This is a genomic window from Actinomadura sp. WMMA1423, from assembly GCF_006547145.1.
Classification (GTDB): domain Bacteria; phylum Actinomycetota; class Actinomycetes; order Streptosporangiales; family Streptosporangiaceae; genus Spirillospora.
This window is the reverse complement of record NZ_CP041244.1, coordinates 444603-663112: the sequence shown is the minus strand read 5'-3', so window position 1 is coordinate 663112 and position 218510 is coordinate 444603. Positions and strand designations below refer to the sequence as shown.

Sequence of the window (218510 nt, the reverse complement as noted above, 5' to 3'; positions counted from 1 at the left end):
TGTAGGCGGCGCGGCGGGCACGGACGTCGGCGCGGGCCTTGGCGATCTCCCAGTCCCGGACCCAGTCGGGCAGCAGCGCCGGCAGGTTCGGGCGGACGATGACTCCCTCGAGGACCTCGCCGTCGTCGTGGCTGCCGTCGCCGTCCGGTAGGGGAGCGGTAGGCGGGTCGGTAGAGGGGGCCTGGGCTGCGGGCTGCGAGTCCTTGTCCAGGTCGACGGTCACTGTGGTCTCCATGGTGTGCGGGGTACGGGCTCGTACGGACGGGGCCGTATGGCCGTGCTGGGCGGTACGGGTCAGGTGCCGATGGCCGTACGGGCGCGCGGGTCGGCGGCCGTACGGGGCTGGGCAGCGAGGGCCTTGGCTTCCCGTACGCGCTTCTCGCACCAGCTCTTGCCGTAGCGCGTACGGGCCATGAGGGCGGGATAGTCGGGCTCCCACGTACGGCTCTGCTCGGTGGCCGTACGGATCTCCTCCGCGAGGGCCCGGGCCCAGTGCTCTTTGCTCTTGCGCCGGTTGTCGCGGGGCGGCTCAGGTGCGTCGTCCGTACGGTCGGGCTTCCTGCCGTCCTGCTCGTCGGCCTGGTCGGCGGTGGGTTCGGGCCGCGGGGGAGACGGGGCCTGCGCCGGCGTCCGGGCGGTTCCGTTCGTACGGTCCGGGTCCGTACGTCCCGGCACCGTACGGCCCGTACGGGTGGAGGGCTGGGGCAGGGCGAGCCCGGACGGTGTGGTCCGTACGGGCATCACCAGGACGGTGCCGTACGGGTTGAGCCGGGGCGCCGTACGCGGTCCCGTATGGATGGCCGTACCGGTGGGTGCCGTGGCCCGTACGGTGCGGTCCGTACGGTGCTGGGGGGCATTGTCGGTACGGGGAACCGTACGGGTCTCGTCCGTACGGGCGTGCGGGGTGGAGTCGGACCCGGGCCGTATGCCGAGGCGCCGGTCGGTGCGGCGCTGCTGGATCCGGGCGAGCAGACTCGTCGTGGTCGCGGAGGGCCGCTCGGCCGGCTCCGGGTGCAGGATGCGGCGCTTGCCGCGCTCCAGCACGCGGAGCGCGATCAGGCCTGGCCCGGCGTGGGCGCCGAGGCAGATCTGGGGGCGGGCGGCGGGGGCGGGCATCCAGGACGGCCGGTGCGGCAGGTCGGCGTAGGCGGTCGCGTGGACGAGCAGCGCGGTCTCGGCTTCGACCCGGGCCAGGAGTTCGGGGTCGTGCGCGAGCGGGGTGTGCTTGACCGCGGCGAGCCACGCTCTCTGGGCTCGTGCGTTGGCGCGCCTCAGGGTCCCTGGGAGTTTGCGGCCGGGGCGGCGCGCGAGGGTGAGCCGGGCGTTGGCGACTGCGAGGCGGGTGATGTGCCGGTCGACGTCGACCTCGGCGGCGGTGCGGTCCTGCGGCTCGGCCGCGCCGAGCGCGACGAGGATCCGCTCCGGGGTGATCCGCCAGTGGATCGAGGAGAACCAGCGGCGGCGCCGGGACCAGACGTTCTGGGTCCGCTGGACGTGCAGCCCTCGTTCCCACAGCCACGCGGCGGCCAGGGGAGCGGCGAGGCGGATGAGGGCCTCGTGCCAGCTCCCGGAGTCGGTGGCCGCGACGAACCCTGAGAACCCGGCGAGCGCCCAGACCGCTGCGCCCTCGGGCCCGGCTTTGCCGATCTCGGGGTCGGCGATGTTCGAGCGGGCGCGGATCCCGCAGGTGAGCATCGCGATCTCGAGGAACGCGAACGTCACGACGCGTAGTTCGAGGGGCATGTGGAGGCGGTGCTCGAAGACGCGCCACATGCCTTGGCTGGTGACGGCGGTGGCGAGGGCCGCGGCGACGAAGGTGAGCGCGTCCTCGGCGCGGCGGCGGCGCCCGGTGCGGTGTGCGCGGTGCCGGCGGCCGCCGATCCACATGCCGATGGCGAGGGTGGCGGTGAGGCCGACTCCGGCCGTCGCGTAGGGCGCCCAGGCGGGCAGGTCGCTCGTAGGGTCGTACATTGCGGCCCTTCGGGGTCGTCTCGTCTGCTGGTGTGGACGGGGCCCGGCCCCGGGCGCGCTGTGGAAGGTGGAGCCCGGGGCCGGGCGGTCTATTCGGTGGTCTCGCGGACGTTCACCTTCACGCCCGCCTTCTTCGCGGCGGCGAGACGCTTGTTGAGGTCGGCTTTGCTGTAGACGGTCGCGGAGTCGCCTTTGCCGTCCTTGCCCTTGAGGGGGTTGGGGACGTCGGGAGCGGAGATGATCCACTTCTTCTTAGCCATGGCGGGTTGCCCTTCTTCGCGCTGTTGCTTCGGTGGGCGGTTAGGAGCGTTCGCGCCGGTCGTCGTTGTCTGCGCGGCGGTCGCGGTCCTGGTCGGTCTGCTGGTTCTTGGTGTGCTGCCGGTCCGATTCGCGCTGCTCGTCGGTGTCGCGGTCATCGCGGGCCATGCCGGTCACCGGCCGTTCCGGTCGGCGCGGAGCGCGAGCCAGGTGGTGAGGGCCGCGGCGGCGATGCCGATGGCGCGGTGGCTGGCCTGGTCCATCTCGTAGAGGGCGGTGCCGGGGCCGGTGGTGTCGACGGTGCCGGGGCGGCGCTGCGCGGTGGCGTGGTCGAGGTAGTCGCCCTTGCAGATCCACGGGGACCGCAGCAGGCGCATGAACCCGGCGCGGCGGTCGATCGCGTAGTGCGTCGCGGCGTTGATGGCGGTGCCGGCGAGCCAGGCGCGGACCGGGAGCCGGTATCCGAGCGCCGTGGTGACGGCGGCGGCCGCGATCGTCTGCCCGGCGGTGTAGGTGGCGACGTGGTGGGCGCAGGCGAGGCGGCCGCGGGTCCCGGGGCCGGTCTTGTTCTGCGCGGCGGTGTTGTCCTGGAGGATGTGGTCGCACAGGGGGTGGGCCTCGCTGAACGTGGCGAGGAGGGCGGCGTAGAGCGCGAGGCCGCGGAGGCTGGTGTCGTTCACGTGGTTCCTTCCGGGAGTTCGGTGGGGTGGGCGGTTTAGAAGGGCGGTGCGCCGCGCCCGGCCCGGCCGAACGTGACGGCGAGCAGGAGGCGCCGCCCGGCCCCCATGCGGGAGTGGGACCGGTTGCGGCGGTGCGCGCGCCGGACGAGGCGGCGGCTGGTTCGGCCCTGGTGTTCGGCGGCGCCGCAACCGCACACGGCGACACCGGAGCAGCCGTCGGGCGGCGGGAACTTCTCGGCGGTGCCGACGGTGTAGAACCAGCCGCGGTCGGCGCAGGCCCCGCAGGGTTCGGCGCGGCGGAGCCGGATGGGTGCAGCGATCTTGCTGAGGAGTCGGGGGAGGGCGCGGCACCCGCGGCGGAGGCGGCGGGGCTCGTCCAGGTCGTAGGTGAGGCGCGCGTAGCAGCCGAACCCGTCCCGCGCTGTGATCGTCACGACGGCGGGGTGGTCGGCCAGGACGTCGGCGTCGGTGATCTCGTCGCGGTAGGCGAGGGACTCGGCGAGGACGTCTGCGATCTTGCCGAGCTGCTCACGCCAGTGGGCGGCGCGGCAGGCAGGGCAGAGGTGACCGACGTCCAGGGATGCGCTGAACAGGTGCCGGTCGCAGAAGTAGCCGCCGCAGCCGTGTTCATCGCCACCGGGGGTGCGTCCGCAGAGGTGGTCGAGGCCGCGATCGATGCGAGCCCAGCACCAGCGGCGGTTACAGCGGTCGGGGACGTCGTACCCGGCTTCGATCTCGCGGCCGGCTCTCCGGAGGGTGTAGCGGGCGTAGCCCATGGTGTCCTTTCAGGGGAGGTCGCGCAGGGTGTGCGCGAGGTCGGCGCGGGTGCGGGCGTGGGTTGCTTCGGTGGTGCGCTGCTCGTGCTCGTGGGGGGTGAGGTAGCCCTCGGCGTACCGCTCGCCGAGCCGCTCGATGACCTGTTCGCGGTCGTGGTGGCCGACGAGCTGGTCGCGGGAGCCGGTGTAGAGCAGCTCGGTGAGGGAGAGGCGGGGGCCGGTGAGGACGTCGGCGCGGCGCTGCTGGATGCCCGCGTCGCGTTCGGCGTCGACGCGTGCGAGGTGCGCGCGGCAGATCACCCACCCGGCGATCAGGAGGACGGCGTACAGGACGCCGAGGGGGACGGTGAGGTCGCGGGTGATGTAGAGGAACGCGGCGGAGAGCAGGACGCTCCCGAGGATGCTGCGCGCGGAGCCGGCCGCAGGGACGCGGTCACGCATCGCGCCCTCCGATGTGCGCGAGCGCCCTGCTCAGCAGCGGGCGGTGCGCGTCGTAGAGCCGGGCGCCGAACCCGTCCAGGGCGCGGGTCAGGGCGGTGAGGCTGGTGAAGGGCAGCCACGCGGCGTCGTCGGCGTCGTCACCCGCGGTCGCCGTGACCGGCTCGGTGAGCTGGTAGAGCGCGGCGGTGGTGGCGACCCACGCGTGGTCGGACTCGCGGGGGTCGGCGACGAGCATGCGGGCCAGGACGACGGGGGCGAGGCCGGCCAGATCGACGCCGGTCTCCTCGCGCAGCTCCCGCACCAGCGCGGCCGGGGCGGTCTCGCCGGGTTCGACCATCCCGCCGGGGATGGCCCAGTGGCCGCAGTCGCCGCGGCGGATCAGCAGCACGCGGCGCTCGAGGCCGGTGCCGGCGGTCACGATGGGGTCGGCGGCGGTGTTCTCGCCCCAGCGGCCGAGGTTGCGGCCGGTCTTGCCGGTGCGTCCGGCCGGGTTGAGGGGCCACCCGTCGACGTCGATGGCGTAGGGGATGAGCGCGGCGGCCTGGCGGTCGGCGAGGTCGGGCAGTCCGGCCGGGTCGGTGCAGGGCTCGGCCCACCCCTCGGCGACGGACACCGCCAGCCCGGGGCCGGCGTGGAGTTCGGGCGGGGTGATGTCGACGGGGGAGTAGGCGGGCCAGGGGACGGCCCAGGGGCGCAGGTGCGCGGGTACGACGATCATCAGTGGGCTCCCTTGGGGGCGCAGGTGGGGTGGTAGACGGCGGCGGAGACGGTGGCGCGGACCTTGATGAACCCGAGGCGGCCGACCCGTTCGATCTGGCGGACGTCGGTGAGGTAGTCGGCGCCGCGCCTGATCGGGTCGCTGCACCGGGTGCAGGTGGTCGGCCGGTTACGCATCGGCGGTCTCCCGCGCGTTGGTGAGCGCTCGGGCGAGCTGGGCGCCGGCGATGGGCGCGACGACGATCGCGGTGAGGATGAGCGCGCTGGCGGGGCAGGTGAGCGTGCTCGCGGCGATGAACAGGGCGACCAGCGGGGATCTTCGGAGCATTTGCGATCTCCTGACCTTCGGGCTTGCGTCAAAGGTACCCATGTACCTATCGTGTGTCACGATAGCGAAAGGTACCCCTGTACCTCAAGGCGCTTCGGCGAGAGGAGTCCAATGTTGAAAGGTGCCCATGTACCTGGAAGACTTCCGCGCGTGGCCCGTCAGCTTCGCTCAGGGCGCAGGTACCGCTCCGTGGCCATTGAGGACCTGGCCTGGGACGTGGCCGAGCAGCCCACCAGCCAGATGCAGACGAGCCGCAACGGCGTGATCGAACAGCTGTTCGCGTGGTGGCTGAGGCTGCCCGGAGCCAAGCTCCCCGAGCGTCCCGACCCCGAGCTGATGAAGCAGGTCATCGACGCCTGGTACAGGCGACAGGAAACGATCCGCGCCACCGCCTACGCGATCCCGTGTGACGAGTGCGGCGTCAAGCAAGGCCCCTGCATCACCGCTGAGCGGAAGCTGGTCACCGAGACCATCCACAAGCCGCGCCTCGACGCAGCGACCAAGCGCGTCGATCAGATGCTCGCTGAGGGCGAGCGCGCGGCCGGAGACACGCAGGCCGACTAGCCGCCCGCCGCTGCCCCCCAGCGGCTCCACATTCACCGTTGAACGACGCCTCCCCCAGGGCGGTCGTGTGATCACCCATGCCTGGATCTGGGGAGTTCCCGCATGCCCGAGAGGCCGCGCACCTGATGGGAGCGCAGAACGTGAAAGCTGTCTACGACCAGTGGTCGACGCTGCCGAACACCGCGTTCCGGCTGCTCGTGTACATGGCGCTGGTCTCGCTGGACGCCGATGACCCCCCGATGTTCTGGGGCGGGCGAGCGGACCTGGTCGCCGCGCTGGGCCGCGAGTTGCCCGACGAGGATGACGAGAGCCCCGAGGCTGCCCTAGCGCGGCAGGCCGCTTTCAAGGCCGTCCGGGATGCGACGAATCAGCTCGCCAAGCGGGGCGCGATCTGTCTGGTGCGGGCAGCTCGCGGGGGTCGTCGCCAGAAGTGGGCGCTCAACCTCCGGCGGTCCCAGGTGCACGAAAACCGTGCAGATAGCGGTTCGGGCGAGGAGGCCGCCGACGAAAACCGTGCACCTGAGGGTGACGAAAATCGTGCACAGAGGCGCACGAAAAACGTGCAGGAGGTGCACGAAGATCGTGCACCTATAGAGAAGGAGCCACGAGGAGACAGAAGGATCAGTCAGTCGGCGCGGGTGCGCGAGGCCGTACGGTGGCTGCGGGCCGAGTACGGACTGACTGACACCGAGGCCGTCACCGTGTGGGAGATCGCGGAGTCCCGCGCACCCGAACCGGTCCGCTACCCCGTCCGGTACCTGCAGAGCATGCAGCGGGATCCCGTCTCGGGCGAGATCAAGAGCGACCTCGCGGACATCGTCGCCGCCGTCCAGGAGGCTTCCGCGCCGCCGCTCGCCGCCGTCCCGGGGCCGGCCGCGGAGCCTGAGCCGGAGCGTCCGGCGCCGCCGGTGCAGCCGCCGATCCTCGCCGCCGTCCAGGACGACACCGACCCGGCCGACACCGCCGCTGAGGATGGCGCCGATACCGCCGAGGCGCTCCTCGCGCTGCGCGAGCAGCTCGCCGCGATCAACCAGAGCCGGAAGCGCGAGGCTCGCGCTCACATCCCCTGACCTGGCCGAACTCGGCTGACCTGAACCAGTTATCCCGAATGCCATCACAGGCAGCGACACATGTGGCACCCTCCGTTACGGACAGAGGAGAACCCGAAATGAGCCCGACCGAAACCCCCACCCCCTCGACCGTCCCCGCGATCCTCACCAGGGCCGCCGAGACCCTCACCACCCAGGGCTGGACCCAGCAGGGCGGCTACAAGCACACCCCCGGCATGGAGCCCGCCGACTGCCCGCTGGACCTGCCCGCCGCGATCGCCAAGGCCGCCGGGATCGACATCCACTCCCACGCCGCGGAGGACCCCACCGGGATCCACGCGCGGGCGGTGATGACCCTGCACCGCCACGTGTTCGGCACCGATGAGAGCGCGTGGTGGTCGCTGACTGCCCTGGCCTGCTGGCAGGACCAGGAGGGCCGCACCGCCGAACAGGTGATCGCCGCGCTCCGCGCCGCCGCCGAACCCACCGAAGACGCGCAGCCCGCGCTGCCCGGCGCGCTCCGGCCCGGTCAGCTCTACTCCGGCCGCGACGACGACCTGCTGTTCTGCGTCGCTGGCAAGGACGGCACCGGGTTCGTCACCAACCGCGGCACGTGGGTGCCCATGTCGGAGGCGCGGCAGGTGTACGCGCCGCTGACCCTCGTCCGCGACGTCGGCGCCGCCACGGCACCGCCCGCGCGGGAGCTGGCCGCCGTGGCGGGCGACGAGACGAATGGAGACCAGCAGTGAAGTACACCGACGAGCAGCTCAAAGACTGGGCCCGCAAGTACGTCGTCGAGGCCGCCTCCGAACTCGACTTCGTGGGCGTCGGCGAGATGTTCGAGGAGGACTGGGAGCCGTTCGACCTCGACTTCGACGCCACGCAGGACCTGATGCGCAAAGTCCACGACCTAGCGTGCGCGGCGACCGTCACCGTCACCTGGCCCGACAGCATCACCGAGGAAGAGCGGCTCGCCGAGATCCTCTGGGACGCCCGTAAGGCCACCCTCGGCTACGACGCGGCCACGTTCCCGTTGGGTGAGATGCCCGCGAACCAGCGCGAGCAGTACCGCCGGTTCGCCACCGAGGTAGCCAAGCGCCTCGACCCGGACCGTGACGCCGCGACGCTGTTGCGCGAGACCGCGGGCGGTGCCCAGTGAGCACGCCCACGGCCATCGCCGACATTCACGAGGGCGTCCGCGTCCTGGTCGGCGCCGAGTCCCCGATCCCGCCGGGCGACATCCGCGACCACCTCGCCGCGCTGCTGGACGGGATCACCGCAGGGCACCGGCTCATCCCCGAGACCGACGAGACCGTGGCGCTCTGCACGTGCGGCGACGAGTGGGAGTGCGGGGACGTCGAGCACGCCTCCAAGCTCGCCCGCGCGCTCATCAGCGCCCGCGACAACGAGCGGACCCGCGTCGGCAAGAACTGGAGGGTCTGATGAGTGAGATGTCTCCGGTCGAGGAGTTGCGCGCCGCCGCGAAGGTGCTGCTGTGTGCCCACCGCTACCCCGTCCAGGTGCTCACTGACGCCGAGGTGGAGCAGCTCAACGCCACTGGTCGGCCCCTCGCCGATTGCCTGGAGTGCGGGTCTCGCGAGGACGGTCAGGACGTGGCCGCACCGCTGCGAGGGCCCCTCGCCGCGTGGCTGGAGGAGGCGGCGGAGGATCTGGCCCCGGCGACGCGTGCCGCATCCGATCTTGCTCGTTTCGGTGAGGAGTTCGCCCCCGTCGATCTCTGCAACGAGCCCGGATCGGTCCGCTGCGCCCTGACCTTCGCCCGCTTGATCCTTGGGGGTCGGTCGTGAGCGAGTCGAAGACCCCCGCCCCCAAGCCGGCGCCCCCGCAACAGTGGACCGAACGCATCGCCGCCGGGCTCCGCGACATCACGCTCGACTCTGGCCACGACGACATCATCAGCGTCCACGCCAGCGAGGTCGCCACTATGACGGCCCGGTTCATGGCCGAGTTCCGCGACGCCGAGATGGTGCGGCTCCGCGCCGAACTCGCCGAGTACCGCGACGCGAACAACCGCATGCAGGAGTTGATCGTCCGCCGCGCCAACGAGCGGGACCGGGCGCTGTCCAGGCAGCGCAACGCCGAGGCCGAGCGGGACGCCGCGTGCCAGCAGGTGGAGCGGGCCGCGCAGGTCCGGGTCTGGCGCAACGAGGACGGCAAGGGCTTCGTGTTCGCCTACGACCTCTACGCCGCCCTCAACGGGACGGAGGCGGACCGTGGCTGACTCCATGACACCCGGGGACGAGCAGCGCATCCGTGAACTGCTCGACATGCACCCGGCGCTGCTTCAGCCCAAGGCGATCGAGATGCGCCGCCACCTGCTGGACGCCCGCGCCGAGGTCGAGCAGCTCCGCGCCAGGCTGAACGAGGCGTGGGCTGCGATGCGGGAGGGCACCGCCAACATGCGCGCGCAACTGGCCACGGTCCGCGCCGAGCGGGACGAGGCCCGGACGCAGGCCGGCGTGCGCCGCGACCTCCTCGACGAGACACGCACGAAGCTGGAGCGCGCGCAGCAAGCCGGAAGAGACGCCGAGACCGAGCTGGACGAGGCGCGGCAGATGATCGGCGATGCGCTGTACGCCACGCCCGGCGCCCGCTCATGGGAGCAGCTCCGCGACAGCATCGAGGCGGTCAAGCGGTCCCGCAAGGAAGCTCAGGACCTCGTCGTGCAGGGTGCCCGGGAGCGGGCCGCGGCCGATGACCGGGCGAACCGTGCCCTTCAGGCGATCGAGCAGGCCGAGGCCGAGCGGGACCAGGCGCGCGAGCAGGTCGAGATAGTCACAGCCGAACGGAAGGCCGCACGCGAGCAGGTGAAGCGGGCGCGAGCGCTGGCTGCTGACCTTCGGGCCCGCGAAAAGGATCTGAAGCGCCGGCACGACGAGGCCACCAACGACGCCCAGGCGACCGCTCTGCTGTCCTCCGCCGCGCTCATCGGCGACGTCGCGCACCGCCTGAAGGCGGCCCTCGACGGGACGTCGACGACCACGGCCGCCGAACACCAGGAAGAGGAGACCGACCATGGCTGAGATCCTCACCCCGCTCCAGCGGTTCGTCCTGCACGACGACGGCGCGTGGATGTACTACCTCGGCGACGACTTCCGCCCCACCTACGGGCACGAGACGATCGTCCCGGACGCCGATGGCCAGCCGATGACCGCGCTCCAGCAGCCCGGATGGTGGGCCACCGACCACGAAGCCACCCGGATCACCGCCCGCCGGCCCGTCCCGGCGAAGACGATCGGGTACCGGCTCCGGGACCTCTCGGCCGCGTCCGAGAAGTTCCCCGCCGCGCTCACCCCCGCCGAGTGGGAGAACCGCCGCACCGACGACTTCCTGTGGGAGCTGTACACGACGGTGACCGAGCCGCAGCCCGACGAGGTCATCACGATCGAAGGGCCGTGGGTCCGCCTGGACGGCACCCCGCCGCCCGACGACGGCCGCACCTGGGTGCCGCGGCTCCCGGACGCACTCCGGAACCGGCCCGAGTACCACCACCTGTTCCCCGGCTACCTGCCCGGGTTCCGCGACCACATCAAGCGCGTCGCGGAGAAGCACCGGTTCCGGGAGTTCGTGTTCCTCGACTACCAGAGCCGGGCCGGGGTGACCGTCATCCTCCGGGTGCCGTTCGACCAGCCCGTCACCGAGTACCGGCCAGCACGGAACCGCGACGGGTCGGTGTCCCGCTCGAAGAAGGGCCGCACCGTCACCGTCACCGCGCGACGGGAACTGCTCCTGGACGTCCCCGACCGCATCGCCGGCGGCAACCGGGCCGAGGCCGCCGCCCATTGGGACGAACTCACCGCGCACTACCAGGCGCTCCTGGACGAGGCGAGCGTCGCGGCGTGCTCGCACTGCCAGGGCCACGGCTACATCCCGAGCGGCGCTGAGGAGGTGTCCCGTGGCTGACGGCTTCAAGCGCGGCGAGTTCGTCGACATCGCCATCAAGGGCGTCCGCGTCGCGGCCGAGCACAAGGGCCTCGTCTCGATCGTCGCGGACCACCCGGACGGTGAGCCCGCGCACTACGCGATGCCCCCGCAGGCCAAGGTGACGCGCGTCGCCCCCGCCGAGTGGCCGCCCCGTGCGGGGGACCTCTGGCGCGACTGCGAGAACGACGTCTGGTTCGCGGTCGAGGACAGCGACGGCGAGATCACCATGGTCTGCCAGGTCGACGCCTGCCCGTCGCGCTCGCCAAGCGAGCTCATACGCACCCTCTCCCCGCTGGCTTTCGTGTACCGCGAGGACGAGCAGGACGGAGAGAACCGTGGCTGAGCACCGCAAGCTGACCCAGGCCGAGCTCGTGGCCGAGGCCCGTGACCGGTTCGGCGACGACCCCCTCGACTGGGCCTTCCAATGCCCGAGGTGCGGTGACGTCGCGACCGGCCGCGACTTCCGCGACGCGCTCGCCGAGCACCCCCGCAAGAACCGTGACGGCAGCGACACGATCGCCTCCGACGTGCTCGGTCAGGAGTGCATCGGCCGGACCCTCGGCGCCCTCAAGGGCCCGAACACCGGCGACGGCAAGGGGCAGGCGAAACGCGGCTGTGACTGGTGCGCCTACGGGTTCATCCCCGGCCCGTGGGAGATCGTCCTGCCGGACGGCCGGACCATGAACGGGTTCCCCCTGGCGGACGCGGCCCCGGCCGAGGCGAAGCCGCTGCGCCCGGCCGTCCGCGCCCTCGTGAAGGCCCTCAAGCTCCGCTCCACCTACGGCCGCCCCTGCTGGGTGAAGTGCACCCAGGCGTGGGCCGCGCTGATCGTCCCGTCCCTCCGCAACGGCGCCGACGGCCCCTACGAGCTGCTGCGCACCTTCCGGCGCTCCACCCTCGACGAGGCGATCGTCGCTGGGCTGGTCGTCGAGTGCGGCGACCTTGTCCCGGCGCCGCCGATCGGCGGCCGTCACTGGGCCGCGCAACCCGAGGTGCGAGGCCGCATCATCGCCCTCGCCCAAAAGAACGGAGACAGCAAGTGATCACCATCTACGGCGCCAGCGACGACCTGATCGAGGTCGCGGGCTGTGAGGGCGCCGACGAGTTCAACGTCTACGGCTCCGACGCCATGGGGCCCGTGATGTGGCACGGCGACTTGATCGCGCCCAGCGGCGCCGCCATGCGCGTCCACGTCCTCTACGACGGCTGCTGGCACGTGGCCATCGGGCAGGTCGACGAGTCGATCCCGCTGCCCGACTGGCCCACCCAGATCCGGCAGCACACCGGCGGCATGTTCCCCGGTGACCGCCCCATCTCCTACTCGGTCGTGTTGACGGTCGAGGCCCCGGAGGGCACGCGCCTGGAGAACATCTGGCCCGCCGACGAGCAGGACGGGGAGACCGATGCCTGAGCAGCCGGCCCTCGACCGGTGGTTCCTGTCGGACGTCGACGGGCGGCTGGAGATCTGGCGGGAGTCCGCTCTCCTCGATGTCACTCGCGACCGAGACGGCGAGATCGACAGCTATCGGACGCCCGTCTCGTGGAAAGCCGGCGACCTGATCATGGGGCGCGACCTGGAGACCTGGGAGCCGGGCGAGGACGAGGCCGACGACATGCGCCGGGAGATCGCGGCCCGGATGGTCGCCGACCACAACGAGGTCGAACGGCTCCGCGCCGAACTGGCCGAGGTCCGCAAGGGCAAGGTCGAGCAGATGCTCGGCCGCATCGACGACTGGAGCGGAGACCTCGCCCGCGTTGTGGCCGACCGGGACCGCCTCACCGCCCAGCGCAACGCCGTCATCGACCTAGTCGCCCAGGAACACACCGATGCCGCCGCCGACGTCCAGGCCGGCGGGCCACGCGACCAGCTCGACGATCTGTCCGTGCCGGTGCATGACGTGCTCGTCGCGCTCGGCGTGCTGGACCAGGACGGGATGGAGACCGGTCGTGGCTGATGTCCTGTCCCGCGCCCTGGACGTTCGGGCGCTGACGATTTGGCAGCCCTGGGCCCACGCGATCGCCCATCTGGGGAAGTCGATCGAGAACCGGCAGTGGATGACCCATCACCGCGGCCCCATCGCGATCCACGCCGCGGCCTCCGCAGGGACCCGCGAGCAGCAGAAGCGCGCCGTGGGCTTCGTGGCCCGGCTCGGGAACACCTGGACCCGCGCTGTGCAGGAGGAGATGGAGATCCGGGGCGCTGTGGTCGCGGTCGCGCGCCTCACCGGTGTCTGCTCGAAGTCCCTGCGCTACCCGTCCGGCAGGCCCCTGGCGTGTGACTGCGGCCTGTGGGCCTTCAGCGGGGAGCGGCACTTCCGCCTCGCCGACGTCCGGGCCCTGCCCGAGCCGGTGCCGTGCCGAGGCGCGCAGAAGCTGTGGCAGCTCCCCGACGACGTGTACGAGGCGATCCTCCCGACCGCGAAGGCCGTGCTCCATGGGTGACCTGACAGCCCTGGCCCTCGCCCGCTTGATCAACGGAGAACACCATGCTGAATGAGCTGGTCGAACTGTGGCGCGACGCGCCCTGGTACGCCCGCGTCGTCTTCTTCGGGGTAGTCCCGGTCAGCGTCCTGGCCATCATCTGGGTCATCGCGTGGGCGGTGGCCGGTGGCTGAGATCCGTCTGCCCTGCCTCACCGACGCCGCGGCGGCCGCCGTCGTGGCCGAGCACGCTGAGTACTTCGGCGCCGGGCCGAGCAACACCGTCCGCCAGGACGGCGCCAGCGTCGTCATCGGCTACCACGACCCGCGGTGGCCGCTCGACATCGCCGACTGGGCGTTCGAGAACGGCCACGCCACCGACAGCGCGGCTGCCCGCGTGATCGGAGCGCTCTGATGGCCGACTACACGCGCCGTGAGCGCCACTTCATCCGCACCGAGTACGTGCTGGAGTCCGGGACGGTCTGGGGTGAGGTCCGCAAGGTCTTCGCTGCGATCGGTACCGAACTCGGCGAGGAGGGCGCGGCCTGGGACGACGCAGCCCGCATCGAGGCCCGCGACGACGAGATCGTCATCTGGCACGAACGCGAGGTGCCGGCACCCAAGCCGAGAGCCGCCGAGGCTGAAGCGAGGCCCTCATGACAGCGGCCGAGGTGATCGCGACCCTCATCCAGGCGCGGAAGAACCGCCGCCTCGGGCAGGACCGCGTCGCCGTCCGGCTCGGGAAATGCGGTAGGAGCGTCCTGCGGTGGGAACGCGGCCACTGCTCACCGTCGCTCGAGGCCACCGCGGCATGGGCGGAAGCCCTCGGCTACCGCCTCGCGCTCGTCCCCGCCGGGCCGGAACCCGACGGTCAGGAACCAGCGCCATGAACGACGCCCTCTTCAACCTCCCCGCCGTTGTGGCGCCTCCAGCAGCGGTCAGCCGGCCGCGGCCGTCCACCCGACGGCGGCGCCCCGCACCCGCACCGGTCGGCTTGTTCGACCCCGGACCGGACGTCCGCCGCCAGGTCGACGCGCTGACGTGCCTGCGCGACTCCGTGCCCGAGGCGATGAACGTCGTCGTGCACCTGGACGACTGGCGTGACCGCGAGGACCGCGGGATCGGCGCGTCGGGCGACTGGGCGTACTCGCTCCGCCGCGACGGGTTCCACTACGAGCACACCGACGAGTGGTGGAAGGGCGCGCGGAGCCGCGGCGAGCGGTACGGCTGGGACCGTACCCCGGCCCATCTCGTCACCTGGGACGAGCTGCGCGCCCACCTCGGCGACCACCCCGCCCGCGCCAGCGTCCTCGCATGGGTGGCCGCGCTGCCCACACCGTCCTGGAACGAGATGACGCGACCGTACGAACTGTGGCCGAACCCTGGCGAGTGGCACCCCGGCTACATCACCCGCGACCGCGAGCGGCCCACCTGGCCCGAGCGGAGCGCCGCCTGGACGGCGCTGCAGACGATGTGCACCGAAGCGATCGTCGCCCTGGAGTCGGCATGATCCCGCCGACCATGCCGCCTGAGGCGGCCGAGTGGATCCGCGCGAACGTATGGACGCCAAGCATGCGGGAGATCGACGGCTCCTACCCGAACGGCCGCGGCTGCTTCCTCTACCGGATCAGCCCGTGCGAGATGGAGCGGTGCGGCGCCTGCGACTCCGGCCGCTGCGACCGGTGCATCACCCGGGAGGAGAACCAGGACGCGCAGTGGCCGGCCCGATGGGACACCGGCGTGACCCTGGAGGGCCGCATCGTCGCCCACCTCTTTCCGGTCGAGGGCCAGCGGTGCGCCGGATGGGTCTGCAGTTGCGACTGCCGACATGTCGAGCTGGCCGACACCAGCGAGGCCGAGGCGGCGGGCCCGCATGCGGTGCCCCTCCCAGCCCGTCGGCGCCGAGATGAGCACCGTGCACGACCGGGCACTGAGCCTGTCCAGGACGCCCTCTTCCCTGCGCTCTTCCCTGTCGGAGACCCGAGGTGACCGCTGCCAACCGCCCGCCGATCCCAGCGTCGTGCGCGCACCGCCCCACCGTCGGCGGTCTCGTTGTGCCGGTCATCAACCTGCGGCTCGCCGATGGGGGAGTGGACTTCCGATCCCCGCACCAGACCACCTACGCGCGGTGCTGGACGGAGCGCCTGTGCCAGACGTGCGGGAACCCGCTCGGCCACCCGGCCGTGCTGTTCGGCGGCCCCAACCAGCTCGCATCCGGCCACTTCGATGAGCCGCCGCTGTGCCCGCCGTGCGCGCTGTACGCGTCCCGCGCGTGCCCGATGGTTGCCGGACGGCAACCGTTCTACGCCGTTCGTGCCCGCGTCTCCGAAGGGCACCGCGGCAAGGCCTGCACCGACCCGGCCTGCGACTGCGGAGGCTACGTCCCCACCGACATCAACGCCGGTGATGCCGGCGGAGACCCTGCGCACCCCTGGTACGCCCTGTACGTGGAGCCGCGCGGCTACACCGTCACCGTCCAGGACGTCGAGTCGCCCTGCCCGGACGCGCGCTGCCGGCACACCTCCCACCGGCGCCGGATCGTGAACGGCGGGCTCCTGAACCGGCCGCCGCTGAAGGTCGTGCTGGTCTCCGCGCCAGGGGAGGGCAGGACCTGGCGCCGCCTGACCACCGCCGAGGCTGCCGAGCTGCTGCCCGCGGACTACCGACTCTCGGAAGCAGCTTCGCTTGCCTGAACCCCCTGCCGCCGCAAGCCCAGCATCCGCCCTGCCGAGGCGCCCCCCGAAACGACAACACCCTGAAGGACACGCCATGTTCACCCTGACCGAACAGCACCTGGAGATACTCCGCCGAGCGGACATCACACCGACCCGCAGCGGCAGCCAGGTCGAACACGCCACCGAGGAACTCCTGATCCCCGGGTGGGAGGACCTGAGCGAGAGCGAGCGATTTCGCCTGACCCTCACCAAAGCGGGCGCCCGAGACCTGAACGGTCTCAAGGCCGACACCCGCACCGCGCTGGAGATCGTGCTGACCACCGGCCAGGCCAAGCCCGGCCGGTACAGGCTGAACGACCCCTACGGCGCGCGGACCTGGACCCGGATCGACAACGACGAAGACGCCGCGGCCGCCGCTGCGCAGACCGTCCACGACCGCCAGGACGAACTCCGCGACAACCAGCTCGCCACTGCGGCCGGGCAGGTCACCGCGGTCCGCGAGGTCATCGCCTACGCCCGTACCCGCGAGGGGGAACTGCTCGCTACCCGAGACGCCGAGCCCTCCCACCGGCGGGAGGCGCGCGACCGGTGGGAAGACCGCGCACACGAGATCCGATGCTTCGCCGACCGGCTCCAGGCCGCGCTCGACAATGCGCAGCTCGTCGAGCCCGCGGACCTCCCGCACGCGCCGATGGTCGCGCCGCTGCGGTCGGGGGAGTGGGGCGTCCACTGCCTCGCCTGCTCCGACAGGGCCCGCGACTACGTCCCCCGCTGCCTGGTGAAGCCGGACGGGTGGCCGCCCCTTGTCCTGCGCGATGCCCCGCCGAGCACTCTCCTGGAAGCCCGCGCCCGCGCCGCCACCGACACCTACGGAGCCGTCGGTGAACTCTCCGCCTGAACTCGTCGACCAGGTCGCCGCCCGCATCCGCGACCTGGTCCGCATCCACCCCGGCCACAACGCCACCGCCGCCCTCACCGAAGGCCAGCCCATCATCCTGTCCGGCCGCGAAGCCGAGACCGCAGCGATCGCAGCGCTCGAAGCCGTCGAGGAGGCCCGCGCCGCCGGTCCCGCGCCGGGTACGGCCGCTATCCGCGCCACCCGCTACACGGTGTGTGCCCTGCCCGAGGACAACGTCAACGCCCGCCACTTCTCCCTCTACGTCGAGTACCGGGGCCGTGACAGGTGGGCGGTCAGCGACGGGTTCTTGTGCCTCGGCAACGATGGCGAATGGGAGTACGAATCCATTCCATCTGAGCGCGCCGACGAGTGGCTCGCCACGCACCGGTTCGACCTCGACACGGCGCTCAACCTTGCCCGGGCGGCAGCGCCGAAGGTGACCGTGAATGGCTACACCGTGGCCGACGTTCTCGCGAGGGCTGACCGATGATGCGGACGTGGAGGATGCACGCCCACGATGACGAGGGTGTCTTCACCAATCTCGGTGCCCGACCCTGGGTTAAGCTGCACGGCCTGCGCCTGCCAATCGTCCCGGTCGACGTTCGCCAGGTCGCCGCCGATGACCCGGCCGCCACGCACTGGGGGTGGCTGAAGACCGGCGCGGACGAGCCGTCGATGATCTGGCCGTCCCACGCCCAGTTCTCCGTCTGCTTCCCCTACGGCTACCGGGCCGAGGAGGAGGCAGGGAAGGGCCGCGCCGTCCGCCTCGCGGTCACGCGGGTCCCGCAGTAGGAGAAAGGCCGAGGCCCCGCACCCATCACGGGTGCGGGGCCTTTGCGCGGCAGCAGACGGGGGGCGACGTTACAGCCGGTCGAGGAGATCCTTCTTCTTCGCCTCGAACTCCTCCGGAGTGACCACGCCCGCGTCGCGGAGCTCCCCGAGTTGCTTGAGCAGCGCCATGACCTGCTCGGACGAGGTGGCCTGCACCGCGGGCGCGCTCTGCAGCGGGGTGGGCTGGACCGGCGGTATGGCCTGCTGCCCGCCGATGCTGAAGCCGCCCGGGTGCGGAGGAACGGGGCCGGTCTGTTCGAACCGGTGCGTTCCCAGGTCCCGCGCCTCGTCGACCTGCCGCTGATGCACGACGCCGCGGACCTGGTGCACGGTGTGGTTGATCAGGTCCCGCACCTGCACCGGCTCCACGATCGAGTCGAGCACCGCGGTTTCGTGCTGCCCGCTCGGCCGGATGATGTGGACGAGGACGTTCCCGACCTTCTGGGTCTTCTGGAGGAGGGTCTGGGAGAGGTCCACGTCCTGGATGTTGATCAGCGGGATCTGCTCCTGTTTGGTGCCCGCGATCCCACCGGTCTCGAAGTACAGGTAGTGGGTGGTGAGGCGGTAGCGGAGGGTGAAGCGTCCGCCGGTGGCGCGTGCGGTGACGTTGCGGGACTGGCCTTCCCAGATCGTCTGTTCGTGGCCGGAGTGGACAGTCATGGGCCTCGGTTCCTCGTGTCTGCCTGGCGGGGGAGGCGGTGGGTTAAAGCCTGATTACCGTAAGAGAGCTCGGGTGCGGGGGAGGGAGCCTTGCCGGATGCGGCCAGCTTGCCTGAGGGATGTCGGCTGGGGCGCTCCGCCAAGGGGCAGCGGAGCGCCCCAACCCGCGGGATGGGTCAGGTGCGGGCGGGCTCGGCGAGGCCGACGCCCTCGACGACGGACTCCTCCTCCACCTGGAACCGGTAGGTCCCGAACCGCTCCTCGACGTTCGCCGACTGCTCGACAATCTCCAGGCGGTAGGTGCGGTGCCATGTGCGGACCTCGATCGGCGCGATCGCCGTCCCGGCGACGTGGGTGTCGTGCCAGTGCACGGCCCAGGCGCGGGCGAAGTCGTACAGCGTGCCGGCTTCCAGGCAGGCGGGCATGTCGAAGCGCTGCCAGACGTACCAGCGGGGGCCCTCCTTGTTGCCGTTGGGGCAGGGGAACTGGTGGCCGGTGATGGTGACCTCGTCGAGGAGGTCGGTCGCGTCGGGCGGGCAGACGCACGACTTGCCGGTGATGTCCATGCTCGTCTCCTTGTCTGGCAGCTCGTTGCTGCCTCGGGGGTCTGGCGTCACGCGGGGTGCTCCGCCACGGGGGCTGCGGAGCACCCCGCGCAACGTCAGAGCCACCGCCAGTACTTCTTGTGCTCGCGGTCCCTGCGCAGCAGCCACACCTCAGCCGACAGACCAACCCGCTCAGCGGCGTCCGCCGCGACCCGCACCGCCGCCGTCTCCCACCGGGCAGCCTCCTCCTCCGCCGCATCCACCTCGTCGGGGTCCCAGGCCGGCGCCGTCAGGACCCGCGCGTACGCCGCCCGGAACTCGTTCACCGCCGTCCACTTCGAGGCGACCTGCACGTCGTCAGGGTGCGGGAGCCGCACGTCGACCATCTCGGTCTCACTGAGCATCGCCTCGCCCCGCTCATTCGCGCGGGCCATCACCGCGAGCGCCTCCGACGTGGTGAACCCCCGGCCGACGAGCAGCCCGGCGACCTCGGCCGGGCCGGCGTCCACCGCCAGCTCCCCATCGACCTCGGTGGGCGCGGTCACCGTGAACCGCGCCGACTCCGTGCGGGTCCTGTCAACCGTCCGCATGATCCTCAACATCGCGTGCTCCTCCTCGTGGCCAGTTCGGGTGGCGCGTCCCACGCCGGTCAGTCCTCGCCGATCTGGCTGACCGTGATGCAGGGCCGTCCCTCGTCGTCGGTCTCGACCGTGACCGCGAGGTACACGGCCGGGACGCCGTCCTCGGAGTCCTCGTCGAACCGCTCGCCCCGGGGGATGCGGTGAACCGTCGCGACGGCCTCCCCACCCCGCACCCCGATGAGCGCGACCCGCGTCATGGTGAGAACGTCGAACAGGCGCCCGTCCTCGTCCTGGATCGCGCCGGTCTCCTCGGTGTCGGCGTCCGTCCAGGCCACGCAGTCGAGCCACGCCGCGCGGGTCAGCGCGACCGGGTGGTGCAGCCGGGCGTCACGGACCAGCTCGGCCTTCGCCTCGACCAGATCGCCGGCTTCGATGGCGTCGGCGCGGGTGTGCGCATGGATGACCGGGCCGAAGATCGCTTCCATCTCGTTCATGTGGTTCCTCTCGGGTGGCAGGGCGGCTAGTTGAGGAGCTGGTCGCGGGTGACGATCCCGCGGGCGACGGCGCGGCGGCCGATCGCGGCCCCAACCTTCACCGCGTATATGTGGATCGCGCGGACCAGGTGCGGCTCCCAGCCCTTCGCGCGAGCCTCGGCCTGGAGGTCCAGCGCGACCTTGCACGTCGCGGCAAACAGCGTCATGCCGACGCGGGTGACCGGGTCGGGCTCCATCGCGGCGAAGATCCGCCGCTCGATCCGGACCGCGAGGTCGTCGCGCTGTTCGGCGTTGCTCGTCATCGGGTCCTCCTGCTCGTCAGCGTGCTGGTGGTGGTCAGGCGGCCAGCAGGGTGGCGGCCGCGCGGTGGTAGCACCCGTGCTTGCCGCGAAGGCCGGCGGGGCAGTTGCAGGCCTCGGGGGCGGTGAGGTAGCGGTCGATGCCGTTGGAGGCGACGACCTGGAAGACCCGGCCGCGGAGGGGAAGGATCGCCCCGTCGGCGATCAGGTCCTTGGCCTTGGTGATGGCGGCGGGCTTGAACCCGGCGGCGCGGGCGGCGTCCTCGCGGCGCTTCTTGGCCCAGCAGCGGTCGCCGTAACCGCGGAGCACGGAGCGGCGGGCGGTGAGCAGGCCGCGGCAGCCGAGGCAGTTCGCCGTCTTGGTGGTGGTCGCCTTCGCCATGTCCCCGTCTCCCCGCTCTCAGTGTCGACTCTTTATGTCGACACTGAGAATCGTAACTCACGGGACAGGGTGATCGCAACACTGAGTGCCGATACTCTGAGGCGCATGAAGCCAGAAGATGCCGACGCCGCCGTGACAGCGGCCGAGACCCGACTCCGCAACCTCAGAGCCGAGACCACCAGCGCACAAGAGGCCCTCTTCGACGCCTATGCCGACGCGGTCCGCTACGCCGGCCGCACGCCGGACGAACTCGCCCGCAGCGGCACGTTCGGCGCCACCTACATCCGCAAGCAGGTCAGAGCCCGGGGCGTCGAACCGCGTAAGGGCGGGCCCAAGCCGCAAAGGAAGGACGGTGCCTAGAGAGTCACGGACGATCCCCGCCAGCCGCCGACGGTCGAGTTCAGCGGTCCGGCCGGTACGCGGTGTGAAGGGTGACGTGGACGCCGTCGGCCAGGCCCTGCGCGCGCAGACGCGTGACACCGCCGCAGTGCCGGCGCGGGGCGGGCTCGAGGCGCAGGTGCCGCACCCACGCTTCGAACGCTCGGCGTGCTTCTGCGGGGGACAGGTCGGCGGGGGAGCCGACGAGGCCGCCGGTCTCGTCGGTGAACCAGACCAGGACGGGGAGGCGGTCGAGGGGTTGCCGGGTGAGCCACTCGAAGGCGTGGAGCTGGGCGACGGTGGTCTCGATCTCGCTGACGGTCATGGTGGTTCCGGGGGGTGTCGGCTGGGAGCCGCGTGGGAGTGGATCAAGCGGGAAAGGGCGTATCGGGGACGGGATTAAGCGTGCCTTGGGCGGGGCCGGATTGGGAGTGACCAGCGGAAACGCAGGTCACGGGTCCACCACCGAAGATCTTCACGATCTTCGAGGGCACCTCGGAGATCCAGCGCCTGGTGATCGGCCGCACCGTCACGGGCCTGCCCGTCAGGTAGCCGGCCCGCGCGGACGGGCACGCTGGTCAGGGCGTGCCCGTCGGCGGTGCTCCGGCCTCCCGGTCCGGACGGCCCGGAGGGGGCGCGGCGCTCAGGCCGCGGCGCCCACCGTCCCGTGCGGGTCGAGGATGTACTTGCGCGCCGCGCCCCGGTCGAACTCGGCGTAGCCCTGCGGCGCCTCGTCGAGCGGGATGACCGCCGCGTTGACGTTCCGGGCGATGTTCACCCGGTCGTACAGGATCGCCATCATCAGCTGCCGGTTGTACCTCATCACCGGGCACTGGCCCGTGACGAGGTACTGCGACTTGGCCCAGCCGAGGCCGATCCGCAGCCCGAGCCGCCCCTCCTGCGCGTTCTCGTCCGACGCGCCCGGGTCGCCGGTGACGTACAGGCCGGGGATGCCGAGCCCCGCGGCGGTGCGGGTGACGTCCATGAGCGTGTTGAGGACGGTCGCGGGCTGCTCCGTCGCCGCTCCCGCGTGCCCCTGGCCGCGCGCCTCGAACCCGACGCAGTCGACGGAGGCGTCCACCTCGGGGACGCCGAGGATCTGCTCGATCTGGGCGCCCACGTCGGCGTGCTCCGACAGGTCGATCGTCTCGCAGCCGAAACCGCGGGCCTGCTCCAGCCGCCGCGCGTTCATGTCGCCGACGATCACGACGGCGGCGCCGAGCAGCAGGCAGGCGGTCGCGCACGCGAGCCCGACCGGCCCCGCGCCCGCCACGTACACGGTCGAACCGGTCGTGACGCCGGCGGTGTAGGCGCCGTGGTAGCCGGTCGGGAAGATGTCCGACAACATCGCCAGATCGGGCAGCTTCTCCATCACGGTGTCGCGGTCGGCCGGGAACCTGAGCAGGTTGAAGTCGGCGTACGGGACGACCGCGTACTCGGCCTGGCCGCCGTGCCAGCCGCCCATGTCGACGTACCCGTAGGCCGCGCCCGGCCGCTCCCGGTTGACGTTCTCGCACACGCCGGTATGGCGCTCCTTGCAGTTGCGGCAGCGGCCGCAGGCGATGTTGAACGGGACGCTGACGAGGTCGCCCTCCTTGATGAACTCGACGTCCCGCCCCGTCTCGATCACCTCGCCGGTGATCTCGTGGCCGAGCGTGAGCCCGGCGGGCGCGGTCGTCCGGCCGCGCACCATGTGCTGGTCGGAGCCGCAGATGTTGGTGGCCAGTACCTTCAGGATGGCGCCGTGCTGCAGCTTGCGCCCGCCCTGTTCGGCCAGTTCGAGCTTGGGGAAGTCCAGGTCCTCGACCGTGACCTCGCCCGGCCCCTGGTACACGACGCCTCGGTTGGTGTCCGCCACGTCGTCTCCTTCCGGGTTGAGTCGGTTCCCAGGCGCCCGGAACGGCGGCCCGTGCTCGTCGCCCCCGTCCTCGGACGTCACGGGTTGTCCACGATGACTACATCCGGGACGTACCCGATTTCTTCCTGTTAGTCCGATTTTGGCCGGAAGGCGTTCGCTCTCCCCGCGCCCCCGGCGTTCGGTGATCGTCGCGATCGCCGGCGCGCGTCCCTTCGTGGCCGGAACCTGCCCCGGCGGAACCGGCCGCCCCAAGGTCTTGACGGCAGAATTGTTCACGCTCACAATCGACCTACGCATCGCCCGCCCGGGGCGCCGCCGCGATCGCAGAGGAGGAGACGTTGCCGCAGCAAGGCCCGTCGAATCCGCCGATCATGGCCGATGTCGCACAGTTGGCGGGGGTGTCGCACCAGACGGTCTCGCGGGTGGTCAACAACCACCCGAACGTCTCGGCGCGCACCCGCGCCCGCGTGCAGGCGGCGATCGCCGAGCTGGGCTACCGGCCGAACTCGGCGGCCCGGACGCTGGTGACCCGGCGCTCCAGGACGCTCGGCGTGATCAGCTTCGAGTCCACGCTCTACGGTCCGGCGTCGATGCTGCACGGCATCGAGCAGGCGGCCCGCAACGCCGACTTCTTCGTCAGCATCGTCAGCCTTCGGGCGATCACGCGCCGGGCCCTGCTGGACGCGGTCGGAAGGCTGGCCGAGCAGGGCGTCGAAGGCGTCGTGGTGATCGCCCCGCACACCTCCACGAACGACGTGCTGGCCCAGGCCGGCCGGCTCGTTCCGCTGGTGGGGGCCGGATGCGGGCTGACCGCGGGGGTTCCGATGGCGGCCATCGACCAGCGCGCCGGGGCGGTGGCGGCCACCCGCCACCTCCTCGACCTCGGGCACCGCACGGTCCACCATGTCGCGGGCCCCGGATCCTGGCTCGACGCGGTCGGCCGGGCCGAGGGGTGGCGCGCGACGCTGACCGAGGCGGGAGCGCCGGTGCGGGAGATGCTGACCGGCGACTGGAGCGCCCGGTCGGGCTACGAGGCCGGCCGGCGGCTCGCGGACGACCCCGCGGTCACGGCCGTGTTCTGCGCCAACGACCACATGGCCCTCGGCGTGCTCCGCGCGCTGCACGAGGCCGGCCGGCGGGTCCCCGAGGACGTCAGCCTGGTCGGCTTCGACGACATCCCGGAGGCCGCCTACTTCATCCCTCCGCTGTCCACGGTCCGGCAGGACTTCGGCGAGCTGGGCCGGCGTTCGCTGGAACTGCTGGTGCAGCGCCTGGGCGAACCCTCGGGGCCGCCGGGAAATGTGCTGATCCCGCCGGAGCTGGTGGTCAGGTCCAGCGCCCGGCCCGCCGCGCGGACCTGACCGATGGACACCGCCCCCGACCCGACCGATGAGGAAATTGTGAGCGCTAACATCCCGCCGGACGCGTGCGTCGTCGGCGTCGACTTCGGCACGCTGTCCGGCCGGGCCGTCGTCGTCCGGGTCGCCGACGGCGCCGAGCTGGGCGGCGCCGTCCACGACTACGCGGACGCGGTGATCGAGCGGGAGCTGCCCGCCACGGGGGAGCCGCTCCCGCCCGACTGGGCCCTGCAGAACCCCGGGGACTGGCGGGCGGTGCTGGGCACCGCCGTCCCCGCCGCCGTCGCGGAGGCCGGGGTGGATCCGGCGCAGGTCATCGGCATCGCCACGGGCTTCACGGCCTGCACGGTGCTCCCCGTCCGGTCGGACGGCACCCCGCTGTGCGAGCTCCCCGAGCTGGCCGGCCGCCCGCACGCCTGGCCCAAGCTCTGGAAGCACCACGCGGCGCAGCCGCAGGCCGACCGCGTCACCGCGCTGGCGCACGAGCGCGGGGAGAAATGGATCAAGCGGTACGGCGGCCGGATCTCCTCGGAGTGGCAGTTCGCCAAGGCGCTGCAGCTCCTGGAGGAGGACCCGGACACCTACCGCCGCACGGAGCGCTGGATCGAGGCCGCGGACTGGATCGTCTGGCAGCTGTGCGGCCGCGAGACGCGCAACGCCTGCACGGCCGGCTACAAGGGCATCTACCAGGACGGCGCCTACCCCTCCGCGGACTACCTGGCCGCGCTGAACCCCGGCTTCGCCGACTTCGCCGCGACCCGGCTGGAGCACCCGCTGTCCCCGCTGGGCGCGCGGGTGGGGACGCTGACCGCCGAGGCGGCCCGCCGGACCGGCCTGCCGGAGGGCATCGCGGTCGCCGCCGGCAACGTCGACGCCCATGTCACCGCCCCGGCCGCCCGCGCGGTCGAGAACGGGAGACTCCTGGCGATCATGGGGACGTCGACCTGCCACGTCGTCAACAGCGCGCTCCTCGCCGAGGTGCCGGGCATCTGCGGCGTCGTGGACGGGGGCATCACCGCCGGGGCCTACGGCTACGAGGCCGGGCAGAGCGCGGTGGGCGACGTCTTCGCCTGGTGGACCCGCCTGACCGGACGCGGCCACGACGAGCTGGCGGCCGGCTCCGCGGACGCGCCCGTCGGCTCCCACGGGCTGGTGGCGCTCGACTGGATGGGCGGCAACCGGTCGGTCCTGGTCGACCACCACCTGTCCGGCGTGGTCGTGGGCATGACCCTGGCCACCCGGCCGGAGGAGGTCTACCGCGCGCTCATGGAGGCGACGGCCTTCGGGACCCGCGTCATCGTCGAGGCCTTCGAGACGGCCGGGATCCCGATCGGGGAGTTCGTGGTCGCCGGCGGGCTGAAACGCAACGCGGCCCTGATGCAGATCTATGCCGACGTCCTGCGCCGCCCGGTGTCGATCGCCGCCTCCGACCAGGCCCCGGCGCTCGGCGCCGCCATCCACGCCGCCGTCGCGGCGGGCGCCTACCCGGACGTGCCGGAGGCCGCGGCGGCGATGGGCCGGGTGGTCACCGCGGCCTACGCGCCCGATACCACCAGGGCCGGGGTCTACGACCTGCTCTACGCGGAGTACCGCGAACTCCACGACCACTTCGCGGCGCGCGGCGAGGCGAGCAGCGCGGTCCTGCACCGGCTGCGCCGGCTGCGCGACGACGCGCTCGGCCCGAAGGGAGACCTCTGATGGCCGGTACACCCCCCGAGCAGGTCCGCGAGCTGCGGCGGACCGTCAGCGACCTGCACGCCGAGCTCGTCAGGTACGGGCTGGTCGTGTGGACGGCCGGCAACGTCTCCGCCCGGGTGCCCGGCCACGACCTCATGGTCATCAAACCCAGCGGGGTCTCCTACGACGACCTGTCGCCGGAGTCGATGGTGGTCTGCGACCTCGAGGGCGCGGTCGTCGAGGGCGACCTGAAGCCCTCGAGCGACACCGCCGCGCACGCCTACGTCTACCGGCACATGCCCGAGGTCGGCGGGGTGGTCCACACCCACTCCGCGTACGCCTGCGCCTGGGCCGCCCGAGGCGAACCGGTGCCCTGCGTCCTGACGGCCATGGCCGACGAGTTCGGGGCCGAGATCCCGCTCGGCCCGTTCGCGCCCATCGGCGACGACTCGATCGGGCGCGGCATCGTCGGCACGCTGCGCGGCCACCGGTCCCCAGCGGTGATCATGCGCAACCACGGCGTGTTCACCATCGGCCCGGACGCGCGGGCCGCGGTCAAGGCCGCGGTGATGTGCGAGGACGCGGCGCGGGCGGTGCACCTCGCCCGCCAGCTCGGCGATCCCGTCCCGCTGCGGCCCGAGGACATCGACCGCCTCCACGACCGCTACCGGAACGCCTACGGGCAGCGGCCATGACAACCGAAGGGAGCAGCCCAGCGATGGCACCGACCGTCTGGTTCCTCACCGGGAGCCAGTCCTTGTACGGCGAGGAGACGCTCCGCCAGGTCGCCGAGCAGTCACAGCGGATCGCCCAGGCACTGGACGAGGACCCGGGCATCCCGGCGGCCGTGCGGTGGTGCCCGGTCCTCACCGGCGCGGACGCCATCCGGCGGGCGATGCTCGAGGCGAGCGCGGACGACGACTGCGTCGGCGTCATCACCTGGATGCACACGTTCTCGCCCGCCAAGATGTGGATCGCCGGGCTGAACTCCCTGCTCCGGCCGCTGCTGCACCTGCACACCCAGTCGAACGACGCGCTTCCGTGGTCGACCATCGACATGGACTTCATGAACCTCAACCAGGCCGCGCACGGCGACCGGGAGCACGCCCACGTCCAGACCCGGCTCGGCATGGCGCGCACCACGGTGGCAGGGCACACCGCCGATCCCGCGGTGCGCGCGCGGATCGGCTCCTGGGTGAGGGCCGCCCGCGCCTTCGCCGACCTGCGGACGCTGCGGCTCGCCCGCTTCGGCGACAACATGCGGGACGTCGCCGTCACCGAGGGCGACAAGGTCGAGGCGCAGATCCGGTTCGGCGCCTCGGTCAACTCCTTCGGCGTCAACGACCTCGTCGCCGCGGTCGAGGCGGTCGCGGACCACCGCGTCGGCGAGCTCGCGGGCGAGTACGAGGACGCTTACGCCGTCGCGCCGGAGCTGCGCTCCGGCGGGGACCGCCATCCGGCGCTGCGCGACGCCGCGCGGATCGAGCTCGGGCTGCGCGACTTCCTCGACGCCGGGTCCTACCAGGCGTTCACCACCAACTTCGAGGACCTCGGCGGGCTCAGGCAGCTGCCGGGCATCGCCGTGCAGCGCCTGATGGCCGGCGGCCTCGGCTTCGGCGCGGAGGGCGACTGGAAGACGGCCCTGCTGCTGCGGGCCCTCAAGAGCGCCGCCGCGGGACTGCCCGGCGGCACCTCCTTCATGGAGGACTACACCTACCACCTCGTGCCGGGCCGGGAGCTGATCCTGGGCGCCCACATGCTGGAGGTCTGCCCCTCCATCGCCGCCGGCGTGCCGAGCTGCGAGGTGCACCCGCTGGCCATCGGGGGCCGGCAGGACCCGGTCCGGCTCGTGTTCGACGCGGCGCCCGGACCGGGTCTCGTCGTCGGGCTGACCGACCTCGGCGACCGGTTCCGGCTGGTCGCCAACGAGATCGACCTGGTGGGGCCCCCGGAACCGCTGCCCCGGCTGCCGGTGGCGCGGGCCGTGTGGGCGCCCCGCCCGAACTTCCGTACCTCTACCGAGGCATGGCTGTCGGCCGGAGGACCGCACCACACGGTGCTATCCCAGGCGATCACCACCGAGATCCTGGCCGACCTCGCCGAGATGACGGGCGTGGAACTGCTCGTCATCGACGGCGACACCGATGTCGCCCGGTTCCGCCGCGAGATGCGGTGGAACCAGGCGTACCACCGCCTGGCGCAGGGCTTCTAGCCGCCAGGACATCCCCCCACCCCCGAGATCTGTGAGGAAACCCGTCCCATGACCAGATCACGCTTCGCAGTTCGGCTGGCCGCGCTGGCAGCGCTCGCCGGCGCCGCCATCGGCGGATTCGCCCCCTCCTCCACGGCGTCCGACCGGCACCTGAAGGCCGGGATCGCCAAGGACCTGTTCGGCACGATGCCCGACGGCACGAAGGTCTGGCGCTACACGATGACCAACGGGTCGACGCGCATCCGGGTGATCACCTACGGCGGGATCATCCAGACCATCGAGACGCCCGACCGGCGCGGCAGGCTCGCCAACATCACGCTGGGCTTCCCGACCCTGTCGGACTACGTCACCAAGAACAGCACGTACTTCGGCGCGCTCATCGGCCGGTACGGCAACCGCATCGCCAAGGGCCGGTTCACCCTCGACGGGCAGGCCTACCAGCTGACGACCAACAACAACGGGAACACGCTGCACGGCGGCACGACCGGCTTCGACCAGCGCGTCTGGTCCGCGACGCCGGACACGGCCGGCGGCAACGTCGCGCTCCGGCTGTCGCACACCAGCCCGGACGGCGACCAGGGCTTCCCCGGCACCCTCAAGACCGACGTGACCATCTCGGTCACGCGGGGCAACGCCATCCGGTTCGACTACCGCGCCACGACCGACAAGGCGACCGTCGTCAACCTCACCAACCACTCCTACTTCAACCTCGCGGGCGAGGGCAGCGGCTCGATCTACGACCACCGGCTCCAGATCAACGGCTCGCGGTACACCCCCGTCGGCTCGTCGGAGCTCATCCCGACCGGAAAGATCGCCTCGGTGCGCGGCACCCCGCTGGACTTCACCAGGTCCACCGCGATCGGCGCCCGCATCCGCACCAACTTCGACCAGCTGCTCTACGGCCAGGGCTACGACCACAACTTCGTCCTCGACGGCTCCGGCTGGAAGACCGCCGCGCGCGTCAAGGACCCCGCGAGCGGCCGGACCCTGGCGATCTCCACCGACCAGCCCGGGCTCCAGTTCTACTCGGGCAACTTCCTCGACGGCACGCTGGTCGGCACCGGCGGCCGCGTCTACCGGCAGGGCGACGGGTTCGCGCTGGAGACCCAGCACTTCCCCGACTCGCCGAACCAGCCGGGCTTCCCCTCGACGGAGCTGAAGCCCGGACAGGTCTACCGATCCTCGACCGTCTACCAGTTCGGAGCCTGACATGACGCGCATCGATCCGGCGGTCGAAGAGGCCGTCGACACCCTCGGCCTGCCCGAGCCCACCCGGCGCCGGCTGCTGAGCGGCGCCGGCCTGGTCAGCGCGACGGCGGCGGCGTCGGCGCTGCTGGCCGCCTGCTCCTCGGACAACAAGAGCTCGGGCTCGGGCAGCGGCGGGCCGGGGCATTTCCCGAAGACGCCGAGCTGGAAGTTCGTGTTCATCAACCACGTCACGACGAACCCGTTCTTCACGCCGACGCAGTACGGGGCGCAGGACGCCTGCGCCCTGCTGGGCGCCTCGTTCCAGTGGACGGGCTCGCAGAACTCGGCGGTCCCCGAGATGGTCAGCGCCACCAACGCCGCCATCTCCGGCAAGGCCGACGGGATCGCGGTCGCCGTGGTGGACAAGACCGCGTTCCGGCAGCCGGTGGACAACGCGCTCAAGGCCGGGATCCCGGTGGTCTCCTACAACGCCGACGGCGCCAAGGACGATCCCGGCACCAGCCGGCTCTCCTACATCGGCCAGGACCTCTACACCTCCGGCTACCAGCTCGGCTCCAAGATCGCGGGGCTGATGACCGGGGGAGACGCGGTCGGCTTCATCGCCACCCCGGGCTCGCTCAACATCCAGCCGCGCATCGACGGCGCGCAGGACGCCATCAAGGCCTCCGGCAAACCGATCAAGTTCACCTCGGTGGCCACCGGCGCCGAAGTGCCGAAGGAGCTCTCGACGGTCGACGCCTACGCCCAGGGCCACAAGGACATCAAGGGCATGTTCGCGGTGGACGCCGGCTCCACCGAGGCCATCGGCAAGGTCATGCAGAAGTACGGCCTGAAGGGCAAGGGCGTCGTCTCGGGCGGGTTCGACCTCACCCCGGGCACGCTGAGCGCCGTCAAGTCCGGGGACCTGGACTTCACCATCGACCAGCAGCCCTACCTGCAGGGGTTCCTGCCCGTGATGGCCCTGTGGTTCTACAAGCTGTCCGGCGGCCTGGTCTTCCCCCCGATGACCAACACCGGACTGACCTTCGTCAACAAGGAGACGGTCGGCCCGTACCTCACCACCAAGACCCGGTACGAGGGCTCCAGCACGGCCCAGCAGCTGGTGTCGCGGTCGGGTCCCATCGCTCACGTCTGACGAGAAGGAGTACGGAGTGAGCGAAAGCACCGTACGGGACAAGGCGGCAACCCCCGGCACGCCACCGCGGCGTGCCCGGGGGCTGCCCGCCCTCGCCACCGACGCGTTCCTCCGCCGCCGGGAGGCGACCATCCTCCTGGTGGCGCTCGGACTGCTGATCTACTTCCAGACCGCCAAGTCGGTCTTCCTCACCCACGACAACCTGGTCAACGTGTCCCAGGGCACCGCGCCGTACGCCATCATCGCGGTGGGCGAGGTGTTCCTGCTCGTCAGCGGGGAGATCGACCTGTCGGTCGGGATGGTCTTCGCGCTGGCGCCCTTCCTCATGCACTACATGGTCGACTTCTCCGGCGTCTACCCGATCATCGCGATCGTGCTGGCGATCCTGGCCGGCGCGCTCATCGGACTGGGCAACGGGCTGGTGACCGTCGTCTTGAGGGTCCCATCGTTCGTCGCCACGCTGGGCTCGATGTTCCTGGTCCAGGGCATCATGCTCACCACCTCGCACGCCTACCCGGCGCAGATCCCCGAGGCCGCGGAGGGCCTGGCGGGGTGGTTCGGGCGCGCCCCCTGGGCCGAGCTGACCTGGTGCCTGCTGATCGTGGTCTTCTTCCACCTGGTGCTCACCCGCACCCGGTGGGGCCTGCACACGGTCGCGACCGGCGGCAACCCGCTCGGCGCCGCCGAGGCGGGCATCCGCACCGGCCGGGTCAAGATCGGCAACTTCATGCTCACCGGCGCGCTCGGCGCCTTCGCCGGCATCCTGGAGGCCTTCCGGGTCGGGTCGATCGACCCGAGCTCGGGCGGGGCCAACGCGATGTTCATCGCGGTGTCGGCCGCGGTCATCGGCGGCACCGCCCTGGCCGGGGGCTCGGGCACCGTCATCGGCGCGCTGCTCGGCGCGCTGGTGCTGGCGGAGATGCAGAACGGCTTCAACCTCATCGGGATCAGCGCGAACCCGTTCAACATCATCCTCGGCTCGGCGATCATCATCTCGATGGTGCTGAACGTCCATCTGGCCCGGCTGCGAAGGGCGGGTCGCTCATGACCGACGCGCTGCGGGTGGAGAACATCGGCAAAAGGTTCGGCGGCGTGGAGGCCCTCGCCGACGTGACGCTGCGCCTGGGCAAGGGCGAGGTGCTCGGCCTCATCGGCGACAACGGCGCCGGCAAGTCCACCCTGATCAAGATCATCAGCGGTTTCCAGCGCCCGGACACCGGCCGCATCCTGATCGACGGGACCGAGGTGAGCCTGCGCTCGGTGGACCACGCCCGCTCGCTGGGCGTCGACACCGTCTACCAGGACCTCGCCCTGGTCAACGAGCTCAGCGTCTACCACAACATGTTCCTCAACCGGGAGCTGGTGCGCTGGCCGCTGCTCAGCAACCGCGCGATGCGACGGCGCGCCGCCGAGCACCTCGCGGACATGGGAGTGCGGATCCCGTCGGTGGACGTCGAGGTCGCCAAGCTGTCCGGCGGCCAGCGGCAGGCCATCGCGGTGGCCCGCTCGGTCTACTCCGACGCGCGCATCCTGCTGCTCGACGAGCCGCTGGCCGCGATGGGCGCCAAGGAGGGCACGATGATCCTCGACCTGGTCCGGGACCTCAAGGAGCGCGGCGAGGTCTCGATCATCATCATCGCGCACAACTACGCCCAGGTCCTGGACGTCTGCGACCGGGTCAACCTCCTGCAGCACGGCCGGATCGCCTTCGACAAGCCCACGGCGGAGACGTCCCTACAGGAGCTGACCGACCTGGTCGTGGCCGACTACCGCCGCAGCCGCGGCCTGTAGGCGCCTTCGGGCCGGGCCGCCGCGCCTGGCCCGAAGGCGTCGCCCCGCCGTCCGCCCACCCTGCCGTCACCCGGGCGGCGGGCACCGGCGGGGCAGCGCGACCCTTCCGGGGGCGTGCTCGAACGTCCTCATCACGAGCCACTCGTCCAGTTCGGGGTCGTAGAGGTTCTGGAGGCCGAACTGCAGCACCTGCCAGAAGGTGGTCGGGTCCTTCTGGTCGACGTAGACGTCGCCGAGCGCGAGCGGGAACCTCGGATACTTCCCCGGGGGGAACTGCGGGGCGACGAGGCCGACGCGCCAGTGGTCCACGTAGCGCCAGGGCCGGCGTTGCAGGATCTCCCGGCCGACGTACCGCGCCGTGCCGAGCGTCCGGTTCAGGTCGTCGAGACCGAACCCCGGGATCCGCGAGCACCGGTGATCGGTGAGACCGGGCCACTTGTAGGTCAGCGTGTAGAGGGAGCCCTTGTAGATCAGGTTCGTGAACCAGATCGGGTACCGCGGACCGCCCGCCACCATCTGGCTGTCCCCGTTCCGCCCCGCCCAGGTGAACGGGACGGTGATGCCCAGATCCCGGACGATCCACTTGCCCGTCCCGTGGAAGTCCCGGGGGAGCCGGGGCGGCGGCGGGGCCGGCGGACCGCCCCCCTTCGCGGCGGCCGCGGCGTCCCCGGGCGGCGCGGGCGCGGGCCGAGCCGCGGCGAGGACCGGTCCCTGGCAGACGGGGACCGCGACCAGTGCTCCGGCGAGCGCCCCCGACGCGGCCAGCCTGCGCGAACATGTCCAGTCCATGACCCTCCCCGCCGCCGCGTCGCGCGCGGTTCCGGCGCGGCCTCCCGACACGACGATCATCTTGCACCTCCCCGGCGCCGGCGGGGCGAAGACCACGGGCGGGTCACGGTCTGCTCTCGTCCCGGTCGGACGCGCGAGGCCCGTGGCCAGGCGTGGTCATCCGGTCGGCGGTCTCGGGGCCGGCCTCCCGGAGGGCCGCGGGCCGTTCCACGTGGGGCTCATGGGGAACCGGCGGTGTCAAGGGCGAAGACCGCCGCGCGATGGCGGTTCGTAAATGTCGTGATTCGCCATAGTTGTGTCATGTAGGCGCTGCTTGTCTCTAGATCGGCCGGGTGACCCCACCGGCCGATCCCCCCGAGACCGGGCTCTCCGGCCCGCCTCCAGGAGGCAATGGTGCCCAGGACACGCTGGACCGCCGTGACCGCGCTCGCGGCCACCGGAACACTCCTCACAGTCGGCCTCGCGGTCCCCGGACGAGCGGAACCGCCGCCGCCCCGCCCGCAGGCGCCGGGGGAGCACGCCGAACTCCCCGACAAGGACGCGCGGCCCGGGCGGCTCGCCCCGACCGCCCGGCAGGTGGACGCCGCCCGCGGCGCGACCGTGCGGTGGAACCGGCTCGGCACCCCCGCCTCGGTGACCGCCGCCGGACCGCTGGCGGGCGGCCTGCCCGGCGATCCGGAGAAGGCCGCCCGCGCGTACCTGGCCGGCCACCGTGACCTGTTCGGCCTCGACGCAGCCGCCGTCGGCGCCCTGGAGAAGGTCGCCGTCAACCCGATCGGCGACGGTGCCGCGGTCCTGCTGCGCCAGCGGTTCGGCACCCTGCCCGCGGGCTACGACGGGCTGGTCGCGGTCGGCGTGAGCGGCGGCAAGGTCGTCTCGGCCACCTCGACCCTCTCCCGCGACGGCGCCGCCCCCGCTCCCGCCACCCTTTCCCCGAAGGACGCGGTGGCCGCGGCCGGGCGGGACGCGGGGATCAGGGCGTCGGCCGGCGACCCCGGCAAGGCGCGGCTCGTCGCGGTGCCCACCGCCGAGGGCGTCCGCAGCGCCTACCAGGTCACGCTCATGGACGCCTCCGGCGCGGAGCCGAAGGCGGTCACCTCCTACGTCGACGCCAGGACCGGCTCGGTGCTCGTGCGGGAGAACCTCGTCGACCACGACAGCGACAACCCGCGCTGGGCGGTGTTCCCGGCGACCCCGTCCGGCGACTACTCGTCGCGCGACACCAGGCAGACCTGGTGCTTCACCCCCGCCCCGGGGTGCCGCGCCGTCGGCGGCGACCCCTCCAGCGGACGGCCCTGGGACGTCGACCCGGCGACCGGCGCGTCGACCACGACCAGCGTGGGCAACGCGGCGCGGACGTACGAGAACCGCGCGAGCAGCGACCCCTTCTCGGTCGGCACCCGCACCAGCGCGCCGAGGGCCGACCGCAACTACACCTATCCGTGGACCAACCAGTGGTACACGAGCAAGTGCGACCCCGCGACGATGGACAGCCCGCAGGAAGCGGACCTGGAACCGGCGATCTCCAACCTGTTCGTCCAGCACAACCGGATGCACGACTGGTCCTACCGGCTCGGCTTCACCGAGTCGGCCTGGAACATGCAGGCCGACAACGGCGGCCGCGGCGGGCTGGGCGGCGACCCCGAGCAGGGCAACGCGCAGGCCGGGGCGCGGTTCCCGAGCGTCCGCGACAACGCCAACCAGATCACGCCCCCGGACGGCACCCCCGCGATCAGCAACATGTACCTGTGGCAGCCGGTCGCGGGCTCGTTCTACCCGCCGTGCGTCGACGGCGACTTCGACATGAGCGTCATCGGGCACGAGTACACCCACGCCATCTCCGGCCGCATGATCGCCGGGCCGGACGCCGGGTGGAGCGGACCGCAGGCGGGCGCGATGAACGAGAGCACGTCCGACCTGTTCGCCATGGAGTACCTCAACGAGTACGGGCTGCGCCAGCCCGGCGAGACTCCGTACGTGGTCGGCGGGTACGTCACCGGCGACCGGCGCGCCGGCATCCGCAACTACGACATGAGCCGGAGCCCGCTGAACTATTCCGACCTCGGCTACGACCTGGTCGGCACGCAGGTCCACGCCGACGGCGAGATCTGGACCGCCACCCAGTTCGACATGCGGCAGGCGTTCGTCCGGCGCTACGGCGGCGGGAGCGCCGAGCTCCAGCGCAGGTGCGCCGACGGGGCCGTGCCGGTGGCGAAGTGCCCCGGCAACCGGCGCTGGGCGCAGGTCTCCTTCGACGCGCTGCTGCTCATGGCCAGCGGCGCCGTCAGCTACGTCGACCACCGCAACGCCCTGCTGGCCGCCGACACCCTCCGCTTCGGCGGCAGGGACCACGAGATGATGTGGAAGGTCTTCGCCGAGCACGGCCTCGGGAAGGACGCCGCCAGCAACGGCCCCGCCGACGCCGACGCCAAGCCCAGCTTCGCCTCGCCCCTGTCGCGCAACGCCGAGGTGCGCCTCACGCCCCTCGGGGACGCCAAGGGAGGCAACGTCCGCCTGTACGTGGGCGACTACGAGGCCCGCGCGGTCCCCGTCGCCGACACCGACCCGGCGACCCCGCTCGGCGACACCGTCGCGCTCACTCCGGGCCGGTACTCCTTCGTCGCGGTGGGCGCGGGCTTCGGGCACCGGAGGTTCACCGCCTCGATCGGCGCGTCCCGGCGCACCCTGCCGGTCGTGATGTCCCGCAACGTGGCGGCGGGCGCCAACGGCGCGGCGGCGACCGGCGACGGCGCTTCCCAGGGCGCGCTGCTCGACGAGACGGAGGCGACCAACTGGCAGTCGGTGACGGCCCCCGTCGCCGGGCGCCAGGTGACCGTCGACCTGGCCGGCGACCGCCCGGTCAGGGTCGGCCGGGTGCAGGTCAGCGCGATGCTGCGGCCGTCGGCGGCGGGCGACCCGGAGGGCGCGGGAGGCACGCAGAACCGGTTCACGGCGCTGCGCGCCTTCCGGCTGCTGGCCTGCGACGCCACCAAGGCCGACTGCGCGCAGGCGGCCTCGTACCGCACCGCCTACACCAGCCCGTCCGACGCCTTCCCGGCCGACCGGCCGCGGCCCACGGCACCCGACCTGATCATGCGCTCGTTCGACCTGCGGGACGTCACCGCGACGCACCTGCGGCTCGAGGTCGTCTCCAGCCAGTGCACCGGGGCGCCGACCTACGCGGGTGAGCAGGACAACGACCCGCGTTCCGGCACCGACTGCGCGACCGCCAGCCCGAGCGCCGGCATCGTCCGGACCGCCGAGCTCCAGGCGTTCGCCCGGTAGGCGGACGCAGGCCGGGCGGGGGGCGAGGGACGTCCGCCCCCCGCCCCGTCCTGCCCCGCGGGCCCCGCCGTCCCAGGCCAGCCGGTGTTGTCACCGGGTAACACCCCCGGATACCGTGCTGTCCATGACGAGTACGGCGGGCCGGCCGGGGCCCGGATCACGGCGTGATCCCGGCCGCCGCCGCGCCCTGCTGGAGGCCGCCGACCGGGTCATCCAGCGGGAGGGGCCCGAGGCGTCCATGGCCGCGATCGCCGCGGAGGCCGGGATCAGCAAGCCGATCCTGTACCGCCACTTCGGCGACAAGAGCGGCCTCTACCAGGCCCTGGCCGAGCGGCACACGCGCAAGCTGATCGAGGGGATCCGGGACGAGTTCTCCCGCGGCGACCCGATCCGCGACCGCACCCGCTCCACCATCGACACCTACCTGGCGACGATCTCCAAGAACCTCAACCTCTACCGCTTCCTGATGCACCGGGCGAGCGCCGAGGACACCGCCACCCACAGCGCGATGAGCACCATGATCCGGGACGTGAGCCGGGAGCTCGCCGAGGTGATGATCGCCGAGGGCGAGATGGCGGACCGGACCCGCGCCTACGTGTGGGGCCACGCGATCGTCGGCATGGTGCAGACGGCCGGCGACTGGTGGCTCGACCACGCCGACGACGTGCCGCGCGAGTCCGTCGTGGACGGCCTCGTCGACCTCGTCCTCGGCGGGCTGCCCGCCGTCGCGTCCGAGGCCCGAGCCCCGCAGTTGTCCGACGACCCACGATTCCCGAGGTGACCGTGCAGACCGACGTGCAGACGCAGGCGCAGAGCGAGGCGCGGCCCGAGCCCGACGTGGCGACCGAGCGGCGCCCCTGGGGGCGCTTCGAGCGCTTCACGCTCAACGAGCCGTCCACCGTGAAGATCATTCACGTGGAGCCGGGGCAGCGGCTCAGCCTGCAGCGGCACCGCGACCGCGACGAGCTGTGGGTCGCGCTCGACCCCGGCGCGGTGTTCGAGGTGGCCGGGCGCCGCGTCCTGCCGGAGGTGGGGGAGCGGGTCCTGATCCGCGCCGGGGACTTCCACCGGCTCGGCTCGGCAGGCCCGGCCGTGCGCGTCATGGAGATCGCGTTCGGCCGCTTCGACGAGGACGACATCGAGCGCCTCGAGGACGCCTACGGCCGCGCCTGATCGCGTTCGGCAGGTACCCGAGGTACTCGGCTTCGGCCAGCACCCGCTCGCGGGTCTCAGGGCTGGCCGCGTCCTTGTCGGCCAGGGCGCGGGGCACGGAGTTGATCGACAGGTCGAGGGCGCTGGCGATGGCCCGCAGGATAGCCCTGCGGCCGGGTCTCATCCGCCCCGCCGACGCGCAGGCGGATTGACTCGGTCATTGAGATTCCTCCGCGGATACCCCGCTCAGACCGTGGAGGAAACGGGCTCTTGTGGAGCAGGTCGGGGAAGCCGGAGCGTTTCGGCGTCCGCTGGGTTGCCCCGCATCGAAGCTCGCCTTCCTGGGCGATGTATCCTGCGTCCCGCTCCAGCAGGCGCTGCGCCATCTCCAGACCGCGTTCACCAACTTCTTCACCAAGCGCGCCGCCTACAAGCCGAAGGGTCGGCGAACCGGGACAAGGCCTGCCGGAAGGTGGCCCGGGTGCATGCGCGGATCGCCGACCGGCGCCGCGATCTGCTGCACAAGCTGTCGTCCCGTCTCGTCCGTGAGAACCGAACGGTCGTGATCGAGGATCTCACCGTCAGCAACCTGTTGAAGAACCGCGGGCTCGCGCGCGCCATCTCGGATGCGGCGTGGCGGGAGCTGCGCTCCATGCTGGAGTACAGGTGCGCCTGGTACGGGCGCGACCTGGTCGTGGTCGACCGCTGGTTCCCCTCCACCAAGCTGTGCGGGGCCTGCGGAACCGTCGGCGCCAAGTTGCCGCTGGACGTCCGGGCATGGACGTGCGAGTGCGGCGCGGTGCATGACCGCGACGTGAACGCGGCGCGCAACATCCTGGCCGCCGGGCTGGCGGTGACCGCCTGTGGAGACGGTGTAAGACCTCAACGGGACACCTCCCGGACGGGGCCGTCGTCGGCGAAGCAGGAAGCCCAGCGGGCGACCGCTGGAATCCCCCGCCTTCAGGCGGGAGAAGAAGTCAACGTCTTGCCGTAGATCTCGGTTCTCGGTTCGGGGAGTCCGGCAGCCACAGCAGGTCGTGGGGAGCGGCTGCCCGTGCTCCTTCAGGTGGGAGAACCTGCGGACGTCGTGGAAATTGAACCGTCGGCCGCTTAGCGGGTGGCGCTCTTGCGGGTGCCTGGCGCCCGCGTGGCCGCGGGAGGCGACCCGGCCGTCCGCGGGAGCGGACGACCGGGCCGTCGTCGTGCCTGGCCGGTGAGGCGAGCCGGGTCAGGTGCTGGAGCTGAGCTCCATGTCCTTGACCCTCGGATCGCCCTCGTCCGCGAGGTAGTCGGCCGCGCGCGTCGCGTCCTCGCCGTCCGCGAGCTTGGCGGCCCTGCAGACCAGGGTGCCGGCGACCGCGACCACCACGTTGACGGCGAGCGCCAGCATGCCGACGTACACCGTCGTCTTGGTGTCCAGGCCGAGGTCGCTGAGCGGGTAGGCCGAGCCGCCGAAGTGCTCCTTGCCCTTCACCGGGTTCGGGATCTGGTACAGCATCCACAGGCCGGCGGCCATGCCCGCGGCCCAGCCGCCGATGAGGGCGCCGCGGTGGAACCAGCGGGTGAGCAGGCCGAGCCCGACCGCCGGCAGCGTCTGCAGGATGATGACGCCGCCGATGAGCTGAAGGTCGATGGAGAACTCGGGGTCGAGCGCGAGGATGCACACGACCGCGCCCGCCTTGACGATCAGCGAGACCAGCTTGCTGACGGTCGCCTCCTCCTTGGCGTCGGCGTCGCGGCGGATGTACTCCTTGTAGATGTTGCGGGTGAACAGGTTCGCCGCCGCGATCGACATGATCGCCGCCGGGACGAGCGCGCCGATGCCGACGGCGGCGAAGGCCACCCCGGCGAACCAGTCCGGGAACATGTGGTCGAACAGCAGCGGGACCACGGTGTTGGTGTCGGGCTTCCCGTCGGTGGTGACCGGCTTCACGCCCGCCGCGATGGCCATGTAGCCGAGCAGCGCGATCAGGCCGAGCACGAAGCTGTAGGCGGGCAGCGCCGCCATGTTGCGCTTGATCACGTTGCGGTTCCTGCTGGCCAGCACGCCGGTGATGCTGTGCGGGTAGAGGAACAGCGCCATCGCCGAGCCGAGCGCCAGCATCGCGTAGTTCAGCTGGCCGCTGCCCGCGATCGTGACGCCGTCGCCGGGCGCGGGCGTCTTGTCGAACTTGGCCTTGGCCGCGTCGAAGATGTCGCCCCAGCCGCCGAGCTTCGCCGGGATGTACAGCACCGCGACGATGATGACCAGGTAGATCAGCACGTCCTTGACGAAGGCGATCAGCGCGGGGGCGCGCAGGCCGGACTGGTAGGTGTAGGCCGCGAGGATCACGAACGCGATGATGATCGGCCAGTGCCCGTGCACGCCCATCGCCTTCAGCACCGCCTCGATGCCGACCAGCTGCAGCGCGATGTAGGGCATCGTGGCGACGATGCCGGTGACCGCGATGACGAGCGCCAGCGTCGGGGAGCCGAACCGGGCCCGCACGAAGTCGGCCGGCGTCACGAAGCCGTGCACGTGCGAGACCGACCAGAGCTTGATCAGTACCAGGAATACCAGGGGGTACACGATGATCGTGTACGGGACGGCGAAGAAGCCCGCCGCGCCCGCGCCGAACACCAGCGCCGGGACGGCCACGAACGTGTAGGCGGTGTAGAGGTCGCCGCCGATCAGGAACCAGGTGATCCAGCTGCCGAAGCTGCGGCCGCCGAGGCCCCACTCGTCCAGGCTGTGCATGGAGTCGGGCCGCCGCCACCGGGCGGCGACGAAGCCCATCCCGCTGACCAGCAGGAACAGGGCGGCGAAGATGATGATCTCGGTGAGGTGGTCGCGTGCCATCGGATCAGCCCCGCTTCTTCGTCATCTGGTACACGACGACCGTGCAGGCGACGCCCAGCGGGATGAAGGCCAGCTGGACCCAGTAGAAGGCGGGAAAGCCCGCGAGGCGGGGCTTGTCGCTGTTGTAGAGGAAGGTGAGCAGGGGGAGCACGACCGGGACGATCAGCAGCCAGTTCCACGGGCTGCGGTCGGTGCGGTCGGCGTCCGGTGGCGGGGGCTGGGTCGGAGTCGGTTCCCGGGAGTCTTCGGGAGTCATGGGGGTCCTCCTCGTCTCGCCCGCGCACGGCCCGCCCGGATCGCGTGGCGGGACCGTGCCGGGGGTGCGGCCGGGCGAGCCTACACACCCGCTGGTCACAGCCGGATATCGGCGGCGGCACGACTTCGGTGGATCGTTCCAGGGGAGCGAGGGGACAGGTGCGAAACCGTCCGTGGTAACCTCGCCGCATGCGAACCGCAGCCTCCCGGTGGTGGTGGCGCCGCTGAGGCGGTGCCGGTTCGCGCATGTTCCAGACCAGGCGACCGCCCTCACCCGGCGGTCGTTTCGCGTTGTCGCCGCCCGGTGGGGGCCCGAAATGAGGGGCCACCGCGGTGGAGATCGTCTCACGACAGCCGCTGACCAGCGAGTTCGTCACGGCCGGGGGCGTACGGGTGAGCCGTATTGCGACCCCGGTCGACTCCGAGCGCAAGTCCGACGCGCTGAACGCCCTCGTCGCCGCCGTGGGGGAGCGGCGCGGCGGCGTGCTCAGCTCCGGCATGGAGTACCCGGGCCGCTACAGCCGCTGGCACATGGCCTACGCCGATCCCTGCCTGGAGATCGTCGCGCGCGGCCGCACGGTCGCCGTCCGGCCGCTGAACGGGCGGGGCCGGGTCGTCCTGCCGGCCCTGGCCGGGGCGCTGCGCGCCACCGGTGAGGTGCGGGCCGACGAGCCCGGCCTGTTCGAGATCTTCGTCCCGCCCGCGGAGGGCTTCTTCGCCGAGGAGGAGCGCAGCCGCCAGCCCACCGTCTTCACCGCCCTGCGCGCCGTCGTCGACCTGTTCCGCTGCGACGACCCCCACCTCGGCCTGTACGGAGCCTTCGGGTACGACCTGTCGCTGCAGTTCGAGCCGCTGCGGACCCGGCTCGAGCGGCCGGACGACCAGCGCGACCTCGTCCTGCACCTGCCCGACGAGATGGTGGTCGTCGACCGCAAGCGCGAGACCTCGCACCGGATCTCCTACGAGTTCGAGGTGGACGGGGCCGGCACGGCGGGGCTGCCGCGCGGCACCGGGGCGACGCCGGCCCGGCGGCGCGCCGGCCTTCCGCCGCAGCCCGTCCCCGGCGTGTACGCGCAGATGGTGCGCGACGCCAAGGAGAAGTTCGTCCGGGGCGACCTCTTCGAGGTCACGCCGGGGCACGCGATGTACGGGCGCTGCGACGACCCCGCCGCGTTCTTCGAGCGGTTGCGGGAGTCCAATCCGGCGCCGTACGAGTTCCTGTTCAACCTCGGCGACGGCGAGTTCCTGGTCGGCGCGTCGCCCGAGATGTTCGTGCGGGTCTCCGGCGACCGCGTCGAGACGTGCCCGATCGCCGGGACCATCAGGCGCGGCGCCGACCCCCTGGAGGACGCCGAGCAGATCCGCACGATCCTGTCCTCGGCCAAGGACGAGTCCGAGCTGACCATGTGCACCGACGTGGACCGCAACGACAAGTCGCGGATCTGCGTGCCCGGCAGCGTGCGCGTCCTCGGCCGCCGGCAGATCGAGATCTACTCGCGGCTGATCCACACCGTCGACCACATCGAGGGGCGGCTGCGGCCGGGCTTCGACGCGCTGGACGCCTTCCTCACCCACATGTGGGCGGTGACCGTCACGGGGGCGCCCAAGGCGTGGGCGATGCAGTTCATCGAGGACCACGAGGACTCGCCCCGCCGCTGGTACGGCGGCGCGGTCGGCTTCGTCGGCTTCGACGGGTCGATGAACACCGGCCTCACGCTGCGGACCGCGCAGATCCGCGACGGCGTCGCGACCGTCCGGGCCGGGGCCACGCTGCTCTACGACTCCGACCCGGACGAGGAGGAGCGCGAGACGCACCTCAAGGCCAGCGCGCTGCTGAGCGCGCTCGCCGCCGCGCGCAAGGGGCCCGGGACCGCCGTGCCGCAGGAGGCCCCGCTGCCCGCGCAGCCGGGCGAGGGCCTCACGGTCCTGCTCGTCGACCACGAGGACTCCTTCGTCAACACCCTCGCCGACTACTTCCGGCAGCACGGCGCCTCCGTGGTGACCCTCCGGCACGGCTTCCCGGTGCGGCTGCTGGACGAGCACGCTCCGGACCTGGTGGTGCTGTCGCCCGGCCCCGGGCGCCCGCGGGACTTCGGCACCCGCGCGCTCCTGGACGAGCTGGACGCCCGGGGCCTGCCGGTCTTGGGCGTCTGCCTCGGGCTCCAGGCCATGGTCGAGCACGCGGGCGGCGAGCTGGCGCTGCTGCCCGAGCCGTCCCACGGCAAGCCCGGCCAGGTGAAGGTCACGGGCGGCGAGCTGTTCGAGGGGCTGCCGGACGACTTCACCGCCGCGCGCTACCACTCGCTGCACGCCACGCCCGGCGGGGTGAAGGGGTTCCAGGTCACGGCGCTGACCGGGGACGTCGTCATGGCGATCGAGGACCCCGAGCGGCGGCGCTGGGCCGTCCAGTTCCATCCGGAGTCGATCCTCACCGCGGCCGGGGGCTCCGGGCACCGGATCGTCGCCAACGTCCTGCGCCTTTGCCGTCCCCGAGGCTGAGGGGCCGTGGGGACCGGCGACCCCTGGGGCGAGGGGGTCCTAGTTCCGAAGCACTAGAGACCGCGGCCGGGAAATGGTCCTGAGGTTCCTGTCGCGGCTCCCGTCCCGGCGGAAGACTTGTTCCCGGCCACACCGCGCCGCCTCCCGCGCCGCGGGTGATCGCCGTTATCCCGCGCCGGGGGGAGGCCCGTCCTCCCCCCGGCGTATGAAACGGGTATTTCGGTTATCCATAACAAGATGGTGGTTTCTTGGCGTTCTGTGGGGGGACGCCGGGGTCCATGATGACAATCCTGTGGCTCATCGCGGTCATCCTGGTGATCGCCGGCATCTACGTGATCCTCGCGCGGCGCGACCTGCTCTGGGGCATCGTGCTCATCGTCGTCGGACTCCTCGTCGGGCCCGGCGGGGTGAGCATCTTCACCTGACCGAAAACACGGCCGACCGGGGCGTAACCCTGACGCGACCTGTCAGGTTTCGATGCCAGCATCGTCCCCATGAGCCGTGCACTGGAAGGAAAGACCGCACTGGTCGCGGGCGCCACGCGCGGGGCGGGACGGGGCATCGCCGTCCAGCTCGGCGCCGCGGGCGCGACCGTGTACGTGACGGGACGGTCCACCCGGACCCACCGGTCGGAGATGGACCGTCCCGAGACGATCGAGGAGACCGCCGAGCTGGTCACGGCCGCGGGCGGCGAGGGCGTCGCCGTCCAGGTCGACCACCTCGACCCGGAGCGGGTCGCGGCCCTCGTGCGCCGCGTCGATGACGAGCGCGGCCGGCTGGACGTCCTCGTCAACGACGTCTGGGGCGGCGACCGCCTCTTCGAGTTCGGCAAGCGGCTGTGGGAGCAGTCCCTCGACGACGGCCTGCACATGCTCAGGCTGGCCGTCGACACCCACGCCATCACCAGCCACCACGCCCTGCCGCTGCTCATCCGCGAGCCCGGCGGCCTGGTCGTGGAGATCACTGACGGGACCGCCGAGTACAACGCGGCCTACCGCGAGGAATGCGGCCTCTTCTACGACCTGGCCAAGAGCGCCGTCATCCGGATGGCGCTCGCCCAGTCGGTGGAGATCGAGCCCTACGGCGCGACGGCCGTCTCGCTGACGCCGGGATGGCTCCGCTCCGAGGCGATGCTCGACAACTACGGCGTCACCGAGGAGACCTGGCTCGACGCCGCGAAGGTGAACCCGCACTTCGCGATCTCCGAGTCGCCGGCGTTCGTGGGACGCGCCGTCGCGGCCCTCGCCGCGGACCCGGACCGGGCCCGCTGGAACGGGGCGTCGCTGTCCAGCGGCGGCCTCGCCCAGGTCTACGGGTTCACCGACGTGGACGGAAGCCGCCCCGACGCCTGGCGCTACATCGTCGAGGTGCAGGCGGCGGGCCGCCCCGCCGACGTCACCGGATACCGGTAGCCGCCGGCGAACCCGCGGGCAGGACCGACCGCCGTGGCCGGGGCCGCGTCCGCGGCGGTCAGTCCGTCCGGTACAGCTCCGCGAGCCGGGCGGCGCTGTCGGCCATCCGCTCCCGCAGCTCCGGCGGCGCGAGGACCTCGACCTCGGGCCCGAGCCGCATCAGCTCCGACATCGCGACGGCCGCCGACTCCACGGGCAGCGTCGTCACCACCCAGCCCCGCTCGTCGGGGTCGCCCGCGGCCGCGGCGGCCTCCCGGGCCGCGTGCGGCTGGACGGCGTACCGCAGGATCCGCATCCCGGTGGGGGACAGGCGCACCGTGGCCTCCTCCCGCAGCATCGACCGCACGAAGGCGGCGGCCTGCCCGCGCCAATGGCCGGCGAGGTCGAAGTCCTCGTCGCGGTGGAAGAACTCCCCGGTGGGGCGGACCGCGGCGACGCGTTCCACCCGGTACGTGCGGTGCCCGCCGCCCGTCCGCGCGACCAGGTACCAGGTGCCGTTCTTGAGGACGAGCCCGTACGGCTCGGCTGTCCGGACCACCTCGGAGTCCTTGCGGCGGTAGCGCAGCTCCACGGTCTCGTCGTCCCACACGGCGCGGGCGAGGTCGCGCAGCAGCGGCGGCGGCCCGCTCTCGCCGAACCAGCCGGGCGCGTCGAGGTGGAACCGCTGGCTCGCCCGGGCGGGCGCGTCCCGCAGCGCCCTCGGCAGCGCGGCGAGGACCTTCAGCTCGGCCGCCGCGAGCGCGTCGGCCCGCCCCATCTCCCCGGCCGGGCCGGGCAGCCCGGACAGGAACAGCGCCTCGGCCTCCTCGCGGGTGAGGCCGGTGAGCCGCGTCCGGTAGCCGCTGAGCAGCCGGTACCCGCCGCCGCGGCCCTGGTCGGCGTAGACCGGCACCCCGGCCGACGACAGCGCCTCCATGTCCCGGTACACGGTGCGCTCGGACACCTCCAGCTCGCGCGCCAGCTCGGCGGCCGTCATCGTCTCCCGCGACTGCAGCAGGAGCACCGCGGAGATCAGTCTGGCAGCGCGCACGGGTCCATCCTGCCGAATGCGAGGGTTTCTGACAATTTCCTGGGAGGTTCGGCCGGTTCTTCTGTTCCGGCAGGTGGGATCGCTGTTAGCTTCGCGGCGTGCCTACCGACAACACCAGCATCGCGGCGTTCGTCGACGCCCTCCCGAAGGTCGAGCTCCACGTCCACCTCGTGGGCTCCGCCTCCGTGCCGACCGTCCTCGAACTCGCCCGCCGCCACCCGGACGGCCCCGTCCCCGCCGACGAGCGCGAGCTGCGCGCCTTCTACGAGTTCCGCGACTTCCCGCACTTCGCCGAGGTGTACGAGTCGGTGTCCAGCCTCGTCCGGACGCCGGAGGACGTCGGCACCCTCGTGTTGGGCGTCGCCCGCGACCTCGCCGGGCAGAACGTCCGCTACGTCGAGCTGACCGTCACGCCCTACACCCATCAGCGGGCCGGCATGCCGATGCCCGCGGTCACCGAGGCGCTCGACCTCGCCGCCCGCGACGCCTTCGAGCGGCTCGGCATCCGCGTCGCCTACATCTTCGACATTCCCGGCGAGTTCGGCGCCGACGGCGCCCGCGGCACCCTCGACCACGCCCTGCGGCACCCGCCCGAGGCGCTCGTCGGGTTCGGGATCGGCGGCATCGAGCAGTGCCGGCCGCCGCACCGGGACGCGTTCCGCGACGCGTTCACCGCCGCCCGCGCCGCCGGCCTGCGCAGCCTCCCGCACGCGGGCGAGATGACCGGCCCGGAGACGATCTGGGAGGCCCTGGAGGGGCTCGGCGCCGAGCGCATCGGCCACGGCACCAGCTGCCTGGACGACCCGCGCCTCGTCGCCCACCTGCGCGAGACGCAGCTTCCGCTGGAGGTGTGCCCGACCTCCAACGTCTGCACCGGCCAGGTCGCGGACCTCGCCGCCCACCCGCTGCCGCGGATGCTGGAGGAGGGGCTGTTCGTCACCCTGAACAGCGACGACCCGCCCATGTTCAACACGACCCTCACCGGCGAGTACCTCGTCGCCGCCGAGGCGTTCGGGTTCGGCCGCGCCGAGCTGGCCTCCCTGGCCCGCAACGCCGTGGCGGCCTCGTCGCTGGACGCCGAGGGCCGCAAGGCGATCCTCGCCGACATCGACGCGCTGGGCTGAACCCGCGGCGCCGCCCGGGCCGGTGACGAGGACGTCGAGGACGCGCTGGGCCTCGCCGGTCCGCCCGGCGGCGGCGAGGGCCCGCGCCTACCGGGCCCGCACCGCCGCGGCGGACGCCAGGTCGCCGCGGGCCTCCATCGCCGCGGCGGCCTCCGCGTAGGCGGCCGCGGCGATGGAGGCCCGCCCCTGCCGCTCGTACCTCCTGGCCCGGTCGAGCACGGCGCCCGCATCGCCCTGAAACGTCATCGATCCCTCCGGGCCGCACCGTACCGCCCGGAAAGATCATGACGCGGAGGCCGCCGGCCCGGCAGGATGGGGCGGTGAGCACCCTCATCGACAAGATCGCCTGGATCCGCCTCGAAGGCGGCAGGATCCTCAGCACCCGGTCGCACGGCAAGGACGTCCACTACCTCCCCGGCGGCAAGCGCGAACCCGGCGAGACCGACCTCGACACCCTGGTCAGGGAGATCGACGAGGAACTCGCCGTCGCGATCGTCCCCGCGACCGCCGCGCACCTGGGCACTTTCCGGGCGCAGGCGCACGGCCACGCCGAAGGCGTCACCGTGCAGATGACCTGCTACACCGCCGACCACCGAGGCGAGCCGGCCCCGAGCAACGAGATCGCCGAAGTCACCTGGCTGACCTACGCCGACCGCGACCGCGTGTCCCCCGTAGACCAGATCATCTTCGACCACCTGCACGAATCCGGAAAGCTCCGCTGACACCTCCCTCGCGCGCTCCGGCGCACCCCGCCCCGGCTCCCGCCGCGCCCAGCGGAGTCGTCGACTCCTGCGACCCGCACCTTGGTCATAGCCGGTTCTCATTCGCCGGTGAAGTCGTCGATGGCCTCGCGCAGGAGGTCGGCGTGGCCGTTGTGGCGTGCGTACTCCTCGAGCATGTGGAGGTAGACCCAGCGCAGCGTCAGCGTGCCGTTCCTTCCTGGGAACTCCTCTTCCAGCGACCGGCCCTTCGTGGCCTGACGGGCCAGCTCGACCTCCCGGGAATGGACGGCGAAGTCCTCCTCCGCGCCGGCGGCGGTGCCGAGGTCGAAGTCGCCGTCGGGATGCTCTTCCGAGCAGTACAGATCTCCCAGGGCGGATTGCCCGTCGAAGTTGCGGCGGAACCACCACCGCTCGTTCTCCGCGAGGTGGCGCACGAGGCCGAGCAGCGTCAGGTTCGTGCTCGGCAGCGGCCTCGACGCGAGCTGCTCCCCGGTCAGTCCGCCGCACTTGAGCAGGAGCGTGGCGCGGTGGAAGTCCAGGTACGCCTCCAGGGACGCACGCTCGTCCTCTGCGAAAGGGAAGTCGGCGCGATCGACCGCCGGTGAAGTCCAGACCATGCGGAAGATCCTCGCCTACGGGCACCCTGGCGATCCACGGAATATCGTCCCGCCCGTCAACCCCGCGGCCGCGGTGGCTCCGGGAGGGCGGTGATCTCCACGCGGGTGTCGTGGAAGACGGGGCCGCCGCCGAGGTCGGTGTCGCGCTCGTCGACGACGGCGTTGGGGTTGGAGCCGCCCGAGAGCTTGGCCCAGTGGCCCTTGGAGGTCGCCGCGACGCCGGGGCGGACCTCGTCGGTGATCTTCAGGACGGCCTCGAACGCGCCCCGGTCGTTGGCGACCCGGATCCGCTGGCCGTCGCTCAGGCCCCGCGCCCTCGCGTCGTCCTCGTGGAGGCGGACGGTCAGGCCTCCTGAGCGGCGCCTGAGCTCCGGATTGTTGGCGAACTGGGTGTTGAGGAACTCGTGCGAGGCCGCCGAGACCAGCGCGAGAGGGTAGCGCCGGGCCAGCTCCTCGTCGGCGACCTCCCCGGGCGGGACGTATCCGGCGAGCCCGGCGGCGGGGGAGCGGAACTCGAACCGGCCCGACGGGGTCGGGAACCCGTCGGCGTACGGCAGGAACGGGTCGGGGACCGGCATGCGCACGAAACCCTCCTTGCGGAGGCGGTCCAGCGTGATCCCGGCCATCCAAGGATGGTCCGAGGCCAGCAGTTGCTCGGCGAGGCTCTCGTCGGAGTCGTAGAGGGCCGCCTCCTCCAGGCCCATCCGGCGCGCCAGGCGGCGGAACGTCTCGGTCGTCGGCAGGCACTCGCCGGGCGGCGCCACAGCCGGCTCGTTCCAGGTGAGGTAGAGGTGCCCGTAGCCCTCGTGCAGGTCGGCGTGCTCGTGCTGCGCCGTCGCGGGCAGCACGATGTCGGCGTAGTCCGCCGTGTCGGTCGGGAACTGCTCCAGGACGACGGTGAAGAGGTCCTCGCGGGCCAGGCCCCGGCGCACCTTGTTCTGGTGCGGGGTGCTCCCGGCGGGGTTCGCGGCGATGACGAACAGGGCCTTGACCGGCGGGTCCCGGACGTCCAGCAGTCCTTCGCCGAGGCGGCTCATCGACAGCGTGCGCACGGGGCGGGGGCGCAGGTCGTCCCGCCACAGCGCGGCCTTGTCGAGCTTGACGTGGCCGGACGTGGAGAACGCGAGCCCGCCGCCGCGCCGCGCCCAGTCGCCGGTCACGGCCGGGATGGCGGCGATCAGGCGCAGGGCGGCCCCGCCGCCGGAGTGCCGCTGGAGCCCCTGCGTCGCGCGGATGGCGGTGGGGCGGGTGCGGGCGATCCGCTCTCCCAGCGCGATGATGCGCTCGGCCGGGATCCCGGTGATGCGCGCGGCCCGGTCCGGCGGGTACCCGGCGACCCGTGCCGCGAACTCGTCCCACCCGAGCGTGCGGTGGGCCAGGAAGTCCGAGTCCTGCGCGCCGAGACCGGTCACGACGTTGAGCAGGCCCAGCGCGAGCGCGCCGTCCGTGCCGGGCAGCGGCGCCAGGTGCTCGTCGGCCTGGCGCGCGGTCCGGGTCCGCACCGGGTCGATCGCGACCAGGTGCGCGCCCGCCTTCCGCGCGTCCTGGACGAACTTCCACACGTGGTGGCCGCTCGTCAGGGGGTTCGTGCCCCACAGCAGGACCAGCCGGGCGTGCGCGAGGTCCTCGGGGTCCATGCCGCCGGGGGAGCCGACCGCCTCCGCCATCCCGGCGCTGCCCGCCGCCGAGCAGATGTTGGCATCGTGCGCCGAGGCGCCGAGCACGTTGAAGAAGCGCCGCCCCGAGCAGCCTTCGAGGCCCTGCAGATAGCCGAGGGTGCCCGTCCCCCAGTACGGCCAGACCGCCTCGCCGCCGTACTCACCGAGGATCCCCTCCAGCCGCGCGGCGATCTCGTCGAGCGCCTCGTCCCAACCGATGCGCTCGAACCGGCCCTCGCCCTTGGCGCCCACCCGGCGCAGCGGATGCAGGACGCGGTCCGGCTGGGCGGCGCGCTCCAGCCACCGGTTCACCTTCGCGCACAGGGCCCCGCGCGTGTACGGGTGCTCGGGGTTGCCGCGCAGCCGGACCGCCTCCCCGTCCCGCACGGTGACGACCCATGAGCACCCGTCGGGGCAGTCCAGCGGGCAGGCGCCCAGCACCGTCAGCTCCGACGTCATGGAACCTCCCCTGGCCGGCCGAACCCCTCAAGTCTGCGTCACACCACGGGCAGCTCATTCCTCTGCGAGGACGCCGTCTCCGACGAGACCCCGCAGCCGGTCGTTGGCGCGCTCGAGAGCGCCGAGCGCGGCCTCGCGCTCGGCCGCGCTCGCCTCTCCCAAGGCTTCTTCGGCCAGCTCCGCCCATGCGCGTTCGATGCCGGGCACGAGCTCGTGCCCGGCATCGGTGACCACGATCCGGACCTGGCGGCGATCGGAGGGGACCGCCTCGCGCCGGAACCAACCGCCGCCCTCCAGCCGGGCCAGGCTGCGAGTCGCGGTGGGCGGCTCGACGCCCAGGCTCGCCGCCAGCTGCGAGACCGTCATGCCCTCGGGTTCCCGCGCCAGGATCCACAGCAGCACGTCCTGCCCGGGATGGAGCCCGAGCGCGGCGAGCTTGCGCGCCTTCGCGGCGCGGTAGAGCTTGCTCATCTTGTTCAGCGCCCGGTTGACGCGCATCGCCTCGCCTGCATCCACGTCCCCATCCTACTGATGTATAGTCGGCTAATAGATAGTCGGCTAAGTAATGGAGGAGCAATGGATCTCGGACTCGAGGGCCGGGTCGTGCTGGTCACGGGCGCTTCCGGTGCCATCGGCGGCGCGGTCGCCAGGGCCTTCGCGCGGGAAGGCGCCCTGGTGGCCGCGGGCTGGCACGGCGGCGAGGACAGGGCTCGCGCCCTCGTCGACTCGATCGTCGAGGCGGGCGGGAAGGGGACGGCGATCCGGATCGACCAGCGCGAACCGGACACGGTCCGGGCGGCGGTGCGCCAGGTCGAGCGTGAACTCGGCGACATCGCGGTCCTGGTCGCGAGCGCCGTGTCCTGGCCGGCGCGCGCTCCGGAGACCTGGGACACCCTGGCGGACGGCTTCGCCGCGAACGCGATCGGGCCGCTGGAGCTGATCGACGCCGTCCTCGCCGGGATGAGGAGTGCGGGGTGGGGGCGCCTGGTGCTGGTCTCCTCCGACGTGGTCGACCAGCCGATGCCCGCCGCCGTCGCCTACCCCGCGGCCAAGGGCGCGCTGGAGACGGCCGCGAGGGTGCTCGCCGCGCGAGAGGCCCGGCACGGCATCCTCGCCAACGTCGTCCGCCCCGGCTTCACCCTGACCGAGAAGGCGCTGTCCACGCCCGGGCTCGGGCAGGAGGCCGTCGACTCCGAGGCCGCCAAGACCCCGACCGGCCGCATCTGCACCCCCGAGGACGTCGCGTCGGCGGTGGCCTACCTCGGCTCGGCGGCGAACGGGCACGTCAACGGCGAGGTCCTCTCCGTGGCGGGGGGCCGGCACCTGACCCGCTGACCACCGGGCACGGGGACCGCGTCCTGATGTCGCGAGGTGAGAGCCGGGGTGGTTTCCTAAGGGGCGAAGGAAACGACGGTAGGGGGAACGAGAGTGAAGAGCGTCGAGCCCGAGGTGTACCTCGTTGCGCGGCCCGAACTGGACTACGACGAGGTCGCCCGGTACCTGCGGGACGTGGGCGGAGAGGGCTGGCTGGAGCGGCTCGACCGCGGCGAGCTCGACGACGAGCTGAACGATCCGCAGAACCTGGCCGAGTTCGCGGGCCGGCTCTGCTACCGCTCCTGGGAGCCGGGCCTCAACCCCAACGTCACCAAGATCCGCACCGACTCCGGCCAGTACCTGGAGAACATCCTGCGCAGCCTGCACGGCTCGGTGCTGGAGCACGTCAGCTTCAGCTTCGTCCTGCACAACGTCAGCCGGGTGCTGACCCACGAGCTCGTGCGGCACCGCCCTGGCGTCGCCATCTCGCAGGAGTCGCTGCGGTTCGTCCGGTTGCAGGACATCCCCTTCTGGTTCCCCGAGTGGGCCCGCGAGGACACCGAGTTGATGAAGCGCGCCACCGCCATGCTGGAGCAGATGGAGGAGTTCCAGGGCTGGATGGCCGCGCACTTCGGCCTGGACGACGAGGGCGTGCCGTTCAAGGAGAAGAAGCACAAGACCTCGTTCATGCGCCGCTTCGCCCCCGAGGGCGTCGGCACCGGCCTGGTCTGGACGGCCAACGTCCGGACCCTGCGCCACACGCTGGAGAACCGCACCGCGCCCGGCGCCGAGGAGGAGATCCGGCTGCTCTTCGGCAAGATCGGCGAGGTGATGCGCACGGAGGCCCCGGACCTGTTCGGCGACTACGTCGTCGAGGACGGCTCCTGGGTCCCGAAGTGGCGCAAGGTCTGAGCCCGCGCCGTCCGCGCTGGGTCTGGGCGGGCGGGCTCGGTTGGGGAATTATTGGACCCTATGTCTGACATCTCCATTCCGGTGGGCGCCCGCGAGCTGCCGGGCTACCTCGCCGTTCCCGAGGGCGAGGGGCCCTGGCCGGGCGTCGTGATCGTGTTCGAGGCGATGGGCGCGAACGCCGACATGCGCGCCCAGGCCGACCGGTTCGCCGCCAACGGCTACCTCGCCGTCCTGCCCGACCTCTACGGCGGGGCGCCCTGGGTGCGCTGCGTCGCCAAGGCGATGCGCGACATGCGCGCCCAGCGCGGGCCGACCTACGACCACATCGAGGCGACCCGCGCGTGGCTCGCCGGCCGGGACGACTGCACCGGCGACGTGGGGGTGTGCGGGTTCTGCATGGGCGGCGGGTTCGCGCTGGTCGCGGCGGCGAGGTACGACTTCAAGGCCGCCGCGGCCAACTACGGGATCCTGCCGCGCCGGCCGGAGGAGTCGCTGCGGGGGGCGTGCCCGATCGTCGGGAGCTACGGGGCGGCCGACCCGTCGCTGCGCGGTGCGGCCGGCAGGCTGGAGCGGGCCCTGACGGCGGCGGGGGTGCCGCACGACGTGAAGGAGTACCCGGGCACCGGGCACGGATTCCTCACCGGCCTCACCCCGCCGCCCCCGCTCGGCCCGATCGCGAAGATCGTCATGGGCTTCGGGAAGGGCCGCGAGAACGCCCCGGACGGCTGGGAGCGCATCCTGGCGTTCTTCGGCGAGCACGTCGCTAAAAAATCTACAACGTAAAGGCGTCGGCCGGTGGAGCGGTGGCCGGACCCTCGCGGCGGTCCGGCCTCACCGCGCCCCTTACCCCGGACGTAATCGCGGCCCTGACCCGGGCGCCGGTAGCGTCGTGGCGTGACGACGATGACGACGGGGTTGAGCGACGTGCGGCCGATCGGGGACCAGCTCCGGGCATGGCGGCAGCGGCGCAGGCTGAGCCAGCTCGAACTGGCGTCGGACGCGGACGTGTCCACGCGGCACCTCAGCTTCGTGGAGACGGGGCGCTCGGCGCCGAGCCGGGAGATGGTGCTGCGGCTCGCCGAGCACCTGGACGTGCCGCTGCGCGACCGCAATCTGCTGCTGGTGGCCGCCGGGTACGCGCCGGTGTTCGACGAGACGCCGATCGAGGAGCCGAAGATGGACACGGTCCGCGCGGCGCTCCGCCAGGTGCTGGACGGCCACGAGCCCTACCCGGCCGTGGTGGTGGACCGGTTCTGGAACCTGATCGACGCCAACGGCGCGGCGGCGTTCTTCATGGAGGGCGCCCCGCCGGAGCTGCTGGAGCCGCCGCTGAACGTCCTGCGGCTCAGCATGCACCCGGACGGGATGGCCAAGAACATCCTGAACCTCGCGGAGTGGCGCGCCCACATGATCGACCGGGTCCGGCGGCATGTGGCGCTGACCGCGGACTCGGCGCTCGCCCAGCTGTACCGGGAGCTGCGGAGCTTCCCCGGCGACGTGGGGGAGGCGATCGCCCCGCCCGCGGGGCACGAGGTCTTCGTCCCGCTGCGGATGCGGGTGGACGGCCGCGAGCTGTCGTTCTTCAGCACCATCGCGACCTTCGGGACGCCGGTCGACATCACGGTGGCCGAGCTCGCGATCGAGTCGTTCTACCCGGCGGACGCGAAGACGACCGGCTTCCTGCGGGAGCGCGCCGGCTGGTGACGGGCCTCAGTCGCCGGCCGTGAGCAGGTCGTGGTGGACGCTCTCCAGCGGCACGCCGAGCCGCTGGAGGGCGGAGACCGTCCCGCGGACGAGCGGCGCGGGCCCCGCCACGTAGGCCTCGTGGCCGCTCGCGCCGTCGAGGTCGTCCAGGAGCCGGGGCAGGACCTCCGGCACGCGGCCGCCGACGGTGCCGGGGGCGGGGTCGCGGGAGACCACCGGGACGACGTGGAGCCGGGGGTGGGCGTACTCCAGCATCCGCAGTTCGGGGAGGTCGTAGAGGTCGTCCTCGGTGCGCGCCGCGACGACGAGCAGGACGTCGCGGTCCGGGGCGGAGGTGGCGGCCTGCTCGGCCAGCGCCTTCATCGGGGCGAGGCCGGTGCCGCCGCCGACCAGCAGGAGCGGGCGGCCGGAGTCCGGGTCGAGGGTCATCGTGCCCTCCGGCGGCCCCAGCAGCACGCTGTCGCCCGGACCGGTGTGCCGGACCAGCGCGCCGCTCACCCACCCGGCGGGAAGGGCCCTGACGTGCAGGGACACCGTCCCGTCCCGGCGGGGCGCGTTCGCGATCGAGTACGTCCGCCAGACCCGGGGCCAGCGGGCCGACTGCACGCTGACGTGCTGCCCGGGCGTGAACGGCAGGGGGCGCTCGGGGCGCAGCGTGATCACGGCGAGGTCGAAGGCGCGGCGGTCGTGCCGGACGACCTCGGCGACCCACCACGGCGGGGCGTCCGCGGCGTCCCGCTCGGCCGCGCCGGCCATGGCCTCGGCCGCGGAGCGGTAGGCGGCGCGGCACGCGGCCTCGGCCCCGGCGGTCCAGACGTCGGCGGCGAAGGCGCGCAGCGTCGCGATCAGGGCGTCCTCGACGGCGGGATAGTGCTCGCGCAGCACCCCGTACTTGCGGTGGCCCCGGCCGAGGCCCTCCAGGTGGCGGGCGAGCTCCTCGGGGTTGTCCTGGCTCCAGACGATGCGGCCGAGCGCGTGGAAGAACCGGTCGTGCTGGCCGCCCATCGCGGGCGGGAACAGGGCGCGCAGCCGCGGCCGCGCCGCGAAAAGGCGGCCGTAGAAATAACTCATGGCACCCGCCGGATCGGCCTCAAGGCGTGCGAAGCATTCTTTGATGACGCGAGTTTCCGATGACATTCGGCGGCACGCCTCCCCTTCGGGCTGTTTTCGGTGGCCGGACGGCAGGAGCGACGGTCGATCCGTGTGCGCCGGGTGCCCGACTCGGTGAGATTCTCTCATCAATCACCGCAGGTACTCAATAGACTGCTGGCGAAGGGCTTCAAGATCGCTACTCGGTGTAATTGCTCGTCAATTCTCCGTGACAGATGGTAAGTGGCCGAGTCAACGCATACTGATCAGTATCAGATCGGCGTTCCGACGTTCAGGAAGAACCCGCCCGGATGTGGAGGAAGAACCTGCATCCGGGGAGAAGATTTCCGAATTCTCGGTCTTTCCGCTCTCCGTTCCCGGAGGGCCGCTCGGCGCCGGTGTCGGCGCCGCGCGCCCATCTCGGCGCTTTCCCCGGCGGGGATCCCCGCCGTGCGGCAAGCTGGCCGGAAGGAGGGCCCGGGGGCGGGGCTGCGCGAGGGGGCGGGTGACGCACGGTGACGTGCGGCCGGCAGGCGGATCACCCATGTACGTCGCCGTCCCGCCGCCGGTGCCCAGCAGAGGGGGAGACACGCATGTCAGAAGCCGCGCGCGGGGTCCCGCGCCCCGCGGCCGGTGAGGGCGCGCCGCCGCTCATCGGCATCACCGCCTACCAGGAGCCGGCCCGATGGGGGCTGTGGGTGCGCGAGGCCGCGCTGCTGCCGGTTCCGTATGCGCGCTCGGTCGAGCGGGCCGGCGGCGTCCCGGTCCTGCTGCCTCCGGCCGCGACCCTGCGCGGGCTGGACACCCTGGTGTCCCGGCTGGACGGCGTCGTCCTGGCGGGCGGCGCCGACCTCGACCCGGAGCTGTACGGCGCCTTCCGGCACTACGAGACCGGCCCGCCGCAGCCGCAGCGCGACCGGTTCGAGCTGGCCCTCGCCCGCGCCGTGGTGGCCGCGGACCTGCCGTTCCTGGCGATCTCCCGGGGCATGCAGGTGCTGAACGTCGTGCGCGGCGGTGCCCTCGTCCAGCACCTGCCGGAGGCGGTGGGGCACCGGGGGCACGCCCCGGAGGCCGGGCTGTTCGGCTCGCACCGGGTGCGGATCAGCGAGTCGAGCCTGGCCGGCAGGATCCTCGGCGGCTCGGCCGACGTGCCCACCTGCCACCACCAGGCGGTGAGCCGGCTCGGCAAGGGCCTGACCGCCGTCGCGTGGGCCGAGGACCAGGTCGTCGAGGCCGTGGAGCTCCAGGGGCACCGCTTCGGGCTCGCCGTCCAGTGGCACCCCGAGGAGGGCGACGACCGGCGCCTGTTCGAGGCCCTCGTCGCGGAGGCCGCGGGCCGCAGGCCGGCGGCGGTCGCGCGGGCCGCCGTCGGCGCGGCGGGCCGCTGACGCCGGGATTGATCGCCGGGCCACCGGGGAAGCCGTGGGGAGGACCCCGCCGACATCCCCCGGAGGCAGCCGCATGCCCCTGCACCCGCAGACCGTGAGCTTTCTGGAACTGCTCGGCTCGTGGACGGCCGCGCCGCCGGGACGGGACCCGGCCGCCGAGCCCGCGATCGCGGAGATGCGGGAGCGGATCGGCGCGGTGTTCCCCGTCGTGCGGCGGCAGCTCCCGCGGGTGCGCGACATCGAGGTGCCCGGCCCCGGGGGGCCGGTGCCGGTGCGGCTGTACCGCCCGCTGCCGCCGGAGCGGGGGCCGCTGCCCGCCGTCGTCTACCTGCACGGCGGGGGATGGGTGCTCGGCGGCGTCGACAACGTGGACGCCTTCTGCCGCGACCTGGCGGCCGCGGCGGAGTGCGTCGTGCTGAGCGTCGACTACCGCCTGGCGCCCGAGCACCCGTTCCCCGCGGCGGTGGACGACGCGTGGGCGGTGGTCTCCTCGGCGGCGCGCGAACCCGGCCGGTACGGCGTCCGGCACGGGGCCGTGGCGGTCGCGGGCGACAGCGCCGGCGGGAACCTCGCCGCGGCCTGCGCGCTGCTGGCCAGGGACGCCGGGGTGCGGCTCGCCCACCAGCTGCTCGTCTACCCTGTGACCGACACGGCGATGGACACCCCGAGCTGGCGGGAGTTCGGGACGGGGTACGGGCTGGACGCCGGCTCGCTCGCCCGGTTCATGGAGCTCTACCGGGGCGGCGCCGACCCGTCGGACCCGAGGCTCGCCCCGCTGCGCTCCCCGGACCTGGCCGGTGCCGCGCCCGCCACCGTCATCACCGCCGAGTGCGACATCCTGCGCGACGAGGCCGAGGAGTACGCCCGCCGGCTCGCCGCGGCCGGCGTGCCGGTGGAGCTGCGCCGCTACGACGGCGTCGTGCACTCCTTCTTCCTGCTGCCCGAGATCTTCGACGCCGGTGCCGAGGCGGTGGAGTTCGCTGTGCGACGATTGCGCGCGGCATTCGACGACCACTCGCGGCAGGGGAGTGCGGCATGACGCGGTACGGCGCGTACGAGCGGCTGAGGATCGACTGGGCGGCGGACGGGGTGCTCCGGGTCACGCTCAGCACGCCGGGCAAGCTCAACGCGGTCGACACCACCGGGCACCGCGAGCTGGCGGAGATCTGGCGGGACGCCGACGCCGACGACGAGGTGCGGGTGGTCCTCGTGCGGGGGGAGGGGACGGCGTTCTCGGCCGGCGGCGACCTCGCCATGATCGAGGAGATGATGACCGACCACGCCTCCCGCCGCCGGATCATGCGCGAGGCCCGCGACATCGTGATGAACGTGCTGAACTGCTCCAAGCCCGTGGTGAGCGCGGTGCAGGGCCCGGCGGTGGGCGCGGGGCTCGCGGTGGCGCTGCTCGCCGACGTCTCCGTCGCGGGCCGCACCGCGAAGATCATCGACGGGCACACGCGGCTGGGCGTGGCGGCCGGCGACCACGCGGCCATCGTGTGGCCGCTGCTGTGCGGGCTCGCGAAGGCCAAGTACTACCTGCTGCTCAACGACGTCCTCACCGGCGAGGAGGCCGAGCGCATCGGCCTGGTCTCGCTGTGCGTGGACGACGAGCGGGTGCACGAGCGCGCCCTGGAGATCGCCGGGCGGCTCGCCGCCGGGCCCGCCGAGGCGCTGTCGTTCACCAAGCACGCGCTGAACAACTGGCTGCGCCTCGCCGGGCCGACGTTCGACGCCTCCCTGGCGATGGAGTTCTTCGGGTTCACCGGCCCCGACGTGCGCGAGGGCGTCGCGGCGATCCGGGAGAAGCGGCCGCCCCGGTTCACCTGAGCGCGGCCCGCGCTCGACCGGGGGCTACCCGTCCGGCCCTGGTCAGTACGACTTGGGGAGCCCCAGTTCGTGCTGGGCGATGTGGGCGAGGACGAGTTCCTCGGCGACCGGGATGTTCTTGCCGATGCGGGCGTCGCGGAACATCCGGGCGATCGGGTACTCCAGCGAGTACGCCATGCCGCCGTGGGTCTGGAACGCCCGGTCGGCCGCCTGCCAGGCCGCGTCCGCCGCGGTGAGCTTGGCGATGTTGGCCTCCGAGCCGCACGGCCGCCCCCGGTCCCACAGCCAGGCGGCCTTGTAGGTCATCAGCCGCGCCAGCTCCAGCTGCGCCTTGATCCGCGCGAGCGGGAACGCGACGCCCTGGTGCGCCCCGATCGGCGTGCCGAAGGGTGAGCGCTCGCCGGCGTACTCGCAGGCGATCTTCAGCACCAGTCCGCCGGACCCGACGCCGCCCGCGGCGGCGAGGATCCGCTCGGGGTTGAGGATGTCCCACAGGACGGCGAAGCCCTGGTCGGGCTCGCCGAGGACGCGTTCGGCGGGCACGCGCACACCGTCCAGGAAGACCATGCTGGACGCGACGGTGTTGGTGCCGAGCTTCGGGATGGGCCGGTAGGTCAGCGTGCCCTCGGCCACGGCCTCCTTGACGTCCACGAGCAGGACGGTGAAGCCGGCCGTGCGAGGACGGGCCTCCGCGGCCGGGATCGTCCGGGTGACCAGGACGAGGAAGTCGGCGCGCTCCACGCCGGAGATCCAGATCTTCTGGCCGCTGACGAGGTAGGAGTCGCCGTCGCGGCGCGCCTGGGTCGCGATGTTGATCGCGTTGCTGCCCGCGTCCGGCTCGGTGACGGCGAAGCAGGTCTCGATCTCGCCGGAGGCGATCCCCGGCAGGAACTCGCGCCTCTGCTCGGCGGTGCCGTGCCGGGCGATGGTGAGCCCGCCGAACGCGGGCGTCAGCAGGTACATGAACGACGCGGCGCCGCCCGCGCCGCCTTCGGCGAGCGCCTCCAGGGCCACCGCCAGCTCCAGCAGCCCCTGGCCCCCGCCGCCGTACTCCTCGGGTATCGCCAGGCTGTGCCAGCCGCCGTCGACCAGCTCCCGCCAGACCTCCTCGGGCCACCGCTTGTCGGTGTCGCACCGGCTCCAGTAGTCCTGGTCGTACTTCCCGGCGATCGCCAGGACGCCCTCCCGCACCGCGGCCGCGCCCTCCGGCAGGTCGAAGTCCATCGCGCCTCCCTCGCAAAGCTCCCTCGTCGACTCTCGCGCGGCTCACGGTAGCCGACCGGAGTAAGTGGTCACTGACGCGGGGTCGGCGGAGGGGCGCCCGCCCGGCCGTCACCGGCCGGCGCGGCCCTGGGCCCGCGCGGTGGCGGCCATGTAGCGGGTCACCATGCGGGCGACGAAGTGGGCGAAGACCTCCGGGGGGCCGGAGGGCAGCATGATGTGGCTCATCGTCAGGCGCACGGCCGCGTCGGCGACCTCGGTGAGCGCCGCGCGGTCCAGATCCGGCCACTGGCGCAGCGCGTGCTCGGCGATGCGGGCGCTGGCGGCGAACAGCACCGGCTCCGCCTGCGTGGTGAGCAGCGGCAGCATCTCGTCGCCGCCCGCGCCCGTCAGCACCGCCTTCTTCAGCTGGTCGTCGGCGGAGGTCTCCAGCGAGAACGTCACGGCGGCGACCACCGCCGAGTACAGGTCGTCGTGCTCGGACAGCACCGCGTCGATTCCGTCGAGGTAGCGCTCGTTGTCGCGGATCACGACCGCCTGCGCGAGGCCCCACTTGTCGCCGAACTCGTTGTAGACGGTCTGCCGGCTGACCCCGGCGGCGGCGGCGACGTCCAGCATCCGGACGGCCCGGTAGCCGCGCTCCACCAGGAGGTCCGCCGCGGCGTCCAGCAGGGATTCGCGCACGGAACGACCCGCGGTGCCCATGTGTCGTCGCCCTCCAGGATGCCGGTCGGTATGCCATTATCCCCCGCGGGCCGCCGCCGGGCCATCGCGCGCCCGACGGATCCCGGCGGTCCCGCCGCGCGGGCCGGGCGGCGGCCCGGGACCTCCGAGCGCGGTCGCCCGCGCCCCGCTCTCTAGAGTGAGGGCCGACCGGCTCAGGCGAGGTGAGGAGGCCGGGTGGGCGGGATCCTTGTGGCCAACAGGGGAGAGGTCGCGCTGCGGGTCGTCCGGGCCGCGGCCGAGCTCGGCCTGCGGACGGTCGCGGTGCGCACCCGCGACGACGCGGCCTCACCGCACACCAGGCGCGCCGACGAGACGCGCGTCCTGCCCGGCGAGGGCGCCGCGGGATACCTCGACGCGGACGCGCTCGTCGCCGCCGCCAAGGACTCCGGCGCCGACGCCGTCCACCCCGGCTACGGATTCCTGAGCGAGAACGCGGGCTTCGCGGCCGGCTGCGCCGCCGCCGGCCTGACGTTCGTCGGCCCGCCCCCGGAACTGCTGGAGCTGCTGGGCGACAAGGCGGCGTCGCGCGGCCTGGCGCGGGAGGCGGGCGTGCCCGTGGCGCCCGGCACGCCCGGCGCCGTGAGCCCCGCCGAGGCTGAGGAGTTCGCCCGCGAGCACGGCACCGTCGTGCTCAAGGCGCTCGCGGGCGGCGGAGGGCGCGGCATGCGCGTCGTCACCGGCCCCGAGGCCATGGCGGACGCCTACGAGCGGTGCCGGTCGGAGGCGCTCGCCTCCTTCGGCAGCGGCGAACTGTACGCCGAGAAGTACGTGCCGGACGCCCGCCACATCGAGGTCCAGGTGGTGGGCGACGGGTCCGGAACCGTCACCCACCTGTGGGAGCGCGACTGCAGCGTCCAGCGCCGCCACCAGAAGCTGATCGAGGTCGCTCCCGCCCCCGCGCTGCCCTCCGCGGTGCGGGACGCGCTGCTGGACGCCGCGCTGCGCATGGCGGCCCGGGTCCGCTACGCCGGCCTCGGCACCTTCGAGTTCCTCGTGGACGGCGGGGACTTCTGGTTCCTGGAGGCCAACCCCAGGCTCCAGGTCGAGCACACCGTGACCGAGGAGATCACCGGCGTCGACCTGGTGAAGGCGCAGATCAGGCTGGCGATGGGGGAGGACCTCGCCGGTGTCGGCCTGGCGGCCCCGCCCGCGGTGTCCGGCTGCGCCGTGCAGGTGCGGGTCAACGCCGAGACGATCGGCGCGGACGGGGCGCCGCGCCCGAGCGCCGGGACGCTCACCGCGTTCGCGCCCCCGTCCGGGCCCGGAGTCCGCGTCGACACCCACGCGTACGCCGGGTACCGCGCGAGCCCGCGCTACGACCCGCTGCTCGCCAAGGTCGTCGCCCGCGCGGAGGACCTGCCGTCCGCCGCCGCCCGCGCCCACGGCGCGCTGGGCGAGTTCGAGATCGCGGGCGTGGCCACGAGCATCCCGCTGCTGCAGGGCGTGCTGCGGCACCCCGGCTTCACCGCCGGCGGCGCCCGCACGTCCTTCGTCGCCGACCACCTGACCGAGCTGCTGGCGAGCGAGCACCGCCGCTACTACGTCGAGACGGCCCCGTCCGCCGCCGGACCCGAGGAGCCCGCGGCCCCCGTCGGGCCGCCCGGCACGGTCGCCGTCCCGGCCCCGATGCAGGGGACGGTCGTGAGCGTGGAGGTGTCCGAGGGCGACCTCGTCCGGGCGGGCGCGCCGGTGCTGGTCCTTGAGGCCATGAAGATGGAGCACGTCGTACGCGCGGGAGAGGCGGGCGTCGTCCGCGCCCTGGCCGCCGCGCCCGGCGAGACCGTGGCCGAGGGCGCGCCGCTGCTGTTCACCGAGCCCGCGGAGGCAGGCGGCGACCACGCCGCCGAGGACGAGGCGGCCGACCTGGACCTGATCCGGCCCGATCTCGCCGAGGCGCTGCGCCGCCACGAGACCGGGCTCGACGCGGCCCGCCCGGAGGCGGTGGCCAAGCGGCACGCGCGCGGCCGCCGCACCGCGCGGGAGAACATCGGCGACCTCTGCGACCCCGGCACGTTCGTCGAGTACGGCGCCCTCGCGATCGCCGCGCAGCGGCAGCGCCGCTCCCTGGAGGAGCTCATCGAGCGCACCCCCGCCGACGGCATGGTCTGCGGCATCGGGGACGTCGACGGCGCGCAGGCGGTCGTGATGTCCTACGACTACACGGTCCTCGCCGGGACGCAGGGGCATCAGAACCACCGCAAGACCGACCGCATGCTCGACATCGCCCACCGCCGCCGCCTGCCCCTGGTCCTGTTCGCCGAGGGCGGCGGCGGACGCCCCGGCGACACCGACACCAGCACCGTCTCCGGCCTGGACGTGACGACGTTCCACGCGATGGGGCGGCTCAGCGGCGCGGTCCCGTCCGCGGGCATCGCGAGCGGGCGCTGCTTCGCCGGGAACGCGGCCCTGCTCGGCTGCTGCGACGTCATCATCGCCACCCGCGACGCCAACATCGGCATGGGCGGCCCCGCCATGATCGAAGGCGGCGGCCTCGGCGTCTTCACGCCCGAGGAGATCGGCCCGGTCGGCGACCAGGAACCGAACGGCGTCGTCGACATCGTGGTGGACGACGAGGCCGAGGCGGTCAGGGCGGCCCGCCGCTACCTGTCCTACTTCCGGGGCCCCGCCGACGACTGGACCTGCGACGACCAGCGGACACTGCGGCACATCGTCCCGGAGAACCGGATGCGCGCCTACGACGTCCGCCGCGCCGTCTCCCACCTCGCCGACACCGGTTCGGTGCTGGAGCTCCGCCGGGCGTTCGGCGTCGGGATCATCACCGCGCTCGTCCGGATCGAGGGCCGCCCGATGGGCCTGATCGCCAGCAACCCCGCGCACCTCGGCGGTGCCATCGACCGCGACGCCGCCGACAAGGCCGCCCGCTTCCTCCAGCTGTGCGACGCGCACGGCCTGCCGATCGTGTCGCTCTGCGACACCCCTGGATTCATGGTGGGCCCGGAGGCCGAGCGGACCGCGACCGTCCGGCACTTCGGCCGCCTGTTCGTCATCGGCGCCAACCTGCGCGTCCCGCTCGTCACGATCGTGCTCCGCAAGGGCTACGGGCTCGGGGCGCAGGCCATGGCGGGCGGCGGGTTCAAGGCGCCGCTGGCCACCCTCGCCTGGCCCACCGGCGAGATCGGCGGCATGGGGCTGGAGGGCGCCGTCCGGCTCGGGTTCCGCAAGGAGCTGGAGGCCGCCGAGGACCCGCAGGCGATGTTCGAGCGGATGGTCGCCGCCGCCTACGAGTACGGCAAGGCGCTCCACGCCGCCACCGTGTTCGAGCTGGACGACGTCATCGACCCGGCCGACACGCGGCGCTGGATCAGCGCCGTGCTGGCCGGGGCTCCGGCGATGGACGACCGTCCCCGCCCGTGGATCGACACGTGGTGAGGTCCTGCCCGGTGCGGTAGGCGTCCCGCACGCGGGGGTCGGCCCGCACCTCCGCCGGGGGGCCGGCCGCGATCACCCTGCCGCCGTCCAGGACGTGCAGGAGGTCGCACACGCCCAGCACCGGCTCGATCTCGTCCCCGGCGACCAGCACCGCCAGCCCCTCGTCGGCCAGGTCCCGCAGGAGGACCTCCAGCGCCCGCGCGCGCCGGTCCGGGAGACCGGCCCACGGCTCGTCCAGCACGAGCACGGCCGGCTCGGTGGCGAGGGCCCGAGCCAGGTCCACCAGTCCGGCGACGCCGGGCGGCGCGTCCCGGACGGGCCGCTCCGCGTGGTCCTCGATGCCGAGGCGGGCGAGCAGCCCGTCGGCGGCGGCGCCCGCTTCGCGGCGCCCGTCCCAGCGGCGCCGCCAGCGGTCCCGCGCCGTGCGGCCCGGCTGCTCCCGCGTCATCGCGTGCCTCGCCGCGGCGGCCCGGACGGACTGCCGGACGGTCGCGGGCCCGGCCGCGCCCGCCCGCTGGAACGTGCGGGCAATGCCGCGCCGGGCCCGTTCCCGCGCGGCGTCGCGCGTCACGTCGGCGCCGTCCAGCAGCACGGTGCCCGCCGCCGGGCGCCGCAGCCCCGTGATCACGTCGCACAGCGTCGTCTTGCCCGCGCCGCTCGGGCCGACGAGGCCGGTCACCGCGCCGGACGGGGCGGTGAGCCCCGCGCCGTCGACGGCCGTCAGCCGACCGAAGCGGACCGTCACCTCGCGCACCCGCAGACCCCGCGCAGCGGCCATGGCATCCGCCCCTTCGCGCCTCGTGTGATGTGGATCACTGGCGGGTCCACACCCTACTGACGCCCGGAGGCGGCGGCAACGGACCGCGGGGTCAGGGCGCCGGGGGCGCGAGGCGGTCGCGGGTCCACTCCTTGACCCCCGCGACGAACGCCTCGACGTCCGCGGCCTTCCCGGAGGCCATCTCGCCGAACCAGTCCGGCACGTAGCGCTCGAACCGCCCGCTCTCCAGGACCTCCAGCACGGCCGCGGCCACCTCCTGCGGCGGCAGGGCGTCGGACACGTCGCTGAGCGGCGGCTCGTTGCCCGGGAGGGTGAACAGCTCCGTCCCGGCGATGAGCGCCGGCTGGATCACGTGGACCCGCACGCCGGTGCCGTCGAGGTCGACCGCCATGCTCTCCCAGAACGCGGTGAGCGCGGCCTTGGAGGCGGAGTAGGCGGCCTCGTGCGGCGGGCCGAGTCGCGCCGCGACCGAGCCCACCGCCACCAGGTGCCCGCGCCCCCGCGCGAGCATCCCGGGCAGCAGCGCCAGCGTGAGTCGCACCGGGGACAGGTAGTTGAGGCGCATCACCTCGTCGGCCTCGGCGGGGGAGAGGTCCTGGACGCGGCGCCGCTTCGGCATCCCCGCGTTGTTGACCAGCACGTCGACGCCGCCGAGCTCGCGCTCGGCCTCGGCGGCGAGGTCGGCGAGCGCGTCGAGGTCGGCGAGGTCGGCCTCCCACATCGCCGACTCCGGAACGTGCTCGCGGCACCGGGAGAGCACCTCCGAGAGCCTGTCCTTGCGCCGCGCCACCAGGCCGACCCGCGCCCCGGCGGCGGCGAGCGCCTCCGCCACCACGGCGCCGATGCCCGACGAGGCTCCCGTGACCAGCGCGGACCGTCCGGTGAGAGTCGCCATGCACACCAACGTCACACACCCCGGCCCCACCGGCAAGGCGCAGCGCCGCCGCCCTCGGGGCCGCGGTTTTCGAAATGTCCGGCGCCGTGGCCCTTCGGTCGGTAAGGTCGTGGGTTTCGCCCCCACCACCCTCGCAGCCGGAGGTCTGTCCGCATGCCCGCCGAGCCCGCCGACCCTTCCCCGACCGCGGTCCTCGAAGCCGAACGCGCCCATCTCGCCGAGTCCCGCGCCGCGCTGCGCCGGATGCGCGAGCACGCCGAGCGCCTTACCGCCGACGTCGCCGCCGACTGGGTCTCCAAGCAGTTCCTGGAGTCGCTGCTCGACCAGCGCGTGAGGGCGCTGGCCGACCACCCGGGCACCCCGCTGTTCTTCGGCCGCATGGACCGCGACGGCGAGACCGGCTCCGACCTGCCCGCCGTCATGTACGTGGGGCGGCGGCACGTCCACGACGGCGACGAGGGGCGGCCCCTCGTCCTGGACTGGCGCGCCCCCGTGTCGCGGGCCTTCTACCAGGCCGGACCGGCGGACCCGATGGGCTGGCGGCTCCGTCGCCGCTTCGGGTTCCGGGCCGGCGAGCTGACCGCCTTCGAGGACGAGCCGCTCGACGGCGGCGACATCGGCCCCTCCCGGATCCTCACCGAGGAGATCGAGCGGCCCCGCACCGGCCCGATGCGCGACATCGTCGCGACCATCCAGCCCGAGCAGGACGAGATCGTCCGCGCCGACCTGCCCCGCACCGTCTGCGTCCAGGGCGCGCCCGGCACCGGCAAGACGGCCGTCGGACTGCACCGCGCCGCCTACCTGCTGTTCACCCACCGGGAGAAGCTGTCGCGGTCGGGCGTCCTCATCGTCGGGCCTAACCACGCGTTCCTCGCCTACATCTCGGCGGTGCTGCCCGCCCTCGGCGAGGTCCGGGTCGAGCAGGCCACCATCGACGACCTGCTCGGCCCGCCGCTCGCGGACGAGCCCGCGGACGCGGCCGCCGTCAAGGGCGGCGCCCGGATGGCGGACGTGCTGCGCAGGGCGCTGTGGCTGCACGTCCGCAAGCCGGAGGAGGGGCTCGTCGTCACGCGCGGCGCGGCGCGCTACCGGCTCGCCGGCCACGAGGTCAGCGAGATCGCCGCCGCGCTGCGCGGGACGACCCGCTACGGCGCGGGCCGCGCCGCCTTCGCGCAGCGGCTCGCGCACCAGGTCCTGGTGCTGATGGAGCGGCGCGGGGAGGCCCCCGACGACCGCGTCCAGGACCAGGTGGCGCGGAGCCGGCCGGTCAGGCAGGTCCTCGACGCGGTGTGGCCGAAGGTGACCGCCGAGCAGGTCCTGCACCGGCTGCTGACGGACGCCGACCTGCTGCGCAGGGCCGCGAAGGGGGTGCTGGACGAGGAGGAGCAGGCCGTCCTCCTGCGGGGCAGGCCCGCCCGCTCGCACCGCTCGGCCAAGTGGACCGCGGCCGAGCGGGCGCTGCTGGACGAGCTGAACGGCCTCATCGAGCGCACCGCCTCGCTCGGCCACCTGGTGGTGGACGAGGCGCAGGACCTGTCCGCCATGCAGTTGCGGGCGCTGGGCCGCCGCTGCGGGACGGGCTCGGCGACCGTCCTCGGCGACCTCGCGCAGGGCACGACCGTGTGGTCGGCGCGCACATGGAAGGAGGTCCTCTCCCATCTCGGGCAGGACGGGGAGGTCACCGAGCTGACCCTCGGATTCCGCGTCCCGGGGACCGTCCTCGACTTCGCCGCCCGCCTGCTTCCGCACGTGGCGCCCGGCCTGGAGCGGCCGCGCTCACTGCGTCCCGGCGCGGGGGCGCTCACCCTGCGGCGCGTCCCCGACGTCGCCGCGGGAGCGGCCGGGGCGGCGCGCGCCGCCCTCGCCCGCCCCGGCTCGGTCGGCCTGATCGGCCCGGACGCGCGGGCGGGCGCGCACGCGGCGGCGCTGGAGGCCGCCGGGCTGGAGCACGAGGTGCTCGGGCCCGAGTCCGAGGGCGCCGCGCGGCTGCTCGTCGTCCCCGCGACCCTCGCCAAGGGCCTGGAGTACGACCACGTGATCGTCGCCGAGCCCGCCGCCATCGCCGCGGCCGAGGAGCGCGGCCTCGCCCGCCTGTACGTCGTGCTGACCCGCGCCGTCAGCACGCTGACCGTGGTCCACGCGGACGACCTCCCCGCCGAGCTGGCGGAGCCGTGAACGGGCGCCGGGCGCCCTAGGCGCTCCCGGCCGCCCGGCCCTCCCGCGGGCGCATCCCGTCGAAGGCGATGCGGAGGACGTCGCCGCGGGCCCCGGCGCGTCCGGCGGCATAGGACATGCCGGCCAGCAGCGCCAGGACCTCGCCGGGGACGATGTCGTCCCGGACGGCGCCGGCCTCCTGCGCCCGCTGGAGGAGGACCCCGATGGCGGCCTTCAGGCCCGGCCCGGCGCGCCCGGTCGCCTCCCGGGCGTCGACGCCGACCTCGGCCAGCGCCTCGGTGACGGCCTGCTTGGTCGCCGCCTGCGAGACCACCCGGGAGAAGAAGCCGAAGAACGCGGCGCCGGGGTCGGCCGCCGACCCCAGCTCGCGCGCCTCGGCCGCCAGCCGCTCCACCAGCGCGACGAGCACGGCCTCCAGCAGCGACTCCTTGGTGGGGAAGTGCCGGAACACCGTCCCGATGCCGACCCCCGCCTTGCGCGCCACCTCCTCGGTGGGGGCGGAGGTGCCCTGGACGGCGAAGACCTCCTCGGCCGCGGCGAGGACCTTGGCGCGGTTGCGCTGGGCGTCGGCGCGCAGGGGCCTGCCGGGGTCGGGTGACGTCATCGCGGCCTTCCGTTGACAACCGGAGTCTTTGCTCCGTATTTTCTCATGCGGAGCCCGTACTCCGATTGTAGGGGAGATCGCATGTCAGAGTTCGCCAGCCCCCGGGCCGTCTTCCAGCGGCTGATCGACGGGATCATCGCGCGGCGGCCGGAGGGGCTGCCGCAGCTCTACGCGCCGGACGCCGTGGTCGTGCACCCGTTCGCCCACCCGGCCTCGCGGCTGGAGGGCCGCGAGGCGCTGCGCCGGCACTTCGCGCAGCTGGAGACGCTGCCGGTGGAGATGAAGGCGCGCAACATCGTCGTGCACCAGACCGCCGACCCCGAGGTGATCATCGCGGAGTTCGAGTACGCGGGCCGCAACACCGAGAACGGGCGGGAGTTCGTCGTGCCCAACATCTTCGTCCTGCGGGTGCGCGACGGCCACATCGTGGAGTCCCGCGACTACGCCCACCACCGCGCCTTCGAGGAGGCGATGGCGTGAACCCTCCTGGCGTGAACCCGGCCGGCAAGGCCACTCCAGGCGCCGCGACCCCCCGTGAGGTGTTCGCGCGGCTCAGTGCGGGCATCTCGGCCGGCCGCTGGCACGAGCTCGCCGCCCTCTACGCCGAGGACGCGGTCGTCGAGCAGCCGTTCGCCCTCCCGCCCGCGCCGCCGCGCCTGGAGGGGCGCGCGGTGATCGACCGGCACTTCCGCGCCGCCGCGCGCGGGCCCCTCGAACTGCGCGCCCGCGACGTGGTGGTGCACGACACCGCCGACCCGGAGGTGATCGTCGCGGAGTTCGACTACGACGGCCGCGTGGCCACCTCGGGCCGCACGTTCCGCGTCGCCAACATCCAGGTGCTGCGGGTGCGCGGCGGGCTGATCGCCGAGACCCGCGACTATCACGACCATCCGGGCTTCGCGCGGGCGATGCGCGACGGCTGAGAGCGGGTGCGCGGCGGGGAGGAGGCCCCCGTGCCGCCCGCCGCACGGGCGGCGCGTGCGGGCGGAACGTCCGGGCGCGGTCCGGCGCGGGCGGTTGACTGGCCGTCCCGGCCGTTCCTAGGGTGGACGGCGGCATACCGACCGGTTGGTATGTCCGGTCCGGGTGGCCGCCGCCACCCACGCCCCGCGCGGAGGCCCCGTGAGCACAGCACCGCCCGACGCCGACGAGCTGAGCAGGCGGGCCGGCGAGTTCCTCGCCGGCCACGACCCCTCGGCGACCGAGCCGCTGGAGTTCCTGCGGGCCCGGTTCGACGCCGGCCTCGCCTGGGTCCACTACCCCGAGGGGCTCGGCGGGCTCGGCGCCCCGCCGCACCTGCATCCGGCCGTCGAGCGGCGCTTCGCCGAGGCCGGCGCCCCCACCAACCACCCCGAGCGCAACGGCATCGGCCTCGGCATGGCCGCGCCGACCATCGCCGCCTTCGGCACCGAGGAGCAGAAGCGCCGCTTCCTGCGCCCGCTGTGGACCGGCGAGGAGGTGTGGTGCCAGCTGTTCAGCGAGCCCGGCGCCGGCTCCGACCTCGCGGCGCTCGGCACCCGCGCCGTCCGCGACGGCGACGCCTGGACGGTCAACGGCCAGAAGGTGTGGACGTCCATGGCGCACGAGGCGCGCTGGGCGATCCTCGTCACCCGCACCGACCCGGACGTCCCCAAGCACCGCGGCATGACCTACTTCGTGTGCGACATGACCGCGCCGGGCGTCGAGGTGCGGCCGCTGCGGCAGATCACCGGGGAGGCCGAGTTCAACGAGGTGTTCCTCACCGACGTGCGGATCCCCGACGAGCACCGGCTCGGCGAGGTCGGCGAGGGCTGGCGGGTCGCCACGACGACGCTGATGAACGAGCGGGTCGCGATCGGCGGCCAGGCCGCGCCGCGCGAGAGCGGCATGATCGGTGTCGTCGCCGCGCTCTGGCGCGACCGCCCCGAGCTGCGCACCCCCGGCCTGCACGACGCCCTGCTGCGCGCGTGGGTGGAGACCGAGGCGGCCCGGCTCACCGGGGCGCGGCTGCGCCAGCAGCTCACCGCCGGGCAGCCCGGCCCGGAGGGGTCGGGCGCCAAGCTGGCCTTCGCCAAGCTCAACCAGGAGGTGTCCGGCCTGGAGCTGGAGCTCCTCGGCGAGGAGGGCCTGCGCTACGACGACTGGACGATGCGCCGCCCCAGCGAGGTCGACTTCACCCGCCGCTCGCCCGGCTACCGCTACCTGCGCGCCAAGGGCAACTCCATCGAGGGCGGCACCTCGGAGATCCTGCGCAACATCATCGCCGAGCGCGTCCTCGGCCTGCCCGGCGAGATCCGCGTCGACAAGGACGTGGCGTGGAAGGACCTGCCCCGATGAGCGACCTGCTGTACGGCGAGATCGAGAACGACCTGCGGGCGAGCGTCCGGGAGGTGCTGAACGACAAGGCGCCCTGGACCTCCGTCCTCGCCGGCACCGAGAAGGACGAGCCCTACGACGCGCCGCTGTGGCGTGCGCTGGCCGGGCAGCTCGGCTGCGCGGGGCTGCCGGTCCCCGAGGATCTCGGCGGCGCCGGCGCGACCTGGCGCGAGACGGCCGTCGTGATGGAGGAGCTCGGCCGGGCCGCCGCGCCCGTCCCGTTCCTCGGCAGCGCCGTGATCGCCACCGCGGCGCTGCTGGCCGCCGGGGAGCGGGAGCTCCTCGCGGAGATGGCCGCCGGGGAGCGGATCGCGGTCCTGGCGGTCCCGTTCAGCACCGCGCCCGGGGACGTCCCGGCGACGGTCCGGGCGGCGGACGGTGCGCTGACCGGGGAGGTCACCAGCGTCGCCGACGGCATGGCAGCCGAGGTGCTCCTCGTCCCGGCCGGCGACGGCCTCTACGCGGTGGACGCCGCCGACGCCCGCCGCACCCCCGCGACCTCCCTCGACATGACCCGCCGCCTCGCCGACATCGCCTTCTCCGGCGCGCCCGCCCGGCGCGTCGCCGAGGGGCCCGGCGCCGTCCGGGCCGCGCTGCGGACCGGTGCCGCGATGCTGGCCTCCGAGCAGTTCGGGCTCGCCGAGCGCTGCCTGGAGGACACCGTCGCCTACGTGAAGACGCGCTACCAGTTCGGCCGCCCGGTCGGCTCCTACCAGGGCCTCAAGCACCGGCTCGCGGACCTGTGGGCCTCGATCACCCAGGCCCGCGCGGTCGCCCGCCACGCCGCGTCCTGCGCGGCCGCGGACGACGGGGACACGCCGATCGCGGTCGCCGTCGCCCAGGCGCACTGCTCGGCGGTCGCACTCAAGGCCGCCGAGGAGTGCGTGCAGATGCACGGCGGCACCGGCTTCACCTGGGAGCACCCGGCGCACCTGTACCTCAAGCGCGCCAAGGCCGACTCCATCGCCCTCGGCACCCCCGACAGGCACCGCGCGGCCCTCGCCGCCCTGGTGGACCTGCCTCCGGCCTGACCCCGGGCGGGCGGCCCCGTCCCCGGGACGGGGCCGCCCGCCTAGCCGGTGATGACCGCCAGGATCCGGGAGCCCTCCGGGAACGCGCCGCGCTCGGCCAGCGCGAGGACGCCGAACATCATCTTGGCCGTGTAGACCCGGTCGAGGACGACCCCGTGCCGGCGGGCGAAGTCGCCGGCGAAGGCGTCCAGCTCCGGGGTCGTGCGCGCGTAGCCGCCGAAGTGGAAGCCGTCCTCGACGCTCCAGTCCCCGCGCCGTCCGCCGTAGGTCTCACGCTGAAGGCGCTCCACCTCCGCGGCCATGAAGCCGCCCTTGAGGACGGGGAACCCGACGGCGCGCTGGCCGGCGGCGAGCCCGGCGGCGAGCCCGGCCAGCGTCCCGCCCGTCCCGCAGGGGCAGCAGACCACGTCGAACCCCGGGACCTCCGCGCCCAGCTCGGCGCAGCCCCGGACGGCGAGCGCGTTGCTGCCGCCTTCGGGCAGCAGGTAGAAGTCGCCCCACCGCTCCCGCAGCTCCTCCACGACGCCGGGCTCGTGCTTGCGCCGGTAGGTCGTGCGGTCCATGTAGGTGAGGCGCATCCCCATGCGCTCGGCATGCGCCAGCGAGGCGTTCAGCGGCAGGTGCTCCTCGCCGCGGATCACGCCGATGGTCGCGAACCCGTGGATCCTGCCCGCCGACGCCGCGGCCCGGATGTGGTTGGAGTAGGCGCCGCCGAAGGTCAGGAGCGTCCCGTGCTCGCGCGCCGGCCCGACGTTGTGCCGGAGCTTGCGCCACTTGTTGCCCGGCAGCTCCGGGTGGACGAGGTCGTCGCGCTTCAGGAAGAGCCGCAGCCCCCGGCGCGCCGCCCGCTCGTCGGCCAGCTCCACCACAGGCGAGGCGGGCCAGGGGGAGGAGGGGCCGGGGGAGGCGGTCATGGCATCGGCAGGCCGAGCCGCTGGCGGAGCGTCCGCTGGACCTCCTCGACGCCCGGCCGCGCGTCGACGGTCACCACGTACTCCTTGCGGCCGAACAGCTCCAGGATCGGGTCGGTCCGGTCGTGGAAGTCGCGCAGCCGCCCGGCGAGCGCCTCCTCCGTGTCGTCCTCGCGGTGCACGAGCTCGCCCCCGCACACGTCGCAGCGCCCCTCCTGCGTCGGGCGGTCGGCGATCAGGTTGTAGTCCATCCCGCACCGGGCGCACAGCCGCCGGGCCAGCACCCGGCGCCTGACCTCCTCGTCCGGCAGGTCCAGGTGGATGACGCCGTCGATGTCGTAGCTCTCCAGGAAGAACTCGGTCTGCCGCCGGCTGCGCGGGAACCCGTCGATGACGAATCCGTAGTTCCAGTCGTGCTGGGCGAGCCGCTCCCGCACGACGCTCTCCGCGAGGTCGTCGCCGACCAGCTCTCCGGACGCCATGATGCGGCGCACCTGCGCGCCCAGCTTGGTGTGGTTCTTGACGTGCCAGCGGAAGATGTCGCCGACGCTGATGTGGACGATGTCCAGATCGCGTGCGAGCAGCCCGGACTGCGTCCCCTTGCCGCTGCCGGCCGCACCGATGATCACGTACTTGCGCATGCGCAGAGCCTAGGGCCACCACCCTGGCGGGAGTCGGAAGCGGGGTCAGGGGCGGGGTCAGAGGGGGAGGCGCAGGCGGCGGCCGAGCCGCCGGAAGCGGGAGTCGGGCGCGCTCCCGGGCGCCTCGTCGCGCACCGCCAGGCTCTCCAGCAGCGTGTCGAACGCGGGCGGGCGGACGCACACCAGGGTCGCGCGGGCCCTGCGGGCGCAGTGCAGCCGCACCGAGGGCCGGAGCAGCCGCGAGAACGGGCCCCGCGTCCCCCGCCCCACGACGAGGATGTCGTCGTCTCCAGCCAGCCGTACGAGGGTGGCGCCCGGCTCTCCGACGAGGGCCAGCGCGGTCAGGTCGACGCCCTCGGGCGGGCCGCCGCACACCTCCGCCAGGAGCCGGGCGACGAGTTCGGCCCCAGAGGCGCGCAGCGCCTCGGTGATGCCGCAGCCGAGCTGGCCCGCCGCGGACACGTGCGGGGGCAGCGGCGCGGCGTGCGCGACCAGCAGCGGCAGCCGGCGCAGCCGCGCCTCGCCGATCGCCCAGGAGAGGGCGCAGCGCGCGCCCGCGGAGTCGTCCACCCCCACCACGACGCGGGGCCCGCCCTCCGGTCTCGCGATCACGGTCCCTCCTGTGGCCGCCGGGTGACAGCAGTCTAGACAGTAGGCATACCCGTTCCGGCGCGAGAGTTCCATGTTCCCGCGGCAGCGGTCGGCGCCGATCCGGCGTTTCGCGGCGGATCGGGGGAGAACCGGGGGCGGTGGCGTGGCCGCTGGACCGCCCGGCGCCGGGCCGGGCACACTGCGGGTATGGCAGCACCGCACGAGCACGACTCCTCCTGCGCCGTCGCGCACGGCGACGTCCGGCCCGACGCGGGGGAGCGGACCCTGGTCGCGGTGTTCGCGGGCCCCGTCGCCGACCACCTCCTGCGCTACGCCGCCGACCTCGGCTACCGCACGTTCCTCGTCGACCCCGACAAGGAGCGGGGCGGCATGGCCGACCTGCCGCCCCTGGACGCCGCCGCCGACGTCGTCGTGACCGACCACCACCGGCCCGAGCTCGGGCCCGTCCTGCGCGACGTGCTGACCCAGCCCGTCCGGTGGGTCGGCGTCATGGGCAACCCGCGCCATCCCGCCCCGCACGTCCCCGCCCTCACCGAACTCGGCGTCCCCGCGGCCGACATCGCCCGCGTGCACCGCCCGATCGGCCTGAACATCGGCTCCAGGACCCCCGCCGAGATCGCGGTCGCGACCCTCGCCGGCCTGATCGCCGACCGGAACGGCCGCCCCGGCGGCTTCGAGTTCTAGTGCTGGCGGTCGCCTACGACGCCTTCGGCGGCCCCCTGGAGATCCGCGAGCTGCCCGATCCGCGGGTCCCGCCCGGCGGCGCGGTGATCCGGGTCGAGGCCACGGGCGTGTGCCGGAGCGACTGGCACGGCTGGCAGGGCCACGACCCCGACATCCGCTCCTTCCCGCACGTCCCCGGGCACGAGCTGGCGGGGACGGTCGAGGAGGCCGGCGCGGGTGTCACCGGCTTCCGGCCGGGCGACCGGGTGACCGTCCCGTTCGTGTGCGCCTGCGGGCGCTGCGCCTCCTGCGCGGCTGGAGAGCAGCAGGTCTGCGAGGCCCAGACCCAGCCCGGTTTCACCCACTGGGGCTCGTTCGCCCGCCTCGTCGCGATCGACGCCGCCGACGTGAACCTGGTGCGCCTCCCGGACGAGATGGCCTGCACCACCGCGGCCGCCCTCGGCTGCCGGTTCGCCACCGCGTTCCGCGCCGTCCTCGCGCGGGGGCGCGTGCGCGCGGGCGAGTGGCTCGCGGTGCACGGCTGCGGCGGCGTCGGGCTGTCGGCCGTCATGGTCGCCGCGGCGGCCGGCGCGCGGGTCGTGGCGGTCGACGTGTCGCCGCAGGCGCTGGAGCTGGCGCGCCGCTGCGGCGCGTCCGCCGTCGTCGACGCCTCCGCCCACGACGAGGTGGGGGAGGCCGTCCGCGAGGCGGCCCACGGCGGCGCCCACGTCTCGCTGGACGCGCTCGGCAGCCCGGCCACCGCCCGCGCCTCGGTGCTGTCCCTGCGCCGCCGCGGCCGGCACGTCCAGGTCGGGCTGCTGCCGCCGGGCGCGGGCCGCGCCGACCTGCCGATGGAGCGGGTGATCGGCTGGGAGCTGGAGATCGTCGGCAGCCACGGGATGGCCGCCCACGCCTACGGCCCGATGATGGAGCTGGTCCGCGCCGGGACGCTGCGCCCCGACCTGCTGGTCGGCCGCGTCCTCGCCCTGGACGACGCCCCGGCCGCCCTCGCCGGCATGTCCGGCGCCGGCATCACGGTGATCGAGCCTGGTCGGCGGCGGTCCGCCGGTCACGGCCCCGCTCACCGGCACGGGCCGGGAGCGTAGGATCGGACGCGACGGACGTGTTCTGTCGGTGGGCCCGCCTACGGTCGGAGGCGACGGCGCCCGCCGCCCTCGCCGCCCCGGCGACCCGCCCAGCAGAGGTGACGACCACCATGCCGAAGACCGTTGACACGGACCGCGACTTCCTGGCCCTCGCCGACCCCTACCGGCGGGAGCTCACGGCGCACTGCTACCGGATGCTCGGCTCGATCCACGACGCCGAGGACCTGGTGCAGGAGACCTACCTGCGGGCGTGGCGCTCCTACGGCGACTTCGAGGGCCGGTCCTCGCTGCGCACCTGGCTGTACCGGATCGCCACCAACGTGTGCCTGACCGCGATCGACCAGCGCGGCCACCGGCCGATGCCGTCCGGGCTGGGGGCGCCGAGCGAGGAGCCCGAGCGGCCCGTCGTCGCCTCCGGCGAGGTGCCGTGGCTGGAGCCCGCCCCCGACCCCGTCCTCGGCGCCGACGCCGCCGACCCGGCGACGATCGTCACCGCGCGCGAGAGCACCCGGCTGGCGTTCGTCGCGGCGCTGCAGCACCTGCCCGCCAAGCAGCGGGTCGTGCTGATCCTGCGCGACGTCCTGAAGTGGCGGGCCGCCGAGGTCGCCGAGCTGCTCGACACCTCCACCGCCGCGGTCAACAGCGCGCTCCAGCGGGCGCGGGCGCAACTGGAGGAGCACACGCCCCTGCGCGACGAGCTGGTCGAGCCGACCGACCCCGCCCAGCGCGACCTTCTGGAGCGCTACGCCAAGGCCTTCGAGGACGCCGACATCGGCGGCCTGATCGAGCTGTTCAAGAAGGACGTCGTCTGGGAGATGCCGCCCTTCCCCGAGTGGTTCGTCGGCGCCGACCACGCCGTCCGGCTCATCACGGCCCAGTGCCGCCCCGCCCCCGGCGACCTCCGGATGGTCCCGGCGGCCGCCAACGGGCAGCCGGCCTTCGGGCTCTACAGGCGCGGCGACGACGGCGTGCACAGCGCCTACCACCTGCAGGTGCTGTCCATCACCGACGAGGGCGTCGCGCACGTCTCGGTGTTCTTCGACACGAGCCTGTTCCCGCTCTTCGGGCTCCCCGACAGGCTCTGACCGCCCCCTCGCCTTCCGCTGGGCGGAAACCCGGGCGCGGCGCGGCTTGCGCCGTTTGCGAGGGTGGTGGCCGGAGGCGCCGCGATGGCCTCCCCGCAGAGCGGGAATGGGGAGGGCGAGGAGGGATGAGGGTATGACGCACCCGCCGTACCTGTACCCGGGGTACAAGAGCACGGTGCTCCGCGCCCCGTCGCAGGACCTGGTCATGCCGAAGCTCGGCCCGGACTGCGTCGAGCTGGCCTCCCCGGTGTTCGGCCACCAGGAACTCGGCCGGCGCGACCACGACCTCACCGTCCAGCACGCGGGCGAGCCGCTCGGCGAGCGGATCGTGGTGACCGGCCGCGTCCTCGACGGCGCGGGCCGCCCGGTGCCCGGCGCGCTCGTGGAGGTGTGGCAGGCCAACGCGGCCGGTCGGTACGCCCACCTCGGCGACCTCCATCCCGCGCCGCTCGACCCCAACTTCACCGGCGCCGGGCGCTGCCTGACCGACGACGGCGGCCGCTACCGGTTCGTCACGATCAAGCCGGGCGCCTACCCCTGGGGCAACCACCGCAACGCGTGGCGGCCCGCCCACATCCACTTCTCGGTGTTCGGCACCGCGTTCACCCAGAGGCTCGTCACCCAGATGTACTTCCCCGGCGACCCGCTCTTCGCCCACGACCCGATCTTCCAGTCGATCCCCGACGAGCGGGACCGGCAGAAGCTGGTCTCCCGGTTCGACATGGAGACCACCACACCGGAGTGGGCACTCGGCTACCAGTGGGACATCGTCCTCGGCGACACCCCGGCGGAGGCCTGATGAGCACGCCCTCCCGCACGCCCTCGGCCACGACGCCGTCGCAGACGGTCGGCCCCTTCTTCGGGTACGCGCTGCCCTACGAGGCGGGCCCGGAGGTGGTCCCGCCGTGGCGCCCCGACGCGATCGCGGTCCGCGGACGCGTCCTCGACGGCGCGGGCCGGCCGGTACCGGACGCGCTGCTGGAGATCTGGCAGGCCGACGAGCACGGCGAGATCGCGCGGCGCCCCGGCGGCATCGTGCGCGCCGGGCACGGCTTCTCCGGCTTCGGACGGTGCGGCACCGACGCCGCCGGCGGCTACCGGTTCAGCACCGTCAAGCCGGGCCCGGTGGGCGGCGGCGCCCCGCACATCTGCGTGCTGGTCTTCGCCCGCGGCCTGCTCAAGCCGGTCTTCACCCGGCTGTACTTCCCCGAGGACGAGGACGCCCGCGCGAGCGACCCGCTGCTCGGGGCCGTCCCCGAGGAGCGGCGCGCGACGCTGGTGGCCGAACGCGAGGGCGAGCGGGAGTACCGGTTCGACATCCGCCTGCAGGGCGACCGGGAGACGGTCTTCCTTGCCTTCTGACGAGCACGGGCCGCCGCCCGGCGCGCACGGCTCCGCGCCGGAGCACCATCCGGGGCGGGGGCACCGCCCGGCGCCGGACGCCGGGCTGCTGTCGCCCGTGCGGGCGGGGACCGAGACCGAGGCCGCCACGAGCGACCTCGCCTACCTGACCGCCATGCTGGACGCGGAGGCGGCGCTCGCCCGCGCGCAGGCCCGCCTCGGCTTCGTCCCCGCCGGGGCCGCGGAGGCGATCACCGCCGCCGCGGACGCGGACCGGTTCGACCTGGCCGGCATCGCCCGCCGGGCGCGCGGCTCCGCGAACCCGGTCGTGCCCCTGGTCGCCGACCTGCGCGCGCTCGCCGGCGCCGCGGGCGAGCACGTCCACAAGGGCGCCACCAGCCAGGACATCGCCGACACCGGCGCCATGCTCGTCGCGGCCCGCGCCAGGCGCGTCGTCCTCGCCCACCTCGACCGGGCACTGGACGCGCTGGCCGGGCTCGCGGCGCGGTACCGCGACACCCCGATGCCGGCGCGCACGCTCGGCCGGCAGGCGCTGCCGACGACGTTCGGCGCCAAGGCGGCGGGCTGGCTCGTGGGCTGCCTGGAGGCGCGGGAGGGGCTCGCCGCGGTGCCGCTGCCCGTGCAGCTCGGCGGCCCCGCCGGGACCCTGGACGCCTTCGGCGAGGACGCCCTCGACCTCGTCGCCGCCTACGCGCGCGAGACCGGCCTGGCCTGCCCCGTCCTGCCGTGGCACACCCGCCGCGCGCCGGTCGCCGGGCTCGCCGCGGCGCTGGCGGTGGTCGCCGGCGCCCTCGGCAAGACCGCCACCGACGTCTGGCTGCTGGCGCAGAGCGAGGTCGGCGAGGCGGCCGAGGCCGCGGGCGCCGGCAGGGGCGGCTCGTCGTCGATGCCGCACAAGCGCAACCCGGCGCTGTCCGCGCTGGTCAGGTCCGCCGCCCTGCAGGTCCCGGCGCAGGTCCAGGTGGTGCTCGCCGCGCAGGCCGCGCCGCACGAGCGGCCGGCGGGGGAGTGGCACGCCGAGTGGCAGCCCCTGCGCGAGTGCCTGCGGCTCACGGGGGGCGCCGCCGAGACGGCCGCCGAGCTCCTGGACGGCCTGGAGATCTCCACCGAGCGGATGCGCGCCGACCTCGACGACCTCCTGGAGGTCCTCGGCGGCGACCCGGGGACGGGCGCCGCCGCCGCCCTCGTCGGCCGGGCCCTCGACGCGTACCGGAGGAGCCGCACGTGACCGCCGTACCGCAGCACCGCCTGGACGGGCCGGACGGCGCCCCCGTCGTCGTTCTCGGGCCGTCCCTCGGCACCTCCATGGACCTGTGGCTCCCGCAGCTCCCGGAGCTGACCCGCGCCTGGCGCGTGCTGCGCTACGACCTCCCCGGCCACGGCGGCGCGCCCCCGCCCGGCGGCCCGTTCACCGTCGAGGACCTCGCCGACGGGGTCGTCGCCCTGCTGGACGGCCTCGGCGTCCGGCGGGCCGCCTACGCCGGGGTCTCGCTCGGCGGCGCGGTCGGGACGGCCCTCGCGCTTCGCGCCCCGGACCGCGTCGCGAGCCTGGTCCTGTGCTGCACCTCCCCGCGCTTCGGCGACCCGGCGGCGTGGCGCGAGCGCGCCGCGCTCGTGCGCTGCGAGGGGGTGGGCCCGGTCGCCGCCGGGGCGGCGGCGCGCTGGTTCACGCCGGCCTTCACCGGCGCCGGCCCCTACGTGGCGATGCTGCGCGCGACGGACGCCGAGGCCTACGCCGGCTGCTGCGACGCCCTGGCCGAGTTCGACGCGACCGCGCGCCTCGGCGGCATCGGCGCGCCGACGCTGGTGGTCGCCGGAGCGCAGGACGGCCCGACGCCGCCGCGCGGCCACGCCGACCGGCTCGCCGCCGGCATCCCCGGCGCCGCCCTGACCGTCGTCGAGGGCGCCGGGCACCTGGCGAGCGCCGAGCGCCCGGCCGAGGTCAACGAGGCGATCACCGCGCACCTGGACCGCACATGGAGGGGATCCCGCCGATGAGCGAGCGCCTGTCCGACGAGGAGCGGTACGCGCGGGGCATGAGGACGCGGCGCGAGGTGCTCGGCGACGCCCACGTCGACCGCGCCGAGGCCCGCAAGGACGGCTTCACCGCCGACTTCCAGGACCTGATCACCCGCTACGCGTGGGGCGACGTCTGGGACCGCCCCGGCCTGGACCGCAGGACCCGCAGCTGCGTCACGCTGACCGCCCTGGTCGCGGGCGGCCACCTGGACGAGCTCGCCATGCACGTGCGCGCCGCGCTCCGCAACGGCCTCACCCCCGACGAGATCGGGGAGGTCCTCCTGCAGACGGCGATCTATTGTGGAGTGCCCGCCGCGAACTCGGCCTTCGCCGTCGCCCAGCGGGTGCTCGGCGAACAGGAGTGACGGGCGCGAACCCGGGCGGAGGGGCCACGTGGAAGGGGACGCCGGGAGAGAGGGCGGCGCGGAGCGCGCGCGGCCGGTCAGCGTGGCGGGCAAGGTGATGGCCATCCTGAACGCGTTCGCCCAGGGCGGCGTCCGCCTCAACCTGAGCGAGATCTGCCGCCGGGCCGGCCTGCCCCTCGCCACCGGCCACCGGCTGGTCGGGGAGCTGGTCGGCGGCGGGTTCCTGGAGCGGGTGCCGGACGGCACGTACCGCATCGGCACCCGCCTGTGGCGCATCGGAAGCCAGGCCCCCGCCGTCACCGGGCTGCGGGAGCTGGCCCTCCCGCACATGGAGGACCTCTACGAGGCCACCCACGACAACGTCCAGCTGGGCGTGCTCCGCGACGAGCGGGTGCTGATCGTGGAACGGCTGCGCGGGACGCGGTCGGTGCCTGTCGTGACCCAGGTCGGCGCCACGCTGCCGCTGCACACCACCGGCGTCGGGAAGGTGCTGCTGGCGTTCGCGCCGCCGCGGGTGCGCGAGGACGTCCTGGCAGGCGAGCTGACCCGGCACGCGGCGCGCTCCATCACCGATCCGGACGAGCTGCGGCGCTGCCTCGAGCAGGTCCGCCGCTCCGGCTACGCGGTGACCCGCGACGAGATGACGCTCGGCGCGTCGTCCGTCGGCGCCCCCGTGCGCGACGGCGCGGGCGAGGTGGTCGCGGCGATGTCGCTGGTGTCGAGCACCCGCGGCGCCGACGTGCGGCGGCTGCTGCCCCCGCTGACCACCGCGGTGCGCGCCCTGTCCCGGGACGTGGCCGCGCACTGGACCGGCCCCCCGGACACGTTCTCCGCCGAGCGGGACGCCGGCGCCTGAACCCGCGGCGCCGCCCGCGCGCACGCGGGCGCACCACCACGAGGAGGATCGATGCGTACCCAGGTCGCGATCATCGGCGGAGGCCCCGCGGGACTGCTGCTGTCGCACCTGCTCCATCTCCAGGGGATCGACTCGGTGGTCCTGGAGCGGCGCGACCGCGACTACGTGGAGCATCGGCAGCGGGCCGGGATGCTGGAGCAGGGCACGACCGACGTCCTGCGCGAGAGCGGCGCCGGCGAGCGGCTCGACCGGGAGGGCCTCGTCCACCACGGGCTGGAGCTGCGGTTCGGCGGCGCGGGGCACCGGATCCCGCTGACCGGCCTCACCGGCCGGACCGTCACCGTCTACGCGCAGACGGAGATCGTCAAGGACCTCGTCGCCCGGCGGCTGGCCGACGGCGGCGACGTGCGGTTCGAGGCGGAGGTCGTCGGCCTGGACGCCGCCGCGCCGAGCGTGACCTTCCGCAGCGGCGGGCGGACCCGCACGCTCGACTGCGACTACATCGCCGGCTGCGACGGGTTCCACGGCGTCAGCCGGCCGGCGGTCCCCGGGCTGCGGACCTTCGAGCGCGACTACCCGTTCGCCTGGCTCGGGATCCTCGCCGACGTCCCGCCCTCCACCGACGAGCTGATCTACGCCCACCACGACCGCGGGTTCGCGCTGCACAGCCTGCGCTCGCCGCACGTCAGCCGCCTCTACCTCCAGGTGCCGCCGGACGAGGACGTCGCCGCGTGGCCCGACGCCCGGATCTGGGACGAGCTGGCGGCGCGGTTCGCGACCGGCGACGGCTGGACGCTGCGCGAAGGGCCGATCACCGACAGGTCGATCACGCCGATGCGCAGCTTCGTGGCCGAGCCGCTGCGGCACGACCGGCTGCTCCTCGCGGGGGACGCGGGCCACATCGTCCCGCCGACCGGGGCGAAGGGCCTCAACCTCGCGGTGTCGGACGTGACCGTCCTGGCGCGGGCGCTCGCCGAGCGCTACGCCTCGGGATCGCACACGCTGCTGGACGGCTATTCCGACGCGTGCCTGCGGCGGGTGTGGAGGGCCGAGCACTTCTCGTACTGGATGACCACGCTGCTGCACGTGGATCCGGCCGCGACCGCCTTCGAGCAGCGGCTCCAGCGGTCCCACCTGGACTACGTCGTCTCCTCGGAGGCCGCGAAGACCTCCCTGGCGGAGAACTACACCGGTCTTCCCATCGACTAGCCGGAGCGATGGAGGCCGGCGGGACGCGCGTCGCCGAAATTGGCAGCCTCTGAATTTTTGCCACTTAGGCAACTTTGGTCTACGGTGAGACCTCGCCACGCGGACGCGGAAGGTGAAAGGCTTCGGCATCCGCTCGACGCCGCCCGGCCGGACGGCGCCCGCGAGCCCCCCCGGCCGGCCCCCCCGGCCGGCGCCGAAGACGACGTGAAGGACAGCGCAGTGAGCCTCCTGGACCAGCCGCCCCGCCAGGCCGGTGCTTTAGCACGACTGCGCAGGCCGGGCCGCGCCGGCGCGGCCGCGGGACGGCCCGGCGGCCGCCCGCGGCCCGTCCGCGAGCTGCTGCTGATCAGCGTGCTGTTCGCCGCCTACAAGCTCGGGCGGCTGCTGGCGGACGGGCGGGTGAGGGAGGCCTTCGACAACGCCCACCGCGTCCTGCGCCTGGAGCACGTCCTCGGGCTGCCGGACGAGGCGGTCGTCCAGCAGGGCCTGATGCACAGCCAGGCCCTCGTGCACGCGGCCAACTCCTACTACGCCGTCGTGCACTTCCCGGCGGCCGTGCTCTTCCTGCTCTGGATCTACCTGCGGCGGCCCGCCCACTACCGGTGGGTGCGCCGGGTCCTCGTGGCGCTCACCGCCGCGGCGCTCGTGCTGCACCTGCTCGTACCGCTGGCGCCGCCGCGCATGCTGCCCGCGACCGGGCTCGTCGACACCGCCGCGCGGTACGGGCCGTCGGTCTACGGGGCGCCGGAGACCGACACGATCGCCAACCAGTACGCGGCCATGCCGTCGCTGCACATCGGCTGGGCCGCCGTCATCGCCCTCGGTCTCGTCGTCACGTCCCGGACGCGATGGCGATGGCTGTGGCTCCTCCACCCGATCGCCACGATCGCGGTCGTCGTCGGCACCGCCAACCACTACTGGCTGGACGGGATCGTGGTGCTGGCGCTTCTGACGGTCACCGCCCTGCTGCTGCGCCCGCCCCGGCCCGACGGCCCGGACGGCCCCGCCGGCTAGCCGGCGGGCTCGGCGCCCAGCGTCTCCAGCAGTTCGGTCACCGGCTGGAGCTTCTCGTACAGCAGCAGGACGGGCTCGCCGGGCTCCGCCATGTCCAGCGCCGACGTCAGCGCCCCCTTCAGGTCGCCCGCCGGGTGGTGGCGCACGTCCGGGCGGACCTCCCGAAGGCCCCGGACGATCAGCCGGGTCATCTCGCCCGAGCGGCGCCCGCGCAGGTCCTCGTCCTCGTAGACGACGACGCGGCCGAACGATCCCGCCAGCGCCCGGGCGGTCTCGCTCACCAGCTCGTCGGAGCGGTCCCCGGGCAGCGTCACCGCCGCGACCCCCGCCCTGCCCCAGCACCGCTCCATGAACGCGCCCATCGCCCCGACCGCCGCCGGATTGTGCGCGTAGTCGACCAGGACGGGGTTGGCGCCGACCCGGTACACGCAGCCCCGGCCGGGGTTGCGCGTGTGCGGGTCGAATGAGCGCAGGGCCCGCGCCACCACCTCCACCGGGACGCCGAGGGCGCGGGCGGCGGCCGACGCGGCGAGCGCGTTGGCGATCACGTGCCGGGCGTGCCCGCCGAACGAGCCCGCCACCTCCGCGGCCGGCAGGACCGGGGTCCGGCGGTCGCCGCGCACCTCGGTCAGCCGGCCGTCCCGCACGCAGTAGCCGACCCCGCCGCCGCGCAGGTGGGCGGCGAGGGCGGGGGCGTCCGGGGACAGGGCGAACAGCCGCAGCACGGGGTCGCGCTCGCGGACCCCGGGCCGCTCGGCGAGGCCCGCCGACGCCTCGTCCTCGGCGTTGAGGACCACGTGCCCGCCCCGGCGGATCTCCTCGGCGACCAGCGACTTGATGTCGACCAGGTCCTCGAGGGACTCGGTGTCGTCCACGCCGAGATGGTCGCGGGTGATGTTGGTGACGACCGCGACGTCGGCGCGGTCGTAGCCGAGGCCGCGCCGCACGATGCCGCCCCGCGCGGTCTCCAGGACGGCCGCCTCCACCGACCGGTCGCCGAGCACCATCTCCGCCGAGCGCGGCCCGGACGCGTCGGACCGGTGGACGAGGCGCCCGCCCACGTACACGCCCTCGGTGCTGGTCATGCCGGTCCGCCGCCCGTCCAGCTCCAGCATGTGGGCGATCATCCGGACGGTCGTGGTCTTGCCGTTGGTGCCGGTCACCGACACGAGCGGCACCCGGGACGGCGTCCCCTCCGGGTACATCAGGCCGATGATGTCGCCCGCGACGTCCCGCCCGGCGCCCTCGTGCGGCGCCAGGTGCATCCGCAGGCCCGGCGCGGCGTTGACCTCCAGGATCCCGGCGGCGCCGTGCTCGGCGGGCGGCGGGGAGGCGATGTCGGGCAGCCGCAGGTCGATGCCGCACACGTCCATGCCGACGGCCCCGGCGGCCCGCACGCACATCGCGGCCACCTCCGGGTGGACGGCGGCGGTGACGTCCCGGCCGGTGCCGCCGGTGGACAGGTTGGCGTTGCGGCGCAGCCAGACCCGCTCCCCGGCGGCGGGCACCGTCTCCGGGCCGTGCCCCTGCCGCGCCAGCAGCGCCAGCTCGGTGGGGCCGAGGGTGATGCGGGTGAGGGGCCGGTCGTGCCCCTCGCCGCGCGCCGGGTCGGCGTTGACCCGCTCCACCAGCGCCGCCACCGCGGCCGTCCCGTCGCCGGTCACGCACGCGGCGGTCAGCTCGGACGCCGCCGCGACCCGGCCGCCGACGACCAGCACCCGGTAGTCCCTGCCCGGGATGTAGCCCTCGACCAGGGCCTTGCCGTCCGCCCCCGCCGCCGACGCGAACGCGGCCACCACCTCCTGCGGGGTGGTCAGCTCGATGTGCACGCCCTCGCCCTGGTGCCCGGCCAGGGGCTTGACGACCACGGGGTCGCCGATGGCGCGCAGCGCCTCCAGCGCCTCGCCGGGAGACGCCGCGACCCGGCCCTCCGGCACGGGCAGGCCCGCGTCGGCGAGCAGGCGGTGGGCGAGCCGCTTGTCGCCCGCGACCTCCATACCGATCGCCGAGGTGGCGTCGGTCATCGCCGCCCACACCGTCCGGCGGTACCGCCCGTAACCGAGCTTCAGCAGGTTGAGCCCGCCGACCCGGCGCACCGGCACGCCCCGCTCGCGGGCGGCCCGCGCCAGCGCCGCGGTGCTCACCCCGAGCCGCTCCTGCTCGTGCACGGCGGCGACGGCGGCCAGGCCGGCCGCGGGGTCCGGGACGAGCCCGGCGAGCGCTCCGCCCACGATGCGCACCGCCAGCGCGATCAGCCGCTCCACCACCGGGCTCGCGGGCGGCTCGTCGCGCGGGCACTCCAGGATCACGTCGTACGCGGCGGGCCCGCCCGCGCGCACGGTGCGGCCGAAGAACACCTCGCGGCCGATCAGACCGGACAGCTCCAGCGTGACGTGCTCGGTGACGTGGCCGAAGTAGGTGCCGCGCGCCATCGCCTCCAGCAGCCCGCCCGGCCGTCCCGCCGAGCAGTGGTGCCCGGCCAGTCCGGGCAGCGCGTCGACGAGCCGCTCGGCGAAGCCGGGGTGGTCGGTGGTCTCGTGGCCGGTCAGGCCCTGCAGGTCGAGCCGCGCGATCGCGACCGGCCGGGACAGGTAGACGTTCGGGCCGCCCAGGCGGCGCACATGGTCCAGTCGCACCGCTACCCCTCCTCCGGGCCGCGCATGTCGCCGATCGCCGGGAGCCTGTCGTTCATCTGGAACGCGCATCCGGCCGGCAGCAGGTGCAGCGACACGTCGAGCATGGCCATCGGCTCGTCGTCGGAGGCGGCGTAGGCGACCGTCGCCTGCCCGGCGTCCACGACCGTGACCACGCCCGTCCCGACGACCTCGAACCGGCCGTCGCCCACCACGATCGCCGTGTCCTCGTCGATGCCCACCCCGAGCAGCCGGGTGTCCAGCGCTATGCCGCTCATCAGCCGCGGCAGCCGCCCCCGCTCGTTGAAGTGCATGTCGATCAGCACGTTGTCGAGCAGGCCGAGCCCGGGGCCGACCTTCACGCTGGAGGCGGCGACCTCGTGGCCGCGCCCGCCGAGGATCATCCAGTGGCCGAGCGCGGTGGCCCCGGCGCTCGTCCCGGCGATCACCAGGCCCTCCTGGTCGAGCCGGCGCTTGAGCAGCTCGTTGGTCCGCGAGCCGACCAGGGTGCGGATCCGCGACTGGTCGCCGCCGCTGAACAGCACCCCCGTCGCGGTCTCCAGCGCCCGCAGCGTGGCCGCGTCGTCGGCCGCGGCGCGGCCGAGGAGCCGCAGCTCCCGCACCGAGGAGACGCCGAGCCGCCCGAACACCGCCGTGTACTCCTCGGCGACCTCCTCGGGCACCTCCGTCGCCGTCGTGATGACGACGACGCGCGCGTCCTCCTCGCCCGCCAGCTCGACGAACGTCTCCAGCGGCCCGGAACCGCAGACCCGGTTCTCCGCCCCGCCGATGATCAGCAGCCGGCCCTTGCGTCCGGCGCCCCCGTGTTCATGCTTCACACCTGCTAGCTACCCCCGATAACCGGCTGTAGTCGTGCGAACGCGACAAGTCATTGGATCGCTCCCGCGGCGGCTGTGCCATGCTGGGCTGATGAGCGGCCCCGCTTCCGCGGACGACGCCGTCCGGCCGCCCTCCGGCCCGGCCCGCTCGTCTCCGCCCCAGGGCGGCCGCGCGGCCGCCCTGGCCGCCGCGTCGGCCCACTACCTGCGCAGCGAGCCGATCGACATGTCGGCGCTCGCCGCCGAGCTGGGCGTCGGGCGCGCCACCCTCTACCGCTGGGTCGGCAGCCGGGAGCAGCTCCTCGGCACCCTGCTGGGGGAGATGACCGAGCGCACCTACCGCGCGGCGACGCGCGATGTCGGCGGCGCCGGCGCCGAGCGGGTCCTGGCCCTGCTCGACCGGTTCATGCGCGCGGTGGTGGACGCGGGGCCGCTGAAGGCGTTCACCGAGCGCGAGCCCAGGCTGTTCATCAGGCTCGCGACCATGCCCGGCGCGGTCGAGGACCGCGCCACCGAGCTGCTGACCGCCGAGCTGCAGGCGGAGATCGACCGCGGCGCGCTGCACACCCGGCTGCCGACCCGCACGCTCGCGCAGGCGATCGTCAGGGTCGCCGACTCCTTCATGTACGCCCACTACCTGGGCGGGAACCGGCCGGAGATCGACCAGGCGCTGGAGGTCGTCGAGCTGCTGCTGCGGCCCTGCCCGGGCGGCGGGGAATCACCGGGCGCGGCCGGACGCTGAACCTTGTCGGGGTGTGACCGTTTCGCGGCATTGCTCCCCATGAGAGGCTGAAGTCATTGGACGCATCGTCGAAAGAGGGGCCGTGAGCGACATCCCCCGCCGCGCGGTGACGCGGACCGCCAAGCTGGCGACCCTCCCGCTCGGGTTCGCCGGGCGCACCGCGCTCGGCCTCGGCAAGCGCACCATCGGCCGTCCCGCCGAGGCCGTGGCGCTGGAGGTCCAGCGCCGCACCGCCGAGCAGCTGTTCGCCGTGCTCGGCGAGCTGAAGGGCGGCGCCATGAAGGTCGGGCAGCTGCTTTCGATCTTCGAGGCCGGGCTGCCCGAGGAGGTCGCGGGCCCGTTCCGCGCCAGCCTGACCCGCCTGCAGGAGGCGGCGCCGCCCATGCCCGCCGCCACGACCCACCGCGTCCTCGCCGAGGGCCTCGGCCCGGACTGGCGGGAGATGTTCGCCGAGTTCGACGACGCCCCGGCCGCCGCCGCGTCCATCGGCCAGGTCCACAAGGCCGTCTGGCACGACGGCCGCACCGTCGCGGTCAAGGTGCAGTACCCGGGCGCCGCCCGGGCCCTCATGAGCGACTTCAACCAGATCTCCCGCCTGAGCCGCCTCGTCACGCCGCTGTTCCCGGGCGTGGAGGTCAAGCCGATCGTCGCCGACCTCAAGCGCCGCCTGGAGAAGGAGCTCGACTACGTCGACGAGGCCCGCGCCCAGACCGCCTTCCACGAGGCCTACGCGGGCGACCCCGACTTCGCCGTCCCCGCCGTCGTCGCCCAGTCGGGCCACGTGCTCGTCACCGAGTGGCTGGACGGCACCCCGCTCGCCAGGGTGATCGCCGAGGGCGACCAGGAGACCCGGGACCGCGCCGGGCTGCTGCTGTTCCGCTTCCTGCTGTCCGGCCCGGTCCGCTGCGAGATGATCCACATCGACCCGCATCCGGGCAACTTCCGGCTGCTGGACGACGGCCGCCTCGGCGTCATGGACTTCGGCGGCGCCGCCCGCGTCCCGGCCGAGCTCCAGTGGTCGATCGGGCGCCTCACCCGCATCGGCACCCTCGGCGACCCCGACGACATCGTGGACGCCCTGTTCGAGGAGGGCTTCCTCGTGGGCGACGCCGAGGTGGACCCCGACGAGGTCGCCGCGCTCGTAGCCCCGCACGCCGCGCCCTTCGCCGTGGAGCGCTTCCGCTACTCCCGCGAATGGCTGCGCGAGCAGACCGCCCGCGGGCTCGGCCTCGCCTCCGACCTGCGGCCCGGGGCCCTCGCGCGCGCGTTCCGCCTGCCGCCGCAGTACCTCGCCGTCAGCCGCGCCCTCTCCGGCTGCGGCGGCGTCCTCTGCCAGCTGGAGGCCGAGGGCGCCTTCCGCGCCGAGGCCGAGCGCTGGCTGCCGGGGTTCGCCGCCGGCACCGACCCGGGCGCGGGCCCCGATCTCGACGGCCAGGCCCAGGTCACCGCCTGAGCCCGCCCGGCGGTCAGGCCAGCGCCTCGGCCTCCTCCTGCTCCACCTGCCGGTTCCAGTCGCGCTTTCCGGACTGCCAGCCGTCCTCGTCGCGGCCGCGCCGCCAGTAGCCGGAGATCGACAGCCGGTCCAGGGGGAGGCCTCGCTCGACGCGCAGGTGGCGCCGGAGCGCCTTGACGAGGCCCGCCTCGCCATGGACGAAGGCATGCACGTCGCCGGAGGGGAACTCCAGCTTCTGGACGGCCTCGACCAGCAGGTCGCCGACCTCGCCGCCGCCCCGGTGCAGCCAGACGATCTCCGCGTCGCCGGGCGTGCGCAGGGCCTGCTCCTCCTCGGGGCCCGCGACCTCGATCAGGGCCCGGACGGGGGCGCCCTCGGGGACGCGTTCGAGGGAGGCGGCGATCGCGGGCAGCGCGCTCTCGTCGCCGGCGAGCAGGTGCCAGCCGGCGTCGGCGCGGGGCGCGTAGCCGCCGCCCGGGCCGTTGAAGTAGATCTCCTCGCCCGGCCGGGCGCTCGCCGCCCACGGGCCGGCGAGCCCCTTGTCGCCGTGGTGGACGAAGTCGATCGTCAGCTCGCGCGCCCCGGCGTCCCACGCCCGGACGGTGTAGGTGCGGGTGCTCGGCCACTGGTCGCGCGGCAGCTCGGCGCGGACCCGCTCCATGTCGAACGGCTCGGGATAGGCGACGCCCGGCCGGGGGAACAGCAGCTTCACGTAGTGGTCGGTGAACTCGCCCGCGCCGAATTCCGAGAGCCCGTCGCCGCCCAGGACCACGCGGATCATGTGCGGTGTGAGCCGCTCGGTGCGCAGCACCGTCCCCCGGTGGAGCCTGCGTCCCTTGCGTGCCGGTTCCGTCGCCATACGGTCCCCTCAGATGATCCGGATCACAGTGCTTAGGGAACCCTAACCTCTGATTCATCCGGAATGTTCCCCGGCGGGGCCCGGCGGTCAGCGCGCCGCGTCCGGGGGTGCCGGACGGGTCCGCGCGACCTCGGCCGCGAGGGCCTCGAACGCCGCGCCGGTCTCCTCCTCCGCGAGGACGGTCGCCAGCGTCGACTTCACGATGACGACGCCGTTCCGGGGCGAGACCCAGATGAGCTGGCCGCCGAGGCCGTTGGCGGAGAAGTCGCCGTTCTCCCCGAGCCACCATTGCAGGCCGTACCCCTGGTTGAACGGGGCGGACGGCCGCGTCGACTCCGCCACCCAGGAGGCGGGGACGACCTGGCGTCCGTTCGCCCGGCCGCCGTTCAGGTACAGCAGGCCGAACCGCGCGAAGTCGCGGTCGGTGGCGTAGTAGCAGCAGTAGCCCATGCTGTTGCCGTTGGAGTCGTTGCCGAGGAACGCCCTGGAGGCCATTCCGGCCGGTCCCCAGATCTTCTTCTGGACGTAGGCGTGGTAGGGGACCCCGGTCGCCTTGGCCACGACCCAGGAGAGGACGAACGAGTTCATGCTCGTGTACTCGAACCGCGTCCCCGGCTCCCATCCGCGCTTGCGCTGCCTGGCCAGCTCGGTCAGCGGATACCCGAGGCTCGCGGCGACGTGCACGAACGGCACGTCGTTCGTCTCCGTCCATTGGACGCCCGACGACATCCGCAGCAGGTCCCGCAGCGAGACGCCGTCGTACCCCGACCCCCCCAGCTCCGGGACGTACCGGGTGACGGGGTCGTCGATGGAGTCGATGAGGCCCTCGCCGAGCGCGATGCCGACCGCGGCGGAGGTGAACGACTTCGCCATCGACCACGACTGGAACAGGGTGTCGCGGTCGGCGGCGGCGTAGCGCTCGAAGACGATGTCGGCGCGGTCCAGGACGACGAAGCCCTGCGTCCCGGTGCGGGCGAGGTAGTCGTCGAGGGTGTGCTCGCGGCCCTCGTAGGTGTAGGTGACCTTGAGCGGACGGTAGGCCTGGCGCAGGCCGACGGGGTCGGACGAGGGCGCCAGGGGGTCGAAGCCCCGCGCCGCCTCGGTGACGCGGGCGGGCGGCGCGGGCGGCGGCGAGGGCGCCGGGGGAGCGGCGTGCGCCGGGGGAGCGGCGAGGGCGGCGGTGACGGCGGTTGCGGCGAGTGCGAGCGTCCAGGGGCTGCGGCGCATCGGACCTCCGTGGGGGCGGGATCGGCCGGGGTTCCGCCCCGATGGTGAGCGCGCGGCGCCTCCGCGTCCATGGTGCGGGGCGACGAAATCCGGCGGCGGACATGGCGCCGCGGCACAAAGGCCCGCGGCCTGCGTCCGGTGACCCTCCGAACAGGACCGTCTGCGGTACGTTCGACGGATTCGCGCGCCCTCTCATCCCCGCGCCCCGTCATCGCCGCGCCGCCGGAGGAACGATGTCCGTGCTCGCCCACCTGCTCGCCGCCGTCTCCGACGGCTCCGTCGAGATCGTCGACCTGACCGCCCCGCTGTCGGAGCGGACCCCGATCCTGCGGCTGCCGGAGCCGTTCGCCAACACCGTCCCGTTCCGGCTGAGGGAGATCAGCCGGTACGACGACCGCGGGCCGGCCTGGTACTGGAACGACATCGAGACCGGCGAGCACGTCGGCACCCACTTCGACGCCCCGGTGCACTGGGCCACCGGCCGTGACGGGGAGGACGTCTCGCAGGTCCCGCCCGCCCGGCTCGTCGCCCCCGCCGTGGTGCTGGACGCCTCCGAGCACGCCGCCGCCGATCCCGACTTCCTGCTGGAGATCGACCACGTCCGCGCCTGGGAGAGCGAGCACGGCCCGCTCCCGGACGGCGGCTGGCTCCTCTACCGGACGGGCTGGGACGCCCGCGCCGCCGACCAGGACGCCTTCCTCAACGCCGACGAGAACGGCCCGCACACGCCGGGGATCTCCGCCGAGTGCGCCCGGTGGCTCGCCAAGGAGACGCCCCTGCTCGGGCTCGGCGTGGAGACCGTGGGCACCGACGCGGGCGCCGCCCACGGCTTCGACCCGCCGTTCCCGTGCCACTCCTACTTCCTGGGTGCGGGCAAGTACGGACTCACCCAGCTGCGGGGCCTCGACCGCCTCCCGGCCCGCGGCGCCGTGCTGCTCGCCTCGCCGCTGCCGATCGTCGGCGGCTCGGGCAGCCCCGCCCGCGTGCTCGCGCTGATCGAGCGATGAACGTCGCTGAGGCCGTCGGGCAGGCCCTCGCGCGGTTCGGCGCCGGCACCGTCTTCGGGGTCGTCGGCAGCGGCAACTTCCATGTGACCAACGCGCTGGTCGCGAACGGCGCCCGGTTCGTCGCCGCCCGCCACGAGGCCGGCGCCGTGACGATGGCCGACGCCTACGCGCGGGTGGGGCGCGGCCTCGGCGTCGCGACCGTCCATCAGGGGCCGGGCCTCACCAACGCGGTCACCGGCATGGCGGAGGCCGCCAAGAGCCGCACGCCGCTGCTCGTGGTCGCGGGCGAGGTGGCCGCCGGCGCGGTCCGCTCCAACTTCCGCGTCGACTAGGCGGCGATCGCCGCCGCGGTGGGCGCCGTCCCCGAGCGGGTCCACTCCCCGCAGACCGCCCTCGCCGACGTGGCGCGCGCCTGCCGGACGGCGGTGGCCGAGCGCCGCACCGTGCTGCTCGGGCTCCCGCTGGACGTGCAGGCCGCCGACCTGCCGGACGCCGCGGCCCGGACGTCCGCGCGGAGCCTGCCCGGCCGGGTGCCGGCGCTGCCGGTGCCGCCGCCCGCCGCGGTCGACGGCCTCGCCGACATGCTCCAGGACGCGCTGCGGCCGGTGTTCGTCGCGGGCCGCGGCGCGCGCCTGTCGGGCGCCCGCGACGCCCTCTCCGAGCTCGCCGCGCGCTGCGGGGCGCTGCCCGCGACGTCGGCGGTGGCGCGCGGCCTGTTCGCCGGCGACCCCTTCGCCCTGGACGTCAGCGGCGGGTTCGCCACGCCCGCCGCGGCCGAGCTCATCGGCGGCGCCGACCTGGTCGTCGCCTGGGGCTGCTCCCTCAACGCCTGGACGACGCGGCACGGCGCGCTCATCGCCAGGGACGCCGCGGTCGTGCAGGTCGACGTCGACGCCCACGCGCTCGGCGCGCACCGCCCCGTCGACCTCGGGCTGATCGGCGACGCCGCCGAGACGGCGCGGGCGGTCTCCGCCGAGCTCGACGCGCGCGGTCACCGGTCCGCCGGCTACCGCACCCCCGAGGTCGCGAAGCGGCTCGAGGGCGAGGGGCGCTGGCAGGACGTCCCCTACGACGAGCATCCCGACGACGGCGGGGGCGGCCCCCGGATCGACCCGCGCACGCTGACGATCGCCCTGGACGGGATGCTGCCGCGCGAGCGCACGGTCGCCGTCGACTCCGGCAACTTCATGGGCTACCCGGCGATGTTCCTCGACGTCCCCGACGAGGACGGCCTCGTCTTCACGCAGGCCTTCCAGTCGGTGGGGCTCGGCCTCGCCACCGCCATCGGCGCCGCCGCGGCCCGCCCGGACCGGCTCACCGTCGCCGCGCTCGGCGACGGCGGCGCGCTGATGTCGGTCGCGGAGCTGGAGACCGCCGTCCGGCTCGGGCTCGGGCTGCTCGTGCTCGTCTACGACGACGAGGCCTACGGCGCGGAGGTGCACCACTTCGGCCCGGGCGGGCACCCGCTCGGCAACGTCACCTTCCCGCCGGCGGATCTGGCCGCCATCGGGCGCGGTTTCGGCTGCGCGGCGGCGACCGTCCGGGCACCGGCCGACCTCGCGGCGGTGGCCGACTGGCTGGCGGGGCCCCGCGACCGGCCGATGGTGGTGGACGCCAAGACCACCCGGCGGTCCCCCTCATGGTGGCTGGAGGAAGCGTTCCGGGGTCATTAGATAACTCTGTGTAGCACCGTCCTCTTTGGGAACGATCACGATCACGGCCCGCAGCGGCCCGGTCACACGCCCGAGGAGGAGACATGACGCGAGGGCCGAGGCTCCCCGAACTCGCCAGGGAGATGTCGGCGGAGTTCGCCGGCACGCTGATCCTGATCCTGTTCGGGGTGGGCGTCGTCGCCCAGGTCGTGGCGGGGAGCGGGCTCGGCGAGCCGCAGAGCCTCGGGAACCACGACAGCATCGCCTGGGCCTGGGGCATCGGCGTCACGCTCGGCGTGTACGTCGCGGCCAGGATCAGCGGTGGGCACCTCAACCCGGCCGTCACCCTCGCGCTGGCGGTGTTCCAGGGGTTCCCCTGGCGCAAGGTGCTGCCGTTCTGGTTCGCGCAGACGCTCGGCGCCTTCGTGGCCGCCCTGATCGTCCGGTGGGACTACAGCGAGATCCTCGCCAAGTTCGACCCCGGCCACACCCTGAAGTCCCAGTTCGTGTTCTCCACCCTGCCGGGCAACGGCTCGCTCCCGGTCGGCACCTGGGGCGCGTTCCGCGACCAGGTGATCGGCACCGCCATCCTGCTGTTCCTCGTCCTCGCCCTCACCGACGTCCGCAACGCGCCGCCGCTCGCCAACCTGGCCCCGCTGATCATCGGCCTCGTGGTGGTGGCGATCGGGATGGCGTTCGGCTCCGACGCCGGCTACGCGATCAACCCGGCCCGCGACTTCGGGCCCCGGCTCGCCCAGTACATCACCGGGTACGAGACCGCCTGGCGGGACCAGTACGGCGGCCTGTACTTCTGGGTGCCGATCTTCGGGCCGCTGATCGGCGGCGTGCTCGGCGCCGGCCTGTTCCTCCTGCTCGTCGGGCGCAACCTCCCGGAGGAGGAGGGCGCCCTGCCCACGGAGCCGAAGCCGGAGTACGACGTCACCTGAGGTGCCCGTTCGCACGGGCGGAAAGGAAGAGTCCATGGCCGACTTCGTCGGGGCGCTCGACCAGGGCACGACCAGCAGCCGATTCATGATCTTCGACCACGGCGGCAACGAGGTCGCCCGCCACCAGCTCGAGCACGAGCAGATCCTGCCCCGGGCGGGCTGGGTCGAGCACAATCCGACCGAGATCTGGGAGCGCACCCGCTCGGTCATCGAGAGCACGCTGAACAAGGCGAGCCTGTCCCACGGCGACCTGGCCGCGTTCGGCATCACCAACCAGCGCGAGACGACCGTGGTGTGGAACCGGCGCACCGGCCGCCCCTACTACAACGCGATCGTCTGGCAGGACACCCGCACCGACCGCATCGCGTCCGCGCTCGAGCGCGACGGCAGGGGCGAGACGATCCGGCACCGCGCCGGGCTGCCGCCCGCGACCTACTTCTCCGGCGGCAAGATCCAGTGGATCCTGGAGAACGTCGACGGGGTCCGCGAGGCCGCCGAGAACGGCGACGCCGTGTTCGGCAACATCGACACCTGGGTCCTGTGGAACCTCACCGGCGGGACCGACGGGGGCGTGCACGTGACCGACCCCACCAACGCCAGCCGCACCATGCTCATGGACCTGGAGACCCTGTCCTGGGACGACCAGCTCCTGTCGTTCTTCGGGATCCCGCGCTCCATGCTCCCGGAGATCAAACCGTCCTCGGCGCCCGACGCCTACGGGACGACCCGCGCGGGCGGCCCGCTCGGCGGCGAGGTGCCCCTCACCGGAATCCTGGGCGACCAGCAGGCCGCGACCGTGGGGCAGGTGTGCTTCTCGCCCGGCGAGGCCAAGAACACCTACGGCACCGGCAACTTCCTCCTGCTCAACACCGGCGAGGAACTCGTCCGCTCCAAGGCCGGAATGCTCACCACCGTCTGCTACAAGTTCGGCGACGACGCGCCCGTCTACGCGCTGGAGGGTTCGATCGCGGTGACGGGGTCGGCGGTGCAGTGGCTGCGCGACCAGCTCGGCATCATCTCCGGCGCCGCGCAGAGCGAATCGCTGGCCCGCCAGGTCGACGACAACGGCGGCGTCTACTTCGTCCCCGCCTTCTCCGGCCTGTTCGCCCCCTACTGGCGATCCGACGCCCGCGGCGCCATCGTCGGCCTCTCGCGCTACAACACCAACGCCCACCTCGCCCGCGCCACCCTGGAATCCATCTGCTACCAGTCCCGCGACGTCGTCGAAGCCATGCGCGAAGACTCCGGCGTCTCCCTGGACGTCCTCAAAGTCGACGGCGGCGTCACCGCCAACGAACTGTGCATGCAACTCCAGGCCGACATCCTCGGCGTCCCGGTCTCGCGACCCGTCGTCGCCGAAACCACCGCCCTGGGCGCCGCCTACGCCGCCGGCCTCGCCGTCGGATTCTGGAACACCACCGACGAACTCCGCCAGAACTGGAACGAGGACAAACGCTGGCACCCCACCTGGAACGAAGACCAGCGACGGGAGGGCTACGCGGGCTGGAAGAAGGCCGTGGAGCGCACATATGGCTGGGTGGAAGTTGACTAAGCACTGGCTGAAGCGAACGGTGGGGCTCCTGCGCCGCGGGTAGTTGATCTAGCATCCGCCGAGACGGCGCCGTCCCGCCCGGGCCGGCCGCCGCCGGCCCGCCGAGAGGAACCGCATGCCCAGCCGCCTCGCCGCAGTCGCCCTCACCGCCGCCGGGACGCTCGCTCTCGGAGGCGCCGGCGCGCTCGCCGCCGGTTCCGCGCAGGCGGCGCCCGCCGCGCCGCAGGCCCCGCCGCGCGCCCAGCGGGCGGCGGTCGACTTCACCGGGATCGTCGCGTTGAGCAACTGCTCGGGCTCCCTCGTCCGCGGTCCCCGGTCGCGGGACACCGACGCGGCGCTGGTCCTGACCAACGGCCACTGCCTGGAGTCGGGCATGCCGGACGCCGGCGAGGTGATCGTGGACCAGAGGTCGTCCCGCACGTTCACCCTCCTCGACCGCTCGGGCGGCGGGAACCTCGGCACGCTCCGGGCCACCAGGGTCGAGTACGCCACGATGACCGACACCGACGTGACGGTGTACAGGCTGAACACGACCTACGCCGCGATCCAGAGCCGCTACGGGATCCCCGCGCTGCGCCTGTCGACGGCCAGGCCGCAGGACGGCACGGAGATCCGGATCGTGTCCGGCTACTGGCGGAAGATCTACGGCTGCCGGATCGGCGCGACCGTCTACCGGCTGCGCGAGGCCGAGTGGACGTGGAAGGACTCCATCCGGTACACGCCGCAGTGCCAGACCATCCACGGGACGTCGGGATCGCCCGTCATCGACGCCCGGACGCGCGACGTCGTCGGCATCAACAACACGGGCAACGACGACGGCGAGCGCTGCACCCTCAACAACCCGTGCGAGATCGACCGCGCCGGGAACGTCACCGTCCGGCAGGGCGTCCACTACGGGCAGCAGACCTACCAGCTCGCCCGCTGCCTCGGCAAGGACAACGACGTGGTGCTGGGCGGGGCGTGCGCGCTGCCAAAGCCCTGATCCTCACCGCCGGGCGACCCGGGAGGGGAGAAGGGGCGTTCGGCCCGTCCCGCCGCCCGGGGCTTTCTCAGCCGCCCGGTGCCGGTAGTCTCGGCAGAGACCCGGAGACGGGGAACGGCGGTGGGGCCCGCCGTGCCAGGACGGCGAACCGCGGAGCGTTCCGCCAACGGTCCCTACCGGTGAAAGCGTCACTACTGGTAGGAGCTTGCCGTGACCGGCCGTCCCGTCGATCCCGATGTCGACCTGCATGTTCCGAGGCAGCGGTCCGAGCTGCGCGACTCGCCGTGGGGGGTGCTGGCCGCCATAGCGGCCGGCGGCGCCCTCGGATCCCTCGCGCGGTACGGCCTCGGCAGCGCGTTCCCCCATGAGGCGGGGGAGTTCCCCTGGGCCGTCTTCTGGGTGAACGTCTCGGGGTGCCTCCTGATCGGCGTTCTGATGGTCCTCGTCACCGAGACATGGCAGGCGCACCGGCTCGTGCGCCCGTTCCTCGGGGTGGGGGTCCTGGGCGGCTTCACCACGTTCTCGACCTACGTCGTCGACGTCCAGGAGATGGTGGGCCACGGCGCGCCGCTGACGGGGCTGGCGTACCTCGCCGGCACGCTCGCCGCCGCGCTCGCGGCGGTCTGGGCGGGTGTGCGCCTGACGCGCCTCCTCGCCCGGCCGTGCCGCCGGGAGGCGGTCGCCCGGATCCGCCGGGCCGAGCGGACCGAGGCGGGTGCCGAATGACCGTCGTGCTGATCGTGCTGGGCGCCGCGCTCGGCGCTCCGCTGCGCTACCTCACCGACCGGGCCGTCCAGGCCCGGCACGACTCGGTCTTCCCGTGGGGGACGTTCGCCGTCAACGTCTCGGGGTCCTTCGTCCTCGGCCTGCTCGCGGCCCTGCCCGCGCACGGCGGCGTGATGGCCTTCGCCGGGACGGGGTTCTGCGGTGCCCTGAGCACGTACTCCACATTCGGCTACGAGACCCTGCGCCTGGCAGAGGACGGCGCGCGCTCCTACGCCGCGGCCAACGCGGTGGCGAGCATCGTGGCGGGCCTCGGCGCGGCCTACTGCGGGATGGCGATCGCGCAGGCCGTCGCCGGGTGAGAAACCTGGCGCGGCCCAGGCTCGCAGTTCGGGGCACTTGGCTCCGAGCTCGCGAGTGGGCCGCGACGTGACTCTGCCCAAGAGGCCTTCTCCGTAAACCGGTAGGTGTCTGGACTGTCACCGCACGGGCAGCGCCACGTTCCGTCCCGGTCACACCCGGGCCGGACACGGCGCGGGTGTCACGGCCACGACGGCTCCCGCGAGGGGCACACGACCAGCTCGCGCACCTCGCAGCCGGGCGGCTGGGCGAGCGCGAACGCGATGGTCGCGGCCACGTCCTGCGGCCGGCTCAGTTGCGACTCGGGGCCGGGCCTGTACCGGTCGGAGCGGCCGTCGAAGAACGCGGTGTCCATGCCGCCCGGCACCACCATGGTGACGGCGACCTTCCCCGCCATCTCGGTGGCGAGCGCCCGCGTGAATCCGACGACGCCGAACTCGGACGCGCAGTAGGCGGTGGCGTCGCTCGCGGCGCGGAGCCCGAGGGTCGAGGCGACGGTGACGATCCGCCCCTGGGGCTCGTTCTCCAGGTAGGGGAGCGCGGCGCGCACCACGGCGGCGGTGCCGAGCAGGTTCACCTGGACGACCCGGTCCCAGTCCTCTGCGGGGACCTCCGACAGCGTCCCGCAGGCGTCGATGCCGGCGGCGGTGACGACGGCGTCGAGGCCTCCGGCGGCGCGCGCGAGGCAGTGCACGGCGCGCTCGGCGCACCGGCGGTCGGCGAGGTCGGCCTGCATGTGCTCGAAGTCCTGCTTCGGGGGGTGCCGGTCGAGGACGAGGGGCCGCCCGCCGTCGTCGGCGACCCTCCGCGCGACGGCCGCGCCGAGTCCCGAGGCACCGCCGGTGATGAGGACGTTCATGACGCGTCTCCCTTCGTTGTCGACAGCGGGCGCGGGGTGGAGCGCCCCTTACGGGGGACCTGCTCGCCGGAGCCGGAGCGGCCGGCCTCCCCGGGGAGGCCGGCGGCCGCGAACTCGTCCGACGCCACGATCTCCACCGCGGCGGCGACCTCGTCGGCTCCGACCGACGACAGGCAGGGGTGGCCGTCCACCGGGCAGTCGCGGGCGCGGCTGTCCTTGCACGGCGCCCCCTGGTCGCCGAGCAGCGCCAGCGGGACGCCGAAGGGGGCCCACCTGGCGGCGGGGACGGTCGGCGCGAACAGCGAGACGACGGGCGTGCCGACGGCGGCCGCCAGATGCGCGGGGCCGGTGTTGCCGGCGACGGCGGCGCAGGCGCTGCGCAGCACCGACGCCAGCTCGGGCAGGCTGGTGCGCCCGCCGAGGTCGAGGCCGTCCTCCCCGGCGACCAGCGCGGTCAGGTCCTTCTCGTCCTCGCCGCCGGTCACGACCACCCGGCGCCCCGCCGCGGCGAGCAGCCGCACCGCGTCGGCGCAGCGCCCGGGAGGCCACCCGCGCGCCGGGGCGGACGTCCCCGGGTGGACCACCACGTAGCCGGGCCCTCCGGTGAGGTGGTCGATGTCGGGCAGCGGGCCGCGGACCCGCAACCGGGTGTCGGCGGGGGCGGGGAACCCGGCGTCCTCCACCAGGGCGAGCATGCGCAGCGGCTCGGGCACGTCGGTGTCGGCCCGGTGCCGCAGGTCCAGCAGCGACCCGGGGTAGTCCTCGCCGATGCCGCCGATCCAGGGCGTCCCGGCGAGCCGCAGCAGCAGCGCGAGCGGCAGCGGCGACTGGTGGGCCGAGGTCAGGATCAGCGCCCGGTCGAACCCCTCCAGCTCGCCGACGAGGCGGTCGACGGCCGCCTGCTCGACGGGCACGCGGTCCGGGTCGATCCAGGGGGCGCGCCACTCGACGACCCCGTCGACGCCGGGCAGCATGTCGGCGGCGGGCCGCCCGCGCGGCCCGCAGAGCAGGACGACCTCGTCCGCGCGCCGGGCGACCGCCCGGACGGCGGGCCCGGCGAGCAGGACGTCGCCGATGCCGTCCTGGCGGGCGACGAGCACCCTCACCGGGGCCGCCTTCCGCCGGGGGCGGGGTCGGGGTCGGCGGGGCCGTCCGGCGCTGGTGCGGCCTGCGGTCGCGGCCCGGAGCGGGCCGAGCCGGCGATTCCGTTGATCCCGAGCACGCGCATGGGCACCCCGTTCCGGCGTAGCCTTCGGCGAGACAGGGGAGTGCCGTCGTCCTAGGCACCGCGCTCCGGCCAGAACGGCCGGAGCGGAATCCCCTACAGGTAATTCCGGACATTGCCCGGAACGGTGCCCCTAAACGCTCATGTCTGAAGAGTCGCTGGTAATAGAAGTGTCAGGTAATGCGGTATCTGCATGTATATAGGGGATTTCGGAGGGTGCCGCCCCCTGCCGGAGCACCGGCGGTCAGGGACGGTCCGCCGTTCGGCCGCGGGCCAGGGAGAGCGCGCAGAGTGCGCCGAACAGGACCATGCCGGCGAGCGCCCATCCGGTGCCGTACTCGGCGTGCCGGGTCGATCCGCCGGACCCGGCCAGGGTGAGGAACAGCGTCCCGACGGTGGCGATGCCGGCCACCTGCGCGAGCTGCAGCAGCGTGAGCAGCAGCCCGCTGGCGTCGGCCGCGTCGCCGGGCGCGACGTGCTTCAGCGCGATCGTCATGATGATCGGCATCACCCCGAGCCCGAACCCGATGACCACGGTGAGCGCCTCGTAGGCGAGCCCGCCTCCGGCCAGGGGACCGACGAACAGGTAGCCCGCCCCCGCCACCGCGAACCCCGCCGGGACGGCGCGCCCGTGCCAGCGGGCGGGCAGCCGCTGCCAGTTCAGCCCGACGAGCCCGAACGCGGTCACGCACGGCACGAACGCCAGCCCCGACTCCAGCGGGGACATCCGCAGATCGCCCTGGAGGTGCAGGGTGGTGGTGAACAGGAACGACGACCAGCTCGCCGGGCCGAACACGATCGCCACGCAGGCCGGGACCAGCAGCGGGGTGCGCAGCACCCGGAGGGAGACCAGCGGCCGCCCGCCCGCCGCCGCCACCCGCCGCTCCACCGCCGCGAAGGCGGCGGCGAACACGGCGCTGGCCGCCAGCGACGCCCAGCCCCACAGGGGCCAGCCCAGCTCGTGCCCCATGATCAGCGGTACCACGAGCAGCAGCACCGCCGGTGCCAGCGTGAGCACGCCGGGCAGGTCCAGCTCGGCCCGCAGCGGGCGCGTCCGGGGCGCGGGCTCGTCGCGGGGCAGCACGCGCGGCCCCGCGAGCAGCAGCGCGGCGCCGATCGGCACGTTGACCAGGAAGACCGTCCGCCAGCCCGTCCCGAACAGGTCCGCGCCGACCAGCAGGCCCCCGGCCGCCTGCCCGACGACGACGGCGCCCGCGATGACCGCGGAGTAGACGCCGAGGGCCCGCCCCCGGGCCGCGCCCGTGAAGTCCCTCTGGATCATCGACATCACCTGCGGCGTCAGCATCGCCGCGCCGATGCCCTGCAGGAAGCGGAACACCACCAGGGTCCCGGTGGACGGCGCCAGCCCGCAGGCCAGCGACGCCGCCGTGAAGGACGCGAGGCCGAGGTGGTAGAGGCGGCGGTGGCCCGCGACGCCGCCGAGCCGCGCGCCCGTGATCAGCAGGACCGCGTACGAGATGATGTAGCCGGCCACGATGAGCTGGAGCCCCGCGCCGGAGGCGTGCAGGTCCGTGCGGATCGTGGGGAGGGCCACGTTGACGATGTTCACGTCGAGGATGGCCATGAACTGGCCGAGCAGGATGACGGCGAGCGCGAGCCCCCCGGATCCGTTGCGCGGCTCCCGTTCGGGAATCGTCCCGCGCAGGTCGGTTGTCTGTGTCATGTGTACGAGCGTGCGGGCGGACCGGTACCGGTAACGAGAGCCTGCCGATACTGGTACTGACAGCACCTGGAAGAGCGCGCGGGCCCGAGGCAGGCTGGAGGAGTGACGATGACGAGTGCGCCGGCCCCGCCCACCGCCCGCGGCGGCGCCGGACCGCGCCGCCGCACGGAGCTGGCGGCGTTCCTGCGCAGCAGGCGCGAGCGGATCACCCCCGAGGACGTGGGGATGCCGCCCGGCCCGCGCCGCCGCACGCCCGGCCTGCGCCGCGAGGAGGTCGCCCAGCTCGCCGGGGTCGGCGTCACCTGGTACACGTGGCTGGAGCAGGGCCGCCCGATCAACGCCAGCACCCAGGTGCTGGACGCGGTGGCGCGCACCCTGCGGCTGGACGGCGCCGAGCGCGAGCACCTGTACCGGCTGGCCGACGTCCCGGACGCCGCGGTCGACGAGGACGCCGAGACCCTCCCCGAGGACGTCCAGGGCATCCTGGACGCGCTCGTGCCGATGCCCGCGGCGGTGGCCAACGCCCGCTCCGACATCCTGGCCTGGAACTCCGCCTACGCCGCGATCTTCCCGCACGTCCCGCGGGCCCGGCCGTGCGAGCGCAACACGCTGTGGATGGTGTTCACGCTGCCGCCGTGCTGCAACCCGGTCGCGAACCTGGAGGAGTCGGCGCCCGACCACGTCGCGGTCTTCCGGCACCGCTACAGCCGGCATCTGGACGAACCGGGCTGGAAGGACCTCGTGCGGCGCCTCCAGGCGGCCAGCCCCATGTTCGCCCGGCTGTGGGCGTCCCACGACGTGGCGCTGCCGGGGCCGACCGTCAAGGTGTTCCGGCACCGCGCCGTCGGCGAGATCCGGACCCGCACCACGAGCATGGACATCACCGCGTCGCCGAACGCGAGGCTCATCGTCTACACGCCGACCGACGAGGAGAGCCGGGACCGGATCGCCTGGCTGCTCGACGCCCCGGAGGCGGCGGCCCCCGACCACCGGCACTGAGCCGGGGTCAGTGGCGGGCGCGGCGCGCGATCACCACGAGGTCGACGGCGGCGATGACGGCGACCGCCGCGCAGATGCCCGCCGCGGTCCAGGAGCCGTCGCCCGAGCCCCGCACGGCGAAGACGATCGCGGCGGCCACCGCGCCGACCAGCGCGACCGCGGACAGGACCGCCCGCAGCGCCAGCGGGCTGCGCGCGGTCAGCGGCTCGTCCCCGCGCGGCTGCTCGTGCGGATACGGCCCGTGCGAGCCGGGGCCGTGCCACCCGGGCTCGTTCCGGCCGAGTCCGTCCCGGCCGCCTTCGCGCCGCTCGGGCTCGTCGCGGCCGCCCTCACGCCGCCCGGGCTCGCGGCCCTCGGGCTCGCGGCCCTCGGGTTCGTGCCGCTCGGGCTCGCGGCCCTCGGGCCCCTGCGCTCCGGTGCCGCCCACGGCTCACCCTCCCCGGGCGAGTGCGCGGCCGCCGAACGCGCTCCTCGGCGTCATCTGCTCCATGTGCTGCTCGTGCCCCGTGGCGGCCGGGTCGATGCACGCGCGGCCCCGATCGCCGGACGGGGTCAGCCGTCGCTGGAGGCCGCCCAGATGTTGATGCCCGCCTCGACGGCGTCCCGGTCGATGGCGGCGAGCTCGTCGGAGGTGAAGTCGAGCCGGTCGAGGGCGGCGAGGTTCTCCTCCAGCTGCGCGACGCTGCTCGCGCCGATCAGCGCCGAGGTGACCCGGCCGTCGCGCAGCGACCAGGCCAGCGCCATCTGGGCGAGCGACTGCCCGCGCCCCCTGGCGATCTCGTCCAGCGTCCGGACGTGCCGGAGGTTGTCCTCGGTGAGCAGGCTCGTCGACAGCGACGTGCCCTTGCTCGCCCGGGACCCCTCCGGGACGCCGTCGAGGTACTTGCCGGTCAGCATGCCCTGCGCGAGGGGCGAGAACGCGATGCAGCCCGCGCCCTCCCGGTCGAGCGTGTCGAGCAGCCCGCCCTCGATCCAGCGGTTGAGCATCGAGTAGGACGGCTGGTGGATCAGCAGCGGCGTCCCCATCTCCCGCAGGATCGCCGCCGCCTCGGCGGTCCGCTCGGGGGAGTAGGACGAGATGCCCGCGTACAGGGCCTTGCCGGACCGGACGGCCCGGTCCAGCGCCCCCATCGTCTCCTCCACCGGGGTCTCCGGGTCGAACCGGTGGCTGTAGAAGATGTCGACGTAGTCGACCCCCATCCGGCGCAGCGACTGGTCGAGGCTCGCGAGCAGGTACTTGCGCGACCCCCACTCGCCGTAGGGGCCGGGCCACATGTCGTAGCCCGCCTTGGTCGAGATGATGATCTCGTCCCGGTAGGGGGCGAGGTCCTCGCGCAGGATCCGGCCGAAGTTGGTCTCCGCGGACCCGTAGGGCGGCCCGTAGTTGTTGGCGAGGTCGAAGTGCGTGACGCCGAGGTCGAACGCCCGCCGCAGGATGGCCCGCTGGACGTCCACCGGCCGGTCGTCGCCGAAGTTGTGCCACAGGCCCAGCGAGATCGCCGGAAGCCGCAGCCCGCTCCGGCCGCACCGCCGGTAGGGAATCCGCTCATATCGGCCGCTGTCCGCCAAATAGGTCATGGTCAAAAGTATTTCAGGATGAGCGGTACACCGGACGTCCGCCGACGAAGGTCGTCCGACATGCCGGCCGGACGCGCCCGGCCGATATGACCTGTGTCACATTCCACCAGGGCCGAGCCCTCGGCGCTGCGGGAGTACACAAAGGATCGGGGGGCCGGCTGTCATGTCTGCGGGGGTGGAGGAGGCTCGGAAGCGGCGAGAATGGTCGGAGATGAGGACAAGGAGGTCCCAGTGGTCGTGCTGCGCAGTTACGTGTCGGGTTCCTGGCGTGCCCCGGAGGAGGAGGGGGCGCCGTTGCATGACGCCGTCACCGGGGAGGAGGTCGCCCGGATCTCCTCGGCGGGGATCGACATGGGCGCCGCCCTGGAGTACGGGCGGTCGGTCGGCGGCCCGGTGCTGAGGGAGCTGACCTTCCACCAGCGTGCGGCCCTGCTGAAGGCTCTCGCGTCCCATCTGCGGGAGCACCGCGAGGAGCTTTACGCGCTGTCCGCCAGGACGGGCGCGACGCTGGGCGACTCGAAGTTCGACGTGGACGGCGGCATCGGCGTCCTGTTCGCCTACGCGAGCAAGGGCAAGCGCGAGCTGCCGAACGACACCGTGCTGGTCGAGGGCGACGTCGAGCCGCTCGGCCGCGGCGGGACGTTCGTCGGGCAGCACCTGTGCACGCCGACGCACGGCGTCGCGGTGCAGATCAACGCGTTCAACTTCCCGGTGTGGGGTCCGCTGGAGAAGCTCGCGCCCGCGTTCCTCGCGGGGGTGCCGAGCCTGATCAAGCCGGCGAGCCAGACCGCCTACCTGACCGCCCGGCTGGTCGAGCTGGTCGTGGAGGCCGGGATCCTGCCCGAGGGCTCGGTGCAGATGGTCTGCGGCGAGCCGCGCGACCTCCTCGACCACCTCACCGAGCAGGACATCGTCGGGTTCACGGGGTCGGCGTCGACGGCCCGGCTGCTGCGCACCCACCCCGCCGTCGTGGGGAACGCGGTGCGGTTCAACGCCGAGGCCGACTCGCTGAACTGCTCGGTCCTCGGGCCGGACGCGGTGCCCGGCACGGCGGAGTTCGACCTGTACGTCAAGCAGCTCGCCGCGGAGATGACCGTGAAGGCGGGCCAGAAGTGCACGGCGATCCGCCGGGCGCTCGTCCCCGCCGCGCTGATGGACGACGTCACCGAGGCGGTCCGGGAGCGGCTCGCGAAGGTCACCGTCGGGAACCCGTCCGACCCGTCGGTGCGGATGGGCGCCCTCGCCACGCTCGACCAGCGCGAGGAGGTGCGCCGCTCCCTGAAGGCCCTCATGGACGCGGGCCGCGTCGTGTTCGGCGACCCCGAGCGGGTCGAGGTCGTGGGCGCGGACGCCGAGCGCGGCGCGTTCATCTCCCCGGTGCTGCTGCGCGCCGACGACGCGGGCCGCGCCGAGCCGCACGAGGTCGAGGCGTTCGGGCCGGTCAGCACCCTGATGCCGTACGAGGGCGCCGAGCAGGCGGTGGAGCTGGCGGTGCGCGGGCGCGGCAGCCTCGCCGGGTCGGTCGTGACCGGCGACGCGGAGTTCGCCCGGAAGGTCGTGCTCGGCGCCGCGCCGTGGCACGGCCGGCTGCTCGTGCTGAACGCCGAGGACGCCAAGGAGTCGACCGGGCACGGCTCACCGCTGCCCGCGCTCGTCCACGGCGGTCCCGGGCGCGCCGGCGGCGGCGAGGAGATGGGCGGGATCCGCGGGGTCGTGCACCACATGCGGCGCACCGCCGTCCAGGGCGGGCCCGCGATGCTCACCGCGATCACCGGGCGCTGGGTCCCGGGCACCGACCGGACCGTCACCGACGAGCACCCGTTCCGCAAGCACCTGGAGGACCTGCGCGTCGGCGACACCGCCGTCGGCGGCCCCCGCGCCGTCACCCTCGCCGACGTGGAGCACTTCGCCGAGTTCACCGGCGACACCTTCTACGCCCACACCGACGAGGACGCCGCCAGGGCGAACCCGTTCTTCGGCGGGCGCGTCGCGCACGGCTACCTCGTCGTGTCGTTCGCGGCCGGGCTGTTCGTGGAGCCGGCCCCCGGGCCCGTGCTGGCGAACTACGGCCTGGAGAACCTCCGGTTCCTCACGCCCGTCAAGCCGGGCGACGAGCTGACCGTCACCCTGACGGCCAAGCAGATCACGCCGCGCGAGGGGGCCGACTACGGCGAGGTCCGCTGGGACACCGACGTCACGAACCAGGAGGGGGCCTCGGTCGCCAAGTACGACGTCCTGACGCTGGTGGCCAAGCGCCCGCGGCACGACTGATCTTGGGGCTGGGGAGCCGGCCCGCAAGATGATACGCATGAAGGGAGGCGTCTGCGGGGGAGACGGACACGTTCAGCGCCGAACGGGGTGCGCCCATGATCAGTCCCCTCCACATCCAGACGGTGCGCGAGGTCGTCCGCACCGGCTCGTTCGCGGACGCGGCCCGCAACCTCGGGTACACCGCGTCCGCCGTCTCCCAGCAGATCGCCGCCCTGGAACGCGCCTGCGGCCTGGTGCTGTTCGAGCGCCGGGCCCGCAGCGTGCGCCCGACGAGCACCGCGTTCCTGCTGGTCAGCAAGGGCAACGACGTGCTGTCGGCGCTCGACACGCTGGAGCGGGAGCTGCGCACGGTCGCCAGCGGCGAGCGCGGCGCCCTGCAGCTCGGCAGCTTCCCGACCGCCAGCGCCCGCATCCTGCCGCGGGTGCTGGCGGAGCTGTCGCGCGTGCGGCCCGGCATCGACATCTCGCTGGCCGAGGGGGAGCCGGACGAGCTGCTGCCCGAGCTGCTCGACGGCGACCTCGACCTCCAGCTCGTCTACCGCTACGACCTGTTCCCGCGCACCTGGCCCGACCAGATCGTGGAGACGCCGGTGATGGACGAGAACCTGGTGCTGTGCGTCCCCCGCGACCATCCGCTCGCCGGGGGCCGCACCGCCGCGCTGCGGGACCTGCGGTCGGAGACGTGGATCGCGAGCCGTCCCGAGAGCTCGGGCGCGCAGGCGCTGCTGCGGCTGTGCGGCACCGCCGGGTTCGTCCCCGACATCGCGTTCCGCAGCAACGACTACGCGGTGGTGTGCGGCCTGGTCGCGTGCGGCCTCGGCATCGCGCTCGTCCCCGCGCTCGGCTGCGTCCCGGCGCCGGGGCTGTGGACGCTGCGGCTCAGCCGCCGCAGCCCCCGGCGGCACGTCACCGTGCTGCGCCGCACCACCAACACCAACCCGCTCGTCAAGGACGCCATGCGCGGCCTCATCGAGGTCGCCCGGGGCGTCGAGAGCGAGGTCAGCGGCGCCACCGGCCCTTGAGCTCCATCGCGGCCCGCACGCGCTCCTGCGCGAGCGCGACGGCGGCCTCGTGCGTCGTCGTGCCCTGCGCGCGGGCGGCCTCGAGGACCCGGGCCGTGTTGTCGCGCATCTTCGCCGAGACCGCCGCGAACACCGCGCCGGTGTCGGGGCGGAACGCCGAGTGGCGGGCGTCCATCGCGAACCCCGCCGCGACGACGCCGCCCGCGTTGGCGACGAAGTCCGGCACGACCGTCACGCCGCGCTCGGCGAGGACGCGCTGCGCCGCCCGCCCGGTGGGCAGGTTCGCGCCCTCGACCACGATCGCCGCCTGGACGTCCGCCGCCGCGTCCGCGTCGATGACGTCCTGCAGAGCGGCCGGGACGAGGATGTCGGCCGGGACGGACAGCTCCGCGCCGGCCTGGAGGAGCCGCCCGCCGTACTCCCGCACCGCCGCGTCGCCCGCCTCGGCGCGCAGGGCGAGGAGCCGCCCGACGTCCAGGCCGTCCGGGTCGTGCAGGGCCCCGTGCACGGTCGAGACCGCCACGACGGTCGCGCCCAGCTCGTGCAGGCGCCGCGCCGCCGCGTGCCCGACCGCGCCGAACCCCTGCACCGCGACCCGCGCGCCCCGCAGGGACATCCCGGCGTGCCGGGCGGCGGCGTCGGCGGCCTCCGCGACCCCGAACCCGGTCACGCCCAGTTCGTCGTAGGGCATGCCGCCGAGGACGTGCGGGGTGCCGACGGCCGCGCCGCGGTCGTCCAGCTCGTCCTGGACGATCGCCGCGTCCCGCTCCGACAGCCCCATGTCGAGCCCCGCCACGTACCGGCGGGGGATCTCCTGGGACAGGGCCCGCACGAACGCGCGCAGGACGGCCTCCCGGTCCGGCGACGCCGGGTCCGCGGCGATCCCCGCCTTCGCGCCGCCGAAGAACAGGTCGACGCCCGCCCACTTGTAGGTCATGACCCGGGCGAGCCGCGCCACCTCCGCGACCGTCACCGACGGGCTCATCCGCATGCCGCCCTTGCCCATGCCGCGGGCGGTGTTGTCGATGACGAGCACGCCCCGCATCCCGGTCCTGGTGTCGGACACGCACACGACCCGCTCGGGGCCCCACTCGTCCATCAGCGCGAGCACGTCAGACACGGTTGGTCTCCGGGCGGAGGGCGTCGCCGGCGAACCGCGCGGCGTTCAGGGGGCCGACGTCGGTGAAGGGCGCGCGGCCGAGGTACAGGTCGCGGACGACCTCGCCGACCGCCGGGCCCTGCAGGAAGCCGTGGCCGGAGAAGCCGGTCGCGTACAGGAACCGCGAGACCGACGCGTCCTCGCCGATGAGCGCGTTGTGGTCGGGCGTCACCTCGTAGAGGCCCGCCCATCCGCCCGCCAGCCCCACGTCGAGGAGGCCTGGCGCGCGGGCGCCGATCGCCTCGGTGAGCCGGGGGAGCCACGCGTCGGAGCGGTCCAGCAGGAAGCCGGGCCGCTCCTGCGGGTCGGACATGCCGAGCATCAGGCCCTCGCCCTCGGCGTGGAAGTAGAACGAGGTCGCGAAGTCGATCGTCATCGGCACCGGGCGCGGCAGGTCCGGGATCGGCTCGGTGAAGACGATCTGGCGGCGCAGCGGCTCGACCGGCAGGTCCACGCCGGCCATCCGCCCGACCTCCGCCGACCAGGCCCCGGCCGTGCACACGACGGTGGAGGTCGCGATGCGCCCGCGCGAGGTCCGCACCGCCCTGATCTCGCCGCCGCCGGTCTCGACGCCGACGACCTCGCAGCCGGTGCGGATCGTCGCGCCGTGCCGCCGCGCGCCCGTCGCGTACCCGAGGACGACCGACTCGGGCGTGCAGTGCCCGTCGTCGGGGGAGAACGCGGCGGCCAGCAGGCCGTCGGGGGAGACCAGCGGCGACAGCCGGGTGGCCTCGTCCACCGAGACCATCCGGCTGGGCACGCCCAGCTCGTTCTGGAGGGCGACGCCCGCCTCGAACGCCGCGACGTCCTCGGGCCGCGACAGCAGGAACAGGTACCCGACCCGGTGCAGGTCGATCTCCTGCCCCGGGCGCTCGGGGAACCGGGAGAACGCCTCCAGGCTGCGGGCGCCGAGCCGGATGTTGACCTCGTCGGAGAACTGGGCGCGCACACCGCCGGCCGCCTTGCACGTCGAGCCCGAGCCGAGCCCGTCCCGCTCGACGAGCACCACGCGCCGGACGCCCGCTTCGGCGAGGTGGAACGCGACGCTCGTCCCCATCACGCCGCCGCCGATGACGACGACGTCGGCCTCGGTCGCCGCCCCTGCCCCGGCTCCGTTCGCCGCACCGGTGTCCATGGCCCGCCGCCCCTACAGCCGGAAGCCGAGGTCGGGGGTGACCTCCAGGACGTCCATCTGCGCCTTCTGGAGCCGTCCCGAGGTGTCCCAGTTCATCGACTGCCAGCGGGTGAACTGGTCCAGCACCCACATGCCCGACTGGCGGCTGCCGTTGCCGGAGCGCCCGTTCCCGCCGAACGGGAGGTGCGCCTCCGCGCCGGACGTGGAGTTGTTGACGCTCACCATCCCGGCCGAGATCCGCCGCCGGAAGGCGAAGACCTTCGCCGGGTCGGCGGTGTAGATCGACGCGGAGAGGCCGTAGCCGGGGGCGTTGGCGAGCGCGATCGCCTCGTCCGGCGTCCGGTACGCGGTGACGCCGATGATCGGTCCGAAGGCCTCGTTCATGAAGAGCTCGTCGCCCGGCCCCACCCCGTCGACGATCACGGGGTGGTAGAACAGCCCCGCCTCCGGGTCCCCGAGGAAGCCCTCCCGCGGCGCCGCCGCCGTGATCCGCCCGGTGGCGGACGACCCGTGCACGGTGTGGCCGGGGCCGATCCAGCCGAGGACCTTCTCGAAGCCGTCCGCGAACCGCTCGCTGATCAGCGGTCCGAACAGGACGTCGCCGGCCGGGTCGCCGACGGCCGCGGCCCGCGTCGCCGCGTCCAGCAGCCGGAGGAACTCCCCGTGCACCGACTCGTGGACGATCGCGGTCCCGAGGGAGGTGCAGCGCTGCCCGGCCGTCCCGAACCCCGAGAACAGGGCGCCCTCGACGGCGAGCGGCAGGTCGGCGTCCTCGGCGACGACCATCGGGTTCTTGCCGCCGAGCTCCAGGCACGGCGTCTGGAGGTGGCGGCCGCACAGCTCCCCGATCCGCGACCCGACCCCGGTGGAGCCGGTGAAGCCGACCTTGTCGACGAGGCCCTCGCCGAGGGCCTGTTCGAGCCCGCGGAACGTCTCCGGGCCGTCCGCGTACACGACGTTGAGGACGCCGTCCGGCAGGCCCGCGTGCGCGAACAGCTCGTAGAACGCCTCGGCGCAGGCCGCCGCGTACTCGGCGGGCTTCCACACGACCGCGTTCCCGCACAGCAGCGCGGGGACGATGTACCAGGACGGCACCGCGACGGGGAAGTTCCCCGCCGTGACGACGGCGACGACGCCGACCGGGTCCCGGAAGGTGAACAGCTGCTTGTCGGGCATCTCCGAGGGGACGGTCTGCCCGTACAGCCGCCGGCCCTCCCCGAGGAAGAACGCGCAGGTGTCGGCGATCTCCTGCACCTCGCCGAGGGCCTCGGCGTACGGCTTGCCGACCTCCCTGGTGACGATCCCGGCGAGCGCCGCCTTGTTGGCCTCGACGAGCCGGCCGATCGCGGCGACGACCTGCCCGCGGACGGGGGCGGGCACGTCCCGCCAGGCGTCCTGCGCCCCGCGGGCGGTCCGGCAGGCGCGGACGAGGTCGCCGGCGTCCGCGAGGGACACCTCGGCGACCGTCTCGGACGTGCGGGACGGGTCGGTGGAGCGGTACGAGCGCGGTCCCGCCGGGAGCCGGGCGCCGCCGATGACGGAGGAGAGCACGGTCCCAGCCTGAACGGGCCGTCTGCCCGAGCCAAGATCGGGCAGAGCACGGCTTCCTTACCGCGAGGCCAAGCCGGGCTGAGGCTCACCGGGAGGCCTCGGTAAGCGATCCTTGGGCAACTCCCAACCGGTTCGCGGCCTCGCGCGGCTTGGCCGGGGCCGGGGCGGCGGCCGATGCTCGACACGCGTCCCGATCCGCCCGCAGGAGCACGCATGCCCGAGCCCGCCGACGTCCACTTCCTCGAGACGGCCGCGACCCTCGTACCGTCCGGCGCGCCGGCCCCGCCGGGCGGGCTCGACGGCGAGCGCTGCCTGGAGCTGTTCGACGCGCAGCTCGGCAGCCGGCACCTGGACCTGGCGGCCCGCAGACTCCAGGCCCGGGGCCGGGGTTTCTACACGATCGGCTCCGCCGGCCATGAGGGGAACGCGGCCGTCGCCGCCGCCCTCCGCCCGGACGACCCGGCGCTCCTGCACTACCGGTCGGGCGCGTTCTTCCTGGAGCGCGCACGCCAGGTCCCGGACCGGAACCCACTGCGCGACGTCCTGCTCGGGCTGGTCGCCGCCGCCGAGGAGCCGATCGCGGGCGGGCGCCACAAGGTGTTCGGGAGCCGTCCGCTGAACATCATCCCCCAGACCTCCACCATCGCCTCGCATCTCCCGCGCGCGCTCGGCGTGGCCTTTGCGATCGAACGCGCCGCCCGGCTCGGGCTGGACTCGCCATGGCCGCGCGACGCGGTCACGGTGTGCGGCTTCGGGGACGCCTCCGCCAACCACTCCACGGCCGCGGGCGCGATCAACGCCGCCGTCAACTGCGGCTACCAGGGGCTTCCCCTGCCGCTCCTGTTCGTCTGCGAGGACAACGGGCTCGGTATCAGCGTCCGCACCGCGCCCGGGTGGATCCACGCCGCCTACGGCTCGCGGCCCGGTCTCGCCTACTTCCACGCGGACGGCTGCGACCTCGCCGACGCGCACGCCGTGTCGGTGCGGGCGGCCGGCTGGGTCCGCGAGCACCGCCGCCCCGCCTTCCTCCACCTGCGGACCGTCCGCCTCATGGGGCACGCGGGCTCGGACGTCGAGTCGTCCTACCGGACCCCCGCCGAGATCGCCTCGGACCTGGAGCGCGATCCGCTGCTGCGGACCGCGCGCCTCCTCGTCGACACCGGCGCCGCGACCGCGGAGGACGTCGTCGGGCTCTACGAGGCCAAGCGCGCCGAGGTCATGGCGCTGGCGGAGGAGGTCGCGGGTGCGCGCCGCCTGTCGTCGGCCGCGGAGGTCATGGCGCCGCTCCGGCCCGCCGGGCCCGCGGGGCGCGCGGAGCCCGCGGAGGGGGAGCCGGTGACGGTGGCGCAGGCGATCAACCGGACGCTCGGCGATCTGCTGGACGAGCGGCCGGGAGCGGTCGTGTTCGGGGAGGACGTGGCGCGCAAGGGCGGCGTGTACGGCGTCACGCGCGGGTTCATGAAGCGGGCCGGGGCGGCGCGGGTGTTCGACACGATCCTGGACGAGCAGTCGGTCCTCGGCCTCGCGCTCGGGTTCGGGACGGCCGGGATGCTGCCGGTCCCGGAGATCCAGTACCTCGCCTACCTGCACAACGCCCTGGACCAGATCCGGGGCGAGGCGGCGACGCTGCCGTTCTTCTCGTCCGGGCGGTACCGCAACCCGATGGTCGTGCGGATCGCCGGATACGCCTACCAGAAGGGGTTCGGCGGCCACTTCCACAACGACAACGCCGTGGCCGCCCTGCGCGACATCCCCGGGCTCGTCGTCGCCTCGCCGGCCCGCCCCGACGACGCCGCGGGGATGCTGCGCGCGTGCGCGGACGCCGCCGAGCACGACGGCCGCGTCTGCGTGTTCCTGGAGCCGATCGCGCTCTACCACCTCCGCGACCTGCACCAGGACGGCGACGGCGGCTGGCTGGCCCCCGCCGGGGGAACGGTCCCGATCGGGCGCGCCCGCACCTACGGGGACGGCGGCGACCTCACCATCGCCACCTTCGCCAACGGCCTGCGCATGAGCCTGCGGGCGGCCCGCCGGCTGGAGGCCGCGGGCGTGCGGTGCCGGGTGGTCGACCTGCGCTGGCTGGCGCCGCTGCCGGTCGAGGACCTGCTCCGCGAGGCCCGCGCCACCGGCGCCGTCCTGGTCGCGGACGAGACGCGGCGTACCGGCGGCGTGTCCGAGGGCGTCCTGGCCGCGCTCGCCGACGCCGGGTTCCGGGGGCGGGCGGCCCGGGTCGCGAGCGAGGACAGCTTCATACCGCTGGGGGACGCCGCCTACCACGTCCTGCTGTCGGAGGGCGCCATCGAGGACGCGGCGCGCGAGCTGCTCACGTCGCCTCGATGACCGGGTCGCCGCCCAGGTAGGCGGCCTTCACCCGGTCGTCTTGGGCGAGCGCCGACGCCGGCCCCTCCAGCACGATCCGGCCGGTCTCCAGGACGTAGGCGCGGTCGGCGAGGCGGAGGGTCTGGTGGGCGTTCTGCTCGACGATCAGGACCGTGGCGCCCTGGTCGCGGATCTCCCGGACGACCCGGAGGACCTGCTGCGCCGTCCGCGGCGCCAGCCCCATCGTCGGCTCGTCCAGGGCGAGCAGGCGCGGCCGCAGCATCAGCGCCCGGCCGATGGCGAGCATCTGCTGCTCGCCGCCCGACAGCAGCCCGGCGGGCTGCCCGCGCCGCTCGCCGAGGCGCGGGAACATCGCGTAGACCTCCTCGCGGCGGGCCGCGACGGCGGCGCGGTCGCGGCGCCGCAGGTAGCCGCCGAGCAGCAGGTTCTCGGCGACGGTCAGGGCGGGGAACACGCGCCGCCCCTCCGGGACGTGCCCGAGCCCGGCCGCGACGACCCTGTGCGCGGCCAGCCGGGTGATGTCGCGGCCGTCGAACTCGACCCGGCCCGACCTGGCGCGGTGCAGGCCGGTGACCGTCCGCAGCGCGGTGGTCTTGCCCGCGCCGTTGCTGCCGAGCAGCGCGACGATCTCGCCCTCGCCGACCTCGAAGGAGATCCCCGACAGCGCCTCGACCTGCCCGTACCGGCTGCGCAGGTCGCTCACCCGCAGGAGCGTCACCGCAGCACCTCCGTGACGAGGTCGGTCTCCGGGTCGTCCGGCACGCCGAGGTAGGCGGCGATGACCCGCTGGTCCTCCTGGATCTCGGCCGGCGGCCCCACCGCGATGGTCCGCCCGTGCTCCAGCACCGTCACCCGGTCGGAGATCGACATGACCAGCGCGACGTCGTGCTCGATCAGCACCACGGCCGTGCCGCGCGAGCCGATGCGGGCGATCAGGTCCATCAGCGCCCGCTTCTCGGTCGGGTTCGCGCCCGCCGCGGGCTCGTCCAGCAGCAGGACGCGCGGGTCGCCCGCGAGCGCCCGCGCGATCTCCAGCCGGCGCCGGTCGCCGTAGGCGAGCGCGCCCGCCGGGCGGTCGGCCGCCTCCAGCAGCCCGACGAAGTCCAGGCAGCGGCGCACCGCGTCCAGGTCGCCGCGCGACGGCGGCCGCAGCAGGGCCCGGTCGCGGGCGAACCGGCCGATCAGCACGTTTTCGGCGACGGTCATCTCCTCGAACAGCCGGATGCTCTGGAACGTGCGCGCGAGCCCGGCGGCGGCGACCCGGTGCGGGGCGAGTCCGCGGACGTCGCGCCCGGCGAGCACGACCGTCCCGGCCGACGGAGAGATCATCCCGGTCACGCAGTTGAACGCGGTGGTCTTGCCCGCGCCGTTGGGGCCGATCACGCTGACGACCTGCCCGGCGTCGGCGCGCAGGGCGAGCCCGTCCACGGCCGTGACGCCGCCGAAGCGGCGGGACAGGCCGTCCACCTCCAGCAGCGTGCCCCGCGCGGCCGGCGGCTCCGGCGCGGGCCCCGCCCGCTCGGGCAGCCGCAGGCGGCGCGGACGGTACGGCCACACCCCCTGCGGCCGCAGCAGCACGATCAGGATGAGCAGCAGCGCGAAGAACAGCCCCCGGTACTCCTGGACGGTGCGCAGCACCTCCGGCAGCGCGACGATCACGACGGCGCCGACCATCACGCCGGGCCGGCTGCCCATCCCCCCGATGATCACCACGAGCAGTATCATCAGCGAGGTCAGGAACGTGAAGCTGGAGGGGTCCACGGTGCCGAGCTGCGCGGCGTTGAGCGGTCCCGCGACCGCGCCGGTCATCGCGCCGAGCACGTACGCCAGCAGCTTCACCCGCCGCGCGGGGACGCCGACCGCCTCGGCGGCGGTGTCGTCGGCCCGGATGGCGCGCCAGGCGTAGGCGAGCCGCGACCGGGCCAGCAGCGCCGTCGCGGCCAGCACGACGGTGAAGAACGCGAGCGCCAGGTAGAAGAAGTCCTTCGGGGTGACGATCTCCCGCCCGCCGACCGTCACCGGAGGGATGCCGGTCAGGCCGTTCGGCCCCCCGGTCGTCTCCAGGTTGATCACGGTGATCCGGATGATCTCTCCGAAGCCGAGGGTGACGATCGCGAGGTAGTCGCTGCGCAGCCGCAGGGTCGGGTACCCGATGACCGCGCCGGCGACCGCGGCGGCGGCGACCGCGACCGGCAGCGTCGTCCAGAAGCCCCACTCCAGTTTCAGCATCAGCAGGCCGGAGGCGTACGCGCCGATCGCGAAGAACGCGGCGAACCCGAGGTCGAGAAGGCCCGCGTACCCGACGACGATGTTGATCCCGAGCCCGAGGATCGCGTAGATCAGGATCGTCCCCGCGACGGTCAGCGCGTAGTCGTCGAGGGTCTGCCCGGCGACCAGCGCCAGCGCGACCAGCAGCGGCCAGCCGCCGTACCGGGCGGCCGCCTCCCCGCCCGCGAGGCGCGGCGCCCGCGCCCTCACGCCCGCTCCACGACGCGCTCGCCGAACAGGCCGGTGGGTCTCAGCGCCAGCACCGCGATCAGCAGTCCGAAGATGATGACGTCCGTCCAGCGGGACGAGACGTACCCGGCGGAGAACGACTGGACGAGGCCGATGCACACGCCCGCGACCATCGTGCCCGGCAGGTTCCCGATGCCGCCGAGCACGGCCGCGGTGAACGCGCGCAGGCCGATGAGGAAGCCCATGCCGAAGCTGATCTGCACGTAGTACAGCCCGTACATGACGCCTGCCGCGCCCGCCAGCAGCGACCCGATGAAGAACGTCGTCAGGATCAGCCGCTCCACGTTGATGCCCTGCAGCCGGGCCGCGTCGCGGTCCATCGCAAGGGCGCGCATCGCGGTCCCCGTCACGGTGCGGGTGACGAACAGCCACAGCCCCGCCATCAGCGCCACCGACAGCACCACCAGTGTGAGCTGGCCCCAGGTGACGTGGACGGAGCCGTTGAGGATCCTGCCGCCGTCCAGCGCGTTCGGGTACGACTTGAACCGGGCGCTGGTGAGCACCTTGACGCCCTCCTCCAGCGCCAGCGACACCCCGATCGCGGCGATCAGCAGCGCGAGGCGCGGCGAGGCCAGCAGCGGGACGTAGGCGGCCCTGGCGATCCCGGTGCCGACCACGCCGGTGGCGAGCGCGCCCACCACGACGGCGGCGAGGACGGCGGGCAGCGCCATGCCGCCGGTCGTGCCGAGCGCGGTCAGCGTCCCGAAGCCGGCGAACGCGCCGATCATGAACACGTCGCCGTGCGCGAAGTTGATCAGCCGGACCACCCCGTAGATCATCGAGTAGCCCAGCGCGATCAGCGCGAGGAACGCCCCGATCGTCAGGCCGTTCACGAGGTACTGGACGAATTCGCTCATCGGGCCCCTGATCAGGAGGTCTTGGCGTCCACCCAGGTGGCGCCGGTCTCGTCGAGCTTCTTGTAGGCGGTGAACGCGCCGTTCTGGACCTGGACGGTGATGTACAGCGGGTCGGTCCGGTCGCCCTTCTCGTCGAAGGTGATGGGCCCCGTGATGCCCGGGAAGTCCTTGATCTTGTGGAGCGCCTCGGTGATCGCGGCGCCCCGGGTGGACCCGGCGTCGTCGATCGCCTTGGCGACGACCTTCACCGCGTCGTACTCGTACACCGAGAACGGGCCCGGGTCGGCCTTGTTGGCGGCCTTGTACGCCGAGACGAACTTCGCGGCGGCGGGCAGGTCCTTGGCGAGCGGCGCGGTCGTCGCGATGTAGCCGCCGGCCGCCGAGCCCGCGGTCTTCAGCACGGTGGAGTCGGTCGTGGCGTCCCCGCCCATGAGCGCGAACCTCAGCCCGAGCTGCTTGCGCTGCTTCATCAGCAGGCCCGCCTCGGCGAAGTAGCCGGTGAAGTACAGCACGTCCGGCCGCGCCGAGGCGATCTTGGTGAGGACGGGGCCGTAGTCGGACTGGCCCGGCTGCAGCGCGTTCTCGTAGACGACCTGGCCGCCCGCCTGCTTCGCCGAGTTCGCCGCGGCGTCCGCGAGGCCCTTGGCGTAGGTGGTGTTGTCGTGCAGCAGCGCGATGCGCCTGGCGCCGAGCGGCCCGGTCATGAACTTGGCCGCGACCAGGCCCTGGTTGTCGTCGCGTCCGCAGGTGCGGAACACCTTGCCCTTGCCGCTGTCGGTGAGGGACGGGTTGGTCGAGGCGTCCATCACGAACGGGACGCCGCGCCTGCCGTAGATCGGGATCGCGGGCACGGCGGCGCCCGAGCAGTACCCGCCGGCGACCGCCACGACCCCGCTGTTGAGCAGCTTCTGCGCGGCCTGCGCACCCTGCTGGGCGCTGCACTGGTCGTCGGCCTCCACGATCTGGATCTTGCGGCCGTCCACCCCGCCGGCCTTGTTGATCTCGTCGGCGGCGACCTTGGCCGCGGCGAGGATGTCCTGCCCGGCCGAGGCGGAGTCGCCGCTCAGCGGCGCCGGGACGCCGATCTTGATGGCGCCCGAGCCGCCGGAGCCGCCCGATCCGCAGCCGGCGGCCAGCGGGACGAGCAGCAGGCCGGCGCCCGCCGCGGTGAGCATCCGGAACCGGCGTCCGCGGTCCCGCGGGGTCATGGGGGTCATCGGCGGCTCTCCGTCGCTCGTGGCCGGCAGGTTCCTCGTGGTCCGGGATGGTGAAAGCGTGAAACGTCGCGGCACGGGCGTCGAGACGGGCAAGCATGCGATCTCATGCACTGATCGGTAAGCACCGCTTGCCCTTTCGCCACTCGACAGCGCGGCGCGGGGCCGACAAGGATCTTCCCCGTGGCCGGTGTCCTGCTGCTCTCCGCCGCCGACGTGCGCGCGGTGTTCGACCTGCCCGCCGCGATCGCCTCGCAGCGGGAGGCGTTCGCCGCGCTCGGCCGCGGGCGGGCGCGGCTCGCGCCCCGGGTGCTGCTGGACGGGCCGGACGGCGAGATCGCCTTCAGCTACGTCTCCCGCCTCCCCGGCGCAGGCGCGGTCGCCAAGTTCGGCAGCGTCACCCCCGGCAACGCGGCGCGGGGCCTGCCGACCGTGGCGGCGCTGGTGACCGTCCAGGACCCGGTGGACGGCCGGCCCGTCGCGATCATCGAGGGCGAGGCGGTGACGACGCCGCGCACGTCGGCGGCGAGCGCGGTGGCGGCCGACCACCTCGCCGTGCGCGGGGCGTCCCGCCTCGCGGTCGTCGGCTGCGGGGTCCAGGGCCGCGCGCACGTGCGGGCGATGGCCCTGGTCCGACCCCTCACCGAGGTGGCGATGACCTGCCGCCATCCGGACACCTGCACCGTCGCCTCCGAGCTCGCACGGGATCTGGAGATGCCGGTCGAGTCCGTCGCGTCCGCCCGCGACGCGGTCCGGGGCGCGCAGATCGTCGTCACCGCCACGACCAGCGCCGAGCCGGTCGTCCTCGGCTCGTGGCTCGAACCCGGCTGCACGGTCGTCAGCGTCGGCTCCTTCGCCCCGGACCGGGCGGAGGTGGACGGCGAGGTCCTCGCCCGCGCCGCCGCGGTCGTGGTGGACGACGTGGGGACCGCGCTGGAGCAGGCAGGTCCCGTCGTGGCCGCCGTGCGGGCGGGGGACCTGGACCCGGGCCGGGTGCGCCCGCTTGGCCCGGTCGTCGCCGGCCTCGCCGCCGGGCGCGGCTCGGACGACGAGATCGTCTTCTACAACAGCGTCGGCCTCGGCGTGCAGGACGCGGCGGCGGCCTCCGTCATCGTCGAGCGCGCCCGCGCCGCCGGCGCCGGGACGCCGGTGGACCTCTGACCCGCGCCCGCCCGCCGAGTACACTGACCGTTCGGTAGAGCGAACGCTGGACGAGTGACCGGACGAGGGGCGGGAGCGTGGGCGCGTCAGGGGAATCGGTGCGGGACGTGCTGGCCGGCAACCTGCGCCGCGCGCGGCTGGAGCTCGGGCTGTCGCTGTCGGAGCTGTCGCGCCGCTCGAAGATCGGCAAGGCGACGCTGTCGCAGCTGGAGGCGGGTGCCGGGAACCCCACGATCGAGACGGTGTTCAGCCTTTCGCGCGCGCTGGAGGTCCCCATCTCCGACCTGCTCGACCGCCAGGAGCCGTCCGGCCTGACGGTGGTGCGGGCGGCGGAGGTGGAGGTGCTGAGCGGGGAGGGCGTCGACCTGCGGCCGCTGCGCGGCATCGAGTCCGGCGGCGCCGTGTTCGAGGTGTACGACCAGCGGGTCAGGGCCGGCCGCAGGCAGGACTCGCTCGGCCATGTCGGGATGGAGCACACGGTCGTCCAGGCCGGGCGGCTCGCCGTTCGGGTGGACGACCGGGACGTCGAGCTCGGCCCGGGCGACTACGTCGGCTTCGACGCCCGCCTGCCGCACAGCTACACCGCGCTCGACGGGCCCGTCCGCTCCGTCCTGCTGCTCCAGTACAGCGCTGACCAGCGGCTTCATGCCACGACGGGCACACCCTCCCATCTGGTCGAAACCCCGTGAACCCGGAGCCGCCCGCGCGTTGACACCGCGCGCGGGGCGCGCCTACTCTCAGAACCGTTCGGTTTAACGAACGGCGATCGGGAGGGCCGATGACGCGGGTCGTGGTGCTGGGCGCCGGGATCATCGGCGCTGCCTGCGCCCGCGAGCTGGCCCTGGCGGGCTGCGCGGTCACCGTGGCCGACCGGGACGGCCCCGCGGCCGGGACCACCGCCCACGGCGAGGGCAACGTGCTGGTCTCCGACAAGGGGCCGGGCCCCGAACTGGAGCTGGCGCGGCTCTCGCGCGAGCTGTGGCCCGCCGTCCTGGACGGCGACCCGAACGCCGCCGGCGCGGAGTGGGACGCCAAGGGCGGCATCGTCGTCGCCACCACCCCCGCGGGCGCCGAGGCGCTGACGGAGTTCGCCGGCGCCCAGCGCGAGGCCGGGGTCCGCGCCGAGGAGCTGGACGCCCCCGCCCTCGCCGCCGCCGAGCCCCACCTGACGCGGGACTTCGCCAAGGCGGTCCACTACCCGGAGGACGCGCAGGTCCAGCCCGCCGGCGCCGCCACCGCCCTGCTGGCCGCCGCCGTGCGCGCCGGCGCCGTCCTGCGCACCGGGTGCGAGGTGCTCGGCGCGGTCCGGCGCGGGGGCCGCCTCTCCGGCGTCCGCACCTCCGGCGGGACGATCGGGGCCGACGCCGTCGTCAACGCGGCCGGGCCCTGGGCGGGCGAGGTCGCCGCGCGGCTCGGCGTCCGGCTCGGCGTCCGGCCCCGCCGCGGCGAGGTCCTGGTGACCGCGCCGATGCCGCCGACCGTCTTCCACAAGGTGTACGACGCCGGCTACGTGGGCGCGGTCGGCAGCGGAGCGGGGGAGTTGCGGGCCTCCGCCGTCGTGGAGTCGACCCGGGCCGGGACGATCCTGCTCGGCTCCTCGCGCCGCCGCGTCGGGTTCGACGACCGGCTCCGGCCCGAGGTGCTGTCGGTCATCGCGGCCAAGGCGCTGCGGCTGTTCCCGTCCCTGGCCGGGGTGCCGGTGATGCGCGCCTACGGCGGGTTCCGCCCGTACGTCGACGACCACCTGCCCGTCATCGGCCCCGACCCGCACCTGGAGGGCCTCTGGCACGCCACCGGGCACGAGGGCGCGGGGATCGGCCTGTCCACCGGGACCGCCGCCGTGCTGCGCGACCTCATGCTCGGCCGCGCGCCCGCGATCGACGCGGAGCCGTTCCGCGCGGACCGGCCCGCAGTCCAGTGCGAGGGGGAGACCCGATGAGCGCGCGACTCGTGCCCGCCGCGGCCGACCGGACCGGGCGCCGCCCCGACGTCCCGCTGCGGATCACCGTGGACGGCGAGCCCGTGGACGGGGTCGCCGGGCAGACCCTCGCCGGTGTGCTGCTGGCGGCGGGCCGCCGCATCTGGCGGTACGGCCCGTCGGGCGCGCCGCGCGGCGTGTTCTGCGGGATCGGCGCCTGCTTCGACTGCCTGCTCACCGTCAACGGGGTCCGCGACGTGCGGGCCTGCCGCCGCCGCGCCCGCGACGGCGACGCCGTCGAGACCCAGTCCCGGGACGTCCGGTGACCCGGCACGTCGTGGTCGTCGGCGCCGGGCCGGCGGGCCTCGGCGCGGCGGCGGGCGCCCTGCGCGCCGGGGCGCGCGTCACGCTGGTCGACGCGGCGGAGGAGCCCGGCGGCCAGTACCACCGCGCACCGCCCGCCGCGTTCGGCGCCGCCCGCCCCGGCCGCCCGCACCACCGATGGCGCGGCTTCGAGCGGCTGCGCGACCGGGTGCTCGGCCATCCGCGCTGCGACTGGTGGCCCGAGAGCGCCGTCTGGTCCCTCGAACGCGCCGGGCAGGGGCCGCCGCACGTCCACGTGCTGCGAGGCGAGGCCGACGGGGCGGAGCGGGAGCGGCACGTCCTGCGCCCGGACGCGCTGGTCCTCGCGCCGGGCGCGCACGACCGCGTCCTTCCGTTCCCCGGCTGGGAGCTGCCCGGCGTCTGCACCGCCGGTGCCGCCCAGGCGCTGGTGAAGGGGGAGCGCCTGGTCATCGGCGACCCCGTGCTGATCGCCGGTTCCGGACCGTTCCTGCTCCCGGTCGCCGCGTCGCTGCTCGAGGCGGGCGCCACCGTCCTCGGGGTGCTGGAGGCGAACACCGCCGCCACCGTGGCGCGCGGCTGGGCCGCGCGCCCGTGGGGGCTGGCGCCGGAGGCGGGCAAGGCGGGGGAGCTGGCCGGGTACGCGGGGCTCCTGGCCCGCCACCGCGTCCCGTACCGGACGGGCCGCGCCGTGATCGGGGCCCGGGGCGACGGGCGCGTCGAAGAGGCGGTCACGGCGCGGCTCCACCGCGACTGGTCGGTCGTCCCCGGCACCGAGCGGACCGTCGCGGTGGACGCGCTCTGCGTCACCCACGGTTTCAGCCCGCAGCTCGAACTGCCGGTCGCCGCCGGCTGCCGGCTGCGCGGCGACGCCCGCGCCGCGTTCACCGAGGTCGACGCCGGCCAGCGCACCACCGTCCCCGGCGTCTACGCGGCGGGGGAGATCACCGGCATCGCCGGGGCGCCCGCCGCCCGCGCCGAGGGGCTGCTCGCCGGCTGGGCGGCCGGGGGAGGCGACCCCGGCGACCGCGCGGCCGCCGCCCTGCGCCGCCGCCGCGACCAGGCCCGCGCCTTCGCCCGCCGGCTCGCCGCCGCGCACCTGATCGGCGCGGCGTGGCCCGGCTGGCTGCGCCCGGACACGATCGTCTGCCGGTGCGAGGAGACCGCCTACGGGACCCTTCTGCGCGCGGCGGAGGGAACGGCCGCAGGCTCGCCCCGCGCCGTGAGGCTCGCCACCCGCGCCGGCCTCGGCCCGTGCCAGGCCCGCGTCTGCGGCCCCACCGCGGCCGAGCTGCTCGGCGACCGCGCGGGCGGGGGACACCACAGGCCCGTCGCCCAGCCCATCCGCCTCGGCGAACTCGCGAACCCTCCGGTCGAGGACCCCGACAAGAAGGAGAGCGCTCGATGAGCGACAGCAGGCTCCAGAGCCTGGGCGGCGTCATCGTGGCGACGGCCCTGCCCTACCGCGAGGACGCCGCCGCCCCCGCGGGGCTGGCCGTCGACCTCGACCGGTACGCCGAGCACTGCCGCTGGCTCGTCGGCAGCGGCTGCCGCGGCGTCGGCCCGAACGGCTCGCTCGGCGAGTACTCCTCGCTGACCGACGACGAGCGCCGCCGCGTCGCCCGCACCGCCGTCGAGGCGGTCGGCCGGGACGGCGTCGTCGTGGTCGGCGTGCACGGCCCCGGCTCCCACCAGGCCCGGCACTGGGCGCAGCTCGCGGCCGAGGACGGCGCCGACGGCGTGCTGTGCCTGCCGCCGACGATGTACCGGGCCAACCGCGGCGAGGTCGTCGCGCACTTCGAGGCCGTCGCGTCGGTCGGCCTGCCGGTCATGGTCTACAACAACCCCGTCGACACCAAGGTCGACCTCACCCCGGACCTGCTCGCCGAGATCGCCCAGATCGACGGCGTCGTCGCGGTCAAGGAGTTCTCCGGCGACGTCCGCCGCGTCCTGGAGATCCGGGAGAAGGCCCCCGGCCTGGAGGTCGTCGCGGGCGCCGACGACGTCACCCTCGAAGCGCTGCTGATGGGCGCGACGGGGTGGTTCGCGGGCTTCCCCAACGTCTTCCCCGCCGAGTCGGCGCTGCTGTACGAGCTCGCCACCGCCGGGAGGCTGGAGGAGGCCCGCGCCCTGTACGAGCCGCTCGTCGCCGCGTTCCGCTGGGACTCGCGCACCGAGTTCGTCCAGGCGATCAAACTCGGCATGGACATGGTCGGCCGGTACGGCGGTCCCTGCCGTCCGCCGCGCGGCCCGCTCGTGCCCGGGCACCGCGCCGCCGTCACCGCCGACATGGACCGCGCGATCGAGGCGCTCGCGCGGCGGCGGGCCGCCTGATGCGCTCGGCCCGGTCGATCAGCGCGGTCGACTCCCACACCGAGGGGATGCCGACGCGCGTCGTCACCGGCGGCGTCGCGCCCATCCCGGGCGCCACGATGGCCGAGCGGCGCCGCCACGCCGCGGAGCACCTCGACGGCCTGCGCCGCTTCCTCGTGGACGAGCCGCGCGGCCACCCCGCGATGAGCGGTGCCCTGCTCCAGCCCCCCACCCGGCCGGACGCCGACTGGGGCGTCGTCTACATCGAGGTCAGCGGGTTCCTGCCCATGTGCGGGCACGGCACCATCGGCGTCGCGACCGTCCTGGTCGAGACCGGGATGGTGGAGGTGACCGAGCCGGAGACGATCGTGCGGCTGGACACCCCGGCCGGTCTCGTCGAGGCCCGCGTCGCGGTGCGCGACGGCGCCGCCGAGCACGTCACGCTCCGCAACGTCGCGTCGTTCGCGCTCCGGCAGGACGCCGTGGTCAGCGTGCCCGGGCTGGGGGACGTCCGCTACGACATGGCCTACGGAGGCAACTTCTACGCCATCACCGAGCTCGAACCGCTCGGGCTGCCGTTCGACCGGACCCGCAAGGACGACATCCTCCGCGCCGGGCTCGCGATCATGGAGGCGGTCAACGAGACCGACCGGCCCGTCCACCCCGCGGACCCCCTGATCGGAGGGTGCAAGCACGTCCAGTTCCTCGCGCCCGGGTCGGACGCCAGGCGCTCCCGGAACGCGATGGCCATCCATCCGGGATGGTTCGACCGGTCGCCGTGCGGCACCGGCACGTCCGCCCGCATGGCTCAGCTGCACGCCCGAGGCGAGCTGCCGCTGCACAGCGAGTTCGTCAACGAGTCGTTCATCGGCACCCGCTTCACCGGGCGCCTGGTCGGCACCGCCGAGGCCGGCGGCCTGCCCGCGGTGATCCCCGAGTTCACCGGGCGGGCCTGGATCACCGGAACCGCCACCTACCTGCTCGACCCCGCCGACCCCTTCCCCGAGGGCTTCGTCCTCTAGGAGCGGCCGGCCCGCGCCCCACGCAACGAGGACGAAGGGAGTCCCCATGACACCGGACCAGGCCGTGTCCGCGGCGGTCGCCGCCGCGCCAGGCTGGGCCGCGTCGCCGCCGGCCGAGCGCGCCGCCCGCCTGGCGGCGGTCGCGGACGCGCTGGAGGCCGCCCGCGAGGAGCTGGTCGCCCTCGCGGGCGAGGAGAGCCGCCTCGGGCCCGCGCGCCTGAACGGCGAGCTGACCCGCACCACGTTCCAGCTGAGGCTGTTCGCCGAGCAGGTCCTGGAGGGCGCCTTCCACGACGCCCGCATCGACCGGCCGGACCCGGACTGGCCCACCGGTCCGCGACCCGACCTGCGCCGCTGCCGGACCGCTCTCGGCCCGGTGCTGGTGTTCGCGGCGAGCAACTTCCCGTTCGCCTTCAGCGTCGCCGGCGGCGACACCGCCTCGGCCTGGGCGGCGGGCTGCCCCGTCGTCGTCAAGGCGCATCCCGGCCACCCCCGGCTGTCGCGCCGGACGGCGGAGGCGATCGCCGGCGCGGGGCTCCCGGACGGCGTGTTCGCCCTGATCGAGGGCGAGGAGGCCGGGGTCGAGGCCCTGCGGCATCCCGGCCTCGCCGCCGCCGCGTTCACCGGCTCCCAGCGGGGCGGCCTCGCCCTGGCGAGGATCGCGGCGCAGCGGCCGGAGCCGATCCCGTTCTACGGCGAGATGGGCAGCGTCAACCCGGCCGTGGTGACGCCCCTCGCGGCCGAGGCGCGTGCGGAGGAGATCGCCGAGGGGTACGCGGCCTCCCTCACGCTGGGGGCGGGCCAGTTCTGCACGAACCCCGGCCTGCTGTTCGCGCCCGCCGGGCTGCCGGACCGCGTCGCGGCGCACCTCCGCGGGGCCGCCGCCGCGCCGATGCTCAACGAGCGCATCGCCTCCGGTTACCTGGCCGCGGCGGACGCGCTGGGGTCCCGGCCCGGCGTGCGCCGCCTCGTGTGGCCGGACGAGGAGGACGCGCCGGCCCCGCGCCTGCTCACCATGGACCTGGCGGCGTTCAGGGCCGACATCGACGCCGCCGCGGAGGAGTGCTTCGGACCGCTCGGCCTCGCCGTCACCTACGAGAGCCTCGACGACGTCGCGGACGCCGTGGCGGCGCTGCCGGGGCAGCTGACCGCGTCGCTGCACGCGGAGCCGGAGGAGGCGGGCGGCCTCGCCCCGCTCGCCGCCGTGCTGGCGGGGCGCAGCGGCCGCGTCCTGTGGAACCAGTGGCCCACCGGCGTCTCCGTCACCCACGCGATGCAGCACGGCGGACCGTACCCCGCCACGACGGCGCCCGCGGCCACCTCGGTCGGCCCGGCCGCGATCGAGCGGTTCCTGCGGCCCGTCGCCTACCAGGGATGGCCGCAGGACCTGCTCCCGCCGCCGCTCCGCGACGACAACCCGTGGAAGGTCCCCCAGGCCGTCCGCTGAGCCGCTCCCGGTCCGCCGCCCACGTCGGGCCGGGGCGCAGTCAGCCGACCCAGACGGTCTTGGCGTTGCAGAAGGCGCGCAGGCCGTCCGCCGACAGCTCGCGCCCGTACCCGGAGCGCTTGACCCCGCCGAACGGCAGCTCGGGGTAGGAGGTCGTCATCCCGTTGACGAACACCTGCCCGGCGTCCAGCTCCCGGACGAACAGCTCCCGCTCGCCGTCGTCGCGCGTCCAGGCGTTGGAGCCGAGCCCGAAGCCCGTGGCGTTGGCGACCTCGACGGCCTCCGCGGCCCCGTTCACGCGCAGCAGCGTCGCGACCGGCGCGAAGACCTCCTCGTGGTACATCCGCATCTCGGGCGTCACCCCGGAGACCACCGTCGGCGGGTAGTACCAGCCGGGCCCGTCCGGGCGCTCGCCGCCGCACAGCACCGTCGCGCCCTTGGCGACCGCGTCGGCGACGAGCTCCTCGGCCTCGGCGCGGCCCTGCTCGCTGACGAGCGGGCCGACGTCGGTGGCCTCGTCCATCGGGTCCCCGACGCGCTTGGCGCGCATGTGCTCCACGAACAGCCGCTCGAACTCGTCGGCGCAGCCGGTGTCGACGATGAAGCGCTTGGCCGAGATGCAGCTCTGCCCGTTGTTGAGGCAGCGGGACTCCGCCGCCGTGCGCGCCGCGGCCTCCAGGTCGGCGGACGGCATCACCACGAACGGGTCGCTGCCGCCGAGCTCCAGCACCGTGGGCTTGATCTCGTCCCCGGCGATCGAGGCGACCGACCGCCCGGCGGGCTCGCTGCCGGTGAGCGTCGCCGCCTTCACCCGCGGGTCGCGCAGCACCCGCTCGACCTTCGCCGAGCCGATCAGCAGCGTCTGGAACGCGCCTTCGGGGAACCCGGCGCGGCGGAACAGGTCCTCCAGGAACAGCGCCGTCTGGGGGACGTTGGAGGAGTGCTTCAGCAGCCCCACGTTCCCCGCCATCAGCGCCGGCGCCGCGAACCTGATCACCTGCCACAGCGGGAAGTTCCACGGCATGACCGCCAGCACCGGCCCGAGCGGCTCGTAGCGGACGTAGGCGTCGCTCGCGTTCACGTCCGCGGGGTCGGCGGGACGCCGCTCGGCCATGAACTCCGCCGCGTGCCCGGCGTAGTACCGGCACGCCTTCGCGCACTTCCGCGCCTCCGCCACCGCCGCCTTCAGCGTCTTGCCCATCTCGGTGGTCAGCATGGCGCCGATCTGGTCGGCGTCCCGGTCGAGGATGCCCGCCGCCGCGTTCATCCACTCCGCCCGCCGCTCCATCGGGACGGCGCGGTAGGAGGCGAACGTCTCCGCCGCCCGCGCGACGCGCCGGTCGACCTCCTCGTCGGCCAGCGCGTCGAAGGTCTTCTCGACCTCGCCCGTCGCGGGGTTGGTCGTGGCGATCGTCGTCATGTCCGGATGCTCCCTGGGTGTCGGGCTCGTTCACCCGGGACGTGCCCGAGGGGCCCTGCGGGAAACGCCCGCCGGGACCGGCGGTCAGCCGGGGACCACGCATACCGGCGAGGGGAGGGCCACGGGGGGTCCCGCCGGGGCGGGGACGCCGTCCGGCCCGATCCGGAAGGTCGCGACGCCGCCGCCGCGCTCGTTGGCCACGTGCATCCACTCGCCGTCCACGTGCAGGTCGCGCGGCCAGTGCCCGCCGGACGGGACGTCCGCGACGGGCGCCAGCGCCGCGCCGCCGTCCAGGACCCGGTGGGCCGTCACCACGTCCGTGCCGCGCATGGACGTGTAGACGTACCTGCCCCCGTCGCCCAGCTTGATCGCCGCGCCCTGGGCGGGGTCGCCCGACGGAGCGGCCGTCGCGGGGGACTCCGCCGCCGCCTCCAGGCGCGCGTACCCGTCGACCGGCCTCAGGACGAGGACGACCGCGGCCAGTTCCGCCAGCACGTGCACGTGCCCGCTCGGGTGGACGACCAGGTGCCGCGGCCCGCACCCGGCCGGTAGGGCCGTCTCCCCGGCGAGCCGCAGGGCGCCGCCCTCGAACCGGAAGGACCGCACGAGGTCCGCTCCGAGGTCGGTCGCCAGGACGGTCCCGTCCGGAGCAGAGACGACCATATGGGCGTGCGGGCCCTCCTGGCGGTCCGCCCTCGGCCCCCTGCCGTGCCCCTCCACCACGCCGGGGTCGCCGGCGAACCCGCCGTCGGGCCCGAGCGGGTAGGCCCTGACGGTCCCGGACCCGTAGTCGGCGACGAGGAGGCGCCCGCCGTCCGGAGCGACCGACAGGTGGCAGGGCAGTGCCCCGGCCTCGCGCTCGCCGAGCCCCTTCAGCCGCGCGCCGGCCACCTCGTATGCCGCGACGCCGCCGGGCTCCTCCTCCCGGACCGCGTAGAGGACCTTCCTGGTCGGGTGGACGGCCAGGTACGAGGGGCACACCGCCTCCGCCGCGAGCCCGTCCGCCCGCAGCGCGCCGTCCGCTCCGCGCACGACCCGGTAGATCCCGGCGCCGCCGCCGGCCTCGCCGGTGTACGTGCCCACCCAGAACGCCCGCTCGCCCACTCGGGACCCCCTCGAAACGCGATCCGCCCGCCCTGCGCGGCCGAGGCCGAGCCTAGCCCCGGCCATGATCGCGCCGCGCGCCTTCTCGCGCGGCGGCCGACGAGAGCGGTGCCCCGGTGTCGCGGCGGCTCAGGGGGCGGCGGGGCGCAGGAGCGCCTCCTGGGCGACGGTGGCGACGAGCGTGCCGTCCGCCGTGTGGAGCGCGCCGCGGACGAGGCCGCGCGCGCCGTGGTTCGTGACCGGGTCCGCGGAGTACAGCAGCCACCGGTCGGCGCGCGGCGGGCGGTGGAACCACACCGCGTGGTCGAGCGTGACCGCGGTCGCGAGGCGCGGCGGCGAGCCGGGCGCGCGGGCGCTGCTGACCATTCCCATGTCCGACAGGTAGGCGATGAGGCAGGCGTGCAGCGAGGGGTCGTCCCCGATCGGCGCCGACGTCCTGATCCAGAACGGGTGCGGCATGGGGAACCCGCCATCGGCGGGCGGGTCCACGACCCTGATGTCGAACCCGGCGGGGTGCCGGAAGAACGCGGGCAGCTCCGGCTCGGCGAGCCCCTCCGGGCCGGGCGCGGCCGGCGGCGGGCCGGCCTGCCAGTCGAACCCGTCCTCCGGCGCGTGGAACGAGGCGATCAGCTCGAGGATCGGCTTGCCGCCCTGGCTCGCGGTGACGTGCCGGGTCGAGAAGGAGCGGCCGTCGCGGGTGCGGGCCACGTCCAGCACCAGGGGCTCGTCCGGCGTGCCCGGGCGGATGAAGTAGGCGTGCAGCGAGTGCGGCGGCCGGCCGCCCGCGGTCAGGCACGCGGCGCGCAGGCTCTGCCCGGCGACCTGCCCGCCGAACAGCCGCGGCCGCCCGGCGCGCGGCGACGCGGCCGTGAAGGAGTCGCCGCCGAGCGGCGCCAGGTCGAACACGCGCGCGATGCCGTGGGGGACGTCGCTCATCCGGGCACCTCCTGCGGCCTGCGGGCGACCCTACTCGCGGGCCCGGCGGGCGCGGCGGCCGGGGCGGAGCGCCCCGGGACCGGGGACGGCCCTGATACCGTCGCGCGCGGTCGACCTATGATCGCCGGTGGGGTCCGGCGCGGCGTCCGGGGGACGTTCGGCGCGCGCCCGCGGGGGTACGCCCTCGCCCCCACGAGGAGATGAGAGAGGCAATGGCAGATATCACCGAGTCGCCCGAATGGACCGCGCTGGCCGAGCACCACGCGGCGATCGCGGGGCGGCACCTGCGCGAGCTCTTCGCGGACGATCCGGACCGCGCCGACCGGATGACCGTGGCCGCGGGGGACTTGTTCCTGGACTACTCCAAGCACCGCGTCACCGGCGAGACCCTGACGCTGCTCGCGGCGCTCGCCGAGCGGGCCGGGCTGCGCGCCAGGATCGAGGCGATGTTCGCCGGGGAGCACATCAACGCCAGCGAGGACCGCGCCGTCCTGCACACCGCGCTGCGGCTGCCGCCCGGCGAGGCCCTGACGGTGGACGGGCAGGACGTCGCGGGCGACGTGCACGCCGTGCTGGACAAGATGGCCGACTTCGCCGGCCGCGTCCGGTCGGGGGAGTGGACGGGCTTCACCGGCAAGCGCATCACGACCGTCGTCAACATCGGCATCGGCGGCTCCGACCTCGGCCCCGCCATGGCCTACGAGGCCCTGCACGACTTCGCCGACGCGGGCGTCGCCTGCCGGTTCGTCTCCAACATCGACCCGGCCGACATCCTCGGCAAGCTCGCCGGACTCGACCCCGAGCAGACGCTGTTCGTCATCAGCTCCAAGACGTTCGGGACGCTGGAGACCCTCACCAACGCCAAGGTCGCGCGGCGGTGGCTGACCGAGCGGCTCGGCGACGACGCCGTCTCCCGCCACTTCGTCGCCGTGTCCACCAACGCCGAGCGGGTCGCCGAGTTCGGCATCGACACCGCCAACATGTTCGGCTTCTGGGACTGGGTGGGCGGGCGCTACTCCTTCGACGGGGCCATCGGCCTGTCGCTGATGATCGCGATCGGCGGCGAGGCCTTCCGCGAGATGCTCGCGGGGTTCCGGGAGGTCGACGAGCACTTCCGCACCGCGCCGTTCGAGGCGAACATGCCGGTGCTGATGGGGCTGCTCGGCGTCTGGTACACCGACTTCTTCGGCGCGCAGACGCGGGCCGTCCTGCCCTACAGCCAGCGCCTTTCGCGGTTCCCCGCCTACCTCCAGCAGCTCACGATGGAGTCCAACGGCAAGTCGGTGCGGGCCGACGGCGCGCCCGTCGTCGCGCAGACCGGCGCGATCTTCTGGGGCGAGCCCGGCACCAACGGGCAGCACGCCTTCTACCAGCTGCTGCACCAGGGGACCCGGCTCGTGCCCGCGGACTTCATCGGCTTCGCCGAGCCGTTCGAGGACCGCGAGGGCATGCACGACCTGCTCACCGCGAACATGCTCGCGCAGACCTCGGCCCTCGCGTTCGGCAGGACCGCCGAGGAGATCGCCGCCGACGGCACGCCGGCCGCGCTCGTCCCGCACAAGGTCATGCCCGGCAACCGCCCGAGCAGCACGCTCCTCGTGCCGAGGCTGACGCCGAAGACCCTCGGCTCGCTGGTCGCGCTCTACGAGCACATCGTGTTCGTCGAGGGGACGGTCTGGGGCATCGACTCCTTCGACCAGTGGGGCGTCGAGCTCGGCAAGGTGATGGCGAAGGACCTCGCCCCCGCGCTCACCTCGCAGGAGCCGCCGTCCGAGACGCCCGATCCGTCCACCGCCGCGCTCGTGCGCAGGTACCGGGAGCTGCGCGGCCGCAAGGTCTGAGCCGGCCGGCAGGCGCGCGAAGGGCCCGCCGGCCGTCCGGCGGGCCCTCGTCTTGTTCCGCTGTCTTCTCCGCCGCGCCGTCAGGCGCGGGCGCCGGGCAGGGGCCCCTCGACCCAGCCCTGGGACTCCAGGATGGCGCGGAACTCGCCGTAGGAGATGAACCCGTCGAGGTTGCTGTCCGCCCTCTCGAACCTGTCCTGCGTCTCGGCCCGCGTCCAGGACAGGCCCAGCTCGTCCAGCACGAGCGTGAACTCCATCAGGTCGAGCTTCTCGTCGCCGCCGAGGTCCGCGCGCGTGAACACGGCAAGAAGCTCGTCCCCGGTCGGTCTCGTCGTCATCTCGCTCCTCGTTCCGGTCCGATGTAGCCCCGCATCATGTCATAGGGGGCAGGTCCGGCTACATGAGAAACGCCGCGGGGAGATCCCTGGTTCCCGGCTAGGCCTCGCCCGTCAGTTCGGGGACGCGGTGGCGGTAGCGCTCCAGCAGCGCGGCGTTCACCTCGTCCCCGCCGGGGACGTTCGCGCTCGTCCAGCGCGGCGGCTCGGCGCCGCGCTCGGCCGCGAGGTCGTCGAGGTCGGCCAGCACCCGCGCCCACGCGTACGCGGCGAGGACGGTGGAGACCGCCGCGGTGCGCGGCGCGCCCGCGGGGTGCAGGACGTCCCCGGGCGGGACGCACGTGTCGAGCACGATGGCCGCGTGGTCGGCGAGGGTCGTGTCGGTCCGCGCCGCCGCGCCCCGCGACGCCCGCGCCGAGGTCACCGCGACGACCGGCACGCCCCGCGCCGCGCACTCCCGCGCGACCTCCACCGGATAGGGGTTGCGGCCGCTGGTGGAGAACACCACCGCCACGTCGGGCGGGGCGGGCGCCGCCTTCTCGACCACGGCGCGCCCCACCCCGTCCCGCCGTTCGGCGCGGGTGCTGCGCACCGCGTGGTCGAGCGGGAGCACGGCGGGGTCCCAGATCGGGCGGACGGCGGCGAGGCCGCCGGCCCGGTAGAACGTCTCGCACACCATCGCCAGGGAGTGCCCGGCGCCGGCGACGTGCACGATCCCGTCCGCCTCGATCGCGTCGAGCAGCAGCGCGGCGGCCTCGCGGGCCGCCGCGCCCGACGCCGCGTCGAGGTCGTCGAGGAGGGCGCGCACTCGTGCGGGGATCCCGGAGGGCGCCGGGTCAGGCATTCGGTAGAGCCTCCTTCAGGATGCTGGCCAGCTCGTCCTCGCCGGACGCCGCGCGCAGCCGCTCGGCGAGGCCGCCCGACAGAGCGCGCGCCAGCCCGGACAGGGTGCCGACGTGGGCGTCGGGGCCCGGGGTGCAGAACGCCAGCAGCAGGTCGACCGGGTCGTTGTCAGGATGGCCGAACGCGACCGGCGCCGCCAGCCGGGTCACACCGACGCCGACGGCCAGGCCGCCCTCCTCGGGGCGGGCGTGGACGAGCGCGAGCCCCTTGGCCAGCACGATGTACGGGCCGTTCTCCTCCACTACGCGGACGCACGCCTCCGGGTAGCCCCCGCCCGCGGCGCCGGCCCCGACCAGCGCGGAGGCCGCCGTCCGGACGGCCTCCCGCCAGTCGCCCGCGGCCGCCCCGTCGGTCGCGGTGACGACGGTCCCCGGCGGCGGGGCGCTGGGAGCGGCCCCCTCGGGACGGGCCGTCACGAGAGCCAGCCCTGCTCGGTGAGGCGCTCCCTGAGCTGGGCCTCCAGGCCCTCCTTGTCCAGGAAGTCGCTGATGGTGATGACCACGGGCGCGAGGTCGGCGATCTCGCCGGTGTGCATGCCCTGGCCGATCACCACGTCGGGCGTCATGCCGCGCGCCGTGGACACGTCGGTGTTCTCGACCCGCGCGTCCACGCCGAGCGAGCGCAGCGCGTCCTCGGCGGTCATCTTCAGCATCAGGCTGGAGCCCATGCCGACGCCGCAGACCGCGAGGATCTCCAGTTGCCGGTCCAGTGCCATGTCCGTCTTCTCTCCTAGCAGGGTCGGTCGGTCCCGCGCGCGGTGCCGGTCAGGCCTCCGCGGGGGCCGCGGTCTCGGGGGCCGCCTCCTCCTCGGCCGCCGCCCGGCGCTTCTCGGCGCGGCCGAGGAGCAGCAGGGTGGCGACCATCGCGGCGAGCGCGACGGCGGGGACGAGCCAGATCGAGGCGCCGCCGACGACCGGGTCGGCGGCCTTCAGCAGCCAGGCGATCGCGTACCAGTCGGGGTCGGCGAGCGTCGCGAGCTCGGGGGCGGTGCTGTCGTACAGGCCCCAGGTGACGGCCTGCCCGACGGCGAGGACGAGCCCGGTGATCACGCCGCCGAGGACGGCGCCGCGCCAGCCCGCCACCACGTTGCCGAACAGCGCCGCCGCGCCGCCCACGAAGAACAGCATGATCATGGGCGGGGCCAGCGTGAACCAGCCGGCGCCGGCGAACACGCCGAGGCACGCCAGGAACACCACGGTCGAGGTGACGAAGCCGACCATGACGGCGGTCGGCGCGACCGGGAACACGGTGGGCGCGTCCAGCGCGGGGCGCGTGCCCGGGATGACGCGGTCGCTGAACCCCTTGAACGCCGGGACGATCTCGCCCAGGAACATCCGCACGCCGAACAGCAGGATCGCGATGCCGCCCGCGAAGCGCAGGCCCACCAGGATCGCCCACACCCACGGCGACAGCTTGTCGTCCATCTCGGCCGCGGCCTTGGCCACCACGCCGTCGTCGGCGAACGCGACCCCGACCAGCATGATCACGGTGATGATCAGCGCGGTGCTGACGTTGACGTCCTTGAAGAACGACAGCTGGCGGGGCAGCCTCAGCTTCTCGGTGTCGTGCTTCTCGCGGCTGCCGAGCGGGCGGGCCGCGTAGCCGGTGACCAGGCAGGCGAGCGAGCTGGTGTGGGCGAAGCCGAACCGGTCGTCCGGCATGACGCGCCGCATCAGCGGCCGCATCCACAGCGGCTGGAGGGTCCAGTACGCGGCGACGAACCCGGCCCCGCAGAGCACCAGGGTGAGCTGGTCGGCGCCGGGCGCGATGGTCACCAGCGAGGCGACCGTGACCGTGCTGATCCAGAACATCAGGTGGCCGGTGAGGTAGAGGTAGCGGGCCGCCGGGAAGAGCCGCACCACCAGCACGTGCGCCAGGAACGCCACCGTGATCACCAGCGCGATCGTCCCGCCCTGGTCGGCGAGGAAGTCCGCGAGGGTGTTGTCGGCCTTCGGCGGCGTGGTCCCCATCGCGCTGGCGAGCACCGTCTGGAAGCTCGTCAGCCCGCCGGTGAAGACCTCCACGCCGATGAACAGGATGACCACGCCGATCGTGGCGCGCAGCGCCCCGGCGAAGACGTCCTCGAACCGCTTGCGCTGCAGGAGCAGGCCGATCAGCGTGATGAGCCCGATGAGGATGGGCACCTGGCCGAACACGTTGTCGGCCAGGAAGGTGAGGATGTCCTTGATGACGTCCATGGTGAACTCGCCTCACATCTCGGGGGATGGGTGGTGCGCTGTCGCCCCCTGTCAGCGCGGACGGGCGGTCGCGGACCCGGCGCTCGGAGTCCGGGCGCGCGGTCAGTGGCTCGGTGGTCGCAGGTCCAGTTCCAGCCGGTACCGGTCGCCGCGGTAGACGGACCGGACGTACTCCAGCGGCCGGCCGCCGGCGTCCCTGGTGATCCGCTCGAACAGGAACGCCGGCGTGTGCACCGGGATGCCGAGCTCGGCGGCCTCCTCGGCGGTGGTGACGGTCGGCTCGATGGTCTCGGTGCCCGAGGCGATCACGACGCCGGCGCCCCGGAGCAGGTCGTAGAACGACCGCCCTTCCAGCTCGTGCCGCCGCAGGCCCGGCATCAGCGCCCGCGGCAGGTACAGGGTCTCGATGGCCATGCTGGCCCCGTCGGCCAGCCGGAGGCGCCGAATGGTAAATACCTCTTCGTCCGGCGACAGGGCCAGCCTGCGGCCGATCCGCGCCCCCGCGGCCTCGCTGCGGAACGACAGCACCCGCCCGCCCGGCTTCATCCCGCGCCTGATCATGTCCTCGGTGAACGACGTCATGGTCAGCGAGACGGCGATCCGGGGTTCGGCCACGTAGGTGCCGCTCCCGTGCCGCCGCTCGAGCAGCCCGTCGGCGACGAGCCCGTCGATGGCCTGGCGCAGCGTCGGGCGCGAGACGCCGAGCTCCTCGGCCAGCCGGCGCTCGGACGGCAGCGCGTCGCCGACGTCCAGGCCGTCGAGCATCGCGAGGAGCTCGCGGCGCACCGCCTGCCGTTTCGTGCTCGCGGCCCGGGCCTCACCGGCGGATGGCACGCCTATCACCTCCTATGACGCTGTTCCTGTCGTGGCACACGTTATGTCTCATTGTGGCGACTGGTCAATACCACTTTGTCGAGGTTTGCCGTGGTCATGGGCGGACGGCCCGGCCTACCGTCACGGAAGATCGTCAAGACGGTGCCGAGCCGGTGGTGGACCGGACGGCGGCGGCGCCGCGCCCCGCGCGGCGAGGAAGGCGGCCAGATGAGGAAGTTCGTGCGCGGCGCCCTGGCGCTGGCCCTGCCCGTGCTCATGCCGGCGGCGCTCTGCGCGGCTCCGGCCCGGGCGGACGGGGGCGGCCCCGGGGCCAGGGACGGCTGGAGGCTGGTCGCCTCCGAGCCGTTCGACCGGCGCATCGACGACGCGAAGACGCCGTGGAGGCCGGACGGCGACGGACCGACCAGCCCCTACGACGTGGACATGTACGACAACGACGGCGCCTACTTCGACACGGTGGGGGGCCCGGCGTTCCGCGAGCAGCTCGCGAGGATGAGGACCTACCGCAAGTCGTTCGCGTTCGGCGAGCGCGGCTGGCTCACCGCGGAACTGGCCGCGCGCGACGCCGACGGGGACGGCCGGCCGGACGCGCCGCCGTCGCTCACGTCCCGCGGCGGCGTGGCCCGGCTGGACGAACCGGCCCACCAGGCGGGCGTCGTCATCCGCTCGTCCCGCGACCTGCCCGCCGAGTACCGGGTGGAGATGACGCTGCGCGGCCTCGACTTCGGCGGGCAGCGGGGCGGGTCGTGGGACTACCCGGACGGCCGGATCAACGGCTACTCGCCCGAGGGCTGCAAGACCAACTTCCCCTGGGCGTCGGGCGGCGACTACGCCAGGCCCGAGTGCGAGTGGGCCGACGTCCGGACCGACTCCAACGGCTTCTACTACATGTCGATCATGGACTACCGGCAGGTGGCGCCGCACAACAACGTGTTCGTCCACGGCCACCGCAAGGTCGCCATGGACGGGTAGAACCTCCTCTGTCAATAATTATGCCGATACGGTTCGTTCATGACCCCCAGACCTCGGCGCGAGCTGCCTGTGTCATCGAGCGGCAGCGCAGGCGCAATAGCGGCTGTTCCTGCTGGAGTTCGGACACTGCGCGCGGCGATCTATGCGCGTGTCTCCCATGACCTGAAAGACACGGGGCGCTCGGTCGCGCAGCAGGAGACCGAGGGTCGGGCCCATGTCGCCAGGGAAGGGTGGAACCTGGTCGGCGTGTGGGTGGACAACTCCAAGGGGGCCTCGAAGTACTCGCGTGGTGTGCGGGAGGAGTGGCAGGCGCTCCTGGAGCTGATCGCCGCCGGCGAGATCGATGTCCTGGTGGTGTGGGAGCCCTCTCGGCTGACGCGGGACCGGCTGGTGTGGGCCACGCTGGCGCACCATTGCGAAGAACGCGACGTCAAGATCGCCGCGAGCGGCCGGGTGTACGACTTGGCCGACCCGGATGACGCCTTCCAGCTCGACCTGTACTTCGCGCTCGGCATCCGCGAGGTCGGCATCACGCGGAAGCGGGTGATGCGCGACAAGTCCCACGAGGCCAAGGCGGGCAAGCCGCACGGCCGCCTGCTGTTCGGCTACTACCGTCTGTACAGCCCGACGAACGGCGCCCTGCTGCGGCAGGTGAAGGATGACCGGCGGCGGATCAATCTCTGGGCGGTCAACGCGGCCCTGTTCATCGCGGTCGCCGCGCTGCCGGAGCTGTGGCCGACGCCGCTGGGGCGGTTCGCCATGGGATGGCGCCCTTTGGACCCGCGCCTTCAGGACCTGCTGGACGCGGATTCCCGCAGGCAGCCGCCGTGGTGGGCACTCGATCCAGCGATCCGGCCCGACAGGAGCCTGCTGTGGTTCACCCGCGAACGTGTGGTCCACATGTTGTTGCGGCGCAGCCTTGAAGGCGACAAGGAATTCGTCTTGGCTCGCGAGCTCGGGTTCGCGGGAATCCTCACGGGGACCAACAGCCAGTTCACGACGTCCTCGATCCGGACCCTGGTCACCAACCCCTCGTACGCCGGGTTGCGGAGTCACCATGACAGCCTGTTCGAGGCCGTATGGCCCGCCTACATAAGCGTTGAGGACCACCTGGCCCTCGTAGCGAAGTTCGCGAAGCGTGCGCAGGGGCGGCCCAACCGTGATCACTCTCTGAAGTACCTGCTCAGCGGGCTCTTGTCCTGCGCGGTATGCGGGGGGACCACGAGCGTGCAGGGTGAGGACGGCGACGAAGGAGCTGAGGGGGCGAAGAAGACGCGCCCTCATCAGCACTACATATGCGTGGGGCGGGGGCGGCTCCCTGGCCGCCGGGCCTGCACGGCCCGCCCGCGCCGGCCGACCGAGCTGTACATCATCGAGCTAGTTCTCGAATGGTTGAGCTCGCCGGAGGCTGCTGATGCGCTCCTCGCGGACGAGCGGTCAGCGTCGAATCTGCGTGCCTTGATGGAACGACGCGGCGCGCTGCAACGTCGGCTGGACGAGTTGTATGACACCGCCGGCCGGACCGGCATGTCCGACCGGTTGGCTGCCGCGACAGAGCGGAACCTGACCGAACTGATCGCGGAGGTGGACGCCGACATCGACGCCACCCAGCGGTACCCCGTGCTGCGCGGCCTGGTGAAGCCCGATCGCACCGACGTGGAAGCAGCGTGGGAACGCCTCGACCTCTTCCGGAAACGCGAAGTGATCAAGACGCTGTTCGTTCGGCTGGAGATGAAGAAGGTGGGGCGAGGGCGCAAGGGCGTGCCCATCGAGGAGACGATCGATGTGACCTGGCGAGAGTTCGCGTTGGTCAGCTGACCCTGAATGCTGAAGGCCCCGGCGCGCTCATGGCTGCCGGGGCCTTGCTGCACACGGGACGCTAGGTGCTGCGTCCATGCTGGCTCGCGTGAGCCCGCCCAGGATCCCCCTCCTGATTCGCCGCGTCGAACCCGGCGATGAAGCCGGCCTGATAGGCCGGTTCCGCATAGGTGCGCTCGGGGCGGCGCTCGTTGAGCAGCCACACCGTGACGGCGATCGCCGCCCACACAAGCAGAGGCTCCCGCACCCGCTCACTCAGCTCTGGTAGTGCGACCCAGAGGATCGCCGCAGCCGCTCCTGTGAGAAGGAGAATCAGTCTTCGCAACCCCGACTCCCTGCAATAACGCCTCCGACATCGCCATACCCCCGGCAGTTCGCCAGTTAGACGTTTGGGTGTGTTCGATCGGCTACCTGCGGACGCGCCGAAACCGGATCGTGACGTTACGAGAGCGTATACATGGCAAATGGCTACTCTGCGTTATGAAGGGCGGTCGCGGATCCCGAGCTGCCGCCGGGCGGAATCGGAAGCGGCTATCGGTGCCATCACCGCCGACATCGCCTTCTGCGGCTCTCGTTGAATCCAGTCGTACAGCTCCTCCAGCGTCCGCTCGGGATGGCCGCGGATCCAAGCGCGGGCAATCTCCTCGGTACGGACAGGAGCCTCAACACCGTCGAGCTCGTCGGGGCGGAACCAGCCGATCAAGACAGCGAGTTGGGGCGCCGGCGTCTCCATGACGTCGGCGATCATCCGCAGCGTGGCCCAGTCGTCGGGCATCCGCATGCCTCGGCGCCAGAACCCGATCGTGCTGTTGTTGATGCCGATGCGGTCCTGGAGTTCGACGTTGGACATGCCCCGCTCGGCCATCTCGGCGTCGAGCCATTGCCCGAACCGCCGAGCAGCCTCGGCCTTCGCCTCCTCCCGGCGTCTTCGGGCCTCAAGCATGCGCTCTTGATCGGACATCGCTCCACCCTCTGAGGTCTGAGTCCGCGCCGATGCAGACGGTATCGCGTGAGTACAGCGTTGCGATGTCGCAGGACGCTAGCACGACGCCGCTTCCACGTGCCCTTCCAGCAGGTCAGATGCGGCGCATATTGCCTATCCGCCACACCCCACTTCCGTCTCGGCGCAGAGCAAGCGGTGACTCTCTGATCAGTGCTTGCGCAGAAGCGGAGCGCTGTTCTAGCCTCTGGGCACACGCAGAGATATTGGGGGCTGGTGCCATTGACGCCGGAGCAGAGGCGGGAACGGGCGAAACAGGCCGTTCAGGCCTCGTGGGAACGGACCGAGGACCCGGCCGCGCGGACCAAGCCCGCCCGCATGGCGGCGCTTCAGCGCTTTGAGAACGAGGTCGACCCCGACAGGACCCTCCCGGAGAACGTGCGCAGCCAGAGAGCCCAGGAAGCCAAGCGCCAGTACTACTCGGAGCTCGGCCGGCGGTCCGCCGCGGCTCGCCGCGCCCGCCGCGAGGCCGCACGGGCGGCTGGATGAGCACCCTTGCCGAGCTGCGCGCGTCGCTCCCCGCCGCGACCTGCGCGGCGATCCAACAGGCGGCCCGCCGCGAAGTCGCCGAGCACGCGCCCGCGCCGACCCCGCAGCACATCGCCCGACTCGCGCCGCTGTTCGCGGGCGAGGTCGACCACATCCTCGCCCGGCATGGAGCCGGGCGGCAGCACACCACCGCGGCGTAGACGGCGAACGGCCCCCGGACCGCGAATCCGAGGGCCGTGCTCAGGCCGTGACCCGCAGACAGGAGACCCGGGTCGTGAAGAAGAGTATGCAGCAGTCGACCACCGCCCCGAAGGGGCCCGGCGCTGCCGTGAGCGAACCCACGTACAGGCGGCTGGCCGACCACCGCGAGCCGCTGCCCGAGGACGTCGTTGCCCGGTGCGCCGACGCCGACTCCTCGCACGGCTTCCGGACGCAGTGATGCCGCGCATCGAGTACGTGCCTCGCCAGTTCTCGCCCGAGCGCAAGGCGATCATCCGCCGAGCGAACGAGATCTGCGCCGACTACGCCGCCCAGGGCTATGACCTGACCTTGCGGCAGCTCTACTACCAGTTCGTCTCTCGCGACTGGCTGCCCAACCAGCAGTCCGAGTACAAGAGGCTTGGCGACATCGTCTCCGACGCGCGCCTGGCAGGGCTGATCGACTGGCATTACATCGTCGACCGCACCCGGAATCTGCGGGGCCTCGCCCACTGGGACAACCCCCGCCAGATCATCGACGCCGTCGCATCGCAGTACCTCACCGACCGTTGGGCCGACCAGCCGTACCGGGTCGAGGTCTGGATCGAAAAGGACGCCCTCGTCGGCGTGATCCAGCGGGTCTGCAACCGCAACGACGTCCCGTACTTCTCCTGCCGCGGATACACCAGCCAGTCGGAGCTGTGGGCCGCGGCCCGCCGGCTGTCCAGCTACGCCGAGGCCGGGCAGGACCCCGTGGTGATCCACCTGGGCGACCACGATCCCAGCGGGATCGACATGTCGCGCGACATCGCCGACCGCCTCGCCCTCTTCGGCGCCCACGCCGCCAAGGTCCGCCGGATCGCGCTGAACCGGGACCAGGTCGACCTGTACCGGCCGCCCCCCAACCCCGCGAAGCTCACCGACTCACGGGCCCGCGGCTACATCCGCAAGCACGGCTCATCGAGTTGGGAGCTGGACGCGCTCGACCCGGCGACGCTGTCCGGGCTGATCGAGGACGAGATCAGCGCGTGGCGCGACGACCGGCTGTGGGGCGCGGCGACCGACCGGATGGAGCGGGAAAAGGCCGTCCTCGGTGCGGTGTCGCGGCGGTGGGTCGAGGTGCAGGCGCTGGTCGGTGGCGAGTGACCGCGCGGTGGGGCTCACAGGCCCTGCCGCGCCTCCTCCTCGCTGAGGATGCCGGCGGCGACCATGGCTTCGAGGATGGGGCGCCGGTATGCCTCGGCGAAGGCGCGGACCGATTCGACGCGCGGCTTGGCTCCCTGCGGCCACTTGTTGAGGGAGGACTGGTCGCGTCCGATTCGCCGGGCGATCTCCGACTGGTTCTCGGTGCCGGCGTGCCGGACTACGTACTGCCACCAGGTCCTGTCGGTCATGCGCCAAGTGTATGGGCACGCCCATACGCATTCGAAGCGGGTTGGCTCGGACGGCCTATGGGTTCTCCCATAAAGCCCCTTGTGTTCTATGGGTACTCCCATTATGGTTATGGCCATACCCATAGACATGCAGTTCAGGATGCATGCCCAAACCGAAGTCAGGTGACCAGTGACCCAAAAGATCCCGGAGGCCGACCGACACCAGGTCCTCCAGGAGCTGGCGCGGAGCCGCTTGGCCGGCACGAGCAACACCCGCCGGACAAAGGAAACCCTCCGCCAGCTGGCCCCCCACTGGGGCGCCAAAGAGCGGAAGGCCCGCTGGGAGAACTACCTCGAGGTGGCCGCCCAGTACTTCGCCGTGATGGACAACCGGACCGACCAGACTCCCGTGCGCGACATCTTCGGGGCGAGCTTCGAGCTCCGAGAGGCCGCCGACGGGCTGCTTGCGCCCGACGGGAGGCCGACGTGGTGACCCTGGCCACCCCCACCGGCAGGCGGCTCCTGCCGCCCAAGCCGAAGAAGCGCGACTGGGACGCCGCCCGCGCGCAGCGGATGACCGCCTCACGTCTCGCGGCCTGCATGGGCCTGGAGAAGGGGGAGTACTCCTCTCCGCTCGCCGTGTGGCACGAGATGCGCGGAACCCGCCCCGACACCAGGGCGAGCCGGGTCAAGGAGGCCGCCCGCTGGGGACAGCGGATGGAGCCGGTGATCGCCGAGGCCTTCGCCGAGGAGAGCGGCTGCGGTATCCGTCCCAGCCCCGGGATGCTCGTCCACCAGGAAGCGCCCTGGATGGGCGCCAACCTCGACTTCCTGGTGGTGGAGGCCTGCGGCTGCGGCTCCCATCAGCCGGGGATGCCGGCCGAGCCCGGCGACGTCGCGCCGTGCTGCGACTCGCAGACGTGTGAGGCGTGCTGCGAGGACTGCCCGACCTGCCCGAGCCTGGCCCGCGGGCGTCGACGACGCTCCAAGCTCCGCCGTCACCGGGCCACCCCGCCCGAGGCCTCCGCGCTCCTGGAGTGCAAGCAGCGATCGGCCTACCAGGACCACGAGTGGGGCGAGGACGAGGACTCCATTCCCGACTCCGTCGCGATCCAGGTCCACTGGGGCCTGGCCGTGTCCGGACTGGCCGCCGGATACGTCGCCGTCCTCCTCGGCGGCAACCACCTGAAGTGGTACCGGATCGAGCGGGACGAGGAGTTCCTCGCCTCCCTCGTGGAGTGGGCCAAGGGCTGGTACGACACCCACATCGTGGGTGGGGTCGAGCCTGACGTGGACGGCTCCGCCGCGACCACCGAACTCCTCAACCACCTGTGGCGGGTCAAGCCCGGAACGGTGACGATCCTCGACCCGGACGAGACCAAGCGGCTCAAGGGTGAGCAGGAGGCGATCAAGGCCCGGATCAAGGCTGAGGAGGAGCAGCTCCGCGAGGTCGAGAACCGGCTTCGGCGTGCGATGGGTGACGCCGAGTTCGGGATGGTCGACGGGTACAAGGCCGTGTCCTGGTGCGCCAACGGCACCTTCAGCAGGAGCAAGCTCGCCGAGGACCACCCCGACGTGGCCGCCGAGTACGTGACCCTCGCGGAGGTGTTCGACCTTGACCGTTTCAAGGCCGAGCAGCCCGAACTGTACGGCCGCTACCGGGCCCGGGTGCTCCGCACCCACAAGCCGCCCAAGGCGAAGGCCGCCAAGCCCAGGGCCGCGAGGGCGAAGGCCAAGACCGAGGCCGCTGCTGGTGCCGGGGAGGCGCAGTGAGCGCGCTCAAGGACCGGGTCCGCCGCCTGGTCATCCCTGGCCAGGGCCACGACGCCCACGGCGACCGCGCCCGCCCCCGCGAGGGGGCGGGCCCCGCCTCGACCGTGAACCCGTTCAACCCCACCGGCCCCTCCGGACCGGGGAGTGGGCGTCCGGAAGGGCTGCTCGGGCACTCCGACCAGCACGCCGGCGGCGGGCTGGTGAACCTGGCGACCCGTGACGTCCTCCAGGGTTGGATCGACGCGCACTCCCCGTTCTGGGCCGAGGCCCTCCCCGACTGCGTGCGGCCGGGAGCGTTCGCCGCCGCAGCCCTCACCGCCCTCTACAACGACACCCGGCTCCAGCGCTGCGACCCCCAGTCCGTGCTGATGGCTCTCGTCCAGAGCGCGTACTTCGGGCTACTCCCGGACGGCAAGCACGCCGTGATCGTTGCGGACGGCCGCCACGCCGACTTCGTGCCGATGTACCAGGGCTACCTGGAGTTGATGTACCGCTCCGGGCTCGTCAAGACCGTGGTGTTCGACCACATCCGGCACGGCGACACCTGGCGGGTCGACCAGGGCAAGCCCGCTCCCGACGACTTCACCCACGTCAAGAACGTCATCAGCCCCGGCCCTCCGCTGGTCGCGTACACCTTCGCCTGGCTGGCCAACGGAGCCCGGTCCCAGATCCACTTCTGCACGCGGGAGCGTGCGGAGGCGATCCGGGACCAGTGGTCCAAGCACTACCGGCGCGCGGAGGAGAACGGCACCTACGACTCGCTGTGGCATACCCGGTTCGCGGACATGTGGCTTAAGACCGCGGTGCGTCAGGCCGCAAGAGGGCTGCCGACCTCACCGGAGATGCGGCAGCTCATGGACTACGAGGACCAGGCCGAGCGCGGAGGCCGCGTGCCGTCCAGCGTGGTGAACCTGCCCCGCGAGGCCTGGGCCGCCGCCAACGCCGATGACCTGGCCTCCGACGCCCACCACGCCGCCTACCGGGCAGCGAAGGAAGCCGCCCAGGCCGCCACCGACGAGCCCGGTGAATCGCCGTGACCCGCCCCCAGTGGCCCGCCGCCCGCTCCTGCGCCCGACGGCGCGGGGGCGGGACCCCCTCCTGGTCGTGCGACCTCGGACTCCTACGTCACCCCCGGAACGCCGCAGACCGAGGCCGCACGACCAACCCGCGAGAGACAGGACCCGGTGACATGACCCTCTACGCGCTGATCGACAACGAGCAGCAGTTCCACATCCGAAAAGGCGACTACAAGCCCGAACTCGGCCCCGAGGGCACCGACCTGGTGACGCTGCACCCCGGTACCCGCATGGCCGCCTTCGTCAACGACTGCGGCTTCTCGTTGCCGGACCGCTGCCCCCGCAACACCCTCGGCGCCCTCGTCGCGATCCGGCTCGGAGCCGTGTTCCGGCCGCTGGCCGGGCCGGTGGTGTTCACCGGCTGGAACTCCGCCGGCTGCGGCTCCGAGATCCGCGACCTCACGCCCTCGGACATCCAGACCCTCACCGGACTGCACCGCGACTTCACCGCCGCGCTCGCCGGTACCTACACCGGTGCCGCGTGGTGGGCCGACACCGTCCGCCGCGACGCCGACGCGCTGCGGGCCGCCGCCGCCCCGACCCTCACCGTCCTGGGAGGCATCTGATTGCCCCTCTCGTGCCCCGCGCTCAGCAGATCCGCGACGCCCGGCTCCTGCTGGACTGGCTGGAGGCGCACCCGGCGGTGCCGCTGCCGGACCTGAACCTGGCCGCGATCCTGCACCTGTCGCCGAAGGCGGCGGCCGCCGTCATGGACCGCGCCTCGTCGACGTCCCGCACCCCGATCGAGGTGACCCCGGCCGGGGGCAAGGTCCTCCGCCGCGAGATCGGGTGCATCTCCTACCGGCTGGTCGTCCTGCCGCCGCCCGCCGCCCCCGAACCTGTCCGGGCCGTGCCCCCGCACGAGCACCGGATCGCCCGCATCCGCAAGCCCCAACAGCGGCCCTCCCGCGGCCGTGCCCTGACCGAAAGGCCGAGCAAGTGACGATCCCCAGCAGCCCCAGCAACGAGAACAACCAGACCGACCAGGTCACCGACGACGTCCTCGACGAGTACTGGGCGATGCACCTGCGCGCCCAGGAACAGCAGGACAAGTTCCACATGGAGGCGCTGCCGCTGCAACAGGACCACCAGCAGCGCACCGCCAACCTGGCGGAGCTGCACCGCAGGAGGGAGGCGATCGAGCGGGACATCTCCGCGCAGGAGGCCATGATCCGCACGGTCGCCGCGAACATCGGCACCCTGAACTCCCAGGCCGAGCAGGCCCGCCGCAAGGCCGAGCTGCACGCCAGCAACGTCGCGCGGCTGGTCGAGGACACGGGCCGCCCGCACCCCAAGACCCGGTGGGAGAAGGCGGCCCAGCGCGAAGCGGCGCGGCGGGAGGAGGAGAACCGGCGGGTCATCGCCCAGCAGCTCCAGCCGCCCTACCCCGCCGAGGGGCAGGTGCCGACCAGCCCCATGGGCGCCGTGCCGCCGCCCTTGGAAGAGCCGCCGGCCGACTCCACCCCGTCCCGCGGCCTCGCCCGGCTTCGAGGCGCGCGGGCCGGCTCCAACGGATCCACGCCGTGACGATGGCCGCGCCACAGCCCCGCCACAAGCGGCCCGGACCGGTCCAGGCCCGATGCCTGCACCGCGCCGCGCTGGCCGCTGTCGCTGCCGCTGTCACCGCGGTCGTGTCCCTGACCGTGGTCATCGCAGGCCAGGCCCTGGGGCCGCTCAGCGTCGGGGTCATCGCAGTGCTGGCGTCCCTGGTAGGCGCGGCGCTGATCGTCTCGGCCTCCGAGGCCGCCGCCCGGATGCACGACCGCCGAGTCGCCGAGGGCCGCCGCTGCGGCGCACGCAACCACCACCCGCACCCATGACCATCTGGCCCGCCCCGCTCTCCCTGCTCCGGGGCGAGCCAGATACCCCAGAACCACGAGGACCTGACGTGCCGACCGTGTACCTGACCACCCACATGGACGAGTGGCTCCACCTGAACCACCCGGGCATGCCGCCGCTGTTCGTGAGCCACCGCAGGCTCGCGCGGCGGCTCACCTCCGGGCGGCCGTTGCGGCCGGCGCTGCACTGGTGGGGCCTCGACTCGGGAGGGTTCAGCGAGCTCGACCTGTACGGCACGTGGCGGACGACCCCGGCCGAGTACGTCGCCGCGCCCCTGCGCTACGACACCGAGATCGGAAAGCTCGGGTGGGCGGCGCCGCAGGACTGGATGTGCGAGCCGCCGCAGCTCGCCAAGACCGGCCTGACCGTCCGCGAACACCAGGCCCGCACGGTCGACAACTTCGTCGAGCTGACCCGCCTGTGGGCGGACGTCTCCGACGAGGACTGCCCGTTCATGCCGACGCTCCAGGGCTGGACGCTCGCCGACTACCTGAACTGCTGGGACATGTACGGCGACGCCGGCGTGGACCTGACCTGGCAGCCCGTCGTCGGCCTCGGGTCGGTGTGTAAGCGGGAACGCACCGAGGAGGTCGGCGAGGTCCTCCTCGCGCTCCACGACCTGGACCCCGAGCTGCCCATCCACGCATTCGGCTTCAAGACCGTCGGCGTCCGGAAGTACGCCGACCTGATCGAGACCTGCGACTCGGCGGCCTGGTCCAAGGGTGGATTCCACCGGCCAGACCCCGACTGCGACAAGGCCAGCTGCTCCAACTGCCTCCACTACGCCCTCGCCTGGTACGCGCGGGTCACCGAGTCGCTGGCCTACGTTCCCGCGCCCATCCAGCGATCCATCTTCCCCGCCAGCGAGTTCGACCTGGCGGTCTGACTCACTGATGAACACCCAGGAGCACACGTTGAACGGCCCCGAACACTTCGATGCGGGCGAGCGAATCCTGAAGGAAGCAGCCAGCGAAACCGCCCCGGAATGGATGCTCGCCCGCTCGCAGTTGGCAGCAGCGCACTTTGCCGCCGCGCAGGCCTCTGCCGCACTTAACGAGAACTTCGCCCAGGCGCTGCTGTCGTGGAGCGCGGAGGCACCCGAGGGGGACGAGCCGGCCGAGGACGAGGACCGGTGCGAGGACTGCAACGCGACCGACGGGCAGCTCGGCGAGGCCAACCTCGGGTGCGTCGACCGGCCCGCCTGCGGCCTGCCTCCTCTCCCGGACGCCCGCGATTCAAGTCCCCTCGACCCCACCGTCCTCGGCGTCGCGCCCGCTGGTGAGGCGACGTCATGAACAGCCACCCGCTCACGACCCGGCTCATCCGGCGGCTGCTCGGCGCGAACGCCGCCCTGGTCTGGGAGGCGCTCAGGCAGCGCTCCCGCCAACGCCGGCAGGACGACGACCGATGAACGAACTCCTCGTGATCACCCCTGCCGAGCTGCTCGCGTGGAGCGCGCTGGTGGCCGCGATGACCGTGACCCTGATCGTCATCATCTGGCTCGCGGTCCGGCTCCGCCGCAGCGGCTGCTCGGACTGCACGGCGCACCCGGGCGTGGGGATCGAGGCGATGCCCGGTCACCCCGAGCGCGTCGATGTGTTGCCCGACCCCGTGGAAGAGCGCACGTTCGGCGCGATCGGCGACCGGCTCCGGGCGGACGAGCAGATCGCCAAGGCCCTCCAGCGATGCGGGTGGGACGAGTGACCGGCCAGACCACCGCAAGCCTGGCAGGGCCACAGCGCCGGCCTCGGGACGAGCAGCGCGGACCGTTCGCCGGTCTCCCATGAGCAGGTGCCCGCGGCCGTGCCGGATGACCGCGCGGCCGCGGGTGCCCACCACCAGCCACAGAAATACGAGAGGAGCACGGATGCCTGCCGCTCCGATTCCGGAGGTCCTGCGGCGCCTGGAGGCCGGCGAGACCACTATGCAGGTCGCTGAAGCCTGCGGCTGGCCGCGCGGTCGGATACTCGCGCTGATCAACGGTAAGCCGGGATGGTTGCTCGACGCCGACACCGACCGTGTCAGGCAGTTCAGTAGCCGCCCGCGCACGGACGAACCGGCTGCCGCGCCGCAAGACCCGGTGGATGTGCTGCAGCTCGGTCCGGTCGTGATGGTGCCGATCGAGCTGATCGAGCCGCACCCGCACAACCCGCGCCGCGACCTGGGCGATCTGGACGAGCTGGCCGGCTCGATCGGCACGCACGGGTTGCTGCAACCCCTGCTTCTCGAACCGCACCCCACCACGCAGGGGAGGTACCGGCTGCTGATCGGGCACCGCCGACGCGCCGCTGGACATCTCGCAGGAAAGACTGAGCTGCCGTCGGTGATCCGCCCCGAGTCGATGTCGGCCGAGCGGGCGATCGAGACGATGCTGATCGAGAACGATCACCGCGAGGACCTCAACCCGATGGACCGGGCGAAGGCGTACGGGAAACTCGCGGCACGCGGCTTGTCGGTGCCTCAGATCGTGGAGCGCACCCGCCGCGCCGAATCGACCGTGCGCAGGCATCTCGCGCTGCTCGACCTCGATGAGGCATCGCAGGGAAGGGTCCGCGCCGGGGAACTGACGGTCGGCGATGCGGTCGCGGCGGTGCAGTCCACCCGCAAGAAGAGGACCCTCGGCGGGCGGCCGGCCAAGCTGAGGATGGAGCCGCCCTACTTCGCCGACACCCACCGGCTCGCCAAAGCTGCACGGGAACGCTGCCAGGCCCGCGAGCACACCATGCGCCCGAAGGTCGGGAAGGTCGCGTGCGGGCAGTGCTGGGAAGTCGTCATCAAGGACGATGCCCAGTGACGATCCCGACCTTGGACAAGGTGCACTACCGGACCTCGCACCGCCAGCCGCGGCCTGGCCGCGATGACCCGCCGACGCCGTGCAGCCTCAACTCCGCCGCCTGGGCCGACCCTGACCGGGAACTCGAGGCGATGGCCGGCTGCCGCACCTGCCCGATCCTGCGGGCCTGCCACACGTGGGTGCTTGGGCTCACCGCGACCCAGGACGCGGGCGGTGTCGTGGCCGCGATGACCGCCCGCACCCGTCGCGCGATCCGCAGCAGCGAGCGGGCGGTGGCCATGCATGAGCGGCGCCGCCTCCGTGAGGAGAACAGCGCCGGTGAGTGACCCGGTCGATGAGCGCGACGTCCGCCTCGCAGCGCGGCTGCCCGCCGCCACCGACATCATCTGCCTCGTCCGGGACCTCGACCCGGACGGCGTCAAGGACTGGTGCGCCCGCAACCGCATCACCGGCCAGGCGGCCCAGGAGCTGATCGTGCTGCTGGCCGCGATGGTGCCGGACGACCGGCCGATCAGCGAACTGCTCGCGTGGACGTGGACAGCGCCCGCGCCGCGGGGGGCGTGCGTGGTGCCGATGCGGCGCCGCTGCTCGTGCTGCGGCCAAGAGCTGTCCCTCGCCCGCTTCTACCGGGACCGCAGCAAACCGTTGGAGCGGTCCTACAAGTGCATCGACTGCATGCGCACTCGGCGCGAGCACGGCGCCTGCGAGCACGAGGCCGTCCGGAGGGACACCGGATGACGGCCGCCAGCGCGCCCTAGCGCGCCCTGGGCGGGGCCTGGTGGCCCTGCCCGACCTCATCCATCCACGTAGGGGCTCAGACCGAAAGAAGGGACCTCCGAGTGACATCGCGTATGAACGCGGCGGGAGCGTGACGTGGCCTGGCTGCGTGATTCTGACGACTACACCCAGCGGGTGGAGTGGGACGGCGTCTCCTATGAGGCGCGGTGGCACTACAAGGCGATGATCGAGTACTGCTCGCGGTCGCGCCGGTGGGACGGGCGGCTGCCGCTGGAGCAGGCCCTGCGAGTGTCGGACGTCCCGGATCCGGACCGGTGCATCGCCGAGCTGGAGGCGATCGGCTACGCCATCGTTACGCGTAACGTGACGTCACATGTGACGTCACAAAGTCCGTCACGTGTGACGCTCGGGACCGTCACACTGCCCCGGATCGACGAGCACATTCCGCCGCGCGGGATGCGCGACAACGCCTCGAACTCCAAGCTGCGGATGCAGCGGAAAAGGGCGCATGACCGGGGAGAACACCACCTCTGCCTCCCCAAGAACTGCCCCCAGGCGACACCCCCGGACGACCCGGCCGCCGATACGCGTAACACTCGCTCTGTTACGCGTAACCCCGGGACGGGACGGGATAGATCCTTCAATCCCCGCGTCGAGGGCAACGAAGACGCCAGCACCGGCGAGAGCGGTCAGTCCGGTCTGGTGGGGGGTGCGGGGGGAGGGGCGCGTGACGTTACGCGTAACACCGCTCCTCGGCCCCAGCCCGGCGGGGAACTCGGCAACGCCGTCCAAGACCGCAGAGGCATCCGCTGGCTGACCGAGAACCTGCACGCCGGCGCCCAGGCCGCCGAGCTCGTCATCCGGCAGGTCCGCGCCGACGCCCGCGCGCGCGGTATCCCGATCAACTCGCTGCCGGCATACCTGGCGTCGATGCACGAGAACGGCGACTTGACCGACGTGCTCATGGCCGCCCAGGACCGCATCGAGGGCCGCACCCGCCCATGGGGCAGCGCCGAACCGGAACCCGCGACGCAGGACGAGCACCCGGACTTCCGCGTCATCGACGGCCGCACCGTCAGCCCCCAGGCGCGCCGCGCCGCAATCGACGCCTGCCCCCGCTGCGACCACAACGGCCTGACCCGCGAGGACAGGCCGCGCCGCTGTGACCACCGGCCGCCCGGGCACGCCTCCCAGCCGCCCCTGATGAAGTCCGTCCCCGACCAGGACGGCGGCGAGACCCGCAGCACGGACGGACTGCCCGCAGACGACGCCCGCCGCACGGCCCGCACGGTCATGGACCGCCTGAACCAGGCCCGAAGGCAGCACGGATGACCGCCCTCCGCACCAAGATCGCTGCCACGGCCGCAACCATCGCCGCCCGGCTCCTAGACCGCTACGCGCCCCGATCGGGCGGCAACGGCGACCACGACGCCGCGCAGCCGTACCCGCAGATCCCGGCTGAGTCCGATGAGCTGACGCGAACGGACTGCCGCGAGCTCGCCGCCGGCCTCGCCCGCCTCGCCGACCTCACCCGCCAGCTCGGCGACCCCGCTGCCGCCGCCCGGCACCTGTGGGGTGACCAGTGACCCGCCGCCGACGCCCGACCCTGGCCGCGACCGACACCCACACCTGCCTGAAGTGCGGGCGACCCCTGCACGCCAGCAAGGAATGGTTCGTCGGCGACCACTGCGCGCAGATCCTCGGCCCGGCCCGCGTCGAGGCCCTCCGGATCTACGCCGAGCAGCAGGTCGATCCCTTCACGCTCCCCACCGGGCAGAAGCCGCCGTCGCATGAGGCGCGCCTCAACAATCGCAACGCCCGCGCCGCAGCGTCCGGCCAGATGCAGCTGTGCCGCCACTACAACCAGGTCGGCCGGTGCGGGACCTGCCGTTGGGAGTCCAAGGCCGAGAACGCGTCCAAGCGGATCCTCCGCGAGATCTGCGCCGAACCCCTCGACCGGCGACGCACCGAACGGGCCGCCGTCCAGAACTCCCGCGCCGCAGCCCGAAGACACCCCTACCGCACGCCTCCCCGCCCCAGCCCCGTCGCTGCGCCCGCGCCGCGACCAGCAGAGCCCGCGCCCGCCCCAGGCCCCGTCCAGACCGCCTTGCTGTGACCACGGAAGGAACACCACGATGAGCCCCCCGACCCGCCTTCCTCTCGCAGAAATCGAGATGAGGCACCCCGCGGAGCCGCGCGCCCTACGCACCGTCGGGACACCCATCGCGCGCTGCGCCCGGCCCTGCCCTACCTGCCCCTGGCGGGTCGACACCGTCCACCGCATCGCCTACCCGAACCTCGCCGAGTACGCCGCCGGCACCATCGGCGCACCCGGCCAGGAAGCGCCGGTCGGCGCCCCCATGTTCGGCTGCCACGCGATCGAGCTGGTGCCGGGCTGGTTGTGCGCAGCATGGCTCGCCATCGTCGGCCAATTCCACCTCACCGTCCGGTTCGCCGTCGCGGTCGGAGCGCTCCCCGCCGCCGCCCTGCGGCCCGGCCGCGGCTGGCCAGAGCTGTTCCCCACCTACGCGGCGATGGAAGCCGCCCACCGCCACGCCCACACCCCCACGGAGACCCCCTGATGCCCGAGCACAACCACGAGTTCGCGCGGCGGATCCAGCTCGCTCTGCTGACCCGCGCCGACAACATCGATGTCCAGCGCCTGGCCGACGTCACCAGCCTGTCGCCGAGGGTCGCCGCCGACGCCCTGGAGCGACTGGAGATCGACGACCTCGTAGAAGGCAGGTGGCATGAGGGCGTCCGCTACTACCACCTCACGCCCGAAGGGCTGCGCCAGGCGCACGACGACCTCGGCCTGCACCCTGCCGCGGCCGGCCGCACCGCGCTGACCAAGTTCACCGCCAGCACGCGAATGACCTTGAACGAGCTCATGGCCGATGCCCTCGGCATCCAGCTCGCCGAACCCGCCGCCCCGGGCCAGCTGTACCTGGTCGACGTCGACGGAACCGTCGCCCTCCGCGATGAGACCCGCCCGGACGTCCGCAGCCCCTTCGATTGGGCCCGGGTGGGGGAGGACCTCCCGAACCGGCCGGTCATCTCGATCGTGCAGGCCCTCGACGCGGCGGGGCACCGAATCATCTACGTGTCCGGCCGCTCGTGCGAATGCCGCACCTCCACCGGAGCATGGCTGGCCGAACACGTCGGGGTCCCCGGTGAGGCGCTGCTGATGCGCACCGCCGGCGACTACCGGCGCGACACGATCGTCAAGCGGGAACTGTACGAGAGGTTCGTCGTACCGAAGCGGGTCACCGCCGTCCTCGACGACCGGGCCAGCGTCGTGGCGATGTGGCGGGAACTGGGCTTGACCGTACTGCAATGCGCGGAAGGCGCGTTCTGATGGCCACCGCCCCTGACTTGACCGACGACGGGACGGCGGCCGACTCCGAGCCTGAGAAGCTCACCGCGTTGGAAGTGGACGTGCTCACCACGAGCGCGATCGGCCTCAGCCAGGACCAGGCAGCACTCCATCTGGGCGTCTCTCCCCGAACGTTCCGCCGCGTCCTGACCAGCGCCGCGGACAAGCTCAACGCGACCGGCCCGGTCCACGCCGTCGTCCTCGCCGCGCTTGGCGGACATCTGGACGCTGACCGCGTGCGGACCCAGACCGCCCCGCCGCGATCCGCTCCCACCCCGACCCAGGTCCGTGCATGGGCCGCGGCCGCCGGCGTCCTATGCCCGCCGCGCGGCAAAATCCCGGCGTGCGTCTACGCCGAGTATGAGGCCGCCGCCCTCGGCGCCCACCGGAAGGGATTACGGCTCTAACACGCCCGCTCCCGGAAAGCGCTGGCCCGACGCGATGTGCACCGCCACCTCCCCGCGACCGCTCAGCCCCACGCGTGCCAGCCGCCCGGAGCGCGAGCCTCTTAACCCCTGACCTGCCACAACACGCCAAACGAGGAGGGAGAGCCATGAGCCATGGCAACCACATGGACGACGACCGCCGCCCGTGCGCACGCGGAACCCGCTGCATCTCAGCGGCGATCGTCCGGGAGAACGGCCGAACCCTCCATCAGCCCGCCCTCGGCTACCGCACACTGTGCGACGCCGACCGTGCCGGGCTCATGCGGACGATCATCGCCCTCCCCGGTCTCTACGACGTCGCTAACTCCATGCTCGGCGACCACCCCGCGCCGCAGCACGGCGCCGACGCACGCCCGACCGGACGCCCCACCCCTCCGTCCCTGGTCAACACCGGCATGGACGAACTGATGCGGACCATCTACCACGTGGCCGCGTCCTGGTACGAGCGCGTCGACGCCGCCGCGGGCGGCGGCGGCTTCACCACCGCGCAGATCGGCCGGATGAACCAGCAGACCGCAATCCGCGCGATGGCCTGGTTCCTCGCCAAGCACGTCGACGCGCTCCTAGCCCTGGGCGCGGGCGAGATGGTCCGCTACATCAGCCTCCAGGCCGCAGACGAACTCCCCGACGACGTCATGGTCATCCGCCACTACGCCGCCGGCTACGCCACCTCGTACCCGGCCCTTGGCGGAGGCGATGCCAGCAACGAGTTCTTCGACCTTGCCGCTCGCGCTCGCCGCCGGCTCGGACTGACCGGCTCGGACGTCGACCTCCCCGTCCCGTGTACGCAACCCGACTGCGGGGAGCGCGGCCACATGGTCCGCCCGGACGGCGTCGTCGGCCTGGAGGACTACGCCATCTGCCGCTCCTGCGGCCACCGCTACGAAGACACCCCCGACGACCCAGCGTTCAGCGACCTCATGAAGGACGTCGCCGCATGGAACATCGCCCGCGCGAAGAAGAAGCGGACCAAGGAAACCACCAGCCCATGAAGCGCCACACCCTCCAACCCGACGCTCTGTGCCTCCTGGCCGCGCTCTGGGTAATCATCCTGGCTTGCGACGCGGCGCACGTGCCGCCGGGCTGGCGGATCGAGCCTTGCGGAGAGGGGGTACGGGTTGCTTGGCCGAGCCTCAGCCCCGGCGAGCGACTCTTGACAACTTCGCAGCGCTCTGGAGCGGTGAACATCCAAATATCGAACTTAGGTTCAAGGGGTCAATGCATCAACGAAATGATCTTGATCGTTTCGGAGGTGCGAGTGCGGGATTACGGGTTCTCGACGTCGAGCGGGTTGGTGTCCAGTTGTGGCGGGTGTGCCTGATGACCTGTTCCCGTCGGGCGGGCGGGTCGATGATGTCGGCCATGACGGGGCGCGTACTGACATGGGCCGGCGGACTCATCGCGGCCGTATCGGTGATCGGATTGATCGTGTACTTCGCGGTGAAGGGGTTCCACTGGGGCGACACCATCGGAGTGATCGGCGCGGTCGTGGGGATCGCCGGGCTGGTGATGGCGGTGTACGGGATGAGCGTGGCCCGCCGCACCCCCGACACCGGCCAGCAGCCCGACCAGGCACTAGGCGGGCGGTCGGTCAACCTGCGCAGCAACGCCACCAACAGCGCCATCGTGTCCACCGGTGACAGGGGCACCAACACGCAGATCACCGGCAACGTGTCCGGGCACGGCCGGCTCAACCAGGCCGGCGGTGACCTGACCATCAACGATCAGTGAGCGTTCCGCCACCAGGCCCTTCCGGCAGCACTGATGGCGCCGACTCCGCCGATCGTGCTGACAGTCCGCGGGTGCGCCTGGAAGGGACCGCGTCCGGGCACAGCCAGCTCAACCAGGCCGGCCGGGATCTGAACATCAACAACTCGACCGTATTGCCGCCAGAGGCGGTGCGGCCGGTCTCCGAGGTGGCGGCGCCGCCGGGATTGGTGAACGTTCCGGGGCACCGGCAGGTGTTCGTCGGCCGCGGCGACGAGCTCGATGAGCTGGATGCGGCGTTGCGGGCGCCGGGTGGGGTGGTGGTGGCCGCGGTGCATGGGCTGGGCGGGGTGGGCAAGTCCACCCTGGCCGCCCGCTACGCCGGCACCCACGCCGCCCGCGCTGCGCACCCCGCGGCCGAGGCTCGGGTGGGGCTCGGTGAGGCGGTGTTTGATCCGGTGTGGTGGATCACCGCCGACACTGCCGCGGCCGTGCAGGCAGGGCTCGCCGGTCTGGCGGCCGCGCTGCAGCCGGAGCTGAGGACGGCGCTGGAGTTGGAGGCGCTCGCCGAGCGGGGGCTGGCCTGGCTGGGTTGCCACTCCGGGTGGCTGGTGGTCTTGGACAACCTCACCGACCCCGGTCACATCGCGCCGCTGCTGGACCGCACGATGCGCGGCCGGGTCCTGGTCACCAGCCGCCTCGGGCAAGGCTGGCACCGGTACGGGGCCAGGGTGCTGCGGCTGGACGTCCTCACCGAGGAACAAGCCATCGACCTGCTCACGCAAATCGCCGCCCCCGAACGGGCCGCCGCCGGATCCGGCGGCGCAGGTCTGGACGGCGCGGCCGAGTTGGTGGCCGAGTTGGGGTGCCTGCCGCTGGCGGTCGAGCAGGCCGCCGCCTACCTGCTCCAAAACCAGCTGTCCCCGCGCGGTTACCTGGACCTGCTCGCGGCTTCGCCGGCGGTGATGTATCACCAGGCCGCCGAGGGCAGCCCCACCGGCACCGCTGGTGATGCCGGTAGTGACGCGCGGACGATCGCGCGGATCTGGCGGATCACCCTGGACCGGATTACCGCCGACACTCCACTGGCCGGTGAACTGCTGCGGGTCCTGGCCTGGTACGCGCCCGAAGCCGTCCCACGCACCCTGCTCGATGGTCTCGCCGGGCTGGAGGGATGGCAGGAGAACGCCGCGCCGCCGCTACTGCAGGCCGCGCTGGGCAAGCTCGCCGCCTACAACATGATCACCCTCACCCCCGACACCGTCACCGTCCACCGCCTCGTCCAAGCCGTCGCCCGCACCCCCGACACCCACCGCCCAGTCGAGGACCGCGACCCCCACCGCGGTCCCGAGGCCATCACCGCCGCCCGTCACACCGCCACCCGACTGCTGAACCAGACCCGCCCCGCCGACGTCGTCGATCCAGGCGGATGGCCACGGTGGCGGCAACTACTGCCTCACATCGACGCGCTGGCCGCCCACACGCCTTCCAGCACCGACGACACCTGGCTCAGCCTGCTACTCGACCGCGCCGCCGCCTTCCTGCAGAACCAAGGACTGCTGACCCGCGCCATCGCCTACTTCGAGCGCGCCCTGGCCACTGCCCAACGACTGCGCGGCCCCGACCACCCCCACAGCCTGACTTCTCGCAACAACCTTGCTGGCGTCTACAAGGCGGCGGGGGATTTGGGCCGGGCGATCCCGATGTACGAGCAGACCCTCACCGACCGCGAGCGGGTGCTGGGGGCCGACCACCCCTCGACCCTGACTTCTCGCAACAACCTCGCTGGCGTCTACAAGGCGGCGGGGGATTTGGGCCGGGCGATCCCGATGTACGAGCAGACCCTCACCGACCGCGAGCGGGTGCTGGGGGCCGACCACCCCTCGACCCTGACTTCTCGCAACAACCTCGCCTACGCCTATAGCGAGGTGGGGGATTTGGGCCGGGCGATCTCGATGTACGAGCAGACCCTCACCGACTGCGAGCGGGTGCTGGGGGCCGACCACCCCTCGACCCTGACTTCTCGCAACAACCTCGCCTACGCCTATAGCGAGGTGGGGGATTTGGGCCGGGCGATCTCGATGTACGAGCAGACCCTCACCGACTGCGAGCGGGTGCTGGGGGCCGACCACCCCTCGACCCTGACTTCTCGCAACAACCTCGCTGGCGTCTACGAGGCGGCGGGGGATTTGGGCCGGGCGATTTCGCTGCTGGAGCAGACCCTCACCGACCGCGAGCGGGTGCTGGGGGCCGACCACCCCTCGACCCTGACTTCTTGCAACAACCTCGCTGGCGTCTACAAGGCGGCGGGGGATTTGGGCCGGGCGATCTCGATGTACGAGCAGACCCTCACCGACCGCGAGCGGGTGCTGGGGGCCGACCACCCCGATACCCTGACCTCCCGCAACAACCTCGCCTACGCCTATAACGAGGTGGGGGATTTGGGCCGGGCGATCTCGATGTACGAGCAGACCCTCACCGACCGCGAGCGGGTGCTGGGGGCCGACCACCCCGATGCCTTGACTTCTCGCAACAACCTCGCTGGCGCCTACGAGGCGGCGGGGGATTTGGGTCGGGCGATCTCGATGTACGAGCAGACCCTCACCGACTGCGAGCGGGTGCTGGGGGCCGACCACCCCTCGACCCTGACTTCTCGCAACAACCTCGCCAGCGCCTACCAGACGGCGGGGGATTTGGGCCGGGCGATCTCGATGTACGAGCAGACCCTCACCGACCGCGAGCGGGTGCTGGGGGCCGACCACCCCGATACCCTGACCTCCCGCAACAACCTCGCCTACGCCTATAACGAGGTGGGGGATTTGGGCCGGGCGATCTCGATGTACGAGCAGACCCTCACCGACCGCGAGCGGGTGCTGGGGGCCGACCACCCCGATACCTTGACTTCTCGCAACAACCTCGCTGGCGTCTACGAGGCAGCGGGGGATTTGGGTCGGGCGATCTCGATGTACGAGCAGACCCTCATCGACTGCGAGCGGGTGCTGGGCGCTGACCACCCGACAACCGGGATCGTGCGTAGCAACCTCCGGGCAGTGACAGAGCCGTAGATGGCTGTCTCAGGAACGACTGTTTACCGACACTCGCTGCGGTGAGCCGTCCGGGCCGAAATGCCGAACTCATTGTTCGGCGTCGAGCCGGTTGGTGTCTGGTATGGTCTGCCAGCTGCGGCTGAATCAGGATGCGGTGTCCGCCACATCTCGGCGGGTGAGCTTGGCGGAGTGCAGGAGAGGCGCCGCGCCCTGGCAACTGAGGGCGATGTGGTCGCGGGGGAGACCGAGGAAATCGGCGACGCGGTCGGTGACCGCCTCGGCGCTCGCCGAGATCAGGGAGGTCAGCGTTCGGACGCTGACCCGGTCCTTGGCGGAGTGGCGGACCAGGGCGCAGCGGCGACCGAGGATGGGCCCGAGCGCATCGAGGGTGTCGCGTGGCCACAGGCCACCGATCGGGTGATCGTCGGCGCGGCCGAGGAGCCGAAGACGACCACACCCGTCGATTGCGCCGACGTCGCTGGTGAGCAAGGATGCGCTGATCGCTGGCTCATCGAGGTCGAGGGGGACGGCGGTGGCGGGGCTGGCCACTTCGACGAGCGGGAGCCCATCGCGCGAGACGATCCGGGCGGTCACGCCGGGCATCGGCGGGCCGACCGTGCCGAGCGACGCCGTTGTGGCAGCGGTGTCGAAGTGAGTGAGTGAAGCGGTCTCGGTAAGCCCGTAGCCTTCGCGGACGTCGATGCCGTGCGCACGGTAGTCGGTGATGGCGGTGGTGCTCAGCGGCGCGCCGCCGGAGTCGATCACCACCGTGGGGAGGGGACGCGCCGGGGTGGCCTGATCCAACAGGACTGGGTTGGCCAAGACGATGACGCGGTCAGCGTCGGCGGCAAGACGCTCGGCATCCTTCAGGACGTCGCCGCAGGTTGAGAAGTGGAGGCGGGCGCCGAGCCGCGCGGCCAGGAGCACGCCGGCGATACAGGTGAAGTTGTAGTGCGCAGGGAGCGCGGTGACGATGATGCTGTCGGTCGTGGCCCGGTAGATGTCGCTGTACCAGCGGGTGACCTCATCGAGCTGGGCCGCGGTGAACCCGTAGCCGCGTGGGCGGCCTGTGGTGCTCCCAGAGGTGAACAGAGCGAGGTCCCACCCGGCGCGGGTGTCGCTGCCCGGAACCCGTACCGGCGCCGGTCCGGGCCCTGAGGCGTTGCCGATGCTGCACAGGTTCACCGCGAGCCCTCCGGGGATGCGTGGCCCGTCCTCCCGTGCCCGGCATGAGGTGGTGCCGGGCGCGGTACCGGGCGGGGCGAGCACGACGCGGTGACCGGTCTGTAACGCCAGCTCGGTCGCAGCCGCGAGGCCAGGCTGATCGTCGCCGGTGAGGATCAAGGTGGGCGGGTTGGCCGCGGCCGCCGTCACTGGCGCTCGCCGCGCGGCGAGCTCGCGCGCCGGCGTCGGCGCCAGGCCGGGCGCTGAGATCGTCCAGTCAGGCATTCCAGACCTCCAAGGGCGGCCGAGGGCCGCGGATGAACGAAGTGATCGCGTTGACGGCGGCGCCGAGCACCGGCCGGGGAAGTCCGCCGTCACGCGGCGGAGGAGGTGGCCCAGGGGCGGCGGCGCGCATCGGGACCCCGATGTCGGGGAGCCGGATGATGAGCAGCGCCATGCCGGGCGGTGGAGCGTCAGCGACGGCGTGCCGGAGCGCTTCCTCAGCGGCGGCCTTGGCTGCCGCGTACACCAGCGTCCCCGGCACCCCCGCTTCGGCGACGCTGCCGGAGCGGCCGGTGGTGACATCGCTGGAGACCAGCACCACCGGGAGCGGCCCCCCGGTGGTGCCGACGCGGGAGTCCAGCGCCGCAGCGAGGACCGCCACGTGCGCCCACGCGTTGACCTGCATGCATTCCGCCGCCGCCTGGGGCGAGAAGTCGCCGAGCCTCGCCCGGGAGTCGAGGCCGGCCGCGGCGACCAGGGCGCGGACCGGCGGCCCGGCCGTGATTCCCGCCGCCAGCTCCGTGACCTCGTCTGGGTCGGCCAGATCCACCGGCCAGAACCGGGCACCGGACACATTCGGCCATGGCGGAGTGCGGCCGAGCGCGACGGCCTCACCGAGCCCGGCGGCGCTGATGGCGCGGGCGATCGCAGCGCCGACCGTCCCCGACGCCCCGGTGAGCAGCAGCGGGCCGGGCGGACCGTCATTCATCGGCGAGCACGACCCGGCCGGTGGTGGCGTTGAAATGAACGGTGACCAACCGGAGCGGCAGGCTCAGCAGGCCGATAAGGGCCCGCACCCGTCGCTGCTGCACCTCGTAGTAGTCCTCCAGGACGTTGAGGTGCGCGTAGACCGGATCGGCGCCGGCGAGGACGTTGGTGACCAGTCCGGTGATGTGCGCGTCCGGCCGGTGCGGGTCGGTGACATCGGCGAACTGCTGGTAGTAGCCCCGCAGCTCCGCGACCGTCACGTCATGACCGCCGGCCGCGCGGGAAAGGATGCTGGCCGCGTGGTCATGCACCCTGCCGTAGAGGCCGTACCGGTCGATGAAGTAGGTGTCGAACCGTTCGGGCGCGCTCCGATAGATCAGTAACGCCACCTCGAAGAGCACGCACCCGGTGATCGGGTCGCCGTCGAAGTCCTCGAACAGTTCGACGTGGTTGCCGTCATCGAGTGGAAGGAAGAGGTTCGCGCCGCGCATCTGGAGGCGATTGGCGAGCCGGCTGTTGCGCATCCGCTGAAACAGCGCGACCACGATCGACCGGAGGATCGGCGAGGACTCGCAGATCAGGTGCATCGGCGCGGTGGGGAAGGCGCGGCGGAGGAACTGCACGTAGGTGTCGGGCGTCAGCCGGACCAAGACGTGATCGTCGTCCATCATCGGTGTCAGGACGGGCGGCTGCTGCTGGCGCTCGCCGAGCGCGGATAAGAGGGCGGCGCCGATCGCGGCCCCGGCGTCCTGGTCGCCGTCGAGGTCGCGGTCGAGGTGGATGTGTCCGGCCTCCATGCTCACCAGGGGCGGGCCGCTGTAGCCGCCGATGAGCTCAACGGCGCTGGCAGCCAACTCGGCTGGCGTCGGGCGCTCGGCGGCAGGGGCGTGGAGTTCCGCCGCCGTGACGTCGGAGGCGACGGCGACCACCCGCGCCGAGGTCGGCGAGGTGGCCACCACCTGGTGCCCGCACACCGTGGCGGACATCCCCGCGCTCAGGCCGTGGACGGTCGGGAGGGTCGCGGTGACGCGGGCGACCGTGTCACCGGATGGGCCGGGAGCCTGGTACCGCCAGTTGACGCTAGTGACACCACCCACGGCGTCGACCTGCACCAACGCCAGTTCCACGCAGACGCCGAGGCGCTGCTCGTGGCAGTGCGCCCACAGGGCGAGCGCGGCCTCGGCCGGGGTGAGGTAGGCCAGGAGGGCGGACAGTTCGTAGCGGAACTGCCGGCGCAAGCGCCGCCGCCCGGACCGCACGACCATCCAGTAGTCGGGGCTGGAGGCCGGCGCGGAGGTGGTCATGTCCTCGTCGACGTCGGCCTCGGTCGTCTGCCCTGGCCGTAGGTGGGGGACCGGGAGGAGCGGCCCACGCTGCAGGAGCCGGGAGCGCGCGACAATGATCAGCTCGGAGAGCACCTTGAGCGAGTCGGGGAGCCGGTGGGAGCCGCGGAGTCGGCGCAGAGAGTGCTCGGCGACGCCGCCCTGTAGCCCGAGCTGCCCGATGTCCACGATGCGGGAGAAGTGCACGAGTTCCTGCTGCAGCTCGCTGATCTCACCAGGGCCGTGCGCGCGGCCGTGGTCGAGGAACGCGGCGGTCAGGTCCACCAGGTCCTGGCCCGCCTCCTCGGGGTCGGTGTCGCCGGCGTCGCCGTTGCTGCTGGCGGGGGCTGCGGCGGCGACGGCGTTGAGGTAGCGGGCGGGCGCGTCGGGGCCGTGCAGGGCGATGAGCACGGCAAGGCGGCGCAGGAGCCGCTCGTAGGCGGCCTCCACGGCGTCGGGGTCAAGCCCCGCCGTGGTGGCGTGGTCGAGCGGCGAGAACGCGGCGAGAAGGTCACGAGGCGGGACGGTGTGGTCCCGGTAGGTGCTGGTGAGGATCATGGAACCTCCACATGCTCGTGGGCGGCGGGCGTGACCTCACCCAACATGAGAGCTGCGGCGAAGCAGACCCCGCCGGGCAGGGCGTCCCGGGGAAGATCGGAACGCCCCGCCCGGCGGGGTTTTTCGCGCTCATCGGGATGAGTACGGTCCCGGGCGGGGCGACCGATGAGGAGAAAGAACGGACCCATATGAACGATGGCGGGATGGTCGGCCGAATCCGGGAGCGCCGTCACCTCATGGCGGCCAGAGGCGCAACCGTCCATGAGATCGCGGCAACGCTGATCGCCGAGTTCGACGTCAACCCCAGGGTGGCCTACCGGCACGCCCTCGGCCTCACGCAGAAACAGGTCGCTGAGGCCTACAACCGCCGGTGGCCCGAGGAGGTCATCAAGACGCGCAAGGAGATTTCCTACTGGGAGCGCTGGGGCGGCCCCGGCCGCACCTGCTCATCGTCATCGGCCCGCGCGCCGTCTCATGAGCACCTGGCCCGATTAGCGCAGCTCTACGGCTGCCTCGTCGACGACCTTCTTTTCGGTCCGCGCCGGAACGCCAACCCCCCAGAGACGACCATCCCGTTTCCGATCATCTCCGAAGTTCTGTCGAACCTCGCGGCATCTGATTACGCTGATAATCCGGGCCACGACGACCCAGCGGCCATCACGCTACGCGCGCTCATCGGTGAAGGGACCATCATCGTGAGGCTTACCCGCCGTCGCTTCACCGAGCTACTCGCCGCCACCGGCCTCGCGGCGCTCCTCCCCGACGCCCTACCGGGGCCGGCCTTAGCCGACGCCGTCTCCGGTGCGGAGGCGTGGCGGCGGACGCTCGTCGCCCACCAGAGCGGGCACCACCTCATGGCGCCCCGCGTCCACATCATGACCCTCGCTGATGTCCTGACCGACATATCCGCCGCCCGCAGTGCGGCCGGTCCAGGCCAGCGGCCCGAACTCCTCCAACTCGAAGCCGAGTACGCCGAGCACATCAGCTGGCTCTACCGGGAGAGCGGCGACACAGGCTCAAGCTGGCGATGGGCCGACCGCGCCAACAGCCTCGCGGCCGCCGCCGGAGACAACGCGCTGGCCGCGTACATGACCCTCCGGCGCTCCGCCATGACTCTCGACGGCGGCGATTACGCCACGGCCGGCGCGCTCGCCGAGGCCGCCGAACGGACCGAGTCGATCCCTCCAGCGCTCGTAGCCGTCGCGCAGCTGTACCGAGCGCGCGCTCAGGCAGCGACGGGCACCCTCGCCGAGGCCTCTCTCGACCGGGCGGACGAACTCCTGGACGCCGCACATCAGCCGCAGGGCCCGGCCTTCCTCCGCTTCTACACGCCGGCGTTCGCCGAGTTGCAGCGCGCCACGTGCTACCTGGCCGCAGGCCGCCCCTCCCGCGCCGTCACGATCCTGCAAGCCCGCCTCACCGGCCTCCCCAATATCGGGCACCGCGACCGCGCGATCCACCTCGCCCGCCTCGGCGCAGCTCACGCCGCCGACCGGGCCCCGGACGCGGCCGCGATCGCAGGCCTTGGCGCCCTCACCGAGGCGTCCCGCGTCCGTTCGCTCCACGCCCTCCGAGACCTGCACCGTCTCGACACCTCGCTCACCAGCTGGCGCAGCCAACCCAAGGTCTCCGAGTTCCACGACGCGCTTCAGACCGCGGCCCGTGACCTCGGCAACCGCTGAACCACGCCGCTCCCGGGAAGGGACATCCGCCGCATGACCTCGACCGGTACCGCCGTGCGCCCGAGCTGGGACCAGCTTCCCGCGCCGCTCCGTGACGGCCTGGCCGACCGCCTCGGCCGGGTCGAGGCGGCGGAAGTACAGACAGCCGGATTCACGCCCGGCCTGGCCGTCCGCCTCCAGCTCGCCGACGGCGACCGCGTGTTCGTCAAGGGCATCGAGTGCACGCATCCGCTCGCAAACCGGTACCGGGATGAGGCGCGGGTCGTCCGAGCCCTCCCCAGCGCCGTGCCCGCGCCCCGGTTGCGCTGGGACGACGTGGTTGCCGGTTGGGTCGTGCTGGCGTTCGACGACGCCGGCGGCCGTCACGCAGACCTGACGCCGGGCTCTGCGGACGTCGTCGTGGTGGTGGAGATGGTGGCCGGGCTCGCGGCCTCACTCACCCCCTGCCCAGTGCTGGACGTCCCGGACGCCGGGAAGGAACTCGCCGGCTTCGTGCACGGCTGGCGGGAGTTGGCCGCCGTACCCGAACCTCCCGCTGACCCGTGGGTGCGCCGCAACCTCCAGGCCCTCGCTGACGCCGAGACCACGTGGCTACCGGCCGCCGACGGCGCCACCCTCCTGCACGGCGACATCAACCGCAGCAACCTCCTGGTCACCGGGCGCCGAGCGATGCTGGTGGACTGGGGGCAGCCGGTCAGAGGCGCAGCATGGATCGACGTTGCCGACCTCATCCCACACCTGATCTTGGCGGGGCACACTCCAGCAGCAGCCGAGGCCGTCGTCGCCGGCGCGCTCGGCACGGCGCTCGAGGCGGCGGGCGCGGACGATGCGGTCGTGACCGGGTACGCCGCGGCGTTCGCAGGCTACTGGGCGCGCCAGTCGCGGCTCCCAGACCCGCCTGGCGTGCCGCACCTGCGGGCTCACCAGGCGCGGGCCGCGCGCGCCGCCGCGGCCTGGGTCGCGCACCGCACGGGCTGGGCGTAGCCGCCATGAGGGCAGCGCATGCGTGAGGCTCCCGCATCGGCGATCTACCTGGAGTCGCGTTCTGTCGGGCCGAGCCGAGACAATAGGGCATCCCACCTGGAAGCCTTCGCCTCGTTGAGGAGCCATGCTGTCGACCGCTGCGCGCGAGCACACCCCGCCCGGTCCTGAGGACGGACTGTTCGTTGACGGGCCGTCGATTCTGCCGCTGCTTCCCGCGATGCACATCGTCGCGCCCAACGCCGGCGGCTGGGCGTGCGTCCGCCCCGCACACACCGGACAGCCCTGCACCATTCAGCTGCCCCAGGCACTCGATCGTGCGTGACCGAATCAGGCACCGTGCCCGCGTTGACAACGCTCTGACCTGCGGTCCAAACTAAAGATCACCTGCAACACCCATGCCCTCAGCCCGGTACGCCGGTTGGGGGCATTCGTGCGCCTAGGGGGTGATCGCGTGATCGGCCCCGATGGCGAGGAGTACTGGACGACCAAGCAGGCCGCCACCGCGATGGAAGTCTCGCCGTCCACGATCAGCACCTGGCGGACGAACGGCTACCTCACGCCCGCAGACGGCTCGCCGCCCCGCCGCCCCATCTACCGGCGCAGCGACGTCGTCAAGGCCGAGCGGCTCGCCTACGAGGCGGCGCTCCGCACCAGCGGCAGTATGAAACGCACCTCGCGTGCCGCGTTCGCCGGCTGAAACCCGCCGCGCTCCAGACTGCGCACCCCCAGGGCTTCAAGACCTGGGCTGAGTGCGCCCTCCGGGCCTGTCCTTCGCGCGAGGCAGGACGCCCCGGAGATTGAGCGGCCCTTCGCCCCTTCGACCCAAGCGGGGGGTCACGGGGCGAAGGGCCGCCTCCTTACTCGGCGGCGCTAGCCAGCACCTTTCCTCGCCGCCATGCCAGACCGCCCGCCACCGCGGCGCCGATCCCAGCAACGATGACCGCGGCCATCGGCAGCGCGACCAGTTGTGTCCGCTGCCGTGCGCACGCCTGGTTCGTCGAACCGAAAGCGTCCTGCGCCGGGCCCAGCAGTTCGCCAGGGAAGTTCGGCCCGAGGTCCGTGCTGAGGGACTTCGGGCGGTACACCGACCCGCACTCGAACTCGCCGGCCGACACCGGCACGAACCCGAGCCACACGCCCACGAACGCCAGGGCAATGCCCAACGGCAGCAAACGATGCATGATCGCATCCCACATCAGCGCGCGCCCGCACGTGCGCAGATACACCCCCGCCCGGCCTCATCCGGCCACTCCAGCCGAACACGACCGGAGACCCGCGATGCACGACACTCCCGCGCCCCAGACCCTAAGCACGAGCAAGCCGAGACAGTGGCCCCGGGCGCTCGCCCGCCTCTTCCCAATCAGCCACGAGAAGCCGGCATGAGCGAAGTCGCCCTGCCGCTGAAAGTCGTCCTGGACGGCCTGACCATCGCCGAGGTGCCGGTCCGCTGCGAGCTCAGCACCGTATGGGAAGCCGTCGACGCCGCCCCGGTGCCGGTCCGGCGAGTGCAGGCCATCGTCCACGCCTCGACGCTCGCCGACAACATCGCCGGCGAACTCCGCAAGCTCGCCGACACCCTCGAAACCCGTCCCTCGGGCAGCGTGATGAGGGATGGCCTGCCCGCAACCGCGGCCGCTCAGTCTCGCCTCGCCCACCCGCGAAGGAACCCGCATCCGTGAAGAAGGACGACGCCACCCGCGAGCTCGCCAGGATCACGCAGGCGTTGCAGTGGGCCAGCGACCACCTCACCCGCCTGGACGAGTCGAACGCCGCCCGGCAACTTGCCTCCGTGGTCTTGTACACGCCGCTCACCGTGGCCGTGCAGCGCGCCGCCCAGGCCGCCGCCAAGCTCCGCGAGTACCTCACCGAGCTGCCCGTCGACGAGTCCGCGCAGCGAGCGCTGGCCCAGATCGTCGCCGACCTGGACCGCTGCCCCCACGGCCGCCACGAAGGGGACCCGTGCGTCGGCTGGACCGGACCCGGCCTCTACACCGGCGGCTGCGAAGGCGGCATCTCCCTCGGCAACCCGCACCTGAAGACCGGTGACCACCTCGGCTACACCTACGCCTCCAACCCGTACGTGATGCCCGAGCGGGGCCGCCGCAACGACCCCGAAGCCTGGAAGGCCTGACCCGCGATGAGGATCTTCTACGACTGCGAGTTCAACGAGGACGGCACGACGATCGACCTCGTGAGCATTGGCCTGGTCGCTGCCGACGGCCGGGAGTTCTACGCCGTCAGCAGCGACTTCGACCGCCGGAAGTTCTTCGCCAACGACTGGCTGGTCGACAACGTGTGGCCGACGCTGCCGCAGCGGCCGGACCCGCCCGGCGTCCGCTGCCGCTGCCTGCACGGGCACCTCGACCTCGAACACCCCGACGTCCGGCCGCGCGCGCAGATCGCCCGCGCCGTCCACGCGTTCATCGCCGCCACGCCCGACCCGCAGCTGTGGGCCTGGTACGGCGCCTACGACCACGTCGTGCTCGCCCAGCTGTGGGGCCCGATGAGCGCGCTGCCGCCCGGCGTCCCGATGTGGACCAACGACCTCAGGCAGGAAGCCGAACGGCTCGGGAACCCGCCCCTGCCCGACCAGCCGGCAGGCGTCCACAACGCCCTGGCCGACGCCCGCCACAACAAGGTCCGCGCCGAGGTCCTCGACCGGCTCAACGCAGAACGGAACCCCGCGAAGTGAAGACGATCATCTGCGCCCTCAACGGCGCCGACGCCGACAAGGCCGCCGACGCCCTCGGCATCGAGCCCGCTGACCGGCTCCACACCCACCAGCTCGACCGCCTCGCCGACGAACCCACGGTCGATGTGACGGTCACGGGCGCGTTCTCGCGGCACCCGGACGCGGGCCAGGTCTGGCAGCAGGTCCGGGACGCGGTGCAGCAGGTCGACGACCCGCCGATCCTGCCGACGCACCCGCCCCTGGTCAACGCCGTCTACACCACGGTGGTCGACCCCCTCACCGTCGACACCCTCACCGCCTTGATCGAGCCTTTCGCGAGCCGCTACGGCCGCACGGTGCCCGTGGCGGACGCCGCCCGCACCTTCGCGGTCGTCCTGGAACGCCAGCGGGTCGCCTACGAGAGCGCGCTCGCCCGCGCGCACGCCGAATGATCCCGACGGTGGTGTGCGCCCCCGGCTACCGCGAGGGTGTGAGGGAGGCGCGCACCCACGGCATCCCTCACGACGCCCTAATCATGGCGGGCGGCGTGCACCGGCTGCGTGGCCTGCTCGGCTTCAACGTCCTGGTGGTCGAGGGATTCAGCCAGCGCCACGACGCGATCGAGACATGGGCACTGCTGCTGCAGCGCGCCGAGCGGAGCCGCGCCAGCTCGGCGGGAAACCTCGTCCTGCCGTTCTGGCCGCCGCCCCACACCCACCTGTACCGCGCGGACGTCGACGACGGCGCGGTGTACGCCCTGACCCGTCTGCTGGAGCCCTTTGCGACCGGCACCCCGCCGATGGTGCCGCTGAACGTGGCTGCCACCGTCGCCGCCGATCTCCTCGAACGGCACACGGTCCGCACCGCGCAGCCTGGGGGCGGTGATGGCGAGCCACGACCAGGAGCCGCAGCCCGACCGTCGTGACCGGCGGGTCGTGGAGGCCGCGGCGGCAGTCCTGGCCGCCGGCCTGACCGCCACCGCCGCGGCGGCAGCGCTGCGCCGGGCACTCCAGCCGCTCCGCCTCGCCGCGGCCGCGATCCGCGCCGCCGTCGACCTGGCCGCCCGCATCCTGCCCGACCGCCCGCCCCGCGCCACCGGCCGCGCCCAGCGGCAGGACCGGCGCGACGCCCACAAGTACCGGGCGTGGTACCTGGTCAACGCGGCCCGCCGCATCCACACCGCGATCAAGACCCGCAGCAGAGGCGAAACCGTCGCCGACGCCGTTCGCAAGGCACTGCGCCCCGAGTCGCGATACCTCCGGCAGCACCTGGCCGCCCAGCAGAACCGGCGCCGCACCGCGATTGAGGTGGACCGCCTCGCCGCCATCTACGGGGACCGGCTCGGCTGGTACGCCGTCCGAGACGGCTCCACCACCGCCGACTGCCGCCACGCCCACGGCCGCGACTTCCTGCTGTCCAAGCCGCCGCGCATCGGGCTGCCCGGCTCGGTCCACTCCCGTTGCCGATGCCGCCCCGGACGCCCTTGGGGCACCCGGCTCCTCACCTAGAAAGGCCACGCATGGACTTCGGCCAGGCCCTCGAACGGCTCCGCGCCGGGGAGAGGCTCACCCGCGAAGGATGGAACGGCAAGGGCATGTTCATCGTGCTCCAGGCCGGCTACCCGCACGGCATCCCCATCAACGCCAACACCGCGCAGGCGACCGGCATCAAGCAGGGCACGGTGTGCCGGTTCCGCCCCTACCTGATGATGCGGACCGTCGACGCCGACTTCGTGCCCTGGGTCGCGTCCCAGACCGACATCCTCGCCACCGACTGGGCCACGGCCTGACCTCACCTGTGAGCTACTCGCGCTCCTGGTCCCGCTCGCCGGGCGGGGATGCCGGGAACGCGCGCGGCTCACCGGTCTCCTTGTCGATGGCCCAGACTGCGTCGACCTCGCCGGCGAGGATGCTGTCGAGCAGCCGGTCGCTGGGCGATACCTCCGGCTCCGGCACCGGCCCGGTCTGGGGGGCCAGACGTCGCCGCCGGTAGTACACCGCCCGCCGCTCACCGTCCCGGCCGCTGGCGTCGCCGGTCACGTCGACGCCTTGGCCATGAGGTCCTCGCCGCGGATCTCCCGGCGGCAGTGCGGGCACAGCGCAGGCAGCTCCAGGCTGCGGCGGCTGCGGGTCTTGGCGTCTTCGGGGAGATCCTTCCGCCGGATCGTCTCCTCGCAGTGCGGGCAGCTCCCCGGCAGTTGCAGGGTGCGGGGTGCCCTGGGGGAGTACTTTCCCCCGGTTCCCTTCGGGCGGCCCGCGCCCGCGCCCTTGCCCGGCTTGCTGGCCTGCCACTCCCGGAAGGTCGACATCCGCCAGAACGGGACCCGCCCGAGCACGGTGTCCTCGCCGGGCATGTCGCCGGCCCTGGCCTGCGGGGTCCCGCGCCGGGCGTTGTGCCTGGACCGGTTCGCCTCGACGGTCGTCTTCTTCACCCCCTGGAGGGCGGCCCACACGTCGATGTTGATGAGGGCCTCGGGGGGGATGTCCGCCGGGTCTGCGGGGATCTCCGCCGGGTCCTGCAAGACAATAATCCCGTCAAGGTTCATGGAGGCAGAATACTGCGCCGCAACTCGCAGGCAGCCCCTGCGGGCCAGTATCGGCCGCGCCGCCCCCGCGCCATGCCTACCGGCCGCCAGCCGGACCTGTGCTCTCATGCCTCTCATCCCTCCTGTCGTGCCCGGTAGCCGGTCACCCGCAGCAGGCAGGGCCCCGCCCCCGCTGAACAGGGGCAGGGCCCTACCGGCTGCCCGAGGTCACCCGTCCTGGGCCACCGCCGGCTGCGCCAGCTTGGCGGCCATCTCCTCGGCCGACATCCGGCCCTGGATGTCGTCGTATCCGAACCGGTCGGTGTGCAGCCGACCTCCTGTCTTTTGTGCCTTGGTCGCGGCCTCCACGGTGAGGACCGCCGTGTGTATTCCGAGGTGCTGCCACGGCACCGTGAGCGTCTTGGGGTTGACGCGGATCACCTCGTACCACCGGCCCCGGTGCAGCGCGAAGTCGCCCGCGGTGAAGTCGCCGGGACCCCACACCTTGGCGCCCTGCTCCTCCAGGCGCTCGACGTGCTCCCGCCAGTAGGCCAGTTGCCCGTCAGTCTGCTCCCGCATGGTCCGCAGCCTCACCACCGCTGGGCTGTCGGGCACCGGCGCGTCCGTACGGCGCAGCATCCGCCGGATCCAGCCCCGCATCCGCTCCGCCCGCCCGCCCGGCTCGGCCTCCACTGCGGCGCGCTCCTGTGCGTCGGCGAGCCGCCGGTCCAGGGCCCGCAGCTCGGCCTCCAGCTTCGCGATCCGCCGCAGCGTGGTCGGGAGCGACTCCCGCCGGTCCTGGTACTTGGCCGCCGCCGCGGACCGCGCCGCCCAGTACTCGCCCCGCTTCATGTCCTTGACCGCGATGCCGTCGCTGCGCCACATCCGGTCGAGGAAGTTGCGGTGCCTCCGTTCGGAGTGGTGACCGACCAGGATCGGCTGCCCCATCGGGATGTGCGACATCCGCTCCCGGTTGTGGGCCCACCGGGCCGCACCGGCCCGGGCAGCGCGTGCGCCCCGCGTCCCGTACCGCTCGGCCCGGTCCTCCGCCCGCTCGTTCCGCTCGGCCTCGGCCTCCGCGAAGTCCCGGCCCCGGGAGGCGTCGTCGACCTCCACCGTGACGGTGTAGCCGGCCTCGCGGAGCCGCCTCTCGGCTTCACGGATCACCACGGTGTTGGACACCCAGTCCCGCGAGTGCGGGAGGTACCAGGCATCCAGGTTCCGGCTGAAGCGGAACCCGCAACCTCCCTTGCCGCCGAGGATCTGCCCGGTCCCGTCACCCCGAGCCGTGCCGTGCACGAGGGTCCCCTCGGCGAGCGTGTGCGTGATTGTGATGGTCATGACGGATGTCTCCTGTCTTCAAAGGGGGGTGGGCCCCGTCCGGGCGGGCGGACGGGGCCCCGGCTTAACGGGGGAGAGGGTCAGGCCGCAGCCTGCTCGGGCGCCTGCTCGCGGGACCGCCGCTTGAACTCGGCGAAGGTGATCCGGCCGTGCTCGCCCCAGAAGGCCACCAGCTCCTCGGACGCGTACTTGCGGGCCCGCGACCACTGCCCGGAGAACAGGCTGTACGGGTCCACCCCGGCCGCCTTCCCAACCCGGTTGAGCAGGTTCCCGCGGGTGTACTCCTCGGCCAGCAGGTACTGCGAATGCACCCAGTCCTGGTAGGCGTCGCGCAGGCCGGCCTCCTTGGCGCGCCGCCTGGCCTGCCGCGTCGCCTTCTGCCGCGCCTTCTCATCGACCTTGTCCCGGCGGTCGGCTTCACGCAGCACCGCGTCGGCCACGAACGAACGCCGGTTCCACCGCTGGAAAAGGTCGGCGAGCTCCTCGTCGGTGAGGGCCTGGAGCCGTTCGGGACGGATGGCGCGGCGGGCGGGGCTGAGCGTGTGCGCCAGCGCGGTCAGGGTGGCCTTGAGCATGATCAGCCTTTCAGGGGGCGGTTAGGAGAGCAGGTCGGTGGTGCCGCAGGGGTCGGGCTCGGGGAACAGCGCGTCCTGCTGGTAGTCGGCCTCCGGGCCGGCCTCGGCGTCGAAGGCGCGCGGTCCCATGTCCAGCCAGGACCGACTCCCGCCGGTCTGGCTTGCCTGGGGCTTCGAGTCAGCTGCCATGGGTCAGACCGCCGTGACGCTGGTCGCGCGCCGGGGGCTGATGCTCCCGCGGTAGCGGATGTACAGCTCGGGGCAGTCCCATCCGGGCTGCTCCACCACTTCGACGACCGTGCCGACCCTCCACTTGCCGGGGTCGAACTCGAAACGGACCTTCCGTCCGACGCTGATCTCGCCCATGTGCTCTCTCCTGGTTCCGTTCCTGCCTTGCTGCCAACACCTCCAAGGTATGGCAATTTAATAATCAAGTCAAGTTAAGCAGGCATGAATATTGGATGCTTGCACACCGCCCCGGCAGGGCCGTCCGGCAGGGCTGCACACCGCCCCGGCAGGGCCGTCCGGCAGGGCTGCACACCGCCCCGGCAGGGCCGTCCGGCAGGGCTGCCACCGCCCCGGCAGGGCCGTCCGGCAGGGCTGCACACCGCCCCGGCAGGGCCGTCCGGCAGGGCTGCACACCGCCCCGGCAGGGCCGTCCGGCAGGGCTGCACACCGCCCCGGCAGGGCCGTCCGGCAGGGCTGCCACCGCCCCGGCAGGGCCGTCCGGCAGGGCTGCACACCGCCCCGGCAGGGCCGTCCGGCAGGGCTGCCACCGCCCCGGCAGGGCCGTCCGGCAGGGCTGCACACCGCCCCGGCAGGGCCGTCCGGCAGGGCTGCACACCGCCCCGGCAGGGCCGTCCGGCAGGGCTGCACACCGCCCCGGCAGGGCCGTCCGGCAGGGCTGCACACCGCCCCGGCAGGGCCGTCCGGCAGGGCTGCACACCGCCCCGGCAGGGCCGTCCGGCAGGGCTGCACACCGCCCCGGCAGGGCCGTCCGGCAGGGCTGCACACCGCCCCGGCAGGGCCGTCCGGCAGGGCTGCACACCGCCCCGGCAGGGCCGTCCGGCAGGGCTGCACACCGCCCCGGCAGGGCCGTCCGGCAGGGCTGCACACCGCCCCGGCAGGGCCGTCCGGCAGGGCTGCACACCGCCCCGGCAGGGCCGTCCGGCAGGGCTGCACACCGCCCCGGCAGGGCCGTCCGGCAGGGCTGCACACCGCCCCGGCAGGGCCGTCCGGCAGGGCTGCACACCGCCCCGGCAGGGCCGTCCGGCAGGGCTGCACACCGCCCCGGCAGGGCCGTCCGGCAGGGCTGCACACCGCCCCGGCAGGGCCGTCCGGCAGGGCTGCACACCGCCCCGGCAGGGCCGTCCGGCAGGGCTGCACACCGCCCCGGCAGGGCCGTCCGGCAGGGCTGCACACCGCCCCGGCAGGGCCGTCCGGCAGCTCTGGACCAGTAGCCGGCACGGTGGCCGTCGCCAGGCATGCAAAACCCCCGGCAGGGTGACCCTGCCGGGGGTGGGAGCCGGTGGCTCAGTCGATGGCGCGGCGGACACCGCTGGGGCTGTTGACCCGGGCGTCCCCGATGTCGGTGTTGCGCCCGTCCTGCCTGCCCTTGGCGATCGCGTCACCGTTCCTGACGCGCTGCGTGCTCAGCTTGCCGGTGTGCGGGAACTTCTGCTTGTACCAGTCGCGGATCCGATCCGCCTCGGTCCGGAGCACCAGGGCGTTGCCGGGGGCTTCGTCGGCCAGTTCGCCGACCCGCGCCCGGATCTTGTCGCCGAGTCCGAGACCGTAGCCGCGGATGTAGTCCCAGACCCACTGGTCGGTCACATCCGCGATCCGGTCCTCGGACCAGTCGCGGTGCTGGCGGCGGAGCTTGGCCTCGTGCTCGTCGCCCGCCTTGTTGGCGGCGCCGACCATCTGAAGCTGCACGCTGGAGATCAGGATCTCGATGCTGGCCAGCAGGGAGCGGGTGCCCACCACGGTCATCTCGCCGCTGTAGGTGTCGCAAAGCGCCTCGGCACCCATGGCCTTGAGCATCGGGTACACGGTCTCGAAGAACACCGTCTCGTGCTCGGTGGGGAGTTCGAGGATGAGCAGGGTGACCTCCTCGGGGGCGTCCCCTCGCGCCGCCCGGATCTGGGCCTCCTCGATGCCCTTGGCCTTCATCAGCTTGGCCGCCTTGGCGGCCAGGGCCTCCGCCTCCTCGCGGGGGGTGTTGGGGTGCTCCGCCTTGTTGAGCAGCGCCCTGATCGTGCCGACGTAGTCCTTGGCCATGTTGGGCCCTCCGGGTAGTGGTGGCCGGGACCGTGTGTCCCTGCCGATGACCAGAACACTATGGCAATCCAATAATCATGTCAAGCTCAACATGGAAAGTAGGCCTTGACCAGGACAGGTACCCGCCGCACCGACCGTGCCACCCCCTGCCGTACCGCATCCCGTCTTTCCGTCATTCCTGGCAACAGGCAGGGCCGCACAAGGGAAACCCTGGGGAAGATGCCGGGACCCCCTTCCGGGCCGCTCCACACCCCCTACGGGGCCGAGAGCCGGAAGGCTCCGATCAACCCTCCACAATCCCAACCAGCCATGATAAGAATATTGACATGCCAGTGATTGAGATTGAGGGAGTCACTCCCTCCGCCACCCTCCGCCAGGAGCTGGCCCAGGCCGGCCGCACGGTCCTGCTCAGCTTCAGCCGCGGCAAGGACTCCCTCGCGGCATGGCTCGCCCTCCGCGACGCCGGCGTCCAGGTGATCCCGTACCACCTGTACCTCGTCCCCGGCCTGCGGTTCGTCGAGGAGAGTCTCGACTACTTCGCGGACTGGTTCGGCTGCGACGAGCCCATCCTGAACCTCCCGCACCCCTCGCTGTACCGGTGGCTGAACGCGCTGACCTTCCAGCCGCCCGAACGCTGCCAGGTCATCGAAGCGGCCAGACTCCCCGAGTACACCTACCGCGAGCTCAACGACCTCGTCCGCCAGCACTACGGCCTGGGCGAGGACGCATGGGTGTGCGACGGAGTCCGCGCCGCGGACTCCCCGAACCGGCGCATGGCCCTGAAATCTCACGGCCCCATCAACACCACCGCCCACACCCAGAAAGTCGTCTGGGACTGGCGCAAGGCCGACGTCATGGGCGCCATCGAAACCGCCGGCGTGCGACTCCCGCCCGACTACCTGTGGTTCGGTCGATCCTTCGACGGCCTCGACCGCCGGTTCCTCGCCCAGATGAAGACCTACGCGCCCGACGACTACCAGCGAGTGCTGGACTGGTTCCCACTCGCAGATACGGATACCTACCGTGCCGATCTCTGACGAGGTGCGCCGCCGCCTGGAGATGCTGTCGGGCCGCGGCGCCACCGCGCCGCCCCCCGCCGACCAGACCGACCAGGCCGAGCCCGACGAACCGCAGATGCGGCCCGGCGACGAGGACGCCACCCCCGAGGAGTTGGAGAAGCGCCAGGGGTTCCGCGACCGCGCCCGCCGCGAGGACGAGCGGTTCCGGCTGGCCACCGACTCCGAGTTCTGGCTCGCCCTGTGCTTCCGCGACCCGCAGGACCCGGCCCGCTTCTGCCGAGCCGCCGGGATCACCCCCGACGGCCGCTACATCTCCGGCCCGCGCCTCGCCGAGGTAGCCGGCAAGACCACCTTCCAGAGCGCCCGCGACCGCGCCAAAGCCCTCCTGGCCGCCCGCGCCCTCCCCGCCACCGGCGAATCGGTCACCGACCGCCTCACCTCCAGCCCGCACCCCGACCCCCTCGCCGGGCTCACCGGCCAGGGCGGCTTCCAGCAGGAATGCCTCGAAGAGCTCACCGCCCTCCGCGAAGCGTTCAACAACACCGACCCCGCTCCCACCAGCGTCCTGGACTCCCCGCACTGGATCGCCGTGGTGTTCCCCTCCCGCGAAGCCAAGGAACAGTTCCTCGCCGACACCGGCCTGGACATCCTCGGCGACAAGTACCTCGACGGCCACCAGGCCGCGAGCACCCTGAAGATCCGCCTAGGGAAGTGAGGTCCCTGATGCGAAACCGCATCCGCAACGCCTTCGCCGGCCTCCGTCGGCGAGGCAGCGGCGACAGCACGCCGCCGCCGTCCCGTCGCGCCGCGTCGCCCGGCCGAGGCAGGGCGTCGGGCACCTAACTCGATGCCCAAGCGCGGCACCAGACCGCCCACTGCCCCCCAGGCAGAGGCAGCCGCGCTGGAGCTGGTCGACGGGGACACCCAATCCCAACCCGGGCCCGTCCCCGTCGACCCGCCCGAGTGGCTGTCCGAAGACGCCACAACGCTGTGGCACACCTTCGCGCCGCACACAGCCCCCGGAACACTCACCCCAGGCACGGCCTCCGCTTTCGCGCTCTACTGCAACGCGCTGGCCACCTACGCCGAGGCCGACCAGATGGTCCAAACCGCCGGTGTACTCATCGCCGATGGCCAAGGACTGGCACCCAACCCAGCCCTAGCCATCCGCGACCGCGCCGACACCACCATCCACCGATGGGCCAACCTGTTCGGCCTCCTCCCAGACCCCCGCACCGCAGCACCAGCCGGCACCGACCGGCCACGGACGCTGCCCCACCTGGTAGAGGGGTGAGACCGTGTGCCTCCACGTATCGACGACGACACCCGAGCCAAGATCCTCAAGGACATCAAGGCCGGGAAGCTCGCACGCAACGCCATAGCGCGCAAGCACCACGTCAGCGTCGGCACCGTCACCAACATCGCCAAAGCCGCCGGACTCACGCGTGCATTTGACCGGTCAAACCACAAAACCGCGCGTGCGCGCGAGGCCAAGAAGTTCGACGCAGAGGCGGCCCGCGCCCAGCTCCTCATCGACCTGTACGCCGACGCCCAACGGTTTCGGCGACGGGCATGGGAGCCCTACACCCAGATCGTGTCGGGGCCAGCCGGCACGGAACTGGTCACCACGAAGCTTCCACCGCTTCGTGATCAGCAGGCCGCTTACACCGCGTTGGCGATTGCGGTCGACAAGGCGATGAAGCTCGAAGCCGCGAACACCGGCGACGGCGCCCAGCAGGGCAAGACGATGATCGGGGACCTCCGGGCAGCGCTCGGTTTGACCTACGACGCGATCGAAGCCCAAGAGGCACAGGAAGCGCACGGAGACGGGGACGCGCCGGCGGAACCCTAGCGGGGGAGCCACCGGCAACACGCCCATTCCCAACCTTGATGGAGGGTGCCGGGTTTCCGCAGGTCGCATCCGAGCCGCCTGCGGAAACCCGGCACCCAGCGCCCTCGCGGGGAGCTGTTCGGCGCCGCGTTCGGCCCGGGGCACCGCTCACCGTCTGACCGCTGCGCCAGGACGGGGGTGTCAGTGCCGGCCGCTGTCGACCTGGAGCGCGTCACGGGAGTGATGTCCCGCAAGCAGATCCGCTCGATCATCGAGTCCGAGCGGGTGAAGATTTCGCTGTGGGAAGGCGCCGTCTCCTCCGGGAAGACGATCGCCTCCTTGGTGGCGTTCCTGATCGCGGTCGCGCAGGCCCCCGAGAACGGGCTGATCTTCTGCGTGGGCCGCACCCTCCAGACGGTCGAGCGGAACATCATCGAGGTGCTGATGCAGCCGGCCGGACCGTTCGGGCCGCTCGCCAAGTACGTCGAGCACACCCGCGGCTCGACCGTCGCGCACATCTTCGGCCGCACTGTCCACCTCGTCGGCGCGTCCGACGTCCGCGCGGAGGGCCGCATTCGAGGCGCGACCGCCGGGCTGATCTACATCGACGAAGCGACCCTCATCCCCGAGTCGTTCTGGACGATGTGCCTGTCTCGTATCCGCGTGCCGGGTGCACGCCTGTTGGCGACCACGAACCCCGACGGGCCGAGCCACTGGCTGCGGAAGCGGTTCATGCTCCGCGAGAATTCGTTGAACATGCGGTCCTGGCACTTCGTGCTGGACGACAACCCGTTCCTCGCACAAGAGTTCAAGGACGACCTGCGCCGCGAGCACGTCGGCCTGTGGTTCCGCCGCTTCATCCTCGGTGAGTGGTGCGTCGCGGAGGGCAGCGTCTACGACATGTGGGACCAGGACCGGCATGTCGTGTCCGCGCTGCCCGAGATCGTGATGTGGCCCGCCTGCGGGATTGACTACGGCACGAGCAACCCGTTCGCGGCCGAGATGATCGGGCTGGGTGTCGACGGCCGCCTCTACCTGACCAACGAGTGGCGGTACGAGGCCAAGGTCACCCGCCGACAGCTCACCGACCCCGAGTACTCGGCGCGGCTGCGGGACTGGGCGGCGAACCTCCCCGTCCCCGGCCTGGCCACCCGCGGGGTCCAGCCGCGCTACTGGGTGGTCGACCCGTCCGCCGCGTCGTTCATCACGCAGCTGTACCGCGACAAGGTCCGCCCCACCCTGGCCGACAACGCGGTCTTGGACGGGATCCGGCTCGTGTCGTCCCTGCTCGCCGCGGACCTGCTCCGCGTGCACGAGTCCTGCAAGGGCTGGATCGAGGAAGCCCCCGCCTACACCTGGGACCCCGACCAGGCCGAGAAAGGCATCGACGCCCCGATCAAGGCCGAGGACCACTCGCTGGACGCTGGCCGGTACGGGCTGAAGACCACCGAGTTCTTGTGGCGCCCGCACCTCGTGCTCGCAGCCTAAACGGGGCGTGGGGGAGAGTTCAGCGGAAGGTTAAGGTCGCTGGCGTACTTCGGTCAGAACTTGGGCCGTGGGACGGTAGACCCAGGAAGGTCAAAAGATGTAGTCACTTTGGGCTACGTGAAACGCTTCACTAGCGTTGACTGTCGGGGTTGTTTGGTAGAACCTAGTTATGCACGGGCGGTCGTCTGCCACTGGAAACACTGGCACCCGCGAGAGCGGCTTAAGCCGGCCGACGTGCTCAGAGGGCCGCCACCCACGGGTAGGCGGCCTTCGTGCTTGAGCACCACGGGTGCATCTTGAGCCCGTATGACGTCAAGTTCTCGCCTCGGCGGTAGAGACGCTCTGAGAAGTTCTCCAGGTAGCGGCGTTCTGTGTTGCCGTAGTGATCGGGCTCGAAGGCAGCGAAGGTGGCAGACGCCGCTAGATCCGCCAGCTGGAGGAACTCCAAGCGCTGCGGCTGGTCGAGCTGCCCGCCGCGAGGGTCGAGCGCCGTCCAGGCGATCTTGCAGTCCGGATCCGCTCGCAGCAGCCGTTCATACTCGCGCAGCTTTTCCATCCTGAACCGGATCACGTGCGCGAGGGTGTAGGACGACTGCCGACTCCGGTCCCGAGCATGCCAGGAGAGACGCTCCAGCAAGTAGCGCACCGTGTACAGGTAGGCGAGATCGTCATCGATCCCTTCGATGCCTTGCGTGATGTGCCGCTTGCACACGACCACGCTGGAGATGGTGAGCCACGGCTGCTGGCCGAGGACCTGCGAGGCGTGCAGACGTAGCGAGTGCCCGCGGAGGTTCTTCCAGGTGAGGTGATCGTCAGGACGTCGCCCGAGATCCACTCGGAGCTTGGCGAGGCAGTCAGAGGCCTCGGCCAGATGCTCGTCATCGATGATGACCGCGGACATGACGAAGTGGTCGCTGGACTTGGGGGTCCGGGATCGCTGTCCAGCCTCGTCCATGAACGCAAGCGTTCGCCCCTGGGGCGCGACGGGGTCTTGTGCCGTCGTGTGCATGGGATGCTCACCTGCTTGATCGTGCCCTCGCTTTTCAGCGCATCGATCATTCCACGTCCCCCGCGACGGCCCCCACTTACTTACCACGGAGCGTTACCGCAGGTAACACTCATCTGAGCAGGAACAAACCGGACTTACCGCCCTGAGTCAGGGCTGCAAGTGGGCGTGTCCAGTGCATGGAGCGACTGTCCGTTACACAGCGTCCGCAATCGAACACGCGACAGCGTGTAAAATTCCTGGTCGCGTCGGCGTGTCGCGATCTTGTGAACTTCGGATCGTGAATCGGATGTCCTGAATCCAGGCAACGGCAACCCGGTAGCGCTCGCCTGGGGGACCGGGGAACATGCCGGGGACTGCTGCCCCGCTAAGCCTGACGAAGACCTCCCAGCAGACGAGGCACGGGGCGGGCCCTCGTCGAGCGATGGGGGTACGCACAGCCGACCCAGACAACGCATCCGCCAGCCCGCGCAGCAGCTCGCGCCGATGCCACCTGCGGAATCGCGCCACCCGCTGAACCCTTGCGGCCTCACCAGGCCCCGAGCTACGAAAGGGGGCCTGATCTCGCATGCCCGACGTGTGGCCGCCTCCCGAGCTGGTGCCCGTCCACGACCGCATGGCCATTTGGTCCGCGTGGTGGACCGGGGAACCGGACGACCTCGAGTACGTGTACGGCGGAACCGGCGCGGCCGCGGTCCGGCCGCCGAACTGGCCGCGCCGCCGCCCCCTGAACCGGCCATCTCAGTACCGGGGAGGCATCGTCGGGGCGCTCGCCCGGATGTTCTGGGGCCGCCCCACTCCCGAAGGAGAGACGCGGTCCAAGCTGCACATGCCGATCGCCTCGGACATCGCCGTCGTCAGCGCGAACCTGCTGTTCGCTGACCCCCTCACGCTCAAGACCGATCATGCAGCGACCACGGAGCGGCTCCAGGAGTTCCAGGACGACGGGATGCAGGCCACCCTCCGCGAGGCGGCCGAGACCGCATCCGCGCTCGGCGGCGTCTACCTGCGGACGTCCTGGGACCGAGACATCGCCGACCAGCCCTGGCTCAGCGTCGTCCAGCCCGACTGCGCCATCCCGACCTTCCGGTACGGGCGGCTGCGGAAGGTGCAGTTCTGGACGGTGATCGCCGACGACGGGCAGCAGAGCGTCGTCCGGCACCTGGAGACCCACGAGCCGGGCGTGATCCGCCACCAGGTGTACGAGGGCACCCCCACCAGCCTCGGCAGGCTCGCGTCGCTCGGCGACTACGGGGACACCGCACCGCTCGCCGGCCTGGTCGAGGACGGCGACGCGATCCCGACCGGCATCGACCTGCTGACCGTCGGCTACATCCCGAACATCAGACCCAACCGGATCTGGCGGAACCTGCCGGAGGGCGTGAGCCTGGGCCGGTCGGACTACCAGGGTGTCGAGCCGTTCATGGACGCCCTGGACGAGGCGTGGACGAGTTGGATGCGCGACATCCGGCTCGGCAAGGCCCGCATCATGGCCGACCGGGCGCTGCTCGAATCGGAGGGCCGCGGACAGGGCGCCTACCTCGACTTGGACCGCGAGGTGTTCACGCCGGTCGAGATCCCCCCGATGTCGGGGCAGCAGCTGATCAACGAGGTCCAGTTCGCGATTCGGGTGCAGGAGCACCAGGACACCACGCAGTCGCTGCTGGAGACGATCGTCCGGTCCGCCGGCTACTCGGCCCAGTCGTTCGGGCTGGTGGCCGACACGGCGCTGACCGCGACCGAGGTCCAGGCCCGCAAGGAACAGTCGTTCCAGACCAAAGCCCACAAGATCAACTATGTGCGGCCGGTCCTCGCGCACATGAACCACACGATGCTCGCCATCGAGGAGAGCGTGTTCGAGCGGCGCGGACTGCGCCCCCAGCCTCCGAGCATCGAGTGGGCGCCCGGCATCACCCCCGACCCCGCCGACACTGCACAGACGGTGTCCCTGCTGGTGTCCGCCCGCGCCGTGTCACTGCGGACGCGGGTGGAGATGGTCCACCCCGACTGGGACGAGCCCCGCGTGCTGCAGGAGGTCGAGCGGATCAAGGCCGAGGTGCCCTCGCCGCTTGACCAGCTCCCCGCCGCCCGCGACGCCGGCGACGCCCCGCCCCGCCGCCCCGCGCCCGCCCGGCACACCGGCGGCGAGGACGACCCCGAACCCGCAGGCTCCCGAGCCTGAACTCCCCGGAAAGCGGGGCCGCCTGGCGCGGCCCCGAACCCCATCCAGAGACAGGCCCGACTGGCGCGGGCCGGTGTCTCGCGTGCCCTGGAGGCATCCCTGCATGAACACCACCACCACGGCGGTCACCCTGCCGGACGTGTCGGCCCTGCCCATCCACGACCGCACCGGGCTCCGTGCGGTCGGCGTACTGCCCTCCGGCCGGATCGTGTGGCCGGTCCTGGGCGGCGCGGAGGACGACGGCGGCGGCCAGGATGACAACAGCGGCCAGGACGACCGCGACACCGGCGGCCAGGGCGGCGGCAATGGCGAAGGCCAGGACGACGACGATGACGGCGACGCGGACCGGGACGACCCGGACGACGACGGCAACGACGACGACCGCGCCGGCAAGGACCGGGACACGGGCCGGCGCCGCAACCGCCGCAGCGACCCGGACAAGACCGCCCGCACCGTCGCCGCGATCCGCGAGGACTACAAGCAGGAGCGGACCAAGCGGCAGCAGGCGGAGAAGGGCCAGGCCGCGCTGCAAAAGCAGCTCGACGACATCCAGGCCGCGCAGGCCAAGCAGATGGACGCCCTGGCCAAGGCCCTCGGCCTGAAGAAGGACGACACCCCGCCCTCCCCGGAAGAGGTCGCCAAGGACCTCACCACCCGGCTGGAGGCGGCGAACACCGAAACCGAGAACGAACGCAAGCGCGCCGACACCTACATGGACAAGCACCGCGACGCGGCAACGCAGCTGGCGGTGTACCTCGCGGCCGACGACCACGACGGCAACCCGCGGGCGCTGCTGGACAGCGCCCGATTCCTGAAGAGCGTCGCCGGGCTGGACCCGGACGCCGACGACTTCAGCGAAAAGATCGCCGAGGCGATCAAGACCGCCGTCGACAAGAACGACCGGCTCCGCAAGGCCAAGCCGCGCGGCGCGGACCGCTCCGGCGGCGAGATGAACACCGGCGCCAAGCCGGCACGCAGGCGGCCCGCCTCCATGAGCGAGGCCCTCAACAAGCACTACAGCCAGGGCAAGTAGCCCCCACCTCCGGGGGCGCGCGAACGCCTGGCCTGTGAACCGAAGGAGAACACCGTGCCCGTAACCCTCGCCCAGGCGCAGGTGAACGCGGACGCCGACGTCAACTACATGGTCATCGACAACTTCCGGCGCTACTCGTGGCTGCTGGACCAGATGGTCTGGGACGACACGGTCACGCCCGGCACCGGCGGCGGCTCGTCCCTCACCTACGCCTACACGCGGCTGATCGAGGCCGCCCCGGCGAACTTCCGCCGGCTGAACACCGAGTACACGCCCGGCCAGGCCAAGCGCCAGCGGTTCAGCGTGGACCTCGTGCCGCTCGGTGGCGCGGTCACCATCGACCGGGTCATCGCCCGGCTCGGCAACCCCGCCACGACCGAGGTGAACTTCCAGATGCAGCAGCTGCTCGCAAGCACCCGCGGGCGGTTCCAGCAGGCGCTCATCCTCGGCGACCCGGCCACGCAGGAGGACGTCGACGGCTTCGACGGCCTCGACCGCGCCCTCACCGGCACCGCCACCGAGTACTTCCCGGGCGGCGCCGCGATGTACACCGACTGGACGTCCGCGTCGGTGGACACCGCCGACAAGGCCCTGACGAAGCTGGACGAGTTCGACGACTTCCTGTCCCGCCTCGTCCCGTCCACGGTCGGGTCGATCGACCTGGGAGCGCCCGGCGCGCTCCCGCCCGGCGTCCGCGCGATCCTCGGCAACACCCGCTCCATCACGCGGATCAAGTCCATGGCGCGCCGCGCCGGGCAGTTCACCGAGTCCAAGGACGACCTCGGCCGCCAGATCCAGACCTACGGGCCGTGGGTCCTGGTGGACATCGGCGACCGCCTCGACGGGGCCTCGCCGATCATCCCGATCGAGGCCCGCGACCCCGACGGCGCCGGCGGCGGCTCGGTCGTGTCGGGGCTGACCGAGATCTACGCCGTGTGCTTCGGCATGGACTCCTTCCACGGCGCGTCCATGGCCGGCGTGCCGCTGGTCGAGACGTGGCTGCCGGACTACACCACCAGCGGCGCGGTCAAGTCCGGCGAGGTCGAGTTCGGCCCCGTCGCGCCGGTGCTCAAGAACACCAGGGCCTGCGGCGTGTTCCGGAACGTGAAGGTCTGACCCATGCAGTTCGATGTCGAGACCCCGCTGAAGGGGTACAACGGCGCGGTCGGAGCCGTCACGTTCGTCGACGGCCGCGCCCGCGTCACCAGCGACCAGCGCGCGGAGCTGGCCTACTTCCGCCGCCACGACTACAAGATCACCCCCGTGGCGGAGTCGGCGGGGAAGCCGGCCGACGCCGCCGCCCAGCGCCAGGGCGAGCCGTACGAGCCCACGGGGGACGGGACGGGCGAGGGCTTCGACGCCTCCGCCCTCACCGCCGCGGCGGCGAAGGCCGCCGAGACGGCCAAGCCCAGCGGCACCGACGAGGACGGCCCGGGTGAGCCGCTGCGCAAGCCGGCCAAGAACGCGCCGGTCGCCGCGTGGACCACCTACGCCAAGCAGCTCGGCGCCACCGACGAGGAGCTGGGCGGCAAGACCAAGAACGAGCTCGTCGAGCTCGTCGACCAGTACGAGCAGAGGGAGGTCGGCCCGTGACGGTCCACGGCCGATACACCGGAGTCCTCGCCGACTCCCCGGTCTTCGACGACCCGTTCAACGCCCTGCCCGGCATCGACCGCGACACCACGTTCGCGCGCACCAACATCCCGATCTGGGCGGCCTCGGCCGACCTGACCGCGACCGGCACCGGGGTCGCGATCGGCACGCGGATCTGGCTGGCGCGCGGCGACCTCGTCACCAACCTGGCGTTCACCTCCGGCGCCACCGCCGGCGCGACGTACACGCACTGGTGGCACGCCCTCTACTCGCCGGACGGGGAACTGCTCGCGCAGACCGCCGACCAGGTCGACGCGGCGTGGGGCGCCGACACCACCAAGCGCCTCGCCCTCGCTGGCGGCCCGGTGAAGATCAAGTCGGCGGGCTGGTACATCGCCGCGACCGCGGCCGCCGCCGCGACCGTCCAGACCCTGGCCGGCGCGGCGGCGCGCGCCTCGACCGCGACCGTGCACACCGGGTCGAAGGCGGCCGGGTTCACGTTCGGGTCCGGGCTGGGCGCCACCGCCCCCGCCACGACCGGCACGCAGACCGCGGTCGCGAAGATCCCGCTCGTCGTCGTCTCCTGACGCGAGCCCCTGAACGTGCCGGGCTCGGCCTGACCAGGCTGCGCCTCCACGGACCCCCGAGCCGTCCGGCCTCGTGCCCGGCGGGCTGGGCCCGGCACCCCTACACCCCTTGTTCGGCCACGAATGCCTCAGGAGGCCCCTCCCATGGCCCGTACCGTCCTCACCGCGACCGCGCTCACCGCGACCGGCGTCGTCCCGGCGCCGGTCACCCCGTCCGTCGACGGTGTCTCGTTCAGGAACACCGGCCGCTGCTTCCTGATGGTCACCAACGGCTCCGCCTCCTCGATCAACGTCACCCCCGTGATCGGCCGCCAGGTCAAGGGCCTGTCGGTGACGTCGCCGCCCACCGCGGTCGCCGCCGGCACGACGGCGTTCTTCGGGCCGTGGGACGACGACTACGAGCAGCCCGGCGGCAAGGACACGATGTTCGTCGACTTCTCCGCCGTCACCAGCGTCGACGTGGTGCTGCTGGAGATGCCGCGATGAGGCTCACCGACCGCGTCGAGCAGGTCGTCATGGCCGTGATCGAGGGGCACGCGGCGCTGGCCGGCTGCGAGGTCGACCACCAGGTCCAGATCATCCACCAGCAGACGCCCGGGGCGCAGCCGACGCCGATGCTGTGGATCTCCCTGTCGGTGCGGTCCCTCGCGCTGGGGGAGTGGCTGTTCTACGACCCGATCATCTCGGCCGACCTGCACCCCGAGCCCGCACAGCTCACCCAGCTCGTCCGACGGGCGCTGGCGGCTCTCGCTGCCGCCCGCAACCAGCAGGCCCAGGACCACGTGCCGTCGTTTACGGGCGCGAGCCGGATGACCAGGCTGCCCGAGGCGAGGCCGGCGCGCCTGCCGGCCCCGGCCCGGCCCCTCACGACAGGCCCCTAATGGTTGCGTACGCAACAACCGGCGATCTCGCGGAGTTCCTCAACACCATCCCCGTCTGGCCAGGTGCCGAACGGCACCTGGAGCAGGCGTCCGAGGACATCGACGAACTCCTCATCGGCGCTGTCTACGACGTCGATGCCAACGAGCTACCCACCGACCCGAAGGTCAAGGCCGCGATCATACGCGCCACCTGCGCCCAAGCCCACTACATTCGAGAGTGCGGCGACGAGACCGGCGGAAAATCCCAGTTCACCAGCGTCCACGTCGGGTCGATGGGCTACTCCCGCAACCGCCTCATCTCCGAGAGCGGAACCCGAAAGTCCTCGAAATACAGTGACCGGGCTATCGCGATCCTAAGGGTCGAACGACTCTTGCTCGTCAGTTCGCGAATTTATTGACTCGGCCCAATAGTCATCTTCGAGAACTGAGATCCGTTTGTGTAGTACGTGGAGCTGCTTTGTGGACTTCGCCTGGATGCGTCGATACCGTTCGATGGCTCCGCTTATTCGGTAAGCCAGTTTGCTGCCTTCATGGGCATCGGCTAGTTGCGCCTCGTGTTCATTGAGGATCTTCTGTACCCTAGACAGTCGACCGAGGAGTCGCTCCGATTGCTGTACCAATGCTTCGTATTCGGAGTTAGGGTCAGGCGAAAGTGTTTCCTGTTCATCAAGCTCAGTGGAAGTCGCCCGAGCTTGATCAATCGTCCATGCTTGCTCGATCGTCTCGTCGCTGACCTGGGCGTTGATAAATTGGTTCGCTAGCTCCAAGAACGAGCGAACGTCGACGATATGGAACGGAACGCGAGCGTGTTCCCACAGCTCAGCTGACAACTCTGGGCGGGGCAGCGGTGATCGGCCGCCAGGTTGCTGGATAACCCAGTCCTCCGCCTTCTTCTTCTCGTTGGTCACGAACAGGACGGGGCGTGGAACACGCTTGGCCTCGCGGAGCAGTTGGACCCACAGCACGTAGTCGCCTATGGCCTGCTCGGCAGGCTTCGATGCATCACCGTAGCCGGGCGGGATGCGGCGCTCATAACGGTAAGCAGCTTCTTCTCGCGCCTTCTGTATGTCCTTAGTTGGCGGCCCTACTCGCCCTGCCAACAATTTTTCTAGCTCTGACAGGATAGGGTCTTCGGAAGAGCAGTCGGCTGCTTTGAGGTCGAACTGATAGGATTCTCCAATCTTTGTAGATATCTTTTGTCGAGTCTCGTTGAGAATTTTAACGAGCTCGTCGATCTGCTCTTTTTTAAGGCTCCGCCGACCACCGAAGTCTTCGATTGCGCTCTTGATCTTGTTGAATGATGTGCCGATATCGTTCGTCGTCTTGGTGACGGCGCCGGCGCATTCGTTGATCACGGTAAGGCGGTTCTTCAAAAACTCTTCACCAACACGATGTGGTACCCACAAGTGATCGCCGAGGAGGCTGAGCGTACGGAGGAACTCGGAGCGGCCATGCGGATTTAGTCGGTAGGCATCGAACAAAGCGTTGGTGTCGAACACCACCAGTCCGTCGGTCAAGAACCGTTTGAGTTGGTCGCCCTGGGGCGCTCCGAAGCTCCAAGGGAAGAGAGTGCGGAGCGACGACGCTTCGGTGGCTGATGCGCTGTCACGTGGAGGGTCGTTGGTCACAGGACGAGCGTAGAACGCTGTACTCACTGCGCGCATTGGGTTTCTCCTAGTCGACCAACGTGACTAGCCCGTAGGAACAGTTCTAGGCGCTGGGTGGGGCCACCCACAGCTGTACTCAGGCGTGAGGAGTTTGGAGCGACATCCTCACGTGCCGCACGTGGGCTGCCCTTGAGGTGGCCATACCAGGGCGGAGAGGAGGACGCGTGCTCCCTATCGTGACCGACCTGGTCACCATCGTCCGCGCGGTCAAGGCCGTCGGGTACGGCAACGCGATCACCCTCGACTGGGGGCCCGGTGCTGCCCGGACCACGGTCGAGGCAAATGTCCAACCGGCTGGCAGCAGCGAAGCGACCGACGGCGGCCGTGACCGGATCATCACGCGGATCAGGGTGTTCCTGCACGCCGGGACCGACGTGGTCGCGACTGACCGGATCGAGTGGAAGGGCCACGCCTACGAGGTCGACGGGGACCCGGATCGGTGGCCCGACCCGACCGGCGGCGGCGAACACCACGTCGAGCTGACCGCGACCCACGTCACCGGAGGCTGACGTGGCGGACTGGGACTTCGACTACCAGGCGCTCGCGAACCTCGTGCACGCCGAGGGCGTCCAGGACGCCGTCGACACCGTGGCGGCGGCCGCGGAGGCCGCCGCGGTGAAGGCGTGCCCGGTCAACTGGGCGCGGCTCGTGGCCACCGTGAAGATCGTGCGTGACGGCGCGGGCCGGTGGGTCCAGTACGGCAACGACACTGACGCCTCGTACGCGCCATTCGTCGAGTGGGGCACACGCCCCCACGTCATCACCCCGCGCACGGCGAAGGCGCTGTTCTGGCTCGGCGCCGAACATCCGGTCGCGCGGGTCAACCATCCCGGCACGCTCGCGTTCCGTGTGATCACGGGCGCTGCCACCCAAGCAGCAATAGGAGCGTGATCGTGGCCACCGACCTTCATGTGGCGTTCTGGTGCACCATCAACGGCCGCCGGCACGTGCCGGGCGACGAGGTGACCGTCGAGGACGACGACCAGGCCGCGATGCTGATCCAGGACGGCCTGTGCCGCCGCGCCGACACCCACACCCCCGGCGAGGAAGGCAGCGCCGGCGGCGCGGCCGAGCCGGACGGCCACCCGGACACCGACAGGGGCGGCGCGCTCGTGGTGAAGCCGGACCGCTCAGCACCCAAGGGCGCATGGGTGGACTACGCGATCAGGCAGGGGATGCCCGAGAACGAGGCCCGCGCCGCGTCCAAGCCGGCGCTGATCGCCAGCTACGACCCCGACCCCGACCCCGACCCGGGCGCGGCGCTCGGCGGCCCCCAGTAGCGCGGAGCGGAAAGGGGATGAGGCGGCGTGGAGCTGGTCGAGTGGCCCGACGCTGAACTCTTCGCCGTCGACTACCTCACCGAGGTACTCGAGGGCGTCTGGTCGTGCAACCGGCTCCCGCCCGCCGAGGAGTTCGACGTGCGGCTCCCGATCGTCGATGTGACCCGCGGCCCCGGTACCCGAACCGGGTGGACGTGGTCGGACGGGTACCTGCGCGATGAGCCCTCGCTCGACCTGGACGTCTGGGCCGCTGACCCGGAGCAGGGCGCCCGGACCGCTTCCCGGCTGATCGCCGCGCTCACCGCTATCGAGGGCTACCGCGCGCACGGCGCTGTCGCTGGCCGCGTCAAGAACCTGGCCGGGCCGTCCCCGCGCCCGGATGTGTCCCAGAACATCACCCGGCTCGGCGTCACCGCCACAGTGCCGCTGCGCCTCACCTGAACGCTTGGCCTAACCCGCGAACCCTGGCCAACCCGCGAGCAAACACCGACCCCGCCACACGTGGCGGGTTTTTTCATGCCCGCACACCTGGAGGAGCGGATGGGCAACACCAACAACGTCAGCGCAGGCTCGAAGGGGTACGCCTACTTCGCCGCGATCGGCACCACGGCCCCGACCGACTTGACCTCGACGTGGCCGACCGGATGGGGCGAAGCCGGCATCATCACCGACGAGGGGCTCACCGAGGCGCTCGCGCAGGAGATGGTCACCCACATGGGGTGGGGCATCTCCGGCCCGATCCGCCGCGAGCCGAAGGACCGCACGACCACCTTCAAGCTCACCCTCACCGAGACCACGGCGATGGCGCTCCAGCTGTACTACAGCGTGCCGATCGCCGACATGGAGGTCATCGGGACCGGCGCCGACGCCGGCGTCGCGTTCGACGACCCCGAGACCGCGAGCATCATCTCGATCGCGCTGGGCCTGGACGTGATCGACTCCCAGACGGGCAGGCACTTCCGCTACATCGTGCCGCGCGCCGAGGTGTCCGACCGGGACAACATCACCGACAACGCCGACAACCTGCACGCCTACGGCCTGACCTTCACCGCGATGGTGCCGGTCTCGGGCGGCACCCCGGTGCGCCGCATGATCTCCAAGGTCCCCATCCCGGCCTGACGCCCGGCCACCGACCAGTGGCCGGGGGCGTCCTTTCGCGGGTGGCGCCCCCGGCCACTGCACCACCCCCGCCCTGACCCGCGACCCCTGACCAACCCGGGCCGGTGCCGCGCGCCGGCCCGCTACCCGCGAGGAGCAACCTCATGACCAAGCCCCGCAAGGTCTACAAGCTCGCCGAACGGCGCCGGGAGCGCGCCGAAGCGTTCGGCGGCGACAGCTACCCGATCGAGGGCCTCGACGGCGAAATCGTCGAGATCCCCTACATGTCGTTCTGGCCCGAGCAGCTGACCAAGAAGGTGTACGGCGACGACTACCCCGGCGACATCGAGGTCCTGCGCCTGGCGATCAGCGAGACGTGGCCGGAGGAGCCCGAGCGGCTGGAGGCCTTCGAGCGCCTCGGCCTCCAGACCGGCGACGTCGTCGAGATCATCACCGAGGTCCTGAAGGTGGCGCCCGGCGCCGAGAACAGCGACGAGGACGACGACGCGGCCGCCTCGACGGCGAAGGCCAAGACCGGGAAGAAGCCGAGCGGGGCGGGAAAGTCGCGCAGCTCCTCCGCGCGGTAGAGGAGCACGGGCCGCTGCTGCACGCCGACCTCTCCCACTTCTTCCCCGGCCGCGGCAGCGAGGTCCTGGTGGACTGGCGGCAGCAGAAGATCCCACTCATCGAGCTGTACGGCATGTGGGAGTGGCTCCCGGCCACCTCCGCGGTCAAGACCCGGCTCGCCGGGATCGTCGACGACCGCCGCTGGGGCGACGCCGAGTGGATGCAGGCGGCGCAGACCACCTACCTCCAAACCCTCCTGCAGATCGCGTGGATCGGGTTCCGCCTCGAAGGTGACGTGCCGCAGTACTCGCCCGTGCGGACGCCCCGCACCCGCGAGGACATCGCGGCGGAGCGGCTGGAGGCCGCCGCGGCGGCCGAGGCCGAACGGGTTCAGGCGGCCCGCATGGACTACCTACGCACGCTCCGGCCCCCGCCCGGCACGCACAACCTCCGCCCGACGTTCGGCCGCTGACCGGCCGCGCGCCCGCCCACGAGCAGAACGGGAAAGGGGGTGCGCGCGATGGCCGATCACGACGGCGGCCGGGTTCGGATGCGGATCGAGCCCAGCATCAACCCGACCCAGTTCGGGCGGGAGATCCACGACCGGCTCGACGGCACGGTCACCGAGGTCGGCGCGAAGCTCGGGCGGCGACTCGGCAAGGCCATGTCCGAGGGCGCCAAGAAAGGATTCGTCGTCGGCGACGTCGTCGAGGCGGTCCGCAAGTCCGGCGCCCGGGTATCGGAGGAGGCGGGGAAGGTCGGCCGCCGCGCCGGCCGGGAACTCGCACGCGAACTGAAGACCGAGCTTCAGGAACGGCTACGCAACGTCCAGATCCCGCCCGTCACGGTCAAGGCGAAGGTCGAAGTCGACAGCGAGAGCCTCACCCGCGCGCGGCGCCGCATCGCCGACATCGGCCCTGTCGGTGTCCGGATCGAACCGCAGCTCGACCCCTACCACCTGGACCGGGTCCGCGGCCGCCTCGCGGGACTCGGACCCGTCCAGGTCGGGGTGAGCGTCAAGCTCGATGAGTGGAGCGAGGCCCTCGTCCGCCGCCGCCTCGCGACGATCGGCAAGGCCCGCGCGATCGTCGAGGTCAAGCTCGACGAATGGAGCCTGGAGAGGGTCCGGCAGCGGATCGCCGGACTCGGCCCCTTCCAGGTCACCATCAACGCCGACCTCGACACCGCCGCGGCGATGGCGCGGCTGCTCCTGCTGCGGCAGGAGGCCGACCGGCTGTTCTCTCGCGGCATCAACCTCAACGCCGGCGTCAACACCGGCGCGGCGTCCGGGCAGCTGCGGAGCCTAGCCCTGCAACTCGCCGCGATCACCGCGATCCCGCTCGGCACCAGCCTCGCCGCCGGGATCGGTGCGCTCGCGGCCGGGTTCACCGCGGCGACCGCCGGCGCGGCCGGGTTCGCCGCCGTCGCGATCCCCGGCGTCCGGAAGGTCGCCGAGGCGCTCCAGGCGCAGAAAGCCGTCCAGGACGCCGTCAACACCTCCACATCGACGGGAGTCAACACCGCCGACCAGGCGCGGCTGCGCGCCCTCCAGATGGTCGGCGCGGAACAGCAGGTCGCCAACGCCAAAGCGCAGGCCCGCACCGCCGAAGAGGCACTGACCACGGCGCGCCGCGACGCGCGACGCGCCATGGAAGACCTCACCAACCAGGTGCGGTCCGGGGCGCTCGCCGAACGCAGCGCGACGCTCCAGCTCCAGGAGGCGCGCGAGAACCTCGACCGGACCCTCGCCGACCCCAAGGCGACCGAGCTGGCCCGCCAGCAGGCGCAGCTCGCCGTCGACGAGGCGCTCCAGCAGCTCGACGAGCAGCGCCTGGCGACCAAGCGGCTCCGCCAGGACAAGGCCGCCGCGGACCGCGCCGGCATCAACGGGTCCCAGCAGGTCAAGTCGGCGCAGCAGCAGCTCACCCAGGCGCTCCAGCAGGTCGGAGACGCGCAGCGGCAGATCACTGCGCTGCAGATCCAAGACCGGATGGCGCAGCGGCAGGCGGCCGCCGCGGCCAACACCAACACCGCGGCGCAGCAGAAGCTCACCAAGGTGATGGGGACGCTGTCCCCGGCCGAGCGTGGGCTCCTAGACGACTGGGAGAAGTTCCGCGGCGTCTACAAGGCGTGGGTGCGGGACCTCGAACCCGACGCCCTTCCCGTCCTCGGCCGCGGCCTCGACATCATCGGCCGCAACCTCAACCGGGCGACCCCCTTGGTGAAGGGCGCCTCCAAGGCGTTCGACGTCCTGCTGGACCGCGCCGAGGCCGGCCTGAAGGGCGAGTTCTGGACCGAGTTCATCAAGGGCGTCGGGATCGAGGCGCCGGTCGCGATCGTCCAGTTCGGCAGCATCTTCGGGCACACCATCACCGGCATGGCAGGCGTGCTCAACGCGTTCATCCCCGAGGTCGAGGACGTGCTCGACGTCTTCGACTCGGGAGCCCAAAGGTTCGAGGACTGGGGGAAGTCCCTCGCCGGCTCCAGCGGGTTCCGCGACTTCATGGACTACGCCAGAGCCAACGGCCGGATCGTCGCCGAGGACGTCGGCGCCATCGGCCATGCGCTGCTGGAAGTCGGCAAAGCGGTCGCGCCCGTCACGATGGTGTACACGGCCGGGATCAAGCCCCTCGCCGAGGGCACCGCCGCCCTCGCCGAGCAGACCCCGATCCTGTTCCAGTACGGGGCCGCGCTCCTGATCGCGGCGAAGGCCGCCAGGATGCTCGGCATCACCAGCCTCATCGCCGGGTTCACCGGAGCGGGCGCCGCCGCAGGCGCGGCGGGCGCCGGCATGCTGCGGCTGGGGGCGATCCTGCGGAGCGTGGGCGCCTGGATGATGGGGGTGTCGGCGCAGGCCGCCACCACCCGCACCGCGCTCCTCGGGCTCGGTAAGGCCGCCGGGATCCTGCTGACGTTCTATGCCGCGAGCCAGGCCATCAACCACTTCGCCGGGTCAGCGCAAGACGCCAAACCCCGGGCCGACGAACTCGCTGACGCGCTGGTCAAGCTCGGCCGTACCGGAGAGATGACCGACCCGCTGCTCCGCCAGTTCGGCGACGGTCTCGGCGACCTGGGCGAGCAGGCCCGCAAGGCCACCGACCCGACCACCAGCGAGCAGATCGCGAACTGGGGCTCCACGATCGTCAACGCCCTGTACGGGCAGGCGGGCATCACCGAGCAGATCAAGAACAACTACCGCGGCCTCGACCAGGCGCTGAAGGGCCTGGCCGAGAACGGCCGCGCGGGCGAGGCGAAAGCCGCGTTCGATCAGCTCTCGGCGGCGCTGAAGAGGAACGGCCTGGGCGTCAACGAGATCAACGCGCTGCTCCCGGAGTACACGCGGCTGCTGTACTACGGCGGCGGTGCGGCAGGATCGCTCAACTCCCGGCTCCAGGCGCAGAACCGGGAACTGGCCGTCAACGCGAACCGGTTCATGACCTCCCAGCAGGAGATCATCGACTTCAGCAACGCGCTCAACTCGGGCCGTGAAGCGCTGAACCGCAACGGACGCGCATTCGCCGGCAACTCGCGCGCGGCCCTCGACAACCGCCAGCAGATCATCAACGCCGCGCGGGTCCTGAACCAGTACAGCGATCAGCTGGTGAACAACAACCAGGTCACCGACAAGAACCTCGCACGGCTCAGGAGGCAGCGCGAGCAGCTCATCGACATGGCCGAGAAGTTCACCGGCTCACGGAAGGAGGCCAAGAAGTACGTCGACCAGCTCCTGCACATCCCACCCAAGGCCAGCACCGACGTGACGGTGAACGCCAAGGGCAGAATGTCGATGAAGGGGCTGGACAAGCTGTACGAGGGCAACCCCGCCCTCCGTAACCTGCTCGGGCCCATCCTCGGGCACGCCGGCGGCGGCTACATCGCCGGGCCCGGCGACCCGCGCGGCGACGGGCTCCTGACCCGCATCTCGCCCGGCGAGATGGTCATCAACGCCGTGGCGACCGCCCGGCACCTGCCGACCCTCGCCGCGTGGAACGACGAGGGCAACAAGGGCACGATCTACAAGGGCAAGGGGTACGCGGGCGGCGGGATCCCCAAGCCGGCCGCATGGACCCTGCCGGGCGGCGCCGAGTCCTGGACCCCGCCGGGCTACGCGGGCGGCGGCATCCCGAAAACCCTGACCGCGGCGTCGTACAAGCGCAGCTACCGCTACGACGACCAGGACGCCGCGGTGGCGCTCGCCAAGGCCACCCGCGCGAACGCGTCGATGCTGGCCGGGGCGATCACCTACGCCGCTGGTCAGACCTCGATCGCGGCCGGGCTCATCCAGCAGGCCCTGGCCAGCGGACCGGGGAACAAGGCCGTCCAGTTCGCGGTGCAGCAGCTCGGCGAACCGTACCGGTGGGGCGCGACCGGCCCCGACCAATGGGACTGCTCGGGCCTCACCCAGGCGGCATGGCGCGCCGCCGGCGTGAACATCCCTCGCGTCACCTACGACCAGATCGCGTCCGGCACACCCACCAGCCGCGCCCAGGCGGTCCCCGGAGACCTGTTCTTCCCCCACACCGGCCACGTCATGATGGTCACGGGCATGGGCGGGTCGAAGGCGCTGATCCACGCCCCCCGCACCGGGGACGTGGTGCGGTACGCGCCGTGGCGGTCCGGAGGCACCTTCCGGCACATCGGGTCCAGCGCGCCGGTCGGCTGGGGCGGCGGCACCCCGAAGGCGTACGCCAGGGCCCAGTTCAGCGAGTTCGGGTGGGGCGCCAACCAGTGGTCCCCGCTGAACTCGCTGTGGGAGCGGGAGTCCGGCTGGCGCTGGAACGCCCGCAACAAGAGCAGCGGCGCGTACGGGATCCCGCAGGCGCTCCCACCCGAGAAGATGGCGTCGGCGGGCCGGGACTGGATGACGAACTGGGCGACCCAGATCAACTGGGGGCTCGGCTACATCCACGGCCGGTACGGGTCCCCGGCCGGGGCGTGGCGGCACTCCCAGCGCACCGGCTGGTACGCGCGCGGCACCAACGGTGCGGCGCCCGGCCTGGCCTGGGTCGGTGAGGAAGGCCCCGAGCTCGTCCGTTTCAAGGGCGGCGAAACCGTCTACCCGCACGAGGAGTCGATGCGGATCGGCCGGCAGATCGCGCACGGGTACGCATCCGGGACCCCGTCGCGGGCGCGGCTCAAGCCCGTCCAGGCGGACCTGAAGGACCTCACCAAGGACCTCACCAGCTCGGTCGGGAAGATCAAGGCCGCGCTGAAGGACCTGACGTCCGACATCACCAAGGCCTACAAGGGCATCCGCTCCACCACCGACAACCGGCTCAACGCCTACGTCACCCGCCAGGGCAAGCAGCTGCAGAACCTCGCCGCCCGGCGGGACAAGCTCGCGTCCTCGATCAGCGCGGGCAAGGCCCTGGCGAAGGAATCAACCGAGTCGGCGCGGGAGTTCGCGAGCCTCACCGGCCTCCCGACCGGCCTCCAGGCCGACGCGAGCGGCCTGTACGCGGAAGGGGAGGTGTTCAACGCCAAGGGGATCATCGGCGGTCTCCAGACCCGCGTGAAGCAACTCAACGCCTTCAAAGCGAACCTGGCCAAGCTCGCCAAGCTCGGGGTGTCCAAGGAGCTGATCTCCCAGATCATCGCCGCCGGCCCCGACCGGGGAGCCGCCTACGCCCAGGCCCTCGCCGACGCCACACCCCAGCAGGTCAAGGAGCTGAACGCCGCACAGAAGGCGATCGGCAGCGCGGCGACCAACGTCGGTAAGCAGGCCGGCGACGCCATGTACGACGCCGGCTCGCAAGCCGGCCGAGGGTTCCTGGCCGGGTTGGAGGCGGAGAAGAAGGCCATCGAGCGGGCGATGGGCCGGATCGCCAAGGCGATCCGCGACCAGATCCGCAGGGCGCTGAAGATCCGTTCTCCCTCGCGGGTGATGGCTGAACTCGGCGAGCAGGTCGGCGCCGGGCTCGCGCTCGGCATCGACACCAGCCTGATCGAGGTGAAGACGTCGGTCGACCGCATGGCCGGCCTCGTCGTACCGACCCCTGTCCCCGCCGCCGCGCCCTCGACCCCGGCGCCGGCCCAGGCAGGGCGGGGCGGTCTCACGATCGAGGAACTCCACATCCACGAGGTCACCGACAAGGCCACCCGGCAGGCCGTCACCGACGCGCTCCACGACGTGTACGTCCTGCACCGGCCGCTGCTGTGACATCAGCGCGCGAGCGCGAGGGAAGGAGGGCAGGGCCGCATGCCGATCATGGCGCAGCGGATCAGCGACGTCGGGCAGGGCGGCCCTGCCCAGTCCCTGACGACGGTGAAGTGGACCAGCCCGCTCGGCCGGGTCACGCACCTGTCGGACTGGCCCACCGGGTACCTGGTGCAGCCAGGCGCACGGGGGTTGGACATGCCGACCTTCAAGGCGTACGAGACCGAGTCCCCGCAGATCCACGGGAACCGCCGCACCGGCACCAAGGCCAACGCACGCGAAATCATGATCCCGGTCGTCATCTACTCCCATGACGGCCGGGCCGCGTTCCTGGAGCGCAAGCGGCAACTGCTGAAGGATCTGTCGCCCCTGGACGGCGACGGCGGCCGCGGCACCCTGACGTTGACCGAGCCGGACGGGTCCTCCCGCTCGATCACCGCGATCTACGCCTCGGGCGCGGAAGGGTCGGAAGACCTGGACGCGGCGGGGCGCCGCTGGACCGCGTACGGGCTGACCTGGACGTGCGAGTCCCCGTTCTGGGAGGGGAAACCGTTCGGCCGGTCCTTCCGCGCCGGCGTCGTTGAGAACTTCTTCCCCTCCGGCGTGCCGTGGGAGGTGGCGGACTCCCAGGTCCTCGGCGCCGACGTGCGGATCTTCAACCCTGGTGACGTGCAGGCGTTCCCGGTGTGGACCCTCCGCGGCCCGATGGAGTCGGCGACCTTCACCCACCCCGCCGCCGGGACATGGACGCTCACCCGAACGCTCGCCCTGGGCGACGTCGCTGTGATCGACACCCGAGAACGGATCAAGACGGCGCTCCTGAACGATGCCGTGGACCTGTGGCCGAACATCGACGAAGCCGCCGTGCTGTGGCCGCTGCTGTCCGGCGAGAACCGCGTGGACCTGGTCGTCACAGGCTCCACCCCCGACACCGTCGTCGAGTTCGAGGTCACGCCCCGCTACCTGTCCGCCTGACCTGCCGCCAGGCGCGCACGGGCGGGCCCGCGCCACGGAAAGGAGGTGCGGTTGTTCGCGCTGAAGATGCGCCGCGGCACGGACCTGAAACCGATCGGCGAGCTCGACGACTACACCAGCATGCAGGCCATCCCGCGGCACAACGCGGTCGGAGCGTGGAAACTCACGATCGGCGCCGACTCCGCCAAGGCCGCCCGCCTGGTCGAGGGCAACGGCCTCATCATCCGTTACAACGGTGCCCGGGTCATGTCCGGCGACATCACCTCCGTCGACTCGGCGCAGACCCGCGATGACGGCGACGCCGGCACCCTCACCGTGTCGGGCGTCGACGACAACAACCTGCTGAAGCAGGCCACGGTGTGGCCGAACCCGAGCGCCGACGACGCCCACCAGACGGACGGAACCTACAAGGTCAGCGGCCCGGCTGAAACAGTCCTGCGGACCCTCGTCGACGTCAACATCGGCCCGTCCGCCCGCACCGGCCGCCGCGTCCCGGATCTGACCCTCGCCCCCGACCTCGCGCGCGGCCCAACGGTCACCAAGCAGATCCGCCAGTTCGCCAACCTGCTGGACGTCCTGGCCGACATCGCTAACACCGCCGGCCTCGGATTCCGGATCGTGCAGGTCGGCACCGGCCGCCGCTTCGAGCTGTACGAGCCCCAGGACTCCGGCGTCGTGTTCTCCTTCGGGCGCGGAAACCTCGAGGACGTCTCCTACTCCAAGCAGCCCCCGACGTGCACGTGCGCGATCGTCGTGGCTGGCGGCAGCAGCTCACCGCGCGTGGTGAAGGAGTACACCCGCGCGGACGTGCTCGTTCCGGGGTTGCGGATCGAGCAGTTCGTCGACCGCACTGACGTCGACACCGGCTCGGTCGACCTGGCCGCCCAGATGGACCAGGCCGCAGACGAGGCCCTTACCGCGGGCGCGCGCCAGGCGTCGCTGTCACTCACCCCGATCGACACCGAACAGTGCCGGTACGGCGTCCAGTACAACGTCGGCGATCGAGGCACGGCCATGGTCCGCGGAGAGGCGCTCACCGACACCATCCGCGAGGTCGTCCTGAACTCCGACAGCGCCAGCGGCGCAACGGTCAAGCCGGTCATCGCCACTCCGGACGCCACCGACCCCAAGAACCCCCTGAGCTCCCTGATGCAGGTCATGGCCGGCATCAACCGGCGGCTCCGCAGCGTGGAAACGAGGGTGCCCCAATGACCGAACGCTCCTACCCGTTCGGCTCCTCCAAGATCAACACCGAGGACGAGTTCTCCCGGATGATGATGTGGGCCGCGCCGGACGGGGTGTGCGGCACGCCCGCCGACACCGCGCTCCGCCCCGTCGCCAACGGATCAGGCGTGGTCATCGTCCCGCCCGGCGAGGCCTTCGTACGCGGCCAGAAGTACCTGCTGGACGAGGCCAAGCAGCTCCCGATCCCCAACAACACCACCGGCGCACTGCGGCGCGACTGGATCGTCCTGCGCAACGATCCCTCCAACGACCGGATCACCGCCGAGTACAAGCTGGGCGGAGCGACGCTCCCGCCGCTGACACGCGACTGGAGCAGCGTCTGGGAGGTGCCGCTGGGGTACGGCGCGGTCGAGGCCGGCACCAGCGTGATGCAGCCCTCAGCGATGACCGACGCCCGGTGGTTCACCGGGTGGACGCTCGCGCCGTCGGTGCCCGCTTCGCGGCCCGATCCCAGCAAGGGCCGCGCCCTGATCGAAGAGGGCGTGCTGTTGCTGGGCGACGGCGCGTCCTGGAAGCCGGCCACGATCGAGGGCGAGGCGCCGGTCGCGCTCGCGACCAAATGGCCCAAGGTGGAATCGTCGGCGGTCAACCAGGTGACGCGGTCCGGGCGGCACGTGGAGATCACCCTGAACGTGAAACGGGCGACTGACCCGTACTACGGCACCGACCCCCTCGGCTCCCCACTGGGCACGATTCCGGCCCTGTACCGGCCCGGCTCCACCCGCTGGTTCGCGGTGCACATCACCCCCAACAACTATGCGCGGGTCCAGGTCCGCAGCGACGGCGGTATCTGGGTCGACAACCCCACCAGCAAGGTCGACGTGGACCGGGTCCTGCGCTGCACCCTCACCTATCTGCTGGAGGTCGGGCGTTGAGCGAGGCGATCCCTGAGGAGCGGCACTGGTTCGGGGGGACACCCGCGGACTGGACCTTCGACGCCGGGCAGGGCAACATCCCGGTCCTGGTCGGTGGTGCCGAACTGACGATGTGGTCGGAGTTCACGGCCGGGACCCGCTACGAGGACCTCCTCGACGACAGCGGCGACACGATCACCAAGGTCATGTCGGGGCAGGGCGGCGGCAGCGGGATCCCGGTCGGGGTCGTGCCGCGCTTCCAGGGCCCGCCCGGCGTCACCGCGCTGTGGGTGGACGGCGGCAAGGGCTACCGGTACCTGCTGGTCGCTACCGACCTGGGCGGCCTGGCCCGCCGCGTCACCATCCTGGAGCAGACCGTCGCGGCGCAGCAGACGCTGCTGTCGTACACCGCGTACGCCCTCAAGTACGACCCGGCCGCCGGTGCATACCCGCCGATCCCCGAGCAGCTGGCCGGCCAGAAGTACCTGCTGTGGATCGGGCCGCCCACGCCGCAGACCGCGCGGGTCAAGGACCTGCACATCCCCACGAAGGAGTAGCCGGGTGCCGATCGCTGTGTCGCAGCTGACGTCGCAGGGGTGGCAGTCCCTGACCGGGGGCGGGTCGATGGAGCCGGCCAGCACCCTGCTGGTAGGCGCCGCGTCCTACCATGCGCCGCTGACGTCCAAACGGTCGTGGACCGAGGTGCTGGAACCGCAGGTCGGCCCCATGACGATCCGCCGGTCGTACGAGTCGGAGGCCACCGGCATCCCCACCTCCTGGGCGGTGAGCGAGGCCTCGATCGACGTCGCGAAGTATGCGTCGGTGCACTCGGTGCGGCCCCCGATCGACCAGTTCATCAGCGGCGCCCACGACGCGCGGCTGCGGACGTTCCTGCGGTCGATCCCCGACGACGGCATGCCCAAGTTCCTCGTCGGCTGGCATGAGGCCGACTCCAAGGTGCGGCGAGGGAACTACACCCGCGCCCAGTACATGACCGCGATCCGCCGGTTCGCCGACATCGTCCACAACGAGCAGATCCCCAACACGTACGTGACGCCGTGCTGGACGGCGTGGCTATGGCACGACCCCGCCAAGGGCGCGGGGCAGCCCGAGCAGTGGTGGCAGGACAGCGTCTACGACGTGCTGAGCGTGGACTACTACGACGACACCCCCTCGGCGATGTTCGACCCGGTGGTGATCTACGCGGCGGCGCACGGCGTGCCCTGGGCGGTCGCCGAAACCGGGTGGACCAGCCAGACGGTCAAAGCCCAACGCATCACCGACACCGCTACCTACTGCGCCACTCACGCCGCCGGCGGCTGGCCGTCGGCGGCGTTCATGTGCTGGTTCGACTCCGACGTCGGGTTCGACGAGGCGGTGGCAGCGCAGGCGTTCACCCCCACCAGCTCTCCGGCGGCGATCACGGCGGCCAACGCGGCCTGCCAGAAGTACTACCGCAACCCCACCACGCTGACCCTGCGGAGATGACCCATGCCCGAGCCCACCTTCCGCGCTGTGGCATCTGGGACCGGCGCCAACAGCGTGAACGTCACGATCCCCTCAGAGGTGCAGGCCAAGGACGGGATGCTGCTGGTGACGTACGCCAACGTCGACTGCACCATCTCCTCACCGGCTGGATGGCTGCCCGCCAAGGCGCAGCAGAGCCCCGAGACAGACGGGATCACCGCGGCCGTGTGGAAACGGGTCGCGGGCGTCAGCGATCCTGGCGCGACGCTCACGATCACCAACGACGGCACCAGCCCGAAGGCTGGCGCGGTCCTGCTCGCCTACTCAGGCGTCGACCTCACCGACATCGTCCACAAGATCAACTCCCGGTTGGACACCGGCGGCACCGCCAGCGTCCCCACCCCGCAAGTCACCACGACCATCGGTGACTGCCGGGTGGTCGAGGTGTGCGTGGACAAGTCCACCTCGACCACACAGTTCACCGCCCGCCCTGCGGGGAGCACCTCCCGAGCGACAGTGATCGGGACGGGCGGCGGGCATCCCGACATCTCGGCCGTGGAACGGGCCGCGACCACGGCCGGCAATTACGGCGGCGGCACCTTCACCTTGGACGCCAACCAGTCATCGGCGATCACCTACACCATCGCATTGGCACCCAAGCTGAACGTGCAGACAGCCCGCCCCCAGTCGGACGTGACGATCGGTGGCTACACCGCCGAGCCCACGGTGGGGACAGGGGTGCCTCTGGCTGCTCGGATCGGTGAAGCCGCCCGCGACGACGCCACCTACCTGCGGTCCCCGGCTGGACCGACCAGCGCGGTGTACGAGGCGCGACTGAACGCCGTGGAAGACCCCGGCGTCGACACCGGATTCTCCTTCACGGTGGTGCTGTCGTCGGGCGGCGGCGCAACCAGCGCTCAGTGCGAAGTGGCGCTGGTGCAGGGCACGACGGTGATCTCCTCGACGACCTTCACCGACCTGCCTGCGACACCAACCGTCTACACCCTCAACGTCACGGCCCTGGAGGCCGCGAACATCAACGACTTCGGTGACCTGCGACTCCGGTTCACCTCGACGGCGTCCTGATGGCCGAGACCCGCATCCACCACGCCGAGCTGCGCGTCCCGACAATCCCCAACGTCCGGATCCACCACGCCGAGCTGCGGCTCCCGCAGGCCGTCGAGGTCCGCGTCCACCACGCCGAGGTAGTCCTCCCCGCGGCACCCACGGCCACCGTCGGGATCCACTACGCCGCGCTGACCCTGCCGGCGGGGGACCAGGACGTCGTTCCCTCGGGCATCAGGCAACTCGGCGGCAACGACGCGTGGTGGGACTTGGAGCTGCGTCAACGCACCAGCACCAACGAGTGGACGTGACCGAAACGCGTCCGAGCAGAGAGGCCACGCATGCCTGACGAACGAGGCCAAGGAGAGGTCATAAGCCGCCTGGACCGCATCGAGAAGCTGATCCGGGCCGGGCTCGCAGCTCGAGGTCGCCCAGGGCGACGCCAACGCACCCATGAACCTGGCCAGGAGGAGGGGAGGCGCGGCGACACCGAAGGCGCAGGCACCGGCGGCCGCGGACCGCGAGACGCCCTGAGACAGGCCGCGTACCGCCTCGGCCGACGCGGCGCATTCCTCAGCCTCCACGGCGTGGCCTGGATCTCCTACGGCGTCGGCATCCTGATCGACCCCGCTTTCGGGGTGAAACGAGGCCTCGGCTGGACCGCCTCCGTCGTCCCGTTCACGTGGCTGGCCGTCCTGTGGATCGGTTGCGGCCTCGCCGCGCTCATCTACGCGCCGCTTCGCCGCCCAGGCCGTGACGGGCACGGGTTCGCGCTCATCATGATCCCGCCCGCGTTGTGGGCGATGGCCTACCTGCTGGGGATCGGAACTTACACGCGCGGCGGTTTCAACGCCGTCGTCTGGGTCGCTGTAGCCGGATCGACGGTGATCGTGGCCGGGATGCCCGAGCCGCGATCGGCGCAGCGGGAGCGTGATAGATGACGCCTGCGATCTGGTCTGCGCTCGGCGTCATCGGAGCGGCTTTCGTTGCCGGCCTGTTCGGGTGGGTGACACAACGGCAGGTCAGAGCGTTGGGCTCCCGCGCGGAAGACCGAAGTGATTTCGCTGAGCTTCGCGAGGCGTGGCGCGAGGAGAACAAGGGGCTCCGCGAGCGCCTTCAAAGCCTGGAGCAGGCCCAGGCGGACGACCGGCGGGCCCAGGCGGACGACCGGCACATCATCGCGACCGCGCTCCGCTACATCTCCCAGATCACGCACCAGATGCGCGCGGGCGGGCTGGAGCCACCACCGTTGCCGGCCGAGCTCGCCGACCGGATGCGGGAGTACTGATGCCACTCGTCGCCAAAGGAGGAGCAGTGCCCGAACTGACCTACGGTGTGGACGTCGCGTCCTACCAGGGGAAACCATCCTGGCCGTCGGTGCACGCTGCGGGGATCCGGTTCGCGTTCTCCAAGGTCACCGAGTCCACGAACTACACCAACCCCACCTGGTCCCACAATCGGGCGGGGATGCGCGCGCTCGGCGGCGGGTTCCTGCCGGGCGGATACCACTTCCTGCACGGAGGCAACGGCGCCGCTCAGGCCCGCTACTTCCTCGCCAAGGCCGGAAGCGTGTCCGACCTCGCCGTCGCCCTGGACGTTGAAGCGTCCGGCGCCGACGCCGCCACCGCACGCGCCTGGGTGGCCGAGTTCAAGCGCCTCACCGGCGGCCACCCGGTGATCGGCTACTTCCCGCGCTGGTACTGGGAATCCCATGGAAGGCCCGACCTCAGCTTCTTCGACACGATCTGGCAGTCCCACTACGTCACCGGCGCCGGCTCGCCGGCCGCCCTCTACCGGAAGGTTCCGGCGGCCTGGTGGGCACCGTTCGGCGGCGAACCCATCTCGATCCTTCAGCACTCGTCCAACGGCACGGTGCCAGGCATCTCCGGCCGCTGTGACGTCAACACCTTCCGCGGCTCGCTCGCGGAACTGAGGGCGCTGGCCCTCGGCACTCACCAGGAGGACGACGACGTGCCCATCCGCAGCGGCTACGGCAAGACCAAGCCCCAGACCTTGAAGTGGGGCGACTTCACCCGCCTCAACTGGGACACCACCTACGCCGACCCGACCAACGCCCACTCCAAGCCGGACAAGGACCACCCCGACGGCTATCCCGGCTACGTGTCCCCGGCGTCGACCTGGGCGGACGTCGACGCGGTCGTCCGCATCGAGGGCCTGGCCGCGGGCGACGAGTACCAGCTGCGGTTCGAGGTCCACGACTGGAAGGACGGCAAGTCCGCCAGGGCCTGGCACGAGGTGCGCGCCGACGGCAACGCCACGGGCGGCGCCCAGATCGCCACCGCGTCCATGCCGAAGGAGCTCAGCAAGGGCCAGCACCTGTACGTCGCGGTCGCGGTGTTCCCCGCCGGAGGGAACGCCAGCACCCGGCGCGCGCCGCGCGCGACGTCGGGACGGTGGACGGTCCGCCAGGACCAGGGCTGACACCTATAGCCGCCTGCTGACGGACGCAGACGGCCCCAACCGCACAGAAGACCTGTGCGGCCGCAGACACGGGCGGCACCAGGCCGCCCCCTTTGCCCCCTCGGAGGCCCCCATGAAGATCCTCGGCCGCGACCCGGCCACCATCCTCGCGTTCCTGTCCGCAGGCCTGCAGATGCTCGTCGCGTTCGGCCTCGACTGGTCCGACACCCAGACCGCCGCGGTGAACGCCGGCGCCGCCGCCGTTCTCGGCCTGGTCACCGCGTGCCTGGTGGCGCGGGACCAGATCCTCCCGGCTGTCCTCGGGCTCACCCAGGCGGCCCTGACGGTCGGCCTGGCGTTCGGGCTCGGCTGGTCCGCGGATCAGTGCGCCATGCTGATGTCGTTCGTCGCGGCCGGCGTCGGCCTGTTCGGTGTCCGACCGAACGTGCAGGCGATCGTGTCCGACACCGGGGACCTGGTCCCGCGCGAGCTGCCGTACCGGCGCGCGGCCTGACCCTGCCAGCTCCCGAAAAGCAGACTGCCCCCCGTTCCTTCACCGGGCTGCCGGTGAAGGAACGGGGGGCTTTCTGTCGTTTCAGGGACCGGCCGGAGCCTGTCCGGGCTGCTCCCTACCGGCCGGGATCTTCTCCGTGGGCAGGCTGATGGTCGCGTGTAGGCCGTGCTCCTCCTCATGGAGGGTGAGGATTAGGGTGACCTCGTCCGGCTCGATGTCGCCGTCCTCGCCGGGGCGGGCGTCGGTGGCCACCCGGCAGACCCGGAACGGCAACCGGGTCGGGCCGCTGCGGCGGGCGCGGCGGACGGCGAGGGCTGCCATGTGCAGCACGTCGGTGAGGCGGCCCTCGGGCTCCTGGATGGCGCCGGTGCGGGCCGCGTCAGCGTCAGTCCAGGCAACGCAGTCCGCGTGTGCCGCCGGAGTGAGGGCACCGGGATGAGGAGGCCGCCGCCGCCGCGCCGTTCCACCGCTGCATCACCGCGGCGAAGTTCTCGGGCATCAGGTCGGCGACGGGGGCCGCACCACCGGCGACGTCGATCAGCCGCGCGAGGGCGTCGTCGGAGATGGCGCGGGTAGTGGCGGTTGGGATCTGGTCCAGGTAGCGGCCGACGGCGGCTGCGAGGGTGCAGACGCCGGGTCGGCCGGGGAATGCGAGGACGGACACGCGGGGACCTCCGTAGGCTGATGTGACTCATAACGAGGAAATTCCAACCTGAGTCCGCAGGTCACGGGCCGGTTGCGTCCCGCGCGGCGTGAGCGACAACAAGAGAGCTCCTGGTAGATCGAGATTTGCGACGATCTTGACCACCAGGAGCTCCGATGCTGTTCTATCGCGCTGCCCTCGATCTGTCTCGCTCGGCCCGCAGGTTCGTGGCCGATCTGATCCGCAGGCACCGGCACCGGGTCGGGTCACGGTGGCGGCGTCTGCCGCCAGACCGCCAAGCGCTGCTGGTTCTGGTGCACCTGCGCCGCAACGAGACCTTCGCCGGCCTGGCGGCGGCGTTCGGCGTCGGTGCCGCGACCGCGCACCGCTACGTCACCGAGGTGATCGAACTGCTCGCCGACCTGGCACCCGACCTGCGGCAAGCCATGCGGATCGCCCAGCGCAAGGCCTACGTCATCCTGGACGGCACGCTGGTGGCCACCGACCGGCTGTCGGGCGCAGGCGACCGGCTGCACTACTCGGGCAAACACCGCCGCCATGGCGTGAACGTCCAGTTCCTCACTGACCCGCACGGCGAGCTGATCTGGGCGTCGCCGGCCCTGCCCGGCTCCACCCATGATCTGACCGCCGCCCGCGAGCACGGCATCATCGACGCTCTGACGACCCGGGCGATCGCCTGCTACGCCGACAAGGGGTACCTCGGCGCCGGCGGCGCGGTCGGCACCCCCTACAAACGCACGAAGCATCGCAAGCTGGACAAACGCAAGAAGCTGTTCAACCAGCACCACGCCAAGGTCCGCGCCCCGGGCGAGCGAGGCGCCGCCGCGCTCAAGGGATGGCACATCTTGCGGAAGGCCCGCTGCTCACCCAGCCGCCTATCCACCATCGTGAAGGCCATCCTCACCCTCCATCACCAGAACCGATGAGGATGGAATCAGCTCAACGTTGCCGAGTCGCTTCCGGTCCGGCCGATGGTGAGCTGGGCGGGAGCAGCCCGGTGGAGGTCAGTGTGATAGGTAATGCAGATTCCCTGTCACATTTTGATCGCGCCCGACTACGGTGTTCGGTGTGAGGACGGGGATGGTGCTGGCTCAGCGGTACCGCCTGGACCGGCTGCTGGGCGGCGGCGGAATGGGCGAGGTATGGCAGGGGTTCGACCTAACCCTTCGCCGCAGGGTTGCGATCAAACTGATCCGCGCCGATCTGCGTGACGACGCCCAGTTCTCCGAACAGATGCTACGCCGGTTCCAGCGGGAGGCAAATGCCGCAGCCAGGTTGAACCATCGCAACATCACCACGGTTCACGACTACGGCGAGCAGCCCTACACCGACCGCGCTGGAAGAGGTCGGCTCTTTCCATTCCTTGTGATGGAGCACCTGGAGGGCACAGATCTGAGCTCGCTACTTAAGCAAACCCCCGAAGGCCTACCGATCAACCAGGTGCTGGAATATGGTATTCAGGCGTGCGATGGCCTGGCCGCGGCCCACGAGGCCGATGTCGTGCACCGCGACATCAAGCCCGCCAACCTGATGCTCGTGGCCGACGGGACCATCAAGATCTGCGACTTCGGAATCGCGCACCTCCCCGACGCCACCGCAGGCTTGACCGGACACGGGAGGGTCCTGGGCACACGCGGCTACATGGCCCCGGAACAGCGCGAGGGACGTCCTGTCGACTACCGGGCCGATCTTTACGCGCTCGGTGCGACCCTGTATCGCCTTCTCACCGGCAAGATCCCAACCACCGCCGCGCCTGGCATCCATCGAGACGGCATCAGCACTGACCTTGACGGTCTCATCAGCGAACTCCTAGCCGACAATCCCGATGACAGACCCCCGTCCGCCGCCGCGATAGCCGACCGCCTGCGCATCTTCACCCACCCGGCCACTCTCCCCGACCAATCCACCGCTGCTGACACCGGCGGCCGCCGAACCACCAGCGAGACTGAAAGCGAGCAAGCACGTCGTTCAGAACTCCACCAAGCATGGGCCGAAGCTGAACGTATCGCCCGCTCCATCACCTACCCCACCAGCCGATCCAGGGAGCTAGGGTGGCAGGCCACCGCGCTCACCGCAGTCGCTAAGGTCGTGGCCCCGCAGGACGCCGACCGGGCTGCGGGGCTGCTGGCCGAGGCGGAGCACACCGCGCGCACCATCACCGACCCCGACGAACGCGCCTGGAGACTGACAGGGCTCGCCGAAGCCGTTGGCAAGGACGACGCCGACCGGGCTGCGGGGCTGCTGGCCGAGGCGGAGCACACCGCGCGCACCATCACCGACCCCGACGAACGCGCCTGGACACTGACAGGGCTCGCCGAAGCCGTTGGCAAGGACGACGCCGACCGGGCTGCGGGGCTGCTGGCCGAGGCGGAGCACACCGCGCGCACCATCACCGACCTCCACGATCGCGCCTGGACACTGACGAGAGTCGCCAAGGCAGTAGTCGCCCACGATGTGGCCGAAGCCGAGCGCATCGCGCGTTCCATCACCAGCCTTCTCCGACGGTCCCAAGGGCTACAAGAACGGGTCAAGGGGTTAGTGGGGGTCGCTGAGGCGGTAGCAGCGCACGACGCCGAACGGGCCATGTCGCTGCTGACCGAAGCCGAGCGCACCGCCCGCTCCATAACCAACAAGTACGAGCGACACTTCGCGCTGACAGAAGTCGCCAAGGCGGTGGCCACACATGACGTACCGCAAGCCGAGCGGATCGCAGGTTCCACCACCAAAATGTTCGACCGATTGGACCGCCGATGGGTGGCGAAGCAGCGGGACGAGGCGTTAGCCACGGTCGTTGAGGTGGTGGCCGCGCAGGATCCGCTGGAGGCTGAGCGCATCGTCGGCTCCATCACTGAGCCCGACGATCGCGCCCACGGTCTGATCAGCGTGGCCGAGGCCGTCGGCGAGCGCGACATAGAACGAGCCAGATCACTGCTGGAACAAGCCGAGCAAACCGCCAACTCCATTACCGGCTTCAAGCTTCGATCCTTAATTCTCCAACAGCGGGAGAGAGCACTCGTTAAGGTGGTGGCCGCGCAGGATCCGCTGGAGGCTGAGCGCATCGTCGGCTCCATCACTGAGCCCGACGATCGCGCCCACGGTCTGATCAGCGTGGCCGAGGCCGTCGGCGAGCGCGACATAGAACGAGCCAGATCACTGCTGGAACAAGCCGAGCAAACCGCCAACTCCATCACCGACTTCCAGAGTCGATCCTGGGTGCTGCGAAGACGGGATTGGGCACTTGCTAAGGTTGCTGAGGCGGCGGGCGCACATGATCCAGCCAAAGCCGAGCGCATCGCCAGCTCCATCGCCGGTCTCAACGACCGCGCCCGAGCGCTGGTAAAAGTCGCCAAGGCAGCTGCGGCACACCCGTGGGATCCCGATGCTTCCGCTGTTGATCAGACCTGACCCTGCTGCGGCGTTGGTGTTGAGGGGGTCTGGGCGCACGTGGAGCGTTCTGCCCGGCTTGACGCCCGGCTGAGGGGCGACACCCCTGCCGTGATGCACATCCGGCTCCCTGCTGGTCATCGATAGGTGGTGGCCAAGAGTGGTCAGTCACGCATAGCTGCGTGTCCTTTCCATTCGCAAGGGCATCGATACTACCGGGCGGAGCCGCCCGCAAATCGCTCTACAGGATTTCCGATAGCGGCAAGGAATACCTTTTTCGGGGAGGGGGGAGGACTGGATGAGTAATAGCATTTGTCCAGTTTGCGGAATAATCATGCCCCAAAATTGGGGCCTGGTCGCCCTAGTGTTTTTCAAGCTCGGCCGCATTTTTGGTGCGAATTCAAGGGGCAAGGCCAGGCCACCCGGTTGCCCGCGATGCGGCAACCCTGGGTACCGGGTTGACCGAGAGGCCGTGTCGGCCAACCCGCCTCCGCTTCACGGTGGCCTACCCCTGTTCCGGCGAGTATCTGCTTCCTGGGATGGGTCGTGGAAGGGGCGCAGGCCGTTGGCAGCGTCGGTGCGGGTGAAGGCGTAGCGGCCCAGGAAGTTGATGCGCTCGAAGCAGATCGGGGAGAGTCGGGCGCACATGGCCTCGGTGGCGGGGAACCCGCCCTTGCGGATCTGTTTGACGGCGGCGTCCAGGTAGAGGGTGTTCCATCACACCACGGCGTTGAGCGCCAGGCCGAGCGCGCCGAGTTGGTCCTCCATCCCTTCGCGGTAGCGCTGGCGAAGCTGCCCGCGGTTGCCGAAGTCGATGCGCCGGGCCAGGCGGTGCCGGGCCTCCTGGACGTTGAGCTGGGTACCGAGGCCCCCGCCGGGACGCCTTGCCGGCTCCCGGTGGGGGCGATCGCGGCGCTGGTGCATGCGCCTGGTCCTGAGCGTAAGGGCTTCGCCTCGGTAGGGTGCGCCGCATGACGCAACCGCTGTTGGTCTTCACCGCCGTTCCGGATCGCGATGCTGGGATGGAGCTTCTCAAATCGGCCGTCGCCCACCGCCTGGCCGCAGGCGGCCAGGTCGTCCACGCCGGGAACGTCTTCTGGCACCTAGGCGAACTCGGTACCGGGGAGGAGTGGCAGGTCTCGCTGCGGTCCACGAGCGACCGGTACCCCGACCTGGAAGCGCACCTGCTGGCGCATCACCCCTGGCAGAACCCAGAGGTGATGTGGGTGCCGATCGGCGGGGGATCGTCTGGCTTCCTGGACTGGCTTACACGGGAGACGCGGCCGGACCCGGGCACATCCTCTTGACCTTCTCCAGCACCTCAGCGACCGCAGCTGTAGCCGCGTGCGGATGCAGCCGCGCCGCTACTGCCCGAATCCGCCGTCCTGGCCGGGCCGAGGCGACGTCGGCGCCGAGGGTGGTCGCCTTAGACAGCGTCTGCGCGGCACGGTCGATCGCCCGCGCTTCGAGATGCGCCTCGGCCAGCCACGTCATGTAGAGGCACTTGTCGCGGGCGTGCGCGTCGTCATACCGCGCGAGCGCCCATTCCAGTGCGGGGACGGCACGGTCCGGCCGCCGCAAGATCGCCCAGCACCGCCCGGTCATGATCTGCAACTCGACGTCGTCGACCCAGCGCGCCCAGTCCGGGTCGGGCGCATCCGCTGCGGCGGTGAGCGCCTGAGTGGCGGCGCCGAGGTTCTCCTGCACCTGCCGGACGTGTGACGGGCCGGCCATGGCGTGTGCCCACGCGGCGCGCTCGTAGAGCAGCGCCCGAACGGCTGGGGGAGTGCCGGGGTCGACGACGCGGCAGGCCGCGTCTGCCTCCTCGGTGCCGCGCTGACCGGCCGTAACACGGTGGTAGGACATCAGCGCGAGCGCATTGCCCATCAGCGACGTGTGCCCGGCCTCGGAGGCTGCGGTCATGCTGTCCCGGTAGTGGGCGCGCGCCGCCGCCATCTGCCCGGCGTCCAGCGCCGCCCATCCGGCCTGCTGCGCCTGTTCCGCCAGGACGCCCAGGAGCTTACGCTCGGTCGTCTCGTTGTAGGTGGCGGTCCGGACAAGGCCCCGCGTTGCTGCGAACTCGGCGCTGTACACGCGGTAGGTGTCAGCCCCACCCAGGACATCGTCCAGACGCCGCAGCCGCGCGGTCCGCCGCTGCAGCTGCTCGACGTCGTCCGCGCCGATGACGCGGGCCCCACCGGGCAGGTCGCCCGGATTCCACGGAGTGACGGCCAGGCCCACGACGGCGGCCGCCCCTAGAAAGCTTCTTCGTTGCACCGGGTCATCCTCCACACTCGCCGGGTCGAAAAGACCGCGTTGGGACATACCGAGCGCTTCAGCGATCGCCCCTTGATACCGCGGACCAACGCCGGCGCGGCCGCGCTCCCAGCGCTTCACATAGTCGACGAGGGTGGCTAGATCCGTAGTGAACTGGTCGCCTAAGGCCTCGGCGATCAGCTCGGCGAGACCGCGCTGCGATAGGCCGCGCGCCTCCCGTTCGGCCTTCAGCCGCGCGCCGATGCGCGTTCTTTCTGCTGGCGTCATGTGTGCACCTCACGTGTCGCCGTGCCCCCTGGGGGGCACGCAGATGCCCCCCATTGTGCCCCTGCCGCCCCCACCACGGTTGCGGTTCGCTTGCAGCGACCGAATCGCTACCGACCAGGCGAGGCCATATGTACCCGAATCCGCACGCTCGCGGCTGGCGACCGCCCGCGGCGCCGAAGTCGGAGGGGCCCGAGGAGACGACCGCGGTGGACATCCCGCGGGTCCCCGGCCTCCCGGCATCCAACCCCCGCCAGGCCGCCACGGAGCCGGCCCGCAGCGAGGTGGACGAGGCGATCGCTTCCCTGCCGCTCCCGCCCCGCCCGCGCCCTGACCTGCGCGCCGCTCACGCCGAGGCGGTGGACCGGCCGTCGTCGCGCGCCGATTCGCTGCCGGGCGGTCCGCAGAGCGGCTATCCCGGCAAGCCCTCCTACGTGATGGGGAAGAAGGTCTGGTGTTGGCGCGGGGGGCTGACCGGGAGCTGCTGGGGCTTCGTCCCGAAAGAGTCTCGACTCACCGGGCACCCGGACGCGCTGGTGGAGGCGTCCACACCGCAGGACCTGGCGGCCAAGATCGCCCGCGCGTTGCAGAGGGCGGGGGCCTGACATGGAAGCGACCATGACCGGGCCCCGGCCGAGCCAGGCGCGGATCTATAACCGCCTCCTGGGCGGCCGTGACCACCTCACGCCGGACCGCCTGGTGGCCGACGAGCTATCGGACGTCATGCCCGCTGTGGGCTCGATCGCCATCGCGTCCAGGAACTTTCTGCTGCGGGCCGTCGACCACCTCGCCCAGGCCGGTGCCAGGCAGTTCCTGGACGTCGGGTGCGGGCTCCCCGTTGGTGCGCCGGTGCACAAGGTCGCCAGGGCCGTCGCTCCGCGAGCGCGGGTGGTGTACGTCGACAACGACCCGGAGGTCGCTGCATACGCTCGGGCCCTGCCCGCCCGCCGCGGCGGTCTCGGGGTCGTCGAGGGCGACATGCACGACGTCGAGACCATGCTCGCCGCGGCCGCCGACACGCTGAACCTCCAACAACCGGTCGTAGTGCTGATGGGCGCGGTTCTGCACTTCACCGAGGCCGCCGACACCATCCTCCGCGAGCTGGCCGAACGGCTGGCCGCCGGCAGCCACGTGGTCCTCTCGCATGCCGAGGCCGGGCACCCGCACATGGAGGCGGCCGCCCAGATGTACCGGCGGATGGTGGGCCCTGTCGTGCTGCGCACCGCGACAGAGCTCGGAGTCCTGCTCAAAGGGTGGGACCTGATCGGACCTGGGATCGTGTCGGCCGTCGACTGGGAGCCCGGATGCGAGCCGCCGTCGGCGCGCTCGCCACTGCCCGTGCTGGCCGCCGTCGCGACGGTGCCGGCATGAACTTCATGAGCAGGGGATGGCGCGTGCGGCTGCGGCGACGCCCGCCGCGTCGTCCCCGGCCAGCCGTCGTTCGGCTGCCAGTCGACCGCCCCAGGGAGAGCGGCTGGACGACGGGCGACGCCTCGGCCGCGCACTACCTCCGCGCGGGTGCCGGGTGCGTCGTATGGGGAGTCGCGCGGTCGGGGTCCGCCCCCCGTGACCGCGGCCGCGCGACGCTCCTGGCCAACTGCCCGGCAAAGCGGAGGCACTCGTGCCGCCTGTGAACGTGGCCGGGCTCCTCTTGCGTAGCGGCCTGGCCGGTCATGGCTGGCAGATGGTCGACGCTGGCGACGGGCAGATGCTGCTGCGGCGGATCGACCGCGGATGGCGTGGGCCGGACCCGCGGCTCGTGGCGCGGCCAGTCGACGGCGGACGCGGATGCTTGTGGTGGCACTGGACCGCGCCTGCCCCGATCGCGGGCATCCCGATCGCCCCGGCCAATCACGTCGACCGCACGCATCGGCTGGTTCTCAGCACGCTCGACAAGCTGGGCCAGGCCGCGATGGCAAGCGAGTGGGCGGCTCCTCAACCGTCGCGGCTCGGCACCTCGGCCGGAGCCTGCCTCGCTCCCTGTGCAGGGCACCCGAGCCGCTGAACGGTCCCGAAGCCGGCGCCGGCGCCGATCCTCACTCGGTGCCCGGCGCTGGGTGCGGACCTTCCTGGCCGTTGGTTCGCACTCGCGGATGTGCGCGCAGGGCCGGCATGCCCGGTGCTGCGTGCACATCCGCTCCATGAGCTGCGCGCGGCTTCCGTCCACGGGGGCCGCCATGGCGACGCCGGACGGTAGGACCGACTTGTTGCGGAGGCCGTGGTCGGGTTGAAGCGGCACTCTCCGAGCTAGGCGGCACCCTCTGCGCGACTCGAAGGTCAGCTGATAGGGACGCGGCGCGGCTTGACTGCGCGGGGGCGTGAGGAGATCAGACCAGCCCCGTAGAGGGCCTCTGCGACGGCGCGGGCTCGGTCCTGGTTGTCGAGGGCAGGAGCCCACGAGAGACCGTCGAGGGCCTGGGCGGCGATCAGGACCGCGCGGTTGAACGCCGCGGCGTCGGACCTTGCGGGGGAGAGCGCGGGGCGACGTCCTTCACCGACGTGTCGGAGGCTTTCGCCCTGGCCCTCAATGGGGTGATGGCATTTCGAGCATTCGTCGAACGGGGCGGCCAGGCGGCGGGCGGGATGGTCGAACATGCTGCGCTCCATAGTTGTGCAGACAACTACAGAGTACTCGGATGAGAACACTTGACGCTATGACTAATCGGAAGGCTGGGCTGCGGCGGTTGAGGCCGTCTAGCTCCGGGGGTACGGCACTGGCCGGCCCGAAACCGTGACGCAGCCCAGCGGTCCTCCTTTCGGGAATATCTCAATGAATTTCACGACTCATCTGCGGGTTGCAGCAGAGGGGCCCCTGAACGCAGACGTCAAGGTGCGCACTCAGCCCACAGGCGGCCGTTCGTGCGGTGTGGATGGAACGTAACCGGTTCCGGTCCCCACACGCTCCCCGCCCGCTCCCCGTGCGCTCCCCGCTTACTCCCCGCGCCACTCGCCGCAATGTTTCCGCAGTTCAGAGCGCAGATCCGTGTTTTCACGGGTGGCCGGATCCGGCCACCCGACGCCGTTGTGTCTCTCTCTGTAAACACGCGGTCGGCTACGAGTGAGGTACTTGGTCCGGTTTCGCGCTACGGTTCTCCCTCCGGGGACAAGACAGTTGAAAGGCGCGGTCGATGGAGCCTTTGGAAATCACGCTTCTGCGAGGCATTCGAGTGGTACTCGGAGGCGAGGCCCTCCAACTCTCTGCGCGCCAGCAGGAACTCACGTTCGCTCTCTTGGCGGGCGGAAGGGGCCTGGTGCTAGACCGGCAGCTCCTCGATTTGGTGTGGAACACCGATATCGAGAAGCACACGCTGCACACCGCAGTGTCAAAGCTGCGCCGCAGACTGGGAAAGGACCGGATCTCCCGGAGCGACCACCCCGGCGGCTACCAGTTGATCGTCCACGAAGGGGAACCGGTCGACCTGTGGATCTGGAGTCGACTCCTCCACGAGTGCAGCGGGCGCTACGCCACCGACCCCTATATGGTCGCTGAGCTGGGGCGCCGTGTCCTGGACATGGTCGACCTGGACTCGCTGGACGTGCTGGCCGACACGCCCGCGATGATGACGGTGCGGCAGGGCATCGAGAACGACTACCTGCGGACGGCTGCGCAGGTCGCCGAGATCAAGCTCTCCTGCGGTGACCACGTCCCGGTGATCGCCCTGCTGAGGAGGCTGGTGCAGCGCTACGAAGACCGCGAGCACCTGCGGAGCCTGCTGATGCAGGCGCTGTACCGGGATCAGCGGCCCGGCGAGGCGCTCGCTCTGTACGACGAGCTCGCGGCGGCCCGCTCCCAGCACGGCCGCGAACCGACGCCCGGCCTCCAGGAGCTCCGGGAACGCATCGTCAACAACGACCTGGATCTGCTGCGGTCCGAGCCGAGACCACTGCCGGCGGCAGACCAGGCGGTCGATCGGTCGGGCGGGACCGAGCGTCCGTCGATCAACCGAATGACGGGCGCTCTTATCGTCCAGGACCCCGACAGCCCCGACGCCTACAGCCGCGCCGTGGACCGCGCGAGCCTCCTCGCCACCACGGCGGTGATCCCCGACCTTGTGCGCATGGAGGCCGAGAGCCACGAGTTCGCCGAGACCGCGGTGCGGACGGCGTCGCAGCTCGGCATCGCCCGATTCATCGAGATCGGCCCGCCGTTGCCCTTGATGATCCACAAGGCGGCGCGGCTGATGCAGCCCAACAGGGCCCAGACCGTCTACGTCCACCGCGACGCCGCGTTCGTCCGGCACTGCCAGCGCCTGGTCGGCGGCCTCGACGGCGTCAGCGTCACCAATGGATCGGTCCGAGACACTGCGGCGCTCCTGGATGACCCCCATGTACGGGCGCTGTTCGACCTCGACCAGCCGGCGGTGGACAAGCGGGAGCGAGTCGCGATCGTGGACCGCACCGACATCAACGTGACTCCAGGGCCCGCGGTCGTTGACCAGTACGCGCTGCTGTGTGAGGAGGCGGCGCCGGGGTCGGTGCTGGTGCTGGTCTGCGTCAGCGATCAGATTTCCGCGCTCGCCGTTCGGCAACTCGGGACGGTGTACGAGTACGCCCCCGAATCGGACCCGATCGCGCGACGGTCGTTGGAGGAGATCGCAGCTCTGGTGCCGCCGGGGATGCGGGTCCTCGACCCGGGCATCGTTGACGTGCACCAGTTCTGCGCAAGCCCCACGGTCCGCGGGACAGAGGGCACCTGGCGGCAGTATGCGCTCATTGCCGTCAAGGAATGACGGATCGGCATCGAAGGCATCGACCGCGTTGACAGGTGCGGCGCCGACACCGGATGCTGGGCGCGCAGCAGAGGGGCCCCGCTGAAGAAGGGATCAGCGTGGCCGAGTCGCAATCTCCTGTGAGGTGTCCGTTTCCGTTCACCTCACAGGACCCGCTCGCCCCATCACCGGCCCCGGCCGGGTACGAGGACCAGCGCATCTTCAAGGTCACGCTTCCGCCGGGGCAGCCTGATACCTGGGCGTGGTGGATCCGGGACCATGCGGCGGCCAGCCAGGTGTACCGCGACGGCGACACCTTCCGGCGCGGCAGCGCTGACGGTGTGCTGCCGTTCCTGCGGCTGGCGCCGCTCATCCTGGTACAGGACGGCGAGCACCACCGGCAGCTGCGGAGCCTGGTCAACAAGGAGTTCACGCGGCCACGGATCGAACGGTTCCGCCCCGCCCTCCAGGGCCTCACCAGCGCCCTACTCGACGCGATGTTCGAGGCCGGCGAGCCCGCCGACCTGCTTGAGCGTCTCGCGTGGCCGCTGTCGCTGAACGCCATCGCCGAGATCCTCGGCGTCCCGGTGACCGGACGCGAGCAGTTCATGGCCTGGGGCGACAAGCTTCTCTCGACCGGCCCGAACCGCGAGCAGGACAACGCCCAGGCGATGACGGAGATGACGGGGTACGCGGCCCGGCTGCTTGCCGAACGTCACGCGGCACCGGCCGACGACGTGCTCACGGCCGCCGTCTCCAACGCCGAGGGAGCGGGCATCGACCCGATGGAGGTGGCGATGCTCGTCGCCAGCCTCGTCGTAGCCGGCTGGGAGACGACCGCGGCCGCCATCGCCAGCACGGTGTACGCCCTGCTCGATTGGTCAGGAGACGACGGCCACACGCTGTACAGCCAGCTGTGCGCGCACCCCGAGCGGATTCCCGGTGCGGCCGAGGAGATGCTCCGGCTGATACCGAACTCGTGGTACGACGCCGGGCAGCCCCGCCGCGCCGAGCGCGACGTGGAACTCGCCGGCGTGCAGATCAAGGCGGGTGAGCTGCTGATCGTCGCGCACGACCATGCCAACCGCGACCCGGCGGTGTTCCCCGACCCTGGCCGGATCGACCTGACCCGCAGCGCTGGCCAGCACCTTTCGTTCGG

At 72.5% G+C, this 218510-nt stretch carries 245 protein-coding genes and 4 pseudogenes (2 of these 249 cut by a window edge); 168 read left to right on the top strand and 81 right to left on the bottom strand.

The window, feature by feature from the left end:
* The 10 genes from FKD65_RS03370 to FKD65_RS43925 form a co-directional block, all read right to left on the bottom strand.
* Positions 1-235, bottom strand: partial view of a cell division protein FtsK gene (locus tag FKD65_RS03370; protein ID WP_141576089.1) — the 5' portion only. It extends 1880 nt beyond the left edge of the window; only the first 235 of its 2115 coding nucleotides appear in the window; it begins with the start codon at positions 233-235; its stop codon lies off the left edge, out of view.
* 59 nt (positions 236-294) lie between these two features.
* A complete protein-coding gene (locus FKD65_RS03365) occupies positions 295-1971 on the bottom strand; it encodes a hypothetical protein (RefSeq protein ID WP_141576088.1) in 1677 nt (558 codons plus the stop codon).
* Between the two features lie 89 nt (positions 1972-2060).
* Complete coding sequence (locus FKD65_RS43935; RefSeq protein ID WP_168220930.1) at positions 2061-2231, bottom strand: hypothetical protein; 171 nt, start codon at positions 2229-2231, stop codon at positions 2061-2063.
* Positions 2232-2271: 40 nt separating this feature from the next.
* Positions 2272-2397: a hypothetical protein gene (locus FKD65_RS46165; protein WP_302931584.1), complete on the bottom strand. Its 126-nt coding sequence runs from the start codon at positions 2395-2397 to the stop codon at positions 2272-2274.
* Between the two features lie 5 nt (positions 2398-2402).
* On the bottom strand, positions 2403-2909 hold the full coding sequence (locus FKD65_RS03360; RefSeq protein ID WP_141576087.1) for a DUF3307 domain-containing protein: 507 nt from the start codon (positions 2907-2909) through the stop codon (positions 2403-2405).
* A gap of 35 nt (positions 2910-2944) precedes the next feature.
* On the bottom strand, positions 2945-3685 hold the full coding sequence (locus FKD65_RS03355) for a hypothetical protein (RefSeq protein WP_141576086.1): 741 nt from the start codon (positions 3683-3685) through the stop codon (positions 2945-2947).
* Between the two features lie 9 nt (positions 3686-3694).
* Positions 3695-4126, bottom strand: a complete 432-nt coding sequence (locus FKD65_RS03350; protein ID WP_141576085.1) for a DUF1707 domain-containing protein — start codon at positions 4124-4126, stop codon at positions 3695-3697.
* Positions 4119-4844: an NUDIX domain-containing protein gene (locus FKD65_RS46525; protein WP_141576084.1), complete on the bottom strand. Its 726-nt coding sequence runs from the start codon at positions 4842-4844 to the stop codon at positions 4119-4121. Before FKD65_RS46525 ends, FKD65_RS03350 begins: the two co-directional genes overlap by 8 nt.
* Positions 4844-5020, bottom strand: a complete 177-nt coding sequence (locus FKD65_RS43930) for a hypothetical protein (protein WP_168220929.1) — start codon at positions 5018-5020, stop codon at positions 4844-4846. Before FKD65_RS43930 ends, FKD65_RS46525 begins: the two co-directional genes overlap by 1 nt.
* Positions 5013-5171, bottom strand: coding sequence for a hypothetical protein (locus FKD65_RS43925; RefSeq protein WP_168220928.1), 159 nt, complete (start codon positions 5169-5171; stop codon positions 5013-5015). Before FKD65_RS43925 ends, FKD65_RS43930 begins: the two co-directional genes overlap by 8 nt.
* Positions 5172-5360: 189 nt before the next feature.
* Here FKD65_RS43925 and FKD65_RS03340 point away from each other — a divergent pair, with 189 nt between their 5' ends.
* The 24 genes from FKD65_RS03340 (at position 5361) to FKD65_RS03230 (ending at position 17514) form a co-directional block, all read left to right on the top strand.
* Positions 5361-5735 (top strand): hypothetical protein, encoded by a 375-nt coding sequence (locus FKD65_RS03340; RefSeq protein ID WP_141576083.1) that lies wholly within the window; start codon positions 5361-5363, stop codon positions 5733-5735.
* 140 nt (positions 5736-5875) lie between these two features.
* Positions 5876-6805 carry a hypothetical protein gene (locus tag FKD65_RS43920; RefSeq protein ID WP_168220927.1) on the top strand — a complete coding sequence of 310 codons (930 nt, stop codon included), beginning with the start codon at positions 5876-5878 and terminating at the stop codon, positions 6803-6805.
* Between the two features lie 98 nt (positions 6806-6903).
* Positions 6904-7533 carry a hypothetical protein gene (locus FKD65_RS03330; protein ID WP_141576082.1) on the top strand — a complete coding sequence of 210 codons (630 nt, stop codon included), beginning with the start codon at positions 6904-6906 and terminating at the stop codon, positions 7531-7533.
* Positions 7530-7943 (top strand): hypothetical protein, encoded by a 414-nt coding sequence (locus tag FKD65_RS03325; protein ID WP_141576081.1) that lies wholly within the window; start codon positions 7530-7532, stop codon positions 7941-7943. Before FKD65_RS03330 ends, FKD65_RS03325 begins: the two co-directional genes overlap by 4 nt.
* Positions 7940-8227, top strand: coding sequence for a hypothetical protein (locus FKD65_RS03320; protein WP_141576080.1), 288 nt, complete (start codon positions 7940-7942; stop codon positions 8225-8227). Before FKD65_RS03325 ends, FKD65_RS03320 begins: the two co-directional genes overlap by 4 nt.
* On the top strand, positions 8227-8592 hold the full coding sequence (locus FKD65_RS03315) for a hypothetical protein (RefSeq protein WP_141576079.1): 366 nt from the start codon (positions 8227-8229) through the stop codon (positions 8590-8592). Before FKD65_RS03320 ends, FKD65_RS03315 begins: the two co-directional genes overlap by 1 nt.
* On the top strand, positions 8589-9026 hold the full coding sequence (locus FKD65_RS03310) for a hypothetical protein (RefSeq protein WP_141576078.1): 438 nt from the start codon (positions 8589-8591) through the stop codon (positions 9024-9026). The genes FKD65_RS03315 and FKD65_RS03310 overlap by 4 nt, the downstream gene beginning before the upstream one ends.
* Positions 9019-9828 carry a hypothetical protein gene (locus tag FKD65_RS03305; RefSeq protein ID WP_141576077.1) on the top strand — a complete coding sequence of 270 codons (810 nt, stop codon included), beginning with the start codon at positions 9019-9021 and terminating at the stop codon, positions 9826-9828. The genes FKD65_RS03310 and FKD65_RS03305 overlap by 8 nt, the downstream gene beginning before the upstream one ends.
* Positions 9821-10708 carry a hypothetical protein gene (locus tag FKD65_RS03300; RefSeq protein WP_141576076.1) on the top strand — a complete coding sequence of 296 codons (888 nt, stop codon included), beginning with the start codon at positions 9821-9823 and terminating at the stop codon, positions 10706-10708. Before FKD65_RS03305 ends, FKD65_RS03300 begins: the two co-directional genes overlap by 8 nt.
* Positions 10701-11072, top strand: a complete 372-nt coding sequence (locus tag FKD65_RS03295) for a hypothetical protein (RefSeq protein ID WP_141576075.1) — start codon at positions 10701-10703, stop codon at positions 11070-11072. The genes FKD65_RS03300 and FKD65_RS03295 overlap by 8 nt, the downstream gene beginning before the upstream one ends.
* A complete protein-coding gene (locus FKD65_RS44735) occupies positions 11065-11772 on the top strand; it encodes a VVA0879 family protein (RefSeq protein ID WP_205718532.1) in 708 nt (235 codons plus the stop codon). Before FKD65_RS03295 ends, FKD65_RS44735 begins: the two co-directional genes overlap by 8 nt.
* Positions 11769-12140, top strand: a complete 372-nt coding sequence (locus tag FKD65_RS03285) for a hypothetical protein (RefSeq protein ID WP_141576074.1) — start codon at positions 11769-11771, stop codon at positions 12138-12140. Before FKD65_RS44735 ends, FKD65_RS03285 begins: the two co-directional genes overlap by 4 nt.
* Positions 12133-12684 (top strand): hypothetical protein, encoded by a 552-nt coding sequence (locus FKD65_RS03280; protein ID WP_141576073.1) that lies wholly within the window; start codon positions 12133-12135, stop codon positions 12682-12684. Before FKD65_RS03285 ends, FKD65_RS03280 begins: the two co-directional genes overlap by 8 nt.
* Positions 12677-13171 (top strand): hypothetical protein, encoded by a 495-nt coding sequence (locus FKD65_RS03275; protein WP_141576072.1) that lies wholly within the window; start codon positions 12677-12679, stop codon positions 13169-13171. The genes FKD65_RS03280 and FKD65_RS03275 overlap by 8 nt, the downstream gene beginning before the upstream one ends.
* A 44-nt stretch (positions 13172-13215) precedes the next feature.
* The gene (locus FKD65_RS46155) at positions 13216-13344 is read left to right on the top strand and encodes a hypothetical protein (RefSeq protein WP_302931583.1); all 129 of its coding nucleotides are present in this window, start codon (positions 13216-13218) and stop codon (positions 13342-13344) included.
* Positions 13337-13564 (top strand): hypothetical protein, encoded by a 228-nt coding sequence (locus tag FKD65_RS03270; RefSeq protein WP_141576071.1) that lies wholly within the window; start codon positions 13337-13339, stop codon positions 13562-13564. The genes FKD65_RS46155 and FKD65_RS03270 overlap by 8 nt, the downstream gene beginning before the upstream one ends.
* The gene (locus FKD65_RS03265) at positions 13564-13809 is read left to right on the top strand and encodes a hypothetical protein (protein ID WP_141576070.1); all 246 of its coding nucleotides are present in this window, start codon (positions 13564-13566) and stop codon (positions 13807-13809) included. The genes FKD65_RS03270 and FKD65_RS03265 overlap by 1 nt, the downstream gene beginning before the upstream one ends.
* A complete protein-coding gene (locus FKD65_RS03260; RefSeq protein ID WP_141576069.1) occupies positions 13806-14039 on the top strand; it encodes a helix-turn-helix transcriptional regulator in 234 nt (77 codons plus the stop codon). The genes FKD65_RS03265 and FKD65_RS03260 overlap by 4 nt, the downstream gene beginning before the upstream one ends.
* Positions 14036-14659: a hypothetical protein gene (locus FKD65_RS03255; RefSeq protein WP_141576068.1), complete on the top strand. Its 624-nt coding sequence runs from the start codon at positions 14036-14038 to the stop codon at positions 14657-14659. Before FKD65_RS03260 ends, FKD65_RS03255 begins: the two co-directional genes overlap by 4 nt.
* Positions 14656-15138, top strand: coding sequence for a DUF6248 family natural product biosynthesis protein (locus tag FKD65_RS03250; protein ID WP_141576067.1), 483 nt, complete (start codon positions 14656-14658; stop codon positions 15136-15138). Before FKD65_RS03255 ends, FKD65_RS03250 begins: the two co-directional genes overlap by 4 nt.
* Positions 15135-15842 (top strand): hypothetical protein, encoded by a 708-nt coding sequence (locus tag FKD65_RS03245; protein WP_141576066.1) that lies wholly within the window; start codon positions 15135-15137, stop codon positions 15840-15842. The genes FKD65_RS03250 and FKD65_RS03245 overlap by 4 nt, the downstream gene beginning before the upstream one ends.
* A gap of 76 nt (positions 15843-15918) precedes the next feature.
* On the top strand, positions 15919-16722 hold the full coding sequence (locus FKD65_RS03240; RefSeq protein ID WP_141576065.1) for a hypothetical protein: 804 nt from the start codon (positions 15919-15921) through the stop codon (positions 16720-16722).
* Positions 16706-17212, top strand: a complete 507-nt coding sequence (locus FKD65_RS03235; RefSeq protein WP_141576064.1) for a hypothetical protein — start codon at positions 16706-16708, stop codon at positions 17210-17212. The genes FKD65_RS03240 and FKD65_RS03235 overlap by 17 nt, the downstream gene beginning before the upstream one ends.
* Positions 17213-17226: 14 nt before the next feature.
* On the top strand, positions 17227-17514 hold the full coding sequence (locus tag FKD65_RS03230) for a hypothetical protein (protein WP_141576063.1): 288 nt from the start codon (positions 17227-17229) through the stop codon (positions 17512-17514).
* 69 nt (positions 17515-17583) lie between these two features.
* On the opposite strand, the gene FKD65_RS03225 is transcribed toward FKD65_RS03230, so the two are convergent.
* The 6 genes from FKD65_RS03225 to FKD65_RS03205 form a co-directional block, all read right to left on the bottom strand.
* Positions 17584-18213 carry an SHOCT domain-containing protein gene (locus FKD65_RS03225; RefSeq protein WP_141576062.1) on the bottom strand — a complete coding sequence of 210 codons (630 nt, stop codon included), beginning with the start codon at positions 18211-18213 and terminating at the stop codon, positions 17584-17586.
* 176 nt (positions 18214-18389) lie between these two features.
* Entirely contained in the window at positions 18390-18779 is a 390-nt protein-coding gene (locus FKD65_RS03220; RefSeq protein WP_141576061.1) for a hypothetical protein, read from the bottom strand.
* Positions 18780-18874: 95 nt separating this feature from the next.
* Positions 18875-19348: a hypothetical protein gene (locus FKD65_RS43915; RefSeq protein WP_168220926.1), complete on the bottom strand. Its 474-nt coding sequence runs from the start codon at positions 19346-19348 to the stop codon at positions 18875-18877.
* Between the two features lie 59 nt (positions 19349-19407).
* Complete coding sequence (locus FKD65_RS03215; RefSeq protein WP_141576060.1) at positions 19408-19833, bottom strand: DUF6573 family protein; 426 nt, start codon at positions 19831-19833, stop codon at positions 19408-19410.
* Between the two features lie 26 nt (positions 19834-19859).
* Complete coding sequence (locus FKD65_RS03210) at positions 19860-20135, bottom strand: hypothetical protein (RefSeq protein WP_141576059.1); 276 nt, start codon at positions 20133-20135, stop codon at positions 19860-19862.
* A gap of 34 nt (positions 20136-20169) precedes the next feature.
* Entirely contained in the window at positions 20170-20514 is a 345-nt protein-coding gene (locus FKD65_RS03205) for a DUF6011 domain-containing protein (protein ID WP_141576058.1), read from the bottom strand.
* Between the two features lie 105 nt (positions 20515-20619).
* On the opposite strand from FKD65_RS03205, the gene FKD65_RS03200 reads away from it, so the two are divergent.
* Positions 20620-20874: a hypothetical protein gene (locus tag FKD65_RS03200; RefSeq protein ID WP_141576057.1), complete on the top strand. Its 255-nt coding sequence runs from the start codon at positions 20620-20622 to the stop codon at positions 20872-20874.
* A 40-nt stretch (positions 20875-20914) separates the two neighbouring features.
* Here the strand turns inward: FKD65_RS03200 and FKD65_RS03195 are convergent, their stop codons facing one another.
* On the bottom strand, positions 20915-21217 hold the full coding sequence (locus FKD65_RS03195) for a hypothetical protein (protein WP_141576056.1): 303 nt from the start codon (positions 21215-21217) through the stop codon (positions 20915-20917).
* A 318-nt stretch (positions 21218-21535) separates the two neighbouring features.
* Positions 21536-22750 (bottom strand): formaldehyde dehydrogenase, glutathione-independent, encoded by a 1215-nt coding sequence (fdhA, locus tag FKD65_RS03190; RefSeq protein ID WP_240809949.1) that lies wholly within the window; start codon positions 22748-22750, stop codon positions 21536-21538.
* Positions 22751-23121: 371 nt separating this feature from the next.
* Here fdhA and FKD65_RS03185 point away from each other — a divergent pair, with 371 nt between their 5' ends.
* The 8 genes from FKD65_RS03185 to FKD65_RS03150 are packed head-to-tail and all read left to right on the top strand — an operon-like array spanning position 23122 to position 32132.
* On the top strand, positions 23122-24111 hold the full coding sequence (locus FKD65_RS03185; RefSeq protein ID WP_141576054.1) for a LacI family DNA-binding transcriptional regulator: 990 nt from the start codon (positions 23122-23124) through the stop codon (positions 24109-24111).
* 3 nt (positions 24112-24114) lie between these two features.
* Positions 24115-25806, top strand: coding sequence for a ribulokinase (araB, locus tag FKD65_RS03180; protein WP_141576053.1), 1692 nt, complete (start codon positions 24115-24117; stop codon positions 25804-25806).
* Positions 25806-26480: an L-ribulose-5-phosphate 4-epimerase gene (locus tag FKD65_RS03175; RefSeq protein ID WP_141576052.1), complete on the top strand. Its 675-nt coding sequence runs from the start codon at positions 25806-25808 to the stop codon at positions 26478-26480. Before araB ends, FKD65_RS03175 begins: the two co-directional genes overlap by 1 nt.
* A 23-nt stretch (positions 26481-26503) precedes the next feature.
* Positions 26504-27997: an L-arabinose isomerase gene (araA, locus tag FKD65_RS03170; RefSeq protein ID WP_141576051.1), complete on the top strand. Its 1494-nt coding sequence runs from the start codon at positions 26504-26506 to the stop codon at positions 27995-27997.
* A gap of 48 nt (positions 27998-28045) precedes the next feature.
* Entirely contained in the window at positions 28046-29206 is a 1161-nt protein-coding gene (locus tag FKD65_RS03165; RefSeq protein WP_141576050.1) for an aldose epimerase family protein, read from the top strand.
* A 1-nt stretch (position 29207) separates the two neighbouring features.
* On the top strand, positions 29208-30341 hold the full coding sequence (locus FKD65_RS03160; RefSeq protein ID WP_141576049.1) for a sugar ABC transporter substrate-binding protein: 1134 nt from the start codon (positions 29208-29210) through the stop codon (positions 30339-30341).
* A 16-nt stretch (positions 30342-30357) separates the two neighbouring features.
* A complete protein-coding gene (locus FKD65_RS03155; protein ID WP_205718531.1) occupies positions 30358-31389 on the top strand; it encodes an ABC transporter permease in 1032 nt (343 codons plus the stop codon).
* The gene (locus FKD65_RS03150; protein ID WP_141576048.1) at positions 31386-32132 is read left to right on the top strand and encodes an ATP-binding cassette domain-containing protein; all 747 of its coding nucleotides are present in this window, start codon (positions 31386-31388) and stop codon (positions 32130-32132) included. Before FKD65_RS03155 ends, FKD65_RS03150 begins: the two co-directional genes overlap by 4 nt.
* A gap of 66 nt (positions 32133-32198) precedes the next feature.
* Here the strand turns inward: FKD65_RS03150 and FKD65_RS03145 are convergent, their stop codons facing one another.
* Positions 32199-32981, bottom strand: a complete 783-nt coding sequence (locus FKD65_RS03145; RefSeq protein WP_141576047.1) for a hypothetical protein — start codon at positions 32979-32981, stop codon at positions 32199-32201.
* 333 nt (positions 32982-33314) lie between these two features.
* On the opposite strand from FKD65_RS03145, the gene FKD65_RS03140 reads away from it, so the two are divergent.
* From FKD65_RS03140 to FKD65_RS03120, 4 genes and pseudogenes are all read left to right on the top strand, one after another.
* The gene (locus tag FKD65_RS03140; RefSeq protein WP_240809948.1) at positions 33315-36206 is read left to right on the top strand and encodes a M36 family metallopeptidase; all 2892 of its coding nucleotides are present in this window, start codon (positions 33315-33317) and stop codon (positions 36204-36206) included.
* A 124-nt stretch (positions 36207-36330) separates the two neighbouring features.
* On the top strand, positions 36331-36987 hold the full coding sequence (locus FKD65_RS03135; protein ID WP_141576045.1) for a TetR family transcriptional regulator: 657 nt from the start codon (positions 36331-36333) through the stop codon (positions 36985-36987).
* On the top strand, positions 36984-37379 hold the full coding sequence (locus tag FKD65_RS03130) for a phosphomannose isomerase type II C-terminal cupin domain (RefSeq protein ID WP_240809947.1): 396 nt from the start codon (positions 36984-36986) through the stop codon (positions 37377-37379). The genes FKD65_RS03135 and FKD65_RS03130 overlap by 4 nt, the downstream gene beginning before the upstream one ends.
* Before the next feature lie 397 nt (positions 37380-37776).
* Positions 37777-38352: pseudogene (locus FKD65_RS03120) on the top strand (RNA-guided endonuclease InsQ/TnpB family protein); the annotation flags it as partial.
* A 234-nt stretch (positions 38353-38586) separates the two neighbouring features.
* On the opposite strand, the gene mctP reads toward FKD65_RS03120, so the two are convergent.
* Together mctP and FKD65_RS03110 are read right to left on the bottom strand one after the other, a co-directional pair.
* Entirely contained in the window at positions 38587-40197 is a 1611-nt protein-coding gene (gene mctP, locus FKD65_RS03115) for a monocarboxylate uptake permease MctP (protein ID WP_141576043.1), read from the bottom strand.
* A 4-nt stretch (positions 40198-40201) separates the two neighbouring features.
* Positions 40202-40453 (bottom strand): DUF3311 domain-containing protein, encoded by a 252-nt coding sequence (locus FKD65_RS03110; protein ID WP_141576042.1) that lies wholly within the window; start codon positions 40451-40453, stop codon positions 40202-40204.
* A 332-nt stretch (positions 40454-40785) separates the two neighbouring features.
* On the opposite strand from FKD65_RS03110, the gene FKD65_RS03105 reads away from it, so the two are divergent.
* From FKD65_RS03105 to FKD65_RS03100, 3 genes are all read left to right on the top strand, one after another.
* A complete protein-coding gene (locus tag FKD65_RS03105; RefSeq protein ID WP_141576041.1) occupies positions 40786-42951 on the top strand; it encodes an anthranilate synthase component I in 2166 nt (721 codons plus the stop codon).
* A 278-nt stretch (positions 42952-43229) separates the two neighbouring features.
* Positions 43230-43376, top strand: coding sequence for a GPGG-motif small membrane protein (locus FKD65_RS43910; protein WP_165959128.1), 147 nt, complete (start codon positions 43230-43232; stop codon positions 43374-43376).
* A 69-nt stretch (positions 43377-43445) separates the two neighbouring features.
* Complete coding sequence (locus tag FKD65_RS03100) at positions 43446-44363, top strand: SDR family oxidoreductase (RefSeq protein WP_141576040.1); 918 nt, start codon at positions 43446-43448, stop codon at positions 44361-44363.
* 58 nt (positions 44364-44421) lie between these two features.
* Here the strand turns inward: FKD65_RS03100 and FKD65_RS03095 are convergent, their stop codons facing one another.
* Entirely contained in the window at positions 44422-45393 is a 972-nt protein-coding gene (locus FKD65_RS03095) for a YafY family protein (RefSeq protein WP_141576039.1), read from the bottom strand.
* Between the two features lie 98 nt (positions 45394-45491).
* Between FKD65_RS03095 and add the strand changes: the two genes are divergently transcribed.
* Positions 45492-46517 carry an adenosine deaminase gene (add, locus tag FKD65_RS03090; RefSeq protein ID WP_205718530.1) on the top strand — a complete coding sequence of 342 codons (1026 nt, stop codon included), beginning with the start codon at positions 45492-45494 and terminating at the stop codon, positions 46515-46517.
* 87 nt (positions 46518-46604) lie between these two features.
* Here the strand turns inward: add and FKD65_RS43905 are convergent, their stop codons facing one another.
* Positions 46605-46763: a hypothetical protein gene (locus FKD65_RS43905; protein WP_168220925.1), complete on the bottom strand. Its 159-nt coding sequence runs from the start codon at positions 46761-46763 to the stop codon at positions 46605-46607.
* A 74-nt stretch (positions 46764-46837) separates the two neighbouring features.
* On the opposite strand from FKD65_RS43905, the gene FKD65_RS03085 reads away from it, so the two are divergent.
* Complete coding sequence (locus FKD65_RS03085) at positions 46838-47239, top strand: NUDIX domain-containing protein (RefSeq protein WP_205718529.1); 402 nt, start codon at positions 46838-46840, stop codon at positions 47237-47239.
* 98 nt (positions 47240-47337) lie between these two features.
* On the opposite strand, the gene FKD65_RS03080 is transcribed toward FKD65_RS03085, so the two are convergent.
* Genes FKD65_RS03080 through FKD65_RS03070 form a run of 3 tightly spaced genes read right to left on the bottom strand, consistent with a single transcriptional unit; the run spans position 47338 to position 50489 of the window.
* Entirely contained in the window at positions 47338-47856 is a 519-nt protein-coding gene (locus FKD65_RS03080; RefSeq protein WP_141576037.1) for a DinB family protein, read from the bottom strand.
* Between the two features lie 56 nt (positions 47857-47912).
* On the bottom strand, positions 47913-49973 hold the full coding sequence (locus FKD65_RS03075) for a molybdopterin-dependent oxidoreductase (RefSeq protein ID WP_141576036.1): 2061 nt from the start codon (positions 49971-49973) through the stop codon (positions 47913-47915).
* 54 nt (positions 49974-50027) lie between these two features.
* A complete protein-coding gene (locus FKD65_RS03070) occupies positions 50028-50489 on the bottom strand; it encodes a MarR family transcriptional regulator (RefSeq protein WP_141576035.1) in 462 nt (153 codons plus the stop codon).
* A gap of 60 nt (positions 50490-50549) precedes the next feature.
* Here FKD65_RS03070 and FKD65_RS03065 point away from each other — a divergent pair, with 60 nt between their 5' ends.
* The 4 genes from FKD65_RS03065 (at position 50550) to FKD65_RS03050 (ending at position 53903) form a co-directional block, all read left to right on the top strand.
* Positions 50550-51308, top strand: a complete 759-nt coding sequence (locus FKD65_RS03065) for an SDR family NAD(P)-dependent oxidoreductase (RefSeq protein WP_141576034.1) — start codon at positions 50550-50552, stop codon at positions 51306-51308.
* 93 nt (positions 51309-51401) lie between these two features.
* Entirely contained in the window at positions 51402-52199 is a 798-nt protein-coding gene (thyX, locus tag FKD65_RS03060) for an FAD-dependent thymidylate synthase (protein ID WP_141576033.1), read from the top strand.
* A 60-nt stretch (positions 52200-52259) separates the two neighbouring features.
* Entirely contained in the window at positions 52260-52982 is a 723-nt protein-coding gene (locus FKD65_RS03055; RefSeq protein ID WP_141576032.1) for a dienelactone hydrolase family protein, read from the top strand.
* Positions 52983-53102: 120 nt separating this feature from the next.
* Positions 53103-53903 carry a helix-turn-helix domain-containing protein gene (locus FKD65_RS03050; RefSeq protein WP_141586306.1) on the top strand — a complete coding sequence of 267 codons (801 nt, stop codon included), beginning with the start codon at positions 53103-53105 and terminating at the stop codon, positions 53901-53903.
* Between the two features lie 6 nt (positions 53904-53909).
* Here FKD65_RS03050 and FKD65_RS03045 read toward each other — a convergent pair whose 3' ends face one another.
* Complete coding sequence (locus FKD65_RS03045) at positions 53910-54974, bottom strand: globin domain-containing protein (RefSeq protein ID WP_240809946.1); 1065 nt, start codon at positions 54972-54974, stop codon at positions 53910-53912.
* A gap of 611 nt (positions 54975-55585) precedes the next feature.
* Here FKD65_RS03045 and FKD65_RS03040 point away from each other — a divergent pair.
* The 3 genes from FKD65_RS03040 (at position 55586) to FKD65_RS03030 (ending at position 58207) form a co-directional block, all read left to right on the top strand.
* Positions 55586-56380, top strand: coding sequence for a gamma-glutamyl-gamma-aminobutyrate hydrolase family protein (locus FKD65_RS03040; RefSeq protein ID WP_141576030.1), 795 nt, complete (start codon positions 55586-55588; stop codon positions 56378-56380).
* Positions 56381-56453: 73 nt separating this feature from the next.
* The gene (locus FKD65_RS03035; protein ID WP_141576029.1) at positions 56454-57419 is read left to right on the top strand and encodes an alpha/beta hydrolase; all 966 of its coding nucleotides are present in this window, start codon (positions 56454-56456) and stop codon (positions 57417-57419) included.
* Positions 57416-58207: an enoyl-CoA hydratase/isomerase family protein gene (locus tag FKD65_RS03030; RefSeq protein WP_141576028.1), complete on the top strand. Its 792-nt coding sequence runs from the start codon at positions 57416-57418 to the stop codon at positions 58205-58207. The genes FKD65_RS03035 and FKD65_RS03030 overlap by 4 nt, the downstream gene beginning before the upstream one ends.
* Before the next feature lie 42 nt (positions 58208-58249).
* On the opposite strand, the gene FKD65_RS03025 is transcribed toward FKD65_RS03030, so the two are convergent.
* Together FKD65_RS03025 and FKD65_RS03020 are read right to left on the bottom strand one after the other, a co-directional pair.
* The gene (locus tag FKD65_RS03025) at positions 58250-59431 is read right to left on the bottom strand and encodes an acyl-CoA dehydrogenase family protein (protein ID WP_141576027.1); all 1182 of its coding nucleotides are present in this window, start codon (positions 59429-59431) and stop codon (positions 58250-58252) included.
* Positions 59432-59539: 108 nt separating this feature from the next.
* A complete protein-coding gene (locus FKD65_RS03020) occupies positions 59540-60112 on the bottom strand; it encodes a TetR/AcrR family transcriptional regulator (RefSeq protein ID WP_240809945.1) in 573 nt (190 codons plus the stop codon).
* 216 nt (positions 60113-60328) lie between these two features.
* On the opposite strand from FKD65_RS03020, the gene FKD65_RS03015 reads away from it, so the two are divergent.
* The gene (locus FKD65_RS03015) at positions 60329-63544 is read left to right on the top strand and encodes a carboxyl transferase domain-containing protein (protein WP_141576025.1); all 3216 of its coding nucleotides are present in this window, start codon (positions 60329-60331) and stop codon (positions 63542-63544) included.
* Here FKD65_RS03015 and FKD65_RS03010 read toward each other — a convergent pair.
* Positions 63477-64322 (bottom strand): ATP-binding cassette domain-containing protein, encoded by an 846-nt coding sequence (locus FKD65_RS03010; protein ID WP_141576024.1) that lies wholly within the window; start codon positions 64320-64322, stop codon positions 63477-63479. The genes FKD65_RS03015 and FKD65_RS03010 overlap by 68 nt on opposite strands.
* A gap of 91 nt (positions 64323-64413) precedes the next feature.
* Positions 64414-65217 carry an SDR family oxidoreductase gene (locus FKD65_RS03005; RefSeq protein ID WP_141576023.1) on the bottom strand — a complete coding sequence of 268 codons (804 nt, stop codon included), beginning with the start codon at positions 65215-65217 and terminating at the stop codon, positions 64414-64416.
* Positions 65218-65370: 153 nt separating this feature from the next.
* Here FKD65_RS03005 and FKD65_RS03000 point away from each other — a divergent pair, with 153 nt between their 5' ends.
* A complete protein-coding gene (locus FKD65_RS03000; protein WP_141576022.1) occupies positions 65371-67392 on the top strand; it encodes an AAA family ATPase in 2022 nt (673 codons plus the stop codon).
* A 16-nt stretch (positions 67393-67408) separates the two neighbouring features.
* On the opposite strand, the gene FKD65_RS02995 is transcribed toward FKD65_RS03000, so the two are convergent.
* Positions 67409-67996, bottom strand: coding sequence for a TetR/AcrR family transcriptional regulator (locus tag FKD65_RS02995; protein WP_141576021.1), 588 nt, complete (start codon positions 67994-67996; stop codon positions 67409-67411).
* 81 nt (positions 67997-68077) lie between these two features.
* On the opposite strand from FKD65_RS02995, the gene FKD65_RS02990 reads away from it, so the two are divergent.
* The 4 genes from FKD65_RS02990 to FKD65_RS02975 all read left to right on the top strand — a co-directional run bounded on the left by FKD65_RS02990 (position 68078) and on the right by FKD65_RS02975 (position 71382).
* Entirely contained in the window at positions 68078-68476 is a 399-nt protein-coding gene (locus FKD65_RS02990; RefSeq protein ID WP_168220924.1) for a nuclear transport factor 2 family protein, read from the top strand.
* Positions 68473-68919, top strand: a complete 447-nt coding sequence (locus tag FKD65_RS02985) for a nuclear transport factor 2 family protein (RefSeq protein ID WP_141576019.1) — start codon at positions 68473-68475, stop codon at positions 68917-68919. The genes FKD65_RS02990 and FKD65_RS02985 overlap by 4 nt, the downstream gene beginning before the upstream one ends.
* A 199-nt stretch (positions 68920-69118) precedes the next feature.
* Positions 69119-70312, top strand: a complete 1194-nt coding sequence (locus FKD65_RS02980; protein WP_141576018.1) for an acyl-CoA dehydrogenase family protein — start codon at positions 69119-69121, stop codon at positions 70310-70312.
* Positions 70309-71382 carry an acyl-CoA dehydrogenase family protein gene (locus FKD65_RS02975; protein WP_141576017.1) on the top strand — a complete coding sequence of 358 codons (1074 nt, stop codon included), beginning with the start codon at positions 70309-70311 and terminating at the stop codon, positions 71380-71382. Before FKD65_RS02980 ends, FKD65_RS02975 begins: the two co-directional genes overlap by 4 nt.
* Positions 71383-71423: 41 nt before the next feature.
* On the opposite strand, the gene FKD65_RS02970 is transcribed toward FKD65_RS02975, so the two are convergent.
* The 3 genes from FKD65_RS02970 to FKD65_RS02960 are packed head-to-tail and all read right to left on the bottom strand — an operon-like array spanning position 71424 to position 73546.
* Positions 71424-72296, bottom strand: coding sequence for a 1-aminocyclopropane-1-carboxylate deaminase/D-cysteine desulfhydrase (locus FKD65_RS02970; protein ID WP_141576016.1), 873 nt, complete (start codon positions 72294-72296; stop codon positions 71424-71426).
* The gene (locus FKD65_RS02965) at positions 72293-72934 is read right to left on the bottom strand and encodes a nucleoside monophosphate kinase (protein WP_141576015.1); all 642 of its coding nucleotides are present in this window, start codon (positions 72932-72934) and stop codon (positions 72293-72295) included. Before FKD65_RS02965 ends, FKD65_RS02970 begins: the two co-directional genes overlap by 4 nt.
* Positions 72935-72991: 57 nt before the next feature.
* Positions 72992-73546, bottom strand: coding sequence for a universal stress protein (locus FKD65_RS02960; RefSeq protein WP_168220923.1), 555 nt, complete (start codon positions 73544-73546; stop codon positions 72992-72994).
* 186 nt (positions 73547-73732) lie between these two features.
* On the opposite strand from FKD65_RS02960, the gene FKD65_RS02955 reads away from it, so the two are divergent.
* The 11 genes from FKD65_RS02955 (at position 73733) to FKD65_RS02910 (ending at position 83225) form a co-directional block, all read left to right on the top strand.
* The gene (locus FKD65_RS02955) at positions 73733-74230 is read left to right on the top strand and encodes an XdhC family protein (RefSeq protein ID WP_141576013.1); all 498 of its coding nucleotides are present in this window, start codon (positions 73733-73735) and stop codon (positions 74228-74230) included.
* Positions 74230-75315 carry an alcohol dehydrogenase catalytic domain-containing protein gene (locus FKD65_RS02950; protein WP_141576012.1) on the top strand — a complete coding sequence of 362 codons (1086 nt, stop codon included), beginning with the start codon at positions 74230-74232 and terminating at the stop codon, positions 75313-75315. The genes FKD65_RS02955 and FKD65_RS02950 overlap by 1 nt, the downstream gene beginning before the upstream one ends.
* A gap of 98 nt (positions 75316-75413) precedes the next feature.
* Entirely contained in the window at positions 75414-76400 is a 987-nt protein-coding gene (locus tag FKD65_RS02945) for a sigma-70 family RNA polymerase sigma factor (RefSeq protein ID WP_302931582.1), read from the top strand.
* 106 nt (positions 76401-76506) lie between these two features.
* Positions 76507-77199: a protocatechuate 3,4-dioxygenase subunit beta gene (gene pcaH, locus FKD65_RS02940; protein WP_302931581.1), complete on the top strand. Its 693-nt coding sequence runs from the start codon at positions 76507-76509 to the stop codon at positions 77197-77199.
* Positions 77199-77762 carry a protocatechuate 3,4-dioxygenase subunit alpha gene (gene pcaG / locus FKD65_RS02935; RefSeq protein ID WP_141576009.1) on the top strand — a complete coding sequence of 188 codons (564 nt, stop codon included), beginning with the start codon at positions 77199-77201 and terminating at the stop codon, positions 77760-77762. The genes pcaH and pcaG overlap by 1 nt, the downstream gene beginning before the upstream one ends.
* Complete coding sequence (pcaB, locus tag FKD65_RS02930; protein ID WP_141576008.1) at positions 77752-78990, top strand: 3-carboxy-cis,cis-muconate cycloisomerase; 1239 nt, start codon at positions 77752-77754, stop codon at positions 78988-78990. Before pcaG ends, pcaB begins: the two co-directional genes overlap by 11 nt.
* Entirely contained in the window at positions 78987-79760 is a 774-nt protein-coding gene (gene pcaD, locus FKD65_RS44730) for a 3-oxoadipate enol-lactonase (protein ID WP_240809944.1), read from the top strand. The genes pcaB and pcaD overlap by 4 nt, the downstream gene beginning before the upstream one ends.
* A complete protein-coding gene (gene pcaC, locus FKD65_RS44725; protein ID WP_240809943.1) occupies positions 79757-80146 on the top strand; it encodes a 4-carboxymuconolactone decarboxylase in 390 nt (129 codons plus the stop codon). The genes pcaD and pcaC overlap by 4 nt, the downstream gene beginning before the upstream one ends.
* A 28-nt stretch (positions 80147-80174) precedes the next feature.
* Positions 80175-81002 (top strand): IclR family transcriptional regulator, encoded by an 828-nt coding sequence (locus tag FKD65_RS02920; protein ID WP_240809942.1) that lies wholly within the window; start codon positions 80175-80177, stop codon positions 81000-81002.
* Between the two features lie 51 nt (positions 81003-81053).
* Positions 81054-82211, top strand: a complete 1158-nt coding sequence (locus FKD65_RS02915) for a 4-hydroxybenzoate 3-monooxygenase (RefSeq protein WP_141576007.1) — start codon at positions 81054-81056, stop codon at positions 82209-82211.
* Between the two features lie 219 nt (positions 82212-82430).
* The gene (locus FKD65_RS02910; RefSeq protein ID WP_240809941.1) at positions 82431-83225 is read left to right on the top strand and encodes a phosphatase PAP2 family protein; all 795 of its coding nucleotides are present in this window, start codon (positions 82431-82433) and stop codon (positions 83223-83225) included.
* Here the strand turns inward: FKD65_RS02910 and cphA are convergent.
* Positions 83222-85861 carry a cyanophycin synthetase gene (gene cphA / locus FKD65_RS02905; RefSeq protein ID WP_141576006.1) on the bottom strand — a complete coding sequence of 880 codons (2640 nt, stop codon included), beginning with the start codon at positions 85859-85861 and terminating at the stop codon, positions 83222-83224. The genes FKD65_RS02910 and cphA overlap by 4 nt on opposite strands.
* Before the next feature lie 2 nt (positions 85862-85863).
* Positions 85864-86697, bottom strand: a complete 834-nt coding sequence (locus FKD65_RS02900; RefSeq protein WP_141576005.1) for a cyanophycinase — start codon at positions 86695-86697, stop codon at positions 85864-85866.
* A 91-nt stretch (positions 86698-86788) separates the two neighbouring features.
* Here FKD65_RS02900 and FKD65_RS02895 point away from each other — a divergent pair, with 91 nt between their 5' ends.
* The gene (locus FKD65_RS02895; protein ID WP_168220922.1) at positions 86789-87439 is read left to right on the top strand and encodes a QsdR family transcriptional regulator; all 651 of its coding nucleotides are present in this window, start codon (positions 86789-86791) and stop codon (positions 87437-87439) included.
* 82 nt (positions 87440-87521) lie between these two features.
* Positions 87522-88892: an AarF/ABC1/UbiB kinase family protein gene (locus FKD65_RS02890; protein WP_168220921.1), complete on the top strand. Its 1371-nt coding sequence runs from the start codon at positions 87522-87524 to the stop codon at positions 88890-88892.
* 13 nt (positions 88893-88905) lie between these two features.
* Here the strand turns inward: FKD65_RS02890 and FKD65_RS02885 are convergent, their stop codons facing one another.
* Both FKD65_RS02885 and FKD65_RS02880 read right to left on the bottom strand, forming a co-directional pair.
* Positions 88906-89751, bottom strand: coding sequence for a siderophore-interacting protein (locus FKD65_RS02885; protein ID WP_141576004.1), 846 nt, complete (start codon positions 89749-89751; stop codon positions 88906-88908).
* An 87-nt stretch (positions 89752-89838) separates the two neighbouring features.
* Entirely contained in the window at positions 89839-90978 is a 1140-nt protein-coding gene (locus tag FKD65_RS02880) for a serine hydrolase (RefSeq protein WP_141576003.1), read from the bottom strand.
* A 233-nt stretch (positions 90979-91211) separates the two neighbouring features.
* Here FKD65_RS02880 and FKD65_RS02875 point away from each other — a divergent pair, with 233 nt between their 5' ends.
* The 8 genes from FKD65_RS02875 to FKD65_RS02845 all read left to right on the top strand — a co-directional run bounded on the left by FKD65_RS02875 (position 91212) and on the right by FKD65_RS02845 (position 98203).
* Positions 91212-91985 carry a cyclase family protein gene (locus FKD65_RS02875; RefSeq protein WP_141576002.1) on the top strand — a complete coding sequence of 258 codons (774 nt, stop codon included), beginning with the start codon at positions 91212-91214 and terminating at the stop codon, positions 91983-91985.
* Positions 91982-92317 (top strand): thiamine pyrophosphate-binding protein, encoded by a 336-nt coding sequence (locus FKD65_RS45330; protein WP_240809940.1) that lies wholly within the window; start codon positions 91982-91984, stop codon positions 92315-92317. The genes FKD65_RS02875 and FKD65_RS45330 overlap by 4 nt, the downstream gene beginning before the upstream one ends.
* 18 nt (positions 92318-92335) lie before the next feature.
* Positions 92336-93658, top strand: coding sequence for a thiamine pyrophosphate-binding protein (locus tag FKD65_RS02870; protein ID WP_240809939.1), 1323 nt, complete (start codon positions 92336-92338; stop codon positions 93656-93658).
* 83 nt (positions 93659-93741) lie between these two features.
* The gene (locus FKD65_RS02865) at positions 93742-94584 is read left to right on the top strand and encodes an MIP/aquaporin family protein (protein ID WP_240809938.1); all 843 of its coding nucleotides are present in this window, start codon (positions 93742-93744) and stop codon (positions 94582-94584) included.
* 34 nt (positions 94585-94618) lie between these two features.
* Positions 94619-96136 (top strand): glycerol kinase GlpK, encoded by a 1518-nt coding sequence (glpK, locus tag FKD65_RS02860; protein ID WP_141576001.1) that lies wholly within the window; start codon positions 94619-94621, stop codon positions 96134-96136.
* Between the two features lie 115 nt (positions 96137-96251).
* Complete coding sequence (locus FKD65_RS02855; RefSeq protein WP_141576000.1) at positions 96252-97118, top strand: serine protease; 867 nt, start codon at positions 96252-96254, stop codon at positions 97116-97118.
* 210 nt (positions 97119-97328) lie between these two features.
* A complete protein-coding gene (gene crcB, locus FKD65_RS02850) occupies positions 97329-97844 on the top strand; it encodes a fluoride efflux transporter CrcB (RefSeq protein WP_141575999.1) in 516 nt (171 codons plus the stop codon).
* Complete coding sequence (locus FKD65_RS02845; protein ID WP_141575998.1) at positions 97841-98203, top strand: CrcB family protein; 363 nt, start codon at positions 97841-97843, stop codon at positions 98201-98203. The genes crcB and FKD65_RS02845 overlap by 4 nt, the downstream gene beginning before the upstream one ends.
* Positions 98204-98382: 179 nt before the next feature.
* On the opposite strand, the gene FKD65_RS02840 is transcribed toward FKD65_RS02845, so the two are convergent.
* The 3 genes from FKD65_RS02840 to FKD65_RS02830 all read right to left on the bottom strand — a co-directional run bounded on the left by FKD65_RS02840 (position 98383) and on the right by FKD65_RS02830 (position 101969).
* Complete coding sequence (locus FKD65_RS02840) at positions 98383-99060, bottom strand: SDR family oxidoreductase (protein ID WP_141575997.1); 678 nt, start codon at positions 99058-99060, stop codon at positions 98383-98385.
* Positions 99057-100166, bottom strand: a complete 1110-nt coding sequence (locus FKD65_RS02835) for a glycosyltransferase family 9 protein (protein ID WP_141575996.1) — start codon at positions 100164-100166, stop codon at positions 99057-99059. Before FKD65_RS02835 ends, FKD65_RS02840 begins: the two co-directional genes overlap by 4 nt.
* Before the next feature lie 363 nt (positions 100167-100529).
* Positions 100530-101969 (bottom strand): MFS transporter, encoded by a 1440-nt coding sequence (locus FKD65_RS02830; RefSeq protein ID WP_141575995.1) that lies wholly within the window; start codon positions 101967-101969, stop codon positions 100530-100532.
* A gap of 108 nt (positions 101970-102077) precedes the next feature.
* Between FKD65_RS02830 and FKD65_RS02825 the strand changes: the two genes are divergently transcribed.
* On the top strand, positions 102078-102968 hold the full coding sequence (locus tag FKD65_RS02825) for a helix-turn-helix transcriptional regulator (protein WP_141575994.1): 891 nt from the start codon (positions 102078-102080) through the stop codon (positions 102966-102968).
* 7 nt (positions 102969-102975) lie between these two features.
* Here FKD65_RS02825 and FKD65_RS44720 read toward each other — a convergent pair whose 3' ends face one another.
* Together FKD65_RS44720 and mgrA are read right to left on the bottom strand one after the other, a co-directional pair.
* A complete protein-coding gene (locus FKD65_RS44720) occupies positions 102976-103395 on the bottom strand; it encodes a DUF6343 family protein (protein ID WP_205718527.1) in 420 nt (139 codons plus the stop codon).
* Between the two features lie 125 nt (positions 103396-103520).
* The gene (gene mgrA, locus FKD65_RS02815) at positions 103521-104546 is read right to left on the bottom strand and encodes an L-glyceraldehyde 3-phosphate reductase (RefSeq protein ID WP_141575993.1); all 1026 of its coding nucleotides are present in this window, start codon (positions 104544-104546) and stop codon (positions 103521-103523) included.
* A 231-nt stretch (positions 104547-104777) separates the two neighbouring features.
* Here mgrA and paaZ point away from each other — a divergent pair, with 231 nt between their 5' ends.
* Both paaZ and FKD65_RS02805 read left to right on the top strand, forming a co-directional pair.
* Positions 104778-106817: a phenylacetic acid degradation bifunctional protein PaaZ gene (gene paaZ, locus FKD65_RS02810; protein ID WP_141575992.1), complete on the top strand. Its 2040-nt coding sequence runs from the start codon at positions 104778-104780 to the stop codon at positions 106815-106817.
* A 95-nt stretch (positions 106818-106912) separates the two neighbouring features.
* Positions 106913-107839 carry a LysR family transcriptional regulator gene (locus tag FKD65_RS02805; protein ID WP_141575991.1) on the top strand — a complete coding sequence of 309 codons (927 nt, stop codon included), beginning with the start codon at positions 106913-106915 and terminating at the stop codon, positions 107837-107839.
* Here the strand turns inward: FKD65_RS02805 and FKD65_RS02800 are convergent.
* The 3 genes from FKD65_RS02800 to FKD65_RS02790 are packed head-to-tail and all read right to left on the bottom strand — an operon-like array spanning position 107817 to position 111684.
* Positions 107817-108959, bottom strand: a complete 1143-nt coding sequence (locus tag FKD65_RS02800) for a Glu/Leu/Phe/Val dehydrogenase (RefSeq protein ID WP_141575990.1) — start codon at positions 108957-108959, stop codon at positions 107817-107819. The genes FKD65_RS02805 and FKD65_RS02800 overlap by 23 nt on opposite strands.
* On the bottom strand, positions 108952-110133 hold the full coding sequence (locus FKD65_RS02795) for an FAD-binding oxidoreductase (RefSeq protein ID WP_141575989.1): 1182 nt from the start codon (positions 110131-110133) through the stop codon (positions 108952-108954). Before FKD65_RS02795 ends, FKD65_RS02800 begins: the two co-directional genes overlap by 8 nt.
* Before the next feature lie 12 nt (positions 110134-110145).
* Positions 110146-111684, bottom strand: coding sequence for an aldehyde dehydrogenase family protein (locus tag FKD65_RS02790; RefSeq protein WP_141575988.1), 1539 nt, complete (start codon positions 111682-111684; stop codon positions 110146-110148).
* A gap of 213 nt (positions 111685-111897) precedes the next feature.
* Here FKD65_RS02790 and FKD65_RS02785 point away from each other — a divergent pair, with 213 nt between their 5' ends.
* The gene (locus tag FKD65_RS02785) at positions 111898-114024 is read left to right on the top strand and encodes a thiamine pyrophosphate-dependent enzyme (protein WP_141575987.1); all 2127 of its coding nucleotides are present in this window, start codon (positions 111898-111900) and stop codon (positions 114022-114024) included.
* On the opposite strand, the gene FKD65_RS02780 is transcribed toward FKD65_RS02785, so the two are convergent.
* From FKD65_RS02780 to FKD65_RS02765, 4 genes are read right to left on the bottom strand one after another with little or no spacing between them, the layout of a single operon-like run.
* A complete protein-coding gene (locus FKD65_RS02780; protein WP_141575986.1) occupies positions 114008-114742 on the bottom strand; it encodes an ABC transporter ATP-binding protein in 735 nt (244 codons plus the stop codon). The two genes, FKD65_RS02785 and FKD65_RS02780, sit on opposite strands and share 17 nt — an antisense overlap.
* Entirely contained in the window at positions 114739-116502 is a 1764-nt protein-coding gene (locus tag FKD65_RS45325; RefSeq protein ID WP_168220920.1) for an ATP-binding cassette domain-containing protein, read from the bottom strand. The genes FKD65_RS02780 and FKD65_RS45325 overlap by 4 nt, the downstream gene beginning before the upstream one ends.
* The gene (locus FKD65_RS02770; RefSeq protein WP_141575984.1) at positions 116499-117398 is read right to left on the bottom strand and encodes a branched-chain amino acid ABC transporter permease; all 900 of its coding nucleotides are present in this window, start codon (positions 117396-117398) and stop codon (positions 116499-116501) included. Before FKD65_RS02770 ends, FKD65_RS45325 begins: the two co-directional genes overlap by 4 nt.
* A gap of 11 nt (positions 117399-117409) precedes the next feature.
* Positions 117410-118615: a branched-chain amino acid ABC transporter substrate-binding protein gene (locus FKD65_RS02765; protein WP_205718525.1), complete on the bottom strand. Its 1206-nt coding sequence runs from the start codon at positions 118613-118615 to the stop codon at positions 117410-117412.
* Positions 118616-118795: 180 nt separating this feature from the next.
* Here FKD65_RS02765 and FKD65_RS02760 point away from each other — a divergent pair, with 180 nt between their 5' ends.
* From FKD65_RS02760 to FKD65_RS02725, 8 genes are all read left to right on the top strand, one after another.
* On the top strand, positions 118796-119773 hold the full coding sequence (locus FKD65_RS02760; RefSeq protein WP_205718524.1) for an ornithine cyclodeaminase family protein: 978 nt from the start codon (positions 118796-118798) through the stop codon (positions 119771-119773).
* Positions 119774-119850: 77 nt separating this feature from the next.
* Positions 119851-120462, top strand: coding sequence for a helix-turn-helix domain-containing protein (locus tag FKD65_RS02755; RefSeq protein ID WP_141575983.1), 612 nt, complete (start codon positions 119851-119853; stop codon positions 120460-120462).
* Between the two features lie 89 nt (positions 120463-120551).
* The gene (locus FKD65_RS02750) at positions 120552-121712 is read left to right on the top strand and encodes an FAD-binding oxidoreductase (RefSeq protein WP_141575982.1); all 1161 of its coding nucleotides are present in this window, start codon (positions 120552-120554) and stop codon (positions 121710-121712) included.
* A complete protein-coding gene (locus FKD65_RS02745; RefSeq protein ID WP_141575981.1) occupies positions 121709-122017 on the top strand; it encodes a (2Fe-2S)-binding protein in 309 nt (102 codons plus the stop codon). Before FKD65_RS02750 ends, FKD65_RS02745 begins: the two co-directional genes overlap by 4 nt.
* On the top strand, positions 122014-123441 hold the full coding sequence (locus FKD65_RS02740) for an NAD(P)/FAD-dependent oxidoreductase (RefSeq protein ID WP_141575980.1): 1428 nt from the start codon (positions 122014-122016) through the stop codon (positions 123439-123441). Before FKD65_RS02745 ends, FKD65_RS02740 begins: the two co-directional genes overlap by 4 nt.
* A complete protein-coding gene (locus FKD65_RS02735; RefSeq protein WP_141575979.1) occupies positions 123438-124367 on the top strand; it encodes a dihydrodipicolinate synthase family protein in 930 nt (309 codons plus the stop codon). The genes FKD65_RS02740 and FKD65_RS02735 overlap by 4 nt, the downstream gene beginning before the upstream one ends.
* Positions 124367-125368, top strand: coding sequence for a proline racemase family protein (locus tag FKD65_RS02730; protein ID WP_141575978.1), 1002 nt, complete (start codon positions 124367-124369; stop codon positions 125366-125368). The genes FKD65_RS02735 and FKD65_RS02730 overlap by 1 nt, the downstream gene beginning before the upstream one ends.
* 46 nt (positions 125369-125414) lie before the next feature.
* A complete protein-coding gene (locus FKD65_RS02725) occupies positions 125415-126815 on the top strand; it encodes an aldehyde dehydrogenase (NADP(+)) (RefSeq protein WP_141575977.1) in 1401 nt (466 codons plus the stop codon).
* Between the two features lie 40 nt (positions 126816-126855).
* Here FKD65_RS02725 and FKD65_RS02720 read toward each other — a convergent pair whose 3' ends face one another.
* The 3 genes from FKD65_RS02720 to FKD65_RS02710 all read right to left on the bottom strand — a co-directional run bounded on the left by FKD65_RS02720 (position 126856) and on the right by FKD65_RS02710 (position 130275).
* Positions 126856-128235, bottom strand: coding sequence for an NADP-dependent succinic semialdehyde dehydrogenase (locus FKD65_RS02720; RefSeq protein ID WP_141575976.1), 1380 nt, complete (start codon positions 128233-128235; stop codon positions 126856-126858).
* An 84-nt stretch (positions 128236-128319) separates the two neighbouring features.
* The gene (locus FKD65_RS02715; RefSeq protein WP_240809937.1) at positions 128320-129339 is read right to left on the bottom strand and encodes a beta-propeller fold lactonase family protein; all 1020 of its coding nucleotides are present in this window, start codon (positions 129337-129339) and stop codon (positions 128320-128322) included.
* Between the two features lie 129 nt (positions 129340-129468).
* Positions 129469-130275, bottom strand: a complete 807-nt coding sequence (locus tag FKD65_RS02710) for an acyl-CoA thioesterase II (RefSeq protein ID WP_141575974.1) — start codon at positions 130273-130275, stop codon at positions 129469-129471.
* Positions 130276-130487: 212 nt separating this feature from the next.
* On the opposite strand from FKD65_RS02710, the gene pgi reads away from it, so the two are divergent.
* On the top strand, positions 130488-132116 hold the full coding sequence (gene pgi, locus FKD65_RS02705) for a glucose-6-phosphate isomerase (RefSeq protein ID WP_205718523.1): 1629 nt from the start codon (positions 130488-130490) through the stop codon (positions 132114-132116).
* An 80-nt stretch (positions 132117-132196) separates the two neighbouring features.
* Here pgi and FKD65_RS02700 read toward each other — a convergent pair whose 3' ends face one another.
* The 6 genes from FKD65_RS02700 to FKD65_RS46150 form a co-directional block, all read right to left on the bottom strand.
* Positions 132197-132454 carry an EF-hand domain-containing protein gene (locus FKD65_RS02700; protein WP_141575972.1) on the bottom strand — a complete coding sequence of 86 codons (258 nt, stop codon included), beginning with the start codon at positions 132452-132454 and terminating at the stop codon, positions 132197-132199.
* Between the two features lie 97 nt (positions 132455-132551).
* Positions 132552-133295, bottom strand: coding sequence for a sugar isomerase domain-containing protein (locus tag FKD65_RS02695; RefSeq protein WP_141575971.1), 744 nt, complete (start codon positions 133293-133295; stop codon positions 132552-132554).
* Entirely contained in the window at positions 133288-133770 is a 483-nt protein-coding gene (locus FKD65_RS02690) for a PTS sugar transporter subunit IIA (RefSeq protein ID WP_168220919.1), read from the bottom strand. The genes FKD65_RS02695 and FKD65_RS02690 overlap by 8 nt, the downstream gene beginning before the upstream one ends.
* Positions 133767-134069, bottom strand: coding sequence for a PTS sugar transporter subunit IIB (locus FKD65_RS02685; protein WP_141575969.1), 303 nt, complete (start codon positions 134067-134069; stop codon positions 133767-133769). Before FKD65_RS02685 ends, FKD65_RS02690 begins: the two co-directional genes overlap by 4 nt.
* 49 nt (positions 134070-134118) lie before the next feature.
* Entirely contained in the window at positions 134119-135552 is a 1434-nt protein-coding gene (locus FKD65_RS02680; RefSeq protein WP_141575968.1) for a PTS ascorbate transporter subunit IIC, read from the bottom strand.
* Positions 135553-135654: 102 nt separating this feature from the next.
* Entirely contained in the window at positions 135655-136386 is a 732-nt protein-coding gene (locus tag FKD65_RS46150) for a GntR family transcriptional regulator (protein ID WP_302931580.1), read from the bottom strand.
* 207 nt (positions 136387-136593) lie between these two features.
* On the opposite strand from FKD65_RS46150, the gene FKD65_RS02670 reads away from it, so the two are divergent.
* Positions 136594-137358 (top strand): hypothetical protein, encoded by a 765-nt coding sequence (locus FKD65_RS02670; protein WP_141575967.1) that lies wholly within the window; start codon positions 136594-136596, stop codon positions 137356-137358.
* A 39-nt stretch (positions 137359-137397) separates the two neighbouring features.
* Positions 137398-139176: a recombinase family protein gene (locus FKD65_RS02665; RefSeq protein WP_141575966.1), complete on the top strand. Its 1779-nt coding sequence runs from the start codon at positions 137398-137400 to the stop codon at positions 139174-139176.
* Between the two features lie 61 nt (positions 139177-139237).
* Here the strand turns inward: FKD65_RS02665 and FKD65_RS43900 are convergent, their stop codons facing one another.
* Positions 139238-139405, bottom strand: coding sequence for a hypothetical protein (locus tag FKD65_RS43900; RefSeq protein WP_168220918.1), 168 nt, complete (start codon positions 139403-139405; stop codon positions 139238-139240).
* A gap of 249 nt (positions 139406-139654) precedes the next feature.
* Positions 139655-140137, bottom strand: coding sequence for a helix-turn-helix transcriptional regulator (locus FKD65_RS02660; protein ID WP_141575965.1), 483 nt, complete (start codon positions 140135-140137; stop codon positions 139655-139657).
* 255 nt (positions 140138-140392) lie between these two features.
* Between FKD65_RS02660 and FKD65_RS02655 the strand changes: the two genes are divergently transcribed.
* The 3 genes from FKD65_RS02655 (at position 140393) to FKD65_RS02645 (ending at position 142009) form a co-directional block, all read left to right on the top strand.
* Positions 140393-140665 carry a hypothetical protein gene (locus FKD65_RS02655; protein WP_205718522.1) on the top strand — a complete coding sequence of 91 codons (273 nt, stop codon included), beginning with the start codon at positions 140393-140395 and terminating at the stop codon, positions 140663-140665.
* On the top strand, positions 140662-140865 hold the full coding sequence (locus FKD65_RS02650) for a hypothetical protein (RefSeq protein WP_141575964.1): 204 nt from the start codon (positions 140662-140664) through the stop codon (positions 140863-140865). The genes FKD65_RS02655 and FKD65_RS02650 overlap by 4 nt, the downstream gene beginning before the upstream one ends.
* Positions 140866-141103: 238 nt before the next feature.
* Positions 141104-142009 carry a hypothetical protein gene (locus tag FKD65_RS02645; protein WP_141575963.1) on the top strand — a complete coding sequence of 302 codons (906 nt, stop codon included), beginning with the start codon at positions 141104-141106 and terminating at the stop codon, positions 142007-142009.
* A 14-nt stretch (positions 142010-142023) separates the two neighbouring features.
* On the opposite strand, the gene FKD65_RS02640 is transcribed toward FKD65_RS02645, so the two are convergent.
* A complete protein-coding gene (locus FKD65_RS02640; RefSeq protein WP_141575962.1) occupies positions 142024-142257 on the bottom strand; it encodes a helix-turn-helix transcriptional regulator in 234 nt (77 codons plus the stop codon).
* Positions 142258-142426: 169 nt separating this feature from the next.
* Here FKD65_RS02640 and FKD65_RS43895 point away from each other — a divergent pair, with 169 nt between their 5' ends.
* The 22 genes from FKD65_RS43895 (at position 142427) to FKD65_RS02535 (ending at position 159050) form a co-directional block, all read left to right on the top strand.
* Positions 142427-142729, top strand: coding sequence for a hypothetical protein (locus tag FKD65_RS43895; protein WP_168220917.1), 303 nt, complete (start codon positions 142427-142429; stop codon positions 142727-142729).
* Positions 142723-144009: a YqaJ viral recombinase family protein gene (locus FKD65_RS02635; protein WP_168220916.1), complete on the top strand. Its 1287-nt coding sequence runs from the start codon at positions 142723-142725 to the stop codon at positions 144007-144009. The genes FKD65_RS43895 and FKD65_RS02635 overlap by 7 nt, the downstream gene beginning before the upstream one ends.
* Positions 144006-145046 (top strand): RecT family recombinase, encoded by a 1041-nt coding sequence (locus tag FKD65_RS02630; protein WP_141575960.1) that lies wholly within the window; start codon positions 144006-144008, stop codon positions 145044-145046. The genes FKD65_RS02635 and FKD65_RS02630 overlap by 4 nt, the downstream gene beginning before the upstream one ends.
* Positions 145047-145198: 152 nt before the next feature.
* Positions 145199-145651 carry a hypothetical protein gene (locus tag FKD65_RS02625; RefSeq protein ID WP_141575959.1) on the top strand — a complete coding sequence of 151 codons (453 nt, stop codon included), beginning with the start codon at positions 145199-145201 and terminating at the stop codon, positions 145649-145651.
* A gap of 11 nt (positions 145652-145662) precedes the next feature.
* Complete coding sequence (locus FKD65_RS02620) at positions 145663-146028, top strand: hypothetical protein (protein WP_141575958.1); 366 nt, start codon at positions 145663-145665, stop codon at positions 146026-146028.
* Positions 146025-146612, top strand: a complete 588-nt coding sequence (locus FKD65_RS02615) for a hypothetical protein (RefSeq protein ID WP_141575957.1) — start codon at positions 146025-146027, stop codon at positions 146610-146612. The genes FKD65_RS02620 and FKD65_RS02615 overlap by 4 nt, the downstream gene beginning before the upstream one ends.
* A 2-nt stretch (positions 146613-146614) precedes the next feature.
* On the top strand, positions 146615-146905 hold the full coding sequence (locus FKD65_RS02610) for a hypothetical protein (protein WP_141575955.1): 291 nt from the start codon (positions 146615-146617) through the stop codon (positions 146903-146905).
* 68 nt (positions 146906-146973) lie between these two features.
* A complete protein-coding gene (locus FKD65_RS02605) occupies positions 146974-147810 on the top strand; it encodes a hypothetical protein (protein ID WP_141575953.1) in 837 nt (278 codons plus the stop codon).
* Between the two features lie 7 nt (positions 147811-147817).
* Positions 147818-148219: a hypothetical protein gene (locus FKD65_RS02600; RefSeq protein WP_141575950.1), complete on the top strand. Its 402-nt coding sequence runs from the start codon at positions 147818-147820 to the stop codon at positions 148217-148219.
* 112 nt (positions 148220-148331) lie between these two features.
* The gene (locus tag FKD65_RS02595) at positions 148332-148628 is read left to right on the top strand and encodes a hypothetical protein (protein ID WP_141575948.1); all 297 of its coding nucleotides are present in this window, start codon (positions 148332-148334) and stop codon (positions 148626-148628) included.
* A gap of 163 nt (positions 148629-148791) precedes the next feature.
* On the top strand, positions 148792-149718 hold the full coding sequence (locus FKD65_RS02590; RefSeq protein ID WP_168220915.1) for a ParB/RepB/Spo0J family partition protein: 927 nt from the start codon (positions 148792-148794) through the stop codon (positions 149716-149718).
* Positions 149715-150044: a WhiB family transcriptional regulator gene (locus tag FKD65_RS02585; RefSeq protein WP_141575943.1), complete on the top strand. Its 330-nt coding sequence runs from the start codon at positions 149715-149717 to the stop codon at positions 150042-150044. Before FKD65_RS02590 ends, FKD65_RS02585 begins: the two co-directional genes overlap by 4 nt.
* A complete protein-coding gene (locus tag FKD65_RS02580) occupies positions 150037-150456 on the top strand; it encodes a hypothetical protein (RefSeq protein WP_141575940.1) in 420 nt (139 codons plus the stop codon). The genes FKD65_RS02585 and FKD65_RS02580 overlap by 8 nt, the downstream gene beginning before the upstream one ends.
* Positions 150457-150591: 135 nt before the next feature.
* A complete protein-coding gene (locus FKD65_RS02575) occupies positions 150592-151788 on the top strand; it encodes a hypothetical protein (protein WP_141575938.1) in 1197 nt (398 codons plus the stop codon).
* The gene (locus tag FKD65_RS02570; protein WP_141575936.1) at positions 151785-152042 is read left to right on the top strand and encodes a hypothetical protein; all 258 of its coding nucleotides are present in this window, start codon (positions 151785-151787) and stop codon (positions 152040-152042) included. Before FKD65_RS02575 ends, FKD65_RS02570 begins: the two co-directional genes overlap by 4 nt.
* Positions 152039-152572, top strand: coding sequence for a hypothetical protein (locus tag FKD65_RS02565; protein ID WP_141575933.1), 534 nt, complete (start codon positions 152039-152041; stop codon positions 152570-152572). The genes FKD65_RS02570 and FKD65_RS02565 overlap by 4 nt, the downstream gene beginning before the upstream one ends.
* Positions 152573-152630: 58 nt before the next feature.
* Positions 152631-153038: a DUF6283 family protein gene (locus tag FKD65_RS44710; protein ID WP_205718521.1), complete on the top strand. Its 408-nt coding sequence runs from the start codon at positions 152631-152633 to the stop codon at positions 153036-153038.
* On the top strand, positions 153038-153814 hold the full coding sequence (locus FKD65_RS44705; protein WP_205718520.1) for a hypothetical protein: 777 nt from the start codon (positions 153038-153040) through the stop codon (positions 153812-153814). The genes FKD65_RS44710 and FKD65_RS44705 overlap by 1 nt, the downstream gene beginning before the upstream one ends.
* A complete protein-coding gene (locus tag FKD65_RS02550; protein WP_205718519.1) occupies positions 153814-154239 on the top strand; it encodes a LuxR C-terminal-related transcriptional regulator in 426 nt (141 codons plus the stop codon). Before FKD65_RS44705 ends, FKD65_RS02550 begins: the two co-directional genes overlap by 1 nt.
* 146 nt (positions 154240-154385) lie before the next feature.
* Positions 154386-155270 (top strand): hypothetical protein, encoded by an 885-nt coding sequence (locus FKD65_RS02545; protein ID WP_141575931.1) that lies wholly within the window; start codon positions 154386-154388, stop codon positions 155268-155270.
* A gap of 370 nt (positions 155271-155640) precedes the next feature.
* On the top strand, positions 155641-156009 hold the full coding sequence (locus FKD65_RS02540) for a hypothetical protein (protein ID WP_141575929.1): 369 nt from the start codon (positions 155641-155643) through the stop codon (positions 156007-156009).
* Positions 156010-156080: 71 nt separating this feature from the next.
* Positions 156081-159050, top strand: a complete 2970-nt coding sequence (locus tag FKD65_RS02535) for a tetratricopeptide repeat protein (protein WP_205718518.1) — start codon at positions 156081-156083, stop codon at positions 159048-159050.
* Positions 159051-159176: 126 nt separating this feature from the next.
* Here FKD65_RS02535 and FKD65_RS02530 read toward each other — a convergent pair whose 3' ends face one another.
* From FKD65_RS02530 to FKD65_RS02520, 3 genes are read right to left on the bottom strand one after another with little or no spacing between them, the layout of a single operon-like run.
* On the bottom strand, positions 159177-160481 hold the full coding sequence (locus FKD65_RS02530) for an AMP-binding protein (protein WP_141575926.1): 1305 nt from the start codon (positions 160479-160481) through the stop codon (positions 159177-159179).
* On the bottom strand, positions 160474-161187 hold the full coding sequence (locus FKD65_RS02525; protein ID WP_141575923.1) for an SDR family NAD(P)-dependent oxidoreductase: 714 nt from the start codon (positions 161185-161187) through the stop codon (positions 160474-160476). The genes FKD65_RS02530 and FKD65_RS02525 overlap by 8 nt, the downstream gene beginning before the upstream one ends.
* On the bottom strand, positions 161180-163066 hold the full coding sequence (locus FKD65_RS02520; RefSeq protein ID WP_141575921.1) for a hypothetical protein: 1887 nt from the start codon (positions 163064-163066) through the stop codon (positions 161180-161182). Before FKD65_RS02520 ends, FKD65_RS02525 begins: the two co-directional genes overlap by 8 nt.
* Before the next feature lie 11 nt (positions 163067-163077).
* Between FKD65_RS02520 and FKD65_RS02515 the strand changes: the two genes are divergently transcribed.
* The 4 genes from FKD65_RS02515 (at position 163078) to FKD65_RS02500 (ending at position 166429) form a co-directional block, all read left to right on the top strand.
* Positions 163078-164748: a helix-turn-helix transcriptional regulator gene (locus tag FKD65_RS02515; protein WP_141575919.1), complete on the top strand. Its 1671-nt coding sequence runs from the start codon at positions 163078-163080 to the stop codon at positions 164746-164748.
* A gap of 33 nt (positions 164749-164781) precedes the next feature.
* Positions 164782-165732 (top strand): phosphotransferase, encoded by a 951-nt coding sequence (locus FKD65_RS02510; protein ID WP_141575917.1) that lies wholly within the window; start codon positions 164782-164784, stop codon positions 165730-165732.
* A 124-nt stretch (positions 165733-165856) separates the two neighbouring features.
* Positions 165857-166054, top strand: coding sequence for a hypothetical protein (locus FKD65_RS02505; RefSeq protein ID WP_141575915.1), 198 nt, complete (start codon positions 165857-165859; stop codon positions 166052-166054).
* A 129-nt stretch (positions 166055-166183) separates the two neighbouring features.
* On the top strand, positions 166184-166429 hold the full coding sequence (locus FKD65_RS02500; RefSeq protein WP_141575913.1) for a helix-turn-helix domain-containing protein: 246 nt from the start codon (positions 166184-166186) through the stop codon (positions 166427-166429).
* Between the two features lie 160 nt (positions 166430-166589).
* On the opposite strand, the gene FKD65_RS02495 is transcribed toward FKD65_RS02500, so the two are convergent.
* Positions 166590-166958: a hypothetical protein gene (locus FKD65_RS02495; RefSeq protein ID WP_141575911.1), complete on the bottom strand. Its 369-nt coding sequence runs from the start codon at positions 166956-166958 to the stop codon at positions 166590-166592.
* A 153-nt stretch (positions 166959-167111) separates the two neighbouring features.
* On the opposite strand from FKD65_RS02495, the gene FKD65_RS02490 reads away from it, so the two are divergent.
* Genes FKD65_RS02490 through FKD65_RS02460 form a run of 7 tightly spaced genes read left to right on the top strand, consistent with a single transcriptional unit; the run spans position 167112 to position 170192 of the window.
* Positions 167112-167411: a hypothetical protein gene (locus FKD65_RS02490; RefSeq protein ID WP_141575909.1), complete on the top strand. Its 300-nt coding sequence runs from the start codon at positions 167112-167114 to the stop codon at positions 167409-167411.
* The gene (locus tag FKD65_RS02485; protein WP_141575907.1) at positions 167408-167863 is read left to right on the top strand and encodes a hypothetical protein; all 456 of its coding nucleotides are present in this window, start codon (positions 167408-167410) and stop codon (positions 167861-167863) included. Before FKD65_RS02490 ends, FKD65_RS02485 begins: the two co-directional genes overlap by 4 nt.
* Positions 167864-167869: 6 nt before the next feature.
* Positions 167870-168424, top strand: coding sequence for a 3'-5' exoribonuclease (locus FKD65_RS02480; RefSeq protein WP_141575905.1), 555 nt, complete (start codon positions 167870-167872; stop codon positions 168422-168424).
* On the top strand, positions 168421-168855 hold the full coding sequence (locus FKD65_RS02475) for a hypothetical protein (RefSeq protein WP_141575903.1): 435 nt from the start codon (positions 168421-168423) through the stop codon (positions 168853-168855). Before FKD65_RS02480 ends, FKD65_RS02475 begins: the two co-directional genes overlap by 4 nt.
* An 8-nt stretch (positions 168856-168863) precedes the next feature.
* Positions 168864-169328 (top strand): hypothetical protein, encoded by a 465-nt coding sequence (locus FKD65_RS02470; RefSeq protein ID WP_141575901.1) that lies wholly within the window; start codon positions 168864-168866, stop codon positions 169326-169328.
* On the top strand, positions 169288-169911 hold the full coding sequence (locus FKD65_RS02465; protein ID WP_141575898.1) for a hypothetical protein: 624 nt from the start codon (positions 169288-169290) through the stop codon (positions 169909-169911). Before FKD65_RS02470 ends, FKD65_RS02465 begins: the two co-directional genes overlap by 41 nt.
* Positions 169912-169922: 11 nt before the next feature.
* Positions 169923-170192, top strand: coding sequence for a DUF2829 domain-containing protein (locus FKD65_RS02460; protein ID WP_141575896.1), 270 nt, complete (start codon positions 169923-169925; stop codon positions 170190-170192).
* A gap of 13 nt (positions 170193-170205) precedes the next feature.
* Here the strand turns inward: FKD65_RS02460 and FKD65_RS02455 are convergent, their stop codons facing one another.
* From FKD65_RS02455 to FKD65_RS02435, 7 genes are all read right to left on the bottom strand, one after another.
* Positions 170206-170442 (bottom strand): hypothetical protein, encoded by a 237-nt coding sequence (locus FKD65_RS02455; RefSeq protein WP_141575894.1) that lies wholly within the window; start codon positions 170440-170442, stop codon positions 170206-170208.
* On the bottom strand, positions 170439-170948 hold the full coding sequence (locus FKD65_RS02450; protein WP_141575892.1) for a hypothetical protein: 510 nt from the start codon (positions 170946-170948) through the stop codon (positions 170439-170441). The genes FKD65_RS02455 and FKD65_RS02450 overlap by 4 nt, the downstream gene beginning before the upstream one ends.
* 207 nt (positions 170949-171155) lie before the next feature.
* A complete protein-coding gene (locus FKD65_RS02445; RefSeq protein ID WP_141575890.1) occupies positions 171156-172268 on the bottom strand; it encodes a DUF3560 domain-containing protein in 1113 nt (370 codons plus the stop codon).
* 80 nt (positions 172269-172348) lie between these two features.
* Complete coding sequence (locus tag FKD65_RS02440) at positions 172349-172843, bottom strand: hypothetical protein (RefSeq protein ID WP_141575887.1); 495 nt, start codon at positions 172841-172843, stop codon at positions 172349-172351.
* Between the two features lie 21 nt (positions 172844-172864).
* Positions 172865-173032 carry a hypothetical protein gene (locus tag FKD65_RS43890; protein ID WP_168220913.1) on the bottom strand — a complete coding sequence of 56 codons (168 nt, stop codon included), beginning with the start codon at positions 173030-173032 and terminating at the stop codon, positions 172865-172867.
* A gap of 3 nt (positions 173033-173035) precedes the next feature.
* Positions 173036-173209, bottom strand: a complete 174-nt coding sequence (locus FKD65_RS43885) for a hypothetical protein (protein WP_168220912.1) — start codon at positions 173207-173209, stop codon at positions 173036-173038.
* A gap of 1167 nt (positions 173210-174376) precedes the next feature.
* Positions 174377-175123 (bottom strand): DUF2786 domain-containing protein, encoded by a 747-nt coding sequence (locus FKD65_RS02435; protein WP_141575885.1) that lies wholly within the window; start codon positions 175121-175123, stop codon positions 174377-174379.
* A gap of 326 nt (positions 175124-175449) precedes the next feature.
* Here FKD65_RS02435 and FKD65_RS02430 point away from each other — a divergent pair, with 326 nt between their 5' ends.
* The 5 genes from FKD65_RS02430 (at position 175450) to FKD65_RS02410 (ending at position 179461) form a co-directional block, all read left to right on the top strand.
* Positions 175450-176160, top strand: a complete 711-nt coding sequence (locus FKD65_RS02430) for a phosphoadenosine phosphosulfate reductase (RefSeq protein WP_141575883.1) — start codon at positions 175450-175452, stop codon at positions 176158-176160.
* The gene (locus FKD65_RS02425; protein ID WP_141575881.1) at positions 176147-176857 is read left to right on the top strand and encodes a hypothetical protein; all 711 of its coding nucleotides are present in this window, start codon (positions 176147-176149) and stop codon (positions 176855-176857) included. Before FKD65_RS02430 ends, FKD65_RS02425 begins: the two co-directional genes overlap by 14 nt.
* Positions 176858-176989: 132 nt before the next feature.
* Positions 176990-177436: a P27 family phage terminase small subunit gene (locus tag FKD65_RS02420; RefSeq protein ID WP_141575878.1), complete on the top strand. Its 447-nt coding sequence runs from the start codon at positions 176990-176992 to the stop codon at positions 177434-177436.
* Positions 177437-177442: 6 nt separating this feature from the next.
* Complete coding sequence (locus FKD65_RS02415) at positions 177443-177994, top strand: hypothetical protein (RefSeq protein WP_141575876.1); 552 nt, start codon at positions 177443-177445, stop codon at positions 177992-177994.
* Between the two features lie 183 nt (positions 177995-178177).
* A complete protein-coding gene (locus tag FKD65_RS02410; protein ID WP_205718517.1) occupies positions 178178-179461 on the top strand; it encodes a PBSX family phage terminase large subunit in 1284 nt (427 codons plus the stop codon).
* Between the two features lie 238 nt (positions 179462-179699).
* Here FKD65_RS02410 and FKD65_RS02405 read toward each other — a convergent pair whose 3' ends face one another.
* Positions 179700-180416, bottom strand: a complete 717-nt coding sequence (locus FKD65_RS02405; RefSeq protein ID WP_168220911.1) for a DUF3800 domain-containing protein — start codon at positions 180414-180416, stop codon at positions 179700-179702.
* 619 nt (positions 180417-181035) lie between these two features.
* On the opposite strand from FKD65_RS02405, the gene FKD65_RS02400 reads away from it, so the two are divergent.
* The 8 genes from FKD65_RS02400 (at position 181036) to FKD65_RS02365 (ending at position 187141) form a co-directional block, all read left to right on the top strand.
* On the top strand, positions 181036-182649 hold the full coding sequence (locus FKD65_RS02400) for a phage portal protein (protein ID WP_141575871.1): 1614 nt from the start codon (positions 181036-181038) through the stop codon (positions 182647-182649).
* Positions 182650-182752: 103 nt separating this feature from the next.
* A complete protein-coding gene (locus FKD65_RS02395) occupies positions 182753-183682 on the top strand; it encodes a hypothetical protein (protein WP_141575869.1) in 930 nt (309 codons plus the stop codon).
* 54 nt (positions 183683-183736) lie between these two features.
* Positions 183737-184798: a major capsid protein gene (locus tag FKD65_RS02390; protein WP_141575867.1), complete on the top strand. Its 1062-nt coding sequence runs from the start codon at positions 183737-183739 to the stop codon at positions 184796-184798.
* A 3-nt stretch (positions 184799-184801) separates the two neighbouring features.
* A complete protein-coding gene (locus FKD65_RS02385; RefSeq protein ID WP_141575865.1) occupies positions 184802-185275 on the top strand; it encodes a hypothetical protein in 474 nt (157 codons plus the stop codon).
* Positions 185272-185862, top strand: coding sequence for a hypothetical protein (locus FKD65_RS02380; RefSeq protein WP_141575862.1), 591 nt, complete (start codon positions 185272-185274; stop codon positions 185860-185862). The genes FKD65_RS02385 and FKD65_RS02380 overlap by 4 nt, the downstream gene beginning before the upstream one ends.
* 144 nt (positions 185863-186006) lie before the next feature.
* The gene (locus FKD65_RS02375; protein WP_141575860.1) at positions 186007-186348 is read left to right on the top strand and encodes a hypothetical protein; all 342 of its coding nucleotides are present in this window, start codon (positions 186007-186009) and stop codon (positions 186346-186348) included.
* Positions 186345-186743 (top strand): hypothetical protein, encoded by a 399-nt coding sequence (locus tag FKD65_RS02370; protein WP_141575858.1) that lies wholly within the window; start codon positions 186345-186347, stop codon positions 186741-186743. The genes FKD65_RS02375 and FKD65_RS02370 overlap by 4 nt, the downstream gene beginning before the upstream one ends.
* Complete coding sequence (locus tag FKD65_RS02365; protein ID WP_141575855.1) at positions 186743-187141, top strand: hypothetical protein; 399 nt, start codon at positions 186743-186745, stop codon at positions 187139-187141. Before FKD65_RS02370 ends, FKD65_RS02365 begins: the two co-directional genes overlap by 1 nt.
* On the opposite strand, the gene FKD65_RS02360 is transcribed toward FKD65_RS02365, so the two are convergent.
* Positions 187097-188371 carry a PIN-like domain-containing protein gene (locus FKD65_RS02360; RefSeq protein WP_141575853.1) on the bottom strand — a complete coding sequence of 425 codons (1275 nt, stop codon included), beginning with the start codon at positions 188369-188371 and terminating at the stop codon, positions 187097-187099. The genes FKD65_RS02365 and FKD65_RS02360 overlap by 45 nt on opposite strands.
* Positions 188372-188574: 203 nt before the next feature.
* Between FKD65_RS02360 and FKD65_RS02355 the strand changes: the two genes are divergently transcribed.
* The 20 genes and pseudogenes from FKD65_RS02355 (at position 188575) to FKD65_RS02265 (ending at position 206053) form a co-directional block, all read left to right on the top strand.
* The gene (locus FKD65_RS02355) at positions 188575-188919 is read left to right on the top strand and encodes a head-tail adaptor protein (protein ID WP_168220910.1); all 345 of its coding nucleotides are present in this window, start codon (positions 188575-188577) and stop codon (positions 188917-188919) included.
* 1 nt (position 188920) lies between these two features.
* A complete protein-coding gene (locus tag FKD65_RS02350) occupies positions 188921-189301 on the top strand; it encodes a hypothetical protein (protein WP_141575848.1) in 381 nt (126 codons plus the stop codon).
* Between the two features lie 2 nt (positions 189302-189303).
* Positions 189304-189690, top strand: coding sequence for a hypothetical protein (locus FKD65_RS02345; protein ID WP_141575846.1), 387 nt, complete (start codon positions 189304-189306; stop codon positions 189688-189690).
* A 27-nt stretch (positions 189691-189717) separates the two neighbouring features.
* Positions 189718-190131 carry a hypothetical protein gene (locus tag FKD65_RS02340; RefSeq protein WP_141575843.1) on the top strand — a complete coding sequence of 138 codons (414 nt, stop codon included), beginning with the start codon at positions 189718-189720 and terminating at the stop codon, positions 190129-190131.
* A gap of 75 nt (positions 190132-190206) precedes the next feature.
* A complete protein-coding gene (locus FKD65_RS02335; protein ID WP_141575841.1) occupies positions 190207-190809 on the top strand; it encodes a phage tail protein in 603 nt (200 codons plus the stop codon).
* Between the two features lie 143 nt (positions 190810-190952).
* The gene (locus FKD65_RS02330; protein ID WP_141575839.1) at positions 190953-191375 is read left to right on the top strand and encodes a hypothetical protein; all 423 of its coding nucleotides are present in this window, start codon (positions 190953-190955) and stop codon (positions 191373-191375) included.
* Between the two features lie 68 nt (positions 191376-191443).
* Positions 191444-191827, top strand: a complete 384-nt coding sequence (locus tag FKD65_RS02325) for a hypothetical protein (protein ID WP_141575837.1) — start codon at positions 191444-191446, stop codon at positions 191825-191827.
* Between the two features lie 48 nt (positions 191828-191875).
* Positions 191876-195961 (top strand): annotated as a pseudogene (locus tag FKD65_RS46520) (NlpC/P60 family protein); the annotation flags it as partial.
* Between the two features lie 63 nt (positions 195962-196024).
* Positions 196025-196321 (top strand): annotated as a pseudogene (locus FKD65_RS45310) (lytic transglycosylase domain-containing protein); the annotation flags it as partial.
* A gap of 1233 nt (positions 196322-197554) precedes the next feature.
* Positions 197555-198487: a phage tail domain-containing protein gene (locus tag FKD65_RS02315; RefSeq protein ID WP_141575835.1), complete on the top strand. Its 933-nt coding sequence runs from the start codon at positions 197555-197557 to the stop codon at positions 198485-198487.
* Between the two features lie 51 nt (positions 198488-198538).
* Positions 198539-199699 (top strand): siphovirus ReqiPepy6 Gp37-like family protein, encoded by a 1161-nt coding sequence (locus FKD65_RS02310; protein WP_205718516.1) that lies wholly within the window; start codon positions 198539-198541, stop codon positions 199697-199699.
* The gene (locus FKD65_RS02305) at positions 199696-200607 is read left to right on the top strand and encodes a hypothetical protein (RefSeq protein WP_141575831.1); all 912 of its coding nucleotides are present in this window, start codon (positions 199696-199698) and stop codon (positions 200605-200607) included. The genes FKD65_RS02310 and FKD65_RS02305 overlap by 4 nt, the downstream gene beginning before the upstream one ends.
* Positions 200604-201143 (top strand): hypothetical protein, encoded by a 540-nt coding sequence (locus tag FKD65_RS02300; protein WP_141575829.1) that lies wholly within the window; start codon positions 200604-200606, stop codon positions 201141-201143. Before FKD65_RS02305 ends, FKD65_RS02300 begins: the two co-directional genes overlap by 4 nt.
* A 4-nt stretch (positions 201144-201147) precedes the next feature.
* On the top strand, positions 201148-202074 hold the full coding sequence (locus FKD65_RS02295) for a hypothetical protein (protein ID WP_141575827.1): 927 nt from the start codon (positions 201148-201150) through the stop codon (positions 202072-202074).
* Between the two features lie 78 nt (positions 202075-202152).
* Positions 202153-203139, top strand: coding sequence for a hypothetical protein (locus FKD65_RS02290; protein WP_141575824.1), 987 nt, complete (start codon positions 202153-202155; stop codon positions 203137-203139).
* Positions 203139-203429 (top strand): hypothetical protein, encoded by a 291-nt coding sequence (locus tag FKD65_RS02285; protein WP_141575822.1) that lies wholly within the window; start codon positions 203139-203141, stop codon positions 203427-203429. Before FKD65_RS02290 ends, FKD65_RS02285 begins: the two co-directional genes overlap by 1 nt.
* A 276-nt stretch (positions 203430-203705) precedes the next feature.
* Positions 203706-204059 carry a hypothetical protein gene (locus FKD65_RS02280; protein WP_141575819.1) on the top strand — a complete coding sequence of 118 codons (354 nt, stop codon included), beginning with the start codon at positions 203706-203708 and terminating at the stop codon, positions 204057-204059.
* Complete coding sequence (locus FKD65_RS02275) at positions 204056-204406, top strand: hypothetical protein (RefSeq protein WP_141575817.1); 351 nt, start codon at positions 204056-204058, stop codon at positions 204404-204406. The genes FKD65_RS02280 and FKD65_RS02275 overlap by 4 nt, the downstream gene beginning before the upstream one ends.
* Before the next feature lie 26 nt (positions 204407-204432).
* A complete protein-coding gene (locus FKD65_RS02270; RefSeq protein WP_168220909.1) occupies positions 204433-205560 on the top strand; it encodes a glycoside hydrolase family 25 protein in 1128 nt (375 codons plus the stop codon).
* Positions 205561-205672: 112 nt separating this feature from the next.
* On the top strand, positions 205673-206053 hold the full coding sequence (locus FKD65_RS02265; protein WP_141575813.1) for a hypothetical protein: 381 nt from the start codon (positions 205673-205675) through the stop codon (positions 206051-206053).
* An 81-nt stretch (positions 206054-206134) separates the two neighbouring features.
* Here FKD65_RS02265 and FKD65_RS02260 read toward each other — a convergent pair whose 3' ends face one another.
* Both FKD65_RS02260 and FKD65_RS02255 read right to left on the bottom strand, forming a co-directional pair.
* Entirely contained in the window at positions 206135-206374 is a 240-nt protein-coding gene (locus tag FKD65_RS02260) for a hypothetical protein (protein ID WP_141575810.1), read from the bottom strand.
* 64 nt (positions 206375-206438) lie between these two features.
* Positions 206439-206717 (bottom strand): hypothetical protein, encoded by a 279-nt coding sequence (locus FKD65_RS02255; protein WP_141575808.1) that lies wholly within the window; start codon positions 206715-206717, stop codon positions 206439-206441.
* Positions 206718-206872: 155 nt separating this feature from the next.
* On the opposite strand from FKD65_RS02255, the gene FKD65_RS02250 reads away from it, so the two are divergent.
* Positions 206873-207643, top strand: a complete 771-nt coding sequence (locus tag FKD65_RS02250) for a transposase family protein (RefSeq protein WP_141575806.1) — start codon at positions 206873-206875, stop codon at positions 207641-207643.
* A 154-nt stretch (positions 207644-207797) separates the two neighbouring features.
* Entirely contained in the window at positions 207798-210122 is a 2325-nt protein-coding gene (locus FKD65_RS02245; RefSeq protein WP_141575804.1) for a protein kinase, read from the top strand.
* Between the two features lie 474 nt (positions 210123-210596).
* Here the strand turns inward: FKD65_RS02245 and FKD65_RS45305 are convergent.
* Positions 210597-210968 (bottom strand): annotated as a pseudogene (locus tag FKD65_RS45305) (Tn3 family transposase); the annotation flags it as partial.
* A gap of 104 nt (positions 210969-211072) precedes the next feature.
* Here FKD65_RS45305 and cutA point away from each other — a divergent pair.
* Positions 211073-211408 (top strand): divalent-cation tolerance protein CutA, encoded by a 336-nt coding sequence (gene cutA / locus FKD65_RS02230; protein ID WP_141575800.1) that lies wholly within the window; start codon positions 211073-211075, stop codon positions 211406-211408.
* On the opposite strand, the gene FKD65_RS02225 is transcribed toward cutA, so the two are convergent.
* Positions 211368-212645, bottom strand: a complete 1278-nt coding sequence (locus FKD65_RS02225; RefSeq protein WP_141575797.1) for a helix-turn-helix transcriptional regulator — start codon at positions 212643-212645, stop codon at positions 211368-211370. The two genes, cutA and FKD65_RS02225, sit on opposite strands and share 41 nt — an antisense overlap.
* 206 nt (positions 212646-212851) lie before the next feature.
* On the opposite strand from FKD65_RS02225, the gene FKD65_RS02220 reads away from it, so the two are divergent.
* The 3 genes from FKD65_RS02220 to FKD65_RS02210 all read left to right on the top strand — a co-directional run bounded on the left by FKD65_RS02220 (position 212852) and on the right by FKD65_RS02210 (position 214647).
* A complete protein-coding gene (locus tag FKD65_RS02220; protein WP_141575795.1) occupies positions 212852-213247 on the top strand; it encodes a hypothetical protein in 396 nt (131 codons plus the stop codon).
* Between the two features lie 13 nt (positions 213248-213260).
* Positions 213261-214013 (top strand): SAM-dependent methyltransferase, encoded by a 753-nt coding sequence (locus FKD65_RS02215; protein ID WP_168220908.1) that lies wholly within the window; start codon positions 213261-213263, stop codon positions 214011-214013.
* Between the two features lie 250 nt (positions 214014-214263).
* Complete coding sequence (locus FKD65_RS02210; protein ID WP_141575791.1) at positions 214264-214647, top strand: hypothetical protein; 384 nt, start codon at positions 214264-214266, stop codon at positions 214645-214647.
* 272 nt (positions 214648-214919) lie between these two features.
* Here the strand turns inward: FKD65_RS02210 and FKD65_RS02205 are convergent, their stop codons facing one another.
* Positions 214920-215237 (bottom strand): hypothetical protein, encoded by a 318-nt coding sequence (locus FKD65_RS02205; protein WP_141575788.1) that lies wholly within the window; start codon positions 215235-215237, stop codon positions 214920-214922.
* 533 nt (positions 215238-215770) lie between these two features.
* Between FKD65_RS02205 and FKD65_RS02200 the strand changes: the two genes are divergently transcribed.
* Positions 215771-217372, top strand: a complete 1602-nt coding sequence (locus FKD65_RS02200) for an SAM-dependent methyltransferase (RefSeq protein ID WP_141575786.1) — start codon at positions 215771-215773, stop codon at positions 217370-217372.
* A 119-nt stretch (positions 217373-217491) separates the two neighbouring features.
* Positions 217492-218510, top strand: partial view of a cytochrome P450 gene (locus FKD65_RS02195; protein ID WP_141575784.1) — the 5' portion only. 181 nt of this gene lie beyond the right edge of the window; the window shows 1019 of its 1200 coding nt (coding positions 1-1019); the start codon lies at positions 217492-217494; its stop codon lies beyond the right edge, outside the window.

What these genes read in the sequence shown, in the direction of transcription:
- FKD65_RS03365 (WP_141576088.1), bottom strand. Translation starts at nt 1,971, where the DNA reads ATGTACGACCCTACGAGCGACCTGCCCGCCTGGGCGCCCTACGCGACG.
- FKD65_RS43935 (WP_168220930.1), bottom strand. Translation starts at nt 2,231, where the DNA reads ATGGCTAAGAAGAAGTGGATCATCTCCGCTCCCGACGTCCCCAACCCC.
- FKD65_RS46165 (WP_302931584.1), bottom strand. Translation starts at nt 2,397, where the DNA reads ATGGCCCGCGATGACCGCGACACCGACGAGCAGCGCGAATCGGACCGG.
- FKD65_RS03355 (WP_141576086.1), bottom strand. Translation starts at nt 3,685, where the DNA reads ATGGGCTACGCCCGCTACACCCTCCGGAGAGCCGGCCGCGAGATCGAA.
- FKD65_RS03350 (WP_141576085.1), bottom strand. Translation starts at nt 4,126, where the DNA reads ATGCGTGACCGCGTCCCTGCGGCCGGCTCCGCGCGCAGCATCCTCGGG.
- FKD65_RS46525 (WP_141576084.1), bottom strand. Translation starts at nt 4,844, where the DNA reads ATGATCGTCGTACCCGCGCACCTGCGCCCCTGGGCCGTCCCCTGGCCC.
- FKD65_RS43930 (WP_168220929.1), bottom strand. Translation starts at nt 5,020, where the DNA reads ATGCGTAACCGGCCGACCACCTGCACCCGGTGCAGCGACCCGATCAGG.
- FKD65_RS43925 (WP_168220928.1), bottom strand. Translation starts at nt 5,171, where the DNA reads ATGCTCCGAAGATCCCCGCTGGTCGCCCTGTTCATCGCCGCGAGCACG.
- FKD65_RS03330 (WP_141576082.1), top strand. Translation starts at nt 6,904, where the DNA reads ATGAGCCCGACCGAAACCCCCACCCCCTCGACCGTCCCCGCGATCCTC.
- FKD65_RS03315 (WP_141576079.1), top strand. Translation starts at nt 8,227, where the DNA reads ATGAGTGAGATGTCTCCGGTCGAGGAGTTGCGCGCCGCCGCGAAGGTG.
- FKD65_RS03300 (WP_141576076.1), top strand. Translation starts at nt 9,821, where the DNA reads ATGGCTGAGATCCTCACCCCGCTCCAGCGGTTCGTCCTGCACGACGAC.
- FKD65_RS03280 (WP_141576073.1), top strand. Translation starts at nt 12,133, where the DNA reads ATGCCTGAGCAGCCGGCCCTCGACCGGTGGTTCCTGTCGGACGTCGAC.
- FKD65_RS46155 (WP_302931583.1), top strand. Translation starts at nt 13,216, where the DNA reads ATGCTGAATGAGCTGGTCGAACTGTGGCGCGACGCGCCCTGGTACGCC.
- FKD65_RS03265 (WP_141576070.1), top strand. Translation starts at nt 13,564, where the DNA reads ATGGCCGACTACACGCGCCGTGAGCGCCACTTCATCCGCACCGAGTAC.
- FKD65_RS03260 (WP_141576069.1), top strand. Translation starts at nt 13,806, where the DNA reads ATGACAGCGGCCGAGGTGATCGCGACCCTCATCCAGGCGCGGAAGAAC.
- FKD65_RS03255 (WP_141576068.1), top strand. Translation starts at nt 14,036, where the DNA reads ATGAACGACGCCCTCTTCAACCTCCCCGCCGTTGTGGCGCCTCCAGCA.
- FKD65_RS03250 (WP_141576067.1), top strand. Translation starts at nt 14,656, where the DNA reads ATGATCCCGCCGACCATGCCGCCTGAGGCGGCCGAGTGGATCCGCGCG.
- FKD65_RS03240 (WP_141576065.1), top strand. Translation starts at nt 15,919, where the DNA reads ATGTTCACCCTGACCGAACAGCACCTGGAGATACTCCGCCGAGCGGAC.
- FKD65_RS03230 (WP_141576063.1), top strand. Translation starts at nt 17,227, where the DNA reads ATGCACGCCCACGATGACGAGGGTGTCTTCACCAATCTCGGTGCCCGA.
- FKD65_RS03225 (WP_141576062.1), bottom strand. Translation starts at nt 18,213, where the DNA reads ATGACTGTCCACTCCGGCCACGAACAGACGATCTGGGAAGGCCAGTCC.
- FKD65_RS03220 (WP_141576061.1), bottom strand. Translation starts at nt 18,779, where the DNA reads ATGGACATCACCGGCAAGTCGTGCGTCTGCCCGCCCGACGCGACCGAC.
- FKD65_RS43915 (WP_168220926.1), bottom strand. Translation starts at nt 19,348, where the DNA reads ATGCGGACGGTTGACAGGACCCGCACGGAGTCGGCGCGGTTCACGGTG.
- FKD65_RS03215 (WP_141576060.1), bottom strand. Translation starts at nt 19,833, where the DNA reads ATGAACGAGATGGAAGCGATCTTCGGCCCGGTCATCCATGCGCACACC.
- FKD65_RS03210 (WP_141576059.1), bottom strand. Translation starts at nt 20,135, where the DNA reads ATGACGAGCAACGCCGAACAGCGCGACGACCTCGCGGTCCGGATCGAG.
- FKD65_RS03205 (WP_141576058.1), bottom strand. Translation starts at nt 20,514, where the DNA reads ATGGCGAAGGCGACCACCACCAAGACGGCGAACTGCCTCGGCTGCCGC.
- FKD65_RS03200 (WP_141576057.1), top strand. Translation starts at nt 20,620, where the DNA reads ATGAAGCCAGAAGATGCCGACGCCGCCGTGACAGCGGCCGAGACCCGA.
- FKD65_RS03195 (WP_141576056.1), bottom strand. Translation starts at nt 21,217, where the DNA reads ATGACCGTCAGCGAGATCGAGACCACCGTCGCCCAGCTCCACGCCTTC.
- FKD65_RS03185 (WP_141576054.1), top strand. Translation starts at nt 23,122, where the DNA reads ATGGCCGATGTCGCACAGTTGGCGGGGGTGTCGCACCAGACGGTCTCG.
- araB (WP_141576053.1), top strand. Translation starts at nt 24,115, where the DNA reads ATGGACACCGCCCCCGACCCGACCGATGAGGAAATTGTGAGCGCTAAC.
- FKD65_RS03175 (WP_141576052.1), top strand. Translation starts at nt 25,806, where the DNA reads ATGGCCGGTACACCCCCCGAGCAGGTCCGCGAGCTGCGGCGGACCGTC.
- araA (WP_141576051.1), top strand. Translation starts at nt 26,504, where the DNA reads ATGGCACCGACCGTCTGGTTCCTCACCGGGAGCCAGTCCTTGTACGGC.
- FKD65_RS03165 (WP_141576050.1), top strand. Translation starts at nt 28,046, where the DNA reads ATGACCAGATCACGCTTCGCAGTTCGGCTGGCCGCGCTGGCAGCGCTC.
- FKD65_RS03160 (WP_141576049.1), top strand. Translation starts at nt 29,208, where the DNA reads ATGACGCGCATCGATCCGGCGGTCGAAGAGGCCGTCGACACCCTCGGC.
- FKD65_RS03150 (WP_141576048.1), top strand. Translation starts at nt 31,386, where the DNA reads ATGACCGACGCGCTGCGGGTGGAGAACATCGGCAAAAGGTTCGGCGGC.
- FKD65_RS03145 (WP_141576047.1), bottom strand. Translation starts at nt 32,981, where the DNA reads ATGATCGTCGTGTCGGGAGGCCGCGCCGGAACCGCGCGCGACGCGGCG.
- FKD65_RS03135 (WP_141576045.1), top strand. Translation starts at nt 36,331, where the DNA reads ATGACGAGTACGGCGGGCCGGCCGGGGCCCGGATCACGGCGTGATCCC.
- mctP (WP_141576043.1), bottom strand. Translation starts at nt 40,197, where the DNA reads ATGGCACGCGACCACCTCACCGAGATCATCATCTTCGCCGCCCTGTTC.
- FKD65_RS03110 (WP_141576042.1), bottom strand. Translation starts at nt 40,453, where the DNA reads ATGACTCCCGAAGACTCCCGGGAACCGACTCCGACCCAGCCCCCGCCA.
- FKD65_RS43910 (WP_165959128.1), top strand. Translation starts at nt 43,230, where the DNA reads ATGATGACAATCCTGTGGCTCATCGCGGTCATCCTGGTGATCGCCGGC.
- FKD65_RS03100 (WP_141576040.1), top strand. Translation starts at nt 43,446, where the DNA reads ATGAGCCGTGCACTGGAAGGAAAGACCGCACTGGTCGCGGGCGCCACG.
- FKD65_RS43905 (WP_168220925.1), bottom strand. Translation starts at nt 46,763, where the DNA reads ATGACGTTTCAGGGCGATGCGGGCGCCGTGCTCGACCGGGCCAGGAGG.
- FKD65_RS03080 (WP_141576037.1), bottom strand. Translation starts at nt 47,856, where the DNA reads ATGGTCTGGACTTCACCGGCGGTCGATCGCGCCGACTTCCCTTTCGCA.
- FKD65_RS03075 (WP_141576036.1), bottom strand. Translation starts at nt 49,973, where the DNA reads ATGACGTCGGAGCTGACGGTGCTGGGCGCCTGCCCGCTGGACTGCCCC.
- FKD65_RS03065 (WP_141576034.1), top strand. Translation starts at nt 50,550, where the DNA reads ATGGATCTCGGACTCGAGGGCCGGGTCGTGCTGGTCACGGGCGCTTCC.
- FKD65_RS03055 (WP_141576032.1), top strand. Translation starts at nt 52,260, where the DNA reads ATGTCTGACATCTCCATTCCGGTGGGCGCCCGCGAGCTGCCGGGCTAC.
- FKD65_RS03050 (WP_141586306.1), top strand. Translation starts at nt 53,103, where the DNA reads ATGACGACGGGGTTGAGCGACGTGCGGCCGATCGGGGACCAGCTCCGG.
- FKD65_RS03045 (WP_240809946.1), bottom strand. Translation starts at nt 54,974, where the DNA reads ATGAGTTATTTCTACGGCCGCCTTTTCGCGGCGCGGCCGCGGCTGCGC.
- FKD65_RS03040 (WP_141576030.1), top strand. Translation starts at nt 55,586, where the DNA reads ATGTCAGAAGCCGCGCGCGGGGTCCCGCGCCCCGCGGCCGGTGAGGGC.
- FKD65_RS03035 (WP_141576029.1), top strand. Translation starts at nt 56,454, where the DNA reads ATGCCCCTGCACCCGCAGACCGTGAGCTTTCTGGAACTGCTCGGCTCG.
- FKD65_RS03030 (WP_141576028.1), top strand. Translation starts at nt 57,416, where the DNA reads ATGACGCGGTACGGCGCGTACGAGCGGCTGAGGATCGACTGGGCGGCG.
- FKD65_RS03025 (WP_141576027.1), bottom strand. Translation starts at nt 59,431, where the DNA reads ATGGACTTCGACCTGCCGGAGGGCGCGGCCGCGGTGCGGGAGGGCGTC.
- FKD65_RS03010 (WP_141576024.1), bottom strand. Translation starts at nt 64,322, where the DNA reads ATGGCCGCTGCGCGGGGTCTGCGGGTGCGCGAGGTGACGGTCCGCTTC.
- FKD65_RS03005 (WP_141576023.1), bottom strand. Translation starts at nt 65,217, where the DNA reads ATGGCGACTCTCACCGGACGGTCCGCGCTGGTCACGGGAGCCTCGTCG.
- FKD65_RS03000 (WP_141576022.1), top strand. Translation starts at nt 65,371, where the DNA reads ATGCCCGCCGAGCCCGCCGACCCTTCCCCGACCGCGGTCCTCGAAGCC.
- FKD65_RS02995 (WP_141576021.1), bottom strand. Translation starts at nt 67,996, where the DNA reads ATGACGTCACCCGACCCCGGCAGGCCCCTGCGCGCCGACGCCCAGCGC.
- FKD65_RS02990 (WP_168220924.1), top strand. Translation starts at nt 68,078, where the DNA reads ATGTCAGAGTTCGCCAGCCCCCGGGCCGTCTTCCAGCGGCTGATCGAC.
- FKD65_RS02975 (WP_141576017.1), top strand. Translation starts at nt 70,309, where the DNA reads ATGAGCGACCTGCTGTACGGCGAGATCGAGAACGACCTGCGGGCGAGC.
- FKD65_RS02970 (WP_141576016.1), bottom strand. Translation starts at nt 72,296, where the DNA reads ATGACCGCCTCCCCCGGCCCCTCCTCCCCCTGGCCCGCCTCGCCTGTG.
- FKD65_RS02965 (WP_141576015.1), bottom strand. Translation starts at nt 72,934, where the DNA reads ATGCGCAAGTACGTGATCATCGGTGCGGCCGGCAGCGGCAAGGGGACG.
- FKD65_RS02955 (WP_141576013.1), top strand. Translation starts at nt 73,733, where the DNA reads ATGGCAGCACCGCACGAGCACGACTCCTCCTGCGCCGTCGCGCACGGC.
- pcaH (WP_302931581.1), top strand. Translation starts at nt 76,507, where the DNA reads ATGGGGAGGGCGAGGAGGGATGAGGGTATGACGCACCCGCCGTACCTG.
- pcaG (WP_141576009.1), top strand. Translation starts at nt 77,199, where the DNA reads ATGAGCACGCCCTCCCGCACGCCCTCGGCCACGACGCCGTCGCAGACG.
- pcaC (WP_240809943.1), top strand. Translation starts at nt 79,757, where the DNA reads ATGAGCGAGCGCCTGTCCGACGAGGAGCGGTACGCGCGGGGCATGAGG.
- FKD65_RS02915 (WP_141576007.1), top strand. Translation starts at nt 81,054, where the DNA reads ATGCGTACCCAGGTCGCGATCATCGGCGGAGGCCCCGCGGGACTGCTG.
- FKD65_RS02895 (WP_168220922.1), top strand. Translation starts at nt 86,789, where the DNA reads ATGAGCGGCCCCGCTTCCGCGGACGACGCCGTCCGGCCGCCCTCCGGC.
- FKD65_RS02885 (WP_141576004.1), bottom strand. Translation starts at nt 89,751, where the DNA reads ATGGCGACGGAACCGGCACGCAAGGGACGCAGGCTCCACCGGGGGACG.
- FKD65_RS02880 (WP_141576003.1), bottom strand. Translation starts at nt 90,978, where the DNA reads ATGCGCCGCAGCCCCTGGACGCTCGCACTCGCCGCAACCGCCGTCACC.
- FKD65_RS02875 (WP_141576002.1), top strand. Translation starts at nt 91,212, where the DNA reads ATGTCCGTGCTCGCCCACCTGCTCGCCGCCGTCTCCGACGGCTCCGTC.
- FKD65_RS45330 (WP_240809940.1), top strand. Translation starts at nt 91,982, where the DNA reads ATGAACGTCGCTGAGGCCGTCGGGCAGGCCCTCGCGCGGTTCGGCGCC.
- FKD65_RS02865 (WP_240809938.1), top strand. Translation starts at nt 93,742, where the DNA reads ATGACGCGAGGGCCGAGGCTCCCCGAACTCGCCAGGGAGATGTCGGCG.
- glpK (WP_141576001.1), top strand. Translation starts at nt 94,619, where the DNA reads ATGGCCGACTTCGTCGGGGCGCTCGACCAGGGCACGACCAGCAGCCGA.
- FKD65_RS02855 (WP_141576000.1), top strand. Translation starts at nt 96,252, where the DNA reads ATGCCCAGCCGCCTCGCCGCAGTCGCCCTCACCGCCGCCGGGACGCTC.
- FKD65_RS02845 (WP_141575998.1), top strand. Translation starts at nt 97,841, where the DNA reads ATGACCGTCGTGCTGATCGTGCTGGGCGCCGCGCTCGGCGCTCCGCTG.
- FKD65_RS02840 (WP_141575997.1), bottom strand. Translation starts at nt 99,060, where the DNA reads ATGAACGTCCTCATCACCGGCGGTGCCTCGGGACTCGGCGCGGCCGTC.
- FKD65_RS02830 (WP_141575995.1), bottom strand. Translation starts at nt 101,969, where the DNA reads ATGACACAGACAACCGACCTGCGCGGGACGATTCCCGAACGGGAGCCG.
- FKD65_RS02825 (WP_141575994.1), top strand. Translation starts at nt 102,078, where the DNA reads ATGACGAGTGCGCCGGCCCCGCCCACCGCCCGCGGCGGCGCCGGACCG.
- mgrA (WP_141575993.1), bottom strand. Translation starts at nt 104,546, where the DNA reads ATGACCTATTTGGCGGACAGCGGCCGATATGAGCGGATTCCCTACCGG.
- FKD65_RS02805 (WP_141575991.1), top strand. Translation starts at nt 106,913, where the DNA reads ATGATCAGTCCCCTCCACATCCAGACGGTGCGCGAGGTCGTCCGCACC.
- FKD65_RS02795 (WP_141575989.1), bottom strand. Translation starts at nt 110,133, where the DNA reads ATGGACACCGGTGCGGCGAACGGAGCCGGGGCAGGGGCGGCGACCGAG.
- FKD65_RS02785 (WP_141575987.1), top strand. Translation starts at nt 111,898, where the DNA reads ATGCCCGAGCCCGCCGACGTCCACTTCCTCGAGACGGCCGCGACCCTC.
- FKD65_RS02770 (WP_141575984.1), bottom strand. Translation starts at nt 117,398, where the DNA reads ATGAGCGAATTCGTCCAGTACCTCGTGAACGGCCTGACGATCGGGGCG.
- FKD65_RS02765 (WP_205718525.1), bottom strand. Translation starts at nt 118,615, where the DNA reads ATGACCCCCATGACCCCGCGGGACCGCGGACGCCGGTTCCGGATGCTC.
- FKD65_RS02750 (WP_141575982.1), top strand. Translation starts at nt 120,552, where the DNA reads ATGACGCGGGTCGTGGTGCTGGGCGCCGGGATCATCGGCGCTGCCTGC.
- FKD65_RS02745 (WP_141575981.1), top strand. Translation starts at nt 121,709, where the DNA reads ATGAGCGCGCGACTCGTGCCCGCCGCGGCCGACCGGACCGGGCGCCGC.
- FKD65_RS02735 (WP_141575979.1), top strand. Translation starts at nt 123,438, where the DNA reads ATGAGCGACAGCAGGCTCCAGAGCCTGGGCGGCGTCATCGTGGCGACG.
- FKD65_RS02730 (WP_141575978.1), top strand. Translation starts at nt 124,367, where the DNA reads ATGCGCTCGGCCCGGTCGATCAGCGCGGTCGACTCCCACACCGAGGGG.
- FKD65_RS02725 (WP_141575977.1), top strand. Translation starts at nt 125,415, where the DNA reads ATGACACCGGACCAGGCCGTGTCCGCGGCGGTCGCCGCCGCGCCAGGC.
- FKD65_RS02720 (WP_141575976.1), bottom strand. Translation starts at nt 128,235, where the DNA reads ATGACGACGATCGCCACGACCAACCCCGCGACGGGCGAGGTCGAGAAG.
- FKD65_RS02710 (WP_141575974.1), bottom strand. Translation starts at nt 130,275, where the DNA reads ATGAGCGACGTCCCCCACGGCATCGCGCGCGTGTTCGACCTGGCGCCG.
- pgi (WP_205718523.1), top strand. Translation starts at nt 130,488, where the DNA reads ATGGCAGATATCACCGAGTCGCCCGAATGGACCGCGCTGGCCGAGCAC.
- FKD65_RS02700 (WP_141575972.1), bottom strand. Translation starts at nt 132,454, where the DNA reads ATGACGACGAGACCGACCGGGGACGAGCTTCTTGCCGTGTTCACGCGC.
- FKD65_RS02695 (WP_141575971.1), bottom strand. Translation starts at nt 133,295, where the DNA reads ATGCCTGACCCGGCGCCCTCCGGGATCCCCGCACGAGTGCGCGCCCTC.
- FKD65_RS02685 (WP_141575969.1), bottom strand. Translation starts at nt 134,069, where the DNA reads ATGGCACTGGACCGGCAACTGGAGATCCTCGCGGTCTGCGGCGTCGGC.
- FKD65_RS02680 (WP_141575968.1), bottom strand. Translation starts at nt 135,552, where the DNA reads ATGGACGTCATCAAGGACATCCTCACCTTCCTGGCCGACAACGTGTTC.
- FKD65_RS02670 (WP_141575967.1), top strand. Translation starts at nt 136,594, where the DNA reads ATGAGGAAGTTCGTGCGCGGCGCCCTGGCGCTGGCCCTGCCCGTGCTC.
- FKD65_RS02665 (WP_141575966.1), top strand. Translation starts at nt 137,398, where the DNA reads ATGACCCCCAGACCTCGGCGCGAGCTGCCTGTGTCATCGAGCGGCAGC.
- FKD65_RS02660 (WP_141575965.1), bottom strand. Translation starts at nt 140,137, where the DNA reads ATGTCCGATCAAGAGCGCATGCTTGAGGCCCGAAGACGCCGGGAGGAG.
- FKD65_RS02650 (WP_141575964.1), top strand. Translation starts at nt 140,662, where the DNA reads ATGAGCACCCTTGCCGAGCTGCGCGCGTCGCTCCCCGCCGCGACCTGC.
- FKD65_RS02645 (WP_141575963.1), top strand. Translation starts at nt 141,104, where the DNA reads ATGCCGCGCATCGAGTACGTGCCTCGCCAGTTCTCGCCCGAGCGCAAG.
- FKD65_RS02640 (WP_141575962.1), bottom strand. Translation starts at nt 142,257, where the DNA reads ATGACCGACAGGACCTGGTGGCAGTACGTAGTCCGGCACGCCGGCACC.
- FKD65_RS02625 (WP_141575959.1), top strand. Translation starts at nt 145,199, where the DNA reads ATGACCCTCTACGCGCTGATCGACAACGAGCAGCAGTTCCACATCCGA.
- FKD65_RS02610 (WP_141575955.1), top strand. Translation starts at nt 146,615, where the DNA reads ATGGCCGCGCCACAGCCCCGCCACAAGCGGCCCGGACCGGTCCAGGCC.
- FKD65_RS02600 (WP_141575950.1), top strand. Translation starts at nt 147,818, where the DNA reads ATGAACACCCAGGAGCACACGTTGAACGGCCCCGAACACTTCGATGCG.
- FKD65_RS02595 (WP_141575948.1), top strand. Translation starts at nt 148,332, where the DNA reads ATGAACGAACTCCTCGTGATCACCCCTGCCGAGCTGCTCGCGTGGAGC.
- FKD65_RS02590 (WP_168220915.1), top strand. Translation starts at nt 148,792, where the DNA reads ATGCCTGCCGCTCCGATTCCGGAGGTCCTGCGGCGCCTGGAGGCCGGC.
- FKD65_RS02570 (WP_141575936.1), top strand. Translation starts at nt 151,785, where the DNA reads ATGACCGCCCTCCGCACCAAGATCGCTGCCACGGCCGCAACCATCGCC.
- FKD65_RS44710 (WP_205718521.1), top strand. Translation starts at nt 152,631, where the DNA reads ATGAGGCACCCCGCGGAGCCGCGCGCCCTACGCACCGTCGGGACACCC.
- FKD65_RS44705 (WP_205718520.1), top strand. Translation starts at nt 153,038, where the DNA reads ATGCCCGAGCACAACCACGAGTTCGCGCGGCGGATCCAGCTCGCTCTG.
- FKD65_RS02550 (WP_205718519.1), top strand. Translation starts at nt 153,814, where the DNA reads ATGGCCACCGCCCCTGACTTGACCGACGACGGGACGGCGGCCGACTCC.
- FKD65_RS02545 (WP_141575931.1), top strand. Translation starts at nt 154,386, where the DNA reads ATGAGCCATGGCAACCACATGGACGACGACCGCCGCCCGTGCGCACGC.
- FKD65_RS02540 (WP_141575929.1), top strand. Translation starts at nt 155,641, where the DNA reads ATGACGGGGCGCGTACTGACATGGGCCGGCGGACTCATCGCGGCCGTA.
- FKD65_RS02530 (WP_141575926.1), bottom strand. Translation starts at nt 160,481, where the DNA reads ATGCCTGACTGGACGATCTCAGCGCCCGGCCTGGCGCCGACGCCGGCG.
- FKD65_RS02525 (WP_141575923.1), bottom strand. Translation starts at nt 161,187, where the DNA reads ATGAATGACGGTCCGCCCGGCCCGCTGCTGCTCACCGGGGCGTCGGGG.
- FKD65_RS02520 (WP_141575921.1), bottom strand. Translation starts at nt 163,066, where the DNA reads ATGATCCTCACCAGCACCTACCGGGACCACACCGTCCCGCCTCGTGAC.
- FKD65_RS02515 (WP_141575919.1), top strand. Translation starts at nt 163,078, where the DNA reads ATGCTCGTGGGCGGCGGGCGTGACCTCACCCAACATGAGAGCTGCGGC.
- FKD65_RS02510 (WP_141575917.1), top strand. Translation starts at nt 164,782, where the DNA reads ATGACCTCGACCGGTACCGCCGTGCGCCCGAGCTGGGACCAGCTTCCC.
- FKD65_RS02505 (WP_141575915.1), top strand. Translation starts at nt 165,857, where the DNA reads ATGCTGTCGACCGCTGCGCGCGAGCACACCCCGCCCGGTCCTGAGGAC.
- FKD65_RS02490 (WP_141575909.1), top strand. Translation starts at nt 167,112, where the DNA reads ATGAGCGAAGTCGCCCTGCCGCTGAAAGTCGTCCTGGACGGCCTGACC.
- FKD65_RS02480 (WP_141575905.1), top strand. Translation starts at nt 167,870, where the DNA reads ATGAGGATCTTCTACGACTGCGAGTTCAACGAGGACGGCACGACGATC.
- FKD65_RS02465 (WP_141575898.1), top strand. Translation starts at nt 169,288, where the DNA reads ATGGCGAGCCACGACCAGGAGCCGCAGCCCGACCGTCGTGACCGGCGG.
- FKD65_RS02460 (WP_141575896.1), top strand. Translation starts at nt 169,923, where the DNA reads ATGGACTTCGGCCAGGCCCTCGAACGGCTCCGCGCCGGGGAGAGGCTC.
- FKD65_RS02450 (WP_141575892.1), bottom strand. Translation starts at nt 170,948, where the DNA reads ATGAACCTTGACGGGATTATTGTCTTGCAGGACCCGGCGGAGATCCCC.
- FKD65_RS02445 (WP_141575890.1), bottom strand. Translation starts at nt 172,268, where the DNA reads ATGACCATCACAATCACGCACACGCTCGCCGAGGGGACCCTCGTGCAC.
- FKD65_RS02440 (WP_141575887.1), bottom strand. Translation starts at nt 172,843, where the DNA reads ATGCTCAAGGCCACCCTGACCGCGCTGGCGCACACGCTCAGCCCCGCC.
- FKD65_RS43890 (WP_168220913.1), bottom strand. Translation starts at nt 173,032, where the DNA reads ATGGCAGCTGACTCGAAGCCCCAGGCAAGCCAGACCGGCGGGAGTCGG.
- FKD65_RS43885 (WP_168220912.1), bottom strand. Translation starts at nt 173,209, where the DNA reads ATGGGCGAGATCAGCGTCGGACGGAAGGTCCGTTTCGAGTTCGACCCC.
- FKD65_RS02435 (WP_141575885.1), bottom strand. Translation starts at nt 175,123, where the DNA reads ATGGCCAAGGACTACGTCGGCACGATCAGGGCGCTGCTCAACAAGGCG.
- FKD65_RS02430 (WP_141575883.1), top strand. Translation starts at nt 175,450, where the DNA reads ATGCCAGTGATTGAGATTGAGGGAGTCACTCCCTCCGCCACCCTCCGC.
- FKD65_RS02420 (WP_141575878.1), top strand. Translation starts at nt 176,990, where the DNA reads ATGCCCAAGCGCGGCACCAGACCGCCCACTGCCCCCCAGGCAGAGGCA.
- FKD65_RS02405 (WP_168220911.1), bottom strand. Translation starts at nt 180,416, where the DNA reads ATGGACGAGGCTGGACAGCGATCCCGGACCCCCAAGTCCAGCGACCAC.
- FKD65_RS02400 (WP_141575871.1), top strand. Translation starts at nt 181,036, where the DNA reads ATGCCCGACGTGTGGCCGCCTCCCGAGCTGGTGCCCGTCCACGACCGC.
- FKD65_RS02395 (WP_141575869.1), top strand. Translation starts at nt 182,753, where the DNA reads ATGAACACCACCACCACGGCGGTCACCCTGCCGGACGTGTCGGCCCTG.
- FKD65_RS02385 (WP_141575865.1), top strand. Translation starts at nt 184,802, where the DNA reads ATGCAGTTCGATGTCGAGACCCCGCTGAAGGGGTACAACGGCGCGGTC.
- FKD65_RS02375 (WP_141575860.1), top strand. Translation starts at nt 186,007, where the DNA reads ATGGCCCGTACCGTCCTCACCGCGACCGCGCTCACCGCGACCGGCGTC.
- FKD65_RS02370 (WP_141575858.1), top strand. Translation starts at nt 186,345, where the DNA reads ATGAGGCTCACCGACCGCGTCGAGCAGGTCGTCATGGCCGTGATCGAG.
- FKD65_RS02365 (WP_141575855.1), top strand. Translation starts at nt 186,743, where the DNA reads ATGGTTGCGTACGCAACAACCGGCGATCTCGCGGAGTTCCTCAACACC.
- FKD65_RS02335 (WP_141575841.1), top strand. Translation starts at nt 190,207, where the DNA reads ATGCCCGCACACCTGGAGGAGCGGATGGGCAACACCAACAACGTCAGC.
- FKD65_RS02330 (WP_141575839.1), top strand. Translation starts at nt 190,953, where the DNA reads ATGACCAAGCCCCGCAAGGTCTACAAGCTCGCCGAACGGCGCCGGGAG.
- FKD65_RS02315 (WP_141575835.1), top strand. Translation starts at nt 197,555, where the DNA reads ATGCCGATCATGGCGCAGCGGATCAGCGACGTCGGGCAGGGCGGCCCT.
- FKD65_RS02305 (WP_141575831.1), top strand. Translation starts at nt 199,696, where the DNA reads ATGACCGAACGCTCCTACCCGTTCGGCTCCTCCAAGATCAACACCGAG.
- FKD65_RS02285 (WP_141575822.1), top strand. Translation starts at nt 203,139, where the DNA reads ATGGCCGAGACCCGCATCCACCACGCCGAGCTGCGCGTCCCGACAATC.
- FKD65_RS02275 (WP_141575817.1), top strand. Translation starts at nt 204,056, where the DNA reads ATGACGCCTGCGATCTGGTCTGCGCTCGGCGTCATCGGAGCGGCTTTC.
- FKD65_RS02265 (WP_141575813.1), top strand. Translation starts at nt 205,673, where the DNA reads ATGAAGATCCTCGGCCGCGACCCGGCCACCATCCTCGCGTTCCTGTCC.
- FKD65_RS02260 (WP_141575810.1), bottom strand. Translation starts at nt 206,374, where the DNA reads ATGGCAGCCCTCGCCGTCCGCCGCGCCCGCCGCAGCGGCCCGACCCGG.
- FKD65_RS02250 (WP_141575806.1), top strand. Translation starts at nt 206,873, where the DNA reads ATGCTGTTCTATCGCGCTGCCCTCGATCTGTCTCGCTCGGCCCGCAGG.
- FKD65_RS02245 (WP_141575804.1), top strand. Translation starts at nt 207,798, where the DNA reads ATGGTGCTGGCTCAGCGGTACCGCCTGGACCGGCTGCTGGGCGGCGGC.
- cutA (WP_141575800.1), top strand. Translation starts at nt 211,073, where the DNA reads ATGACGCAACCGCTGTTGGTCTTCACCGCCGTTCCGGATCGCGATGCT.
- FKD65_RS02225 (WP_141575797.1), bottom strand. Translation starts at nt 212,645, where the DNA reads ATGACGCCAGCAGAAAGAACGCGCATCGGCGCGCGGCTGAAGGCCGAA.
- FKD65_RS02215 (WP_168220908.1), top strand. Translation starts at nt 213,261, where the DNA reads ATGACCGGGCCCCGGCCGAGCCAGGCGCGGATCTATAACCGCCTCCTG.
- FKD65_RS02205 (WP_141575788.1), bottom strand. Translation starts at nt 215,237, where the DNA reads ATGTTCGACCATCCCGCCCGCCGCCTGGCCGCCCCGTTCGACGAATGC.
- FKD65_RS02200 (WP_141575786.1), top strand. Translation starts at nt 215,771, where the DNA reads ATGGAGCCTTTGGAAATCACGCTTCTGCGAGGCATTCGAGTGGTACTC.